Source organism: Streptomyces sp. NPDC007901 (assembly GCF_042959465.1).
Lineage (GTDB): Bacteria > Actinomycetota > Actinomycetes > Streptomycetales > Streptomycetaceae > Streptomyces.
Genome location: NZ_JBIBKW010000008.1, coordinates 143025 through 372052, shown reverse-complemented (window position 1 = coordinate 372052; position 229028 = coordinate 143025). Strand labels below are relative to the sequence as shown.

Annotated in this window: 186 protein-coding genes and 16 pseudogenes; 104 read left to right on the top strand and 98 right to left on the bottom strand. The window is 69.9% G+C overall.

Annotated elements, in window-relative coordinates:
* Positions 1–325: 325 nt before the first annotated feature.
* A complete protein-coding gene (locus ACFZDK_RS27120; protein ID WP_390976329.1) occupies positions 326–1510 on the top strand; it encodes an acyl-CoA dehydrogenase family protein in 1185 nt (394 codons plus the stop codon).
* A 528-nt stretch (positions 1511–2038) separates the two neighbouring features.
* Here the strand turns inward: ACFZDK_RS27120 and ACFZDK_RS27115 are convergent.
* Entirely contained in the window at positions 2039–4162 is a 2124-nt protein-coding gene (locus tag ACFZDK_RS27115; protein ID WP_390976327.1) for a glycogen debranching N-terminal domain-containing protein, read from the bottom strand.
* Positions 4163–4284: 122 nt separating this feature from the next.
* Here ACFZDK_RS27115 and ACFZDK_RS27110 point away from each other — a divergent pair, with 122 nt between their 5' ends.
* The 6 genes and pseudogenes from ACFZDK_RS27110 to ACFZDK_RS27085 all read left to right on the top strand — a co-directional run bounded on the left by ACFZDK_RS27110 (position 4285) and on the right by ACFZDK_RS27085 (position 10977).
* A complete protein-coding gene (locus tag ACFZDK_RS27110) occupies positions 4285–5346 on the top strand; it encodes a substrate-binding domain-containing protein (RefSeq protein WP_390976325.1) in 1062 nt (353 codons plus the stop codon).
* Positions 5347–5544: 198 nt separating this feature from the next.
* Positions 5545–6789 carry an extracellular solute-binding protein gene (locus ACFZDK_RS27105; RefSeq protein WP_390976323.1) on the top strand — a complete coding sequence of 415 codons (1245 nt, stop codon included), beginning with the start codon at positions 5545–5547 and terminating at the stop codon, positions 6787–6789.
* Between the two features lie 201 nt (positions 6790–6990).
* Positions 6991–7977, top strand: coding sequence for an ABC transporter permease subunit (locus ACFZDK_RS27100; RefSeq protein ID WP_390976513.1), 987 nt, complete (start codon positions 6991–6993; stop codon positions 7975–7977).
* Positions 7974–8876, top strand: a complete 903-nt coding sequence (locus ACFZDK_RS27095; protein ID WP_390976321.1) for an ABC transporter permease subunit — start codon at positions 7974–7976, stop codon at positions 8874–8876. The genes ACFZDK_RS27100 and ACFZDK_RS27095 overlap by 4 nt, the downstream gene beginning before the upstream one ends.
* Positions 8877–9026: 150 nt before the next feature.
* Positions 9027–9755, top strand: coding sequence for a GntR family transcriptional regulator (locus tag ACFZDK_RS27090; RefSeq protein ID WP_390976319.1), 729 nt, complete (start codon positions 9027–9029; stop codon positions 9753–9755).
* Between the two features lie 71 nt (positions 9756–9826).
* A pseudogene (locus ACFZDK_RS27085) lies at positions 9827–10977 on the top strand (DUF3103 family protein).
* 64 nt (positions 10978–11041) lie between these two features.
* On the opposite strand, the gene ACFZDK_RS27080 reads toward ACFZDK_RS27085, so the two are convergent.
* Positions 11042–12529 carry an FGGY family carbohydrate kinase gene (locus tag ACFZDK_RS27080; protein WP_390976317.1) on the bottom strand — a complete coding sequence of 496 codons (1488 nt, stop codon included), beginning with the start codon at positions 12527–12529 and terminating at the stop codon, positions 11042–11044.
* Positions 12530–12849: 320 nt separating this feature from the next.
* On the opposite strand from ACFZDK_RS27080, the gene ACFZDK_RS27075 reads away from it, so the two are divergent.
* Positions 12850–15603 (top strand): lectin, encoded by a 2754-nt coding sequence (locus tag ACFZDK_RS27075; RefSeq protein ID WP_390976315.1) that lies wholly within the window; start codon positions 12850–12852, stop codon positions 15601–15603.
* Positions 15604–15713: 110 nt separating this feature from the next.
* Here the strand turns inward: ACFZDK_RS27075 and ACFZDK_RS27070 are convergent, their stop codons facing one another.
* On the bottom strand, positions 15714–16718 hold the full coding sequence (locus tag ACFZDK_RS27070) for a C4-dicarboxylate ABC transporter (protein WP_390976314.1): 1005 nt from the start codon (positions 16716–16718) through the stop codon (positions 15714–15716).
* 387 nt (positions 16719–17105) lie between these two features.
* On the opposite strand from ACFZDK_RS27070, the pseudogene ACFZDK_RS27065 reads away from it, so the two are divergent.
* Together ACFZDK_RS27065 and ACFZDK_RS27060 are read left to right on the top strand one after the other, a co-directional pair.
* Positions 17106–17891 (top strand): annotated as a pseudogene (locus ACFZDK_RS27065) (GlxA family transcriptional regulator); the annotation flags it as partial.
* Positions 17892–17965: 74 nt separating this feature from the next.
* A complete protein-coding gene (locus ACFZDK_RS27060; RefSeq protein ID WP_390976312.1) occupies positions 17966–18109 on the top strand; it encodes a hypothetical protein in 144 nt (47 codons plus the stop codon).
* A 143-nt stretch (positions 18110–18252) separates the two neighbouring features.
* Here the strand turns inward: ACFZDK_RS27060 and ACFZDK_RS27055 are convergent, their stop codons facing one another.
* From ACFZDK_RS27055 to ACFZDK_RS27020, 8 genes are all read right to left on the bottom strand, one after another.
* The gene (locus tag ACFZDK_RS27055) at positions 18253–18450 is read right to left on the bottom strand and encodes a flavin reductase (protein ID WP_390976310.1); all 198 of its coding nucleotides are present in this window, start codon (positions 18448–18450) and stop codon (positions 18253–18255) included.
* Between the two features lie 297 nt (positions 18451–18747).
* Positions 18748–19599: a PaaX family transcriptional regulator C-terminal domain-containing protein gene (locus tag ACFZDK_RS27050; protein WP_390976308.1), complete on the bottom strand. Its 852-nt coding sequence runs from the start codon at positions 19597–19599 to the stop codon at positions 18748–18750.
* A complete protein-coding gene (locus ACFZDK_RS27045; RefSeq protein WP_390976306.1) occupies positions 19596–20087 on the bottom strand; it encodes a thioesterase family protein in 492 nt (163 codons plus the stop codon). Before ACFZDK_RS27045 ends, ACFZDK_RS27050 begins: the two co-directional genes overlap by 4 nt.
* Positions 20084–22459: a bifunctional salicylyl-CoA 5-hydroxylase/oxidoreductase gene (locus ACFZDK_RS27040; RefSeq protein WP_390976305.1), complete on the bottom strand. Its 2376-nt coding sequence runs from the start codon at positions 22457–22459 to the stop codon at positions 20084–20086. The genes ACFZDK_RS27045 and ACFZDK_RS27040 overlap by 4 nt, the downstream gene beginning before the upstream one ends.
* Positions 22456–24135 (bottom strand): AMP-binding protein, encoded by a 1680-nt coding sequence (locus ACFZDK_RS27035; protein ID WP_390976304.1) that lies wholly within the window; start codon positions 24133–24135, stop codon positions 22456–22458. The genes ACFZDK_RS27040 and ACFZDK_RS27035 overlap by 4 nt, the downstream gene beginning before the upstream one ends.
* Positions 24132–25067: an acyl-CoA thioesterase domain-containing protein gene (locus tag ACFZDK_RS27030; protein ID WP_390976302.1), complete on the bottom strand. Its 936-nt coding sequence runs from the start codon at positions 25065–25067 to the stop codon at positions 24132–24134. Before ACFZDK_RS27030 ends, ACFZDK_RS27035 begins: the two co-directional genes overlap by 4 nt.
* Positions 25067–25582 (bottom strand): cupin domain-containing protein, encoded by a 516-nt coding sequence (locus tag ACFZDK_RS27025; protein WP_390976300.1) that lies wholly within the window; start codon positions 25580–25582, stop codon positions 25067–25069. Before ACFZDK_RS27025 ends, ACFZDK_RS27030 begins: the two co-directional genes overlap by 1 nt.
* Before the next feature lie 30 nt (positions 25583–25612).
* Positions 25613–26428, bottom strand: a complete 816-nt coding sequence (locus ACFZDK_RS27020; protein ID WP_390976298.1) for a fumarylacetoacetate hydrolase family protein — start codon at positions 26426–26428, stop codon at positions 25613–25615.
* Positions 26429–26577: 149 nt separating this feature from the next.
* Between ACFZDK_RS27020 and ACFZDK_RS27015 the strand changes: the two genes are divergently transcribed.
* Entirely contained in the window at positions 26578–27012 is a 435-nt protein-coding gene (locus tag ACFZDK_RS27015; protein ID WP_390976296.1) for a Rid family hydrolase, read from the top strand.
* Positions 27013–27137: 125 nt separating this feature from the next.
* Here the strand turns inward: ACFZDK_RS27015 and ACFZDK_RS27010 are convergent, their stop codons facing one another.
* The 5 genes and pseudogenes from ACFZDK_RS27010 to ACFZDK_RS26990 all read right to left on the bottom strand — a co-directional run bounded on the left by ACFZDK_RS27010 (position 27138) and on the right by ACFZDK_RS26990 (position 33374).
* Entirely contained in the window at positions 27138–28721 is a 1584-nt protein-coding gene (locus tag ACFZDK_RS27010) for an FAD-dependent oxidoreductase (protein WP_390976294.1), read from the bottom strand.
* A gap of 315 nt (positions 28722–29036) precedes the next feature.
* Positions 29037–29642 carry a GTP cyclohydrolase I FolE gene (gene folE, locus ACFZDK_RS27005; protein ID WP_390976292.1) on the bottom strand — a complete coding sequence of 202 codons (606 nt, stop codon included), beginning with the start codon at positions 29640–29642 and terminating at the stop codon, positions 29037–29039.
* Between the two features lie 90 nt (positions 29643–29732).
* Positions 29733–30008, bottom strand: a complete 276-nt coding sequence (locus ACFZDK_RS27000; protein WP_390976291.1) for a hypothetical protein — start codon at positions 30006–30008, stop codon at positions 29733–29735.
* 289 nt (positions 30009–30297) lie between these two features.
* Positions 30298–32692: pseudogene (locus ACFZDK_RS26995) on the bottom strand (SpoIIE family protein phosphatase).
* A 97-nt stretch (positions 32693–32789) separates the two neighbouring features.
* Entirely contained in the window at positions 32790–33374 is a 585-nt protein-coding gene (locus ACFZDK_RS26990) for a TetR family transcriptional regulator (RefSeq protein ID WP_390976289.1), read from the bottom strand.
* Between the two features lie 287 nt (positions 33375–33661).
* On the opposite strand from ACFZDK_RS26990, the gene ACFZDK_RS26985 reads away from it, so the two are divergent.
* The 6 genes and pseudogenes from ACFZDK_RS26985 to ACFZDK_RS26960 all read left to right on the top strand — a co-directional run bounded on the left by ACFZDK_RS26985 (position 33662) and on the right by ACFZDK_RS26960 (position 41005).
* Complete coding sequence (locus ACFZDK_RS26985; RefSeq protein ID WP_390976287.1) at positions 33662–34156, top strand: 2Fe-2S iron-sulfur cluster-binding protein; 495 nt, start codon at positions 33662–33664, stop codon at positions 34154–34156.
* A complete protein-coding gene (locus ACFZDK_RS26980; RefSeq protein WP_390976285.1) occupies positions 34153–35148 on the top strand; it encodes an FAD binding domain-containing protein in 996 nt (331 codons plus the stop codon). The genes ACFZDK_RS26985 and ACFZDK_RS26980 overlap by 4 nt, the downstream gene beginning before the upstream one ends.
* Positions 35145–37388, top strand: coding sequence for a molybdopterin cofactor-binding domain-containing protein (locus ACFZDK_RS26975; protein ID WP_390976283.1), 2244 nt, complete (start codon positions 35145–35147; stop codon positions 37386–37388). Before ACFZDK_RS26980 ends, ACFZDK_RS26975 begins: the two co-directional genes overlap by 4 nt.
* Before the next feature lie 37 nt (positions 37389–37425).
* A pseudogene (locus tag ACFZDK_RS26970) lies at positions 37426–38568 on the top strand (XdhC family protein); the annotation flags it as partial.
* Between the two features lie 328 nt (positions 38569–38896).
* Positions 38897–40201: a DUF3533 domain-containing protein gene (locus tag ACFZDK_RS26965; RefSeq protein WP_390976281.1), complete on the top strand. Its 1305-nt coding sequence runs from the start codon at positions 38897–38899 to the stop codon at positions 40199–40201.
* Positions 40202–40435: 234 nt separating this feature from the next.
* The gene (locus tag ACFZDK_RS26960) at positions 40436–41005 is read left to right on the top strand and encodes a TetR family transcriptional regulator (RefSeq protein WP_390976279.1); all 570 of its coding nucleotides are present in this window, start codon (positions 40436–40438) and stop codon (positions 41003–41005) included.
* A 36-nt stretch (positions 41006–41041) separates the two neighbouring features.
* Here ACFZDK_RS26960 and ACFZDK_RS26955 read toward each other — a convergent pair whose 3' ends face one another.
* The gene (locus tag ACFZDK_RS26955; protein WP_390976278.1) at positions 41042–41566 is read right to left on the bottom strand and encodes a TetR family transcriptional regulator; all 525 of its coding nucleotides are present in this window, start codon (positions 41564–41566) and stop codon (positions 41042–41044) included.
* A gap of 51 nt (positions 41567–41617) precedes the next feature.
* Here ACFZDK_RS26955 and ACFZDK_RS26950 point away from each other — a divergent pair, with 51 nt between their 5' ends.
* Positions 41618–42013, top strand: coding sequence for an SDR family NAD(P)-dependent oxidoreductase (locus tag ACFZDK_RS26950; protein WP_390976276.1), 396 nt, complete (start codon positions 41618–41620; stop codon positions 42011–42013).
* A 117-nt stretch (positions 42014–42130) separates the two neighbouring features.
* Here ACFZDK_RS26950 and ACFZDK_RS26945 read toward each other — a convergent pair whose 3' ends face one another.
* The 4 genes and pseudogenes from ACFZDK_RS26945 to ACFZDK_RS26930 form a co-directional block, all read right to left on the bottom strand.
* Complete coding sequence (locus ACFZDK_RS26945; protein WP_390976274.1) at positions 42131–43057, bottom strand: alpha/beta fold hydrolase; 927 nt, start codon at positions 43055–43057, stop codon at positions 42131–42133.
* Positions 43058–43604: 547 nt separating this feature from the next.
* Positions 43605–43838 (bottom strand): annotated as a pseudogene (locus tag ACFZDK_RS26940) (NAD(P)-binding protein); the annotation flags it as partial.
* Between the two features lie 69 nt (positions 43839–43907).
* Positions 43908–44624, bottom strand: a complete 717-nt coding sequence (locus ACFZDK_RS26935; protein WP_123972933.1) for a flavin reductase family protein — start codon at positions 44622–44624, stop codon at positions 43908–43910.
* A 40-nt stretch (positions 44625–44664) separates the two neighbouring features.
* Positions 44665–45453, bottom strand: coding sequence for an enoyl-CoA hydratase-related protein (locus ACFZDK_RS26930; protein ID WP_390976272.1), 789 nt, complete (start codon positions 45451–45453; stop codon positions 44665–44667).
* Positions 45454–46040: 587 nt separating this feature from the next.
* Between ACFZDK_RS26930 and ACFZDK_RS26925 the strand changes: the two genes are divergently transcribed.
* The 3 genes from ACFZDK_RS26925 to ACFZDK_RS26915 all read left to right on the top strand — a co-directional run bounded on the left by ACFZDK_RS26925 (position 46041) and on the right by ACFZDK_RS26915 (position 48963).
* Positions 46041–46649 (top strand): CGNR zinc finger domain-containing protein, encoded by a 609-nt coding sequence (locus ACFZDK_RS26925; protein WP_390976271.1) that lies wholly within the window; start codon positions 46041–46043, stop codon positions 46647–46649.
* 110 nt (positions 46650–46759) lie between these two features.
* Entirely contained in the window at positions 46760–47317 is a 558-nt protein-coding gene (locus tag ACFZDK_RS26920) for a TetR family transcriptional regulator (protein ID WP_390976270.1), read from the top strand.
* A 710-nt stretch (positions 47318–48027) separates the two neighbouring features.
* Positions 48028–48963, top strand: a complete 936-nt coding sequence (locus ACFZDK_RS26915; protein ID WP_390976268.1) for an alpha/beta fold hydrolase — start codon at positions 48028–48030, stop codon at positions 48961–48963.
* 291 nt (positions 48964–49254) lie between these two features.
* Here the strand turns inward: ACFZDK_RS26915 and ACFZDK_RS26910 are convergent, their stop codons facing one another.
* The gene (locus ACFZDK_RS26910; RefSeq protein WP_099940017.1) at positions 49255–49872 is read right to left on the bottom strand and encodes a TetR/AcrR family transcriptional regulator; all 618 of its coding nucleotides are present in this window, start codon (positions 49870–49872) and stop codon (positions 49255–49257) included.
* Between the two features lie 160 nt (positions 49873–50032).
* Here ACFZDK_RS26910 and ACFZDK_RS26905 point away from each other — a divergent pair, with 160 nt between their 5' ends.
* The 4 genes from ACFZDK_RS26905 to ACFZDK_RS26890 all read left to right on the top strand — a co-directional run bounded on the left by ACFZDK_RS26905 (position 50033) and on the right by ACFZDK_RS26890 (position 55092).
* Positions 50033–51454: an aldehyde dehydrogenase family protein gene (locus tag ACFZDK_RS26905; protein WP_390976265.1), complete on the top strand. Its 1422-nt coding sequence runs from the start codon at positions 50033–50035 to the stop codon at positions 51452–51454.
* A gap of 201 nt (positions 51455–51655) precedes the next feature.
* Positions 51656–52465, top strand: a complete 810-nt coding sequence (locus tag ACFZDK_RS26900) for an SDR family oxidoreductase (protein WP_099946191.1) — start codon at positions 51656–51658, stop codon at positions 52463–52465.
* Positions 52466–52591: 126 nt separating this feature from the next.
* Complete coding sequence (locus tag ACFZDK_RS26895; RefSeq protein ID WP_390976263.1) at positions 52592–53680, top strand: zinc-binding dehydrogenase; 1089 nt, start codon at positions 52592–52594, stop codon at positions 53678–53680.
* A 155-nt stretch (positions 53681–53835) separates the two neighbouring features.
* Entirely contained in the window at positions 53836–55092 is a 1257-nt protein-coding gene (locus ACFZDK_RS26890; RefSeq protein ID WP_390976261.1) for an aldehyde dehydrogenase family protein, read from the top strand.
* 646 nt (positions 55093–55738) lie between these two features.
* Here ACFZDK_RS26890 and ACFZDK_RS26885 read toward each other — a convergent pair.
* Positions 55739–56563, bottom strand: coding sequence for a helix-turn-helix domain-containing protein (locus ACFZDK_RS26885; protein ID WP_390976259.1), 825 nt, complete (start codon positions 56561–56563; stop codon positions 55739–55741).
* Between the two features lie 293 nt (positions 56564–56856).
* Between ACFZDK_RS26885 and ACFZDK_RS26880 the strand changes: the two genes are divergently transcribed.
* From ACFZDK_RS26880 to ACFZDK_RS26870, 3 genes are all read left to right on the top strand, one after another.
* On the top strand, positions 56857–57639 hold the full coding sequence (locus ACFZDK_RS26880) for an MBL fold metallo-hydrolase (RefSeq protein WP_054218411.1): 783 nt from the start codon (positions 56857–56859) through the stop codon (positions 57637–57639).
* A gap of 63 nt (positions 57640–57702) precedes the next feature.
* Positions 57703–58638 carry a nuclear transport factor 2 family protein gene (locus ACFZDK_RS26875; RefSeq protein WP_390976511.1) on the top strand — a complete coding sequence of 312 codons (936 nt, stop codon included), beginning with the start codon at positions 57703–57705 and terminating at the stop codon, positions 58636–58638.
* Between the two features lie 278 nt (positions 58639–58916).
* Positions 58917–59144, top strand: coding sequence for a hypothetical protein (locus ACFZDK_RS26870; RefSeq protein WP_390976257.1), 228 nt, complete (start codon positions 58917–58919; stop codon positions 59142–59144).
* Positions 59145–59169: 25 nt separating this feature from the next.
* On the opposite strand, the gene ACFZDK_RS26865 is transcribed toward ACFZDK_RS26870, so the two are convergent.
* The 3 genes from ACFZDK_RS26865 to ACFZDK_RS26855 all read right to left on the bottom strand — a co-directional run bounded on the left by ACFZDK_RS26865 (position 59170) and on the right by ACFZDK_RS26855 (position 62030).
* On the bottom strand, positions 59170–59571 hold the full coding sequence (locus tag ACFZDK_RS26865) for a helix-turn-helix domain-containing protein (protein ID WP_390976255.1): 402 nt from the start codon (positions 59569–59571) through the stop codon (positions 59170–59172).
* A gap of 363 nt (positions 59572–59934) precedes the next feature.
* Positions 59935–60852 carry an alpha/beta hydrolase gene (locus tag ACFZDK_RS26860; RefSeq protein ID WP_360245431.1) on the bottom strand — a complete coding sequence of 306 codons (918 nt, stop codon included), beginning with the start codon at positions 60850–60852 and terminating at the stop codon, positions 59935–59937.
* Positions 60853–60854: 2 nt separating this feature from the next.
* Positions 60855–62030: an alpha/beta fold hydrolase gene (locus ACFZDK_RS26855; RefSeq protein ID WP_390976253.1), complete on the bottom strand. Its 1176-nt coding sequence runs from the start codon at positions 62028–62030 to the stop codon at positions 60855–60857.
* Positions 62031–62249: 219 nt separating this feature from the next.
* Between ACFZDK_RS26855 and ACFZDK_RS26850 the strand changes: the two genes are divergently transcribed.
* A complete protein-coding gene (locus tag ACFZDK_RS26850; protein ID WP_390976251.1) occupies positions 62250–63098 on the top strand; it encodes an MBL fold metallo-hydrolase in 849 nt (282 codons plus the stop codon).
* 35 nt (positions 63099–63133) lie between these two features.
* Here ACFZDK_RS26850 and ACFZDK_RS26845 read toward each other — a convergent pair whose 3' ends face one another.
* A complete protein-coding gene (locus ACFZDK_RS26845) occupies positions 63134–63727 on the bottom strand; it encodes a CGNR zinc finger domain-containing protein (protein WP_390976249.1) in 594 nt (197 codons plus the stop codon).
* A gap of 304 nt (positions 63728–64031) precedes the next feature.
* Between ACFZDK_RS26845 and ACFZDK_RS26840 the strand changes: the two genes are divergently transcribed.
* From ACFZDK_RS26840 to ACFZDK_RS26830, 3 genes are read left to right on the top strand one after another with little or no spacing between them, the layout of a single operon-like run.
* On the top strand, positions 64032–64775 hold the full coding sequence (locus tag ACFZDK_RS26840; RefSeq protein ID WP_390976247.1) for a 3-oxoacid CoA-transferase subunit A: 744 nt from the start codon (positions 64032–64034) through the stop codon (positions 64773–64775).
* Positions 64772–65443: a 3-oxoacid CoA-transferase subunit B gene (locus ACFZDK_RS26835; RefSeq protein WP_390976245.1), complete on the top strand. Its 672-nt coding sequence runs from the start codon at positions 64772–64774 to the stop codon at positions 65441–65443. Before ACFZDK_RS26840 ends, ACFZDK_RS26835 begins: the two co-directional genes overlap by 4 nt.
* A 1-nt stretch (position 65444) precedes the next feature.
* On the top strand, positions 65445–66611 hold the full coding sequence (locus ACFZDK_RS26830; RefSeq protein WP_390976243.1) for an acetyl-CoA C-acyltransferase: 1167 nt from the start codon (positions 65445–65447) through the stop codon (positions 66609–66611).
* Positions 66612–66684: 73 nt separating this feature from the next.
* Here ACFZDK_RS26830 and ACFZDK_RS26825 read toward each other — a convergent pair whose 3' ends face one another.
* The 3 genes and pseudogenes from ACFZDK_RS26825 to ACFZDK_RS26815 form a co-directional block, all read right to left on the bottom strand.
* Positions 66685–66969 (bottom strand): hypothetical protein, encoded by a 285-nt coding sequence (locus ACFZDK_RS26825; protein WP_390976241.1) that lies wholly within the window; start codon positions 66967–66969, stop codon positions 66685–66687.
* A 224-nt stretch (positions 66970–67193) separates the two neighbouring features.
* The gene (locus ACFZDK_RS26820) at positions 67194–67493 is read right to left on the bottom strand and encodes a CocE/NonD family hydrolase C-terminal non-catalytic domain-containing protein (protein ID WP_390976509.1); all 300 of its coding nucleotides are present in this window, start codon (positions 67491–67493) and stop codon (positions 67194–67196) included.
* Positions 67473–67902: pseudogene (locus tag ACFZDK_RS26815) on the bottom strand (alpha/beta fold hydrolase); the annotation flags it as partial. The pseudogene ACFZDK_RS26815 and the gene ACFZDK_RS26820, both read right to left, overlap by 21 nt.
* Here ACFZDK_RS26815 and ACFZDK_RS26810 point away from each other — a divergent pair.
* Positions 67870–69398 (top strand): annotated as a pseudogene (locus ACFZDK_RS26810) (FGGY-family carbohydrate kinase). The pseudogenes ACFZDK_RS26815 and ACFZDK_RS26810 overlap by 33 nt on opposite strands.
* A 139-nt stretch (positions 69399–69537) precedes the next feature.
* Complete coding sequence (locus ACFZDK_RS26805; protein ID WP_390976239.1) at positions 69538–69684, top strand: hypothetical protein; 147 nt, start codon at positions 69538–69540, stop codon at positions 69682–69684.
* A 361-nt stretch (positions 69685–70045) separates the two neighbouring features.
* Here ACFZDK_RS26805 and ACFZDK_RS26800 read toward each other — a convergent pair whose 3' ends face one another.
* Complete coding sequence (locus ACFZDK_RS26800) at positions 70046–70855, bottom strand: PaaX family transcriptional regulator C-terminal domain-containing protein (RefSeq protein WP_390976238.1); 810 nt, start codon at positions 70853–70855, stop codon at positions 70046–70048.
* A 184-nt stretch (positions 70856–71039) separates the two neighbouring features.
* Here ACFZDK_RS26800 and ACFZDK_RS26795 point away from each other — a divergent pair, with 184 nt between their 5' ends.
* The 7 genes and pseudogenes from ACFZDK_RS26795 (at position 71040) to ACFZDK_RS26765 (ending at position 79673) form a co-directional block, all read left to right on the top strand.
* Complete coding sequence (locus tag ACFZDK_RS26795; RefSeq protein ID WP_390976237.1) at positions 71040–72563, top strand: FAD-dependent monooxygenase; 1524 nt, start codon at positions 71040–71042, stop codon at positions 72561–72563.
* Positions 72560–74566: pseudogene (locus ACFZDK_RS26790) on the top strand (acetate--CoA ligase family protein); the annotation flags it as partial. The gene ACFZDK_RS26795 and the pseudogene ACFZDK_RS26790, both read left to right, overlap by 4 nt.
* A 47-nt stretch (positions 74567–74613) precedes the next feature.
* Entirely contained in the window at positions 74614–76287 is a 1674-nt protein-coding gene (locus ACFZDK_RS26785; protein WP_390976235.1) for an AMP-binding protein, read from the top strand.
* Positions 76277–77365, top strand: coding sequence for a cupin domain-containing protein (locus tag ACFZDK_RS26780; protein WP_390976233.1), 1089 nt, complete (start codon positions 76277–76279; stop codon positions 77363–77365). Before ACFZDK_RS26785 ends, ACFZDK_RS26780 begins: the two co-directional genes overlap by 11 nt.
* Positions 77362–78195: a fumarylacetoacetate hydrolase family protein gene (locus tag ACFZDK_RS26775; RefSeq protein WP_390976231.1), complete on the top strand. Its 834-nt coding sequence runs from the start codon at positions 77362–77364 to the stop codon at positions 78193–78195. Before ACFZDK_RS26780 ends, ACFZDK_RS26775 begins: the two co-directional genes overlap by 4 nt.
* Positions 78192–78890: a maleylpyruvate isomerase family mycothiol-dependent enzyme gene (locus ACFZDK_RS26770; RefSeq protein WP_390976229.1), complete on the top strand. Its 699-nt coding sequence runs from the start codon at positions 78192–78194 to the stop codon at positions 78888–78890. The genes ACFZDK_RS26775 and ACFZDK_RS26770 overlap by 4 nt, the downstream gene beginning before the upstream one ends.
* 54 nt (positions 78891–78944) lie before the next feature.
* Positions 78945–79673 (top strand): alpha/beta fold hydrolase, encoded by a 729-nt coding sequence (locus tag ACFZDK_RS26765; protein WP_390976227.1) that lies wholly within the window; start codon positions 78945–78947, stop codon positions 79671–79673.
* An 808-nt stretch (positions 79674–80481) separates the two neighbouring features.
* On the opposite strand, the gene ACFZDK_RS26760 is transcribed toward ACFZDK_RS26765, so the two are convergent.
* The 6 genes and pseudogenes from ACFZDK_RS26760 to ACFZDK_RS26735 form a co-directional block, all read right to left on the bottom strand.
* Positions 80482–82005, bottom strand: coding sequence for an aldehyde dehydrogenase family protein (locus ACFZDK_RS26760; RefSeq protein ID WP_390976225.1), 1524 nt, complete (start codon positions 82003–82005; stop codon positions 80482–80484).
* Between the two features lie 96 nt (positions 82006–82101).
* Positions 82102–83394: a GAF domain-containing protein gene (locus ACFZDK_RS26755; RefSeq protein WP_390976223.1), complete on the bottom strand. Its 1293-nt coding sequence runs from the start codon at positions 83392–83394 to the stop codon at positions 82102–82104.
* Positions 83395–83477: 83 nt separating this feature from the next.
* Positions 83478–84086 (bottom strand): N-acetylmuramoyl-L-alanine amidase, encoded by a 609-nt coding sequence (locus tag ACFZDK_RS26750; protein WP_390976221.1) that lies wholly within the window; start codon positions 84084–84086, stop codon positions 83478–83480.
* Between the two features lie 64 nt (positions 84087–84150).
* Positions 84151–84504: pseudogene (locus tag ACFZDK_RS26745) on the bottom strand (acetamidase); the annotation flags it as partial.
* Between the two features lie 199 nt (positions 84505–84703).
* A complete protein-coding gene (locus ACFZDK_RS26740; RefSeq protein ID WP_390976219.1) occupies positions 84704–86029 on the bottom strand; it encodes a transposase in 1326 nt (441 codons plus the stop codon).
* Between the two features lie 742 nt (positions 86030–86771).
* Entirely contained in the window at positions 86772–87083 is a 312-nt protein-coding gene (locus ACFZDK_RS26735; protein ID WP_390976217.1) for a transposase, read from the bottom strand.
* Positions 87084–87712: 629 nt separating this feature from the next.
* Between ACFZDK_RS26735 and ACFZDK_RS26730 the strand changes: the two genes are divergently transcribed.
* A complete protein-coding gene (locus ACFZDK_RS26730; protein ID WP_365793002.1) occupies positions 87713–89263 on the top strand; it encodes an MFS transporter in 1551 nt (516 codons plus the stop codon).
* A 644-nt stretch (positions 89264–89907) separates the two neighbouring features.
* On the opposite strand, the gene ACFZDK_RS26725 is transcribed toward ACFZDK_RS26730, so the two are convergent.
* The 13 genes from ACFZDK_RS26725 to ACFZDK_RS26665 all read right to left on the bottom strand — a co-directional run bounded on the left by ACFZDK_RS26725 (position 89908) and on the right by ACFZDK_RS26665 (position 103519).
* Positions 89908–90624, bottom strand: a complete 717-nt coding sequence (locus tag ACFZDK_RS26725; RefSeq protein WP_365793000.1) for a GntR family transcriptional regulator — start codon at positions 90622–90624, stop codon at positions 89908–89910.
* 128 nt (positions 90625–90752) lie between these two features.
* A complete protein-coding gene (locus tag ACFZDK_RS26720) occupies positions 90753–91469 on the bottom strand; it encodes a GntR family transcriptional regulator (protein ID WP_365792998.1) in 717 nt (238 codons plus the stop codon).
* A gap of 107 nt (positions 91470–91576) precedes the next feature.
* Positions 91577–92794 (bottom strand): acyl-CoA dehydrogenase family protein, encoded by a 1218-nt coding sequence (locus tag ACFZDK_RS26715; RefSeq protein WP_365792996.1) that lies wholly within the window; start codon positions 92792–92794, stop codon positions 91577–91579.
* Between the two features lie 32 nt (positions 92795–92826).
* The gene (locus ACFZDK_RS26710; protein ID WP_365792994.1) at positions 92827–94509 is read right to left on the bottom strand and encodes an AMP-binding protein; all 1683 of its coding nucleotides are present in this window, start codon (positions 94507–94509) and stop codon (positions 92827–92829) included.
* 87 nt (positions 94510–94596) lie between these two features.
* Entirely contained in the window at positions 94597–95805 is a 1209-nt protein-coding gene (locus tag ACFZDK_RS26705; protein ID WP_365792992.1) for a DUF3500 domain-containing protein, read from the bottom strand.
* Complete coding sequence (locus tag ACFZDK_RS26700; protein WP_390976212.1) at positions 95802–96644, bottom strand: cupin domain-containing protein; 843 nt, start codon at positions 96642–96644, stop codon at positions 95802–95804. Before ACFZDK_RS26700 ends, ACFZDK_RS26705 begins: the two co-directional genes overlap by 4 nt.
* A 41-nt stretch (positions 96645–96685) precedes the next feature.
* The gene (locus tag ACFZDK_RS26695) at positions 96686–97558 is read right to left on the bottom strand and encodes an alpha/beta hydrolase (protein ID WP_365792988.1); all 873 of its coding nucleotides are present in this window, start codon (positions 97556–97558) and stop codon (positions 96686–96688) included.
* A 7-nt stretch (positions 97559–97565) separates the two neighbouring features.
* Positions 97566–98579 carry an LLM class flavin-dependent oxidoreductase gene (locus ACFZDK_RS26690; protein WP_365792986.1) on the bottom strand — a complete coding sequence of 338 codons (1014 nt, stop codon included), beginning with the start codon at positions 98577–98579 and terminating at the stop codon, positions 97566–97568.
* 83 nt (positions 98580–98662) lie between these two features.
* Positions 98663–100249, bottom strand: coding sequence for a benzoylformate decarboxylase (gene mdlC / locus ACFZDK_RS26685; RefSeq protein WP_365792984.1), 1587 nt, complete (start codon positions 100247–100249; stop codon positions 98663–98665).
* 28 nt (positions 100250–100277) lie between these two features.
* Complete coding sequence (locus ACFZDK_RS26680; RefSeq protein WP_365792982.1) at positions 100278–100700, bottom strand: heme-binding protein; 423 nt, start codon at positions 100698–100700, stop codon at positions 100278–100280.
* A gap of 141 nt (positions 100701–100841) precedes the next feature.
* Positions 100842–101231 (bottom strand): nuclear transport factor 2 family protein, encoded by a 390-nt coding sequence (locus ACFZDK_RS26675; RefSeq protein WP_365792980.1) that lies wholly within the window; start codon positions 101229–101231, stop codon positions 100842–100844.
* Positions 101232–101265: 34 nt separating this feature from the next.
* Complete coding sequence (locus ACFZDK_RS26670; RefSeq protein WP_365792978.1) at positions 101266–102234, bottom strand: PDR/VanB family oxidoreductase; 969 nt, start codon at positions 102232–102234, stop codon at positions 101266–101268.
* A 13-nt stretch (positions 102235–102247) separates the two neighbouring features.
* Positions 102248–103519: a Rieske 2Fe-2S domain-containing protein gene (locus ACFZDK_RS26665; RefSeq protein ID WP_365792976.1), complete on the bottom strand. Its 1272-nt coding sequence runs from the start codon at positions 103517–103519 to the stop codon at positions 102248–102250.
* Positions 103520–104415: 896 nt separating this feature from the next.
* Here ACFZDK_RS26665 and ACFZDK_RS26660 point away from each other — a divergent pair.
* The 8 genes from ACFZDK_RS26660 to ACFZDK_RS26625 all read left to right on the top strand — a co-directional run bounded on the left by ACFZDK_RS26660 (position 104416) and on the right by ACFZDK_RS26625 (position 112990).
* On the top strand, positions 104416–104607 hold the full coding sequence (locus tag ACFZDK_RS26660; RefSeq protein ID WP_365793124.1) for a GMC family oxidoreductase N-terminal domain-containing protein: 192 nt from the start codon (positions 104416–104418) through the stop codon (positions 104605–104607).
* A 94-nt stretch (positions 104608–104701) separates the two neighbouring features.
* Positions 104702–105994 carry a hypothetical protein gene (locus ACFZDK_RS26655; RefSeq protein WP_390976209.1) on the top strand — a complete coding sequence of 431 codons (1293 nt, stop codon included), beginning with the start codon at positions 104702–104704 and terminating at the stop codon, positions 105992–105994.
* A gap of 54 nt (positions 105995–106048) precedes the next feature.
* Positions 106049–107236 (top strand): cytochrome P450, encoded by a 1188-nt coding sequence (locus ACFZDK_RS26650; protein ID WP_365792972.1) that lies wholly within the window; start codon positions 106049–106051, stop codon positions 107234–107236.
* Positions 107236–107439: a ferredoxin gene (locus ACFZDK_RS26645; protein ID WP_365792970.1), complete on the top strand. Its 204-nt coding sequence runs from the start codon at positions 107236–107238 to the stop codon at positions 107437–107439. Before ACFZDK_RS26650 ends, ACFZDK_RS26645 begins: the two co-directional genes overlap by 1 nt.
* Before the next feature lie 505 nt (positions 107440–107944).
* Positions 107945–109282 carry an FAD-binding protein gene (locus ACFZDK_RS26640; protein WP_390976207.1) on the top strand — a complete coding sequence of 446 codons (1338 nt, stop codon included), beginning with the start codon at positions 107945–107947 and terminating at the stop codon, positions 109280–109282.
* A 436-nt stretch (positions 109283–109718) separates the two neighbouring features.
* A complete protein-coding gene (locus ACFZDK_RS26635; protein ID WP_365792966.1) occupies positions 109719–110393 on the top strand; it encodes a flavin reductase in 675 nt (224 codons plus the stop codon).
* 45 nt (positions 110394–110438) lie between these two features.
* Positions 110439–111308 carry a fumarylacetoacetate hydrolase family protein gene (locus ACFZDK_RS26630; RefSeq protein WP_365792964.1) on the top strand — a complete coding sequence of 290 codons (870 nt, stop codon included), beginning with the start codon at positions 110439–110441 and terminating at the stop codon, positions 111306–111308.
* A gap of 203 nt (positions 111309–111511) precedes the next feature.
* The gene (locus tag ACFZDK_RS26625; protein ID WP_365792962.1) at positions 111512–112990 is read left to right on the top strand and encodes an aldehyde dehydrogenase; all 1479 of its coding nucleotides are present in this window, start codon (positions 111512–111514) and stop codon (positions 112988–112990) included.
* Positions 112991–113144: 154 nt separating this feature from the next.
* Here the strand turns inward: ACFZDK_RS26625 and ACFZDK_RS26620 are convergent, their stop codons facing one another.
* Complete coding sequence (locus ACFZDK_RS26620; RefSeq protein WP_365792960.1) at positions 113145–114053, bottom strand: NADP-dependent oxidoreductase; 909 nt, start codon at positions 114051–114053, stop codon at positions 113145–113147.
* Positions 114054–114215: 162 nt separating this feature from the next.
* On the opposite strand from ACFZDK_RS26620, the gene ACFZDK_RS26615 reads away from it, so the two are divergent.
* Complete coding sequence (locus ACFZDK_RS26615) at positions 114216–115496, top strand: LuxR C-terminal-related transcriptional regulator (RefSeq protein ID WP_365792958.1); 1281 nt, start codon at positions 114216–114218, stop codon at positions 115494–115496.
* Positions 115497–115813: 317 nt separating this feature from the next.
* Here the strand turns inward: ACFZDK_RS26615 and ACFZDK_RS26610 are convergent, their stop codons facing one another.
* A complete protein-coding gene (locus tag ACFZDK_RS26610) occupies positions 115814–116557 on the bottom strand; it encodes a GntR family transcriptional regulator (protein ID WP_365792956.1) in 744 nt (247 codons plus the stop codon).
* A gap of 537 nt (positions 116558–117094) precedes the next feature.
* Here ACFZDK_RS26610 and ACFZDK_RS26605 point away from each other — a divergent pair.
* Positions 117095–117550: a flavin reductase family protein gene (locus ACFZDK_RS26605; RefSeq protein ID WP_365792954.1), complete on the top strand. Its 456-nt coding sequence runs from the start codon at positions 117095–117097 to the stop codon at positions 117548–117550.
* Positions 117551–117816: 266 nt separating this feature from the next.
* On the opposite strand, the gene ACFZDK_RS26600 is transcribed toward ACFZDK_RS26605, so the two are convergent.
* The 3 genes from ACFZDK_RS26600 to ACFZDK_RS26590 all read right to left on the bottom strand — a co-directional run bounded on the left by ACFZDK_RS26600 (position 117817) and on the right by ACFZDK_RS26590 (position 121433).
* Positions 117817–118347 carry a YbhB/YbcL family Raf kinase inhibitor-like protein gene (locus ACFZDK_RS26600; protein WP_390976202.1) on the bottom strand — a complete coding sequence of 177 codons (531 nt, stop codon included), beginning with the start codon at positions 118345–118347 and terminating at the stop codon, positions 117817–117819.
* A 526-nt stretch (positions 118348–118873) separates the two neighbouring features.
* Positions 118874–119887: an SDR family NAD(P)-dependent oxidoreductase gene (locus ACFZDK_RS26595; protein ID WP_390976200.1), complete on the bottom strand. Its 1014-nt coding sequence runs from the start codon at positions 119885–119887 to the stop codon at positions 118874–118876.
* A 793-nt stretch (positions 119888–120680) separates the two neighbouring features.
* Positions 120681–121433, bottom strand: a complete 753-nt coding sequence (locus tag ACFZDK_RS26590; RefSeq protein ID WP_390976198.1) for an IclR family transcriptional regulator C-terminal domain-containing protein — start codon at positions 121431–121433, stop codon at positions 120681–120683.
* A gap of 326 nt (positions 121434–121759) precedes the next feature.
* Here ACFZDK_RS26590 and ACFZDK_RS26585 point away from each other — a divergent pair, with 326 nt between their 5' ends.
* From ACFZDK_RS26585 to ACFZDK_RS26570, 4 genes are read left to right on the top strand one after another with little or no spacing between them, the layout of a single operon-like run.
* Positions 121760–123055, top strand: coding sequence for a CaiB/BaiF CoA-transferase family protein (locus ACFZDK_RS26585; protein WP_365792946.1), 1296 nt, complete (start codon positions 121760–121762; stop codon positions 123053–123055).
* Positions 123056–123072: 17 nt separating this feature from the next.
* Positions 123073–123975, top strand: coding sequence for a fumarylacetoacetate hydrolase family protein (locus ACFZDK_RS26580; RefSeq protein ID WP_365792944.1), 903 nt, complete (start codon positions 123073–123075; stop codon positions 123973–123975).
* Positions 123972–124793 (top strand): enoyl-CoA hydratase-related protein, encoded by an 822-nt coding sequence (locus tag ACFZDK_RS26575; protein WP_365792942.1) that lies wholly within the window; start codon positions 123972–123974, stop codon positions 124791–124793. The genes ACFZDK_RS26580 and ACFZDK_RS26575 overlap by 4 nt, the downstream gene beginning before the upstream one ends.
* A gap of 36 nt (positions 124794–124829) precedes the next feature.
* On the top strand, positions 124830–125666 hold the full coding sequence (locus ACFZDK_RS26570; RefSeq protein WP_365792940.1) for an NAD(P)-dependent oxidoreductase: 837 nt from the start codon (positions 124830–124832) through the stop codon (positions 125664–125666).
* A gap of 111 nt (positions 125667–125777) precedes the next feature.
* Here ACFZDK_RS26570 and ACFZDK_RS26565 read toward each other — a convergent pair whose 3' ends face one another.
* From ACFZDK_RS26565 to ACFZDK_RS26545, 5 genes are all read right to left on the bottom strand, one after another.
* On the bottom strand, positions 125778–126596 hold the full coding sequence (locus ACFZDK_RS26565; protein ID WP_390976195.1) for an enoyl-CoA hydratase-related protein: 819 nt from the start codon (positions 126594–126596) through the stop codon (positions 125778–125780).
* A gap of 13 nt (positions 126597–126609) precedes the next feature.
* Positions 126610–128394, bottom strand: coding sequence for an acyl-CoA dehydrogenase C-terminal domain-containing protein (locus ACFZDK_RS26560; RefSeq protein ID WP_390976193.1), 1785 nt, complete (start codon positions 128392–128394; stop codon positions 126610–126612).
* Between the two features lie 199 nt (positions 128395–128593).
* On the bottom strand, positions 128594–128959 hold the full coding sequence (locus ACFZDK_RS26555) for a hypothetical protein (RefSeq protein WP_390976527.1): 366 nt from the start codon (positions 128957–128959) through the stop codon (positions 128594–128596).
* 212 nt (positions 128960–129171) lie between these two features.
* On the bottom strand, positions 129172–129486 hold the full coding sequence (locus ACFZDK_RS26550) for an FAD-dependent monooxygenase (RefSeq protein WP_365792934.1): 315 nt from the start codon (positions 129484–129486) through the stop codon (positions 129172–129174).
* A 538-nt stretch (positions 129487–130024) separates the two neighbouring features.
* Positions 130025–131101 (bottom strand): lipocalin family protein, encoded by a 1077-nt coding sequence (locus ACFZDK_RS26545; RefSeq protein ID WP_365792932.1) that lies wholly within the window; start codon positions 131099–131101, stop codon positions 130025–130027.
* Between the two features lie 363 nt (positions 131102–131464).
* Here ACFZDK_RS26545 and ACFZDK_RS26540 point away from each other — a divergent pair, with 363 nt between their 5' ends.
* The gene (locus ACFZDK_RS26540; RefSeq protein ID WP_390976190.1) at positions 131465–132130 is read left to right on the top strand and encodes a TetR family transcriptional regulator; all 666 of its coding nucleotides are present in this window, start codon (positions 131465–131467) and stop codon (positions 132128–132130) included.
* Positions 132131–132404: 274 nt separating this feature from the next.
* Here the strand turns inward: ACFZDK_RS26540 and ACFZDK_RS26535 are convergent, their stop codons facing one another.
* Positions 132405–133202, bottom strand: a complete 798-nt coding sequence (locus ACFZDK_RS26535) for an IclR family transcriptional regulator (protein ID WP_365792928.1) — start codon at positions 133200–133202, stop codon at positions 132405–132407.
* A gap of 131 nt (positions 133203–133333) precedes the next feature.
* Between ACFZDK_RS26535 and ACFZDK_RS26530 the strand changes: the two genes are divergently transcribed.
* Positions 133334–134527 carry an FAD-dependent monooxygenase gene (locus ACFZDK_RS26530; RefSeq protein WP_365792926.1) on the top strand — a complete coding sequence of 398 codons (1194 nt, stop codon included), beginning with the start codon at positions 133334–133336 and terminating at the stop codon, positions 134525–134527.
* Between the two features lie 412 nt (positions 134528–134939).
* Here the strand turns inward: ACFZDK_RS26530 and ACFZDK_RS26525 are convergent, their stop codons facing one another.
* A complete protein-coding gene (locus ACFZDK_RS26525) occupies positions 134940–135806 on the bottom strand; it encodes a fumarylacetoacetate hydrolase family protein (RefSeq protein ID WP_365792924.1) in 867 nt (288 codons plus the stop codon).
* 76 nt (positions 135807–135882) lie between these two features.
* On the opposite strand from ACFZDK_RS26525, the gene ACFZDK_RS26520 reads away from it, so the two are divergent.
* Together ACFZDK_RS26520 and ACFZDK_RS26515 are read left to right on the top strand one after the other, a co-directional pair.
* Positions 135883–136578, top strand: a complete 696-nt coding sequence (locus tag ACFZDK_RS26520; protein ID WP_390976187.1) for an FCD domain-containing protein — start codon at positions 135883–135885, stop codon at positions 136576–136578.
* A 23-nt stretch (positions 136579–136601) separates the two neighbouring features.
* Complete coding sequence (locus ACFZDK_RS26515; RefSeq protein WP_365792920.1) at positions 136602–137846, top strand: DUF3500 domain-containing protein; 1245 nt, start codon at positions 136602–136604, stop codon at positions 137844–137846.
* Positions 137847–137958: 112 nt separating this feature from the next.
* On the opposite strand, the gene ACFZDK_RS26510 is transcribed toward ACFZDK_RS26515, so the two are convergent.
* The 6 genes from ACFZDK_RS26510 to ACFZDK_RS26485 all read right to left on the bottom strand — a co-directional run bounded on the left by ACFZDK_RS26510 (position 137959) and on the right by ACFZDK_RS26485 (position 146332).
* Positions 137959–139173, bottom strand: a complete 1215-nt coding sequence (locus ACFZDK_RS26510; protein WP_390976185.1) for a family 1 glycosylhydrolase — start codon at positions 139171–139173, stop codon at positions 137959–137961.
* Between the two features lie 81 nt (positions 139174–139254).
* Positions 139255–141060, bottom strand: coding sequence for a family 43 glycosylhydrolase (locus ACFZDK_RS26505; RefSeq protein ID WP_365792916.1), 1806 nt, complete (start codon positions 141058–141060; stop codon positions 139255–139257).
* A gap of 155 nt (positions 141061–141215) precedes the next feature.
* A complete protein-coding gene (locus ACFZDK_RS26500; protein WP_365792914.1) occupies positions 141216–142031 on the bottom strand; it encodes an ATP-binding cassette domain-containing protein in 816 nt (271 codons plus the stop codon).
* Entirely contained in the window at positions 142028–143785 is a 1758-nt protein-coding gene (locus tag ACFZDK_RS26495) for an ATP-binding cassette domain-containing protein (protein ID WP_390976183.1), read from the bottom strand. Before ACFZDK_RS26495 ends, ACFZDK_RS26500 begins: the two co-directional genes overlap by 4 nt.
* Positions 143782–144726, bottom strand: a complete 945-nt coding sequence (locus tag ACFZDK_RS26490) for an ABC transporter permease subunit (protein WP_390976181.1) — start codon at positions 144724–144726, stop codon at positions 143782–143784. The genes ACFZDK_RS26495 and ACFZDK_RS26490 overlap by 4 nt, the downstream gene beginning before the upstream one ends.
* A 10-nt stretch (positions 144727–144736) precedes the next feature.
* Positions 144737–146332, bottom strand: coding sequence for an ABC transporter substrate-binding protein (locus tag ACFZDK_RS26485; protein WP_390976179.1), 1596 nt, complete (start codon positions 146330–146332; stop codon positions 144737–144739).
* 421 nt (positions 146333–146753) lie between these two features.
* On the opposite strand from ACFZDK_RS26485, the gene ACFZDK_RS26480 reads away from it, so the two are divergent.
* Genes ACFZDK_RS26480 through ACFZDK_RS26470 form a run of 3 tightly spaced genes read left to right on the top strand, consistent with a single transcriptional unit; the run spans position 146754 to position 148160 of the window.
* A complete protein-coding gene (locus tag ACFZDK_RS26480) occupies positions 146754–147371 on the top strand; it encodes a TetR/AcrR family transcriptional regulator (protein ID WP_365792906.1) in 618 nt (205 codons plus the stop codon).
* A complete protein-coding gene (locus ACFZDK_RS26475; RefSeq protein ID WP_390976525.1) occupies positions 147368–147700 on the top strand; it encodes a hypothetical protein in 333 nt (110 codons plus the stop codon). The genes ACFZDK_RS26480 and ACFZDK_RS26475 overlap by 4 nt, the downstream gene beginning before the upstream one ends.
* Positions 147615–148160, top strand: coding sequence for a TIM barrel protein (locus ACFZDK_RS26470; protein WP_390976506.1), 546 nt, complete (start codon positions 147615–147617; stop codon positions 148158–148160). The genes ACFZDK_RS26475 and ACFZDK_RS26470 overlap by 86 nt, the downstream gene beginning before the upstream one ends.
* 273 nt (positions 148161–148433) lie before the next feature.
* On the opposite strand, the gene ACFZDK_RS26465 is transcribed toward ACFZDK_RS26470, so the two are convergent.
* The 6 genes and pseudogenes from ACFZDK_RS26465 to ACFZDK_RS26440 all read right to left on the bottom strand — a co-directional run.
* Positions 148434–151106, bottom strand: a complete 2673-nt coding sequence (locus tag ACFZDK_RS26465) for a family 78 glycoside hydrolase catalytic domain (protein ID WP_390976177.1) — start codon at positions 151104–151106, stop codon at positions 148434–148436.
* Between the two features lie 63 nt (positions 151107–151169).
* On the bottom strand, positions 151170–152504 hold the full coding sequence (locus ACFZDK_RS26460; RefSeq protein ID WP_390976175.1) for an MFS transporter: 1335 nt from the start codon (positions 152502–152504) through the stop codon (positions 151170–151172).
* A gap of 406 nt (positions 152505–152910) precedes the next feature.
* A complete protein-coding gene (gene uidA, locus ACFZDK_RS26455) occupies positions 152911–154722 on the bottom strand; it encodes a beta-glucuronidase (protein ID WP_390976173.1) in 1812 nt (603 codons plus the stop codon).
* A 61-nt stretch (positions 154723–154783) separates the two neighbouring features.
* Positions 154784–155605 carry a glucose 1-dehydrogenase gene (locus ACFZDK_RS26450; RefSeq protein ID WP_390976171.1) on the bottom strand — a complete coding sequence of 274 codons (822 nt, stop codon included), beginning with the start codon at positions 155603–155605 and terminating at the stop codon, positions 154784–154786.
* A gap of 26 nt (positions 155606–155631) precedes the next feature.
* A complete protein-coding gene (locus tag ACFZDK_RS26445) occupies positions 155632–156834 on the bottom strand; it encodes a family 1 glycosylhydrolase (protein ID WP_365792894.1) in 1203 nt (400 codons plus the stop codon).
* A gap of 465 nt (positions 156835–157299) precedes the next feature.
* A pseudogene (locus tag ACFZDK_RS26440) lies at positions 157300–157839 on the bottom strand (recombinase family protein); the annotation flags it as partial.
* Between the two features lie 628 nt (positions 157840–158467).
* Here ACFZDK_RS26440 and ACFZDK_RS26435 point away from each other — a divergent pair.
* From ACFZDK_RS26435 to ACFZDK_RS26405, 7 genes are all read left to right on the top strand, one after another.
* A complete protein-coding gene (locus tag ACFZDK_RS26435; RefSeq protein WP_365792892.1) occupies positions 158468–159568 on the top strand; it encodes an LLM class flavin-dependent oxidoreductase in 1101 nt (366 codons plus the stop codon).
* Complete coding sequence (locus tag ACFZDK_RS26430; protein ID WP_390976169.1) at positions 159565–159795, top strand: hypothetical protein; 231 nt, start codon at positions 159565–159567, stop codon at positions 159793–159795. The genes ACFZDK_RS26435 and ACFZDK_RS26430 overlap by 4 nt, the downstream gene beginning before the upstream one ends.
* Positions 159792–161273, top strand: a complete 1482-nt coding sequence (locus ACFZDK_RS26425) for an MFS transporter (protein WP_365792888.1) — start codon at positions 159792–159794, stop codon at positions 161271–161273. Before ACFZDK_RS26430 ends, ACFZDK_RS26425 begins: the two co-directional genes overlap by 4 nt.
* A gap of 643 nt (positions 161274–161916) precedes the next feature.
* Positions 161917–163224 (top strand): extracellular solute-binding protein, encoded by a 1308-nt coding sequence (locus ACFZDK_RS26420; protein ID WP_390976166.1) that lies wholly within the window; start codon positions 161917–161919, stop codon positions 163222–163224.
* A 113-nt stretch (positions 163225–163337) separates the two neighbouring features.
* A complete protein-coding gene (locus ACFZDK_RS26415; RefSeq protein WP_365792884.1) occupies positions 163338–164273 on the top strand; it encodes a sugar ABC transporter permease in 936 nt (311 codons plus the stop codon).
* On the top strand, positions 164270–165106 hold the full coding sequence (locus ACFZDK_RS26410) for a carbohydrate ABC transporter permease (protein WP_365792882.1): 837 nt from the start codon (positions 164270–164272) through the stop codon (positions 165104–165106). Before ACFZDK_RS26415 ends, ACFZDK_RS26410 begins: the two co-directional genes overlap by 4 nt.
* A 75-nt stretch (positions 165107–165181) precedes the next feature.
* A complete protein-coding gene (locus tag ACFZDK_RS26405; RefSeq protein ID WP_365792880.1) occupies positions 165182–166189 on the top strand; it encodes a TIM barrel protein in 1008 nt (335 codons plus the stop codon).
* Between the two features lie 843 nt (positions 166190–167032).
* On the opposite strand, the gene ACFZDK_RS26400 is transcribed toward ACFZDK_RS26405, so the two are convergent.
* Positions 167033–167695 (bottom strand): TetR/AcrR family transcriptional regulator, encoded by a 663-nt coding sequence (locus ACFZDK_RS26400; RefSeq protein ID WP_365792878.1) that lies wholly within the window; start codon positions 167693–167695, stop codon positions 167033–167035.
* A gap of 151 nt (positions 167696–167846) precedes the next feature.
* Positions 167847–168587: an NADPH-dependent FMN reductase gene (locus tag ACFZDK_RS26395; protein ID WP_365792876.1), complete on the bottom strand. Its 741-nt coding sequence runs from the start codon at positions 168585–168587 to the stop codon at positions 167847–167849.
* Between the two features lie 563 nt (positions 168588–169150).
* On the opposite strand from ACFZDK_RS26395, the gene ACFZDK_RS26390 reads away from it, so the two are divergent.
* Positions 169151–171544, top strand: a complete 2394-nt coding sequence (locus tag ACFZDK_RS26390) for a glycoside hydrolase family 3 C-terminal domain-containing protein (protein ID WP_365792872.1) — start codon at positions 169151–169153, stop codon at positions 171542–171544.
* A 70-nt stretch (positions 171545–171614) separates the two neighbouring features.
* Here the strand turns inward: ACFZDK_RS26390 and ACFZDK_RS26385 are convergent, their stop codons facing one another.
* The 3 genes from ACFZDK_RS26385 to ACFZDK_RS26375 all read right to left on the bottom strand — a co-directional run bounded on the left by ACFZDK_RS26385 (position 171615) and on the right by ACFZDK_RS26375 (position 174412).
* Positions 171615–172397, bottom strand: coding sequence for a TIM barrel protein (locus ACFZDK_RS26385; RefSeq protein ID WP_390976162.1), 783 nt, complete (start codon positions 172395–172397; stop codon positions 171615–171617).
* A 114-nt stretch (positions 172398–172511) separates the two neighbouring features.
* Complete coding sequence (locus ACFZDK_RS26380) at positions 172512–173477, bottom strand: sugar phosphate isomerase/epimerase (RefSeq protein WP_365792868.1); 966 nt, start codon at positions 173475–173477, stop codon at positions 172512–172514.
* Positions 173474–174412, bottom strand: a complete 939-nt coding sequence (locus tag ACFZDK_RS26375; protein ID WP_390976160.1) for a TIM barrel protein — start codon at positions 174410–174412, stop codon at positions 173474–173476. Before ACFZDK_RS26375 ends, ACFZDK_RS26380 begins: the two co-directional genes overlap by 4 nt.
* A gap of 442 nt (positions 174413–174854) precedes the next feature.
* Between ACFZDK_RS26375 and ACFZDK_RS26370 the strand changes: the two genes are divergently transcribed.
* The 7 genes from ACFZDK_RS26370 to ACFZDK_RS26340 all read left to right on the top strand — a co-directional run bounded on the left by ACFZDK_RS26370 (position 174855) and on the right by ACFZDK_RS26340 (position 183134).
* The gene (locus tag ACFZDK_RS26370) at positions 174855–176237 is read left to right on the top strand and encodes a glycoside-pentoside-hexuronide (GPH):cation symporter (protein ID WP_390976159.1); all 1383 of its coding nucleotides are present in this window, start codon (positions 174855–174857) and stop codon (positions 176235–176237) included.
* Between the two features lie 146 nt (positions 176238–176383).
* Complete coding sequence (locus ACFZDK_RS26365; RefSeq protein WP_390976157.1) at positions 176384–177391, top strand: TIM barrel protein; 1008 nt, start codon at positions 176384–176386, stop codon at positions 177389–177391.
* 31 nt (positions 177392–177422) lie between these two features.
* Positions 177423–177821, top strand: a complete 399-nt coding sequence (locus ACFZDK_RS26360; protein ID WP_365792862.1) for a DUF6379 domain-containing protein — start codon at positions 177423–177425, stop codon at positions 177819–177821.
* Entirely contained in the window at positions 177821–179302 is a 1482-nt protein-coding gene (locus tag ACFZDK_RS26355; protein WP_390976154.1) for a GMC oxidoreductase, read from the top strand. Before ACFZDK_RS26360 ends, ACFZDK_RS26355 begins: the two co-directional genes overlap by 1 nt.
* A 4-nt stretch (positions 179303–179306) precedes the next feature.
* The gene (locus tag ACFZDK_RS26350) at positions 179307–180467 is read left to right on the top strand and encodes a Gfo/Idh/MocA family oxidoreductase (RefSeq protein WP_390976153.1); all 1161 of its coding nucleotides are present in this window, start codon (positions 179307–179309) and stop codon (positions 180465–180467) included.
* A complete protein-coding gene (locus ACFZDK_RS26345) occupies positions 180464–181471 on the top strand; it encodes a TIM barrel protein (protein ID WP_390976152.1) in 1008 nt (335 codons plus the stop codon). Before ACFZDK_RS26350 ends, ACFZDK_RS26345 begins: the two co-directional genes overlap by 4 nt.
* Positions 181472–181631: 160 nt before the next feature.
* The gene (locus tag ACFZDK_RS26340) at positions 181632–183134 is read left to right on the top strand and encodes a carboxylesterase family protein (protein ID WP_390976150.1); all 1503 of its coding nucleotides are present in this window, start codon (positions 181632–181634) and stop codon (positions 183132–183134) included.
* A 266-nt stretch (positions 183135–183400) separates the two neighbouring features.
* On the opposite strand, the gene ACFZDK_RS26335 is transcribed toward ACFZDK_RS26340, so the two are convergent.
* Positions 183401–184435: a helix-turn-helix domain-containing protein gene (locus tag ACFZDK_RS26335; protein ID WP_390976148.1), complete on the bottom strand. Its 1035-nt coding sequence runs from the start codon at positions 184433–184435 to the stop codon at positions 183401–183403.
* A gap of 250 nt (positions 184436–184685) precedes the next feature.
* On the opposite strand from ACFZDK_RS26335, the gene ACFZDK_RS26330 reads away from it, so the two are divergent.
* From ACFZDK_RS26330 to ACFZDK_RS26300, 7 genes are all read left to right on the top strand, one after another.
* The gene (locus ACFZDK_RS26330; protein WP_390976146.1) at positions 184686–185582 is read left to right on the top strand and encodes a dioxygenase; all 897 of its coding nucleotides are present in this window, start codon (positions 184686–184688) and stop codon (positions 185580–185582) included.
* Positions 185579–186652, top strand: coding sequence for a maleylacetate reductase (locus ACFZDK_RS26325; protein WP_365792848.1), 1074 nt, complete (start codon positions 185579–185581; stop codon positions 186650–186652). Before ACFZDK_RS26330 ends, ACFZDK_RS26325 begins: the two co-directional genes overlap by 4 nt.
* 67 nt (positions 186653–186719) lie before the next feature.
* Positions 186720–187487: a CoA transferase subunit A gene (locus ACFZDK_RS26320; RefSeq protein WP_365792846.1), complete on the top strand. Its 768-nt coding sequence runs from the start codon at positions 186720–186722 to the stop codon at positions 187485–187487.
* Positions 187488–187489: 2 nt separating this feature from the next.
* Positions 187490–188134: a 3-oxoacid CoA-transferase subunit B gene (locus tag ACFZDK_RS26315; RefSeq protein WP_390976143.1), complete on the top strand. Its 645-nt coding sequence runs from the start codon at positions 187490–187492 to the stop codon at positions 188132–188134.
* Entirely contained in the window at positions 188131–189336 is a 1206-nt protein-coding gene (locus ACFZDK_RS26310) for an acetyl-CoA C-acyltransferase (protein ID WP_390976141.1), read from the top strand. The genes ACFZDK_RS26315 and ACFZDK_RS26310 overlap by 4 nt, the downstream gene beginning before the upstream one ends.
* A gap of 534 nt (positions 189337–189870) precedes the next feature.
* On the top strand, positions 189871–191220 hold the full coding sequence (locus ACFZDK_RS26305; RefSeq protein ID WP_365792840.1) for an acyl-CoA dehydrogenase family protein: 1350 nt from the start codon (positions 189871–189873) through the stop codon (positions 191218–191220).
* Entirely contained in the window at positions 191220–191768 is a 549-nt protein-coding gene (locus ACFZDK_RS26300) for a flavin reductase (RefSeq protein ID WP_390976139.1), read from the top strand. The genes ACFZDK_RS26305 and ACFZDK_RS26300 overlap by 1 nt, the downstream gene beginning before the upstream one ends.
* A gap of 78 nt (positions 191769–191846) precedes the next feature.
* On the opposite strand, the gene ACFZDK_RS26295 is transcribed toward ACFZDK_RS26300, so the two are convergent.
* Positions 191847–192839: a helix-turn-helix domain-containing protein gene (locus ACFZDK_RS26295; RefSeq protein WP_390976137.1), complete on the bottom strand. Its 993-nt coding sequence runs from the start codon at positions 192837–192839 to the stop codon at positions 191847–191849.
* 548 nt (positions 192840–193387) lie between these two features.
* Here ACFZDK_RS26295 and ACFZDK_RS26290 point away from each other — a divergent pair.
* The 5 genes from ACFZDK_RS26290 to ACFZDK_RS26270 all read left to right on the top strand — a co-directional run bounded on the left by ACFZDK_RS26290 (position 193388) and on the right by ACFZDK_RS26270 (position 197909).
* Positions 193388–194692: a helix-turn-helix domain-containing protein gene (locus ACFZDK_RS26290; RefSeq protein ID WP_365792834.1), complete on the top strand. Its 1305-nt coding sequence runs from the start codon at positions 193388–193390 to the stop codon at positions 194690–194692.
* A 138-nt stretch (positions 194693–194830) separates the two neighbouring features.
* Positions 194831–195430, top strand: coding sequence for a flavin reductase family protein (locus tag ACFZDK_RS26285; protein WP_365792832.1), 600 nt, complete (start codon positions 194831–194833; stop codon positions 195428–195430).
* Between the two features lie 84 nt (positions 195431–195514).
* Positions 195515–196729, top strand: coding sequence for an acyl-CoA dehydrogenase family protein (locus ACFZDK_RS26280; RefSeq protein WP_365792830.1), 1215 nt, complete (start codon positions 195515–195517; stop codon positions 196727–196729).
* Positions 196730–197127: 398 nt separating this feature from the next.
* Positions 197128–197706 (top strand): NAD(P)H-dependent oxidoreductase, encoded by a 579-nt coding sequence (locus tag ACFZDK_RS26275; protein ID WP_365792828.1) that lies wholly within the window; start codon positions 197128–197130, stop codon positions 197704–197706.
* 80 nt (positions 197707–197786) lie between these two features.
* Entirely contained in the window at positions 197787–197909 is a 123-nt protein-coding gene (locus ACFZDK_RS26270; protein WP_390976523.1) for a hypothetical protein, read from the top strand.
* 181 nt (positions 197910–198090) lie between these two features.
* Here the strand turns inward: ACFZDK_RS26270 and ACFZDK_RS26265 are convergent, their stop codons facing one another.
* The 3 genes and pseudogenes from ACFZDK_RS26265 to ACFZDK_RS26255 all read right to left on the bottom strand — a co-directional run bounded on the left by ACFZDK_RS26265 (position 198091) and on the right by ACFZDK_RS26255 (position 201962).
* Positions 198091–198714: an MEKHLA domain-containing protein gene (locus ACFZDK_RS26265; RefSeq protein WP_390976133.1), complete on the bottom strand. Its 624-nt coding sequence runs from the start codon at positions 198712–198714 to the stop codon at positions 198091–198093.
* 214 nt (positions 198715–198928) lie between these two features.
* A pseudogene (locus tag ACFZDK_RS26260) lies at positions 198929–199221 on the bottom strand (transposase); the annotation flags it as partial.
* A 329-nt stretch (positions 199222–199550) separates the two neighbouring features.
* Positions 199551–201962 (bottom strand): SpoIIE family protein phosphatase, encoded by a 2412-nt coding sequence (locus ACFZDK_RS26255; RefSeq protein ID WP_390976131.1) that lies wholly within the window; start codon positions 201960–201962, stop codon positions 199551–199553.
* 579 nt (positions 201963–202541) lie between these two features.
* Here ACFZDK_RS26255 and ACFZDK_RS26250 point away from each other — a divergent pair.
* Positions 202542–202742 carry a hypothetical protein gene (locus ACFZDK_RS26250; RefSeq protein ID WP_365792810.1) on the top strand — a complete coding sequence of 67 codons (201 nt, stop codon included), beginning with the start codon at positions 202542–202544 and terminating at the stop codon, positions 202740–202742.
* 82 nt (positions 202743–202824) lie between these two features.
* Here the strand turns inward: ACFZDK_RS26250 and ACFZDK_RS26245 are convergent, their stop codons facing one another.
* The 7 genes from ACFZDK_RS26245 to ACFZDK_RS26215 all read right to left on the bottom strand — a co-directional run bounded on the left by ACFZDK_RS26245 (position 202825) and on the right by ACFZDK_RS26215 (position 209798).
* Positions 202825–203604, bottom strand: coding sequence for an SDR family oxidoreductase (locus ACFZDK_RS26245; protein WP_365792809.1), 780 nt, complete (start codon positions 203602–203604; stop codon positions 202825–202827).
* Positions 203601–204572, bottom strand: coding sequence for a fumarylacetoacetate hydrolase family protein (locus ACFZDK_RS26240; protein WP_365792808.1), 972 nt, complete (start codon positions 204570–204572; stop codon positions 203601–203603). The genes ACFZDK_RS26245 and ACFZDK_RS26240 overlap by 4 nt, the downstream gene beginning before the upstream one ends.
* A gap of 105 nt (positions 204573–204677) precedes the next feature.
* Positions 204678–205616: a VOC family protein gene (locus ACFZDK_RS26235; RefSeq protein WP_365792807.1), complete on the bottom strand. Its 939-nt coding sequence runs from the start codon at positions 205614–205616 to the stop codon at positions 204678–204680.
* Positions 205617–205640: 24 nt separating this feature from the next.
* The gene (locus ACFZDK_RS26230; RefSeq protein WP_365792805.1) at positions 205641–206639 is read right to left on the bottom strand and encodes an amidohydrolase family protein; all 999 of its coding nucleotides are present in this window, start codon (positions 206637–206639) and stop codon (positions 205641–205643) included.
* Positions 206636–207793, bottom strand: coding sequence for an FAD-dependent monooxygenase (locus ACFZDK_RS26225; RefSeq protein WP_390976128.1), 1158 nt, complete (start codon positions 207791–207793; stop codon positions 206636–206638). The genes ACFZDK_RS26230 and ACFZDK_RS26225 overlap by 4 nt, the downstream gene beginning before the upstream one ends.
* A 23-nt stretch (positions 207794–207816) precedes the next feature.
* Positions 207817–208827: a cyclase family protein gene (locus tag ACFZDK_RS26220; protein ID WP_365792801.1), complete on the bottom strand. Its 1011-nt coding sequence runs from the start codon at positions 208825–208827 to the stop codon at positions 207817–207819.
* Entirely contained in the window at positions 208806–209798 is a 993-nt protein-coding gene (locus ACFZDK_RS26215) for a fumarylacetoacetate hydrolase family protein (protein WP_390976126.1), read from the bottom strand. The genes ACFZDK_RS26220 and ACFZDK_RS26215 overlap by 22 nt, the downstream gene beginning before the upstream one ends.
* 131 nt (positions 209799–209929) lie before the next feature.
* Here ACFZDK_RS26215 and ACFZDK_RS26210 point away from each other — a divergent pair, with 131 nt between their 5' ends.
* Positions 209930–210886 (top strand): LysR family transcriptional regulator, encoded by a 957-nt coding sequence (locus tag ACFZDK_RS26210; RefSeq protein WP_390976125.1) that lies wholly within the window; start codon positions 209930–209932, stop codon positions 210884–210886.
* A 37-nt stretch (positions 210887–210923) separates the two neighbouring features.
* Here ACFZDK_RS26210 and ACFZDK_RS26205 read toward each other — a convergent pair.
* The 5 genes and pseudogenes from ACFZDK_RS26205 to ACFZDK_RS26185 all read right to left on the bottom strand — a co-directional run.
* Positions 210924–211139 (bottom strand): annotated as a pseudogene (locus tag ACFZDK_RS26205) (hypothetical protein); the annotation flags it as partial.
* Positions 211140–211196: 57 nt separating this feature from the next.
* Positions 211197–211323: pseudogene (locus ACFZDK_RS26200) on the bottom strand (IS630 family transposase); the annotation flags it as partial.
* A 97-nt stretch (positions 211324–211420) separates the two neighbouring features.
* On the bottom strand, positions 211421–211810 hold the full coding sequence (locus ACFZDK_RS26195) for a nuclear transport factor 2 family protein (RefSeq protein ID WP_365792795.1): 390 nt from the start codon (positions 211808–211810) through the stop codon (positions 211421–211423).
* Between the two features lie 469 nt (positions 211811–212279).
* Positions 212280–212534, bottom strand: a complete 255-nt coding sequence (locus tag ACFZDK_RS26190; RefSeq protein WP_365792793.1) for a hypothetical protein — start codon at positions 212532–212534, stop codon at positions 212280–212282.
* Between the two features lie 783 nt (positions 212535–213317).
* Positions 213318–214262, bottom strand: coding sequence for a cupin domain-containing protein (locus tag ACFZDK_RS26185; protein WP_390976123.1), 945 nt, complete (start codon positions 214260–214262; stop codon positions 213318–213320).
* A 601-nt stretch (positions 214263–214863) separates the two neighbouring features.
* Between ACFZDK_RS26185 and ACFZDK_RS26180 the strand changes: the two genes are divergently transcribed.
* The 6 genes and pseudogenes from ACFZDK_RS26180 (at position 214864) to ACFZDK_RS26155 (ending at position 218745) form a co-directional block, all read left to right on the top strand.
* Positions 214864–215067, top strand: a complete 204-nt coding sequence (locus ACFZDK_RS26180) for a hypothetical protein (RefSeq protein ID WP_365792789.1) — start codon at positions 214864–214866, stop codon at positions 215065–215067.
* Entirely contained in the window at positions 215064–215786 is a 723-nt protein-coding gene (locus ACFZDK_RS26175) for a molybdopterin-dependent oxidoreductase (protein ID WP_365792787.1), read from the top strand. Before ACFZDK_RS26180 ends, ACFZDK_RS26175 begins: the two co-directional genes overlap by 4 nt.
* Positions 215770–216372, top strand: a pseudogene (locus ACFZDK_RS26170) (cytochrome b/b6 domain-containing protein); the annotation flags it as partial. The gene ACFZDK_RS26175 and the pseudogene ACFZDK_RS26170, both read left to right, overlap by 17 nt.
* 261 nt (positions 216373–216633) lie before the next feature.
* Positions 216634–217389, top strand: coding sequence for a dienelactone hydrolase family protein (locus tag ACFZDK_RS26165; RefSeq protein WP_365792785.1), 756 nt, complete (start codon positions 216634–216636; stop codon positions 217387–217389).
* A 150-nt stretch (positions 217390–217539) separates the two neighbouring features.
* Positions 217540–217999, top strand: a pseudogene (locus ACFZDK_RS26160) (integrase); the annotation flags it as partial.
* Between the two features lie 611 nt (positions 218000–218610).
* A complete protein-coding gene (locus tag ACFZDK_RS26155) occupies positions 218611–218745 on the top strand; it encodes a hypothetical protein (RefSeq protein ID WP_365792783.1) in 135 nt (44 codons plus the stop codon).
* A gap of 37 nt (positions 218746–218782) precedes the next feature.
* Here the strand turns inward: ACFZDK_RS26155 and ACFZDK_RS26150 are convergent, their stop codons facing one another.
* A complete protein-coding gene (locus ACFZDK_RS26150; RefSeq protein ID WP_390976119.1) occupies positions 218783–219361 on the bottom strand; it encodes a hypothetical protein in 579 nt (192 codons plus the stop codon).
* Between the two features lie 98 nt (positions 219362–219459).
* Here ACFZDK_RS26150 and ACFZDK_RS26145 point away from each other — a divergent pair, with 98 nt between their 5' ends.
* On the top strand, positions 219460–220545 hold the full coding sequence (locus ACFZDK_RS26145) for an integrase core domain-containing protein (protein ID WP_390976117.1): 1086 nt from the start codon (positions 219460–219462) through the stop codon (positions 220543–220545).
* 861 nt (positions 220546–221406) lie between these two features.
* On the opposite strand, the gene ACFZDK_RS26140 is transcribed toward ACFZDK_RS26145, so the two are convergent.
* Positions 221407–221925 carry a transposase gene (locus tag ACFZDK_RS26140; protein WP_390976115.1) on the bottom strand — a complete coding sequence of 173 codons (519 nt, stop codon included), beginning with the start codon at positions 221923–221925 and terminating at the stop codon, positions 221407–221409.
* An 86-nt stretch (positions 221926–222011) separates the two neighbouring features.
* On the opposite strand from ACFZDK_RS26140, the pseudogene istA reads away from it, so the two are divergent.
* The 5 genes and pseudogenes from istA to ACFZDK_RS26115 all read left to right on the top strand — a co-directional run.
* Positions 222012–223691: pseudogene (gene istA, locus ACFZDK_RS26135) on the top strand (IS21 family transposase).
* Positions 223688–224536 (top strand): IS21-like element helper ATPase IstB, encoded by an 849-nt coding sequence (istB, locus tag ACFZDK_RS26130; RefSeq protein WP_390976113.1) that lies wholly within the window; start codon positions 223688–223690, stop codon positions 224534–224536. Before istA ends, istB begins: the two are co-directional and overlap by 4 nt.
* Positions 224537–224678: 142 nt before the next feature.
* Positions 224679–225599, top strand: coding sequence for a serine hydrolase (locus ACFZDK_RS26125; protein WP_390976111.1), 921 nt, complete (start codon positions 224679–224681; stop codon positions 225597–225599).
* Positions 225600–225985: 386 nt separating this feature from the next.
* Positions 225986–226489, top strand: coding sequence for a hypothetical protein (locus ACFZDK_RS26120; RefSeq protein WP_390976109.1), 504 nt, complete (start codon positions 225986–225988; stop codon positions 226487–226489).
* 197 nt (positions 226490–226686) lie between these two features.
* On the top strand, positions 226687–229028 hold a 2342-nt coding region (locus ACFZDK_RS26115), incomplete at its 3' end, for a hypothetical protein (RefSeq protein WP_390976108.1).

The window sequence follows — 229028 nt, the reverse complement described above, 5'->3', positions numbered from 1 at the left end:
CGTCTCTTCGTTTCTGACATGAGAAACGCTACGTTGCGTTCATGGATTGAGCAATTGCGCTGTCGCGTCAGATCGACATATCTGCAGGTGAAGTGTGGTTTTTCGTTGCAGTGGGTTTGGATCTAACGCAACGTCTGCCCCTCTGCTCCATTGCAATGAGGTGAGGGCGAACGCTACGTCCCGTCCTCCGGTGTCCTGCTGTCCGGTGCGGTTGCCGGCGATCTCGCCCGGCCGTACCGGCCGGGGAGCCGAGGGGCCGTTGACAGTCCTCCGGATCGGCGCGACGGTGAGGGTTCTGCTGTGGCCCGAGACCGGAGGTCGCCCCTTGGCCGGTTCGTCAGCACCTCGTCCGGACGGCGACCTCGTCGCCCGCGTACGCGAACTCCAGCCGCTCGTCCGCTCGCACGCCCTGCGCGCGGAGCAGCGACGGCGGGTGCCGGGCGAGGTCGTAGAGGCCCTCGCCGGCGCCGGCCTCTACCGCATGAACGTCCCCCGCCACTACGGGGGTTACCAGAGTTCGTTACGGACCCAGGTCGACGCGCTGAGCGAGGTCTCCGCCGCCTGCGGCTCGGCCGGGTTCATGGCGTTGATCCAGGCCGGCTGCGCGTTCATCGCGGCCCTGTTCCCTGACGAGGCCCAGGACGAGATCTTCACCGGTCCCGACGTCCGGGTCGGCGGCACGCTCATCCCGGGCGCGAAGGCCGTCGCGGCGGACGGCGGTTACGTGGTGAGCGGTAACTCCCCCTTCGCGACCGGCTGTCAGGACGCCGACTGGCATCTGCTGACCGCGCTGTCCGACACCGGGGAAGGCCCGCCGGAGATGCTCTGGCTGGCGATCCCGATGAGCGATCTCAAGGTGCTGGACGACTGGAACGTCACCGGTCTGGCCGGGAGCGGCAGCAATACCGTCGTCGCCCAGGACGTGCACGTACCCGCCCACCGTGTGCTGCCGGTGGGGCCGTTGCTGGCGGGCGTCTTCCCGGCACGGCGCAGCAGCGCCGACCCCTTCTACCGGATGCCGGTGCTGCTGCTGTTCTGCGCCTGGACGGCCGCGAACGCCCTCGGTCTGGCCCGGGCGGCCCTGACGGAGTTCGGCGAGCGCATCCACCGGCGGGGCATCACGTACACCTTCTACGAGCGCCAGCACGAGGCCCCGGTGACCCATCTCCAGTACGCCGAGGCCGAGATGAAGGTCTCCTCCGCGGAACTGCTCACCGCCGACTTCGTGGAGCTGATCGAATCCCGGGCGGCCGACGGAGCGCCGTACACGGCACAGGAACGCGCCCGGATCAGGGCGCAGTGCGGCTATCTGGTGCGGCTGTGCAAGGAGGCCGCCGACCTGATCGGGTCCGCATCGGGCGCCTCGTCGCTGCACCGGGAGGTGCCCGTCCAGCGGATCGTGCGGGACCTGAACGCCCTGAGCCTGCACTCGTTCGTCAACCCCGCCGCCAACCTGGAGCTCTACGGCAGGGTCCTGTCGGGGCTCGACGCCGGGACGCCGTTCCTCTGAGGCCGGCCGGGAACGCCGTCGAAGCGCGCCCGCATGATCAGGGCGCGCCTGGAGGACCGACGCCCCGCGTCGGCAGCGGCCGGACGTCCCCGGCCGAGGACCGGTCGGCCGGTAGCCGGCCGGCCGGGAACCGCACCGGCGGCAGGCCGCCGACAGCCACGCGGCCGGCTCCAAGTCGCCCGCGGGGCGCGGCCGCCCGTCATGATCAGGGCGCGCCTGGAGGACCGACGCCGCGCGTCGGCAGCGGCCGGACGTCCCCGGCCGAGGACCGGTCGGCCGGTAGCCGGCCGGCCGGGAACCGCACCGACGGCAGGCCGCCGACAGCCACGCGGCCGGCTCCAAGTCGCCCGCGGGGCGCGGCCGCCCGTCCGAAACCGCGGGGGGCGGTACGAGCCGGAAGCCGACCCCGACCCGAGGACGCGGCGGAGTACCCGGAGGAGTACGGCGAGCGCGAGCAGGCGGACCGGCCCCGGACCGCAGGATCCGGGGCCCGGCCGGTGCGGACGACGCCGGGCGGCTTCGACGCCGTCAGTGCGTGACCACGGTCAGCCCTTCCGGCGCGGTCACGCTCACCGTTCCGTCGGCGGCGACCGCGATGTCCAGCCGCTCTCCGCCGACTTGGAGTCCCGCCACGGTGAGCGGGGCGTACCGGGCCGCGAAGGTGGGGGCCACGGTGAGGGTGCCCGCGGGGACGTCCGCGTCCAGGCCGAGGGCGGCCTGGAGCGCGAGGACCGAGGCGGCGGCGGCCCAGGCCTGGGGGCGGCAGGAGGCCGGGTAGGGGGCGGGCCCGGGCCCGGCCTCGCTGCCGTGGCCGGCGAAGAGTTCGGGGAGCCGGGCGTCGAAGGCCACGGACGCGGTCAGCAGCCCGTTCGCCAGAGATCCGGCGACGTCCGGAAAGCCGGCCTTGACCAGGCCGTGCACGGCGATCGCCGTGTCGTGCGGCCAGATGGAGCCCACGTGGTACCCGTACGGGTTGAAGCCCACCGCTTCGCTGCTCAGCGTCCGCAGACCGTGACCCGCGTCGAGGTCCGGTGCGGCGAGCCGGGCCGCCAGCAGCTCGCTCTCCCGCGCATTGAGGAGACCGGTGCCCAGGAGGTGACCGAAGCCGGAGGTGACCGAGTCGACCGGCTTGCCGTCGCCGTCCAGCGCGACCGCCGGGTACGGGCCCCGGTCGTCGGCCACCCAGAAGCGGTCGCGGAAGCGGGTGGCCAGTTGCTCCGCCCACTCCTCCCAGGCGTCCGCGCCCGGCCGGCCGAAGGCGCGCAGCAATGCCGCTCCGCCACGGGCGGCCTCGTAGGCGTACGCCTGGACCTCGCACAGCGCGATCGGCGCGTGGGCGCGGCGGCCGTCGCGGTAGCGGATGGAGTCGTCGGAGTCCTTCCAGCCCTGGTTCGTCAGGCCCTGTCCGGTCCGGTCGACGTACTTGAGGAAGCCGTCGCCGCCGGCCTCCGCCTGGGCCCGCAGCCACCCGAGGGCCGCCTCGGCGTGCGGCAGCAACTCCTCGACCTGCGCCGGGTCGAGTCCCCAGCGCCAGGCGTCGTGCAGCAGCGTGATCCACAGCGCGGTGGCGTCCACCGTGCCGTAGTACACCGGCGGCAGCGAGAGCCGGGACGAGAGCTGGAGGGTGCCGCGGCGAACTTCGTGCAGGATCTTGCCCGGCTGCTCCTCGGTCGCCGGATCGGTCACGGTGCCCTGGCGGCGCGCGAGCGTGCGCAGGGTACCGGCGGCCAGGTCGGTGCCGAGCGGGAGGAGCATCCGGGCGGCCCACAGCGAGTCCCGGCCGAACAGCGTCAGGAACCAGGGGGCGCCGGCGGCCAGGAACTGGTCCGGGCAGTCCTCGCGCGGTGACCGCGGGTCCGCCAGGCGGAGCCGGTCCAGGTCGCCGAGGGACTGGGCCAGCCATGCGTCGAAACCGCGGTCCGTGCTGCGCAGCGCGGGGACGCGCCACGGCGGCCGGCCGGCGGGCGGAGCGGGGAACTGGTCGCCGTCCGCGTAGCGGGCGGTGCAGGTCAGCGTCACGCTCCAGGACGTACCGGGCGGGAGGGCGATGTCGTAGGACAGCCGGCCTTCCGGTGCTTCGAGCGTGTCCGGCGCGGGCTCGCTGGTCAGCCGGACGGTGAAGTCGTCCCCGGTCCAGGACAGCCCGATGCCGTCGGCGACTTGGGGCGGGGTCGCCTCCAGGGCCTGCCCCGACTTGACCTGCTCCATGGTGGCCAGGTCCGTGGCGGCGGTCACCGTCAGCCGGCAACGGACGTGCTCGCCGCCCGCGTTGGTGACCTCCAGGACCTCCTCGTACCGGCCGGCCGCCGTGCCCCGGCGCCGGTGCAGGGCGACGGCCGGATCGGGAGTCACCTCGCCGAGGCCGCGCAGGATCGACCGGAACTCCGCGCGATCCGCGCCTCGGAAACCTCCGGCGACGGGAGCCGGACGGATGCCCTCGACGCTGACGTCGAGCCGGGACAGTGCCCTGCGGTCGCCGTGGTAGAAGCCGTCCGCACCCTCGACGAGCTGCCCGCTCGCCCGCGAGATGACGAGACTCGGCGCGTGCAGCGTGACGACCGCGTCCTGCAGGAACGGCTGCAGCCCCGTGGCCGGGGACGTGGGTGCCGTGACCGAGCCGTCGGTGTCCTGGGTCTTGACAGTGGCGTCCAAGGAAGTAGAACCTCTCAGTGTTTTAGCGTTCCAAAAAAGCTAAGTGACTCTTCAGGGTCATGGCAATGGTTATTGGAACGCTAAAACGAAGTCCTCAAGTCCTCGTCCGGTCGGAGAGCCGCATGCCCCGCTCCAGCAACACCCCCTCGGCCAAGGGCGGCCCGGTGACCCTCGCGATGGTCGCCCGGCGGGCCGGCGTCTCGTCGCAGACCGTGTCGAACGCCATCAACTCGCCCGGAATGCTGCGGCCCGAGACCCTGGAGCGGGTCCGCCGCGTGATCGACGAGATGGGTTACCGGCCCAGCCGCGCCGCACAGACACTGCGCAGCGGATCCAGCAAGCTCATCGGCTACGGCATCCAGCCCACCCCGCCCGGCACCGCGGGCGCGGTCATGGACCGGTTCCTGCACGCGCTGTCCGAAGCGGCCGACGAGGCCGGTTACCGGATCCTGCTCTTCGCCTCCCCGACGGGCGGCCCCAGCCTGGAGGGCTACGAGGAACTGCTGGCCCAGCACGAGGTCGACGGCTTCGTGCTCAGCGGCACCGAGCGGGGTGACCCGCGACAGGCGTGGCTGGCCCAACGGGGCGTGCCGTTCGTCGGGTTCGGCCGGATGTGGTCCGGGCGGCCCGTCGGGGACTGGGTCGACGTCGACGGCGCCTCGGGCACGGACGCCGCGGTCGAGCACCTGGTCGCCCTCGGGCACCGGAAGATCGCCTTCCTGGGCTGGGGACGCGGTACCTCCGGCGCCGGCGACGACCGTGCCGAGGGATGGGCGCGGGCCATGCGCCGGCACCGACTGCCGACCCGCGGGCGCCGCGCGCAGAGCGTGAACGAGATCGAGGCGGCCCGGGCCGCCGTGAAACCGCTCCTGGACGGCGGCGCGACCGCCGTGGTCGCGGCGAGCGACATGCTGGCGCTCGGCTGCTACCAGACACTGCGCGAACGCGGCGCCGTACCCGGCCGTGACGTGGCTGTCGTCGGCTTCGACGACTCGCCGACCGCCGAGATCCTCTCGCCCGCGCTGACCTCCGTCGCCCAGCCGCTGGAGGACGTCGGCCGGGAGTGCGTACGGCTGCTGCTGGCGCGGATCGCCGCTCCCGAGGCACCGCCCGAGCGGCTCCTGCTGGAGCCGTCCCTGATCGTGCGCGACAGCGCCACGGCCTCCCTGCCGGCCGGTGCGTAGAGCCGGTCCGTGGGCCGGTCCGTGGGCCGGTCCGTAGAGCCGGCGAGCAGACCCCGTCCGGCGGGCCGGGCCGTTCCGGCGCCCGGCCGGTGCCATCTTCTGAAACGTTTCTTCTCCTCCACCCCCACACCCCTGGCCCACGCCTTCGTGTGCCCGGGAGGAGCCGCAGGTACCACCCCGTAACCCTCGGAGGAAGCCATGCCCAACCGTTCGGCCGTCGCGGCCCTCGCCACCTGTGCGGCGCTGCTGGCCGTCACAGGCTGCTCGTCGAACTTCGACAGCGACAAGAAGACCGCGCAGGACACCAGCTCCCGGCAGCACCTCACGGTGCTCATAGCCTCCTCGGGGGACGCGGAGACGAAGGCCGTGAAGGAGGCGGCGGCCGCGTATGCCGAGCAGTCCGGCAACACGGTCACCGTGGACGTCGCCAAGGACATCAACCAGCAGCTCGCCCAGTCCTTCGCCGGGCACAAGCCACCGGACGCCTTCTACGTCGACTCCAGCCAGTTCGCCAACTACGCCCAGGGCGGCTCCCTGTACCCGTACGGCGACCAGATCAAGGACGCGGACGACTTCTCCGCCCGGCTGCGCGCCTCCTTCACCCGGGACGGGAAACTGGTGTGCCTGCCCAAGGACACCTCCACCCTGGCCCTGGCCATCAACGCGGACCTGTGGAAGAAGGCCGGGCTCACCGAGCGGGACTACCCGACCACCTGGGCCCAGCTCAAGGCCGTCGCCGCGAAGCTGACCAAGGGCGACGTCACCGGGCTGGTCGTCAACGGCGAGTACGCGCGCCTCGGGGCCTTCATGAGAGAGGCCGGCGGCTGGATCACCGACAGCGACCAGAGCAGGATGACCGCCGACAGCACGCAGAACACCAAGGCCCTTGAGTACGTGCGGTCGCTGCTGAAGGCCGGCTCCCTCAAGTACGCCAACCAGGTCGACACCAACTGGGGCGGCGAGGCCCTCGGCAAGGGCAAGGCCGCCATGACGATCGAGGGCAACTGGCTCACCGGCGGCATGAAGGCCGACTACCCGGACGTGAAGTACACCGTGGTCCCGCTGCCCGCCGGACCGGCAGGCCAGGGCACCCTCGCCTTCAGCCAGTGCTGGGGCGTCGCCCAGGACAGCGCCCACCGCGAGGCGGCCGTCGACCTGGTGAAGTACCTCACCACCGGCACGCAGATGCTGAAGAACGCGGACGCCTTCGGCGTGATGCCCTCCCGCACCAGCGCCCTCGCCGAGTACGCGAAGAAGTACCCGTCCGCCAAGGCGTGGGCGGACGCCACCGGTTACGCGCAGGGCCCGGTGACCATCGCCGGTTTCGACAAGGTGCTCACCCAGTTCAACACCGATCTCGCCGCACTGGCCACCGGTGACCCGAAGAAGATCCTCGCCGACCTGCAGAGCAACGGCGAACAGGCCCTCACGAAGGGCGACTGAGCCGCCATGTTCTCCCGCACCTCACCGACCCCCCGCCCGGCCGCGCGCTCCCGCGCAGGCGGGGGTCCCCGTACGGCCGTCCCGCCGGGCGAACCTGACACGCCCGGCGGGGCGGTCCCGGCCGCGGCGCCCCGCGCTCCGCACGCCCCGCGCGTGGGGCGCCGCGCCGAAGGCGCCTGGGGCTGGCTCTTCGTCAGCCCCATGGTGATCGTCCTCGGCCTGTTCCTGGTCCTGCCGACCCTGATGGCGCTGTGGGTGAGCCTGCTGCACTGGGACGGCCAGTCCAACCCCTTCGGCGGCCAGGCGGACTTCGTCGGACTCGACAACTACCGCGCCCTGCTCACCCGTCCCGGCCTCGACCGCACCCTCTTCGCCACGTCCCTGCGCAACAACCTCTACTACGTCCTGCTGACCGTGCCCCTGCAGACGATCCTCGCGCTGGCCCTGGCGCTCATCGTCAACCAGCGGATGCTGCGCGGCCGCGGCGCCCTGCGCACCGCGTTCTTCTTCCCCTCGGTCACCAGCTCGATCGCGGTCTCCACGGTCTTCCTCTTCCTGTTCCAGGGCAGCGGCGCCGTCAACACCGTGCTCTCCTGGATCGGGATCAAGGGCCCGAACTGGTTCAACGACTCCCGGGGCGTGCTCTCCCTCGTCCTCGGCGGCCTCGGCGTCGTCGACACGAACCACCCCACGGGCGGCCTCGCCGACCACTCCTTCATGGGGCTGTCCTGGTTCGAGTGGCTGTCCGGACCCTCCGTCGCGATGTGCACGATCATCCTGCTCGCCGTGTGGACCACCTCCGGCACCTTCATGCTGATCTTTCTCGCCGCCCTCCAGGACATCCCGCGCGAGCTGGAGGAAGCCGCCGCCATCGAGGGCGTCAGCCGCTTCCAGATGCTCCGTCATGTGACCCTGCCCGCGCTGCGGCCGGTGCTCTTCCTCGTCCTCACCCTCGGCCTGATCGGCACCTGGCAGGTCTTCGACCAGGTCTACGTCATGAGCCAGGGCGCCCCCGGCAACACCACCCTCACCCCGGCCTTCCTCTCCTACTCCTCCGCCTTCGGCGACGCCGACTTCGGGCAGGGTGCGGCCATCGCCTTCATCCTGCTCACGCTGATCCTGACCATGACCGCCGTACAACGCTTCCTCTTCCGGGAGCGCGGCCCCCGCACCCGGAGGACCCGATGAGCGCCGACACCCAGGCCGCCGCCCGGGCGCAGGGACGCCCCGTGCTCGGCCGCTTCGCCCTGCCGCTGCGCGTCCTCGGCTACACGGCCGTGGCCGCGCTCGGCCTCCTGTACATCGTGCCGTTCCTGATCCAGCTGGTCACCGGCTTCAAAACAGACCCGGACGCGGCCGCCCACCCCCTCGGCCTGCTCCCCACCACCCCCACCACTGCTGCCTACCAACGCCTGTTCGGCCTCGGCGAGTCCGACGACGGCGTCCCCTTCCTGCGCTGGCTCGGCAACTCGGCCTTCGTCGCCGTCGCGGTCACCGCCGGACGCGTCCTGTTCGACTCGATGGCCGGCTACGCGCTGGCCCGGCTGCGCTTCCCCGGCCGCACCCTGCTGTTCGGCTTCGTCCTCGCCGTGCTGGCGGTGCCGAACGTGGCCCTGCTGATTCCGCGCTTCCTGGTGCTCAACACCTTCGGGCTCTTCGACACCTACACCGGCATGATCCTGCCGCTCATGGTGGACGCGGCCGGCATCTTCATCATGAAACAGTTCTTCGAGTCCATCCCCCGGGAAGTGGAGGAGGCCGCACGCGTCGACGGCGCCGGCGTCCTGCGCACCTTCTGGTCCGTCGTCCTGCCCATGGCCCGGCCCGCCCTGCTCACCCTGACCATCCTGTCCTTCCAGGGCTCGTGGAACGAGTTCACCCACTTCCTCGTGGCCACCCAGTCCAGCCAGTACGAAACCCTCACCACAGGCCTCGCCCGCCTCGTCTCCGGCGGCCTGGGCGGCGGCACCCAGTACCCCCTCAAACTGGCGGCGGCCCTGCTGGCGACCCTCCCCGTCGCCGCCCTCTTCTTCTGCTTCCAGCGCTACTTCGTCCAAGGCGCCAACGCCGGGGCCGTCAAGGAGTAGACCGGCACGCCGACGCGCGTATCCAGGCCCAACCGCTCGGCTTCATCAGGCAATTGACGCGATGGTCGGTCGCTGCTTCACTGGTCCAGTGGCTCAGCCACTGGACCAGTGAAGCAGCCGAACCACTCACCGAAGCCTGGGAGATCCTCCGTGGCCGTCGAGAGCATTGCGCGCCGAACCGTGGTCGACCTGCTGGCAGCACGGCTGCGTGACGACATCCTGAGCGGCACGCACGAACCCGGATCCCTGTTGCCCCCCGAGCGGGAACTGGCCGCCGGGTACGGGGTCACCCGTACGACGTTGAAGCACGCGCTGACCCGGCTGGAACAGGCGGGACTGCTCAGCACCCGGCACGGCATCGGCACCCGCGTCCTGGACTACCTGCGGGTCGGCGGCGCCGACCTGCTCCCGATGCTGGCCGCACAGGACCCCACGTGGCTGCGGGAGGTCTTCGAGGTACGGCGCCAGATCGGCACGCTGATCGCCGGCCGCGCGGCCGACCGGCGCTCGGAACGACAGGCCCGGCGGCTGGAACACCTGCTGAGCCAGGTCGCGGACGGCCCGGACGCCGACGCCGTCCAGCTCGCCGACGTGGAAGTGCATCGCGAACTGGCGCGGGCCACGGGGAACCGGGTCTATCTGCTCCTCACGAACACGCTGTTCAACGCCTACCTTCCGGTACGGGCTGCACTGCGCGCGCCGTTCGAGGACGCGGCACGCGCGGCGGACCGGCTCGCGCCGGTGGTGCGGGCCGTGGTCGACAAGGACGGCGAGGCGGCGCGGCGCGCGGCGGAGGCGTACCTGGCCGGCACGGAGAAGATCATGCTCGGTTCGCTGGGCCGTCCTCGCGGGCGGCAGGCCGCCGACGGCTCCCGGTAGCGGGGCTTCCCGGCGCCCTCGACCCGCTTCCCGCTTTGTCATGTCTATGTCAATCCCGAACCACAAGGAGCATGGTGAGCAGATCAAGCAAGAGACGCGGCCTCCTCATCGGCATGATGCTGTCCGCGGTCATCGGCGGCACCGTCCAGCCCGCGATCGCCGCGCCCGTACGGGACGCGGGGGACCAGGCCACGCCGTTCCGGCGGTCTCCGGTGCGGTCGGCCGAGCAGGAGATCGCGCGGGCGCTGTCCGCCTCGCTGGCCGACCCGCGGTGGCGCGAGCGGGTCCGTGCCGCCGCGCTCGGCACCGAGGACGTGGACCTCCAGGCGCTGACGGGCAGCACCGCCGCCGCGGAGGGCAGGAACCTGTTCGCTTCCGTCTCGGCCGCGGACCGCCGTATCGCGGGCCTCAAGGGCCTGCCCGCGTCGACCGGATCGCTGCTGCGTGTGCGGCTGGCCGCACCGTCCATGCGGTCGCACCTGAACGCCGACGTCACCCCCTGGATCGCCGTCGCCGCGGCCGACGACGAGGCCACGAGCATCACGGCGTACGACAGCAAGGGCCGCGCCCACTCCGTCGACACCGCCCGCTGTACATCCTGGACATCGATGTCACCAAGGCGCACCGGGCCGGCCTGAAGGTGCTGCGGAAGGCCTTCGCCGACAAGGGGCTGACCTCGCTCCCGGCTACGGCGGCGAACAGTGCCGGGGCTGCCAACTCCGCCAGCGCGGCGGGCTGGTGGGCGACCAAGGTCACGGCCGTCGAGGTCAACGACGACCAGGAGCCCTGGTTCAAGGGCGCCGCGGAGATGTTCTCGCTGGTGACCGGCTTCGGCCAGGACGGCACGGCGCGCGTCGACTCGGTGGACATGCCCTATCTGGACTACGACGGGACCGTCTACTACCCGAACCAGATCCTGGTCAACTGGTCGTACTACAAGTACAACCTGGCCGACGTCGTCATGATGGAGGACGACGACGGCACCAACTACCGTGCGCTGGCGCAGGCGATCACCACGGCGCTGCTCACCGTGACCGACCAGGGCGCCTACATCCCGTTGGTGAACGCGGTCCTGAGCGCGATCCCCGACAGCTGGTTCACCGACGACCCCGACTACGTGGAGTCCTGGTACACCCTCGCCAGGAATTCCTCGGGCCGGCTGAACGGGGCCTCGGGCAACGGCTGGATGACCGTCGAGCCCTACTTCGTCGAGGAGTTCTAGACGAGGAGTTCCAGACCCCGCGGCGGACCGTCCGCATGCCCCGGCACCACGGCGCAGCGCTACGTCACGGGGAACCTTCCGCGTGGCCGGTGCGCTGGTCGTGGGCCAGGGCGTGGGTGACCGCGACGGTGCTCGCGTACAGGTCCCGGTACTGGGTGAACCGGCGGTCGTGGACAGCCGAGGTGGCAGGATCCGGCCGGACCACGGATTCGGCCGGATTCCAGGCCGTGATGTCCGGCCGGCCGATCAGCCCGGCGGCGAGGAAGGCGGCACCGTAGCTCGCACCGATGGTCGTGCGGGCGACGATCTGTTCGAGACCGGTGACATCGCTGACGATCTGGGGCCACAGTCCGCCCCGGGTGCCGCCGCCGACCGCGACGATCCGCCGGATGTCGGCGCCGGCCGCGAGCATCGTCTCGACGTTGTGCCGGACACCGTAGGCGGTGGCCTCCAGCGTCGCCCGCATCAGATCGCCCCGGGTGTGACCCAGCGTCAGGCCCGCGATCACACCCCGGGCGTCGGGGTCCATGACGGGGGTGCGCTCCCCGGCGAAGTACGGCAGCATCACCAGGCCGTTCGCACCCGGAGGCGAGGCGGCCGCCTCGTCGAACAGCACGCCGGGGCCGACGTCGCCGAAGAGGTGGCCCAGCCAGTCGGTGACGGCTCCGGAGGTGGCCATGCCGCCGGCCAGGCAACGGGTGCCGGGCAGGGCGCCGACCGTGGACCACATCGAGGGGCTGGTCACGAACCGGTCGACGGTGTTCACCAGGAACATCGTGGTGCCGTACATCAGCATCAGGTCGCCGACGCCGTGCCCGCCGACGCTGATGGCCTCGCTCCAGGCGTCGATCGTCCCCACGATGACCGGCGTACCCGCCGGGATGCCCGCGACGGGCGTGTTCACCCGGCCGGCCTCCTGGCCCGGCCAGCGCAGCGGGGGGAGGTCGATGCCGGGCGCGAGGTGCTCGGCCCATTCGGGGATCCAGCGCTGCTCGTGGATGTCGAACAGCGGGGTGCACTGGCTGGCGGAGTGCAGGTCCAGCACGTAGGCACCGGTCAGCCGGTGGGCGAGCCACGAAGCGGGCATGAGGAGGCGGCGGGCGCGGGCCCACGCCCCGGGCTCCCGCTCGCGGATCCAGGCGAGTTTCGGCCCGACGGCCTGCGACGACAGGGCCGACCCGCACCTGCGGAAGATCGTGTCCGGCCCCAACTCCCGGTTCAGCCGCGCGATCTGTTCCTCGGCGCGGGTGTCCACGCCGTACAGCACCGCCGGACGCACAGGATCTCCGGCGTCGTCGACCAGGAGGGTGCACGGGCCCATGCCGCTGACTCCGACGGCCCGGACGGCGATGTCGTCGCGGTCGAGCAGTTCGGCCGCGAGCGAGACGAACTCGTCCCACCACACCTGTGCGTCCATCTCGACGTGCCCCGGCCGGGGACGGTCGACCACGTGACGGCGTACGGCCTCGCCCAGGACGCGGCCGGCGGTGTCCACCACCACGCCCTTGGTGCTGGAGGTGCCGACGTCAACTCCGAAGACGACATCGATCATGTGCTGCCTCCCTTGGCGCCGGGTGCGCCACCGTGGGTTGTCGCTCACATCTGTACCGCGGACGAGGTTGCGGCAGTCGTTGACATGTCCCTGCCTTGTGGCTAGCTTCACCCACAGTTCCCGCTCTGCTCCCTGGGCGCCCGCGGCCCGGGGTCCCGTCGAAGCGTTCGTATCTCAGGCATCTCGTCTCCACGGTTGGACAACGTTGTCAGCCTTTGGTGATCAAGACATCTTGGCGCGTCGTTCATCACCCGGGTTCGCGTTCTCGGCGCGGAGACAACGTTGTCGGACCTCCACTTCCGAGTAGAGGAGCAAACCCCGTGATCACACGACTGTCGAGACCGCCCGGAACCATGGCGATCGGTCTCCTCGCCGCCGCGGCGCTCGCCGCGGCCGGGCTGTGCACGCCCGCCTGGGCGGCCGGGAAGGCCGCGCTCGTCACCTCGCCGGCCACTCTGGTCGATCCGTTCATCGGCACGTCGAACCAGGCCGACGACTTCCCGGGGGCCGATGTCCCGTTCGGCATGGTGCAGTGGAGCCCGGACACGCCGTCGCGTCCCGACGGCGGGGGCTACGAGTACAACGACTCGTCGATCACCGGGTTCAGCCTGACCCACATCGCCGGACCCGGCTGTGGCGCCGCCGGTGACATACCGGTGCTGCCCACGGTGGGAGCCGTGAACACCGGTGCCACGGACGCGTTCTCGCACGCCGACGAAGCGGCGTCCGCCGGGTCGTACAAGGTCGCGCTGAACAACCAGGTGACCACCGAGCTGACCACCACGACGCGCAGCGGCATGGCCCGCTTCACCTTCCCCTCGACGAGCCAGGCCAACCTGATCTTCAAGCTGACGGGCAGCCAGAACGGCGCCAGTTCCACACAGTTCACCAAGGTGTCGAGCACCGAGGTGAGCGGACAGGTGACCAGCGGCCACTTCTGCGGCGCCGCGAACACCTACACCGTCTACTTCGACATGGTCTTCGACCAGCCGTTCGCCTCGCAGGGCAGCTCGGTCGCCAAGGCGTCGACCGCCGGCTCCTCGCTGTCGGCCAAGGCGTCTAAGAACGCCGCCGAGAAGCCCAACGCGCCGGTGCTGCACGGCAGGAACCCCAGCGCCTCCGCCGCCCCCGCTGCCGCCGCCTCGAACGGCTACGTCACCTTCAACACCACGTCCAACCCGGTCGTGCAGGCCAAGGTCGGCATCTCCTACGTGTCGGTCGCGGGCGCCGTCGCCAACCGGACCGCGGAGAACGCCGGTTGGGACTTCGACGCGACCCGCACCGCCGCGCAGAACGCGTGGAACAGCGCGCTCGGCAAGGTGCAGATCGCCGGCGGAACGGCCGCCCAGCAGCAGACCTTCTACACCGCGCTCTACCACTCCCTGCTGCACCCGAACGTGATCAGCGACACCAACGGCCAGTACTACGGCTTCGACGGGAAGACCCACACCGTGGACGCCGGTCACAGCGCCGTCTACGCGAACTACTCCGGCTGGGACATCTACCGCTCGCAGGCCCAGCTCGAAGCCCTGGTCGCCCCCCAGGTCGCCTCGGACACCGCGCAGTCGATGGTCGACGACTACACGCAGACCGGGATCTTCCCCAAGTGGTCGGAGAACAACGGCGAGTCGTACGTCATGGTCGGCGACCCGGCGGACGCCATCCTCGCCGACTACTACGCCTTCGGCGCCCGGGACTTCGACACCCGGACCGCCCTGGCCGACATGGTCAGACAGGCGAGCACGGCCAACAACGACCGCCCCGGTCTCGCCTATCTCAACTCGCCGGGATACATGCCGCACGACGGCAGCTACGGCTGCTGCAACTTCTACGGCCCGGTGGCCACCACCCTGGAGTACAACACTGCGGACTTCGCGATCTCCGCGATGGCCGGAGCGCTCGGGGACACCGCCGACCAGAAGACCTACGCCAACCGGGCACAGGACTGGCGCAACGTGCTCAACCCCGCCTCCGGTTTCGTGGAGCCCCGGAACGCGGGCGGCTCGTGGACCGGCGGCTTCGACCCCACCAGCGGCACCGACATGGTCGAGGCCGACTCGTGGATCTACACCGGAATGGTGCCCTTCAACATCGGCGGCCTGGCGCACGCCAAGGGCGGCAACACCGCGATGAACCACTACCTGGACACCGTCCTGCGCAGCTACACCGGCGCGGGCGGCTACGCCTGGGTCGGCAACGAACCGAGCATCGAACTGCCCTGGGAGTACGACTACACGGGCCAGCCCTACAAGACGCAGGGCACCGTCCGGGCGATCCAGGACCAGATCTGGTCGAACACCCCGGGCGGCCTGGCCGACGGCAACGACGACCTCGGCGCGATGAGCGCCTGGTACGTGTGGTCGGCGCTCGGCGTGTTCCCCGAGACGCCCGGAACCTCCGATCTCGCCCTCGGCTCACCGCTGTTCACCCAGGCCGTGGTCACCCTCCCCTCCGGCAGAACACTCACGATCAACGGCAACGGCGCCGCCGACAACGCCCCCTACGTCCAGTCCGCGGCGTGGAACGGCACGGCGTGGAACAACGCCTACGCCCCCACCACGGCGATCACGGCCGGCGGCACGCTGGACTTCACCCTGGGCACCACCGCCAACACGTCCTGGGCGACGGCGGCCACCGCGGCACCGCCCTCGTACGCGGGGGACACCATCGCACCGGCCTCGCCGCGGATCGGTCCGCTCACCTCCGCGGTCGCCTCCACCCTGTGCGCCGACGACGCGTCCTCCGGCACCGCCGACGGCACCCACGTCCAGATCTGGGGCTGCAACAACACCTACGCCCAGGACTGGATCGTCGCCGGCGACGGAACGATCCGGGCCCTCGGCAAATGCCTGGACGCCGACCACAGCGGGACCACCAACGGCACGCTGATCCAGCTGTGGACCTGCAACGGCACCGGCGCCCAGCAGTGGACCGCAGGCGCCAACGGGTCGCTGGTCAACCCCCAGTCGAACCTGTGCCTCGACGACCCCAACTCCTCCACCACGAACGGCACCCAGCTTCAGCTGTACACCTGCAACGGCACGGCGGCCCAGAACTGGAAACTCCCGAGCTGAGTCGTCCGCGGGGGAGCCGACGGCCCCTCCGGCGGGTTCCCGTGGGTCCGGCGGTGCCGTGCCGGGTCGGGGCCGCGTCCCTCGTCATGTGGAGCGGCACACGGTCCCGGTCATCGGCGGGCACGCTCACGCTGCCGGACGGTCGCGTGCCGCAGGGAGTACCAGGCGACCACCGCCCAGGCCGCGACGAGCAGGACGTACACGACGACGGCAGTCCAGACGAACAGCTGCGAGCCGGTACGGGCGGCCAGCGCGCTGGTGCCGGTGACGCAGGCACCCAGGGGGAAGATGAAGGACCACCAGGTGGGTGCGAAGGGCAGCCCCGCGCGGATCTCCCGTACGGTCAGCGCCGTCGCCAGCACCAGCCACAGCAGGGCGAAGCCCCATATCCCGAGCCCGCCGAGCAGCGCCGCGACCGCAGTCCCGCGCGCGTACGGAGCGGGCAGCGCACTCGGCGCCGCCGTGGCCAGCGCACCCAGCGCGGTCACCGCCTGGTCCAGCGCCCCCACGCCGATCCACACCGTGGGCACCACCGCCCCGCTGGGCGCGTCATGATGCACCAGGCGGCTGTACACCATGGCCAGCACCAGCAGGCCCGCGATCAGCCCGAGGCCGAGCATCGCGTAGCAGCCCAGCAGCAGAGCCAGCCGCACCTGCCCGGCCGGCGCCCGTGGGACGAGCAGCGCGCCTGTCGCCGCGGAGACCATCGGCGGCACCACCGGCAGCAGCCAGCCGCCGAACGCCGCGTCCGGCGTGAACCGGTGCCGCGTGACCATCAGATACGGAACCGTGCAGGCGGTGGCCAGACCCAGCACCGTTCCGGCCGACCACAGCACCCAGTCCACATCCACCGCCGCACGCTCTCCGATCAGGCGCCGGCCCAGCAGCAGCGTCCCCGCCCCCACGGTCAGCAGCGCTATCGGCGGCGCCCCGAAGAACTGGGCGAGCACCGGATCGCCGGCATGCACCCGCAGCATCCGCTGGCCGGCGTAGCTGCAGGCCAGGACGGCCAGCAGCAGCGCGGTTCCCGCCCAGACGACCGTGGCGGCCGCGGCGAGCCCGGGGAAACCGCGTGGCAGGGTGGCGGCGGCCACGGCCACGATCCCGCTGCCCATGACCGCGGCGAACCAGCTGGGACCGAGTTGTCCCCGCCCTCTTCCGTTGGCTCCGGCCGGCCGGCCACGGGTGTGCGGAGACAGGCGCGGAACCGGGAGGCCCTGGGACGGGATCGATCGGCTGGTACGGGAACGGGGTGCCACGGCGCGGTGTGCCTTCTCTTCTCGTGTCGGATGCCTCACCGCCCGCGATCAGCGTCGGTGACGGCGCCTCCGACGCTATGGCGAGGCGCGGCTCCCGCCCCAGGACGGCACGTGCCATGACACCCTCACACCAGGACATCGAGGCACCGTACGGGTCCGCGCACGTCCGATCCCGGCCAGGAAGGTTTGGTAATCAAACCCATAAAATCCGCCGTGGGGTCCCGTCCGTCCGGGAGGCACACGATGAAGGACACGCCGTCAGGCAGGAAGCCGCTGCTGGTGACTGTGCTGGTCTTCCCCGGCGTACGGCTGCTCGACGTCACCGGTCCCATCGAGGTGTTCTCGACGGCCAACGAATTCGGCGGTCGTTTCCGCGTGCGCACGGTCTCCCCGGACGGCGCCGACGTGGTCACCGCGGCCGGCACGGGGCTGCACGTCGACCTGGCTGCCGCGCAGGTGCACGAGGCCGGCGACGTGGTCGTCATCCCCGGTGGCCCCGAGTGGCCCTCCCTCGCCAAGGACGACGCCCTGTTGAACGCCGTGAAGGCGCTCGACGCACACAGCCGCTGCACCGTGTCCGTCTGCACCGGCGCCTTCCTCCTCGCCGCCGCCGGGCTGCTCGACGGACGCGAGGCGACCACGCACTGGCGCTTCGCCGACCAACTCGCCCTGCGCTACCCGCGGGTGACCGTGGAAACCGACGCCCTGTTCGTACGCGACGGCCACATCATGACCTCCGCAGGGGTCAGTGCGGGTATCGACCTCTCGCTCGCCCTGGTCGAGGAGCACCTCGGCGCCGATGTCGCCCGCGCTGTGGCCAAGGACATGGTCGTGTTCATGCAGCGGCCGGGCGGCCAGTCACAGTTCAGCGTCCGCACCCACACCCCACGTGCCAGGCAGGAGATGCTGCGCCGGGTCCTGGACGCGGTCGCCGAGGATCCCTCCGCCCCGCACACCCTTGCCGCCATGGCGCGCCGCGCAGGGGTGAGCACGCGCCACATGACGCGGCTGTTCCACGAGGAGACGGCCACGACCCCGGCCCGCTATGTCGAGAAGGTTCGTATGGAAGCCGCCCAGGCGATGCTGGGGGGGGCGACGACCCCATGGCCACGGTGGCCCGGCGCACCGGCTTCGGCTCGTCGGAGTCGCTGCGCCGGGCCTTCACACGCAACCTGGGCATCACGCCCGGTGCCTACCGGGCACGCTTCCGCACCACGTACCCCGCGGGTGGGGGCAAGCCCGCCTGAGGTTCCGGAGGCATCCTGCGGGCACGCGGGTCGCCGAGCGTCGCCGGACCATCCGCAGCGGAGGCGTTGGACCACCTCTCCACCCCGGACGTCGACGCGGCCTGGCAGACCGACGTACAGCAGGGGGTTCCTCCTCACGCGCTTCACACGTCCGGATGTTTGGCGGCGAGCCGGTAGCTGCCGGAGTGGAAGACCAGGGGATCCCCGCCGGGTGCGTCGTACTGCTCGACCTCGCCGAGCATCACGAGGTGGTCGCCCGCGTCGAGGCATTGGAGCGTCCGGCACTGGAACCGGGCGACCGTCCCCTCCAGGAGCGTCCAGCGGCGCCGTCCACCGGACACCGCCGTCCTCATCCGAGAGGGACAGCGAGATCCCCGAGATCTGCGGACACTGCTCCTGCCAGGCGTCCAGGCCGAGCGCGCGCTCGGTGCGCAGGGCCGTGCCGAACATGCACTGGCTGGACATGACCCGGCCCTCGCGGATCTGCTGACCGGTGCGGTTCGACACGACGGTGACGTCATAGCCGTGGTCAAGCAGCCCGATGCCGAGCTGGAGCCCGGCCTGCCCGGCCCAGATGATGGTGATCTTGACGCCGCGCCCTCACCGGCACGGCGTCGGGCCGGCACGCCGCAGGGTGGTCAGGACGGCGAGGACCAATACGCGGCCGCATGGGCCAGCGCCCGGCCCTCCAGGATCGTGACCATGCGTTCGAAGAGCTGGACGGCGGCGGGGCCGGACCAGCCCTCGGGGAGTACCTCGCGGGGCAGCCCGGGGTCGCGGAACGGGAGCTTGCGCCAGTGGTCGATCACGGCGAGATACGTGAGGTAGGCGTGCCGCCCGTCGATGACCGCGGCCTCGGTCAGGCGCTCCGCCTCGCCCTCGTACGCGCTGATGAACTCCCGGTAGCGCAGGTCGATCTCGTCGAGGTCCCAGCCGCCCCGGACCATGGCCGTCAGCGGCTGCCCGGCGACGTAGTCGCCGACGAAGACGGCGCACTGCTCGGTGAGGTCCAGTTCGGCGATGGCGCGCTGCGCGGCCGGGAGCATCCGGGCGGGCGCGATCCAGACCGCGGAGCCGATGTTGCCGAAGCCCAGCGAGGTCAGATGGCCGGTCAACCGGTGGCGCAGCGCGCGAGCCGACTCGGGCACGGAGAAGTTCACGAAGCACCAGCCGTCGCCGAGTTCGGCCGGCTGCCGGGCGTGCCAGATGACCTCGTCACCGGCGGTGAGCGCCTCCAGCGCGGCCGGCGTCAGCGTGTAGCCGCGCATCCCCGCGCGGCTCTCCGACTCCAGCCAGCCGCGCTTCTTGAGCCGGAAGACCGCCGTCCGGACGCTCGCGGCGTCCAGCCCCGACGCGGTCAGCAGCTCGACCGTGCCGGCGATGGGCATCCAGTTGCCCATCTTGCGCACGATCGCGCCGAGAAAACTCACGAGCACGGTCCGGGACCGGCGCGCCGCTGTGGTGGGCCGGTCGCCCTTCGTCTCGCTCATTCCAGTGAGTATGCCGGACCGGGATCGCATGATCGGACCGCCCCGGTCGATCGAACGGGCCCGGTCAGCGCCGCGACCCACTCCTCGGGCCAGGGCACGCTCACGGCACCGTCCGCATGGTCACGGCCGATGTGCGCGGTCACATACCGGCCGTGCGCGGCCCGGCCGGGCGGACGGCCCCGGAACTCCTCGCCCCAGACCTCGAAGGCGAAGGTCATCGAGCTGGTGCCGATGCGCACCAGCTCCACGACCGTGCGCGCGTCCTGGCCGAAGAAGAGCGGCGACTCGAAGTCCACCTCGTAGCGGACGCGGGGCGCCGCCGGGAAGTAGCCGTGGAGGCCGAGCCCGGCCATGAGCGAGGCCTCCGCCGCCTCCACGAACCGTACGACCGTGCTGTTGTGGTAGATGCCGGCCGCGTCCGTGTCGATCCACTCGATGCGCGTCCGGTGTACGCCGACCGCGTGCGCGGCCGGGGGCGCGGCGGTCATGCCGGCACCGTGCTCGCGGCCGGGGTCCAGCGCAGGTGCACATCGCCGCCGGCGCCTTCGCGCAGCAGCGACAGCCGGGGCGGGACCTTGTCGGTACGGGAGGTGGGCGGCTTGCGCCGGCCCGCCGCCCACTGCACCGGCCACTCGGCACCGGCCCCGCGGTACTCCTGCTCCGCCGCGGCCTGCAGGGTCCACTGCGGGTTGTAGAGGTGGGTGCGGCCCAGGGCGCACAGGTCGGCCCGCCCGGCGAGCAGGATCGAGTTCACGTCGTCGTACGAGGAGATGGCCCCGACCGCGATCACCGGCACTCCCGTGGGCCCGGCCACCCGGTGGCGGATCCGGTCGGCGAACGGGGTCTGGTAGGAGCGGCCGAACGCCGGCTTCTCGTCCTTGGCGACCTGACCGGAGGAGACGTCGATGGCCGCCGCGCCGTGCTCGATGAACGCGCGGGCGATGTCGACGGCGTCGTCCCCGGTGTTGCCGTCTGGCATCCAGTCGGTCGCCGAGATACGGACCGTGACCGGGATGCCGAGCGGGACGACCTGACGCACCGCGTCGAAGACCTCCAGCGGGAACCGCAGCCGGTTCTCCAGGGAGCCGCCGTACTCGTCGGTGCGCCGGTTGGCGACGGGGGAGAGGAAGGAGGAGAGGAGATAGCCGTGGGCGGCGTGCACCTCGACGAGGTCGAAGCCGGCCGCCACTCCGCGTGCGGCGGCGGCGGTGAAGTCGGCGACCACCTTGTCCATGTCCGCGCGGGTCGCTTCCCGGGGGACGTGGCAGTCGGCGCCGTACGGGAGCGCCGAGGGGGCGATGACCTCCCAGTTGCCGTCGTCGAGGGGCTCGTCCATGCCGTCCCACATGAGCTTGGTCGAGCCCTTGCGGCCCGAGTGGCCGAGCTGGAGGCCGATCTTCCCGGTCGAACGGTCGTGGACGAAGTCCGTGACCCGGCGCCAGGCGTCGCGCTGCTCGTCGGTCCACAGCCCCGGGCAGCCCGGCGTGATCCGGCCCTCGGGCGACACACAGACCATCTCGCTCATCACCAGGCCGGCGCCGCCCAGTGCCTTGGAGCCCAGGTGTACGAGGTGGAAGTCGCCGGGGACACCATCGTCCGAGGAGTACATGTCCATCGGGGAGACGATGATCCGGTTCTTCAGTTCCAGCTCACCGATCCGGACCGGCTGGAACATCGCCGGGGCGACCTCGGGGGCCTGCTGGTGCCGGGCGAACTCGGACTCCATGAGCGCGGCGAACTCGGCGTCGCGCTCCTTGAGGTTCTCGAAGGTGATGCGCCGCGAGCGGGTGAGCAGGTTGAAGACGAACTGCGCCGGGTCCTGGCCCGCGTACATGCCGATGTTCTCGAACCACTCCAGCGATGCCTGCGCGGCCCGCTGGGTCGACTCGACGACGGGCTTGCGCTCGGTCTCGTAGGCGGCCAGCGCCTCGGCCACCGTCGGGTGCTCGTGCAGGCAGGCGGCCAGGGCGAGGGCGTCCTCCATGGCGAGCTTGGTGCCCGAGCCGATCGAGAAGTGGGCGGTGTGGGCGGCGTCGCCGAGCAGCACCACGTTGCCGTCGGACCAGCGGTCGTTGCGGACCGTCGTGAAGTTCAGCCACTTCGAGTTGTTGGTGAGGACCCGGTGGCCCTTCAGCTCGTCGGCGAAGATCTCCGCGATCCGGCCCACGGCGTAGTCGTCGGAGACGCCCGGCGGGAACACCTGGTCCTCGGTCCGGTCGAAGCCGGCCCGCCGCCAGACGTCCTCGTGCATCTCGACGATGAAGGTCGAGCCGCTGTCGGAGAAGGGGTAGCCGTGGATCTGCATGGTGCCCCACTCCGTCTGCTTGACGAAGAACTGGAACGCCTCGAAGACCAGGTCGGTGCCGAGCCAGATGTACTTGTTGTGCCGCCGGTCCAGGGACGGCCCGAACACGTCGGCGTACTTGGTGCGGACGGCGGAGTTGAGGCCGTCGGCGGCCAGCACCAGGTCGTGCGTGGCGCGCAGTTCGTCCACGTCGGGGGCCTCGGTGCGGTAGTGGACGGTGACGCCGAGCTCGGCGGCCCGCCGCTGGAGGATCTGCAGCAGCTCCTTGCGGCTCATCGCCGCGAAGCCCTGCCCGCCTACGGTGAACCGCTCGCCGTCCACCTCGATGTCGATGTCCGTCCAGCGCGCGAACCGGTTCTCCATCGCCGCGTGCACGACGTCGTCGGCGTTGTCGATGCCGCCGAGGGTCTCGTCGGAGAAGACCACGCCGAACCCGAAGGTGTCGTCGCGCGCGTTGCGCTCCCAGACGGTGACCTCGTGCGCCGGGTCCAGCTGCTTCATCAGGGCGGCGAAATACAACCCTCCGGGGCCACCGCCCGCGATAGCGATCCTCATGGCCGTTCCTCCACGATCTGCTCCGTCGCGATCTGTTCTGCCGTGATCTGTTCCGTCACGATCTGGCGGAGCTTGAAGTGCTGAAGCTTGCCGCTGGGGTTGCGCGGCAGCGAGTCGGTGAAGCGCACGTCGCGCGGGTACTTGTACGGCGCGATCTGCTGTTTGACGTGGTCCTGGATGTCCCGGGCCGTCGCCGCGTCACCGGCCACGCCCTCGCGCAGGACGACGAACGCGCAGACGATCGAACCGCGTTCGGCGTCCGGCTCCGCGACGACGGCCGCCTCCACGACGTCCGGGTGGGTGAGGACGGCGGCCTCCACCTCGGGACCGGCGATGTTGTACCCGGACGACACGATCAGGCCGTCGTTGCGCGCCCGGTACCAGAAGTAGCCCTCCTCGTCGCGGAGGAAGGTGTCACCGGTGACGTTCCAGCCGCCCAGGACGTAGGCGGCCTGCCGTTCGTCGTCGAGGTAGCGGCAGCCGACCGGGCCGATCACACCGAGCAGGCCCTCGGCACCGGGGCCGAGCTCCTTGCCGTCCGGTGCCAGGATGGTGGCGCGGTAACCGGGCACGGGCTTGCCGGTCGCCCCGGGGCGGATGTCGTCGCCGTCGGCCGAGATGAAGATGTGCAGCATCTCGGTGGCGCCTATCCCGTCGATGACCCTGAGGCCGAGCCGGTCGCGCAGTTCCTCCCACAGGCCCTGCGGGATGTGTTCGCCCGCGCTGACCGCGCGGCGCAGCCCGGTGAGCCGGTCCGCCTTCCCGGACTTGAGGATCTGCTGGTACGCGGTAGGGGCGGTGGCCAGCACGGTCACCCCGTGCTCGGTGACGAGGTCGGCGAGTCCCGCCGGCGGCACCGACTCGGTGAGGAAGGCGCAGGCACCCGCCCGCAGGGTGAAGACGACCAGCAGACCGAGGCCGAAGGTGAAGGCGAGCGGGGCGGTGCACGCGACCAGGTCGTCGGGGAGCAGCCGGAGCGTGTGCTTCCCGAAGGTGTTGTCGATCGACAGGATGTCGCGGTGGAAGTGGGTGGTGATCTTGGGGACGCCCGTGGTGCCCGACGTCGGCCCGAACAGCGCGACGTCGTCCGCGGCGGTGTCGGCCGCGGCGAACCGCCCCGCCTTCGCCTCGACCCGGTTGCCCAGGTCGTCGGCGGTGTCGCCGCCGTACGGCACGACGACCAGGTCCGGCGCGACCGACTCCCGCACGGCGAACACGTCGTCGAGGAAGCGGTGGTCGACCAGCGCGACGGTGGGCCGGGTCTTCTCCACGACGGGCGCCAGCTCGCCGGCCCGCAGGACGGCCATGGTGGTGACGACGATCCCGCCGGCCTTCACCACGCCCAGCCAGGCGGCGACGGTCCAGGGGTTGTTGGGGGAGCGCAGCAGCACCCGGTTGCCGGGCACCAGCCCCAGGTCCTCGGTGAGCACCTGGGCGATCTGGTCGGCCCGACGCTGAAGCTCGCCGTACGTCCAGACGCCGCCGTCGGGGGTGCGCAGCGCGGGCCGGTCGGGGCCGAAGACCGCCACCGCACCGTCGATCAGCTCGACGGCGGCGTTGAGGCGTTCCGGGTACCGGAGCGCCTCGGTCGTGAACTCCAGCACCGGCCACTGCCCGGCCGGCGGGAGATGGTCGCGGGCGAAGGTGTCGGTGTGCCCGGAGGGCGACAGGGTCATCGGTGGCCTCCCTCGCCGGCGCGGATCATTCCTTCTTGGACGACGGTGGCCAGGTGGGTGCCGTCGGGGGTGAAGAACCGCCCGGCGGCGAGCCCCCTGCCGTCGTCGGCGGCGACCGCCTCCTGGGCGTAGAGCAGCCAGCCGTCCACCACACCCGCCCGGGGCGCCCGGTGGAACCACATCGCGTGGTCGAGGCTGGCGGTGACCAGCCCCTCCCGTGCCCAGGGCAGGTCGAGGACGCGGAGCACCGGCTCCAGGATCGTGTAGTCGCAGACGTAGGCGAGGGCGGCCGTGTCACGCTGCGCGTCGGTGAGCCCGTCGACCGGCCGCAGCGCGTCGAAGGGCCGTACCCAGACCGCCTGGTGGGGCCTCCGCTCGCCCTCGACGTCGAGGTAGACCGGGCCCGGCACATGGCGCATGTCGAAGCCCCGGCCGCCGCACCAGTAGTCCTTGGAGACCTCGGTCATCGTGCCGCCGGTCCGCCCGGCAAGGTACTCCGCCGAGCTGAGCAGCTTCTCGGGGCCGGGCAGGCCCGCGGCCGCCAGCCAGTCGGGGAGGCCCTCGCTGTAGCTGCCGCCCGGTTCGCCGGCGGCGAAGTTGGCCAGGCACACGTAGAGCGGCTTGCCGTTCTGGTAGCCGCGCACCTGCCGGGTCGCGTAGCCGCGGCCGTCGCGCAGCAGCTCCACCTCGTAGCGGACCTCGGCGCCGATGTCGGCGGGGCGCATGAAGTAGGAGTGCATGGAGTGCAGCGCCTTGCCGTCGTCGACGGACTTCATCGCCGCCGCGGCGGCCTGGGCGACCAGGTCGCCGCCGTACGCCTTGGGCCACGGGCAGGGCTGGGTGACCGCCGTGAAGGCGAGGTCGAAGCGCTCGGCCTCGGCCGGGGTCAGGGTGACGGCGGCCGTGAAGACCTCGGAGGTGGTGTCGGTCATCAGGGGCGGTCCGTCCAGTCGCGCAGGTCCGCGTCCGCGACCTGGGGGAGGTTGACCACGATGTTCTCCGGAGTGCGGGTCGTCATCCAGGTCAGCGGGTTGTCGCGGTCGAGGTTGCACTCGACGTGGGGCAGGAACGGCGGGACGAACACCCAGTCGCCCTCCGCCATGTCGATGTAGTCCTCGAACTTCGCGCCGAAGTAGATCCGGGCCCGGCCGGAGAGCACATAGCCGCCGGTCTCGGCCTCGCCGTGGTGGTGGGGCACCGAGCGGTAGCCGCCGTCGTTGTGGACCTTGCCGAACCAGATCCTGGTGGCCGGGGTGTGCTGGATGCTCACGCCCGAGATCCGGGTGGCGCCGGCGGACTGCCCGGTGTCACCGGGTTCGCTGCCGCTACGGGTGACGACCGGTACCACCAGGCCGCTCTCGGTGGCGTACATCGAGTTGTCGCCGTCGAGGACGTACTGACCGGGGACCTGCTGACCGGGGACGTACTGACTGGGATCGGGGTTCATGAGGACTCCTCGTCGGTGATGGGTGGGGCGTCAGCCGGTGAAGCGCACGGTGTTGCGCAGCGTGCCGATGCCGGAGATCTCGGTCTCCACGACGTCGCCGTCGGCGAGGAAGCGCTGGGGTTCCCGGGCCACTCCGACGCCGCCGGGCGTGCCGGTCAGCACGAGGTCGCCGGGGCGCAGCACGGTGAAGGTCGAGATGTACGCGAGCAGGTCGGCGGCGTCGAACACCAGCGTCTTGGTGGTGTCCCGCTGGACCTGCTCGCCGTTGACCCGGCAGACCACCTCCAGGCCCGCCGCCGGGTCGACCTCGTCCGGGGTCACGACCACGGGGCCGACGGGGGTGGAGGCGTCCCAGGCCTTCCCCTGGAACCACTCAAGAGTGCGGTACTGCCAGTCGCGCACCGAGATGTCGTTCGCCACGGTGTACCCGGCGATCCCGGCCAGTGCGGTCGCCCGGTCGGCACGGCGCAGGGTGGCACCGACCACGACGGCCAGCTCGGCCTCCCAGTCCACCCGGAAGCCGGCCGGCAGCACGATGTCGGCCTCGGGCCCGGTGAGCGTGTCCGCGTACTTCGGGAAGAGCGTGGGGTACGACGGCAGCTCGCGCCCCGTCTCCCGGATGTGGTCGGCGTAGTTCAGCCCGCAGCAGATCACCTTGCCCGGAGCCGGCAGCGGCAGCACCGGAACGGCGTCGACCAGCGCGTCCCCGGCGCTGTCGGCCGCCCGCTCGACCGGCACCGCCGCCAGCAGGGCCGACAGGTCGGCGGCCGGCAGCGCCCGCCAGGTGTTCCCGTCGAGTACCGCGGCGCTGGTACCGGTGGCGTGGGCGACGGTCGAAAGACGCATGGGTTCTTCCCTCTCTTCGGTGCTGTGTGCCCCTCCTCTATATTTCATTATTTCCGCGAGCGTCATATCTCTGTCAATAGATGCTACGGTGTGGCGCCAGACAGAACAGTCCCGGCACAGACCCGGCAACGCCCTCGCAGGAGCTCTCCATGGCGACCAACTCGGCCCCGGTTCCGGTCAACCCCGCGTCCCTGCCCAAGCCCAGCGGCTACTCGCACGGGACGCTCAGCGGCAACACGCTCTACCTGGGCGGACAGACCGCTCTAGACAAGGACATGAAGATCGTCAGCGGTGGGATCGTCGAACAGTTCCGGCAGGCGTTCGGTAACGTCCTCGCCACGCTGCGGGAGGCCGGCGGCATCCCGGAGGACTTGGTGAGCATCACGCTCTACCTGACCGACATCCCCGACTACCAGGCGCACGGCCGGGAGATCGGGGCGGCGTGGCGCGAGCTCGCGGGGCCGGTCTATCCCGCGATGGCCGGCATCGGCACCACCGGCCTGTGGCAGCCCGAGGCCCTGATCGAGATCCTCGGCGTCGCGGTCATCCCCGACGAACGCCTCGTCCGGCCCGTCACGACCTGAGCCCCCGCGCGCTCGTAGCCGTACGACATCCGCCCTGGCCGTCACCCGGGAGGACGAGCATCTCTCCGGTGGCGGCCAGGGCGTTTTCCTGCGGCCGGTCGGCGGTGTCAGTGCCCGCGCGAGCGTCAGCCCCGGCGCAGCAGTTGCTGGGCGGCGAGATGGCCGGATCCGCCGCCGAGACCGGGGCCGGGGTGCGTCGAGGCGCCGATGTGCCACAGCCCGGGCACCGGTGTCGCGTGCCGGGACGCGGCCGGCAACGGGCGCCACAGCAGATTCTGGTCCAGCTCGGCCGAACCGCCGTACGGATCACCGGCGACCGCGTTGGGGTTGGCCGCCGGCAGGTCGGTGGGCGTGACGGCGTCGAAGGCGATCAGCTTGTCCGGCAGGTCGGGGGCGTGCCGCGCGACCCGGGCCAGCACCCGGCGGACGTACCCCTCCGCCAGCTCCTTCGTCCAGCCGCCCGTCACGTCGAGTTCCTCCCCGGCGTCCCCTGTCGGCGCGAAAGGCAGCTCCTGGAGCTGCAGCCAGAGTGCCGCGCCGCCCTCCGGAACCCGTGAGGGATCCAGCACGTGCTGTTGTCCCACGACGACCGTCGGCCGACGCGGCAGCAGACCCGCCTCCGCCTCGGCACAGGCGATGGCCGTGCTCGCCGAACCGTCGCTGAGATGGAGCAGCGGCACGTCGGCCAGGCGGTCGTCGTTCCAGGTCAGCGGCGCGGAGAGCGCGACGTGGATCTGCATCGCGGCTCGCCCGTGCCGGAACCGGCCGGCCTGCGCGCGGACCGCGGAAGGGACGCGGGCGTCGGCGGGCAGCAAGTCGCCGTACAGCGCGGACGGGGTGACGGAGGCGAGGACGGCGCGGCGGGCCGGCAGGGTCTCACCGTCGCAGACGACGCCGACGGCACGCCCGTCGCCGTTCACCACGACACGCTCCACCGCGTGCCCGGTACGGACGTCCACCTTCAGCTCGGCGAGCAGCGCCCGGAACGCGTCCACGAAGCGGCCCGCCCCGCCCGCCACCACCGGCAGGCCGAAGCCGTGCACGGTCGCGGCCAGGATCGGGAGCATGAGCGCGCCGGAGGCGTGGTCGGGCGACAGCCCGGCGTGCAGCAGCCAGGGCACCCACAGCAGATCCGCCTCGTCCCCGTGGAACTCACGGCGGCAGTAGGAGCGACCGCTGGTGACCGTGTCCCGCAGCCAGGCCTCCGTGCCGGCCGGCCTCTCGTGGCGCAGCAGCCTGACCGCGTGGCGCAGCACCTGGGGCGAACGCGGTTCGCTGCCCAGGAAGCCCCCGATCGCGTCGGCGTTGTCGAGGAAGCGCTGCAGCATCGCGAGGTAGGCGGCGCCGTCCTCCGAGTGGGTGAACGCCCCTGCGGTCACCTCCGGATCACGGTGGGCCAGCACCACCCGGCCGTCGTCCGCGACCGTGCCGGTGACGAACGCCTCGGCGTTGAGGTAGCGCAGGCCGTGCCGGTGCAGGTCGGCGCCGAGCGCGGCGTACGCGGGGCCCGAGACGAACAGCGGGTGCCAGGAGGAGTACGTGTCGTGCAGGTATCCGGGGACGGTACGTTCCTCGGTGGCGATGAAGCCGCCCAGCCGGTCCGCGCGCTCGACGAGGGCGACCGACCAGCCGGCCTTCGCGAGTTCGGCGGCGGCGACCAGGCCGTTCACCCCGGACCCGACGACGACGGCGTCGACCGTAGTGGCCATGCGTGCTCCTGTGGGGTGTCGAAGGGGCGGGTCAACGGGGTACGAACCGGCTGATCCCTACGCGGCGGCGCTCTCCGGCAGTGCGGAGAGCGTCCGAGAGTGGATCCGTACCCCCGTATGCGCCGAAGCCTCCCCCCGGGGCGGGCGGACGCTCCGCCGGCGGCTTCCTGCAGCCCTTTTCGGAGTATTGGTGTGCTCGCGGAGGCGCGGAAGGCTGCTCAGAAAATACGGTCCCCGGAATCTGCCGGCTATCCGCGGAGCGCGGCCGGCTGTCCGCTTGACGCCCATGGCGGCCGGCGGACAGCCGGGTTCGGTTCAGCGTGCCAGGATCAGGCTCATCGCTTCCGCGCGCGTCGCGGGCCTGCGCAGCTGTCCGCGTACGGCCGAAGTGGTCGTCCGGGCACCGGGCTTGCGGATGCCGCGGGCCGACATGCACATGTGTTCCGCTTCGATGACCACGATCGCTCCGCGCGCGCCGAGTATGCGCATCAGGGCGTCGGCGATCTGCCCTGTGAGCCGTTCCTGGACCTGCAGGCGGCGTGCGTACACCTCCACCAGGCGGGCGAGTTTGGACAGCCCGGTCACTCTGCCGTGATCGGCGGGGATATAGCCGACGTGGGCCGTGCCGCGGAACGGCAGGAGATGGTGCTCACAGAGGCTGACGATCTCGATGTCCTTGACGAGCACCATCTCGTCGTGACTGAGTTCGAAGGTCGTGGTCAGCACGTCCTCCGGCTCTTGGCGCAACCCGCCGAGGAGTTCGCGGAACGCCTGGGCCACACGCGTCGGAGTCGCGCGCAGCCCTTCGCGGTCCGGGTCCTCGCCGACGGCGATGAGCAGTTCGCGGACCGCGTTCTCGGCCCGTTCGGCGTCGAACCCACTGACGCGAGGGGCGACAAGCGGTAGTTCGAGGTCGGTCATGGGTGTCTCGTCTCTGCGTTCGGGTCCGCGACGCGACACGGCGGAAAGGCCCGCCGTGTCGCGTCGCGGACCCTTCGCGCCAGGGGGCGGTCAGTGCTTGTCGCCGGCGAAAGGCCTGCGGGAGAGGGTTGCGCGGATCCTCGTCTGGGAGTGACGCTCCACTGTCGGGTTGGCGGATCCGCCGTTCGGCTCGCCCCACACCAACTCGACTTCCCGGCCGTACACCAGTTCGTCTTCGTCGATCATGCAGACGGAGATCCAGCCACGGACGTTGGACGTGTAGCTGCACAGGGTCGACAGGCCGATGAGGTGGCCGTTGTGCTCGACACGGTCGAAGTGCGAGGCCGCGTAGAAGGCCGCGGGCATCTCGATGTGCTTGAAACGGCGCTCGCCCGGCTCGTACTGGCTGGCGAAGATCCCGGCGACGTCGTCGCGGTGCCAGGACAGCCAGGCCTTCCTGCGGTGCTGCCGGCCGCGCTGCGCCTCCAGGGCCGCACGGCCGATGAAGTCGTGGTCGAACTTGAGGATGTGGCCGTAGCCGAGGTCCCAGGGGGTGACGTAGTAGTCCTCGACCCGGTCCGAGACGAAGCTGCCGCCGAGGGAGAGGTTGGCTCTCGTGGCCCGGTCTTGGTCGCGCTCCGAGGCAGGCGTCCGCTCAGGCGGTGTGGAGGACCTGTTCGGCCCATATGGTCTTGCCCGTGCGCGTATGGCGTGTGCCCCACCGCTCGGTGAGCTGGGCGACCAGCAGCAGGCCGCGGCCGCCCTCGTCGCTCAGCCGGGCCCTGCGCAGGTGCGGGCTGGTGCTGCTGCCGTCGGACACCTCGCAGGTGAGGGTCCGGTCCTTGATCAGCCGCAGTCGGATCGGGCCGGTGCCGTAGCGGATGGCATTGGTGACCAATTCGCTGACGACGAGTTCCGTGACGAACGAGGCCTCCTCGAGCCCCCACTCGGTGAGACGGTCGCAGGTGCGTTTGCGTGCCTCGGCCACGATCGCGGGATCCCTGGGTAGGTCCCAGGTAGCCAGGCTCTCCGGGCCGAGGGCCCGGGCGCGGATCAGCAGCAGGGCGACGTCGTCTCCGTCGGCTGCGGGGTGTTGGGTGCCCAGGACGGTGTCGCAGAGGGCTTCGAGCGAGGGTTGTGGCCGGGCGAGTGCCCGGCACAGGCTGCGGTTGCCTTCGTCGAGGTCGTGACGGCGGCTTTCGATGAGGCCGTCGGTGAACAGCGCCAGCACGCTGTTTTCGGGCAGCGTGAACTCCGACGCCTCGAAGGGCAGGCTGCCCAGGCCGAGGGGAGGGCCGGCCGGCAGGTCCACGACATGGGCCGTTGTGTCCGGCCCGACCAGGATCGGGGGCGGGTGGCCGGCGCGGGCCAGCGAGCACGTGCGGGAGACGGGGTCGTAGACGGCGTACAGGCAGGTGGCGCCGACGTCTCCCGGGATCTGTGACGCCGGGGCGTCGTCGGCGTCATCGACGTCCTGTGGGAGCCCGGAATGGGTCACGATGTCGTCGAGGTGGGTGAGGAGCTCGTCGGGCGCCAGGTCGATGTCGGCGAGGGTGCGCACCGCTGTGCGCAGACGGCCCATGGTGGCCTAGGCACCGATGCCGTGACCGACGGCGTCGCCGACTACGAGGCCGACGCGCGCGCCCGGGAGCGGGATCACATCGAACCAGTCGCCGCCCACCCCGGCACTGCCGCCCGAAGGCACATAACGGGACGCCGTCTCCACCGCAGGGTGGAGGGCCGGCCTCCCCGGCAGCAGGGACCGCTGGAGCGCCAGCGCGATACTCCGCTCGTGGATGAAGCGACGGGCGTTGTCCAGGCAGACGGCGACCTTGGCCACCAGGTCCTCGATGACGGTCAGGTCGTCGGGGCTGAAAGGGTCGGGAGAGGCCGCGTGCCTGAGGAAGGGGGCAGCCCCGAGGATCGCGCCGCGGGCCCGGATGGGTACCGCCAGCAGGGAGTGCGTTCCGAGGGCGCGGGCGTACGCCGCCCGGACGGGGTCCTCGGCGAGCCAGCGCGCGATGTCGGGGTCGTGCGTATAGGCCAGCACGGTACGGCCGGTGACCTGGCAGCGGACGATGGGAGACGACCGCGGATGGGTGTGGGTCTCGCCGACGCCGGGGGCCGCGTCGGGCGGGATGGGGCGAGTGCCGCCATGCGCCGCCCGTCGCAGCGCGAGGGGTCCCGTACGGGCACCGCGGCCGGGCAGGGCACCGCGGAAGACGTCCTCCAGCAGATCGACGCTGACGAAGTCGGCGAAGCGCGAGTCCGTCACGGTCACGTCGACGAGTTCCTGGGCGGTTCCCGCCACGTCCAGGCTCGCGCCGATGCGGGTCCTGGCCTCGCTGAGCAGGGCCATGCGTTCGCGGCTGTGGTACTGCTCGGAGTAGTCGTTGCCCACCAGGCCCACCGCGTGCACCCGGCCGTGCGCGTCCTTGAGAGGGAAGACGTCCATGGCCCAGGCGTGGGCCCTGGGTTCACGCGGGAGGGCGACGAACAGTTCGGTGTATTCCGGCTCGCCGGTCTCACCGGCCCTGAGGATCCTGCGCTCGGCCTCCTCGAACGCTGATCCGGGCAGGAAATTAGGTCAGACGTCGGCCGTGGACTTCACTCTGGACGAACCCCACCGCCCGCCGTGCGGCCTCGTTGGCCCACAGCAGTCGTGCATCACGGTCGTAGATCGACAGAGACGGGGATTGCTGTTCCAGCAGCCACCACATGAGGTCCTGCAGATTCCCCGTCCCCGGTGACGGAACGGTCGTGACGAGGAAGCGCTGCTGTGCGGCCCCGAGCAACGGGCTCAGGTGGACCTTCGCTTCCAGAACACTGCCGTCGCGATGCCGCAACGTCGCACCGTCGGCGCCGAGCAGATCGTCCAAGGGCCGACCGATGATCTCCACAGAGGTGTATCCCAGAAGCTCCTGGGCCTCGCGACTCCAGTAGGCCACGCGCGCGTCCCCGTCCGTCACCGCTATGGTCACGGACTCGTCGGCGTGGGCCTTGTCCGGCTGCCGTGCGCGTCGGCCGGGCGGCCCGTCGGTGCGAGGCATGGCGCACCTGGTCCTTCTGCCTCGTGTCGGGGCACTGTCCACGATCGTCCGGCCGGCGGCGGAGGGCAAGACGAGACGGGACTGCCGGCCAGGCGGTTCAGCCGTGGGGTCCCACGCCGCGCAGAAACGTGTCGACGACGAGTGTGGCCAGTGCGTCCGCGTTCTGCCGGACCTGGTCCGGGTCGCGATCCGCGCCGCCTCCGTGCTGGGCCTCGTCGACGAGGGCGTAGTAGGCCCGCAGCGCCCACATGAGGTCCGTGTCCGGGGCGAGGAGCCCTTCACGCTGGGCCCGGGCGAAGAACTCGAGGGCGCCGGCGTTGATCTCGGACCAGATCTCCGCCGTGAGGGGGGTGTCGGCGAGGGGGTGGCCGAGGGTGAACCGCCAGACGCTCTTGATCCGCAGTACGTTCGCTGTGACGCGGTGCAGTGCCACCAGTGGTGGGGCGGTGTCCATGTGGGCGTCGTCCACGCACTCCATGAGCTGCCGCTTCGCCGAGGCGCCGAGGGCCTCGATGAGGGCCTGGCGGTTGGCGAACCGCCGGTGCACCGTCGTCCTTGCCACGCCCGCCTGCTCGGCGATCTGCTCCATGGAGGCGCTGGGGTCTTCTGCCAGGACCTGCTCGGCCGCCTCCAGGATCGCGCGCACACTGCGCGCGGCATCGGCCCGCAGGGGTCGGCCCATGACCTATCCACTCCCGTTGTCGATTCGTGATGCACCGAAGACCATACGCCTGACCTGCGGATTTGTACTGATTTGCATCAATGCTGTTGCGTGGGAATGTAAAGTTGCGACAAGGGTGATGCGAGTAATCGGTCTAACTGCTACGTTCCTGTTTTAGATCATGGACCTCCTCTCATGATTCGGCTCCCCGGTCGGCGGTTTCTGAAGTCCGCGGAGCGGAGTCCCTCTGGTCCTGGCCTATGTGCCTGATGGCGCCCCCCTCAAGAGCCCACGGGCGAACCGGAGGAATGACAACGGTGGAGATCGAGCTGCGGATCAACGGGTCCGCCCAGAAGCTGGACGTCGCGCCACAGGTGAGCCTGCTCGACGCGCTGCGCGAGTATCTGGGCCTGACCGGTACCAAAAAGGGTTGCGACCAGGGCGCGTGCGGCGCCTGCACGGTGCTGGCCGACGGCCGGCGGATCAACGCCTGCCTCGCACTGGCAGTGCAGTACCAGGGCCGTGAGATCACGACCATCGAAGGGGTCGACCACCCGCTGCAGGAGGCGTTCGTCCGTGCGGACGGTTTTCAGTGCGGCTACTGCACGCCGGGCCAGATCTGCTCGGCGATCGGCATGCTCGCCGAGCACAAGGAAGGCGCGCCCAGCGCGGCGACCGAGCACCTCGCCGACACCGGCGGAGAGCTGGACGAGACGGAGATCCGGGAGCGGATGAGCGGCAACCTGTGCCGTTGCGGCGCGTACAACGGCATCGTCGCGGCGATCAAGGAGGTCGCGAAGTGAAGCCGTTCTCCTACCTCAGCGCACCGGACACGGCCACGGCGCTGCGCACGATCGCGGACAGCGACGACGTGAAGTTCCTCGCGGGCGGGACGAACCTCGTCGACCTGATGCGGGAGGGCATCGAGCACCCGGCGACGGTCGTCGACATCACCCGTCTGCCGCTGACCGGGATCGAGGAACTCCCGGACGGCACCCTCCGCGTCGGCGCGCTGGTGACCAACAGCCGTCTCGCGGCGGACCCGCTGATCAGGACCCGTTATCCGGTGCTGGCCAAGGCCATCCTGCTGGGAGCGTCCGCCCAGCTGCGGAACATGGCGACCGTGGGCGGGAACCTGCTGCAGCGCACCCGCTGCATGTACTTCTACGACGAGACCTCGGCGTGCAACAAACGCGCACCCGGCAGCGGCTGTGACGCGATCGGCGGGTTCTCCCGCGGCAGCGCGGTGCTGGGGGCGAGCGAGCACTGCATCGCGACGCATCCCTCGGACATGGCGGTGGCGCTGGTGATGCTCGACGCGGTCGTCGAGGTCGAAAGCGTGCACGGCATCCGGCGTATCCCGGTCGCCGACTTCCACGCGCTGCCCGGCGACACCCCCCACATCGAGACGGCGCTGGCCGCCGACGAGCTGATCACGGCCGTCGAGCTGCCGCCCGTGCCAGCCGCAGCGCACTCGCGCTACCGCAAGGTCCGCGACCGCGCGTCGTACGCCTTCGCCCTCGTCTCCGTCGCCGCCGCGCTGGCCGTCGAGGACGGCCGGGTCGCCGAGGTCCGCCTCGCGCTCGGCGGCGTCGCGACCAAGCCGTGGCGGGCACGCATCGCGGAAGAGCTGCTGCTCGGCGCCGAAGCCACCGACGAGAACTTCGCCCGCGCCGCCGCCGCCGAACTCGCTCCCGCCCTGCCTCAGTCCGGCAACGCCTTCAAGATCGACCTGGCCCAGCGGACGGTCGTGGCCGTGCTGCGGACACTCAACGCCGAGCGGAGCGCATCGTGACCACACACACCAGGACAGGCTCCGAGCCCGGCGTGGACGCTTCCGTACCCGTCGGGGGCGCGGTCGGACGGCCGGTGGACCGCCGGGACGGCCACGCGAAGGTGACCGGGGCGGTGCGGTTCTCCGCCGAGCACCACTACCCGAACCTCACGTACGCGACGCTGGTCCACGCCACCGTCGCCCGGGGCACGATCACCGGCATCGACACGACCGCGGCGGCCGCGGTGCCCGGCGTCGTTGCGGTCCTCACCCACCTCAACGCACCGAGGATCCGCTCGGTACGCAACCACAACATCGTGCGGGACCTGGGACCGAGCGTGTCGGGGACCAGCCTCGACTACCTCAACACGGATCAGGTCTTCTGGGACGGTCAGCCGATCGCCGTCGTGGTCGCCAAGACCTCGGCCGCGGCGAACGAGGCCGCCCCGCTCGTCGAAGTGACGTACGACCCGCTGCCCGCCCGGGTGGACTTCGCCGCCGAGCAGAAGAACGCCACCCCGGCGAAGGGCGACCTCACCTTCGCCGGCCACACGAAGAAGGGTGACGCCGAGAAGGCGCTGGCCGCCGCGGAAGTTTCGGTCGACCTGCGCTACACCACACCCGGCCTGCAGCACAACGCGATCGAGCCGCACGCGACGGTCGCCGTCTGGGACGGTGACCACCTCACCGTGCACGACACCACGCAGGCCATGGACCAGAGCCGCCACTACCTGGCCTGGCGGTTCGGTGTGCCGGCGTCCCACGTCCGTGTCCGTGCCGAGTTCCTGGGAGGCGGCTTCGGCGGGAAGTTCGCCGTCTGGCCCGGCACGGTCATCGCGGCGATGGCGGCCAAGGCTGTCGGGCGGCCCGTGCGCCTGGCACTGAGCCGCACGGCCGTCAACCGTGCCACCGGTGGGCGTACCGCCTCGACCAACCGGATCGCGCTCGGCGCCACCCGCGACGGCCGGCTCACCTCGCTGATCCAGGACAGCATCACCCGCACCGGCTCGGCCGGAGGCCTGCTTGAGGCGACCAACTCGCCGGCCCGGCACCTCTACGGCGCCGAGAACATGCTGACCGGGCAGAACCTCGTACCGATGGATCTGATGCCCAACACCTGGCTGCGCGCCCCCGGCGAGGCGATCGGCAGCTTCGTACTGGAATCGGCGATGGACGAACTCGCCTACGAGCTGTCCATGGACCCGATCGCCCTGCGGCTGCGCAACGAGCCCACAAAGGATCCGACGGACGGCAAGAAGTTCTCCCAGCGGATGCAGCGTGAAGCCTTCGAGAGGGGCGCCGAACGCTTCGGCTGGGCGGACCGTAACCCGGAACCTCGCTCCATGCGTGACGGCGAGTGGCTCGTAGGGATGGGCACGGCCACCGCCTATCACCCGACCCTGCGCCTGGTCGCCGACGTCAAGGTGCGGCTGAGCGACGACGGCAGCGCCCTCGTGCAGTGCGGTTTCCACGAGATGGGCATGGGCGCCGCGACCGTACAGGCACAGATCGCCGCGGACGCGCTCGGCATCGCCTACGAGAAGGTCCGTGTCGAGTACGGCGATTCGGCCCTGCCGTCCGGACCGATGGCCGGCAACTCCAACCAGACGGCGACGGTGGCCACCAGCGTCCTCGCCGCGTGCGCCGAGCTGACCCGGAAGGTGAGTGCCCTGGCCCGGCGTACGGGCACGACCGGTCAGGAACCGGCGGCCGCCCTGCGTGCGGCGCGGCGCCCGTTCATCGAGGCGTCGGTCGGGTCGGCCACCAGGTTCGGCGCGCTGGGCAGTCAGAGCCGCTTCCTGACCACCTTCCTCAAGGACCAGCGCTGGTCCAAGGCCGCCCGCGGCGCGCAGTTCTGTGAGGTGCGGGTGAACGCCGACACCGGCGAACTGCGGATCTCGCGCTGGCTCGGCATGTTCGACGTCGGCCGCGTCATCAACCCCAAGACCGCGGCCAGCCAGCTCCGCGGGGCCGTGGTCATGGGCATCGGCATGGCGCTGTCGGAGCAGAGCCTGATCGATCCCCGCAACGGGCGCACCATGAGTGCCGGGCTCGACTCCTACTACGTGCCCGTGCACGCCGACATCCCCCCGATCGACGTCGACTGGCTCGACGAACCGGACAAGACGATGCCCCTGGGCATCATCGGCCTGGGCGAGGTCGGCATGACCGGCGTGGCGGCCGCGGTCGCGAACGCCGTCTATCACGCGACCGGCAAGCGGATCCGGGACCTGCCGATCACGCTGGACAAGCTGCTCTGACGACGGCCCGATCTGCGCAGACAAGAGAGTAGCTCCCATGATGGACATCGCGGACGAGCTGACCCGGTGGCTCGAGGAAGGCCGGGACTTCGCCGTCGCCACCGTCGTGGCCGTCAGCGGCAGCGCCCCGCGAGGGCCGGGCGCCGCGCTCGCCGTCGACGCCGACGGAGCGGCCATCGGCTCGGTCTCCGGCGGCTGTGTCGAAGGCGCGGTCTACGACCTGTGCACCCAGGCACTCAAGGACGGCCAGGAGGTGCGCGAGCGGTTCGGCTACAGCGACGAGGACGCCTTCGCCGTCGGCCTGACCTGCGGCGGTGTCCTCGACATCCTGGTCACGCCCATACCCGCCGACGCGACCGACCGGAAAACATTCCAGACGGCGCTCTCGGCCGCCACCCGGGGCGAGGCGGCGGCGCTGGCCCGCGTGATCCGCGGCCCGGCACAGCTCCTCGGACGGGCGCTGACGGTCCGTGAGGACGGATCCTACGACGGCGGACTCGGCGGACGTCCCGACCTGGACCGCGCCGTCGTCGACGAGACCCGCTCCCTGTTGCAGGCCGGGCGCACCGGCGCCTTCGACATCGCGCAGGACGGAACCCACTGCGATCCCGACCTGACCGTGTTCGTCGAATCAAGCGTGCCGCCGCCCCGCATGCTGGTCTTCGGAGCCATCGACTTCGCCGCGGCCCTGGTACGCGTGGGCAAGTTCCTCGGCTACCACGTCACGGTGTGCGACGCCCGGCCCGTCTTCGCCACCCGGACGCGCTTTCCCGAGGCCGACGACATCGTGGTCGACTGGCCACACCGCTACCTGCACCGCACCCGGACCGACGAGCGCACGGTGGTGTGCGTCCTCACCCACGACGCCAAATTCGACGTGCCCCTCCTGGAGACGGCCCTGCGCCTGCCGGCCGCCTACATCGGCGCGATGGGCTCCCGCCGCACCCATGAGGACCGCGATCGCAGGCTCCGCGAAATCGGCCTGACCGAAGCCGAACTGGCCCGCCTTCACTCACCCGTCGGCCTCGATCTCGGCGCCCGCACACCCGAGGAGACCGCCCTGTCCATCGCCGCCGAGATCGTCGCCGCCCGCCACGGCGGAACAGGGCTGCCCCTGAGCGACTCCCACACACCGATCCACCACGCCACTGAAGAGCGCCGGCCGACGGTGATCGGCGCGGGTGGCCGCGTGATGCGACCGCGAGCCGACGGTCAGGGGCACCAGAACACCCTGAGCCCGGTCCGGACCGGCGTGGCCGCCTCGATGCCGACAGCCCGTGATCAGGACGGGGCCTTCCCGGGGACGGCGGTGGTCGATTTGAATAACGAAAACGATCGGTTTACTATTAACGGGAAACCGGTCGGTTTCCTCGTGGAGGGCGGCCGAGACCGTGATCCACGGTTGCCTTCGTGTGCCGAAGGGTTTTGAGTCTGCAGGTTCCGGGTCCGGCGATGGTGCCGTCCGGTCTTCTCCTGATGTAGCTGTGTTGTCCAGGCCGGAGTAAGTCATGAATGGAATTCACCCCTTCCGCGTGCTGCGCGCGAAACCCCTGTGGATCGCCAGCGGTGTGATCACCGGCGTTCTCGCGCTGCTGTTCGCCGTGCTGTACGTCGGCGCCAACATCGACCCGGCCGGCCACATGAGGAACCTGCCCGTCGGCCTGGTCAACGCCGACGAGGGGGCCACGGTCGGCGGCAAGCAGGTGAACCTGGGAGCGCAGATCACCGGCTCGATCAAGAAGTCCACCGCGGGAGGGGACAAGGTCGACTGGAAGGTGATGGACGAGCGGGAGGTGAAGGAGGAACTCGGCAAGGGCAAGCTGTACGGTGCGCTTGTCGTGCCCGCCGGCTTCACGTCCTCGGTCGCCACCCTGACCGGCACCCGCACCACGGCCGCCGAAACCCCGAGCCGCCCGGCGCTGACGGTGCTGACGAACCAGTCCGCCGGCAGCCTCGGCTCCAGTCTGGCGCGGGTCGCGACGACGCAGGCCGCCGAGAACGCCTCGCTCCACATTGGCAAGGAACTGACCGCCCGGATCGGAACCGCGCACAAGAAGCTGCCCGCCGCGGCCCGCGTCCTGCTCGCCGACCCGGCCGCCGTCACAGTGAAGGACGGCCATCCCCTCGACTCGCACAGCGGCCTGGGCCTCACCGCGTTCTACTACGCGCTCGCCCTCGTGGTCGTCGGCATGCTCTCCGCCAACGTCATCAGCGGCCAGGTGGACCACACCCTCGGCTACACCCACAACGACCTGGGTCCGCTGCGCCTGCACCGCCCGCTGATCCGGGCGACCCGGGTGCAGACCCTCGCCATCAGCAGCACCCTCATGGCGGCCCTGTCCCTGCTGATGGGCACCCTGGTCATGGTCGGGGCGGTCGGCATCATGGGCATGGACGCCTCCCACCTGCCGCTGTTGTGGCTGTACTCGGTGTGCGCCATCGCGGTCTCCGGGATCGGCGCGCTCACCCTCCTCGCGGTGTTCGGCACCCCCGGCATGCTGGTGGCCACGCTGGTCTTCATCGGCATGGCGGTGCCGACGGCCAACGCCACCACGCCGATCCAGGCGCTGCCCGGCTTCTACCGCATCCTTGCGGAGTTCGAGCCCCTGCGGCAGATCGCCGGCGGCGTACGCTCCATCCTCTACTACGGCGCGCAGGGCGACGCGGGCCTGACCCGGGGCTGGGTCATGATGGCCGTCGGCCTCGTGGCGGCCGCGCTGTTCGGCTTCGGCGTGCTGGGGTGGTACGACCGCAAGGGGCTGCACCGCATCCCTGCCGAGACGGACCCCGAGAAGAGCGCCACCCCGGTGTAGCGGAATTCCTTCCGCCTCCCAGGACGGGGCCGTTGTGCGGAGTGGCCCCGTGTGTGTCGCCCCCGTGGGGACGAGGGGCGTGCACACCATCAGGGCTCGGCGACGGTCTTTCTCCCCCGAGACCGTCGCCGAGCCTCTGAGCGGACTTCAGTGCCCGGAAGATGTCGGGCGCCTCCCGGCAGTACTGAAAACCGATCGGTTTCCAATTCGTCCGATTCGAGTTAACCTCACGACATGACCACCGAAGCGAAGTCAACTTCCAGAGAGCGCCTGTTGGAGGCGGCGGCCACCCTCACTTACCAGGACGGCGTCAATATCGGCGTCGACGCGCTGTGCAAGGCGGCGGGCGTGTCGAAGCGCTCCATGTACCAGCTGTTCCACAGCAAGGACGACCTGCTGGCAGCAAGCCTGGAGGAGCGCACTGCCCCCTTCGTGGCCACTCTCCTGCCCCCGGCGGACGACGGCCGCTCCCCCCGCGAGCGGATCCTGCACGTCTTCGGGCAACTGGAGTCGCAGGCGGGCGCGCCCGCCTTCCGAGGCTGCCGGTACCTGGCTGTGCAGATCGAGCTCAAGGACCGTAATCACCCTGCGAGCCGGGTGGCACACCGGATCAAGGCGAAACTGACCGCCTTCTTCCGCACCGAGGCCGAGCGTGGCGGCGCGAGCGACCCCGATCTGCTGGCCCGGCAGCTGATCCTGGTCTTCGATGGCGCCGGCGCCCGCGCCGGGATCGGAGCCGACACCCTGACGGGACTCATCGCCCCCACGGTGGTCACCCTGCTGGATGCGGCAGGCGTGCGCTGACGCCTCGTCCTTCCGGAAGGCATCCTGGCCTCCTGGCTACTTTCCCGCGCCCGGGGGGAGGCCGATGGCGGTGAGCGTGTTACCGAGCATCCCGCAGGCGAAGAAACGTGCGGTCCGGTCGGCATCGGCACCCAGCGCCAGATGCACGGTTTCCCAGATCCTCATCCAGGCCGCCCGGACGTCGCGGCCGATCAGGTCGTCGCCCTGTGGCCCGGTGGCCGTCACGACGGTGTATCCCTGCATCTGCATCAGAAGTGTTTCGGGGCGCGTCGATATCAGCCGTGTGTAAGCGTCCGCCATGGCGCGAAAGGCCGGCGCGCCCCTCTCCACCCCGTTGGCCGCCATCTCGAAAGCCACGCGTGTGTCTTCCGCGCTCCGCGTCAATGCGGCGACGAAGATCGCCTTTTTGTCGGGGAAGAGCCGGAAGAGGTACGGCTGCGAGACGCCTGCTCGCTTGGCGATCGCCGCGGTAGAGGTGCCGTAGTAACCGGTGATCGCGAACTCGGCGATCGCCGCGCGGATGGCGCTCTCGCGCCTGTCCTGCACGCTGATCCTGTCCATGCCGCCATTCTGCCCGCTTGAGCCTGCAAGGGGAAACCGGTCGGTTTCTCGGTGGGTGCGGAGTTTGTGACGACGAAGAATCGGTCGTTGGCACTCGTGACAGGCGCGTCATCCGGTATCGGGAAGGAAACCGCGCTCGCGCTGGTCGCCGCGGGTTTCGACGTGGCCGGCACAAGCCGCGTAGCTGCCGAGAACCCTGTGCTTGCGCAGAGGGCGGCGGTTGTGGAACGTCTCGGGGAACGTGCGGATCTGGGCGTGGACGGAGCCCGGTCGGGCTGTGTCCGCGCCGAGAACCTGTTTGAGCAGGGACCAAGACTCTCCGCGGTCCCATGCGTGCGGCAGCCGGGTTGCCGCGTGACCGAACACCTCACGGGTGGCCAGGTCCAGCCGGCAGGCGAGGTGGAACCAGCTCCCGGCGGTCGGGAGGTAGGTCTTGTCCCCGACTAGCTTCGCGCCGGGGTGGGGTTGGAGTGGACGCCGCGGCGGTCAGGAGCCGGCTGCGTCTTCTTGTCCGGCCTCGTCAGCGAGCGTCGCGTCCGCCTGGCCGGACCCGGCCCTCGGCCTTTACAAGGCATTCGGGGAAGGGTCGGCGCCGGCAGGCTGGTCACACGCGAGCCCGGGAGTCGAGCTGAGGAATTTCCCGATCAGAGAGCCGACTTCGTCAGGGGCCTCGATCTGTGGGTAGTGGCCGATCGGGAAGGGGTCGTTGAGTTCCTGTAGGTGTGCGTGAGGGAAGCGCTGGCGGATTCTCTGGGCGACGTGGGCACCGCTGATGGGGTCACGGGGTCCCCAGACGAAGAGGGTCGGGGCGTTGAAGTCTTCGAGGGCCGTGACCCATCGTGTTTCGTGGGCGCGGCGTTCGTCGATGTAGCGCAGCAGACGTGGCGCCAGCAAGTGTCCCTGGTGCAGGGCCATGCCCTTCCACATCTCGTGCAGGTTCTGGTCGGAAGCGGGACGTGCCATGAGACGGCGCATCGATCTGGCGAATGTCTTTTGGTTGATGCCGTGGCTGAGCAGGGGGCCGAAGGGGCCGTGCAGGAGACGCTGAATGCGCAGTGGGCGGTGCAGATCGGGGTAAAGGCCGCCGTTGAGCCATACCATGCGGGTGACGCGGCGGGAGTTCCGGGCCAGGAGCTCTTGGGCCACGGTGACGCCGTAGTCGTGAGCGACCATGGCGGTGTCGCCGATGTTGAGGTGGGTCCATACGCCTTCGGCCAGGTCGGCCTGCTCCATCACCGAGTAGGTGTGGCGGCGTGGCTTGTCGCTCGCGCCGAACCCGAGCAGGTCGAAGGACGTGACGCGGAGGCCCAGGTCAGTGAGGTGGGGCAGGATGAGCGACCAGTCGTGTGAGGAGGTGGGGAAGCCGTGTATGAGCGTGACGGGCCGGCCGTCTTCGGGGCCGTCCTGTCGGACGAACAGGCGGTGCCGGCCTCCGCGGCCGCGCACCGTGATCCAGGAACCGCCGGTGAGCCAACGGGCGTGGGAGGGCATGTGTGAGGGCATCGGGTTGTCCCGGAGACAGGCGGTGCCGTGGTTCGGCATCGCGGGCGCAGAGGAAGTCGTCGTCGCCGTCTGATCGGCTGAGCAGTGTCTGTTCCGATTCCGCGATGCGCGGGGCGGTCTTGTTGAGATCGCGGTAAGAGTCCGGGCATCGGGTCACGGCGACGCTGTGCTGCGTCGCGGTGTTGTGGTCTGGGGGCGGGCCTGGGCTGGAACCGGTACCTGTATGGGCAGGTCGAGCGCTGCAGCTCGTGATGCGCACGCCCCTGGGCGCCACGTGCTGCGGAGACTGCCGGCGCGCCCAGCCTGCCAGGGCTTGCGCCCTGGACAGAGTTGCGGGATCTGGCATGATCGCGCTCCGGCGAGAGGTCGGTGGAAGGGCAGCCAAGAGGCACACCCGTAGGTGGGTGGGCGCCCCTTTACAAGCCCATGCATGTTGTCATGGGCCACGTGAGCGGTCCTCATGTGACGGGATGCCGCGATTGCTGTCGCTGGACCGTCATCACCATTCCGGCGTCCACCGCGCGCTGCGAACGGTGCCGCCCACGCCCGCTCCGGCCAGCACCACGACGTTGCCCGGCCGATGGATGCGCTGGATGCCGTACATGCCGAGGCTGGGTGGCAGAGGTAGTTCTTGATGTCCCAGAAGTTCTTGGGCAGGCGAGCCGGGCGTGAAACGGCGGCCCGCCTCTATCACGCCGACGCGGTAGCCCTTTTCGGTGAGCCGAAGGGCGGTGACGGAACCGCCGAAGCCCGACCCCACGATGATCACGTCGTAGTCGTATCTGGGTTCGTCATGCTGCGTGTCCTGATTCCCGGAGGAGTTCTTCCGTGACGGCTGTCAGTCGAGGCTCGTGGTGGACCCGGACGGCGACCAGTGGGGCGTGTCGATCGGCGAGTAGTACGTGTCCTTCTGGTCCAGGCGCTCCATCCGGCGTTCGGAGTACTCCTTGATCACCTGGGGGTCGAGCGGCGTCTCGAACGCGTTGTTCACGAGGGTGTATTCGGCGGCGAGTCGTCCCACCGGAGCGATGGCACCGAAGTCGATCCGGCCACCCACATAGAGGTCATCTCGGATGTAGAAGCGCACCACATTGCCCCAGACGGCGTTGTTGAGTCCGTCGGGCGCCGAGAAGATGTGCTCGACGGTGCACTCGAACGCGATGGGCGCTCCCTTGATACGGGGCGGGCGAACGGCCTCGGACGGCACCTTCTCCAGCCCGACCGCGTCGAACTCGTCGACGTCGGGCTCGAACTCGAAGGCGCTTCGGTTCAGCCCCTCGATCTGCGGCAGGGTGGCCATGTTGGTGACGAACTCGCCGGTGTCCCGGATGTTGACGAAGCTGTCCTTGAGCGTGGCGCCGTCCGAGCGCGGCTGGAACGACAGCGAGATCCGCGGCGGTTTGCGCCCGACGACCGTGAAGAAGGAGATGGGAGCCAGGTTGCCCACACCTTCGGTGGACAGGGTGCTCACCCAGGCGATGGGGCGAGGGATGACGCTGCCGATGAGCAGCTTGTAGGCGGACTTGGCGTCCAGGTCCGCAGAATCGATGATCATGTGGTGTCCTCTGGCTGGCGGCGAGTGGGGGAGAGGGGGATCAGCGGCCCTTGAAGGGCAGGACGGGCCGCGGGCGGCCCTCCTTGAGGGCCTTGGCGGCGGAGGCCAGGCCGTCCTTGACGTCCTCGGTCTCGAAGAGAGGGACGGCCAGGTCGAACAGCTGCTGGTCGGCGGCGGGGATGCCGCCTGTGGCCCAGGCGCGCAACAACGCCTTGTGCACGAGGTGCGCCCGGGTGGGGCCCTGGGCGATCTTCTGAGCGAAGGCCTCCGCTTCGGTGCGCAGTTCGTCGTCGGGGACGACGCGGTTGATGACCCCGGCCTCGGCCATGACCGTGGCGGGTACCTGCTCGGAGGTCAGTGCCCATTCGAAGGCGCGGGCCCGGCCGGCCCGTTCGGCCACGCGGTGGATCCCGCCGAGGAGGGTGATGATGCCGAGCGACTGCTCGGGATGGCCGAAGCGGGCGCTCTCGGCGGCGAGGATGATGTCGGCCCGCAGCGCGAGTTCGAAGCCGCCGCCGTAGCACAGCCCCTGGACCGCGGCCACGACCGGGATCGGGAGCTGCTCGAACCGGTTGATCACGGACAGAGCGTGGTCGAAGTCGGCCCGCAGGCTCGTGCGGTCGGCGTCGACCCAGGGCCGGAAGTCGCCACCGTAGCTGAAGTCGGGTCCCTCGGCCCGCAGGACGACGGCGCGGGCCTGGCTGCGCGTGAGGGTGTCGACGATCTCGCTGAGCTCCTGGGTGAACTCGGGCGCGAATCGGTTCTGCGGAGGATTGTCGAGGACGATCGTGGCGACATCGCCATCGATGGAGTGGGTGAGAACGGGCATGACATTTCCTTGGCTCTGGACAGTACGGGCGGGCTCGCGGCCCATCGGGTGAGGCGGTCGCAAAACCGGTTGGGGGCGGATTGCGCGACGGTGGGGGTGCTGTGCGGGGCGAACTGGCCTCCGCCGCCGATGAGTGTCAGCCGGCCGGGTTTCAGGGCCCGTCCGTGGCGCGCCGGCGCGGCCCGTCAGCGATACCAGGTCAAGAACGCGTCGAGGTGTGCGGCGATCGCGCCGAGCTGCTCCAAGCGCGTGGCTGATCCGTCGACGACGGCAGTGCGGGCGGCAGGGAGGCGTGATGGCACGACGGGGCCGACACGTTCCGCGGTGATGCGGGGGTCATCGGCGGCGCGACAGCGGTGCCGCCACGGTTCTCCCGCTCCGGAGGGCCAAGAGCGTCCCGGGCGCTGTGGAGGCTGACGAGCTCATGAGCGACACCCTTCGTGCGGCTGCGTTGCCGATCCAACAGAAAGGACTGTACGACGATAGCTCATTTCATTTCAAGGTGGCAGAGGGTGCCGTACTCTGAGGCAGTGGCCACATGGCCACGGTCATGTCGGCCATGACGAGGAGTGAAGGGGGCAGGACCAATGGCGTGGTCCGCATCCACGCGGTACGAAGTCGAGCCCGCCCCCCTCGGGCTGGCGCTGGTGCACGACCTGCTCAACACCATCTCCGCCGGCCGCCCCCGGGCAGCGGATCTTCTGGACGACCTCGCCGACGCGCAGGCATGGGCCGACCAGGCACTGGAGTGCTGGGCCCAGGAGACGGCGCAGGCCGCCGCGCAGGTGCGGCTCACCGAGAACGATCTCGAAGAACTCCGCGGCCTTCGTGCCGAGTTGCGGCGGCTTCTCGCCGTACCGGACGGCGACGGCCCAAGCGGCGACGGCGCTGACGTGGCGCCCGCCGTTCACGTCGCGGCGGCGGCCTTGCGGATGGACCGCAGCGGGCGGGTCGTCCTGGAGCCGCGCGGACAAGGCTGGCGGTATGTGGCCGCCCTGGTACTCCTCGAGATGTTCCAGGCCCAGCAGGCGGACACCTGGCGCCGGCTCAAGATCTGCCGCAACGCCCGTTGCACGACGGCTTTCTTCGACCGCTCCCGCAACAACAGCGGCGTGTGGCACTCCACCAAGACCTGCGGCAACCCGGAGAACCTGCGAGCCCACCGGGCGCGTCAGCGCGTGCGGACCGCCGAGTAGGAGGCCTTCGTCGAGGCAGCGGTGCCATGGACGGGATTTGCCGCCACCGCGAGCAGTCCACCACCCTGCTCCTCGCGCGGGTCACGGTGACGTATGAGGGGTCATGATCCTTGACGCCCTGGCGGGATCGCCTCCGCGGAACCGCTAGAGGGACAACGGGCAGATCACCCACCACCGTGGACCAGATCGCTATGGCGGCTGGCCTGTCACCGCGCAGCTTCTTCCGTTACTTCGCGAACAAGGAAGCCGTAGTGACCTACGTGCTCGACGAAACCGGCGCCGACATCGCCGACGCGCTGGCGGCGCGCCCCGCCGAGGAAGAACCCTGGTACGCGTTGCGCCGCGCATTCGACGAAGTGATCGAGAAGTGGACGAGGAACCAGTCGCTGCCGATGATCCGCCTGATCCACGACACTCCGGTGCTGTACGCGAAGCACCTGCACCAAGAGGTCCAATGGAACGAGGCCATCGCCCGGTCGCTCGTCACACGACTCTCGAAAACGCCGCCCGGCGAGGAGCGTCGGCTGCGCGCCGGAGCACTCGCCGCCGCCGGCGTGGCCTGCTTCGCCTATGCCCGTCTGGAGTGGGTCGCCTGCGATGGCAAGCGCTCCGTGGCGGAGCTCCTCGACCTCGCCATGGATGCCGTTTCTCCGTTGTCCAGGCCGTAGCACCTCCGGCGGCCACCCGGCCTGGCTCACCGCAACCGCACGGCTCGCGGCACGGCGAGGTCGAACAGGTGCTGGTCGGGTTGCGATGCCGTCGGCGGCCCAGGCGCCCAGCAACGCGTTGTCCACGGCGCGCGCCCGGCGGGGCCTGCAGCGATCTTCCGGGCTGAGGGCTCGGCTTGGGTCTGTAAGGCTCCGTCCGGGGCCACGCGGTCGGCTCGATGCTCTCCGCCTCGGTCATAACGAAGCCGGTGACCTGTTCCCGACTGCCCGGTCCGGACGTGCAGGCCCGCGACGGGCGGTCCAGGTGATGGCTGGCGGTGACGCGTGTGTCGGTCAGGCCGAGACGTCACGTCCGTGCGGCCGGTCGGTGCGTACGGCGGCATCGAGGACGTCGGTGGGGACGGCGTCGAGGAGCAGTTCGGCGCTGCGGAACATCGTGAAGGCGCCGACCTCGTCGCCGTTCCCCCGTTCGTGTCCAGTCCAGCGGGAGTCGCCCGACGGCCGGATGCCCGCTGAAACAACTGTGATCTATTTGCTCATCTCAAGAGCTACTTGAGCAACATAATCAAAAGACTTACGCTCATTGCATCTAGTGCAGATCCTCGAGCGCGGGGCAGCCGCTCTTTCGGCTGGAGCAGAACACGCAACCCACTACTCGGCCCGGGCCTGCGGGACCGCGACGCCGGCAGGGCGGCTTGGAGGTCGAACGCATGACACAGGTGACCCAGCGACCGCCGTTTGTCGAGGGCTCCTCGACCGGCACGTCCCACGCGGCCGATCGTGTCCGTCATCGGACGGTTCAGGCCGGCAGGCTGGAGGTTCCGATCCTCGAGGCCGGCAGCGGGCCACTCGTTCTGTGCCTCCACGGGTTTCCCGACCACGCCGCCAGCTGGGCAGGACTTCTCGACCGCCTCGCACAGGAAGGGTATTGGGCGGTAGCACCCGCACAGCGCGGATACTGGCCCGGTGGCGCGGCACCCGACGGCTCCTATCGCGCGTCCGCGACCGGCCAGGACGTTCTCACCCTGATCGAAGCGCTCGGGCGCGAGCAGGCGGACCTCATCGGTCATGACCTCGGTGCACGGGCGGCGTACGCGGCAGCCAGCCTCGACGCGACGCGTGTCCGCAAGCTTGTCGGCATGTCGGTTCCCTACGGCCCTCAACTGCGCACCGCATGGGTCGTCGACGGCGACCAGCAGCGACGCAGTTGGTACATGTTCTTCTTCCAGACGGCCATGGCGGAGGCGGCCGTCGAGTTCGACGACTTCGCCTTCATCGACCGGCTCTGGCGGGAATGGTCGCCCGGCTACGAGCTGCCGGACGCGGAGCGGGCCGCGCTCAAGGAGACCCTCCGTGCGCCAGGAGTCCTGACCGAGACCCTGGGCTATTACCGCCAGTTGTTCACGCCTCCCGCCGACGAGGGGACCCAGGCCGCGGAAGCCAGGGCGAGCGGTGCCATCACCGTCCCGTCCCTCTACCTCCACGGGGCCGACGACAACTGCATGTCCGTGGAATTGAGCGACGGCATGGAAGCAGTGTTCACGAGCGGCTTGGAACGCATCGTCGTACCCGGCGCAGGGCACTTCCTGCACCTCGAGCAGCCCGAGACCGTCGCCGACCACATCCTGGGCTTCCTGAACAGCTGACCCCCGCCCCCGGCCGGTCAGAGGGCACTGCCTCGTCCTCTTCCTCGTGCCCGTGCTGCTCTGCGAGGCCACATGAATGGGAGCTTTGAGCGCAGACGTCAGTCGTGGGCAGCGACAAGGTCCTTTGCCCCGCCCGACGCCCGACGCTCCGAGGTGCGCGGCGCAGTCGGACGCCAATCTCGGTGGCCCCGGGCCGTCTTCCGGGTCACGGTCCGCCGGTGGCGGCGTCGCTGCGCGAAAGGCGGCCCGGTGAACTTGCCCTTCTCGGGCGCGTTCGGGGGCTGCCTTGGCTCAGGTGTGCCCTTTGTGCCCGACGGCGCGCAGGAGAAAGGGCAGGAGGCGGTCGGCGGTCTCCGCCGCGGTTGCCGCGTCCACCTCGTCCGGCGGCAGCGGGGTGAGGAAGAACCTGCTGACCATGGGACCGAGGACCAGGTCGCCGAGCAGGTCGGCATGCTCCACCGGCGGGATCTCGCCCCGCTCCGCCGCACGCTTCGTGATCTCCTCCATGCGTCGGCGCATGGGCAGCACGAACGTGTTCGTGAGGGCCTCGGCCAGCGGGGTGTTGTGCCGGGCCTCCCCGATCAATGTCTGCAACACCCCTCCTTCCTGCCCGGTCAGGGAAGCCGCCTTGTCCCGGAGCAGGGCGCGGAGGTCGCCTTCCAGCGTGCCGGTGTCGGTGTGTGTCGTGAGTTCCTGGGCGTAGGCGGCGGCAGCGTCGACGACCATGACCTCCTTGGACGGCCACCGGCGGTAGAGAGTGGCGGTGGACACTCCGGCGCGGGACGCGACGGCGGCGGTGGTGAGCGCGCGGTAGCCGCTCTCGGTCAGGACGGCCATGGTCGCCTCCAGCAGCGCACGGTCGCGGGAGGCATCGCGGGGGCGCCCCCGGCGTGCCGGCGCCCCGGTCATCGGGCGGCTCCCGAAGGGATCCTGCGGGAGGAAAGGGCGGCGGAGCGCACTGGTCGGTCGGGCTGCCGTACGGAACGTTGAGTAAGGGTGGGATGGGTCACACGACTAAGTGTACAGGAAAACGAAACGAAAGGCTTTCGTTTCGTATATGCTTCTGGGCATGACCACCAACGCACCCACCGGCGGCCAGCCGGACATCGCCGTTACCGTGACCCCTGCGGCGGAGACCGTCGCGCGACTTCGGGCCACGTTCAACACCGGCCGCACCAAGCCCGTCGCATGGCGGAAGCAGCAGCTGCAGGCGTTGAGGCGTCTGCTGACGGAGCATGAGGACGTGTTCGTCCAGGCGCTGCAGACCGACCTCCGCAAGAGCGCGACCGAGTCGCGCATGACGGAGATCGGATTCCTGGTCAGGGAGATCGACCACACCCTGAGTCATCTCGACCGGTGGCTGCGTCCGAAGAGAGCCTCCGTGCCCCTGTCGCTCATGCCGTCCCGGGCCTGGACCGTGCGTGAGCCGCTGGGTGTCGTGCTGGTCATCGCGCCCTGGAACTACCCGGTCAATCTGGCGCTCGCGCCGGTCATCGGTGCCCTGGCCGCCGGCAACGCCGTCGTCCTCAAGCCCAGCGAGGTCGCCCCCGCGACCTCGGCCGTGCTCGCCCACTGGCTGCCCCTGATCCTGGACCCGCAGGCCGTGGCTGTCGTCGAGGGCGGCGTGCCGGAGACGACCGCCCTGCTGGAACAGCGCTTCGACCACATCTTCTACACCGGCAACGGCGCGGTCGGGCGCATCGTGATGACCGCCGCGGCCCGTCATCTCACCCCGGTCACCCTGGAGCTGGGCGGCAAGAGCCCCGCCGTCGTCGAACCCGGCACCGACCTCGCGACGGCCGCCCGCCGCATCGCCCTGGGCAAGTTCATGAACGCGGGCCAGACCTGCGTCGCACCCGACTACGTGCTGGCGATAGGTGAGGCGGGCGCCGAGATAGAGGCGCACCTGACGCAGGCGGTCGGCGAGATGTACGGCACCGATCCGGCTCGCAGCAACGACTACGGCCGTATCGTCAACGAGCGCCACTTCGACCGGCTGGCCGGCCTGCTGAACGACGGTCGGACCGTCGTGGGCGGCGACCACGACCGCGACGCCCGCTACATCGCCCCGACCGTGCTGGCCGACGTCGACCCCGACTCCCCGGTGATGCGCGACGAGATCTTCGGCCCCATCCTGCCCGTCGTACGCGTCCCCGACCTGGACGCTGCCATCGCCTTCATCACCGGAAGGGACAAGCCGCTGGCCCTGTACGCCTTCACCGCGTCCAAGCGCTCCAAGCGGCGCCTGACCGCGGAGACGTCCTCCGGTGGCCTGGCCTTCGGCCTCTCGCTCCTCCAACTCGGCGCGCTCGAGCTGCCCTTCGGTGGCGTCGGTGAGAGCGGCATGGGCCGCTACCACGGCTCGTATTCCCTGGACACCTTCAGCCACCTCAAGTCCGTCCTCGACAAGCCGCTCAAGCCGGACACGCTGGGCGTGGCCACCCCGCCCTACACCCGCGGCAAGGACCGCATCCTGCGACGCATTACGTGAGCCGGATCGGCGACGAGCCAGAGCGCGCTGTCGACGGGGCCATCGCCCCGCACCCAGGGCTGACGACCTCACACGTCACGACCATCGCCGAGGCGGGCCTTCGGGCCCGTCCTGGCACCAGATGACGGTCGCCGACCGTCGCAAGGATTGAAAGGGGAAGGGGAACAGGTAACCTGCAAGGGCGCCGCGTCCCCGACCGCCATGAACAAGATCGACTACCGCACCCAGACCACACTGATCACCGGGGCGAGCGCCGGACTCGGCGCGGAGTTCGCCCGCCTGCTCGCCGAGCGCGGCTCGGACCTCGTGCTGGTCGCCCGCCGCGCGGACCGGCTGGAGGCCCTGGCCGACGAGCTGTCCGCGAAGTACCGGGTCACCGTCACGGCGGTGCCCTTCGACCTCACCGTGCCGGCCGCCGGCGAAGCACTGGCCAAGGAGGTGGCCCGGCGCGGGATCACCGTCACCAGCCTCGTTAACAACGCCGGCTTCGGCACCCACGCCCCCTTCCGCCAGGAGGACCCGGAACGCGTCCAGCAGGAGATCGGCCTGAACGTGGCCAGCCTGGTCGACGTCACCAGGGCGTTCATCGACCAGCTGACCGGTTTCCTGGTCAACGTCGCCAGCTCCCTCGGATACCAGCCGTGGCCGAACGCCGCCGTCTACGGGGCGACCAAGGCCTTCGTGCTGAGCTTCACCGAGGCGCTGTGGCAGGAATCGCGAGGGACCGGCCTGCGCGTGCTCGCCCTTTCCCCGGGCCCCACCCGCACCGAGTTCTTCGACGCGCTCGGCTCCGACGACATGGCCCGCGGCGTCCGGATGCAGACCCCGCGCCAGGTGGTCACCACCGCACTGCGCACGCTGGACCGGCGCAACCCTCCGCCCAGCGTCGTCTCCGGCACCTTCAACTGGGTGACCACCCTGACCTCACGCTTCACCACCCGCCGAGCCAACGTCCTGGCCTTCGGTGCGCTGACCAAGTGGCAGATGCGCTCGAGTGGGCCCGGCCACTGACACGCCCGAGCTTCGCGACGGCACCGGCCCCTGCGAACACGGTGCCCACCCACCCCCCTGTCCATGGCTCGCCGTGCCCGTCACCGAGTCGATCCGTAGGGGAATCATGCACAGAAGGAAGCCGCCATGAAGGTGAGGGCCGCCATCGCGACCGCCAAGGAACAGCCGCTCGTCATCGAGCACGTCGAGATCGACGAGCCCCGCCCTGACGAGGTGCAGGTTCGCCTGGTCGCCACCGGTGTCTGTCACACCGACGCGATCGTGCGCGACCAGTGGTACCCCACGCCGCTTCCGGCGGTACTCGGCCACGAGGGCGCGGGCATCGTGGAGAAGGTCGGCTCCGCGGTCACCGGCATCACGCTCGGCGACCGCGTGGTGCTCAGCTTCGCCAGCTGCGGTGCCTGCGCCGGCCACCCCGCCTACTGCACCGACTTCGCCATGCGCAACTTCGGTGGCGCTCGCCCGGACCGCAGCACGGCCTTCCGAGCCGAGGACGGCTCCGCCGTCTCCTCCCACTTCTTCGGACAGTCCTCCTTCGCCGGCGTGACGAACGTCGCCGAGCGGAGCGTGGTGAAGGTGTCCGAGACCGCCCCGCTCGACATCCTCGGCCCGCTCGGCTGTGGCGTCCTGACCGGCGCGGGCGCCGTGCTCAACGTGCTCAAGCCGAAGCCCGGCTCGAGCTTCGTGCTCTTCGGTACGGGCGCGGTCGGCCTCTCCGGCCTGCTCGCGGCAGTGGCCGCAGGCGCCACGACCGTGATCGCCGTCGACATCGTCGACAGCCGCCTCGAGTTCGCCATGAGCGTCGGCGCCACTCACACGATCAACAACAGGAACGAGGACCCGGTCGCCCGCATCAAGGAGATCACCGGAGGCGGCGCGGACTACGCGCTGGACGCAACCGGCAACAAGGTCGTCTTCCGCCAGATGATCGACTCGATGGGCCTGCTCGGCCACGCCGCGATCGTGGGCTTGGCAAAGCCCGGTACCGAGTCGCCCGTCGACATCGGCAGCTCGATGCTCTCCGGTGCCGGCGTGACCTTCGTCCTTGAGGGCGACGCCGCGCCTCAGGTGCTGATTCCGCAGCTGATCGCTCTCTACGAGGCCGGCAGGTTCCCGTTCGACAGACTCATCAAGCACTACGACTTCGAGGACATCAACCAGGCCTTCGAGGACAGCGAGAGCGGGGTCACGCTCAAGCCGGTGGTCACTTTTTGAGCACCCGGCACGGGACAGGAACGGCACTCTTTCCCTTGCCCGGCGGAAACCGGGCGGTTTACAGTGACACCGCCCGGAGATTGTTGAACGATCCTCCTGTCACCCGACGCGTAGTGCGCCTGGACCATGAAGGGACCGATGTGCGCAGGAACGAGATGAGCGTGCCCAGCTCCGTCCAGGAGGCGGTTCACGCCTGCGCGGTCCGGGCGACGCAGGGCTCGGCGGCCTTGGCCCGGGCGTCGGACGTGGAGATCGACACCGCCCTACGGGCCATGGCGGAGCGGCTGCACACGGCGCGCGAGGTCCTGACAGCGGCGAATCAGGCCGACCTGCGAGCGGCCGCATCGAGCGGGATGTCGGCGGCACTGCAGGATCGCCTTCGGCTGACCGGCCCGCGGCTCGAGGAAATGGCCGCGGCGTTGCGTACGCTGGCGGACGTGCCGCACGAGCTGCGGGACAGCGTCCTCGAGGAGCGTCCCGACGGCCTGGTCCTGCTGGAGCGCCGCCGTCCGGTGGGGGTCATCGGAGCGAACTTCGAGGCGCGTCCCAATGTGACGCTCGACGTCGCCTCCCAGTTCGTCAAGTCCCGCAACGGCGGCGTACTGCGCACCGGTTCGGCGGCCTTGCGCTCCTCCCAGGCCCTGGTCACCCACGTGATCACGCCCGCTCTCACCGGCGCGGGACTGAACCCGGACGCCATCCAGCTGGTGCCGAGCGAGGATCGGGCGGCTGCGTACGCGCTGGTGTCGCTGCCCGAGACCATCCCTCTGGTCATCCTGCGCGGCAGCGGCGACAGCACCCGGGAGCTCGGCCGAGAGGCCGCCCGCCACGGTGTGCGCACGCTGGCCCACGCGGACGGCGGCGGAGTGCTCTACGTGGCCCCGGACGCCGACGAGAAGCTGGTGCACGAGCTGGTCACCAGCAGCCTGGACCGGCTGGGCGTCTGCAACCGGCTCAATCTGCTCCTCATCGACCGGGCTGTTCACGACAAGCTGCTGCCGGGCATTCTGAAGACGCTCGAAGACCTGGGCATCGCTGCGTCGCTGCCGCCGCACCCCCACGCGCGCGGTTACGAGTGGTCCCTGGACTCCGATCATGCGGCAACGGTGACGATCGACGAGGCGGACGGCCCGGTCCACGCAGCACGGATCGCGAACGAGGAGACCTCCGGGCTGGCCGCCGCCATCGCCACCCACGACCCGGACACCGCAGCCCAGTTCATGGACGCCTACGGTGGCTCAGGCGTCTTCTGGAACTCCACCACACGCCTCCTCGACGGCTTCAAGCTCCTGCGCCTGCCGGAAACCGGCATCAACATCGACCGCGTCCCCGGTCCCCGCGGCCCCGTCACCTACCGTGACTTGTACCTGCGTCAGTACATGGTTCGACCCGCGGCGTCCCTGCACAGGTGAGCCGGTGCCGCATCGAGACGCGGTCACCCTTCATCGCCCAGATCGCCGAACCTTGATCCCAGATCACCGACATGGACGATTCCGTCCCAGGCACGAACCCGTCGGCTGAGAGGACCTGGACCGCGAGCGGGGCTCCGTAGCGCTTCGGCGCGATCGGCGCCGAGCACTGCGCAACGAGGGCGGACGCGGTCTGCTTCTCGTCGCCCGGCTCAGCGGACGGTGGGGCAACTCGCCACACCACCTACGGCAAGACCCTCTGGGCGCAACAGCGGCTGCCCTCCGCGCCGTGACTTCATGGCGGCCACGGAACGACGGATGGCGGTGCCCCGGCTCCCCAGGGAGGGGAGGATGCGATGACCTTCGAGCCGGGGCGCGGCGGCTCGGAGGATCGTCAGCCGACGCGGTCGATGCCGAGGGAGGAGGCCTGCGGCACCGACCGTCACTTTCCCGGTACCGAGCGGGCAGTCCAGCGGTCGGCATGCCGAGCGACCTCGATCTGGCGTCCGAAACACGCGGTGAGTCGTGCGCTGGTGAGTACTTCGGGCTTATGGCCCAAGGGATGGAGTTTGTTGCTCGTGATTCCAACGGGCCGGCGCCCCAAGCAGCCCTCGCCGAACTCGTTCACGCAGTCAGGTGGCGTGGGCGGCTAGGCAGGCGGCGACGCATGTTGGGAGGCGCGGAAGGCCAGGGGGGTCTGGCCGGTGTGGCGTTGGAAGAACTTGCCGAAGTGGGTGGCGCTGGTGAAGCCGAGGTGGGCTGCGATGGTGGAGGCGGGTTCGGTGCCGTGGGCGAGGAGCCGCTTGGCCTCCAGGGCGAGGCGCTGGTCGAGGTAGTCCTTGGCGCTGAGGCCCGCCGCGGTCTGGGTGGCGCGGGTGAGGGTGCGGGTGGAGTAGCCGAGTTCGCGGGCGTAGTCGTCGATGCGATGGGTGCGGGAGAAACCTCGTTCGACAGCGTCGCGAAAACGCAGGAAGGGCTCGGGGGCGGACTCCGCAGCCTGGCCGTGCTGCTGCAGGTGGGCCAGGCGCAGGAGTACGACGTCGAGCAGGCGGTGCAGCAGGGCGGTGTGCACCGGCAGCGGATGGCGGTCCCACTGGGAGAACTCCGCGGCCAGTTGCTCGGCCGCAACTGCCAGCACGGGGGCCTCCGAAGGATCGGGGCTGTACAGGGGCATCGGGGCGGTGCCGGTGCCGAGTCCGGCGAGTTCCGCGGTCTCGGGGGCGACGAAGTCCTCCTGGAAGAAGACCAGGATGGCCTCGGCCTGCTCAGGGTTCTGCCACTGGTGCACCTGGCCGGGCCGGATCCACAGCCAGGAACCGGGCGGCAGTACGTACCCCGTGAAGTCGACGCGGTGGCGCAGGGTGCCGGCGGTGACCAGCATCAGGGAGTGGAAGTCCTGCCGGTGCGGGGTGGCGATGTGCCAGGGCCAGTCCCGGATGCGGTCGCGGAAGTCGGCCAGGGTCATGACCTCCATGCCCGCCGGGGTTCCGGCCGGAGGCTGGAAAACCACCTTCGGCAGGCCCGTCTCCCGCCGACCGGGCTTCCGCCGTGCTTGTCGCCTGTGGACCATCACGAGACCGCAGCGTACCTCGCTGGACCTCCGGTTCCGTCCCAGTATGGAGTTGTTCCAGGGGCGCGGGCCCGTGGGGATGGAAAGCCAGCTGTGTCCGTTGCGGCCGATGGTCGGTCGTGAGCCGGCCATCAGCGATCCGCCCCTTCCCGCTTCCCCTCATCACCGCTCATCCGCATTCCGACAGGAGCACAGCCATGCACGGCACCCTCACGGTCATCGACAAGGGCTCGGTCCGCATCCACAGCTACGGCGCGCCCGAGGACGGCCTGGGCGTCACCACCCAGCTGATCGAGACGCCGTCGCGGATCATCGCCGTCGACGCGCAGTTCGTCCTGGCCTACGCCGACGAGGTCGTCGCCTACGCCAAGAGCCTCGGCAAGCCGCTCGACCGCCTCGTCGTCAGCCATGCGCATCCGGACCACTACCAGGGCGCGGCCCGCTTCGGCGTCCCCGTGCACGCGCTGCCGGAGACCACCGCGGAGATCGTCGCCATGGGTGCCAAGACGGATCTGCCCACCGGCGCCGCGATCCCGCTCGCCGACATGACTCCGACCGTGGAGATCACCCCGGGCACCGAGGTCATCGACGGCATCCCGTTCGTGTTCGAGAAGGTCACCGGCGGCGAGATCCACACCACCCTCGTGATCAAGCTGCCCGAGGAGGGTGTCCTGGTCGCTCAGGACGTGGTCTACAACCGAACCCACCTGTGGTTCCTGGACAAGGACTTCGACGGCTGGCAGGCCAACATCGACCGCTTCGCGGCCGAGACCGAGTACGACACCATCCTGCCCGGACACGGAGAGCCGACCACCCCCGCCGTCTGGGCCGAGCTCACCGACTACGTCAACGCCGGCCGGGAGCTGCTCGGTGACGACGGCGACGCCTACAAGAAGGCGATCACCGAGCGCTACCCCGCCTACCAGGGCGCAGCCCTCATCGACGTCGCCAACGCCTACATGTTCGGCCCCAAGAACTGAGTCCGCTCCGACCTTCCGGAAAACCGCCCAAGTCCCGAGAGGGAGAACATCGTGACTTCCCACATGTCCAGCAGGCGCATGGCCACCCGTCGCATCCTCGTCGCCACGGTCGCCACGTCCGCCCTGCTGGGCGCCGCGACCGTACCCGCCTTCGCCTCGCCCCCCGTCAACGCGGGTCACACCTACGGGCACGTCGACGGCGGCACCCGGCTCGACTACCAGAAGACCGTGGCCGTACGCGTCCTCAAGGGAGCGTTCGAGCGGGGTGACACCGCGGTCGTGGACAGGTTCGTGCGGGCCGACTACATCCAGCACAACCCCCTCGCGTCCAATGGCGCCGAGGCGTTGAAGAACTTCGCTGTCGGGTTGCATCAGCAGTTCCCCGACACCAAGTACGACATCAAGCGGGTCATCTCCGAGAACGACCTCGTCGTGGTGCACTCCAACCTCGTACTGACGCCGGGAAGTCGAGGCTCGGCCGTATTCGACATTTTCCGGTTCCAGGACGGCAAGATCGCCGAGCATTGGGACACCCTGCAGAACGTCCCCGACAGCAGTGTCAACGGCAACGACATGTTCTCCACCGTCAGTCGGCCGCAGACCGGGCAACCTGGTCCGCGGTGGCTCACCGCCTCCAACAAGAAGCTCGTCACCGAGGCATTCGACCGGCTCATCGTCGACAAGGATCTGTCCGCGCTCGACCTGTACTGGAGCGCCGGGTACCACCAGCACAATCCCGGCATCGCGGATGGTGTGGCCGGTGCGCGGGCGGGGCTTGGGGCGTACTTCCGGGCGTTCCCGGAGCTGACCGTCTCCCGCAAGCGCGTTGTCGCCGAGGGGGATCTGGTCGCCGTCCACAGTCACTACGTGAACGCGCCCGGCGAGCGCGGGCAGGCCGTCGTGGACCTGTTCCGGGTACAGGGCGGGAAGATCGTCGAGCACTGGGACGTGCTTCAGGACGTGCCGGCCACTTCCGCCAACGACAACACGATGTTCTGAATCTGAGGGGCGTTCACGAAAACAGAACGCCCCTTTGCGTCCCAGTGGGTTCCTCGCCGGGCGAGTGGGATCTCGCTTTCACCACGCCGGATTACGTCCGCTGCGGCGCACGGGTCGGGACGGCCCTCAGCGGGCCGCCCCTCGGTCCGTCCGTGTGCCCCGGCGGCCTCGCCCGGACACGCGGACGGAGCTGACCGCAGGGGCCGACGACTGGAAGCAGTCCGCCAGGTCGGTGATGCACGTCCGCAGTCGGCGGCCTGACGGGGAGCACCGGCGCCGTGCCCGAGTTCGACTTCAATGCTTGTCCGATGCTGCCCGCGGCCCAGATCCGCGACTTGGCTGCCCTGCGCAAGGGCCTCGGCGTGCTGGTCGACTGCCACATCCACCCACGCGAAGCCCCCGAGCACACCTCTGCCCGGGCGACTTCGGGCTCTGATCTCCTCGGCGACTGGGTGGACTTCGGAGTCCACCCGTTTCGCCACGCCCTTGCCGGAAGAGGGAGCTGAATCCGCATGACGCACGTCCGCAGCGTCAGGGCTCACCTTGCGGACGTGAGACCTGTCGGGACGCGTTCCTGAACTGGATCGGGCTCTGTCCGGCTCGGGACTGGAAGTATTTGCTGAAGTTGGTGGCACTGCTGAAGCCGAGGTGTGCGGCAACGCGGACGGCGGGCTCGTCGCTGTGGGCCAGGCGGCGCTTGGCCTCCAGCATGACTCGTTCGTCGATGAACCCCTTGGCGCTGGTACCGACCGCGGATGCGGTTGCCCTCGTGAGCGTGCGCGGGGAGTAGCCCAGGTTTCTGGCGTAGTCAGCGACCTCACGGGTCTTGGTGAAGTCACGCTCGACCGCCTCGCGGAATCGGCGGAAGGTGTCGCTGTCTTCCGTAGTGCTGGGAAGCCCACCCGGCCGGTCGGCCAGCCGGAGCACCAGCACGGACAGCAGGTGTCGCAGGACGGCGATGTGGCACTCTCCGCTCGCCAACCGGCTGTCCTGCGTACGCTCGCCGACCGCGATCGCCGCGGGCGCGCCTCAGATGCCGGCGCGAGCACTCCACCCTGCACTGCCCCAAGCGCTACAGCCGCCGCCTGCGACGGGTCTTCTGCATGCCCGCGTCGGTACACACACGGCGGCGGTGAACGGGTCGGTACGGCACTTGACGAGGCCCATGTCATGGCCGACCGTGCCAGGTGGCGCGTGACCGTGGCTGCCACGTTCCGGAAGCGCGCCGCCGGGGAGAGAGGCGGCGGTCACCCGCCTGGGGAGGCGGTTCCAGCAGTGGCCGGAACCGCCTCCGTCTCACGAGCCGGTCGAGGCCGGGACCGGGTCGAGGTGAGTTCGGAACCACGACAGCGCGGCGCCGCTGGATTCCTCGAAGTGCACCTTGTAGGCGTCGAAGTGCCCGCCCGGCAGCAGCACCAGCTCCTTCGGGGCCAGCGCCCGCTCGAAGGCGGCGAGCTGGATGTCGGCCGGGATCACCGTCTCGCCGGTCCCGACGATCATCATGAGCGGCTTGGGCGAGACCCGAGTGATCCATACGCCCGGCTCGTACAGCCGCGCGGCCCGGCTGGAGCGCATCGTCACCGTGTTGTTCTCGCGGCCCGGCGGAACCAGGTCACGGTAGAAGCGCAGCGCGTCCGGGCTGGTGTACAGGGCCGGGTCGGCCGGATCGTCGCCGATGGAGGTCTGGTACCGCAGTTCGCCGCCGGCGGCCTGGGCGCGTTCGTCGTCGGCCTGGGCGAGCTCGAAGGCGGCGATGCGCTCCGGCGGGACCCTGCGCTGCCACTGCTCGAATCCGCTGATGGTGGGCACCTGCGACACCACGCACTTGATCCGCACGTCGGTCGCGCCGAGCACGATCGCGTGACCGCCCGCGAAGCTCGTGCCCCACACCCCGATGCGGTCCGCGTCGACCTCCGGCCGGGCCTCCAGGAAGCTGATCGCGCGGCGCCAGTCCGCGATCTGACGCCACGGGTCGACGTCGTTGCGGGGCTCGCCGTCGCTGGCGCCGAACGTGCGGTGATCGTGGACGAGCACCACGAACCCGGCGTCGGCGAACTTGCGTGCGTACGGGTCGAGGCCCATCTCGCGGTTGCCGCCGAATCCGTGCGCCATCGTGATCGCGGGGCGCGGGCCCTCGGCGTCCGGCAGGTAGAGCCAGCCGCGCAGCGTCACGCCCCCGTCCGCCGTGAACTCTACGTCGATGCGTTCCGTCATGGTCATTCGCCTTCGGTGAAGTTGAAGTACTCGGCGGGGATGAGGCCGGCCGCGGTCAGGGCCGCCCCGACCTTCGCGTTGATCTGCACCACGGCGCCGAGGGGACGGTGGTGGATGGCGATCTCCGTGATGAGCCCTTCGTCATCACGCGTGAGGATCGTGATCCCCTTCATCTCGAAGCCGCCGAACGCGCTGGCCTCCCACTCCAGATACGTCCGATGTCCGTCCTGCACCTTCCGGACGAACTCGAGCCGCTCATACGCGGAGCTCACCGCGGCCATGAGGGCCTCGACCTGCTCCTTGCGCTCCAGCGGCTTGGCGAGCGCGCTGGCCTCCATCCGCACGTTCGGCGAGAGCGCCGCCGCGAAGGAGTCCTGGGTGCGCTGCTCGAACGCGGCCGTCCAGGCCTTGGCCGGGCGGCCGTCGGCGGAGTTTGACGCGGTCTCCTCGACGACCGCCGTGATGACGGCGGCGACCGCCGCCGGGTTCTCGGCGTGCGCCCAGTGGCCTGCCCCGGCGATGGTCTGCGAGGCGGCGCCGGGGAAGCGCGGCACGACATACGCGGAGACGATCTCTTCCGTCACGAAGGGGTCGTTCTCGCCGCGCAGGACGGAGACGCCTCCGCGGTACTTGCTGGGCTGGTGTCCGTCCGGGTGGCCGTCGTTCCATGCCGTCGCCGTGTCGGAGATCGTCGACGGGTCGACGTGCAGCGTCACTTGGGCGAGCCGGTCATTCTCCTCGTCCGGGAACGCGGTGGCGAGCGCACCGCGGAAGGCACGCTGCGCGTCGAGTCCGAGATCCGGTGCCTGGAAGGGGGCGATCTGCTCCGGGGGCAGGTGAGTGCCCGCCAGCGGGATCGGGTTGACCAGGACGAGGGAGCGCACCTGATCGGCCAGACGGGCGGCGACGAGCTCGGCGATCTGGCTCCCCATGCTGTGGCCGACGAGCACGACGGGGCCCTCCGTCGTGCGCACGACGCTCTCGAGGTCGTCGGCCCAGCGAGCGAGTGTGAACGGCCCTTGATCCGAGGCGCGTGCACCCATGCCGGCGAGCTCGAACGCGATCGAGGGGATCGACTGCTCGTCGAGGACGGTGCGGACGGTGTTCCAGATGGCGCCGTCGTCCAGGTATCCGTGGACGAGCACCGCGGTCGGCGCCTTCGTCGCTGGGCTGTTCATCTCGTGTCTCCTTTGACGATCGCTCTCTTGCGGCGACGAATCGGAGCCGGTGGCTCTCCGGATTCTCGGCCGACGCGAGCTCTATGACGTAAGCATAGGGTCTATGCTTGCGTCAATGTCATCGCTCCGTGAGCGACGGAACGAGGACCGGGCCTTCGGGCTCCCTCCACGTTCCGGCCGGAGTGGGAGCGACCACCCGAGAATCCGAGGAGTCCACCAATGACGTCGAACGCCCTGACCTACGCCGTGCACGTCGCGGACGGCATGCCGACCACCAACTCCGACGTGCCGCCCGATCAGGGCGAGCGTTCGTGGTCGCCGACGTCGAGCATCCTCATCTCGAACGAGGGGGAGGCGCTGCTGGTGGATCCGCTCTTCACGATCGCGCAGTCGGAGGGCCTGCTGCGCTGGCTCAGCGAGCGTGCGGCCCCCGTGACGAGCGTGTACGTCACGCACGGCCACGGGGACCACTGGTTCGGTCTCGGAGCCTTGCTGCAGCAGTACCCGGGCGCGCGCGCCTTCGCGCTGCCCGAGGTCGTCGAGGACATGGCCTACCAGTCCTCGCCCGAGGTACTCAAGGCGGTCTGGCGCGCCTGGTTCCCCGAGCAGATCGCTGAGCGACTGGTACTCGCCGAACCTCTCGAGGACGAGGTCCTGACCGTCGGAGGGGCGGAGGTCCGTCCGGTCCGCCTGGGGCACACCGACAGCGACAACACCACCTGCCTGCACGTGCCCGACCTGGAGCTGGTCGTCGCCGGCGACGTGATCTACAACAACGTGCACCTCATGCTCGCGGCATCGGACGCGGACGGGCGAGCCGAGTGGCTGAGGGCTCTCGACACGGTCGAGGCGTTGGCGCCGACCGCGATCGTCGCGGGCCACAAGGATCAGACCGCCGACGACGATCCCCGTCACATCGAGGAGACCCGCCGTTACATCCTTGATTTCAACAGCGGGGTGCGTCGCACCGGCAGCACCCTCGAGCTCTACGAGTACATGCTCGAGCGTCACCCGTCGCGTATCAATCCCGGTGCACTGTGGGGCTCCTGCCGGGCCGCGAAGGGCTGAGCGGTCGGCGAGTCGGCCGGGCGGCCCGCGGCGCGCTAAGCGCGCGCGGCCGCCCGACGCTGCCGCGAGGCCCGAAGGTTCACGGCGTTACCGCACATACGCACGTCGTGCCAGACCCCGTTGTTGGGGTTCGTGCCGTCGTAGAACGCAACCGAGCAGACCCGGTTACGGCACATCTTCAGACGACGCCACGTACCCGTCAGTTGGGCGTTCGTGATCTCGTTGAGCACGGCCGCCACGGCCCACCCGACGTCCTTGCCGCGCGGCGCCAGCGAAAAGACGCCATCGGCGTCGATCCGCACCTCGAGCGCGCCGCTCACCCCCTTCGGCGCGGATCGGACCGGAGCGTCGCGCACCGCACCCGAGACCGTCATCTGCAGCGACGCGCGTAGCTGCTGAAGCCGCACCAGCCCCGGTTCATCGACCTCGGTCGCCGGCGCCTCCGTCCCGGTACGTCGACTCCATTCGTCCAGCGCGCCGGAGAGCCATGACGTCGCAGATTCCGGCGTCGAGAGCAGGTCCTCGAGCGCGGGCTTGCCGGCGGCGCGGGTGTTCAGGACCTCCTGGACGAGGATGAGCGGTCCGGTGGCGATGCGGTCGGTGTAGCGTTCGCTCGCGAGTTCAGACATAGGCATAGCTTATTAGCTCCAGTCTTCATTGGCGAGGAGAGCGGGATCGCCGCCGAAAAGACCCTAACGGCGACGCCGTGCGTTCGACGCACCGGTGAGTGCGCGGCATCGCGGTGACCGTCAGGCGGAGGACGCTGCACCTCACGCTCATCGACCCTGCCCAAGACGCTCACGGCGTGATATGACATAAGCATAGAGGCTATGTCTACGTCAGATGGTGTTGTCCTCGTGCACTGTCACCAGGCGGGCCGGCCATGTGAAATCGCTGGAGAGGTCGCGCGATGCCCGAACGGGTGGAGGAACAATGATCGACAAGACTGTCGAGGACACCGCGGCCGCCGTCTCAGGGATCCGTCACGGCGCCACCGTGATGATCGGTGGCTTCGGACGCGCGGGCCAGCCGGTGGAGCTGATCGACGCACTCATCGCCCACGGAGCACGCGACCTGACCGTCGTCAACAACAACGCGGGCAACGGCGACACGGGTCTTGCCGCGCTTCTTGCGGCGCGAAGGGTACGGAAGATCATCTGCTCGTTCCCGAGACAAAGCGACTCGTGGGTGTTCGACGGCCTCTACCGCACGGGAGACATCGAGCTGGAGCTCGTCCCGCAGGGGAATCTCGCCGAACGCATCCGCGCCGCGGGCGCGGGTATCGGCGCGTTCTTCTCGCCGACAGGCGTCGGCACACAGCTCGCGGAAGGCAAGGAGGTGCGCACGATCGACGGCCGCGACTATGTGCTCGAATACCCGATCCGAGCTGATGTCGCGTTGATCAGCGCCCTGCGGGCCGACCGCTGGGGCAACCTTGTCTACCGCGAGACCGCCCGCAACTTCGGCCCGATCATGGCGGCCGCGGCGGCCACCACCATCGCCCAGGTCGACCAGATCGTGCCGCTCGGCGACATCGACCCCGAGACAGTCGTGACGCCCGGCATCTTCATCGACCACGTCGTCGCGGTGGGAGAACGCCGCTGGCTCGACGAAGGCGTGTTCGTCGGCGGCGTCGACATCGAGGGAAGCCCGCTGGCACGGGAGGAGAGCCGATGACCACGCGCATCAGCCGCACCGACCTCGCCCGCCGCATCGCGGCCGACATCCCCGAGGGATCGGTCGTGAACCTTGGCATCGGCGCCCCCACCCTTGTCGCCAACTACCTGCCGGACGACACGGAGGTCGTCCTGCACACCGAGAACGGGATGCTCGGCATGGGGCCCGCACCCGAGCCCGGCACCGTCGACCCCGACCTGATCAACGCCGGCAAGCAGCCGGTAACCGCGCTGCCTGGCTCGGCGTACTTCCACCACGCCGACTCCTTCGCGATGATGCGCGGCGGCCACCTGGACGTGTGTGTGCTCGGCGCGTTCCAGGTGTCAGAAACCGGCGATCTCGCGAACTGGTCGACGGGCGAGCCCGGCGCGATTCCCGCCGTCGGCGGAGCGATGGACCTCGCCATCGGCGCGAAGTCGGTCTACGTGATGACCGACCTGCTCACCAAGCAGGGCACGCCGAAACTCGTCGCCACCTGCACCTACCCGCTGACCGGAGTGCGCTGCGTGACCCGCATCTACACCGATCACGCGGTGTTCGACGTCACGCCCGACGGACTGCGCGTGCGCGAGACGTTCGGCGACAACACGGTGGACTCCCTGGCCGCCCTGACCGGACTCAACCTCGCCGACGTCACCGACGCCGCGGTACCCCTGAGAGGTAACTGACATGCCCGCGAGCTTCGTGTACGACGCCGTGCGCACCCCCTTCGGACGGCACGGCAAAGCCCTCGCCGACGTACGCCCCGACGACCTCGCCGCCATCGTCATGCGCGCCACCGTCGAGCGCACCGGCCTTGATCCCGCGCGCATCGACGACGTGATATTCGGCGACGCGAACCAGGCCGGCGAGGACAACCGCGACGTAGCACGCTTCGGCGCGCTGCTCGCCGGATTCCCCACCTCGGTCCCGGGAGTCACCGTCAACCGCCTGTGCGGGTCCTCGGTCGAGGCCGTCATCCAGGCGTCACGAGCCGTCGAGGCAGGAGACGCCGACATCGTGCTCGCGGGCGGCGTGGAGTCCATGAGTCGCGCGCCGTACGTCGTCGAGAAAAGCACCCGGCCCTTTCCCGCAGGCAACCAGACGATGTGGAACACGTCGATCGGATGGCGCATGGTCAACCCTCGCCTGCCGAAGGAATGGACGATCTCCAACGGCGAGACCGCCGAAAAGCTTGCCGGAATCCACCGGATCTCACGTGAGGAGCAGGACGCGTTCGCGGCGCGCAGCCACCGCCTGGCCGCCCGCGCATGGGCGGACGGCGTCTTCGACCACGAGATCGTCCAGGTCGACGGCCACCACCTCGCCCGCGACGAAAGCATCCGCGACGAATCGACCGTCGAAGTACTCGCCGGCTTGCGCCCGGCGTTCGCCGCCAACGGCACGGTGACCGCCGGGAACTCGTCACCCATCAACGACGGCGCCTCCGCCGTGCTCGTCGCCCGCGAAGGCGTGCTCGACGGCGAACCCCTCGCCCGCATCGCAGCCCGCGCGGCGTTCGGCAACGCCCCCGACGTCTTCGGAGTCGCACCCGTCGAGGCGGCCAACCGCGCCCTCGCCCGTTCCGGACGCACATGGGCCGACGTCGACCTGGTCGAGCTGAACGAAGCATTCGCAGCGCAGTCGCTCGCCTGTCTGCGGTTGTGGAGAGACCTCGACCCACAGAAGGTGAACCTGTACGGAGGCGCGATCGCGATGGGGCATCCGCTCGGAGCGTCCGGGGGACGCATCATCGGCCGCGCGGCCCACGAACTCGCCCGCCGGGGCAGCGGCATCGCAGTCGCGGCAATTTGCATCGGCGTCGGCCAAGGCCTCGCCGTCGTACTCGAGAGGTGAAGGGCGGTCAAGCCGCGGGCCGGAGCCCGCGGCTTGGACACCGTGGCCGTACACCAGTTACTTGAAGGGTGTCCTACCGTCCTTCTGGAGCACGCGACCAGGGCGTTGTCACCCTCGTCGAGATGTTCCAGAACACCGGCACCGGCCGACTCGCTGGGCCCCCGCTGTCCATGAGTGAGCGCAGGAGTTCACGATCGTTTCGGCAGACGAGTTCCGCGATGATGCCGAACATGCCGGTCGTCTGCACCACCAGATCGGTCTCCCACAGTTCCGCGAGAGCCCGGGCCACGGGCAGTGCGGGCCCCTCGACCGTGATGCCGACCAGGGTGAAACTGTCCAGACCCACCACGGCCGGCAAACACTGCCCTCCACCTTGATGACATCGTCGGCGATCAGCCGCTTCAGGCGCTCCCGCACCGCGTCGCCCGACAGGTTGTCGACACGCGCTCCCTCTTGTCAGGCCGCAGCCACCACGGGCAGAACGAGGCAGGAGGGCCGGGCGGGGCCGTGGAAGACCTGCTGGTGAGCCACTCGGGCCGACATCGCGCTTTCCTCGGGCTCGCCCGTGTTGAGGTTGCGGTCTTAGCGCGGGAAGTTGCTGCAGGTGACCTGGAGCCGTATGCGGTGCCCTGCCCGGAACACGATGCTGGTCGACCACAGGTCCACGACGTGCTCGGCATGCTCCCCGGTGTCGCTCACCGCCCCACACGGCCGGTCACCTTGACGTCCTCGGTGAGCGGTTCGGTTGTGAAGACGAGGAAGTCCTCGCGCGCCTCCACGGCCGTCTGGTCGAGCGGACCAGGCCGGAAGTCGTCGGTCAGCAACAGGGCTCCGCCGGTGGTAGGCAATGGGTTCATGGGGTCGTAACTCATACGTGTTCACCGCGACGACCCGCCGGACCGCTCCGGGAGGTCGGCCGCGGTGGTCAGGGCGAGCACCGTCCCCATGGACTCGCCACCAACGTCACGTCGTGGAGGTCGAGTTCGGTGAGGAGCGCCTTGACGCCCGCGCGTATGGCCGGCCCGTCGTACGACGCCCCGGGGGCGATCTCGGAGTAGCCCATCCCCGGCAGAATTGAGGGCATACACGGTGTACCGGTCCGCGATCAGCGGAATGAGGTGGCGGAAGTGCTCGCCTGAGTGCGCACAGCGTGCAGCAGGACCAGAAGCGCGCCGCTGCCCGCCTTGAGGTAGCGCAGAGTTCCCTCGCCGTTGTGTCCCGCGCGCCGGGCGAGGGCGTGGCTGGTGGTCCCCGGAATGTGGATCGTGGGACGCGAGTCCTGGGCGGGCATGTCGCCGTCTCCCCTTGTGTAAGCGGCATCGACATCGGCACCTCCGGCTCCAAGGGCGTGCTCACCCGCCCCGACGGCGAGCTCGTCGCCCAGGCCGTGCGCGAACCCGCACCTCCAGCCCGCAGCCCGGCTGGGTGGAGCACGATGCCCAGGCCGTCTGGTGGCACGACTTCAGGGAACTGGCCGGCGAGTTGCTGGCCCGCGCGCCGCACGGCGAGCGGCCCGCCTCGGTCGGGGTCAGTGGTATCGGCCCGTGTCTGCTGCCCACGGACGCCTCCGGCACCCCGTTGCGGCCGGCGATCCTGTACGGCGTCGACACCCGGGCCGGGGAGGAGATCGCCGAGCAGACCGCCCGTTACGGCGGCGAGGCGGTACTGGCTCGCTGCGGGTCACCGCTGACCAGCCAGGCCGTCGGCCCCAAACTCGCCTGGCTGCGCCGGCACGAGCCGGAGGTCTTCGCCCGCACCCGGCGCTGGTTCATGGCGAGCTCCTACCTCGCCCACCGGCTCACCGGCGCCTACGTCCTGGATCATCACTCCGCCAGCCAGTGCACGCCGCTGTACGACCTGCGCGAGCAGGCGTGGATCGAGGACCGGTGCGAGGAGGTCGCCCCCGGACTGGAGTGGCCGCGGCTGGTCCAGCCCGCCGAGGTGGTCGGAACCGTCACCGCGGGGGCCGCCGCCGAGACCGGACTGCCGGAAGGAATCCCGGTGGTCGCCGGCACGGTGGACGCCTGGGCGGAGGCCACCGGAGTCGGCGTGGGCAGTCCCGGGGACGTCATGCTGATGTACGGCACCACCATGTTCCTGGTGAACGTCACGGCCGGCGTGGTGAGCAGCCCGCAGCTGTGGGGCACCGCGGGCGCCTTCCCCGGCACGTACTGCCTGGCCGCCGGGATGGCCACTTCGGGAGCGGTCACCGGCTGGCTGCGCGACCTCACCGGAGCCTCGTACGAGACCCTGACGGCCGAGGCGGCCGAAGTGCCGCCCGGCGCGCAGGGCCTGCTGATGCTGCCGTACTTCGCCCGGGAGCGCACTCCGTTGTTCGACCCGGACGCCCGTGGCCTGCTCCACGGTCTGACGCTGCGTCATCAGCGCGGCCACCTCTACCGGGCCGTGCTGGAGGGCACCGCCTTCGGGGTACGGCACAACCTCGCCGCCATGGCCGCAGCGGGCGGCGACATCCGCCGGCTGGTCGCCGTGGGCGGCGCCCGCAGCCTGTGGACCCGGATCGTCTCCGACGTCACCGGCAGGCCGCAGGAGCTGCCGCGCCACACCATCGGCGCGGCGTACGGCGACACGGTCCTCGCCGCGCTGGGCGCGGGGCTGGCCGGCCCCGGCGACGTCGCCGGCTGGAACCCGGCCGTGGCCGTGGTGGAGCCCGACCCGGAGGCCGGTGCGGTCTACGACGAGCTCTACCGGCTCTACCTGGACCTCTACCCGGCGACCCGGGAGGCAGCGCACGCGCTGGCGGCCCGCCAGCGGGCGGACTCCTGACGGATTCGCCGGCCGTTCCTCCCTGCCCGCCCGTATGTGTCCCGGACTGCTCGCCGAGACCCACGAAATCGATTTCTCATCCCACCACCTGCACCGTGGGGAGGTCCGCGATGACGCGGATGAACGCGGACGGCGCGACATGAGCGGCGCACCGCCCGCCCTGCTGCGAATGCGGGGCATCAGCAAGGAGCGGCGGCCCAGCAAGGAGGCAGCCGCTCCGAAGCCGGTCATGTACACAGCCGGGAAGCCCGCCTGCTCGACGGGGAGCGCGCTCATCGCGTCGTAGGCCCCCGGCGCGACCACGGGTCCGGAGCCGCGTGGCAGCTCCCGCAGCCGCCTCGGCCCGGTCCGGCCCGTCTTCAGCAGGCCGGGCATGTCAGCGCCTCCTCGTCGCCGGCTGCTCCTCCCGGATCACCACCCGCGTACCCACGGGCAGCGTGCCCGCACATATCGTCGGCGGGCGCCCCTCCTCTCCCTCGGCCCGCTGCGCAGGACGAGAATCGGCCCGCACGCAGACCGACTGGTGAGCGCCGCGTGCCCCGGGGCACGTCGAGCAGATCGGCATCGGCGGGGTCGATGAAGACCAGGAGGAGCGCGAGATCACGCTCGGGTCATGCGTCGAGAGCCGACGCAGCTGTCGTCGTGCCCTATGCGACGGGACGCGGGCCGGCCACCTCGTCGTAGTAGGTCTCGGCCGACGGGCCGAGGAGTTCGTGGGCCTCCAGGAACATCTCGTGCGCCTCGTGGCCCACCCAGCCCGCCGGGAGGAGTTCGGTCGGCAGGTCGGGGTCACGGAAGGGGAACTTGCGGTAGTCGTAGGTCAGCCGCATGCGCTCGACCATCGCCTCCTCGGGGCCGAGGTGTCCGGCCCGGTACGACGGCATCCGGCTGCGGTAGGTGCGCAGCAGTTCCCGGTAGTCCTCGTTGAGGGCGGCGAGATCCCAGCTGCGCGCCGCCATCTCGCGGTCGACGGGCAGGCCGCCGGACTGGCAGCGCAGGGTGTCCAGGCGGACGGCCGGCTCGTCCGCGAACTTCTCCCGGACCCGCTGGAGCCGGTCGTGCGGGGAGACGTACGTGGACGGGGCCAGGGGGCCGAAGCCCAGCCAGGCCAGCTCCTTGCGGATGCGGTCGCGTACGCCGCGCTCGCTCTCGGGGACCGAGTAGATGACCATGTACCAGTGCCGGTCCCAGTCGGACGGCGCCCGGTCGAAGATGCGTGAGCGGCCTTCGTCGAGGAGCTGGAGACTGCGCTTGTTGAGCGCGTAGAGCGTCTCCCTGCCCTCGCGTCGGACGTCGAACCAGCCCTCCTTGCGCAGGCGTGCGAGAACCACCCGCACCGTGCTCTCACCGACGCCGAAACAGCCCATCAGGGTGCTGAGGGTGCGCAGTCGGGCGGTGCCGCCGCGGTAGCGGACGTAGTCGCCGAACAGGTCGAAGACGATTGATCGAGGCTTCACGGAACCGACTATGTCACACGGACGGCCGTCGTAAGGATGAGTCGGCCTACCGAGGAAACCCCTGATTCTGCAGGTTGTGCGGGTGCGATGAAGCGCAACAAATTATTGACGTCCGTGTATCTGTTGACACAGGATGCGTCCGGGCCTGAGTCTGGGCTTGTTACTCGACGTGGAGGCGGAGGCCATGATTTCTCGGATCGCTTGCGTGGGAGGCGGCCCCGGCGGGCTGTTCTTCGCGGCGCTCATCAAGCAGGCCGATCCGTCGGTGGAGGTGACGGTCTTCGAGCGGAACCGTGCGGAGGACACCTTCGGCTTCGGCGTGGTGTTCTCGGACGCGACGCTGGCCGCCATCCACGCGGCGGACCCTGTGCTGCGCACGGCTCTCGCGGAGTACGGCCGGCACTGGGACGACATCGAGGTGCGGCTGAAGGGGCAGCGGATCCGGTGCGGCGGCAACGGCATGGCCGCCATCACCCGCAAGGACCTGCTCCAGCTGCTGCACCGGCGGGCCGAGGAGGTCGGGGTCGAGCTCCGGTTCAGCCACGAGGTCCCCGCGGATCCGGCGCAGCTGGCCGACTACGACCTGGTCGTGGCCGCCGACGGGGCGAACTCCCGGTTCCGTGACCGCCTCGCCGACGTGCTCGTGCCGGAGGTGGAGGTCGCGACCGCGAAGTTCATCTGGTTCGGCACGGACTATCTCTTCGACGGTCTGACCTTCGTGCACGAGCACGGCCCGCACGGCACGTTCGCCGTGCACGGATACCCGATCAGCGACAGCGTCAGTACCTTCATCGTCGAGACGGACGAGGAGTCCTGGCGGCGGGCGGGGCTCGACGAGTTCGACACCGCGCAGCCGCCGGGCCCGAGCGACGAGAAGACCAGGCAGTACCTGGAGAAGCTCTTCGCCGAGCAGATCGACGGGCGCCGACTGCTCGTCAACAACTCCCGCTGGGGCAACTTCCGCACCCGGCGCACCCGGCGCTGGCACAGCGGCAACGTCGTCCTGCTCGGCGACTCCGCGCACACCGCGCACTTCTCCGTCGGCTCCGGAACCAAGATGGCCATGGAGGACGCCGTCGCTCTCGCCGACAGCCTCCTCGCCCACCGGGACGACCTCGCGAGCGCCCTGGAGGCGTACGAGGCGGCGCGGCAGCCCTCGGTGGCGAAGATCCAGAACTCCGCCCGGCCGAGCCTGTCCTGGTGGGAGCACTTCGGGCGCTACCACGACGCGCTCGAACCGACCCAGTTCGCTTTTCACTTCATCTCCCGCAGCATCGGCAAGGAGCGGATCGCGCGCCGCGACCCGGAGTTCGTCGAGCAGGTCGTACAGGACTGGCGGGCGGCGCACGAAGGACGCGATCCCCTGGACACGCCCTTCAGGGAGTTCGGCCGACGCCGGCTGACCTCAAAGGAGCTCGCGGCGTTGCGCTCCGAGGGGGGCCTCTGGTTCACCGCACCGGAGGATGAAGCCCAACTGCCGCATATCTACCGTCAGTTGGCCGAGGCCTTGAGCGGGGACGCACCCCCGGATCTGGTCGCCGTCCAGGGCGGAACCCCGCTCACCCGGTCGCTGCTCGCCGAACAGGCCCGGCTGGTGCACGGTGTGCCCGCGCTGATCGTGGAGGACGTGGACGTGATGGACGACGACCGTGCAGAAACGTTGCTGCTGTCCGGGCGCGCCGACCTGGTCGCGGGGGAGCAGTCATGAGCACCGACCTGACGCCGATGTTCGCGCCCGAGGGCGTCGTCGTGATCGGCGCGTCACGGCGGAGCGGCAAGCTGGGCGCTGCCATGGCCCGTTCGCTGGCCCCCTTCCCCGGCGCCCGTGCCCTGGTCAACGCGCGGCGCCCGGAGCCCGACGAGGGCGTGTACGCCTCGGTCGCGGAAGCCGTCGCGCACACCGGGGGACGGCTCGACCTGGCCGTGCTCTGCGTACCGGCGGCGGGCTGCGCACAGGCACTGGCCGAGGCGGCCGCCGCGGGCTGCCGTGCGGCGCTGGTCTGCGCGGGCGGTTTCGGCGAGGCGGGCCCGGAGGGCGAGCAGTACGCGCAGGCATTGCGCCGCGTTGCCCAGGAGACGGGGATCCGCCTGCTCGGTCCCAACACCTCCGGTTTCTTCGCCCCGCACCTCGGACTGACGGCCAGCTTCGTGCCCGCGGCCGGGCAGCTGCCGGCCGGGGACATCGCGGTCGTCGCGGCCAGCGGCGGCGTCAACCACGCCCTCTCCTTCGACCTGGTCGCCGCCGGGAACGGGATCAGCCTCGGCATCGGCATCGGGGCAGGCCTCGACGTCAACGCCGCGGACGTCCTGGAACACCTCGCGGACGACGACCGTACGAAAGCCGTCGCGCTGCATCTCGAGACGGTGCCGGACGGGCCACGCCTGGTCGAGGCCGTACGGCTGGTGGCCGCCGTCAAGCCGGTCGTGGCGCTGGTCGTCGGCCGCAGCGACGTCGGTGACTTCGCCCGGTCGCACACCGGTGCGCTCGCCACCTCCTGGCGTACGACCCGTGCCGCGCTGCGGCAGGCCGGGGCGGTGGTCGTCGACGACGAACGGGAGATGGTGGACGCGCTCACCGCGCTCTCGCGCATCCAGCTGCGCCCCCACCCGGACCCGGGGCTCGCCATCGTGACCGCCCAGGCCGGGCCGGGGCTGTTGCTGGCGGATCGTGCGGGCAGCGACGGCATCCGGACTCCGGAGCTGGCCGAGGCCACGCAGCGCACGCTGAGCGAGCTGCTTCCCCCGCTCACCTACCAGCGCAACCCGGTCGACACCGGCCGGCCCGCCGAGACCTTCGCCCGTGTCCTCGACGCCACAGCTGCGGACCCGGCGGTGGACCTGCTCGCCGTCTACGCCCTGACCGAGCCCGACAGCGTCGACCTCGCCTCGGCCGCCCAGGACGCCGGCCTCGGCCCCCGGTCCCCGGCCGTGGTGGTCGTCGGCGGCCTGCCGGAGGATGTCGCCGAGCAGCGGGCGCGGCTGCACAAGGCGGGGATTCCGGCGCTGGCCGGACCGGCATCGGCCGCCAATGCCGTACGGGCTCTGGTGACGCATGCCCGGCAGCGGGCGGTGCGGCCCGAGGCGGCTTCGCAGGGTACGACCGCCTCCGTGCCCGCCGGCCCTCTGGACGAGGACGCCGCCAAGACCTTCCTCGCGGGGCTCGGCATCCGGACCCCGAAGCGCGTCGCCTGCGACACCCGCGCCGACGCCCACTACGCCCTGCGCCTGCTGGGCGGGCCGGTCGCGGTCAAGGTGCTCGACGCCTCGATCCTCCACAAGACGGAGGTCGGCGGAGTCCATCTGGGCGTGCGCACCCCCGAAGAGCTCGACGCGGCGCTGGACGCCATCGGCCCCGACCGCCGCTGTCTCGTGGAGGCGATGGCCCCGGCCGGCGTCGACCTCGTGCTCGGCGTACGGCGGGACCCCGTGTTCGGGCCGGTCGTCCTCGCCGGCCTCGGCGGTACGGCCGCCGAGGTGCTCGCCGACGTGGCGATCCGGCTCGCCCCGCTCTCCGCGGCCGAGGCCGCCGGGATGCCCGACGACCTGGCCGCCCGCGCCCTGCTCGACGGCTGGCGCGGCGGACCCGTGCTCGACCGCGCCGAGTTCGGGCGGGTCACCTCGGCGCTCGCCGCTGCTCTGGCCGCCAGCCCGGACACCGCAGAGATCGAGATCAACCCCCTGCGGCTCACCGCCGACGGGCTGATCGCCCTGGACGCCGTGGTCGTGCGCACGGCCGACCACACCCGAGGAGAACGACCATGCCAAGGCCGAGCAGCAACGGCGCTGTCCCCTGGCCCGCGGAGTACGCCGAGCGCTACACCGCGAAGGGTTACTGGGAGGGACACGCCGTCGGCGACCGGCTCCACGCCGCCGCCGACGCCACACCCCACGCGGTCGCACTCGTCGACGGCGACCGGCGACTGACGTACCGTCAACTGGCCGAGCGCGCCGACGCCGTGGCCCTGCGCCTGGCCGCGCTGGGGCTCCGTCCGGACGACCGGCTGGTGGTGCAACTGCCCAACACCGCCGAGTTCGTGATCCTGACCTACGCCTGTCTGCGCCTCGGCGTCATCCCGGTGATGGCACTGCCCGGGCACCGCAGACACGAGATCGGTCACCTCGTCGAGCACAGCGAGGCCGTGGCCGTCGCGGTGCCGGACTTCCTCAAGGGCCACGACCACCAGGCGATGGCGTTCGAGATCACCGAGGACTCGCCAACTCTCCAGCATGTTCTGGTACTTGGCGACAAGGTCGGCGACGGCGCAGTGGATCTACGGGAGTTGTGCGCCGCGCCGGGCACGCCGACGGACCGTGCGGCCGTGGACGCGTACCGGCCCGACAGCCGCTCTATCGCCGTCTTCCTGCTCTCCGGCGGCACCACCGGGCTGCCCAAGCTCATCGCCCGGACGCACGACGACTACGTCTACAACGCCCGCCGCAGCGCCGAGGTCTGCGCATTCGGGCCGGACACCGTGTACTTCGCCGCGTTGCCCCTCGGCCACAACTTCCCGCTCGCCTGCCCGGGTCTGCTGGGCGTGCTCTTGAACGGCGGGCGGGTGGTGCTGGGCTCGCCCAACCCGGAGAAGGCGTTCCCGATCGTCGAGCGCGAGGGTGTCACCGCTTCCGCCCTCGTCCCGGCCGTCGCCCAGCGCTGGCTGGACCACCACCGGGAACACCCCGGGAGCGACCTGAGCTCGCTGCGCCTCCTTCAGGTCGGCGGCTCCCGGCTCGCCGACCACGTCGCCCGCCGGGTCCGTCCCGAGCTGGGCTGCACGCTCCAGCAGGTGTTCGGGATGGCCGAGGGCCTGCTCAACTACACCCGCCTGGACGACCCCGAGGACATCATCTGTACGACCCAGGGGCGCCCCATGTGCGAGGACGACGAACTCCTCGTCGTCGACGAGCTGGGCGACCCGGTCCCCGACGGGACCCCGGGTGTTCTGCTCACCCGCGGCCCGTACACCCCACGCGGCTACTACCGCGCCGAGGAGCAGAACGCCCGCGCCTTCACCGAGGACGGCTGGTACCGCACCGGCGACATCGTGCGGTTGCTGCCCGACGGCAACCTGGTCGTCGAGGGCCGCGACAAGGACATGATCATCCGGGGCGGGGAGAACATCTCCGCCGAGGAGATAGAGAACTTCGCCTACCAGACCTCCGGCGTCGCCCGCGCAGCCGCCGTGGCGATGCCCGACGACCGACTCGGCGAGCGAGTCTGTCTCTACGTCGTGCCTGAGCCGGGGCACACGGTCGCCCTCGGCGACATCCACCACGTCATGGAGCGCGCCGGTGTCGCCCGCTTCAAGTTCCCGGACCGGCTGGTGACCGTCCCCGAACTCGCCGCCACCAAGGTCGGAAAGATCGACAAGAAAGCGCTGCGCGCCGACATCGCGTGCCGGATCGACGCCGAAGGAACCCCCGATGACCAGTGACTCTGTCATAGCCCCGGAGGAGACCGACCCCGAACTGCGGAAGCTGTACGACGGCTTCGCGGTGGCCGGGCTCATCCCCCTGTGGACCGAGATCGGCAACCTCATGCCGATGACCCCGCAGCCCGAGGCCGTCCCGCACGTCTGGCAGTGGGACACCCTGCTGCCGCTCGCCCGCCGGTCCGGAGATCTGGTGCCGGTCGGTCGCGGCGGTGAGCGCCGCGCCATCGCCCTCGCCAACCCCGGCCTGCCCGGACGGCCGTACGCGACTCCCAATCTCTGGGCGGCGATCCAGTACCTGGGCCCGCGCGAGGTCGCCCCCGCGCACCGCCACTCGCAGGGCGCCTTCCGGTTCATCCTGGAGGGCGAGGGTGTCTGGACGGTCGTCAACGGCGACGCGGTGGAGATGCGCCCCGGCGACCTCCTCCTCACCCCGTCGATGCACTGGCACGGTCACCACCACGTCGGCGAGGCGCCGATGGTCTGGCTGGACGGTCTCGACATCCCGCTCGTGCATCGCCTGGACGCCGGGTTCTTCGAGTTCGGCGAGGACGGGGTGTCCGACCGGTCGACCCCGGCCCGGTCGCGCAACGAGCGGCTGTGGGGCCACCCGGGCCTGCGTCCGATCGGGGCGCCGGACAGCCCCGACTCCCCACTCATGGCCTACCGTTGGGCCGCCACCGACGACGCCCTCACCGCCCAGCTGGAGCTGGCGGACGAGGGACAACCCGGTGTCATCGAGCCCGGCCACGCCGGCATCCGCTTCACCAACCCCGCCACCGGCCGCGACGCGCTCGCCAGCCTGCGCACCGAGATGCACCGCCTGCGCCCGCACACCGCCACCGCCACCCGCCGCACGGTGGGCTCCTCGGTCTGGCAGGTCTTCCGCGGCAGCGGCACCGTCACCCTCGACGACCGGGTGATCGAGGTGACCGACGGCGATCTGATCGCCGTCCCCTCCTGGTGCGCCCTGACCATTGCCGCGCACACACAGCTCGACCTCTTCACCTTCAGCGACGCGCCCCTCTACGAAGCGCTCCACCTCGCCCGCACCGAAACGACCGGGAGCACCCGCGCATGAAACTCGCCACCATCCGCACCGCCGACGGCACGGCGGCCGTCCGTCTCGACGGCGACCGGGCCGTGGAGACCGGTGCCCCCGACGTCGCCGCCCTGCTGCGCCGACCCGACTGGCGTACGTACGCGGCCGCGGCCGACGGTCCGGCGCACGAGGCGGCCGCACTCGACCTCGCCCCGGTCGTCACGACCCCGGCCAAGATCTTCTGCGTGGGCCACAACTACCGCACCCACATCGCGGAGATGGGCCGCGAGATGCCGTCGTACCCCGCTCTCTTCGGCAAGTTCGCCAACGTCCTGCTCGGCGCCCGCGACGACATCGTCCACCCGGGCGAGACGGGGGAGCTGGACTGGGAGGCCGAACTCGGTTTCGTCGTGGGCTCCCGGCTGCGCCGCCGGGCCACCAAGGAGGAGGCGGCGGCCGCGATCGCCGGCTACACCGTCGTCAACGACATCTCCATGCGGGACTGGCAGTGGCGTACCCCGCAGTGGCTGCAGGGCAAGGCGTGGGAGGCCAGCACCCCGGCCGGGCCCTGGCTGGTGACCGGTGACGAGGTCGGCGACGCGGCCGACCTGGAGATCCGCCTCGAGGTGGACGGTGAGGTCATGCAGCGCTCACGCACGTCCGATCTGCTCTTCACCCCGGCGGACATCGCCGCGTACCTCAGCACGTTCACGACGCTGGAGCCGGGCGACCTCGTTCTCACCGGTACACCGGGCGGCGTCGGCGCGGCCCGCGACCCGAAGGTGTTCCTGAAGCCCGGCCAGGTGGTACGGACCGTGGTCGAGGGCGTCGGTGAGTGCGTGAACGCCATCGTCGAGGACAAGCAGTGAAGGACCTGGACTGGGTGGAGGAGGGGCACCTCGCACTGCAGCGGGCGGTCGACACGCTACCCGCCCGTGCCACGGCCGAGCCCTCCGCCCTGCCGGGCTGGACCCGCGGCCACCTGCTCACCCACCTCTCCCGCAACGCCGACGCCCTGGTCAACCTGCTGACCTGGGCCCGCACCGGGATCCGTACGCCCATGTACGCCTCGCCGGACCAACGCGCCACGGACATCGAGGCGGGCGCCGGACGGCCCCTGGTCGAACAGCGGGAGGACGTACGGGAGTCCGCCGCCCGTTTCCGCAAGGCCGCCGAGGCACTGTCGGCCGATGACTGGTCGGCCACGGTTGTCAGCGGGCAGGGCCGCGAGATCCCGGCGTCGCAAGTGCCGTGGCTGCGGGCCCGCGAGGTGTGGATCCACCTGGTCGATCTGCACGCGGACGTCGGCATGGACGCGCTGCCGCCCGAGTTCGCCTGGGCCCTCGTACGCGATGTGGCCGGGTGGATGTCGGCCCGCCTCTCCCCGGGTGTCGGGGCCGAGCTGAGATCGGAGGGCCACGGCAGTGTCGCACTGGGCACGACGTCCCCCGGCGTCACTGCCACCGGACCGGCGTACGCCCTGGCCGCCTGGCTCATCGGCCGGAGCGGTACCGAGGAACTGCACGTCACGGGTGAACTCCCCAGCCTCCCGCGCTGGTTGTGAGCCACTTCTTTCCGCTTCTCTCCATTTCATTCCGCGCGATCAAAGGAGATCGATATGAGCGAGACCTTCGTCCTGGTGACCGGCGCCTGCCACGCCGGCTGGGCCTGGCGCCCCGTCGCCCGCGAGCTGAGAGCCGCCGGACACCAGGTGTACACCCCCACTCTGGCCGGACTGGGCGCCGAGGACGACCCGCGCGACGTCACTCTCACCGACTGCGTGAACAGCCTGGTGGACTACGTCGAACGCGCCGGCCTGGACGAGATCACGCTGGTCGGCCACAGTTGGGGCGGCTACGTCCTGACGGGCGCCGCGCCCCGGCTCGCTTCCCGCCTCAGGCGCCTTGTCTTCTGGAGCGCGTTCGTGCCGAACGACGGCGAGTCGCTGATCGACGCGTGCCCGCCGCACTACGGCGAGATGTTCCGCGCCGTGGCAGCCGCCTCCGGCAACAACTCGGTGACGTTCCCGTTCGAGGTGTTCCAGCAGGCCTTCATGCAGGACGCGGACGAGGAGGCGCAGCAAATCGTGCACTCCCTGCTCGTCCCGCAGCCGCTGGGTACCTTCACCGAGAAGCCGGACACGAGCGCCTTCTACGCTCTCGACATCCCCACCGCGTACGTCTTGTCCACCGAGGATCTCTCCCTCCCCGGCGAGTGGCACTGGGCCGAGCGCTTCCCCCAGCGCCTGAAGAACCCGCTGCTCATCGAGACGCCCGGCAGCCACGAGGCCCTCTTCACCCGCCCCGCCGAACTGGCCGACGCGTTCGTCCGGGCCTGCGCGGCATAGAGCGGCCTCATGGCGTGCCACGCCGAGAAGGGCACGCGACCCGCATCGGCCGTGTCAGGTCTCCGGTGTTGCTGGGGCCTGTCCGGCGTGGCATGCCCGAGACGCTGGGCATGCCACGCTGACCTGCGGCGTTGTCGTCAGTTGCCGACCCCCCACTCTCGGCTTCGCTCGCAAGGGGCCCCATCGCGTCGACGCCCTCCTCCGCCTTGCAGCCGGCCGCACCAGGGCGGCACCGATGACGCCGGGTACGGCGAGTGGGTAGAAGCTCCACCGGAACGCGGGTCCGGCCCCGGTGATCAGCCGGCGTCACCGGAAAGAGCCACAGCCGCTGGGGCGCCGCCGGGCTGAGAACAACCCAGTGGCACCCTGCTGCGTCAGTCGCTCGCCGTGCCGCGGACGAGGGAGGTGGCGACGAACTGTTCGAAGCGGACGATGAGCCCGCCGCGTACGACCTCGGCGGGGTCGAGCGCGTTCACCTCATATCGCCGCTGGGCGACCCCGACCTCGCCGCGGTCATGCTGCGGTCCCTACGGCAGACCCGTCACCGCAGGGCACGTACTGGCTGAACGACCAGGCCAACAGCCTGATCGAGGCATCCATGCAGCGATGGGAGGTGGAGCCGGGCGGCGCCGGACAGAATGAGTTAGCTGGCTCCTGGCCCGGAAATGCCCCGGAACAGCTGGTCAGGACTGGGATACCGGTGGGAGATATCGGGAGTCAGGCCATATTTCTTCTCGCGGCTTAGCTGAGCGACGAGAAGGGCGCCTGACCAGGCATTTTGCCTGGTCAGGCGCACTTTTCCCTGCCTCTAGAAGAAGCCCAGCTTGCGCGGCGAGTATGACACCAAAAGATTCTTCGTCTGCTGGTAGTGCTCCAGCATCATCTTGTGTGTCTCGCGGCCGATCCCGGACTGCTTGTAGCCGCCGAACGCCGCGTGTGCCGGGTAGGCGTGGTAGCAGTTCGTCCAGACGCGGCCCGCCTGGATGGCGCGGCCCGCGCGGTACGCGGTGTTGATGTCGCGGGTCCAGACACCCGCGCCGAGGCCGTACAGCGTGTCGTTGGCGATCTTGATCGCGTCGTCGAAGTCGTCGAAGGACGTCACCGAGACGACGGGGCCGAAGATCTCCTCCTGGAAGATCCGCATGCGGTTGCCGCCCTCGAAGATGGTCGGCTGGACGTAGTAGCCGCCCTTCAACTCGCCGTCGTGCTCGATGCGTTCGCCGCCGATGAGGACCTTCGCGCCCTCCTGCCGGCCGATGTCCAGGTAGGAGAGGATCTTCTCCAGCTGGTCGTTGGAGGCCTGCGCGCCGATCATCGTCTCCGTGTCGAGGGGGTGGCCCGGCTTGATCTGGCGGGTGCGGTCGACCGCCGCCGCCATGAACTCGGCGTAGTTGCCGCGCTGGACGAGGGCCCGGGACGGGCAGGTGCAGACCTCGCCCTGGTTGAGCGCGAACATCGTGAAGCCTTCGAGGGCCTTGTCGCGGAAGTCGTCGTCGTGCGCCCAGACGTCGTCGAAGAAGATGTTCGGGGACTTGCCGCCGAGTTCGAGGGTGACCGGCTTGATGTTCTCCGAGGCGTACTGCATGATCAGCCGCCCGGTGGTGGTCTCGCCGGTGAAGGCGACCTTCGCCACCCTGGGGCTGGACGCCAGCGGCTTGCCCGCCTCCACGCCGAAGCCGTTGACGATGTTCACCACACCCGGCGGCAGCAGGTCGGCGATCAGGCTCATCCAGTAGTGGATGGAGGCCGGGGTCTGCTCGGCCGGTTTGATGACGACCGCGTTCCCGGCGGCGAGGGCCGGTGCGAGCTTCCAGGTGGCCATCAGGATGGGGAAGTTCCAGGGGATGATCTGGGCCACGACCCCGAGCGGCTCGTGGAAGTGGTACGCCACCGTGTCGTCGTCGACCTCGCCCAGCGAACCCTCCTGCGCCCGGATCGCCCCCGCGAAGTAGCGGAAGTGGTCGATCGCCAGGGGGATGTCGGCGGCCAGCGTCTCGCGCACCGGCTTGCCGTTCTCCCAGCTCTCGGCGACCGCGAGCGGTTCGAGATAGGCCTCCATCCGGTCGGCGATCTTGAGGAGGATGTCGGAGCGCTCCGTCACCGAGGTACGGCCCCAGCCCGGCGCGGCCGCGTGCGCCGCGTCCAGCGCCCGCTCCACGTCCTCGGCGGTGCCCCGCGCGATCTCGGTGAACGGCTGCCCGTTCACCGGCGACGGGTTCTCGAAGTACTGCCCGCGGGCCGGCGGCACGTACTCGCCGCCGATGAAGTGGTCGTAGCGCGCCTGGTAGGAGACGATCGCGCCCTCGGTGCCGGGCGCCGCGTAACGAGTCATGCTGGCCTGCCTCCTTGCAGATGCGCTGCCCGCCGTTGGGCAGCTCCCGCAGCGGAGGCTAGGGACGGGGACGTTGCGCGTACGTTGCGCGGCAGGTCAGCGCCCCGGGACCGCCAACTCGGCCTCCAGTGCCGCCAACCGGCTGCGCACGACCGCCGTCGGCCGCAGCGCCGCGAGCGCCCGCCACACCGCGATGTCGTCCTCGCCCCAGGGCGCGTGCGCCCAGTCCGCCAGCAGGTCGGGGTCGTGGCCCGCGATCAGGGCGGCCCGCAGCCCGTCCGCCAGCCGCTGCCTGAGCCGTACGACCGCGGGCGCCTGCGAGCCCGGCAGCAGCGGCCCGGCGTAGGCGCCCAGGGCCGCCGTCACCGCGCCGGTCTCCAGCCGCCGCTCCACCACGGCCGCGTCGGACTCCACCGGAGCGGTCAGCCGGTACGGCCGGGAGGCGAGCAGCCCCGGGCCCAGCAGCCGCCGCAGCCGGGCCAGTTCGGCGCGCAGCGTCACCGGCGTCACCGACTCGTCCTCGTACAGCGCGCACAGCAACTCGTCGCCGGTCAGCCCCTCTGGGTGGCGGGACAGCAGCACCAGCAGCTCGCTGTGCCGGCGGCCGAGCCGGATCCGGCGCCCCTCCAGCCGGAGTTCGGCCTCGTCACGGCCGAGCGCCGTCAGCGCGGGCGCCTCGTCCGCGGGCGTCGGCGGATCCAGCAGCGCCAACTGCGATTCGGCGGCCCGTGCCACCGCCTGGACGAAGCCCAGGCTGTGTGGATGCGCCAGCCGGTCGCCGCCGGTGATGTCGACGGCACCCAGCACCCGCCCGGTGCGCGGATCGTGCACCGGCGCAGCCGCGCAAGTCCACGGCTGCACCCGGCGGATGAAGTGCTCCGCCGCGAACACCTGCACCGGCCGGTCCACGGCCACCGCGGTCCCCGGCGCGTTGGTGCCGACCGCGCTCTCCGACCAGCGCGCGCCCGGCACGAAGTTCATCCGGTCCGCCCGCCGCCGGGTCGCCGGATGCCCCTCCACCCACAGCAGCCTGCCGTTCGCGTCGCACACCGCCAGCAGATGCTCGCCGTCCGCCGCGAACGTGCCCATCAGCTCCCGGAACAGCGGCATCACCCTGGCCAGCGGATGCTCCGCCCGGTAGGTCCCGAGGTCGCCGTCCGTCAGCTCCACGCGCGCCGTGCCGTCCGGACCCACCCCGGCCCGCGCCGAACGCCGCCAGGACTCGGCCACCACCGACCGCACCGGGCGCGGCACGGTTCCCACGGTGGTGAACGTCTCGTACGCCCGGCGCAGCACCCGGACACGCTCGGCAGGGTCGGCCCCCGGCTCCAGGGCCACCCACTGATCGGTCAACTCGGCCTCCCCGGACGGCGATGCGGCTGGGGACATCGTCACTCGGGGTGTTCGCGCCGACAACCATTTCGACCACCCTCACTCCGACGTCCCCCTCCGACGTCCTCACTCCCGCGTCCTCACTTCGAGGAGGACAGGCCGACCAGGCTCATGTAGCGGACCCAGTCCCAGTGCTTTCCCGGATCGGTGTGATCGGTCCCCGGAACCTCGACATGGCCGATGATGTGGTCCCGGTTCTTGGGGATGCCGTATCTGTCGCAGATCGACGCCGTCAGCCGCGCCGACTCCTGGTACAGGGCGTCGGTGAAGTACTCCGGCTTGTCCACCCAGCCCTCGTGCTCGATGCCGACGCTGCGCGTGTTGTAGTCCCAGTTTCCCGCGTGCCAGGCGATGTCCGACTCTCGCACGCACTGCGCGACATGGCCGTCGGCCGAGCGCACCAGATAGTGCGCGGACACCCGCTTCCCGGGGTTCTGGAAGATGGCCAGCGTGCCCGCGTACGACTGCTGGGTGACATGGATGATCACACGGTCGATGGCGTACTCGTCGGGGCGCTGGGCCGGCGTGCGGTTGTCGGTGCTCGCCGCCTGCCACTCGGCCTGCGGATAGTCGACCACCCCGGTCTGCGCGCCGGCGCGGCTCTCCGGGAGCAGCACGTACGGGACGGCGGCGAGGGCCGCGCCCTTCAGAAGCAGTCGCCTGGTGGGGAGCGGTCGTGCCCGGTCCATGGAGGGGATGCCTTTCGGAAGCGTGCTCGAAGCACAGGGGAGTCATGGGGGTGAGGGGCGGCGGTCAGCGGCGCAGGGCCGCCGCCGTCTCGCGCAGCCGCGCATGCGATCCGCGGTAAGTCTCGCGCGCGGGCAGCCACTCCTTGCGGAGCTTGGCCACACACGTGTAATTGGTGTCGCACACGTTGGCCAACGGCGATTCCACCGTCTGCGTCGCGTACTGGTACGCGTCCAGTTCGCCGAACCCGTAGTCGCGCACCAGCCACTGCACCAGGTCGAGCTGCGATATCCGGAAGGCGTCCTCCAGGGGGCGCGCCGAGCCCGTCGAGATGATGTGCGTGTCCGACTCCAGCCGGGGCCACGGCGTGGCGATCCCCTTCAGCAGCTCGACGATCACCACGGTGTTCATCGCGCACTCGGAGACTGGAATCAGGCGTACTTTAGCCTCGATCGTTCATGAGTCCCCGTCAGCTTGCTGACGGGGACGTTGTGTCTGTGGGGTGGGGTCTTTTCGGGGTTGGGGCAGGCTGAGGGCCCGGCTTTCGCGTCGGGTGGGCGCCGGGTTCCACTTCGCCGGTGGGGGTGGTGCGGGGTGTCGGGACGGTCGGATTCGCTGGTCAGCCGGGGTTCGGGAGGGTGTGGAGTCTGTCGATCGCGTGGGTGATGACGTCGGTCCAGGGCCATCGGGCGGTGAAGCGGAGCCAGCGGTGGCGTCCGGTGTTCACGAGCTGTGCGGCGGCGGAGAACAGGCGCAGGCGGAGCTTCTTGGGTTCCCAGCGGCGGGTGTCGCCGGTCAGGGCGAGCATCGGCATCCAGGCGAGCAGGTCGAGCGCGAGGGAGACGATCTCCAGCCAGATCCGGTTCTGGGCGGTCTCGTGCAGGGGCAGGTTGCGCAGTCCGGTGTCACGGGCGTTTCGGATGCGGTCCTCACAGCGGGCCCGTCTGCGGTGGCGCAGTTCGAGATCGGCGAGCTGGCCGCCTTTGGTGTTGGTCGCGAAGCAGGTCAGCCGCAGTCCGTCGAGGTCGGTGAAGCGCAACTGGGCACCGGGGTGCGGGCGTTCCTTGCGGACGATCAGCCGCATGCCCTTGGGCCAGGTGCTCAGGTTGTAGTAACGCACGCCCGCGGCCGCCTCCATCCCATGGAGAGCGACGTTCAGGAGCACGGGGCTGATCACCCCGCCCTGTGGCGTCCCCTCCTGAGTCGGGGTGAACCGGCCGCGTTCGACCACGCCGGCCTTCAGCCACTGTCGCACCATGTCCCGGGCGGGAAAGGTGCCGAGCTGGGCGAGAAGGTGGTCGTGGTCGATACGGTCGAACGCCGCCGCCAGGTCCGCGTCCAGGATCCATACGCGCCCGGGGTTCTTCCCGTTCAGCGTGTTGTAGATAACCCCGATCGCGTCATGGCAGCCCCGGCCCGGGCGGAAGCCGTACGACCTCGCCTCGAACCGGGCCTCCCACTCGGGCTCCAGTGCGTTCGCCGCCCGGGCCTGATGGCACCGGTCGATGATCACGGGAATGCCGAGCGGGCGGCGTTTTCGCCCCGCCCCGTTCTTCGGGATGAACACCCGCCGGACCGGACGGGCCTGCCAACTACTGGCGCGTTGCTGGATGAAGCGCGCCAGTTCGGCCTTGCCCGGGGTGGTGAGCACGACTTGCCCGTCCGCCCCTGCTGTCTTTCGTCCGGCATTGATCTCCGTCGCCCGCCGCACGCTGACCAGCGTGTTGGAAAGGCTCCGGAGCATCAGCTTCTGCAGGTTCCTGACCTTGGCCAGGTCCCCGTCCCTCGATGCCGTGAAGATGCGCTGGCGCAGTCGGCGTACGTTCTCCTGCGCACCGTCCCAGTCAATGCTGTTCCAGTCCGCGAAGAAGCCGCCCTCCGGTCCGTTCACCCCGAGCACCGCCGGGGCGTCCAACTTGTCCTTCGGTACTGCCACTGTTGCCATCGTCCCTCCCCACAGGCTCACCCGGCTCACGTCTGCGTCCTTTCGGACCCACGCAACAAGGCCCGGTATCCGGCGAGTTGGCCAGGACCGCAGCGGAGAGGCCGCCGCACGTGCCGTCCCGGTTTCCCCTGGCCTTTCGGCCCACCGGCATTCGCTTCTTGAGCCGTCCTGTCCCGCCGGAGACGTCAGCCTTCCTCACGGTCGGCCCACCGCCGCCCCGCCAAGGGCAGCGGCCTCCGTCGGGGTTTCCACGTTCCGCGCATGCGAGATGCGGCCGGGGTGGGCGCCCTCTATGCCCCGGGGCGGCGGTGTCCACCCGGGCGGCGTGAAACATCCGCCCGGCGCCTGCCGCCTCACAGCGGCCCGCCCTTCACCCCGCTTCCGCATCCCACCCGCGGGGGCTTCTCTCACGAGGCGTCATCGAGGGTTCACTGGTGTTCGCCCGTCCGGCCTTCCCCTTGCCTGTCACCCCCGGGTGGAACGGAGGTCCTTGGGCTTCTTCCTGGAGCTTCGCACCCCGCCGTTGCCAGCGACGCACGTCCAGGCGGGGACGGGTCATCGGACACGAACCCGGGACTACCCTGTCATCGGCGACACCGCCGACCCCCTCTCCAAGAGCATCCACTCAACACACGCGACCTCGTGTCGCACCTTCACCTGGAGAGTGCTTCTTTCCTCGCAGCTGACAGGACCCTCGACACGTCCCATCGTTGCAGGTCAGCAGCACTCTCCGCTTATTTGATCAAGACCCGGACAATCCCACTCGCGAAAGCGCGAGGTTAACGGCCTGTGTCACCCAGGAGGCGGTCGGGTGTGCGGTGGCGCCCAGGATGCGAACACGCCGGCTGGCGTGCCCGAGCACGGCGAACACGTATAGCCGCGTGCCCGTCAGAGTGACCGTCGCGAAGAAGTCGCAGGCCAGCAGGGCATCGGCCTGGGAGCGCAGGAAGCCGACCCAGGTCGTTACGGCGCGTTCGGGCGCCGGGCCGGTCCCGGCATCCTTCAGGATCTCCCACACGGTGGAGGCGGCCACCTGCACGCCCAGGACGGGCATCTCACCGTGGATGAGCCGATATGAGTACCCTGCCCCGCCCAGACAGACCCTCACCTGCATGGATGAGGCTTCCGGCAAGCACAGGGCGCCGCGGTCGGCCCTGTGGGTACGGCTTGGCTGACGTATCGCTTCAGCCGTGCCGTGATGCGCGATCAGGCGGTGGTGACACCTACCGGGGCGAACTGATCGGCAGATCCGGCAGTGTGGATGACGCACAGTCTGTCGACCTGTCTCTGCGGGACAGTCAACCGGCCGAGGTGGGGCCGTCGCGGCAGCACGATCCACCAGGGCGTCGTATCCAGCTCGGTCGCCGTGGCGGAAGTTGCTGGTCGCAGGACCGGGCCACGCCGCCTCGCGCTCGCGCGTGATGTTCTCCATGGCCATGATCCACAGGACCTGGACAGCGTTCCGAGCTGTGCCCGTGGGATGCCCGGGCAGCCGGGCATGGGGGATGAAGTCCCAGTCCACCGCGACGGCGGGCCGAGTCCAAGCCGTCGTGTCACATCAGCCGCACCTCGTGGCGGCAGATGCCGCAGGCGGCTGCTGGAGCGGGCGCTCACCGGGAGGGCGTAGTGGGATGTCAACGATGTCGATGAGAGAGGTCAATCAGCCTAGTTGACATCTCAGACATGGTGGCTGATATTTCAAGAATCCACGGCGTCTCAATGACGATGCGTTCGGAGGACCCCTTGAGCTCGTCCACTCCCGTCCCCGCCGGTGTGGTCTCGTTCGGCACTGCCGAATGGACTCCGCGACTGGTTTTGTCCCTGGTATCGCTTGTCTGCCTCGTCGAGTCGGCGGCGTTCGCCAATGTGAGCACCGCCACCGCGATACCCAAGATCATCAACCATTTCCACACCACACAAGGCGGCTGGCTGGTGACAGTCACCCTGCTGGCCGGAGCCGCCTCCGCCCCGCTGCTCGGCAAGCTTGCCGACCTGTACGGCAAGCGCCGGATGATCCTGATCACGCTGGTCGTGGCAGGCCTCGGTGAGATCGTCGGCGCGACCGCGCCCGCGTTCTGGGCCATGATCGTCGCCCACATTCTGCTCGGCGCGCTCACCGGCCTGCTGTTCCTGTGTTACTCGCTGATCCGGGATGTCTATCCGAAGAGGCTGGTTCCCTTCGCCGCGAGCGTCTCCGTGACAGGCATCGGGCTTCTCATGGTCGGCGCACCCTTCCTCATCGGCGTCCTGCTCGATCACCTCGGGTTCCGCTCGCTCTACGTGTTCAACCTCGCGTGGCTGGTCGTGATGGGGGCACTCATGCTCCTGACCACCCCGGAGACCCCCGTGCGCCGTCCCGCGCGGATCGACGCGCTGGGCATACTCCTGCTGGCCGGCGGTGTCACGCTGATCCTGCTCCCGGTGAGCAAGGGCACGGAGTGGGGGTGGGGTTCGGGTCGTGTCGTCGGCCTGCTGATCGCCGGAGCGGCCGCGCTCGCGATCTACGCGGTCGTCTCGCTCCGAGTCAGCGAACCAGTGCTCAACCTGCGGGTCCTCGTCCGCCGGACCGTCCTGTTCGGGGTGCTGGGCGGGGGCCTGGGCAATGGTCTCGCACCGGTGATCACGACGCTGATGGCGCTGCTTGCGATGACGCCCCGGCAACTGGGCGGCACTTACGGCCTGGGCTTTTCGGCGACCCGGTACGCCTTTGTGCTGGCGCCGTTCGCCCTCGGGAGCGTCGTGGCCGGCCTCGTGGCCGGCGTGCTGGTCAGACGGACCGGCCCCCGGCTGCTCATGTACGTGGGCCTGGGCGTGCTCACGGTCGGCTCGCTGGTACTGATGTCCGCGCACGACACGGTCGCAAAGATACTCGTCGGGGTCGTGATCCTCGGTATCGGGACCGGTTTCGCGATGGGCGCCATGCCGAACCTGGTCATCGCGGGAACGCCTGAGTCGGAGCAGGGTTCGATGTCATCGGCCGGCGGGCTCAGCTCGGGGTTCATCGGCGCGACCCTGTCCACGGTGACCTTCGCGATCATGACACCCAGCGCCAAGTCCCCGGTGCCCGGCGTGCTCGTCTACGGCGACTCCGCAATCTCCACCAGCCTGCTGGTCCTCGCCGTCATCACCTTCGTCACCCTGCTGATCGGGGCGGTCTTCCTTCGCCCGCACGACGGCGGTGCGGCCGAGAGGCAGGCGGCGGTATCCGCGCAGGAACCCGCTCTACCCGTGTGAGGCAACTGGCCCTGCCGGGCGGTCACGAAGCTTACCGCCCGGCAGGGCAGCCGCGATACGGTCTGTCGTTGCGATGACGGCCTTCCGACCGTAGTCGCGATGCGCTGCTCTCGGCATCCGCGACCACGGTCCCGGAATCGACAACGAGGCCCCCGGCCGGCCGTCACCCGGCTGGATGGGCGTGGCCAGGGATGCGACCCGGTCCTGGAGTTCGTCGGCGCTGATCGCGTGACGCGAGCCCTGCCTTGCCACTGGGCTGGCATGCGACAAGAGACACGAGCGCCTGGCGGCGCGATGGCAACTACCAGGTGTCGACTGTCGATTCGTCCGAATCCGCACCACGTTGTCGCCGCCGCGGACCGTGGGACGGATGGCCCCCGTGGTGGTGGCGAGGTCGTCGATGTGCGGCAGCGCCTGCCTCCGCAGCCTGCCTGGCTCGCCTCCCGCGCTTCCTACCTGGAACGCCCGGGGGTGAGCGCCCAGTGGATCGCTTTCCAGCCGGCCCGCTCGGCGGACGTGGCCAGACCGCGCCGGACGGTCGTCCTGGACAGGGCGAGCGATCGGTCGAGTTCGGACAGGCGGATCGGCTGCGACCACGGAACGGACCAGCGTCCGTGTCTCAGCCGGGCACACCTCAACGTAGGTCAGCCGCGCACCGTGGTGATCTCGCTGGCGACGACCGACGGCCAGCGGGTCAGGACTCTCAGGACGCGCGCGTGCAAGTCGCCGATGTAGTCGCGGACGCGTGCCGCTGCGGCATCTCCGTCGCGGCGTTCGACGAGCTCGATCCACTCCTTGTCGACTGATGGATCGGGCATCGAGGTACTGGCCTCGGCCGTGATGAGCGCCAGGATCCGGGCGATGTCGTTGTGCAGTCGGTCGTGGACCCGGATGAGGTAGTCGTTGTCTGTCGCCGCCGCAAGGCTGGCGAAGGCCGCGGTGGCCGCCTCGACCCGTCGCAGGGGCTGCTCGCCGGCCTCGCTGCCCGTCGAGTCGCTGCCGGGTATGGCGGCGGAGAACGCGGCGATGATCTGCTGGCGCTGTTCGGCAGTGGCGTCCTGCACGCCAAGGCGGGCGGTCTCCGGCCCTACGATCCGCCAGAGTGTGAACAGGTCGTCGACGGTCTTGAGGGTCAGCGGGGTCACCTGGTAGCCCTTGCGGGGCAACGTCAGGACGAGACCCTCGTGGCTGAGGCGGGTGAGCGCGTCACGGATGGGCGAGATGCCGAAGCCGGTGGTCTCGGCGAGCGATCGTTCGGTGAGCCGCTGGCCCGGGACGAGCCGACAGGACACGATGTCGGCCCGTAGCTGTCGGTAGGCGGCGTCGCCGAGTGACACGGGTTCGGACGAGGGCACGGACACGTTGCTCGCTCCCGGACGATGGAAAGACTCGGTGACATACCAGCGGGTTGATGATACCGCTTCACCGAGCGGCTCTGGGTGGCCCCGTGGGGTACGTCACCCGACGACGTGGCGCGGGCGGGGGGTGCTCAGCGACGCAGCGGAAGCACCACGCCCTCGCCGGTCTTCGGCAGGTCGCCCAGCACGAGCATCGCCGACGCGTGGGTTGCCGCGGTGACATCGCGGATGATCCGCGTGGCCGTGAGACCGTCGCGACGGTCGAAGGTCGAGTCCCATGTCACGCCCGCGGCCAGGAACGTGTCCACGGAGTCGGCCGCGATGAGGATCAAAGTCAAGACGCGCCATGTCTCGCCGGCGAGTGACCGGTAGACCTCGATGAGCCGGTCGTTGCGGGAGGCGATGGCGAGCAGCCCGAAGACCCGTTCGGTGATGTCGACGAACCGGACGACGCGATCCCGGTCCAGTGGGCCGGCGAGCGTCGTGTTCCCGTCCACCACCAGCTGTCGCAGTTCAGCGGCCTGCTCCGGATCGGCCCGGCTGGTGCCCAGCGCGGCCATCTCCGGGCCGAGCAATTCCCAGACAGTGAGCAGATCGTTGACGGACTTCGGGGTGAGCGGGGTGATCCGGTACGCGTTGGGGGGCACCGCCTGGACCAGACCGTCCCGCACGAGGCGCGTCAGCGCGTCACGGACCGGGAGCAGCCCGAGTCCGAGCTCGACGGCGCTCCGGCGCTCGGTGAGCAATTGGCCGGGAACCAGCTCGCAGCTCATGATCCGGTTCCGCAGCATGCGGTACACAGCCTCGGACGACGGAACATCCGTCGCCAACACACGTCTGTCTGCCATGGTCCCGCCCTTCGGCCGAACGTCGCGCGACCGGTGCAGCGGGCCACACCGGCGTGGCCTAACGAGCGTCATGCTACGACAGCGTAACTGAAGTGTCACGACCCCAATCACGGGATATTTGGCGCGAACCTGCGGAGCTCACGGCGCGCGAGGGACATCTTGTGGACCTCGTCGGGTCCGTCGGCGATACGCAGCATGCGGGCCTGGGCGTACAGCTCGGCCAGGGGAAAGTCCTGGCTCACGCCACCGCCGCCGTGCGCCTGGATCGCGTGGTCGATGACCCAGGTGGCCATCCGCGGTGCGGCCACCTTGATACCCGAGATCTCGATCGCCGCGCCGCGGTTGCCGACGGTGTCCATCAGCCATGCCGTCTTCAGCACCAGGAGGCGGGTCGTCTCGATACGTATGCGTGCTTCCGCCACCCACTCCTGGAAGACGCCCTGCTCGGCGAGCGGTTTGCCGAAGGGGGTGCGCTGGTGGGCTCGGGCGCACATGAGGTCGAAGGCGCGTTCGGCCATGCCGATCAGGCGCATGGCGTGGTGGATCCGGCCGGGGCCGAGGCGTGCCTGGGCGATCGCGAAACCGCCGTGCAGCTCGCCCAGGAGGTTCTCCCGAGGGACCCGGACGTCGTCGTAAACGATCTCGGCGTGACCACCGTGACCGCTGTCGGAGTATCCGAACACGCTGGTCGACCGCAGGACCTTCACCCCGGGGGTGTCGAGCGGGACCACGACCATGCTGTGGGTGCGGTGGCGTTCTCCGCCCGGGTTCGAGCGGCCCATCACGATGGCGACCTGACAGGCGGGGCTCATCGCGCCGCTGGACCACCATTTGCGGCCATTGATGCGGAACCCGTCGCCGTCCTCGGTGATCCGGGTGTCGATGTTGCTCGCGTCGGAGCTGGCGACCTGGGGCTCGGTCATCGAGTAGGCGGAGCGGATCTCACCGTCGAGCAAGGGCTCGAGCCACCGCTTCTGAACCGACGGCGTGGCGAAATGCGCGAGCGTCTCCATGTTGCCGGTGTCGGGCGCGGAGCAGTTCAGCGCTTCCGGCATGATCCACGGGCTTCGGCCGGTGATCTCGGCGACGTGCGCGTATTCGAGGTTGGTCAGTCCGGCGCCCCGCTCTCCGGGAAGGAAGAGGTTCCACAGGTCACGGTCACGGGCGGCCTTCTTGAGCTCCGCCATGACCGGCGGGGTGTCCCACGGCCCGACCTGGGTCTTCTGCTGCGCGTAGACCGGTTCGGCGGGGATGGCCAACTCGTCCAGGAACTCGGTGGCTCGTCGCTTGAGATCCCGGATCTTCTCGGTTTCCGTGAAATCCATGGTTGCTCCGTCGTGTCCTTTCGATGGTGCGCTCAGCGGCCGGCGCTTGCCTGCGGGGGGTTGTCGCGGAGTTGCCGCCGCAGGATCTTGCCCGTCGCGGTCTTGGGAAGTTCGTCGACGATCTCGACGAGCCGTGGGTACTTGTAGGCCGCCATGTTCTCCTTGGCGTACCGGATGAGTTCGTCCGGCCTCGCCGTCGCGCCGGGCTGCAGCGAGACGAAGGCCTTGACGGTCTCGCCGCGATAGGAGTCGGGGACCCCCACCACGGCCACCTCCCGGACCGCCGGGTGGGTGTAGAGCAGATCCTCGACTTCACGTGGCCACACCTTGTACCCGGAAGCGTTGATCATGTCCTTCTTGCGGTCGACGAGATAGAACCAGCCCTCGGCGTCCATGAAGCCCACATCGCCGGTGCGCAGTTCGCCGCCCGGGAAGGCCGCTGCCGATTCCTCCGGCCGGTTCCAGTAGCCGGGGACCACCTGCGGGCCGCTGATCGCGATCTCGCCGATCTCGCCGACTGCTCGTTCCTCGCCGTCGTCGTCCAGGATGCGGGCCACGGTGCCGAAGACCGGTACCCCGATGGAGAGCGCGCCCGACGTCGGGTCGACCGGTGCCTTGGCGCCGAGCGGTGTCCCGTGGGTCGGCGAGTTGGTCTCGGTCAGCCCGTAGATGTTGTGGATGTAGATCCCCGTTCTGGCCTGGAACGCGTCATTGACGGCGGGCGCGATCGGCGCGCCACCGGAGTACACGATCCGCAGCGACGAGAAGTCCTCCGCCGGATGGCCGGACTCTTCGGCGAGCCGGGTGAGCGCGGTGATCGCGGCGACCGTGACGGTGGGGCGGTGCTCGCGCAGCGCGTCCAGCATGACCGCGGGATGGAAGCGGTGGGTGAGCACGAGCGGGCATGGCAGCAGCAGCGACAGGCCCACATGTGCGACCAGACCGGTGATGTGGAACAGCGGGGCGATGCCGAGCACGCTGTCGGCCGAGGCCAGGCCGAGCCACTCGCGGAAGTTGTAGCAGCCGTACACCATCGTGCGGTGGGTGTTCATCGCGCCCTTGGACCGGCCGGTGGTCCCCGACGTGTAGGTCAGCACCGCGATGTCGTCCGGTTCCGGGGGCGCGACCCCAGGTCGTTGTCCGCTGTGGACCTCGATGAGCGACAGCAGGTCGAGCGTGCCGTCGGCGACGGGCACGCGTGGTGCCTGGAGCACTCGTTCGTCGTTGCGGGTCTGCCAGTCCGATTCGGAGGCGGTGATCACCGTGTCGACGCTCGTCCGCCCGGTGGCGATGACATCCCGCGCGATGTCCTCGTACAGACTGTCCAGGCAGAGCAGTGCCTTCGCGCCGGAGTCGGCGAGCAGGTACTCCAGTTCCCGGGCCTTGTTCATCGGGTTGATGGCGACCGCGGCGCCGCCGGCCTTCCAGACCCCGAGCAGACCGATGACGAAACCCGGATCGTTCTGCACGTAGACGGCCAGCCGGTCGCCGCGCTGGAAACCGCTCTCCAGGAGGACGAGTGCGAGCGCGTCGGACGAGCGGTCGAGCTCGGTGAGGGTGAGCCGGCCGTCGAAGTAGTGGAGCGCGATCTGATCGGGTACGCGCTCGACGGAGGCACGGAACAACTCGAGCATGGTGTGGTGCTCGGGCTCGATGCAGGCCGGCTGGCCTGTGCGGTAGTGGGCCAGCCACGGCAGGTCATGGTAGGTGTTCACCTGGGAGCTCCCCGGGGCAACTGACATTTCGGAAACGTCTTCTCGTACTGGGAAGGTCACGACCCGAGCGGCCGTGGCATCGCTCACTCAGTGGTGATGGTGGGCGTAGTGCTGGCGCAGGAGGTCCTTGCCGTAGTCACCGCCGTTGGGCGTGCGCACGATCGTGTGGACGTGAAACGGCTCGGGTTCGTCGTTGTCGAGGAAGATGCCGGGGTGGTTGTCGTACTCGATGAGCACGACCGGGCTGTGCACCCGGTAGTAGAAGGGCGCGCCCTCGTCCCAGGTGCCGATCCAGGCGAGGTGGGTGGTGTCGAGGTGCTGCTTTACCTGCGCCCGGCGGTGAGCACGCGGCTTTTCCGGCAGGGCTTCCAGGTAGGGGTCGGTGAGCGCGAGGAGCAGTTCGAGCTGACCGGCTGTCAGCTGGTCGCCGGCGAGGCCGGTGTAGGGCAGGACCAGGTTGTCGCGCCCGGCTCCGGCACGGTGCCGGCCGTCCACGGCTCCCGCCAGCTCGTGCGGGAGCTCGGTGGAGAGCATCGACCCGTACAGCAGTGCCCGGTCGCGCTGTACGGCGGTCAGGGACGCCATCAGCTCCCGCGCGCGGTCCTGATGCTGGGCGAAGACGACGTCGCCGTCGAACTCGACGCCGAGGAACGCCGGTGTGAGCACGATCTGTCCGCCGATGAACAGGCAGTGCAGGTCCACGTGATGGCCCTGCAGCTGCCAGCCCCATGGCCGGTCGGACGAGGGCTCGCCGAAGACGGTGAACCGGTAACAGAACTCGGTCAGGGTGTTGCTGTAGCCACCGACCAGATCCCCGAGCGCGCCGTTGAGGCGCATGGCGTGGCGCGCCTGCTCGAATCCGGCTCCGCTGATCGAGGACTCGATGACGGCCAGCGCGGCCTCGCGTTCCGGGTCGGTGAGCTCCTGCAACAGCAGACCGTGCTCTTCGAAGGTCAGGAAGGCGTTGCTCCACATGCGCCACTCGACCGCGTCCAGCGGCAAGGCGGCCTTCGCACGCTGCCGCGTGTTCAGGCCGGCGAGGTAGTCGCGGGCCGCCTGCGCGGCGTGGGCGACCGGTGCGCCCTCGTCGCGCAACTCGAACAGCCCGGGTACCGGGTTGCCGTCAGTGGTGACACCGACGAAGGGCTGGCCCGCGGTTTCCGCGACGGGCGGCAGCTCGGCGTCGCCGATGAGTGCGAATACCGCCGCGATACCGGCTTCGTCGGAGAAGTCGACCGCCCCACGCCGCAGCGGCAGGTTCGCCGGGCGCGGGCCGTAGGAGCCGAGCCCGGTCATCGCGTCGCTCCGTTGGTCGCTGCGGCCGATGTGATCGTGCTGCCGAACTCTTCGCCGTTGACGGCGAAGGTGACCCCGCGGTCCCATGGCCTGCCCGGCTCGGGCGCGGGCGCCAGCACTCCCAGGTGCTTTTCGGTCACGTCGCCCTCGTTGTACTGCCGGTGCGGCACGCCCGCGGGAAGGACGACGAGTGTTCCGGGCTCGACGATGTGCTTTTCGAGCGCGACCTCGACGGTGAGCCGGCCCTCCAGGACGAGGTAGTACTGGTCGAACTCGTGGACGTGGGTGCCGGGCCCGGCCTTGCCGGGGTCGACTTCCATGTAGTTGACGACGGTGCGGTGGGAGCCGGACTCGGGGTCGACAAGGGGCTGCATCCGCATGCCGGGCAACACCTCGGGCACGGCCGTGAGATCGAGCGCGCGCACGAGACCCGGGCGATCGGTCCGGTCCTCTACCGGTATGTCGGCCGGCGAGTCGACCATGATCGCGATCTGCGTCAAGGGCGCCGGCGCGGGAACGATCATCTCGAAGTGGGTCTCGGCGCCAGGACCCTCGTTCCAGTTGCAGTGCGCCAGCCCGGCCGGGATGAACACCAGGCTGCCCGCCTCGACCTGATGGACCTCGTCGCCGAGGCGCACCTTCATCGAGCCCCGCATCAGGTAGTACAACTGATCGCTGCGGTGGTAGTGCAGGCCCGGGCCGCAGCCGCCCTCCTCGATGGTGCTCGCGATCATCAGCGCGCTTTCGAGATGCGAAAGGAACTGCGCCCGATAACCCTTGAACCCGGTATCGATCGCCTGGTCGATATCGAGCGGTCGAACATAACGCATGCGTGTCATCCAGGACCTCCCGCAAAGAGCAAAACTGAGTTCGTGATGTGTCAGGCGTGGTTGGGTGTCCGACCGGCTTCGCCCCCCGGCGGAGGCATCGAGGCGAGGGGGTTGCCCTCGAGTACTTCCTTCGCGACCTGGTCGGGTTCGATGACCTGCGCGCGCAGGAACTCGAGGACGAGTCCGGTGCTGCTGCGGGTGTAGCGCGGTGTCGCGTCGAACTCGTGGTCCTGGCCGGCGATCAGGTGGAGCTCGCTGGTCACCCCGGCCGCGGTGAGGGCGTCGAAGAGGCACAGGCTCGTGACGGGGGGAATGAACCGGTCGGCAGTGCCGTGGACCAGGACGGTTGGTGGGTAGTGCTCGTCGACGTGGTTGATCGGGCTGGCCGCCGAGGCGTCGTCGGCCGTGGCATCGGGCCCGAGCATCTGCTGGGCCGGCAGCTCGCCGTGACCGGGCGTCAGGGACAGCGCGGTGGGAGCGTAATACGCGATCACGGCCGCCGGGGCCGGCAACGGCGCCGCGCCGCCGAGCCCGTCGGGCTCGTCGTGGCCCGCGGTTCCGGCCACGAGCAGCGCGAGCTGGGCGCCGGCGCTGTGCCCCTGCAGCACGATGCGGCCGGCGTCGAGGCCGAGTTCGTCGGCGTGCTCGTGTGTCCACCGCAGAGCCGCCCGGGCGTCGTCGAGTTGCGCGGGCCACGCAGCGGAGTCGAACAACCTGTAGCCGACGGCGATCGTGGTGAAGCCGCGTGCGGTGAGTGCCCGGCACCGGGCGTGCACGGCTGTACGGTCACCGTGCCGGAAGGCGCCGCCGTGCAGCACCAGGACGGTGGTGCGCAGATCGGCGGCCGGGTCGGGGGTGAAGACGTCCAGCTGCTGACGCGGGTCGCCGCCGGGAACGTAGTCGAAGGTGGAGAACTCGCTCATCGCCGGGTCAGCCGATCTCGGCCGCGCGCAGCCGGGGGGCGACCTCGCGACCGTACAACTCGTGTACCTTGCGCAGTTCGTCCGGCTCGAAGATGTTGAACATGGCCACGAAGTTGCCGACGCCGAGGGCCCGGCACTGGCGGATGATCTCGTCGGCCACCTGCGAGGGAGTGCCGTAGATGAGCTCGTCGGGGTCGAGTGTCGTGTGCGGGGCGTCGGGGATCTTCAGGCTGTCCAAAGTGACGCGCGTGTGCTTCTCGATTCCCTCCCTGCCGAGCTGTCCGGCTCGGTCGCGGTCCGCCTCGTTCTCGACGATCATGACCGCGCGACGGATGCCGACCTGGTCGGGCCCGCTGGGCATACCCGCCGAGCGGGCGGCCTCCTGGTAGGCCTCGTACACCGGCACCAGCTTCTCGACATTGACGAAGCCGCCGCACATCTTCAGTCCCAGGGCACCGGCGCGGCTGGCCGATGCCACGCTCGTGGAGGCGGTCCAGACCGGCGGCGAGGGTCGCAGGAAGCTCGGTGTGATCCGAATGTCCTCGAAGGAGAAGTGCTTGCCCTGGTGGGAGACGACCGGTTTGGTGGTGGCGGCGAGCAGTACCTCCAGTGTTTCGGCGTGCACCTCGGCCGCCTTTTCACGGGAGATGCCCACGATGCCGAGCTCGGGTGGGATGCCGCTGACCACTCCCATCTCCAGGCGTCCGTCGGTGAGGTGGTCGAGCATGGCGAACTCCTCGGCGACCCGCCACGGGGTGGCGTAGCCCGAGACGGAGCCGAGCACGCCCAGGCGCAGGGTGGTGGTGCGGGCGGCGAGGTTGGCGATCACCAGGTTCGGCGACGGGCTGTAGCCGGGTCCGAAGTGGTGCTCGCTGAAGAAGATGCCCTCGAACCCGAGCGCCTCGTCGTCGACCCACAGATCGAGATAGCGGCGGAACTGTTCGTGCACGGTGGCGGGATCCTCACGACCGACCGGGTCGTGGACCGCGCGGAAGAACTCGAAAAGCCAAGGCTTGATCATCAAGGGTTCCTAGTCGGTTGTAGGGATCCCGTTGCGGGGATCTGGAATGCGTCGGCCACCGCTCCGCGCCGGCCGGACCGCGATCACGGCCGGGTGCGTTCGGTTTCGACTTCGATCAGGGTGGGTTTCCCGCTGCCGAGGGCCGATTTGAACGCCGCGGCGAAGTCCTCGGGCGTGCTCACCGAGGTGGCGTTCATGCCGTAGCCGCGCGCGAGCAGGGTGAAGTCGATGTCGGGGACGTCCATCCCGGCCACCTCGCCGACGTCGAGGACTTCGGAGAACCAGCGCAGCGCCCCGTAGGTCCCGTTCTTGAGGATGACCGTGATGACGGGGATGTCGTACTGGGCGGCCGTCCAGAGCGCCGTGATCCCGTAGTTCGCCGAACCGTCGCCGATGAGCGCGACGACCTGCCGTTCGGGGCGGGCCAGTTGGGCGCCGACAGCGGCGGGCAGACCGAAGCCGAGACCGCCTGCCGCCGGCCACAGGTAACTGCCGGGGTGTTGCATGTCCGTCTGCGCCCAGAAGGCGCTTGTCGTGGAGGTTGACTCCGTCACCCAGACGGTGTCGGCGGGCGCGAGCGCACGCAGGTCGGCGAACAGTTGCTCCGGGTGGACCCTGCCGTTCGACGCCGCTGGTACCGGGAAGTCGGGCAGGGGAGGAAGCTGGGGACGCCGGTCGGGGGTGACGGCGTCCGCCAGCCTGGTGAGGGTGTCATGACTCGCGCCGACGAAGGCCTCACCCATCGGAGCGCGAGTCGCCTCGCCCGGATCGCTGGTGACGTGCAGGAGCCGGGCACCGGGCGCGAGGTAGGGGCCCGGTTCGAACTGGTGGTAACGGAACACCGGGGCTCCGATCACCAGGATCAGGTCGTGCCGGGCCAGTGCCTGCGTCACCCCCCGCACCGATGACGGGAGCACGCCGCGGAAGCCGCGGTGCCGGGTCGGGAAGGAACAGCGCGACGAGAACGGGGAGAGCCACACGGGTGCGCCGAGGGCCTCCGCGAGCCGCACCGCCTCGCCGTTCGCGCCCGAGGCGTCGACCTCGGGCCCCAGCACGAGCACGGGGCTGGCCGCCTCGTCCAGCGCGGTCACCAGCTCGCCGAGCTGGTCGGCGCTCAGACAGCCCCCGTAGGCGGTCCGGCGGCGCAGCAGGTGCGCCGTCTCCTCGGGCGCCTCGCGGGCCCAGTCGTCGTACGGCACCGCCACGAACACCGGGCCCTGGGCCGGCAGGGTCGCCGTGTGGATCGCCTGGCTGATCACCCGTGGCACATCCTCGGCGCAGGCCGGCTGGCAACTCCACTTCACCAGCGGCCGCAGCAGCGTCTCCGGCTCGACGATGGACAGCACCACCTCCTGCCCGACGGTGCTGCGGACCTGCTGGCCCGCCAGCACCACGAGCGGGGTGTGCGAGTACACCGAGTTCGTCAGCACGCCCATCGCGTTGCCGGTTCCGGCCGCGGCGTGCAGGTTCACCACGGCGGGCCCGCCGGATGCCTGCGAGTAGCCGTCCGCCATGGCCAGCACCGCGCCCTCGTGCAGCCCCAGGACGTACCGGAAATCGTCCGGCATGCCCGCGAGGAAGGGCAGCTCGTTCGAGCCCGGATTGCCGAAGACGGTTGTCAGGCCGTGTGTTCGCAACAGCTCGTACGTCACGTCACGGACAGTCGTCATGGTCTGTACATCCTTGGGGGTCGGTCGGTCAGGCGAGCAGGTCGGTGATGCTCTTGGCGGCGACGGCGGCCATGCGGTCGTCGGTTTCGCCGTCGGCGCCGCCGACGCCGATGCCGCCGATGTTTTCCGTGCCGTCGACGGTGATCGGGAGTCCGCCGGGGGCGGGGAGCAGGTTGGGGTCGATGAGGTGGGGCGGTGCGACGGCCATCTGGGGGCTGGCGGCGAACTGGGCGAACGCCGCAGTGGTGAATCCGGTGACGGCGGAGGTGTAGGCCTTGCGGCGGGCGGTCTCGATGGCGATGGGTCCGGCGCCGTCGTCGGCGAGCAGGATCCGGGTGATGCCGCCGCGGTCGACGACGGCGACGGCGAGCGCGAGTCCTTCGGCGCGGCCCGCGGTGAGTACGGCGTCGGCGGCGGCGCGGGCCGCCTCGTAGGTCAGGGGGGCCCTCATGCCGCACCGCCGACGAGGGGGTGGGCGTGCCTGGGGGGCGGGAGTGCCCGCGATGAGGTGGCAGTCATGTGCGTCTCCTGCTGGGGGGTGTATTCGGATCGAGGGTGTGACGGCCGGCCGACGGGGACCGGCCGGTGTGGTTCATCCGGGCGGCAGACGCCGAGCCATCTGCAGGTGCGCGAGCTGCCAGCCGTCGTCGGCGCGGACCCAGACGCGGGAGACGGCCTGCTGGATGGCGAAGGGGGGCGTGTCGGGCACGAACGGGATGAGCATCTCCTGCAGGCAGCTCACCGTCGCCATGCCGGGGAAGTGGCGGACGGTGGAGGTCAGGATCTTGATGCCGTGGGGTGTGGGGCGCTTGGCCGTGTCGGTGAGGAACTGCTCCTTGTCGTGGATCAGTCCGACAGGGGAGTGGACGACGACGAACTGCGGATGCAGCAATTCCCGTAGGGGCTCGGCGGTGGGTGCGAGCAGGGCCTTGAGCAAGGCCGCTTCGGCGTCGTCGACGGTCGTCGGGGGTGGGGCGGTCACGGGGGATCCCTTTCGCGGGGTGGGGGGTGTGGGGTCACAGGTCGAGTTCGAGGTGGTGGCCCAGTGCGCGGGAGGAGCAGGTGGCGAACAGTCCGTCGGCGCGTTCCTCGTCGGTGAGGACGTCGTCGCGGTGGTCCGGTTCACCGGCGAGGACGCGGAGCACGCATGCGCCGCAGATGCCCTGCTGGCAGGACGAAGGCGCGTCGACGCCGTTGCGGAGCAGGACGTCGAGGACGCTCTCCTCCGGCGCGACGTGGTACTCGGCGCCGGTGGAGGCCAGCCGGACCGTGAATCCGTCACCGGGGCCGGCGTCGGCGGCTGTCGCTGTCGGGGTGAAGCGTTCTTTGTGCAGTGCGTTCGGTGGCCAGCCGAGTTCGCGGGCGCCGTCGAGGACGTAGTCGATGAACGGGCCCGGGCCGCAGACGTAGACAGCGGTGTCCTCGGCCGGGGGCCCGAGGTCCCGGCGCAGGCCGAGTCTCTGGTCGTCCGGCTGGTCGTCCAGGTGCAGGACGACCCGTGGGTGGTCGGCGAACAACTCGGCCAACGCGACTTCCGGGGCGGAGCGCGCGCAGTAGTGCAGTGTGTAGTCCCCGCCGGTGGCGTCGAGCTGCTGGGCCATTGCCACCAGCGGGGTGATGCCGATCCCGCCCGCGAACAGCAGGTGCCGGCGCGCCGACGTCAACGGGAAGTTGTTGCGCGGAGCCGAGATCTGCACGTGGTCTCCGACCTCGAGCCGGTGTATCGCCGCCGACCCGCCCCGGGACTGCTCCTCGCGCAGGACCGCGATCCGGTACCGCTTGCGGTTGCCGGGCTCGCCGCACAAGGAGTACTGCCGGACCAGCGCGGTATCGGACCCGAGCGGGCCCAGCAGCACATCGATGTGCGCCCCGGCCTCGTGCTCCGGAAACGGGGTGCCGTCGATCGGTTCCAGGTTCAGCACGACCACGCGCGGGGTCGTCATGGTTCGGTCGGTGACGACCGCGTCGATCCAGGTAGTCGTCATCGATCGACCCCGGTCAGGAGGCAGCGACGGGCGTGGCCGCGCCGATGGTGAAGGTACCCGCCGTCGACCTGCGTGGCTTGGCCTCGCCGCTGTCGACGTTCTGCGGGGTGCGGCCGGCCTCGACGTCGTCGACCATCTGCAGCAGCTGGCGGCGCAGCATCACCACACCCTTGTCCGAGGTGGCCAGGGTCTCCTCGGAGTGCTGCGTGATGAGGCCCTGGGAGCCCTGGGCCTCGAAGTCGCCGGGGAAGCGCTGCTTCTCTTCCTCGGTCAGCTCCCAGAACTGCTTGCCGTTCTGCTTGATGCTGGCGATGACCCGCAGCATTCGGTCGATTCCTGTCGCCCGCACCGCCATGAAAGCCCTGTGGGAAGTGTCGTCGGCCGGCACGATCCAGATCAGGCAGTCATGGGGCTGGTCCGGGGCGGAGTTCACGAAGTCGGGCAGCGCGATGATGTTGGGTACGTGCACCTCAGGGCTCCAGTACCGTCCGACGGTCGTGCCGTCCGGCAGCTCCTGCTCGTACCGCTGGCGGTACCCCGCCCCGTGCTCGGTCTTGTAGTACTCGATCTTGTCAGAGACGGTGTAGGGGTCGTAGAACGAGTGGGGCGCTCCGGTCGTGCCGACCCCGTCGAACTGCGGGCCGCTGTGGGTGTAGTGCAGCCACATGGCGTGCACCGGGTCCATAGCGTTCTCGAAGGCCTGCAGCCAGTTGAAGTCGGAGACCAGTCCTGTCACGTTGGCTCCCGGGGCGGGGAGTTCGGCGAAGATGGCCTCGCCTTCGCTGAGCTCCTCGAAGAAGTCGTAGCGCGGCAGCGGGGGCTTGTGCTCCGGCGGGCCCATGTAGACGAAGACGAGGCCGTAGCGCTCCTCGACCGGGTACCAGGGCTGGCGGGCGACTTCGCGACGCCGACCGCGGTCGGGCTCGCAGGCCTGTTCCAGGCAGTGGCCCTGCACGTCGAACTTCCAGCCGTGGTAGCAGCAGCGGATGCCGTCCTCTTCGACGCGGCCGTAGAAGAGGCTGCTGCCACGGTGCGCACAGCGCTCGAAGACCACGCCGGGGCGGCCACTGCCGTCGCGGAAGACGATCAGGTTTTCGCCCAGGACGCGGGTGCGGTGCGGCAGGTCGCTGGTCAGCGCGTTCGACGAGGCGATCGGGTGCCAGTAGCGGCGCAGCGCCTCGCCCAACGGTGTCCCCGGACCCACCTCGGTCAGACGGGCATCGTGCGACGAGGCGGGACGGCCGTAGCCGGTACCGCTGTCCGGACCAGAAGACGTGACGGTCATCGTTCTCTCCTTTGAGCTCGAAAGCGCTGGTCGCCTCAGGAGGGCGTTGTAGGGCGAAGTCGTTCGGCCGTCCGCCGAGGGCTTCCCGTGCCCAGCTACCTCACTCCGGGATTTTGACACATCAACCTTGTCGGGCTGACACATCAAAGATACCTTCGCTGTACGAAAACTTGTCAACGGTTGTTCGGACTGCGGTCCGAGATCCTTCGCTGACCCGGGCAAGGAGCGACAATGAAGTTGATCTACGGCCGGGGTGCACGGTCGGCCTTGCTCGACCGCAAGCACGGCTACGTGGTGGTCGGCGCCGGCACGGCGGGCTGCGTCCCTGCCGTTCGAGTGTCAGCCGTTACTTCGATGAACGTGCCGCCCATCGACGCCGGGCCGGCCGCGAATCGCCACCTGCTCGTCCGGTTCACCTGTGGCATGGCCTTCTGCCGGGGAGAGCAGGATTCAGCCAGGGGCATGAGACGGAGCCCGAGCCGGTTCCGGGTGGCCGGACACCGCCCCACTGCGGGACCGGCTCGTCGGGGGCTCTGGAGTGATCAACGGCAACAACCGTGTGCGAGGGCACCAGTTCGACCGTGACGGCGGGGTCACCCGGGGCGCCAGGAGGCGGGGGTACGCCGACCTCCTGCCGGCCTCCCGCTGCCAGGGGACGAACCGGCTACCCGAGGTCCCAACGGGCGCCGCCTGGACGAGGCTGTTCTCGACCTTCGACCACGCCTTCCCGGCCGACACTCAGGCCGGAGAGGCCGCGGGGTCCGGTCAGGGCGAGGCCACTCCTCGCCGTCGCAGGTGGCACAACACGGCAGCGGCGTACCTGCGCCCGCGGCTGAAACGAGGGGCCGACCTCACCCTGCCGACCGGCGTCCTGGCGGACTCGGTTGTCGTTGGCAGTGGGCCGGGCCGTGGGGATCGAGGTCCTGGGCGGTAGTCGGCGGCACCGGTTTCGCGCGTCGCGGGAGGTCCTGCTCTCCGCTGGCACCTGTGGCTCGGCCCAGTTGCTGCTGCGCTCAGGCGCTTCGGTCCGGCCGCGCAGCTGCGTGAACACGGGGTCGATGTCACCTCGCCGAAGGGCGCCCTGGTGAGCCGGGGCCGGATGCGACTTCGGCCGGCTGGTCCCGCGGCCGGGATCAACCAACAAGGATTCATGAGGCATCAACCATCAAGAGGTGGGATTTCATGACTGACAACGCCGAGTCGGCCGCTGTTCTGTTCGCCCCGCTCGCTATCAACAAGGTGGCGCTCGCCAACCGGATCGTCATGGCCCCGATGGCGGCGTTGTCGGCGCGCCCGGACGGTCGGCCGAGCGAGCAGACGATCGCGTTTCTGCGTGAGCGGGCCAAGGGCGGCGTCGGCTTGATCATCCTGGGCGGCACGACGGCGACTCGCCGCGCCTACGCCGAATCACGGGTCAAGGCGATCCTCCGATTCGATGACGATCGTTTCGTGCCTGACCTCCAGCAGGTGACGGACGCGGTCCACGCCCATGGGACGCCGATCTTCGCCGAGCTCACCGCCTCGTTCGGGACGATGGCCAAGCCCTCCTCGAAGTTGCCGCTCATCGCGGCGAGTCCCAAGAACGTCGTGGTCAAGCCGGGCAGGTTGCCCCGAGGTGTCATCGCCCCGTTCGAGGTGGCCACCCCGACGCCGCGGGAGGCGACGGTCGAGGAGATTCGTCAGATCGCTGAGGAAATGGCCATGGCCGCCGTGCGCGCACAGCGGGCCGGCTTCGACGGGGTCGAGGTCGCCGCGATGATGAGCTATTTCCTCGCGTCGTTTCTTTCGCCCAGGTCGAACTGGCGTACCGATGACTACGGCGGGAGTGTCGAGAATCGCGCCCGGGTTCTGGTGGACATGGTGCGCCTCATTCGCGAGCAGGTGGGGGACTCGTTCCCGATCGGCCTGCGCATCAGTGCCAACGAGCATGTCGAAGGCGGCCAGGGGCCCGAGGGGTTCGCGGCCATCGCGCGGCACGTGGAGCGCGCGGGGCTGGATTACGTGGCCCTGACCGACGGCAACTACGAGGCGATGGACCACATGGAGACAGACACGCCGACGGTCGCGCACGGAGAGGCGAAGATCTTCCGCGAAGCCCTGTCCTGCCCGCTGATCATCGGCAGCGTCCAGAGCCCCGAAGGCGCAGCGCAGATCGTCTCCGAAGGCCATGCCGACGCGGTGATGCTCGCCCGTCCGCTGCTCGCCGACCCCGAGTACGCGAACAAGATCCGCGACGGGCGCGTCCAGGACATCGTCCAGTGCGACTACCACAACCAGTGCATGCGCCGCATGATCATGGGGATGCCCATCCGCTGCACCGCGAATCCCCGGATGGGCCGCGAGAGCCGACAGCCCGGTGGGCTCCCCCCGGTCGACCGCCTGGTCAAGGCCCCCATCGAGCGGGCCGTGCTCGCCGCGAGCGGCTCCCGGCGACTCATGGACGTCGTCGGAAAGGTTGCCAGGAAACGCTCGTGAATCGACACCCATCCCAAGGTTTATGCCCCTAGCCGCGTAGTTCAAGGAGGAACCGTGGCCGTTGTACCCATGACAGACATCGACATGTTCACGACCTCGGATCAGCGCACTCGCCACGAGCAGTATCGACAGTTGCGGGATCTGGGCGCCGTGGTCCGGCTGCGTGAACCGGACGTGTACGTGATCACGCGTTACGCCGAGGTCAAAGCCGCGCTGGCCGATCACGCGTCGTTCATCTCCGGCGACGGCGTGGGAATCAACGCCGAGGTGAACCAGATGATCCGAGGCACCACTCTCGCCAGCGACCCGCCGGAGCACGACCTGCTGCGCTCCGTCGTCGCGGCCGGGCTGAAGCCCCGTGCCATACGTGGTCGTACCGAGGAGATCACCCAGAAGGCACGGAGCCTGGTCGCCGAAGTCGTGTCCCGGGGCGAGATCGACGGTGTCAAGGAGTTGGCCGAGGCGATGCCGATGTCGGTCATCCCCGACTTCCTCGGCCTCCCCGACCGCAATCGGGACAAGCTCTACGAGTGGGCGAAGGTGGGCACCGACCTGCTGGGCCCGGTCACAGAGCGCACTCCGCACAACATCGAGATGTCCATGCGCATGCTCGAGTTCAATCATGAGCTCGCCAAGAACCGGGAGGTCACGCCGGGCACCATCTGCGCGGACATGCTCGAGGCAGCCGATCAGGGTGTCATCTCCCCGGAGAAGTGCCCGCTGCTGTTCATCGACTACATCGGTCCTTCGCTGGAGACCACGGCCGCGGCGATCGGCCATCTGCTCGTCATCTTCGCCGAGCGCCCGGACCAGTGGGCAGCGCTTCGCGCCGAGCCCGGGCTGGTCGCTTCCACGATCAACGAGGTCGTCCGGTTCGAGAGTCCCTTCCGGGGCTTCACCCGCGTCACCGCGCGTGACACGGAGCTCGGCGGGGTGGCCATCCCGCGAGGCGCTCGGGTGTGGCCGCTCACCGCCTCCGCGAACCGTGACGAGCGGAAGTGGGAGCGCGCGGACGAGTTCGACTTCCGCCGTAATCCGATCGACCACCTCGGGTTCGGACACGGCACGCACGGCTGCGCCGGCCAGGGTGTCGCCCGCCTTGAGCTGCACGCGCTGATCCACGCGCTGCTGGAGTCCGTCGAGCGCATCGAGCTCACCGGCGATGCGGTGATCGCGGAGAACACGATGGTGAACACGTATGCCGCGATCCCCGTCCGGCTCGTGGCGAGGAACGCGGCCTGATGCGCGTCGAGGTGGTCCGTGAGCGCTGTGAAGGACACGGCCTCCGCCGAGAGCGGGCGCCGACGATTCACGGTCCTGACGACGAGGGCTGGGTGGCCTTCGTGTACGAGAACCGGCAGGTGCCGGCGGACAGGGAGGATGCCGCGGTTGTCGGTGCCGGTGTCTGCCCTGTGGCCGCGTTGCCGGTGCGGGCGGACGTGTGACGCGTAAAGCCGCTTTCCCGCGACGTCGTTGTCGGCCCTGCCGCCTCGGCAGCGGCGGCAGGGCGCGATCTCGGACATGACGTCGAGGCCGTCATGATCCGCGAGAACACACGAGACTCTGTTCCCTAAGGGTATCAGTAAGTAAGATGTGACACATCACGCCCGATCGTCGTGGATGGCGTGCTCGGGTCGCTGCTGCCTTCGTGCTCACTGGGAGACCACAGGCCCGGCCCTCTCCCGTCGACGGACTCGCGGCCCGAGGGTTCTTCTTTCTCCCCGCGTACCAAGGAGCCGGCAAGGCGGTTGGTCTTTCGCCGAGGTGTGCCCTCGGCCGCCGGGCTCGACCGCGAGTACACCAGTGTGCTCGGTGGGCCGGCGCGGCGGTCGTGGATTCGGAGCCGCGCGCCCGCGAGGGCGGACGGACTTCCCGGCCGCCGATGCCTCGCTCACGCCGTCCAGCGGTGTGGGGACCGTGAAATTCCGCAACCTTTCAAGGAGGAGATCCATGGTTGGACAGAGCGAACCGGACCCCGTCGTCGCGGGCGATGTCTGGCGAAGGGGCGACGAAGGGTACGAGGCCGCGCGGCAGGCTGCGGTCTGGCACCAGCTGAAGCCCAATCGGTATCCGGACGTCATAGTCCGGGTCAAGAACGAGCAGGACGTCGTCGAGGCTGTGCGTCGTGCGCGCAAGGAGGGCTTGAAGGTCAAGGCGCGCGGTGGCGGCCACAGCATGACCGCGTCGTCGGTCCGGGACGGGCTGATGATCGACTTCTCGGAGTTCTGCGAGTACACGATCGATCCGCAGGCGCGCACGGCGACGGTGACGCCGAGCGTCACCGGGGACGACTTCGGCGCGGCGGTGCGCGAGCACGGGCTCTTCTTCCCCGGCGGCCACTGCCCGGGTGTCGGCCTGGGCGGATTCCTGCTCCAGGGCGGCTTCGGCTGGAACGGCCAGGCGATGGGAATGGCCTGCTCGAGTGTGCGGGCCATCGACGTGGTCACCGCCGACGGGGAGCTCATCCACTGCGATGACACGACCAACGCGGACTATATGTGGGCCGCCCGTGGTTCGGGTTCCGGCTTCTTCGGTGTCGTCACACGCTTCTACCTCGACCTCCATCCGCTGCCCGCGTCGATTCTGTCCAGCCTCTACGCCTATCCGATGGACGCGCTCGACGACGTGCTTCCGTGGTTCCTGGAGACCGGGCCTTCACTGCCCCGGTCGGTCGAGCCGTTCCTGATGTGCGCGACACCGCCCGGCCTCGACCAGCGCCTCCTGCTTGTGTTCGCGGTCTCCTTCACCGACACCGAGCAGCAAGGACGTGACGCGCTCGCTCCGTTCGAGACCTGTCCGGCGATCGACCGGGCACTGGAGCACCGTTACGCGAAGCCGGCCTCCTTCGACGAGCTCTACGCCTTCATGAGCGCGGCGGCTGTCCCTGGCCGCTACTGCGTGGACGGCATGTGGACGCACGAGTCTCCCGCCACGCTCGTGCCGAAGTTCCAGGAACTGTTCGACAGTTTTCCCAACCCGAAGTGCCACATCGGCTTCTATCCGTGGCACGACGCGGACGTGCCGAACGGCGCCTTCTCACTGCAGGCCCCGCTCTACATATCGCCGGTCGCCGTCTGGGACGACGAGAAGGATGACGCACACTGCATCGAGTGGGCGACCGGGCACATGCGGCGGCTCGAGCCGTACTCGGTAGGGATCATGCTCGCCGACGAGAACCTCGTCAATCGCCCTGCTCCGTTCATGGCGCCCCAGAATCTGGAGCGCCTGGAGCAGCTACGTGCGAAGTACGACCCGAGCGGCCTTTTCCACAGCTACCTGCTGAGCTGAGCCTCGTCGGCGCGCTCACGCCAAAGCCCGCACGCCGGCAGTGACGAGCGGAAGCGGGAGCGCGCCGACGGGGTCGACTTCCGCCGTGATCCGATCGACCACCTCGGGTTCGGACACGGCACGCACGGCCGCGCCGGCAACTCACCGACGATGCGGTGATCGCGGAGAACGCGATGCTGAACACGATGGTGAACACGTACGCCGGGATCCCCGTCCGGCTCGTCGGCGGACGTGTGAGGCGTCAAGCCCCGTCCCCGCGTCGCCATCGTGGGCCGGGGTCTGCTGCCGCCTCGGCCGCGGCGGCACCGCGCGATCTCGGACATGACGCGGGGAAGGTCGTTGTCCGCGAGAACACCCGGGACTCTACCCAGCACCTGAGGTTTCAATTATGATGCACTGACATATCAATCTCCTCGATGGCGGCATCGCGGCGGTCATGGATCCGGAGCCGCGCGTCCGATGGGCGGACGGAGTCCGGGCCGCCGAGGCCTGGGCCATGCCTGGCCTGCCCGCCGCCAACATCGACACAACGGCCATCGTGATCGCGGAGAACGCCGCGATCACGGGATGGGAGAGTTCCGTGGTTGACAATTCCGAACCGGCGCACGGCGAGGTCCGAAAGGATCCCGGCCGTTTCCGTGAAGTGCTGTCGGTGGTGCCGAGCGGCATCGCCGTGGTGACCGCCGTCGACGGCGGCGAACCGGTCGGGCTCACCGTCGGCAGCCTCATCATGGTGTCGACGGACCCGTCGCTGGTCGGGTTTCTGCCCGGAGTCTCGTCGACGAGCTTCACCCGGATACGCCGGTCCGGTTCCTTCTGCGTGAACGTGCTCACCGCGCGGCAGGAGAACGTTTCCAACGCCCTCGCCAAGCCTGGGGGCGACAAGTTCGCCGGCCTGTCGTGGCGTCCGGCACCGGTGACCGGCTCACCGGTGCTGGAAGGGGTGGCGGCGTGGATCGACTGCCGGCTCACGGCCGTGCACGAGCACGGCGACCACTTCGTCGCCATCGGGGAAGCGGTCGACTTCGACGCGGTTCCGGGGGAGCAGCCGCTGGTGTTCCACCGCGGTCGATACGTGGGTCTGGAGACCGGGAATCAGGCACTCGCGTAGGTCCGTTCCGCCGAGACGCGGCGGCTGAGCGCGAAGGAGGCGTTCATGAAGCTGTTGACGTATCGCATCGGTGACGAGGAGTCGTTCGGTGTGCTGTCGGGTGACGTGGTCATCGACGGTGCCGCGGCACTCGCCGGGGACGCGACCTCGATCCGCGAGCTGCTGGAGCGAGACCTGCTGGGTCCGCTGGAGCGGCTCAGCGAGCGGCGTGCGGTCACCCACCCACTGGCGGACATCGAGTACCTGCCGCCGGTCCCCGACCCCGCGAAGATCCTTTGTGTGGGGGTCAACTACGTCGACCACCGGGAGGAGACGGGGCACACCGAGAAACCGGAGCACCCGACCGTCTTCAGCCGGTTCGCCGACACCCAGGTCGGCCACGGACACCCCGTCGTGCATCCGCCGAACTCGAAGCAGCTGGACTACGAGGGCGAGGTCGCGATCGTCATCGGACGTCATGTGTCGGCGATCGAGACGGACGCCGACGCGCGGGCGGCGATCGCGGGCCTGTCCTGCTACAACGACCTGAGCGTGCGGGACTGGCAGCTGCACAACAGCCAGTGGCTGCCGGGCAAGAACTTCGCCGGCATCGGTTCGTTCGGCCCCTGGCTGGTCACCATGGACGAATTCGACGACCTCGGGTCGGTGCGGCTCACCACCCGAGTCAACGGGGAGGTGAGGCAGGACGCCACACTGGACGACCTCATCTTCGATTTCACGGCCATTCTGCGGTACGTCACCGGGTTCACCCGGCTGGCTCCCGGCGATGTGATCGTCACCGGGACGCCGGGCGGGGTCGGCCTGGCCGCCAAACCGCCGCGTTTTCTCGCTCCCGGTGACGTGACCGAGATCGAGGTCTCCGGTATCGGTGTCCTCCGGAACGAAATCGTGGCAGCACCGGAGGGTCCGAACTGAACGTTCGAAGGAATCGGCCGCGGCCTGACCTGTCGACCGACTTCCGATTCTGATTCCTCACTGTGGCCACTCGGCCACCATCCGGCCGGAACTCCTCGTTCGCCGAACAAGCAGCGCCATTGCGGTTGTCGGCGCGATGTCACATACCCGCGGTCACTGTTCGTCGGCGTGGCGGGCAGCCCGTCTTGTCAAGGGAGACACCAATGTCAGGGACCGAACCCAAGCCCGCCACCCCGACCTGCGACCTGTTCATCGACGGGCGCCGGGTCCCGGCCGAGGCCGAGCGGTACATCGACACCAGGGAGGCACTGACGGGCAAGCCGATCGCTCGGGTCGCGGCCGCTTCGGCCGCCGACGCCCGCCGCGCGGTTGATGCCGCTGCCGGGGCACTTCAGGCATGGTCAGGACTTCCTCCGGCCCGGCGCCGGGCGGTTCTGGAGCGGGCGGCGGCGCTGCTGGAGGCGCGAGCCGAGGACATTTCCGCGGTCATGGGCGCGGAGATGGGGGCGACCCGGCCGTGGTGCATGTTCAACGTGCACGTCGCCAAGGGCATGCTCGTCGAGGCAGCGGCGCAGGCGTACTCCGCGGTCGGTGAGGTGATCCCGTCCGACGTGCCGGGGCTGACCGCCCTGGGGATCCGGCAGCCGGCCGGGGTCGTCGTGGGCCTCGCACCGTGGAACGCACCGCTGATCCTTGGCGTGCGGGCGATCGCGATGCCGCTCGTCTACGGCAACACCGTGGTACTCAAGGCGTCCGAGCAGACGCCGTGCACCCAGGCCGCGATCGTCGACGTGCTGCACGAGGCGGGCGTGCCGGCCGGGGCCGTCAACCTGGTCACCAACGCGCCCGAGGACGCCGCCGAGATCGTCGAGGCCCTGGTCGCTCATCCCGCCACGGCTCGGGTGAACTTCACCGGGTCGACGCGGGTCGGCCGGATCATCGGCGAACTGGCTGGTCGCCACCTCAAGCGTGTCGTGCTGGAACTGGGCGGAAAGGCGCCTCTGGTCGTGCTGCCCGACGCCGACCTGGAGGCCGCCGCGGCGGCGGCCAGTTTCGGCGCGTTCATGAACCAGGGCGAGATCTGCATGTCGACCGAGCGTGTGATCGTCGATCGTACGGTGGCCGACGAGCTCAGCCAACGCCTGGCCGATCGCGCCGCCAAACTCGTCGTCGGACCGCCCGATGACCCGTCCTCCCAGATCGGTCCCCTTGTGCACACGCAGGCCCGTGACCATGTGCTCGCGTTGGTCGAGGACGCCCGCGCGCACGGCGCCGAGGTGCTGGCCGGTGGCGATGCGGACGGGCTCTTCGTCCAGCCGACCGTTCTTCGTGGCGTGACACCGCAGATGCGGATCTATGCCGAGGAGTCGTTCGGGCCGGTCGTCTCGATCATCGAGGCCGACGGCATCGACGATGCCGTGGCCAAGGCCAACGACACCGAGTACGGGCTGTCCGCCGCGGTGTTCGGCCGGGACGGCGGAGTCGCGCTGGACGTGGCGCGCCGGATCCGGTCGGGGATCTGTCACATCAACGGCGCCACGGTCCACGACGAGCCGCAGATGCCGTTCGGAGGCGTCGGTGCCAGTGGCTTCGGGCGCTTCGGCTCCAGGGCGGCGCTGGAGGAGTTCACCGAACTCCGCTGGGTGACGATCCAGTCGGGGGAGCGGCACTACCCGATCTGATCGAGGTAACAGCACGGCTGGACCGGGAGACATCGGCCTGAGTCAACCGGTCCGGCCTCTGCCGCATCCCCCCGGGCCGGGGGATGCGATCCCGTGGACACGGGCGTCGAGCGTGGTGCTCCCCGGGCAGGCGGCGGTAGCCCGCCGCAGGTGGTTATGGGCGAAGGACCAACTTGCCGTGCGGGTGGCCGGCTTCGCTCAGTTCCTGGGCCTTGGCAGCGTCGGCGAGGGGGAGGCCCCGGTCGATACGGACGCGCAGCCGGCCGTCGGCGGCGAGGCGGGCGTAGCCGGCGAGCGTCGGCCCGAACTGGCTGCTGGCCTCGGCGGAGATGGGGATGCCCAGTTCGACGGCTCGCATGTCGGCGATGGTGACGATACGTTCGGTGGTGCCGCCGCGCAGGTCGATGGACACCTCCAGGGCGTTGTACCCCGCGGCGTCGTACACGGCGTCGATGCCCTGCGGGGCGGCGGCGCGGACTCGGTCGGCGAGGCCGTCGCCGTAGGTGACGGGCGTGACACCGAGGGAACGCAGATAGTCGTGGTTGGCCTCGGACGCGGTTCCGATGACGGTGGCGCCGCGGGCCACGGCGAGCTGGGCGCCGACGGAGCCGACTACGCCTGCGGCCCCGTGCACCAGCAGCGTCTCTCCGTCCGTCACCCCGAGGGCGTCCAGCACCCGGTGGGAGGTCTCGGCGGCGACGGGCAGCGCGGCGGCCGACTCCCACTCGAGGCCGGCCGGTTTGGGCGCGAAGTCCGTGGCCAGGGCGTAATCGGCGTAGGCGCCGGTGACGGTGAAGCCCAGCACCTCGTCCCCCACCGAGACGCCGGTGACTCCCTCACCGACCTCGTCGACGATGCCGGCCGCTTCCGAGCCCGGGACGGCGGGGAAGGTCACGGGGATCATCTGCTGCAACCAGCCGCGGCGAATCTTGTAGTCGATAGGGTTGATGCCTACGGCCACGATCTTCAGCCGGACCTGTCCGGGGCCTGCGTGCGGCTCCTCGACCTCCGCGAGTCGCAGGACCTCGGGGCCGCCGTACTCCGCGTACACGATCGCCTTCATGTATGTCACATCCCGTTGTATGCGTATGCCGCCGGGGAAGCGGCTCGTGGGCAACGACTCCATCCTCGGCAGGGACGGCTTCACTTCGGCTGTCCTTTCGGACGGTTTTTGCTGGCCGAAAGGACAGCCGAAGTACGGGGTGGGCTGGCTAGGCTGGTGGCCATGGACCTGATGGCCGCTGTCGATGTGATCCGGGCGCCGCTCATCGAGACGTTGCCGCGCCTGTCCGCCGCCTTGGCCGGGGCGATTCCCCACCGAGGGCTGGCCGATCTGTCCGCCAACTGCGCGTACGCGCCGTTCAAGGTCCACGGGGAGTCCCCCGGCAAACCCGGCTCGGCCATCACCACCGCCGAAGTGGCAGCGCTGCGGCTGCTGGTGCCGGCCGAGGGAAGCTGGCAGGGCCGGGCCAGGATGGCGGGCGTCGACGTGCCCGTGCTGGCCCTGGCCAACGACATCACCGAGCAGGGTGCGCTGCTGGTGCTCGTACGGACCGAGGACACCCCCGTACAGCAGGAGCACCTGGCGGACGCCCAGGCGCTGTGGGACCTGCTGACCGCGCACCGGGAGGGACTGAGCACCGAGGCGATCCCCGTGACGCTGGGCGTGTCGCGCGCGGCGGCCTCCGCACGCGCCGTGGCCATCTCCGATCTCGGCGACGCCCACGGCGCCGCGCTGACCGCGCTGCTCGGCGTCCTGCGCGACCGTGGCCTGGACGACACCAACGCCCGGATACGCGCCATCGACCTCGCCGTCACCGCCCAGGCCGAACTGCGCTCACACGCCGAACTCGACCAGGCACTGGTGGAGGAACGGGCCGGACAGGCCTTCGAGCGGCTCGCCGACTCGCTGCGCCGGATCCTGCGCGCCCGCGGCGTACGGCTGGACCTCGGCACCCCTGGCGCGGAGGAAGGCGTGGACCGGCTGTTGCCCGGCGATGTCGTCAACACGGCGTCCTCGGCGGTCCGGGCCACCGTGCACGCCTCGTTGGAGGACGAGGGGCACGGGCCGGAGGGTCGTCAGGTGAGCCGGATCCACATCGGCTGGAAAGTGGATGCGGACGCCCTGCGGGTCACCGTACGGGACGACGGACCCGGAACCCTGTCCCGGAGCTCTCTCGACGCACGCAAGGTCATCGACCGGCTGACGCCGCTCGGCGGGCGGTTCGAGGTGGACTCGATACCCGAGTGGGGCACGACGGTGACCATCGAAGTTCCCCTCACACCACCCGACACACCGCGCCAGGACCCGCTGACCGGACTGGGGGCACGGGAGCTTCAGGTGCTGGGACAGCTGGCCCGTGGGCGGCGCAACCGGGACATCGCCCAGGAACTGCACATCAGCGAGTCGACGGTGAAGTTCCACGTGGCGAAGATCCTCGACAAGCTGGGCGTCAACTCCCGAGGTGAGGCGGCAGCCCTCGCCCATGAGTGGGGTGCGGCGTAGCCGGCCGGGCATGAGCGTGACGGTCGCGATGTGCTGATGCGCGTCCCCGCCGGCGGGCGGGGGCATCGCCGCCGACGTGCTCGGCGTGCCCATCGCGGTGCCGCCCTCCCCCATGCGACCGGCTTTCCTGGCCTCGGGGTACTACCACGGCTCCGCCCCGTCCCGGTCGTCGGTGGCGTCAGCCCCTGCCACCACGGCCGGATGCGGCGTGCCGGGGCAAGGACCCGACACCACCCGGATCGCCCCCCGGCTTCAACAACCCTGCTGCGACACGGCGTTGGCGAAGGTCTCCCACCTCCACTCGAACCAGCAGCGCCTCACGGGGCAAACAAGATCTCCGACAGAGCCGAATCACGCAGTGGCACGATTTCCGTGGTGGTGACCGATGGCCACCGTGCGAGTGTGTGAAGGACGCGGTTGTGTGACTGCTGGATGTACTTGCGTGTGAGCTCGGCGGCCGTTTCGCCGTCCCGGCGACTGAGCGCCTCGCTCCAACCCGCTATGTACTGAGGGGAGACGGAGAAGATCAACACTGCATCGTTGAGGAGCGACAGCACCCGCCTCAGCTCGCCGGCCACGGCACGGTACGCACTGATGATGTAGGGATTGTCCGTGGCGTCCACCAGTACCGCGAACGTGTCCTCCGAAAGTTCGAGCCACCGTTGGGTCAACTCGCGGCTGGGCAAGCCGGTGGGTGCCAGCTCCAGGAACTGCTCAAACCCCGCGACCACACGGTCGAGCTGCCCCCGGGGGGCTCCGGTGATACCGCGGCGCACCGTCTCCGGTCCGAGGAGCTCCCAGAAGTCGAAAAGGTCGTCGACTCCCTTGAGTGTCATCGGTTTCACCCTGTACCCCCGGCGAGGCTGCGTGTCGACCAGTCCTTCATGGTCCAGTCTCGTCAGCGCCTCGCGAACAGCGGAGATGCCCAGCTTGGTCTCAGCGACGATCTGGCGCTCGGTGATCCGTTGTCCAGGGGGGAGGCGACACGAAAGGATGTCCTCGCGGAGGCGACGGTAGGCGATCTCGCGCAGCGGAATTGCCTCAGGCTCGTAAACGACCACGATGTGTCACCTTCGTCTGTCGGTAACGATCTCCGCTTCTCACACTACTTCGAAGCTAGCATCTCTCATGCGCTCGGTGCTACGTCAACTGCGCTGATCTGTCATGTCAGGTGCTTTCCCGCGCCGGAGGGACTGGGCGGCCTCGATTTCCCGGAAGCGCTTGGAGTCGCCCGGCGTTCGGCGCCGGGGGGCCGGGCTGTGGTGTCGCGCTTGGTTGCAAGAACATTCTTGCTCCGACCCGTCTGAGCCATTCCCATCTGAAGTGTCAGAGTTTATATTGTGACACATCAAATGTGCCTTGATGGCTGCCGGGTCGACTTGCCGGCACCAAAGTCGCAGACAGGAGGGCCGTTCGATGCCGGATGCAGTGCCTGGCGTTTCCTCGACCACCGACGGGTTGCGTGCCAGGGTGACAGCGTGCGACCCGAACTGGTCATACCTGGATTGGGACGGCCAGTCCGCGGGAGTGGCGGTCGCGGGGGCGGGCGGATGACCATGCGCATCGCGGACCCGCTCCAGACCGCGTTCCGAGAGACCATGGCCGTCGTGTGCACGCCGGTCGCGGTGATCACCACCCGGGGGCAAGGCCTGCCGTACGGAACCACCGTGAGCGCCTTCACGTCACTGTCCATGGACCCGCCCATGGTGCTGGTCTCGCTCGACCGGCGCTCGCAACTGCTTGAGGTCGTTCGTGTCAGCGGCACGTTCGGAGTCAACATCCTCAGCAGTACGCAGGCCGCTCTCGCGGCACACTTCGCGCGTAAGGGCGGAACGGGGAAGTTCGCTGACGTCGCCTGGTACGACGACTCCGGCCTGCCACGCCTTCCGGGTCTTGCCGGGTTCCTCAACTGCCGGGTCGCACGCCTGGTCGACGGTGGTGACCACCTTGTGGTGTTCGGTGATGTCGTGGCTGCGGACAGCACCGCCAGTACACCTCTGACCTACCACAACCGGGAGTTCGGAACGCATGTGAGGCTCGAGGAGGCTTCGTGAGCAGGGGCTGGACACCTGTGGAGGCGGTGCGACCTGATCGGCATCGGTTGCGCCGGACCGGCCACGTGTGCCCGACCTGCCGAGCTTCGCAGGTGTCCGTTGCCGGTCGACTTGATCAGGCTTCAGCGTGAGGGCCGGCGCAGCTCCGGGACCGCGTTGGGGAAGCGTGCGTTTCAAGGCCCTGCTCCTGCAGCGAACGCCCCGAGCTGCGTCAGCACGGGGCGTTCGGTCTGTCGACATGGCTCTTCACTGCCTCGGATTGCGCGTCATTCCTGTGACTGCGCGGCGAACCGTCCGGTGATCACCGCACGCGCGAGGGTGTGCATCCAGAGGTTGAACCCCAGGTATGCCGGGGTGGCATTCGGGTTCAGGTCGAGCTTTTCCGCGTCGACCGCGTGCACGGCGATGTAGTACACGTGCTCGCCGGTGCCGGGAGGCGGTGCGGCACCGACGTAGCGCTTCAGGCCCGCGTCGTTGGCCAGTTGCCAGGCCCCCGCCGGCAGACCGGGGCCGGAGTCGTCGCCCGCCCCTGCCGGGAGTTCCGTCACCGATGCCGGGACGTCGGCGACCGCCCAGTGCCAGAACCCGCTCGCCGTCGGCGCATCCGGGTCGTACACGGTGATGGCGAAGCTCTTGGTCTCGGCGGGGAAACCCGACCAGCTCAGGTGCGGGGAGGTGTCGGTGCCACCGATCCGGCTGCTGATCTGTGCGATCGGAAGAACTTCGCCGTCCTGTACGTCACTGCTCTTCAGCGTGAACGCCGGGACCTTCCCGATCTTGTCGTAGGGGGATTCCATGGTTGTTGTGCCTTTCGTGTCGGGGTTTTCCATGAGAATCTGACGGTGTGCTCGCCCACCGCCTTTTCGCCGAGGGGAACACGGGGCACCGGTCGGCTCGGCCGCGGCACCCTGCCCGTCGCCGGGCTGGATGGGCTCGGTGAGCACCGGGGCTGCCCAGCCGCCCCAGCGACCTGCCGAGCCGGCACGCCGAGATCCCGGTGGAGAAGGTTCGGCAGCCGATTTCCTGTGCTGGTCCCGCGTCTGACCATGGATTTCTCGTATGATCCGGCAGGGCGTACTGAGGCGCGGCCCCGTCGTCCGTGTTGCCAGGGACGGGGCGCTCGGATCGGTGGTGGGTAAGCGTGTTGACGCAGCCTCTGTTGAGCACACGTCACCGGCTTCCGGCCCTCGACGAGGGGCCATCAAGCTGTGATGGCGGTCCCCAAGGACATTCGCGTATCCAAGAGGACCGCCATCACGGGCCTTCCGGGAGGACCGCCTCTGATCACGACTGGACCGGCGCGGCTCGCTCGTGCTTCAGGGGCTACGGCTTCTCGAGTGCCGCGAGTGCCGCCAGCACTTCCTGCGGCGGCGACGACGCGGCCTGCACGCCGGTCACCGCCTGTGCTGTCAGCTCCTGTTGCAACGGAACGTCCGCAAGTGCGGCCTGCAGACCTTTCAGGGTCCAACGCTGCTCGGCGTTGTTGAGGTGATGGCTGACAGTCCAGCCGTCGAACACGGTCAGATCGTCCCCGACGATGCCGAAGACCCGGCCGGTGTAGGGGCAGAGCGGCGACGCGAGATACAGGGCGACAGCCGCCACGTTGTCCGGGGCCATGCGGTCGAAGCCCTCTTCGACCGGCTTCATGAGATCGGGGGCGACGGTCGCGCTGACACGCGTCCGCGCGGCCGGTGCCACGGCGTTGACGCGGACGCCGAGCTCGGCGAGGTCCAGCGCGCACTGGACGGTCAGGGCGGCAACGCCGGCTTTGGCGGCGGTGTACATGGGGTTGCCGGGCCAGGGGTTGAGCCCGACGCCGGACGTCATGTTGACGATGCTGCGCCCCGGCTGCGGCCCCGTCTCACGCCAATGGGCGGCAGCCCAATGGGAGACCGCACCGGTGCCGGTGAGGTTGACCGCGATGGTTCGCTCCCAGTCGAGCCGTGAGATGGCGTCGATGGTTCCGAAACGCGATATGGCGGCGTTGTTGACGACGATGTCGAGTCGTCCGAACTCCTTCAACGCCGCTTGCACCAGGGCACCGGCGCCGTCCCAGTCGGAGATGTCGTGGGTGTCGGCCACGGCTCGGCCGCCGGCGGCGACAATGGCCTGCGCGACCTCCTCGGCCGGCCCGCTGTTCGAGTCGCCTTCGCCGTTGAACTCTGACTCACCGAGATCGTTGACGACCACGGCCGCACCTTCGCCGGCCAGTGCCAAGGCGTGCTCTCTGCCTATGCCGCGGCCACCGCCCGTAACGATCGCGACTTTGCCCTCTAGGAGTGCCAATTTCCTCTCACTTTCCTTCTTGCTGACGGCGATGGGTTGTGCGTGGCTCAAGGCAGGCCGCCTGCTACGGCTCCGGTACGAAGGGGGCTGCGACGGGTACGTCTGTCGCCGCCTTCTTCCGGCCGTCACCCGGTCGATCGATGTCGGCCGCTCGAAGGCCGGGGACGGCTGAACGGCCGGACAGAGCGGCATGCCTGCTTTCCGTGGAAGGCGATCAGGTCCTCGCCCGGGACGCGGGCGCGATGCGTCAGGTCGCTGGGCAGTGCGCTCGAGCAGGCGACGGTATGGGTGTCCGGACCGGGGGAGGGGCAGTCATGGTGTGCTCCGTGGGGGGTGAGCTCGGATGGGATGGTCGCGTCGTCCGTGGTCTCGCGCGCGAGGGGCTCGGGCGTCCGCCCAGGGGGTGCCGTCGTGGGGAAGGCCAACTCTGGAATTTCAGATCGCCTTATCTGATACTTCAAGTTGTGGGGTCCACGAAACAGCGACGAAAAGGGTTTGTCAATGGCCGCGTGCCAAGTCGGCCGATCACTGTTTCCCCTTGTGCGCGCCGGCCGTGCTGCTCAGAGACCGGGACGTGGGAGGGTGCGGGACCGCGTGGTGGCCGGGCAGGTCGCCGCGCGATCCCGCGAGAGTTGAGGCGTACCGCGGCCACATGCCGCGGACGGCCCGACTACCAGGATCCGATTGCGCGGTTGAAGCGGAGCTGATGGCGTGGCGTCCGACGACGCCGAAGCCGAAGGGGCGGACAAGCCCCGGCGAGATCGCGGGACCCCGCCGGCGCGGCTGTACGCCTTGGCGCCTGCGTAACCGTCGCCGGCCGTGACCCGTGCGCTCCGGACCCGGGTCAGGGCACGTCGGCGCCGACGGGCAGGGCGAAGGCGATGGCCTCTGCGGCTAGGCGGACCTTCTCGCCGTACGGGGTGAGGAGTTCGGGAGACATGCGGCTCTTGGGGCCCGAGATCGACAGTGACGCGACCGGCCGCCCGTGTCCGGGGTGGACGGCGGCGCCGACGGAGACGACGCCCTCCTCCAGTTCCTCCCGGCAGACCGAGAAGCCGGCCTCGGTGATGGCGCGGAGCTCGGCCCGGAGTCGGTCGGGGTCGGTGATCGTGTGCGGGGTGACCGCGGGCAGGCCGCCGGCGATGTACGCGTCCACATCCTCCTGCGGCAGGGCGGCGAGGACGGCTTTGCCGTTCGACGTGGCGTGCAGCGGTCCCCGTGCCCCGAGGGGTGCCACGGCTCGGACCGGCTGGGGACTGTCGACCCGCTCGACGAGGACGACTTCCCGGCCGGCGGGAACCATCAGGTGCACCGTTTCGCCGACTTCGGAACCGAGGTCCCTCATCGTGGGCAGCGCGGCAGAGTGCAGTCCTCCGCGGGCGCCGACGGCGCTGCCGACGACGAAGGCCCGGACGCCGACCTGCCACCGGCCCGTGCCCGCCTGCTGCTCGATCCAGCCGGACTCCGCGAGTGTCGCCAGACTGCGCTGCACGGTGGTCTTCGGCAGGCCGAGGGTCCGCGTCAGTGCGCTCAACCCGACCGGCTGGTTGACCGCCACGGCTTCCAGTACCTGCAGTGCGGTGGTGACGCTTCGCATCGTCCTCGCTTCGTTTCCGGGCATCTCGCTGGGCGCCTCTCCCCGTGATGCTCCCACACCGGCGGGACGGTGTGCCGGGGCCGCCCCGCCCTGGACGGGTCCGTCGAGACGGTGCGGATCTCCGTGCCCCCGTCGCGCCCGGTCTCGAAGAGCCGCTGGGCGAGAACGCCTCCGGAAGCGGGGTGCGGGACAACATCGGCTCGCGGGACCAAGGGCCCCCGTCCCACCCGCTTGACGCTCCCGGAATCCCAGGCCTAACTTTGCCAGGGGTTCACAAGACGGTCCACTGGTCCGTATTGCGGACCAGTCTCCAATGAAGGGGCGCAATGACAGCGACCGCGGAGTCCGCCGAGCCCGGCCCGGCCTTCCTACGGGGTGTGCGGGTCCTCGATGTGACCGGGGCCCTGGCCGGCCCTTATTGCACGACCGTCCTGTCCGACCTCGGCGCGGAGGTCCTGAAGATCGAACCGGTCACGGGTGACCGCATGCGCGCACGACGGATGGGCCCGGATCGCAGACCGATCCCCTTCGACCTGACTCATCGGGACAAGAGGAGCCTCGCGGTCGACATGAAGTCGCCGGCGGGAGCCGACATCGTGCGGTCCCTGGCACAGCGCAGTGATGTCCTGGTGGAGAACTTCCGGGCGGGCGCGATGGCGCGGCTCGGACTGGGCTACGAGGATCTGCGTCCGGAGTGCCCCGGCCTCGTCTACTGCTCGATCTCGGGTTTCGGGCAGTTCGGGCCGATGCGCGACGCGAAGGGCATCGACCTGATCGCGCAGGCTTACAGCGGGCTGATGTCGGTCACCGGCACCACCGACGGGCGGTTGGCCAAGGCAGGGTTCCCCGTGTCCGACGTGGGGACCGGAATGTGGGGCGCGATCGGTGTCCTGGCCGCCCTGCTGCGCGCACGTGCCGGCGGCGGCGGTGCGTACGTCGACGTCGCGCTCGCGGATTCGGTGGCCGCCTGGTCGCTGTGGGAGGTCGCCGACTACGTGGCGACCGGGGTGGAACCGGCCCCGTTGGGCACGGCACACCGACTGGCCGCCCCCTACGAGGCGTTCACCTGCTCAGACGGCGCCACCCTCGTGCTCGGTGCGGTCGACCGGGCGTGGGAGGCGCTCTGCGCCGTCCTGGAGCTCGATCTGCGCGACGATCCGCGCTTCGCCACGGAGTACGAGCGCTTCCTGCACAGGGTGCCCCTGGCGGAGATCATCCAGGCACGCTTCGCCGCGGCTCCACGGGATCACTGGATGAGCGCGCTCCGTGCGGCCGGTGTCCCCTGCGGCCCGGTCAACGGCATCGGCGACATCCTCACCGACGAGCAGTTCGCCGTACGCGGCCTGTTCGTGCACGACGAGGAGCGCTTCGCGGAACCGACGATCGTGAACACACCCATCGTCGCCGACGGGGCGCCGCGTGCCCGTGGCCGCGCGCCCGAAGTGGGCGCGGACACCGTCGCGATCCTCGCCGAACTGGGATACGACGACGACCGGATCGCCGACCTGGCCGAGGAAGGCGTCGTCGGAGTGCACGATGCCGGTGGGGCCGCGACCGGCGCTGTTCGCGCGAGGACGGAGGCGGCCACCGCGACCGCCCGGAGCGCCGAGGCGCGGAAATGAATCAGGAGGGCACCTTCATGACCACTCCAACTCACGCTTCACCGTTGGACTGGACGGACGGGCTCGGTCTCGCCCGGGTCCTGCACGGCGGTGGACCCGTGGTCGCGCTGCGGCGGGACGGGGCGCCGAAGGCGCGCCTCGCCCTGGTCGAGGGCCAGGTCTTCGACGACCTGCCCCTGCTGCTGGAGGCGGCTGGCGGCGACCCGGCGGCCATCGAGGCCGGCACCGTGATCGACGCGCCGGACCATCAGCTGCTGAGTCCGGTCGGTCGGCCGGGCAAGGTCATCTGCCTCGGCCAGAACTACCTCGCGCACGTGCACGAGGGCGGACGCGACGCGGGACCCGCTCATCCCGATCTGTTTCCGAAGTGGCACACCTCGCTGGCAGCGCCTTACGCCGACGTGGCACTGCCGCCGGAATCGGACCAGATCGACTACGAGAGCGAACTCGCCGTGGTCATCGGTGCCCGTGCGCGTCGCATCGCGGTCGAGGACGCGGAGAGCGTCGTCTTCGGGTACACCGCGGCCAACGACGTCTCCGTCCGCGACTTCCAGTTCCACACGCCGGGGCGGATCGCCGGCAAGGCATGGGACGGTCTCACTCCCCTCGGCCCGGTTGTCGTGCCCGCCGCCCGACTCGGCGGCGCACGGCCCGACCTCGCCATCAAGGGCACGCTCGACGGGAAGGTGCTCCAGGACGACCGCACCTCCCGGCTCATCTTCGGCATACCGGAGCTGCTGGCCTACATCACCACCATGATGACCCTGGAGCCCGGTGATCTGATCATCACGGGCACACCGTCCGGGGTGGGGTTCGTGCGTGAGCCGAAGGTCCTTCTCCAGCATGGCTCGGAGTTCGAAGTGCGCATCGAGGGGATCGGCGCGCTGCGCAACCGCTTCGTCGACGAGAAGACCGGATGACCGCGTTGACCGTGACCTTCTCACCAAGGATCCGCACCGAGGTACGGGACGCGGTCTGCACCGTGGAGATCAGCAACCCGGCTCGGCACAACGCGTTGTCCGTGGCGATGATGACCGAACTCGCCGTCGCACTAAGGGCGATGGACGAGGATCCGGACGTACGCGTGGTCGTCCTGCGCGGCGCCGGTGAACGGGCCTTCGTCTCCGGCGCGGACATCAGCGAGTTCCCGGGGCGACAGGACGATGCCGCACGGCGGGCGGCGGACGACGCGGCCACGACGCTGTTCACACGGCTGTCCGCGCTCTCCGTGCCCGTCATCGCCCGCATCCACGGCTACTGCCTGGGCGCGGGCATGGCCCTCGCGCTGGGCGCGGACCTCCGCTACGCGGACACCCGCAGCGTCCTGGCCATCCCGGCCGCCCGACTGGGCGTCGGCTACCCGCTGGAGCAGACCGCCGCACTCGTACAGACCGTGGGCCCGGCCGTCGCGAGCGACCTGTTGTTCACCGGACGTCGTCTCCCGGCTGCGGAGGCACACGCCGTTGGGCTGGTGGACCGCGTCGTCGAACCCGACGAGCTGGGCAAGGCCGTCGACGAACTCGCCGCGACCATCGCCGCGAACGCCCCTCTGTCGGTCCGCGCCGCCAAGGCGTCCGTACAAGCCGTCCGACGCCTGAGCGAGGGCGACGAAGCGGCAGGCAGCGTCGCGCTGGGCCACGCGATCGAGGCCGTCGCCCGCTGCCGCACCTCGAACGACCTCCGCGAAGGCGCCCTGGCCTTCCTGGAGAAGAGGCCCGCGCGCTTCAAGGGCCACTGACACGCACCCGAAGACCGACGATGGGAGAACCCCGTCATGGGGACATCACTGAAGGGCCGGACCATCGTGATGTCCGGCGGCAGCCGCGGCATCGGGCTCGCCATCCTCACCGCCGCGGCCCGCGAGGGCGCCAACGCGGTGTTCCTGGCCAAGACCGACACGCCCGACCCGAGGCTGCCGGGCACCGTGCACACAGCGGTCGACGCGATCGAGGCCGCCGGCGGATCCGCCGTCGCCGTGGTCGGCGACGTCCGTGAGGAGGCCGACGTCGAGCGGGCGGTCGCCACCGCGGTCGATCGGTTCGGCGGCGTCGACATCTGCGTCAACAACGCCAGTGCCCTCGATGTGCGGGGCACCGAGGAGCTGCCCCTCAAGCGCTTCGACCTCATGCAGTCGATCAACAGCAGGGGCACCTTCCTGCTGACCCGGACCTGCCTGCCGTACCTGAAACAGTCCGACCAGGCCCACATCCTGACCCTGTCACCGCCGCTCAACCTCGCCCCGCGCTGGCTCGGCGTCCACCCCGCCTACACACACACGAAGTACGGAATGACCCTGCTCACCCTCGGCTGGGCAGCCGAGTTCGCGGAGCACGGCATCGCCGCGAACTGCCTCTGGCCGCAGACCATGATCGCGACCGCCGCGGTGTCCAACGTCCTGGGCGGCGAGAACGTCGCCTCCCGGTCACGCAGCCCCGAGATCACGGCGGACGCGGCCCTCGCCGTGTTCTCCCGCCCGCCGCGCGAGCGGACCGGCGAGACCCTCGTCGACGCCGAAGTCCTGGCCGAAGCCGGTATCACGGACCTGGCCGGGTACGGCGGGGGGCCGCAGCCGGAGCTCGACTTCTTCGTGGATCCGCCGCAGGCCGGATGACCGCCCGGTGTGTGGCCGGAGAACCGGTCACACACCGGGCGGTAGCGGCAGGCGTGCCGCATGTCCCGCACGGACTGCCCCGCCAGCAGCCGACGCTGACCAGCGGCCGGTTCATCGGCCCTGGTAGGTCGCCTTGCCCGGGCCGTCACGGAGGAACGAGGTGACCGCGTCGTGCAGGTCGTCGGTGGCGAAGAGGGCACTGGACACCGCCGGCACGGCGTCGTCCGCGGCCCGCACGCCGTCGCGGACAGCCGTCGCGACCAGCCGCTTGGTCGCCGCGTGGGCGCAGGTAGGGCCCGCTGCGACGAGGCGCGCGTACTCCCGCGCCGCCTCGGTGAAACCCTCGTCCGGGAGAACGCGGTTCACCACGTTCCAGCGCTCGAGGGTCGCCGCCGAACAGCGCTCCCCTGTGTAGATCAGCTCACGGGCTCTGGCCGGCCCGGCACGTTCGGCCAGGCGCTGAGGCCCTCCCATCGAGGGCGTCAGCCCTACGACGATCTCCACCAGCCCGAATGACGCGGACTGAGCAGCAAGCAGGATGTCGCACCCCAGAGCGATCTCGAACGCCGCGGTGAGGGTCAGCCCGTGCGCGGCGAAGACCGTCGGCACCGGCAGCTCCTCCAGCGCCTGGACGATCCGCACCAGCCGCTTCCACAGGGCCCCGGCGCGCTGCACCGCACCGGGGCTCTCCGCGATCGCGGCGAACGTCGCCACGTCGACGCCGCCGGAGACGACTGTGCCCCGTGCCTCGATGAGCACCGCTCTGGCACGATCGGGGCGCGCCGGATCGGTGACGGCGGCAAGCTCGTCGACGACCTGCTCCCACGCGGCGAACAGCGCCTCGTCGAAGAGGTTCAGCGGCGGCTTGTCGAGTATCACGACCGCGAGGGCACCGTCGCTGTCGTACTCGATGCGGACCGGTGATGTCATCGGTGTCGTCCCTTCAGAACCATGTGTCATCGGTATCGCGCGCCGTCGTGTCCAGGCGCGCGAGGAGGTCGAACTGCGGCTCGGCGCAGGGCAGTTCACAGCGGTAGAAGTAGCGGCAGGCCTGCCGTTTGCCCTGCCGCAGGGAATCGTCGCCGTCGCAGGTGGCGAGGAACTGCTCCAGCCAGATCCAGGCCACGACGACATGGCCGGCGGCCTCCAGATACACCGACGCGTTGGCCAGGCGAACGCCGGCGGGCACGTCGGCGGTGTGGATCGTCCGGGTCACCTCTACGAGCCGGGTGAGGGCGTGATCGAGAGCCGCCGCGAGGTCGCGCGCCTCCCCGCCGACGGCACAGGCCCGCTCGATCGTGGCCCGGACGAGCGCTTCGAGAGCGCCGAGGCCCGCCCCGCCGTCCATGACCACCTTGCGGCCCAGCAGGTCGAGGGCCTGAATGCCGTGGGTTCCCTCGTGGATGGCGTTGAGCCGGTTGTCCCGGTAGTGCTGCTCCACGTCGTACTCGCGGGTGTACCCGTAGCCGCCGTGGATCTGGATCGCCAGGTCGTTCGCGTGCAGGCACCACTGGGAAGGCCAGCTCTTCGCGATCGGCGTGAGGACCCCCAGCAGCAGACGGGCCCGTGTCCGCGCCGCGGCGTCGGCCGCGCTCCGCTCGTCGTCGAGCAGCCTGCCGCAGTAGAGGACGAGTCCCAGCGCGCCTTCCACGTAGCACTTCTGAGACAGGAGCATCCGCCGGACGTCGGCATGCTCGATCAGGGCCACCGGCGGTGCGGCGGGGTCCTTCACCCCCGCGGGACGTCCCTGGGTGCGTGTCCGGGCGTACGCGAGGGACTTCAGGTAGCCGGTGTATCCCAGTGCCGTCGCCCCCGCTCCGACGCCGATCCGCGCCTCGTCCATCATGTGGAACATGGCGACGAGACCCTGATGCGGTGCGCCGATGAGGTGACCGACGGCGCCCGGCTGGCCGTCTGGCCGGTACCCGCCCTCGCCGAAGTTCAGCAGGGTGTTCGTCGTGCCGCGGTATCCCATCTTGTGGTTCAGCCCGGCGAGGACCACGTCGTTGCGCTCGCCCAGCGCGCCGTCGGCTCTCACCAGGTACTTGGGCACGAGGAAGAGCGAGAGGCCCTTCACGCCGGGCGGGCCGCCCGGAATCCGCGCCAGCACCAGGTGGACGATGTTCTCGCCCAGCTCGTGGTCGCCTCCGGAGATCCACATCTTGTTGCCGAAGATCCGGAAGGTGCCGTCGTCGCGGGGCTCGGCGCGGCAGGTGATGTCGGCGAGCGAGGATCCCACCTGCGGCTCGGACAGACACATGGTGCCGTGGAAGCGACCCTCGACCATGGGGCGGACGTAGGCGGCGACCTGTTCGTCGGTGCCGTGGGTGAGCAGCAGGTTGGCGCCTGCCACCGTCAGCATGGCGTACGCCCACGTGCTGATGTTGGCAGCCTGGAACCAGAGGAAACAGGCGGTCTGGACGACCTGCGGGAGTTGCAGGCCTCCGACACGGGCGTCCATGCCGCCGCTGAGCAGTCCGGCGTCCGCCACCGTGTCGAGGGCGGTCTTGATGCCGGGCGGTACCACGGCCAGGCCGTCGACCACCTTCGGTTCCTGCTCGTCGTTCAGCCTGTTGTGCGGTGCGAAGCGTTCCTCGGCGATCTGGGTGCAGAGGTCCAGGACGGCGTCGAAGGTCTCCCGCGTGTGATCGGCGTACCGTTCGCGCTTGATGAGCGTTTCGACGCCGAGCCAGTCGTAGAGCATGAACTCCAGGTCACGGCGTGACAATAGGAGTGAGTGAGGCGTTGGGGACGAGGCTGCCATGGAGCGCTCCAGTCGTGGGCGGTCGTGGTCCCGCTGGTTCAGCGGCACGGCCTCGGGGTGACGGTCGACTCCACGAGGACTCCCGTGTCCGAGCCAAGGGCTTTTGAGGGGCGCCTCAGCGACGTCACCCTCCAAACGGCTGATGCACGCTGACACAGCCGAGTCACCGCACCGGGACGCGGGTCCTCGCACCGAGCACGTCGTCGGCGCGCATTCCGACCGTCCGCGCCTCGACGGTGAGACCGGTTTCGAGCGGGACGGCCGCCGCGGCCGTGGTCCACTCCGCTCCGCCGACACCGGTGAGCACGGTGCACCGGCCTTGCCCGACGAGGCCGAGCGTCGAGACGTACTCGGTGCCGTGGGGGAGCCGGACATGCGGCGGGTGGGCGCCGGGACGTGTCGTCGGGTGACAGTGGAGCTCGAGGGCTCGCGTGTGGGCGGGCAACGGCGTGCCGTCGTCGACGACGGATGTGTACGGCAGTCCCGACTCCACGCCGTAGCAGTTGAATTGGTGGTCGATCAGCCGCACTGCCTTCAGACAGGTCGGCTCGGCGGTCCGCCCCGGCCTCGCCCGGGGCGAAGAGATCGTCGACGGCCGCCCAGACCTGCTCGGCGGTCTGCCCGTAAGCCGAGCAGGTCGCCTCGCTGGGCGGTTGGAGTTCGGCGATGCTCTCGATCGCCCGGTCGATCATCTGGCGCTCCACCGGCTCGCGCGCGTCGTGGTAGGTGTCCAGCAGCGCCTCACCGGCGTCTCCGCGCAGCACGGGGGCGAGTTTGCAGGCCAGGTCGTAGGGGGCCCTGGATCGAGGTGTTGCTGCCGGGTCCGTTGGCCGGCGGATGACGGTGTGCCGCGCCGCCGGCCACGAATACCCGGTCCTTGCGGTACTGCTCGGCCCCCATGTGGTTGATCTGCCGGCGCCCGATGTGCTTGATCTTGAACTCGCCGTCGGGATCCCTGATTCCGGCCCGGACGATTTCGGCGATCGCCTGGTCCGAGGCGTCGGCGGGCAGCGGGTCGTGCATCAGCAACAGGGCCATCCATTCCGTGTGGGGCACGGCGGTGGTCCACGGGCTCCACAGCACATCGGTGCCGGGGGCGAGATCCCGAACGCAGCCGCCGTCAGTCCTGCAGGCCCGGCGCCGACGACGAGAACGTGCGTGTGGACGACGTCCCCGGCTTGCGGCGGTTTGCTTCGTCGGCATCTTTTCGTCGCTCCCTCATCGAGCACCGCCCGTCCTGAAGCGGAAGTTGGTCCGCATCGCGGACCGGTGGACCATAAGTGGCTCACTGGGAAGCTAGGCCTCCATCAGGCAGGTGGTCAAGAGCGGGAAGCGGCGCAGGTGACGATCGCCCGAGGCCTGGTGCTCGGCGCAGTGCGGCACCCCGGCGAGGGTCGACACCGGAGCCTGGCCGGGGTCCTCGGCGGCGTGCCGCCGACGGTCGGGAGAGTCATGGAACGGTGGCGACCGTCGGCTTCCTGTGCAAGCGGAGGCCGGTCAGCGGGACTTGAGCCGACAGGCTACGGCTGTGCGGGCCACGGTCACACAGACGCTGGCGCGGTGTTCAGGCCCGTTGTTCGGCGGCCGTGGACGGCTACTGGGGGGCGGTGACCTCGATGTAGGTGGTGCCGGTGACCGGGCGGTGGTCGTAGGTGCCGGTGACGGCGGCGCTTCCCTCGTAGCGAGGCCCGGTGGTCACCAGTTCCTGGTTCTTGGCGTAGACGGTGACGTTCAGCTTGGCGTGCTCGCCCGGGATGGTGACCTTCCAGCGCGTGGGGTAGCTCTTTCCGGTGGTCGGGCTGGTCCAGAGGGTGGAGGTGTCGGGCGTGAGCGTCGCCTCGGCAAGGGTCTGGGTGCCGTCGGGCTTCAGGATGGTCGCAAAGTTGTTCTGCTTGTCATACTTCTGGTTCCAGACGCTGATCTTGTCGCCGTTGGACAGGTTGAGGTTCATCCAGGCCCACGAGGCGCGGCCCGAGGAGATGTCGGGAAGGGGTCCCCACTGGCGGTCCACCCAGGACTGCCCGCGGACCTTCTCGGTGCGGTGGTTGAGCGCCAGCGTCCCGGAGGTGTCAACGGCGGGGAGGGCGTACTCGTAGTTCGGGTACTTCGCGTCGCCGAACATGGGGAAGTAGCCCGTGCCCATGTTGTAGAGGACGTTTCCGCGGGGGCGGAGCGTGACGTCGATGGTCCCCTCGGGGACCTTGGCGCGCAGCCTCATCTCCTTGGCGCTGCCCGTCCAGGTGATGTTGTCGGTGTGGATGTCCACGCCCTGCTTGTCGGAGAGGCCCGTCCCGGGAGGAAGGACGATCTCCGACTTCGTGTACCAGCCGGTGTCTTCGTCGGTGATCGACACCGATGAGAGGGCGCGCCCTTGCTTGGCGTCGCCGGCGCTCAGGTAGTGGGCCAGGAATCCGTACCGGTGCCCCCCCGCGGTCACGTGCGCGGTCACGTACCAGGACTGGTTGAGCCTGTCGGGGTTGGATGCGAGGTCGGCGGCGGGGTCGACGAGGACCGGAAGGCTCGTATGGGCCGGCCCCTGCCCGGAGGTGGTGCTGTGCGCCGCGGCCGAGCCGGCGCCGGTTGTCGCGGTGGCCGGTCCTCCCGAGGCGAGGGTGAGTGAGGCGATCAGCGCGGAAGCGATGGCGGCCGCGCCGACGGTGGTCTTACGCATGACGGCTCCTTGTGTGGATGCCCTGCAGGGATGCATACGGTCAGTATGTGAACGAAACTGTTTCGTACTGTCGGTGGTTATGAGGGGAAGGTGGTCCGTTCGGCGGGGGAGGGGTGGGTGTGCCGGTACGGCCTGCTCGATGGCGTGGCGGGCCTCAAGTCGCACCCCGAGGGGGTGCCCGCCGCAATATCCGACACTTGTCAGATTACTCGTTGCCCGGCATCTGTCAACCGGTGATGAGGCCGGGGCGGCGGGTTCGGGATGAGGCGCTGACCAGGCGCAGTGCTCGCGATGCGCCGATCCGGGCGGCTACGCTGGCCCGACTGTCGGGCGCGCGCCCGTACAGCCGTCTGAGGAGGGCACGTGGGAGGCAAGGCGAGCACCACTCGACGCCCAGGGCGCCCCGGCGCGGATTCCCCCGAAGTGCCCGCGGAGCGGGACGTCCTGCTGCGGGGCCTGGAGGCGTTCGCGGAGCTGGGATACGACCGGGCGTCGGCACGGGAGCTCGCGCGCCGTCTCGGCGTCAGCCACACCTTCATCAACGACCGCTACGGCTCCAAGGCGGCCTTCTGGCGTGCGGTGGTGGACGCCGCGCTAGGGGCTCAGGTCACGCGCCTGGCGCCGGCCGTACCCGGAAGCGACGACGAGGACGTGGTGCGGCGGTTCGTCACGGATTTCTACCGGATCAACATCGGCGAACCGTACCTGGCCGTGCTGATGGCGGATGAGTCCGCACGGGACACCGAGCGGCTGGACTACCTCTGCCGGCATTACATCGAGCCGGCGCTGGCCCTCGTCGCGCCCAGTACCGAGAGGTTGATGGCATCCGGGCGCATGGTCCGGGTTCCGATGGACGTCCTGTTCTTCGCCATCATCACTCCCGTGTCAGGACTGGTGCAGGAGCCCCTCGCCCGGCGCCTGGGCCGGCCCGAGCACATGTCGCACGCGGAACGTCTCGCCAGGGCGGACGCACTGGCCGGACTGGTGGTGGACGGCCTGCTGGCCCCGAGCGACGCAAACCGCCGGTAGCGAGGCGTGCTGGGCGCCTCGTCGCATGTCGTTCGGCATCTCCGTCGTCCCGTCGGCCGTTCGTCGTCGCTCATCATGTGCTCGGAACGCGTCGTCGGTGCCTGCGGTGGCCTGTGTCCTGCCGCGCTGCCCGCGATGAGGGACTCGGTGCCGAAGCCGGCGAAACGGTGCGCCTGATGGTCCCCACCGGCCGCGCAGCGGTCCGGCGGGACGTACGGCCACTGCCTTGGCCGAAGCACCGGCGACGTCCCGGGGTGGATCCCTGACGGGTCCGTCATCGAGACCTGTCCGACCGCGCTTGCTCGACTCCCGCCGAGGGATGCCACCCGAGTCTGCGGGACACGGCCAGTCCGGAGGCGATGACGGCCGGCCGTACCGTCCGCAGATCGACCGACCCGGCGCTCACGACGACCGACAGGGCCGCGACGACCTTGCCCTCGTCGTCGAGGACGCGGGTGGCCACCGAGTCGGCGCCGGGTGTCGTCTCCTGGAGGACGACGGCCACGCCGGTCTCGCGGCACTCGTCCAACTGTTCCAGCAGCCGCGCGGGATCGGTGACGGTGCGCTCGGTGTAGGCGGGCAGGCCCTGTGCGACGACCTGTTCCGTCAGCTGGGAACCGGCGTGGGCGAGCAGCACCTTGCCTACGCCGGAGCAGTGCAGCGGCAGCCTTCCGCCGATCTCCGACATGACGTCCACCGCGTTGCCCGCCGACAGCCGCTCGACGAGCACGGCCTCGGTCCCCTCCAGCACCGCGAGTTGGACGTGCTGGCGCAGCGCGGTGTGCAGGTCGTCCATGAAAGGGAGCGCGGCGGTGCGCAGCGGAACGCTCAGCGGTGCCAGTGTGCCCAGCTGCCACAGCCGGATGCCCACACTGAGCGAGCCGTTCGGTGCCCGTTCCAGCGCTCCCGCCTCGGCGAGTTCCAGCGCCAGTCGGCGCACTGTGGCATGGGGCAGCCCGGTCTCCCTGGTCAGGTCGGCCAGGGTGAGGCGAGACCGGCCGGGCCGGAACGCGAAGAGAACGTCGAGCAGCCGCGAACTCACGCTGCGGCCGGGCTGACTGGTACGCGGCATCAGTCCTCAACTCCGGGGGGCATCGAAAGGCGATGTCCATTGAATGAACATAGTACCTTTCGCGGCTGTCGGGGCGTGGGCAAGGATCCGGGTCAGTAGGACGCTCGCCCTTGAGTCAGAGGAGTGGATCCATGCCCACCCACGTGCCCGGCCCGCGGATCGCCATCGTCGGGGGCGGCATCGGCGGTCTGGCCGCCGCGGCCTTCCTGCACCGCGCGGGACTGACCGCCACCGTCTACGAGCAGGCGCCCGCGCTCGGCGAGGTCGGCGCCGGACTCGTCGCGGCCCCCAACGCCGTACGGCTGCTGCGCCGTCTCGGCGTCATGGAACGGTTCCTGCGCGGGGCCGTGCCGCTGGACTGGGGCTGGGAGTTCCGCCGCTGGGCTGATGGCGGCGTGCTGTCGGTGGAGAAGCTGAGCGGCGTGTGCGAGCGGCTCTACGGCGAGCGCACCTACGTCGTCCACCGGGCCGACCTGCTCGACACCGTCAAGTCGGCCGTACCCGGCGACCGGATCCGCCTGGGCGCCCGGTGCACCTCGGTCGACGAGAGTCCGCACGGTGTGCAACTGCGCTTCGCCGACGGCAGCCGCGCAGAGGCGGACGTCGTCATCGGCGCCGACGGCGTGCACTCCGTCGTCCGGAGCATGGTTGCCGAGTCCACACCGCCGGAGTACTCCGGCATCTGCGCCTTCCGCGCCATCGTGCCCGCCGACGCCGCACCCGACTTCGCCCTACGCCCCGCCCAGACCCTCTGGCTCGGGCCGGGACGGCACTTCGTGCACTACCCGATGAATGGTGGACGGGCCGTCAATGTCGTCGCCTTCGCCCCCGCCGGGGACTACACCGACGAGTCGTGGAGCGCGAAGGCCACGATCGAGGAGTTCCACGCCGAGTTCGCCGGCTGGGACCCGCGGGTGACGGACCTCATCGCCGCCGGCAGCGTCCCCGGCCGCTGGGCTCTGCTGGACCGGGCGCCGCTGCGGCGCTGGAGCCGGGGCCGGGCCACCCTGCTCGGGGATGCCGCGCATCCCATGTTCCCCTTCTTCGCCCAGGGCGCGGCCCAGTCCATCGAGGACGCCGCGGTACTGGCGCGCTGCCTGGCTGAGTCGGCCGACGATCCCGAGCAGGCGCTGAAGCAGTACGAGGCGGTACGCATCGAACGCACCACACGTCTTCAGCAGATCAGTCATGGCCGCCGCGACGTCAACCACCTGCCCGACGGCCCCGAGCAACAGGCCCGCGACACGGCACTCGCCGGGTCCGACCCCCTGGTGGGCAACGGCTGGATCTACGGCTACGACGCCGAGGAGGTGCCCATTTCGTGAACTCCGGTTCGGCCACCGAAGGAACCCCACCGTGACTGTCACCACGGATTGACAGCATCATTGACAGCACCAGAGCGAGGACGAGCCGGACCGGACGTGCTCGCGTCCTTCGGCAACACTCCGGATCCCTGGCTCAGCGGCTGACGCACGCCCTGGTAGGGAACCTGCACGCTTCCTCCGCGAGGTCCGCCCGCGGATCGTTGACGTCCACCACGAGGCGACCGTGCGAGATCCACACCCTGAGCGCGGGTCATGCCCGGAGCGGTCAGGCGGCCCTTCGCCGGCGGGCCCAGCACCCCCGTTCCGGACACGGCGAGGGGTCTTCCCGCGTCCGGAACCGGGGCAGCCCGCCTGTCCCTCGGGGAAGGGCCACTGCTCCCGCCCGGAGGCGACCCCGGGGCCACCGGCGTCCTCAGTCGAGCGGACCCGAGAGGGGCTTCCGGCGGTGCTCCCCGCCCACGATCGTGTTGCGGAGGATCCCGAGGCGCTCGACTTCGACCTCCACCATGTCGCCGGGCCGCAGCAGCCAGGGCGGGGTGCGGGCGTAGCCGACACCTGACGGGGTGCCGGTGGCGAGCAGGTCGCCGGGGCGCAGCGTGAGGGTGCGCGAGATGTGGGCCAGCGTCTCGCCCACGTGGTGGATCATCTGGCTGGTGGAGGCGTCCTGGACGGTCGTGCCGTTGACCCGGGTCCGCACCCGCAGTCCGTCCCGCAGGTCGCCCACCTCGCCGGCGGGCACCATGGGACCGAGCGGGCCGGAGCGGTCGGCGTTCTTGCCGAGGGTCCACTGCGAGGTCAGTTTCTGCGCCCGCCGCGCGGTGACGTCGTTGAACGTCGAGTAGCCGACCACGGCCTCGAGCGCCTCGGCGGGGTCGGCGTCCACCAGCGTCCGGCCCACCCAGGCCACGATCTCGCCCTCCCAGTCCAGACCGTCCTCGGTGGAGGGCACGGGGATCTCGGCCCCGCCGACCGTCAGCGATCGCGTCCACCGCGCGAACAGCGTGGGGTGCTCGGGCAGTTCCTGGTCCCGGTAGGACCCTTCGGCGGCGTGTTCGAGGTAGTTCAGACCGACGCACAGCATCTGTGCCTCCGGCAGCACCGGCGGCACCAGGCGCGCCTCACCCGCCGATATCGCTTCGCCGGCAGGGGTACGGGCCAGCCATACCTCGGGGTCGGCCCAGAACTCCCGCACGCCGGCCACCACGGTGAGCCGGTCGCCGTCCGGCGACAGGTTGGCCACCCGTACCTCGTCGCCGTACGCCACTCCCACGATCTGCATCCGCACTCCTCCGCTCGGGGAAGACAGTAACTCCATAACCTTCTAAAGGTTATAACCTTTATGATTGAATGCCGTCATGGTTACCGAGAACCGCGCCGTGCTGGCCGGCCTGAGCGCTCCCGGCGGCACACGGGCCGAGCAACTCGCCGGCGCCCTCGAAGACCGCGTCCGCGGACTGAGTCCCGGCTCCGCGATCGGCACCATCGAGGAGATCCGCCAAGAGTCCGGTCTGGCGCGCGCCACGGTCAGCGAAGCCATCCGGCTCCTGCGTGACCGAGGGGTGCTCGAGATCCGCCCCGGTCGCGGCGGCGGACTGTTCGTCGCGGACCAGAGCCCGGTCGTGCGGCTGCGCCACACCCTGCTCAGCGTCGCGGGAGAACCGGGCACGGTCGCGGACGCCATCGAACTCCGCAACCACCTGGAGGAGCTCGTCGACGTCGGCGCCGCCCGGTGCGCGGGCGCGGGCGACATCCTGCCGCTGCGGGCCTGCCTGGACGACATGGCGGCCGCGCCGGACTGGGACACCTTCATGCGCGCCAACTGGGCCCTGCACGAGCGCATCGCGCAGCTGTGCCCGAACGCCATGGCCCGCGCGGTCTACATCGGCACGCTCGGGCACCTCACGTCGTCCACCGCGCGCACCCCCGACCGGGACGCCGGCGCCTACCGCGCGAGGCGGCTGCGGATCCACGCCGACCTGGTGGAGGCGATCGCCGCCGGGGACGAGGACGCCGTTCGCGCCGCCGTCGCGCGCCACAACCATACCGACTGAAGCACGGGGTCACGGGAGCCGTCATGTCACCAGCTGAGTACCGCAAGTACCTCTACCCGTCCAACTCGCCGCGCCTGGCCTCGATCAGGGGCCTGGACGCCTACGAATACCGGGAGGCGGCCAAGGCTGCCCCGTTCACCGGCGAGCTGATCCGCGGCTGGAAACCCCTGCAGCACGCCGAGTTCCGGGGAGTGACCGAGGACGGCACACTACGGCCCGAGGCGCACGCCTGGGAGCCGGCCCGCCCCGGTGAGGAGGCTCCCGTCGCCGCCATGGTCGCCGCGGCGCGGGACCTGCTGGCGGCACTCGACGAGGACGGTCGCGCCAAGCTGAGACACCCGGTGGACGCGGTCGAGTGGCAGACCTGGGCCAACCCGGAGTTCCTGCAGTTCGACACCGGCCTCCGCCTGGAGTTCCAGCCACCGGAGGTCCGGCAGAAGGCCCTCGCCCTGGTGGAGGCGTCGCTGAGCGCCGACGGCTTCCGCCTGGTGCACGACATGATGCTGATCAACGGCTTCCTCGGCGAGGTCGTGGGCCTGCAGAGCATCCTCAACGAGTTCAGCTACAACTTCGCGCTTTACGGGAATCCCGACCCCACCGCTCCGTGGGGCTGGCAGCTGTTCGGCCACCACTGCGCCGTGCACTGCCTGATCGTCGAGGGGCGCATGGTCGTCAGCCCCGTCTTCCTCGGCGCCGAACCCAACGAGATCGACGACGGCCCCCGCGCCGGCACGGTGGCCCTGACCGACCGGATCCGGCTCGGCACGGACCTGATGGCCGCGCTCCCGCCGGACCAGCGCGCCACCGCGACCGTGTACGAGCACATGGTCGACCCCGCCATGCCACCCGGCCGTATCCACCCCGGCGACGAACGGCATCTCGCCGGGGCCTTCCAGGACAACCGGGTGATCCCGGTCGAGGGCCTGCGGGCCGCGGACATGCCCGAGCGGGCCCGGGAGATCCTCCTGGAGATCGCCGAGTCGTTCGTGTCCCTGCTGCCGGACGGCCCGCGCGCGGCCCGGATGCGCGAGATCCGCGACCACCTCGACGAGACCTGGCTCAGCTGGATCGGCGGCCACGAGGCCGGCGACGTCTTCTACTACCGGCTCCAGTCGCCGGTGCTCATCGCCGAACTCGACCACCACTGCGGCGTCTTCCTCGACTACGACACCCCGAAGCCGTTCCACATCCACACCGTGCTGCGCACTCCGCACGGTAACGACTACGGCCGCGCCTACGTGCGCGCCTGGCAGGCACGGAACGCCTGAGCGTGGGTCTGGTCGGCCAACGGACAGAACCGTGACGGACGTGACGGACCTGTTCCGGCAGGACAGCTCCTTCGTTCCGGTGACCCCCTGGGCCTGAGCCGCACCCTTGCCGTCACCGCATGGGTGTCCGTCGTTCAGGAGCGCCGCGCCGGGCGACGTCGCCCAGCCAGGCGAGGCTCGGCTTCGGGTGGCGTTCGAAGGTCTCCCGGTCGACGGCGATCAGGCCGAGAGTCGGCTTCCAGTCGCCCCAGCGATAGTTGTCGAGGGCGCTCCAGTGCAGGTAGCCCCGGACGTCGATGCCGTCGTCGATCGCGGCGAACAGACCGTTCAGAGCCCCTTGTGTGTAGGCGATCCGTCGGCTGTCGTCGGTGGTGGAGATGCCGTTCTCGGTCACGAGGATCGGGATCCCGTCCGTGACGTCCCAGGTGTGGCGGACCGCCATGCCGAGAGCGTCGGGCCGGTACGCCTTGCCCACCATGGTGTTGTCGGGGTGCGGCGGATGCGGCTCGATGCCCTCGGGTCCGACCCACTCGCTGGTGTACGACTGGACACCGACGAAGTCGTCACCCCGCGAGCCTTCGAGGTACAGGTCCTCCCAGACGTACTCGATCTCGCGGAGCCTGTCCTCGGCTCCGGGTCTCGCGGCGAGGGCGCGGTTCGCGATGGTCCAGCCCACGGCCGCGCCGGTGTTCGCCCGGACCACCTCCCGGGCCGCGTGATGGGCCTTCACCAGGACGGCACCGATCTCCGGGTCGGGGGCGGGCAGCTTCACAGGCGCGTTGTCGGCGCCGGCCAGGCCCTGCGACACGCCACTGAGGCGGGCCGGCCCCTGGCGTTCGACGGTCATCATCATCGCCAGCATGTTGGGTTCGTTGATGGTGGCGACCCAGGGGACGTCGGCCAGGATTCCCGTGACGGTCTCGACGTAACGCGTAAACCGGTCGACGGCCTGCTCGCCGAGCCAGCCCCCCTCCTCGGCGAACCACCGCGGGTTGGAGAAGTGGTGGAGCGTGATGACGGGTGTCAGACCGAGCGAGAAGGCGGTGTCGATCATCCGCCGGTAGTGGGCGAGTTCGGCCCGGGAGAAGTGTCCCGGCACCGGTTCGACGCGCGCCCACTCGACGCCGAACCGGTAGGCGTTGAGCCCGGCGTCGGCGAGTAGCCGCATGTCCTCCTCGAAACGGTGGTAGCTGTCGAGTGCGTCGCCGCTGCGCTCCAGCCCGGGTCGCCGCCCCTCCAGGGCCCACCAGTCACTGTTGACGTTGTTGCCCTCGGTCTGGTGCGGGGAGCTGGAGGCTCCCCACAGGAACGGAGTTGTGCCGCGCATGAGTACTCCTGAGTCCTGGGCGTGAACAAGGGGGAAGTGCCGTCGGCGGGAAGGCGACCCGGAACGAGATGCGACAGGCGGTCAGATGTGGTCGTCGTCCGCGGCGCGTTCGGCCCATGCCGCGGGCACGGGTTCGCCGGAGGTGACGCCTGCCTCACCGAACGCGTCGACGGCCACCCAGTACTCCGCACCCGCGTTGAGGGAACGCAGGTCGAGGGCCGTGCGCTCGTACACCAGCCAGCTGTGGTACAGCTTCTCCGGGTGACGGCCGTAGCGGACGTTGTAACCGATGGCTCCGGCCGCGGCGTCCCACTCGATCCTGGCGGTGAGGTCGTCCACGCGGGTGGCCCGCGCACGGACTGCAGGCGGGGCGTCGCCGTCGCCGGTCCCGAAGACGCGCACCCCGCTGACGGCGAAGACGCCGTCGAACGGCAGCCGGCCGCTGGTCACCCGGACGAAGCGGGTCTGCCGCGGCGCGTCCAGGACGAGGTAGGCGTGGGGAGCGTCGAGGCCCGTCCCGCGGGAATCGCGTACGACGGTCCACTCCTGCCCGTCCCGCGAGATCTGGACCACGAACTCCGCCGGCTGGTGGCTCGGGAAGATGGCTCGCCAGGAATGGCCCTTGTCCACTCCGTCGGGAGCGTACGGCGCGCCGTCGGCCAACTCGTGGTCCGCCAGATTGATCTGCAGGGCGTGCACGGTCTTGACCGCCCCGAGGTCGATGGTCAGGGACTCGCCCGGTTCGCTGCTCGCGGCCGCCCACCAGGTGCGGATGTCCTCGTCGACGGCGGACGCGGGCTCGTGGCCGGGAGCCGCGGACGAGGCGACGGCATCCGCCTTGTAGGAGAGCAGCATCCAGGCGGGAGGCGTCCACGGATCGAACGGGCCGTCCGGGACGGCTGTCGGGTAGTCGGCGAAGTTCTGGTTGCAGAACAGCACACCGTCGTCGTCGAAGCCGGCCGGGAAGACCCCGACGCGGCGCTCGAACACGTCGTTCACCGAGATGCGCATGGTCGCCGCATGCCACCAGTTTCCGTGCCGGTCCTGGAACGTGCTGCCGTGTCCCGCGCCGGTGATGAATCCGCCCGGCTTGGACGAGAACGGGCTGTCGGGGGAGTAGGTGAAGGGCCCCAGGGGTGAGGAGGCCGTGTAGTACCCGTCGGCATAGGTGTTGAACTGTGTGCCGGGCGCCGAGTACTGCAGGTAGTACGTACCGTCGCGCTCGGTCATCCACGCGCCCTCGATGTAGGGGGCGGTGCCGACGACCTGACTGAGCAGTTTCTCCCGCTCGGTCTGCGGCGGTACGACGACGTAGTCCTCGCCGAGCTGCTCCCAGCCGTGGGCGAGGACATCGGAGCTGATCAGAGGCGAAGGCTCGCCGACCGGACTGAAGGTGTCCGAGAGCCGGACCCCGTAGAGGGGTGTCTTGTTGTCACACCCCCAGTAGAGGTATACCGACTGGTCGGTGTCCTGGAAGAGGTTCGGGTCCCAGAAGGGGAAGGTGCCCGGCGTGACCTCGACGAAGTCGTCGGACAGGGGGTCGACGCTCCGGAAGAAGGGGCAGTTGTCCTCCTTGCGGGACGCGCTGATGTAGAGCGCCCCGTTCACCTCCCGGACGTCCGGCGCGTAGTCGAGGGCCGGCAGCTTGGACGTCGCGCGGTACTCCCACCGCACGAGGTCGGCCGAGTGCCAGAACCCCGCGGACATCGAGACGAACATGTAGTAGCGGTCCCGGTACCGCACGATCGAGGGATCCGCGGCCTCCCGGTGCACGCTCCGCCGCGGCTCGCCGAGCTTGATGCCCCGGACCATGCCGGAGAACCGGATGTCCTGATAGCGGTAGGAAATATCGAGCGGATTGCAGAAGGTGCGTTCTGAAGATGTCATGTGAGGGTTTCCGATCAACGGGTTCTGAGGTCTTCGGCTCCGGGCGGACGACGGCTTGCGGCATGCCGGTCCCGGCCGGCGGCGCCGCGGTTCGTGCTCCGGTGCTTTGGGTCTGCGGTCGTGGGTGAAGACACCTTTGCGGTGGCGACGGGACGTCACAGGCGTTGCCGCGCCTCGCGCCGCCGACGCTGTTCGGCCGGATCCGCGACCGGCGCGGCGAGCAACAGCCTTTGGGTGTAGGGGTGTTCGGGGGTCCGGGTGACGTCGGCCGCCGGACCGGTCTCGACGATGTCGCCCCGGTGGATGACGCTCACACGGTGGCTGACGTGCCGGATGACCGCAAGGTCGTGCGAGATGAACAGGTAGGCGACGCCGGTCCGCCGCTGGATGTCGATGAGCAGGTCGAGGACGCGGGCCTGGGTGGTCAGGTCGAGCGCGGAGACGGGTTCGTCGCACACGATGAGCCGGGGGGCAGGTGCCAGGGCGCGGGCGATCGCGACGCGCTGCCGCTGACCGCCGCTGAACTCCCGCGGCAGCCGCTGCGAAGCGTTGCCCGGCAGCCCCACCTGGTCGAGCAGCTCCGCCACCCGTCCTCGGGCCTCACCCACCGGGGTGCCCTGCACGACCAACGGTTCGCTGAGGATGTCGCCGATGGTGAGGGCCGGGTTGAGGGAGGAGTACGGGTCCTGGAAGACGACCTGGATGTCACGGGCGAGGGTACGGCGCTCCTTGCGCCCGGCGCGGGTGATGTCGTTGCCCTGGAAGCGGACCGTGCCCCCGCTGGGCGCGACCAGGCCGAGCACGGACCGGCCGATGGTCGTCTTCCCGGAGCCCGACTCGCCGACGACGCCGAGGGTCTCGCCCTGCCCCACGGCGAGCGACACGCCGTGCAGAACCTCGTGGGCGCGCGCCCTGAAGACCCGCCCGGGGTAGGTGACGCGCAGGTCGCTCACCTCCAGCAGTGTGGTCATCGGGTCTCCGTCTCGAGCGCGCCCGCGGGGATGGCCGGCGGGTCGGTGCGCAGAGCGGTCTCGTCGAGGATCGAGTCGAGAAGCTTGCGCGTGTAGGGGTGTTGAGGTACGCCGAACAGCTCCTCCGTGGTGCCGGTCTCGACGACCCTCCCCTCCTGCATGACCGCCACCCGGCCGCAGATGTCCGCCACCACACCGAAGTTGTGGGTCACGAGCAGCACCGCCATGTTCAGGTCCCTCTGCAGGTCGCGCAGCAGGTCGAGGATCTCCGCCTGCACCGTGACGTCGAGGGCGGTGGTCGGTTCGTCGGCGATGAGCAGCAGGGGCCGGCTGGCGACGGCGCCCGCGATGAGGACGCGCTGCGCCATGCCACCGGAGATCTGGTGGGGATAGGACCGGAACGTGCGCTCGGGGTCGGGGATGCCGACCCGGGCGAGGAGGGCCAGGACCCGCTCGCGGGCTTCGGACCTGGACATGGGCGTCGCCGCGCGCACCCCCTCGACGAGCTGGGCGCCCACTGTGCAGGAGGGGTCCAGGTTCGACATCGGTTCCTGGGGCACGTACGCGATGGACGTCCCCCGCACCGCCCGAAGTTCACGCTCGCTCAGGCCGAGCAGTTCGCGCCCGTCGAGCCGGATCGAGCCTCGGACGACGACCGCCTCGGCCGGCAGTACTCCGAGCACGGCGAACGCGGTCTGTGTCTTGCCGGACCCGGACTCGCCGACCAGGCCCAAGGTCTCCCCGGCCGCCACGCTCAGGGTGACGCCGCTGACGACCTCCTTCAGTTCGCCGGTCGGTGTCGGGTAGGCGATGGCCAGGTCGTCGACGGTGAGCAGTCCTGAGGCGGCTCCCCCGCCGGCCGTCGGCCGGTACGTGGTGGCGGTGACGATCCGGGCCGGCTTCGGGCGCCCGCCCTCCAGTGCGTCCCGCAGCGCGTTCCCCAGGAGCACCAGCGAAGCGGTGATGACCCCGAGGACGAGACTCGGCCACACGAACTGCAGCGGCTCCTCGTACAGGTTGGTGAACCCGTCGGAGATCATCGCGCCGAAGCTGGGCACCGTGTTCGAGCCGACGCCGAGGAAGGCCAGGCCTGACTGCACGCCGATGGACGACCCGGCGAGGAACGCGGTGGCGATGATCACCGGCCCGCGCACCACGGTGAGGACGTGGCGGCGCAGGATACGCCGGTCGGGCAGGCCGGAGACCCGGGCGGCGTCGACGTACAGTTCGTTCTTCACGCCGACGACGAGATTGCGTACGAGCCGGTAGATGCCCGGGGAGAGCAGTACGCCGAAGATGAGCATGGTGGCCTTGTAGTCGCCCTTGGTCACCGGCATGAGGACGATGAGCAGGAGCAGTCCGGGGAACGTCATGATCAGGCTGAACAGCCACTCGGTGACTCCGCGCACGCGCCGCCCGAAGTATCCCCCGACCAGCCCGGACGTGATCCCGATCGCGAGGGCGATGCTCGCGCCGATGAGCGCCGAGACCATGCTCGTGTTGATGGAGAACAGGAGCCTGGCGAAGATGTCCCGGCCGCTCTTGTCCCCGCCGAGCAGATAGCCGTGGTCGCCGAGACCGGCGTTGACCGCGTCCAGGTTCGCCTCGTTGGCACCGTGATCGGTGAGGACGGGAGCGAAGAGTCCGAGCAGGACGACGACGGTCAGCAGGCTCGCGCTGCCGACGGCCTGGGGGTCGGCGAGCAGGCGCCGCAGGTTCGAGCGGCGCCGCGTGTCCGCACTCGGTGTGGTCAACTGACTATCCTCGCCTTCGGGTTGAGCCAGCCGTTGAGAAGATCGACGACGAGGTTGACGACCACGACGAGCAGCACGCCGAACAGGCTGATGCCCATGATGATCGGGACGTCGCCCTGCAGGGAGGCATTGAACGCGTACTGGCCGAAGCCCGGCAGCGCGAAGATCTGCTCGATGATCAGGGCCCCGCCGAGCATCTGGATGAACTCCAGGGACAGCACGGTGAGGGCCGGTCCCGCGGCGTTGCGCAGGGCGTGCCGCAGGACGATGGAGCGGGTGGGGATGCCCCGGGTGCGCAGGGTTCGGACGTAGTCCTTGCGCAGTTCGCCGATCATGGCGCCGCGGATCTGCGAGGTCAGGCTGGCGACACCGCCCATCATCAGTGCGACGACGGGGATGGCGATGGAACTCGCCCAGCGGGTCGGACTCTCGCTGAAGTCGGTGTACCCGGTGGCCGGGAACACGTGCAGCTTGACGGCGAACACGTAGACCAGCGCGATGGCGACGAGCAGGCTCGGGACGAGATAGCCGACCATCGCGGCGCCCTGCGCGAACCGGTCGACGGCGCCGCCGCGCGCGGCGGCGGCCACGCCGAGCGCGACGCTGATGACCGAGGTGGCCAGCAGCGCCACCACGACGATCGACAGGGTGACGCCGAGCCGGGCGGTGATGGCGGAGCGGACCGGTTCGCTGGTGAAGTACGAGGCGCCGAGGTCACCACGGACCGCGTGCGAGAGCCAGTCGAGATACTGGGTGAACAGAGGTCGGTCGAGGCCCATCTGGGCCTTCTGGGCGGCGAGCTGCTTCGGGGTGGCACTGCTGCCGAGGACACTGCTCGCCACGTCGTCGAAGGACGTGCTGAGCAACAGGAACGTGATCATGGTCACCAGGACCGCGAGCACGAGGCCCGCGGTCAGGCGACGCAGCACATAGACCGTCATGGGCGCGGACTCACCCTCCCGACTGCTGCGACGAGCCGGTCACGCCGAACTGCCGGATGGTGGACATCGTCGAGGCGCCGTCGCCGAGATAGGTGATGCCCTTTCCGGTGGCCCAGTCGCTGCCGATGAAGAAGACGGGCGCGACCCACGCGTTCTCGACGCCGAACTTGTTGATCTCCCGGTAGACGCCGCGGGACTTGGCGGGGTCGCGTTCCCGGGCCGCCTTGTCGAGGAGCGTGGTCAGCTTGGGGTCGGTGGTGTGGAACACGTTGCGGGAACCGGTCGGGGTGTAGAAGCTGCGCGTCATGATCGCGTCGCTGTTGAGGCCCTCCACGAGCAGGAACATCGGGTACTTGCCCGAGGAGACGGCGGAGACGGTCTGCTGCGCGGGCACCGGCTCCCACGTCACCTTGATGCCGATGTCGCCGAGCGCCTGGGTGAAGATCGGCTCGAAACTCTTGGTGAAGACGAGGCTGGGCATGGTCACCGAGAAGCCGTCCGGGTAGCCGGCCTCGGCGAGCAGCTTCTTGGCCCCGGCGACGTCGAAGGGGTAGACGCTGTTGAGCGCGTCGTCGTAGGCCTCGTCCTTCGGGTTGAACACCTGGTCGGTGGCCTTGCCGGAGCCGCGCAGCAGTTGTGAGACCAGCTTCTCCCGGTCGAAGGCCATGTTGATGGCCTTGCGCACGCGCAGATCGCCGAGTGGCTTCAGCTTGGTGCCCGCGCGGTCGCCGAGGACGAGATAGGCGCCCGCGGTCGCCTGGACGTGCGTGATCTTGAAGCCGGCCGCCTTGAGCGCGGACAACTGCGAGACGTCGACCGTGCCGGCGTTGGTCTCGCCCGCCTTGAGGGCGTTGGCCGACGCCGTCGGGTCGGTGATCACGCGGATCTTGACCGTCTGGAACGGATAGGCCTTCTTGTTCCAGTAGTCGTCCCGCCGCTTCAGGACATACACCGAGCCGTTGACGGTGGCCTTCGTGTCGAGGGTGTACGGGCCCGAGGCGACCGGGTTGAGGGCGGTGCTCTTGCTCGCCATCGTCTTCGGGTCGCCGATCACGCCGGGGGCCGTCGACAGGGAGGCGAGCAGCGTGGAGTCCGGCTGCTTGAGCTTGATGACGACCGTCGAGGTGTCGGGGGCTTCGACCGAGGAGACGGAGGCGAGCGACTGCTGGCTCTGACCGGGCGTGGCTCGAATGCGCTCCAGAGTGGCCTTCACGGCATTCGCGTCCACCGTCGCGCCCGAGCTGAACTTCATGCCCGCGCGCAGTTTCAGGGTGAGCGTGAGCCCGTCCTTCGAGTACGACCAGCTCTGCGCGGCGCCGGGGTGCAGCTCGCCCTTGTTGTCCTGGAGCAGCAGAGTGTCGAAGATCGAGTCCCAGACGTAGGTCGACTGGCCCTCGACGAGCTGGGCGGGGTCGAACGAGTTGGGGGTGCCGAGGATGGACAGCGCGAGGGTCCTGTCGGCGCCGGAGTTCGAGGTGGCGGCGGGTTCGCTGTCGCATGCCGAGGTGGCCGTCGCCAGCAGTGCGACGACGGCGAGGGCCGCCATGGCCTGGGAGCGCGGACGGGTCCGAGGCCTGGGCCGGGGAAGCGAGGGTCGTGTGCGCATGGATGGATTCCTTCGTCCTGGAACCTGAAGAGCCGAGGCCTTGTCAGTGCGGTGCTTCGGCGCGTCCGTGCAGGGACGCATGAACCGGCGGACGCACAGGCGCGGGTGTGGGTTGGAGCTCGTGTGAAGCCGGCACGTGCGCTGTGAGCAGGGAGGTTGCGGCGATCACGGCTCCGCCGGTGCCCCTGTCACGCCAACAGTTACCACTTGGTCGCTTTTCACTCGGAAGGTAGGGCGCGGCGCGGGGCGCGGGAAGGGGGCGCCCCGTGTTCGTAATCAGAGCGTTATGTGGCGCGAATTCGTCGCGTCGCACCTCTTGCGTTCGCGCCGGTCGGCGCTCACACTCCGAGCGGGCCGTGAAATATAGACTCTTGGAAGGTTTTCGAGGGAGAGCTCGGGATCCAGGGAGAGGAAGCGCACTGTGACCCAGGCCAAGGGCCGCGGCCCGTACACGAAGACACCGGCCCGGCGTGCGGAGATCGTCCGGGCGGCACGTGACAGCTTCGCCGAGCACGGGTTCGCGAAGGCGTCCCTGCGGGACATCGCCGAGCGGGTCGGCATCACCCACGCTGGGCTGCTGCACCACTTCCGCAACAAGGACGAGCTGCTCGCCGCAGTGCTCGCCGAACGCGACACCGAGGAGTGGGAGTACGCCCAGTCGCAGGTCGCGAACATGGATCACCTGGCGCCGTACCTCGGTGACCTGCTGCGTCACCACCAGCAGGCCCCCGAGTTGATGCGCTTGTGGATCGAACTCGCCGTGGCCGCCTCACGTCCGGATCATCCGGCACACGGATACTTCGTGTGGCGCTACGACAAAGTACGCGAGAACTTCGCGCAGGGCATGCGGGAGAAGGCGGAACAGGGGGCCCTGCACGAAGCGCTCGCCCCCGAACACGCGGCCACCCTGCTCCAGGCCGTGCTCAACGGCCTGCAGTTGCAATGGTTGCTGGACCAGGATCTCGACGTCATCGGCCCCGTCGGGGCCTTCATGCGGATGGCCTTCCCGCAGACATCAGAACCAGAGGGCGAGGAATGAGAACCGGAACCCTCGCCGTCCAGCTGTACAGCGTGATCGATGCTCTGGCGGCCGACCGCCCCGGCACCCTCGCGCGGCTGGCCGGGCTCGGATACCGGCACGTCGAGCCGTTCGCGCTCGGCATGTGGAACACGTCCCCCGACGAACTCGCCGCCTTCGCCGCCGAGTTGCGCGCTGATCTGGACGCGGCCGGCCTCGGCGTCAGCTCCGTGCACGTCGCCGGCCGACAGTCAGGCATCCGCGATCGAGGCCTGCCGCATCCTCGGCACGGACACCGCGTTCGTCCCTGTCCCATGGCTCGTCGACGGATTCGACGAACGGGTGTTTGAGACCTGCGACGGTGTACGCGCCTTCGCCGACCGCCTCAACACGGCGGCGCGGGAGCTGGCCGGGGCGGGGATCAGGCTCGGCTACCACAACCACCACTTCGAGTGGGTGCGGCTGCCGGACGGCGCTCGCGCCTTCGACGTGCTGTGGGAGCTGCTCGATCCCGGGATCCTCGCCGAGGTCGACGTCTACTGGGCCACCGTGGCCGGTCAGGATCCGGTGGAGGTCCTGGAGCGCCTCGGAGAACGCGCCGTGACCGCCCACCTCAAGGACGGTCCCGCCGAACCCGACGCGCCGCAGACGCCCATCGGTACCGGGGACGTCGACATTCCGGCGGCGTTGCGCGCGGGAAGCCATCTGCGCTGGCACATCACAGAGATCGACCGGACCGAAGCCGACCGTTTCGAACTCCTCGCAGCCAACCGGCAAGCCCTCCTGCAGGGTGGCCTCACCGCGCCCTGACACACTCAGTCAACCAGTGGTGTCCGCCGGGGACGCAGACGCCGGTCGGGCCACGCGTGGGGAAGCGGGTCCGGATCGGATCGTGCCGGCGTGAGGCGCCGGTCGGTGCGGCTGCTTCCGCCATCGTCGGTCGGCGACAGGACGGCCGGCGCATCCGAGCAGGCGCCACGTGCCGCCTCCAGTTCGGGCGCGGCGCCCGCGGCGACCTCGGGCACGAGACGCCGCGGACAGGGGCGAACCGCCCGCGGCGTCACCGGCGGCCCCCGGGTTGTCTCAACCCGCCTTCTCCACACGGCGGGTGGTGCTGAACGTGCCGGGTGGGAGATGTTCCACGGTGGTGCCGTCGGGGAAGACGACGCGTGCGGTGGTCGCGGGCGGTACGTCGACCGTGACGGTGAGTTCGGCGCCGACCGTCCGCCACTCGACGGCGATCGTGCCCTGCGGTGACTCGTGGGTACCCCGGGCCCAGGGCACAGACGGGTGTGGGACGGGCGCGACTTCGAAGGACTCCCAGGCGATCGACCCCGGCGTCTGGCGCAGTCCCAGGGTGTGGGTGTGCAGGAAGCGGACGACCGCGCCCTTGCTGTAGTGGTTCAGGGACTCGTGGGCGGCACCGGTGGCGTCGACGCCCTCCCACTCCTCCCAGATGGTGGTCGCGCCGCGGTCGAGCATGTACAGCCAGGACGGCGGGGTGCGTTGGAGGAGCAACTCGTAGGCGACTTCGGCGTGTCCGGTGTCGGCGAGGACGGGGAGCAGGTCGCCGGTCGCGAGGAAGCCCGTCCCGAGATGGGTGCCGACCGCGCGGATCAGCTCGACCAGGCGTGCGGCGGCGGCCTCGCGCAGTTCACCGGGGACGAGTCCGAGGGACAGCGCGCGCACATAACCGGCCTGGGTGTCGCCGGAGGTGCGTCCGTCGGGGGAGAGGAACTCGGTGCGCCAGGCGTCGCGGACCCGCTCTGCGAGCACGGCGTAACGGTCCACGTCCTCGGTGCGGTCCAGCACCCGCGCGACACGGGCCAGGGTCGACGTCGAGCGGTACAGGAACGCCGTGCCCACCTCGCCCTTGTCGGCCGTGAACCAGGCGACGGGATTGTCCTTGACCGGGTCGATGGACGTGCCGTCGGCCGCTTTCTCCTTCGGTTCGGTCCACTCGCCCCAGTGGAAGGAGCCGTCCCACAGGTACTGTTCGTGCGCGAGCGGCTCGGGCGAGCGTTCGATACGAGTGGGGTGCCGGGCGGTGCGGGCGGTGGTGAGGGCCCACTCCACCCAGCGGACCATCGCGTTCCAGTTCTCGGCGAGGATCTCCCGGTCGCCGTACGACTCGTACAGCTCCCAGGGGACGGCGACGACGGCGTCTCCCCAGCCGGCTGAGCCGGTCATCATGGCGAACTGGTCGTCGAGGTGGTGCTTGATACGGCGACCGTCGGGCGAGAAGTTGGCGATCCGTCCGTCGGGGAGCTGGTCGTCGCGGACGGATCGCAGCCACTTGCGGCTGAAGCCCAGGACGTCGTACAGGCGGGTCGCGGTGGGCGCGAACACCTGGTAGTCGCCGGTCCAGGCGAGACGTTCACGGGTTGGGCAGTCGGTAGGGACGTCGACGGCGTTGCCGCGGAAGCTCCATTCGGCGATCTCGTGGAGGCGGTCGAGGTCGTCGTGACCGCACGCGAAGGTGCCGGTGCGGCGCAGGTCGGAGTGGACGACCCGCATGACGAGGCTCGCGGGGTCGAGCGGGGCGCCGTCGCGGTGGAGACGGGCGTACCGGAAACCGTGCACGGTCTGGCGCGGCTCGAACGTCTCGCCGCAGCCCCCGGAGACGGCCTCGTCGCGCTGGACGAAGGGGATCGGGGCCTGACCGGGGCGTGCGGAGTCCAGGTGGGCGGTCGTCAGGTCGCCGTCGGGGCCGAGGTGCTCGCCGTAGTCGACGACCGTGCGGGTGCCGGCCGGACCGAGGTCACCCAGGGCGATCCAGCCGGAGGCGTTCTGGCCGAAGTCGGCGATCCAGCGGCCGTCTTCGAGCGGTACGACGGAGTGCGCGGGGCGTGACTCGACCACGCGCACCGGCGGCGCCGGCGACCAGCCGACCGCGGGCGCCGCCACCTGGTCGACGAGGACGGGCCGCCCGGCCCCGGGCCGCAGGCGGAAGTCGGTGGTCTGCCCGTTCATGAGGTCGGCCCGGGTGATGGCCGACTCCGTGCTCGTCCACGTCCCGTCGGTGTGTACGATCTGGCGCGCGCCGTCCTCGTAGACGATGTGCAGTTCGGCCCGCGCACCGGTCACCGTGCCCCAGCCGGCCGGGAGCCGGAACGCGCCCACCTGACCCCGGTACCAGCCGTCGGACAGCACGATCTCGATGCGGTTGCCGCCCTGTCGCAGGGCGTCCGCCACGTCCGACGCCTGGGCGTGAAGCGTGCGGTCGTACGACGTCGCGCCGGGCGAGAGTTCGGCGGTGCCGGCCCGCTCGCCGTTGACGTACGCCTCGTACACCCCGAGTGCCGTCGCGTACAGCCGTGCCGAGCGCACCCCGGCCCGTGCCTCGAACCGGGCCGACAGGACGTACGCCGGCCGTCTGCCGTAGCCGGGATCGCCGGTCTCGGCGGGACTGATCCAGCGTGCCTTCCAGTCGGCGGCGAGCAGACCGGCCTCGAACGCGTGCCACCGCGACCACGGCGAGTCGCGGTCGCCGTCGTCGCCGCCGAGTGCCCGGACCCGCCAGGCCACCCGTTGCCCGCTGGTCAGTGCCGCCCACGGCCAGGGGAGGAACCGGTGCCCGCCCACGGCGGTGGTCACAGCGGGACACGCCTCGCCGTCGACGGTGCACTCCACCTCGTACGCCACCGGGCGCGCCGCGTCCGACGGCGGCTTCCACGACAGCCGGGGCGTGGTCCCCGATACGGGGAAGGTGTCCCCGCCGCTGTCGATGTCCTGGTCGTAGGGTGCGTCGTGCATGCTGTGCCTTCTCGGAACTCGGTGGATGGGGATGGCTTCTCGGGAAGCCTGCCGGAGGCGGCGCTATCGGACCGACTTGATCTTGAGCTTGACGATGAGGCCACCGACCAGTGCCAGGACCGCGCCGAGCAGGTAGAGCTGGGTGTAGTTCTTCTCGCCGTCGTCGCTGACGCCGAGGGTGATGATGAGCGGGGCGATCAGCGGGGCGGCGGCGCTGGGGATCTTCTGCGCGAAACCGACGACGGCGAGGTAGCGGCCCGCCTCGGCGCGGTCCGGCAGGACGGCGAAGACGATCGCCTGGTCGACGGCGCTGAACGTGGCGATGGCGAACTGCATCAGCACCGCGCCGACGACCAGTTGGGGCAGCGAGTGCGCGAACGCCTCGGTGACGGCCCCGGCGACGAACACCGCGGAGCCGATCAGGGCGAACAGCTTGCGCCGGCCGAGCTTGTCGGAGAGGAAACCGCCCCCGATGGCGCCGCCCGCCGCGGCCACCACGCCGATGGTCCCGATGACCGCCACGATCCCGGCGACCTCCTTGACCGGCAGGTCGAGCCGCTGCGCGTAGAAGAAGGTGCCGAAGGTGGTGTTGAAGTACAGGCCCATGAAGAAGACGAAGCGGCCGAGCCAGTTCCAGCCGAAGTCCGGGTACCTGCGCGGGCTGAAGCCGTAGCTGGCGACCATGCTCCTCAGGGTCACGCCACTGGTGCGCACGAGCGCGCGGGAGTCGCCCTCGGGCTTGAACACGGGGAAGAGCACCACCAGGGCAGCGCCCAGGACGCCCGGGACCAGGAACACCAGGAAGGTGCTGGAGGCCACCCCGTAGGCGAGACCGATGCCGATCACCGGGGCGATCTGGGTCATGACGCCGGTCAGCGCCGAGACCCGGCCGCGCTGCTCCTCGGGCACCCGGTCCGCCTGGACGTTCTGGACGGCCTGCCCGGCCGTGGACCAGCCGATCATGCCGACGACCCACGCCAGGCCCAGCAGAAGGACCGACGGAGCGAGGGCGACCCCCACGAGCGCGACGGTGCCGAGCAGAGTGCCGCCGATCATGAAGGGGGTCCGGCGGCCGAGACGGGAACGCGTCCGGTCGCTCCAGAGCCCGATCAGGGGGCTGAGGACCAGATAGACGAACTGGGCGGACCCGGTGACGTACCCGAGCCGCTCCTCGTGTCCGGGCGCCAGGTCGTCGATCCGCACGGCGAGGGAGTAGGAGAGGGGGACCATCAGGGCCAGGGAGCCGCCGAAGCTGGCGATCATCAGCCACAGGAGGTAGCTCCTGCCGACTTTCCGCAGCGGTGGTGCCTCGATCGGGGGGCTGCCCTCGACGTCCTGCGGCGGTGATGTCGTGGGAGGGGTGACCACCACGCTGACGTCCCGGTTGTCGTGAGACATGCGGACTCCTTTGTCACATGAGCGCAAGCGGCGGCTGCCACCGGTGGGGGAGGAGAAGGGGAGCCGGGGAGATGGGAGAGCCGGGCCGAAGCGCCGGTCACGGGCCTGGCAACGGCCGGCCGTCGGGACCCCAGGGCGTCCGCCGGCGACGCGCGCGGTGCCGGAGGGTCGCGGGGGCAGAGGCAGGGGGATCCCGGGGCGTCGGCTCAGGGGACGCCGGCGAGGGACCGTGGGGAGACGCGAGAGTGCGGACCTGTCGTGTGCTGCGGGGACCTGTCCCGTGCCGCGCGGACCGTCCCCTGCCGCGCGGACCGTCCCGTCCCCTGCCGCCGTGTGCCCGTCCGTGCGCCGAACGGGGTGGCGGGGTGGCGGCATGCGCCCGGGCGGAACCCGAACGCCGCGGACGTCAGTCGGCCGTGGCCCGGCCGGGCTTGCCGCCATCCAGGCCGTGCCAGCGTCGGCGCAGGGCGAACGCGGCGGACTTGGGCTTGCGGTCGCGGGTGAAGACGCCCTTCTTGTTGCCGTCGACGCGGTGGATGCCGGCGGAGGTCTGGAAGTCGGCGAAGTTCCACACGTGTTCGCCGACGAACTCGGGGATGCGGTCGAAGACCTTGTGGTACATGGCGAGGAAGTCGCTCTGGTACTCCTCGCTCCACGGCGCGTCCCACACGGAGTGCAGCCCGGGTTGGGTGTCGGCGCCGTACTCGGACATCATGACCGGCTTGCCGAAGCGCTGGACCCACCCGCGCAGGTCCTGCTCCAGATACCCCTCCGCCGTCGCGAGGTCGCCCGTGAAGAGGTACCAGCCGTAGTAGCGGTTGATGCTGAGCACGTCGAACAGGTCGCCGATCCTGTCGTTCTGCGGCGTCGCGAACATGACGGCGGCGTAGGTGAGCGGCCGGGTCGGGTCGAGTTTGCGGGCCAGCTCGACCAGTGGCTCGAAGTACTCGCGCGCACCCTCCTCGTTGGAGGCCGGTTCGTTGGCGAGGCACCACATCACCACGCTCGGGTGGTTCCGGTCCCGCTCGATCAGCTCTCGCAGATGCCGGGCGTGGACGTCGCGGGTGACCCCGCCGAAGTTCTCCGGAGCGAAGGTGGGGGTCGGCGGGACGCCGGTGAGGCCGCCCTGGACGCCCAGGTTGAGGCCTACGGCGGCGGTCTCGTCGATGACGACGATGCCGTGCCGGTCGGCGAAGTGCAGCACCTCTTCGGCGTAGGGGTAGTGGGAGGTGCGGAAGGAGTTGGCGCCGGTCCACTCCATGAGCTGGAAGTCATGGACGAGGTAGGCGTCGTCGTGGCCCTTGCCCCGGACCGGGGTGTCCTCGTGCTTGCCGAAGCCGGTGAAGTAGAACGGCTCGCCGTTGATGAGGAACTCGGTGCCCCGCACCTCGACCGTACGGACCCCGAAGGGCTGCGTGTAGCTGTCCACGGTCTCGCCGTCGACGGCCGGCTCCACCACCAGGTCGTAGAGATAGGCCGCGCCCGGCTGCCAGAGCGTGACGTCCTCGATGCGCAGGACGCCCTCGGCGCCGTGTCCCTCCGCGACGGTCCGGCCGGCCTCGTCGACCGCGCGCACCCGCACGGTGACCGTGTCGGCGTGCTCGCCCGCGGTCTCCACCCGGTAGCCGACGGTACCCGCGGCGCCGTCCCGCCCGGTGACGACGGTGACGTCCTCGACGAAGGTCTTCGGGGTGCTGTACAGGCGGACCGGGCGGGCGATCCCCGCGTAGTTGTAGAAGTCGTGCAGATACGACTGCCGTTCGCGGCCGTCGGGGCCGGTCGTGACGGTGCCGGGCGGGATGGTCACGTTCGTCAGCCGGTTGTCGACGCCGACCGTCAGCCGGAACTCCGTGCCGGGCTCGACGATGCCGGTCAGGTCCGCCTCGAACGGCGTGTAGCCGCCGGTGTGCTCGGCCACGAGCCGTTCGTCCACGTAGACCTGAGCGGCGTGGGTGACGGACCCGAAGCGCAGCACCACGCGCTCGTCGGTCCAGCCGCGCGGGACGCGTACGTCGCGCTGGTACCAGACGACACCGACGTGGTCCCGGATCTCGGCGTCCACGAACAGGTCGTTGTAGCTGGCGGGCACGGGGACTTCGAGCGGCGGGGCGAGCCGTGCCGCCCACGGGGCGGCGCCGGCCCGGGTGCCGAGAGCGAACCGCCACAGGCCGTCCAGTCCGACGACGTCGCGGGTGGGGGTGGTACGGGGCGAGAGCATGAGGGTTCCTACCGGGTGCTCGGAACGGTCAGGGCGATCGGGGCGGTCGGGGCGGTGCGCGTCAGGCCGTCTCACCGGCGTCCGCGAGGAGTGTGCTGCCCGTCATGAAGGCCGAGAGGTCGCTGGCGCAGAACAGCACCACCCGGGCGATGTCGTCGGGCACGCCGAGCCTGCCGAGCGGGCCGGGCCGCATCACGGACAAGAGCGCCTCCGAGTCCAGCGGCACCTCGGCCGCGGCGGCCGCCGCCATGTTGCCCTCGGTCGGCACGAACGTCGGCGCCACGCCCAGCACGCGGATGCCGAACGGGGCGAACTCCAGGGCGAGTTGCCGGGTGAGGCCGCGTGCCGCGTGCTTGGAGCCGACATACGCGGCCAGCCCGGGGGCCGTCCCGCGGAACCCCGCCGTGGAGACGACGTTGACGATGACGCCCCCGTGTCCAGCGGCGCTCATCCTGCGCGCGGCCTCCCGGGAGCCGAGGAAGACCCCGCGGGTGTTCACGGCGAACACCTCGTCGAAGGCCTGGTCGGACATCTCCAGCGCGGGCACGCTGGGGAAGACCCCGGCGTTGTTCACCCAGATGTCGATCCCGCCGAGCTCCCGGACCGCGAGGTCGGCGGCGGACACGACACTGTCGGGGTCGGTGACGTCCAGATGGGCGGCCAGGGCGCGGCCCCGGCCTCGCGCGCCGAGATCCTCGGCGACGGCGCCGGCGAGCTCGTCCGCGATGTCCGCGACGAGCACGTCCGCTCCCGCTTCGGCCAGTCGCTCGGCGACGGCCCGGCCGAGCCCCCGGCCCGCGCCGGTCACGACGGCGCGCCGTCCGGAGAGCGAGACGAGTTCGGCCAGGGACTTGGACGAGACGTCGGGTACGGATATCTGCACGGTGTGTCCTCCGTGTGACGGGGCGGTCAGATCCGGCCGCGGCGGGCTGTCTCGCCCAGCCACGCGAGAGAGGGCTTGGGGCGGCGCTCGAACGTCTCGCGGTCGACCTCGACCAGGCCGAACGTCGGCTCCCAGTGGCCCCACTCGTAGTTGTCGAGCAGGCTCCAGTGCAGATAGCCGCGGATGTCCACCCCGTCGGCCATCGCCTTGCCCAGGTGCTCCAGGGCCTCGCCCGTGTAGGCGATGCGGCGTGTGTCGTCGCCGGTGGCGATGCCGTTCTCCGTGATCAGGATCGGCACACCGCCGGTGACCTCGGCGGTGTGCCGTACCGCGATGCCCAGGGCGTCGGGTCGGTAGGCGGTGCCGACGAGCGTGTTGTCCGGGTGCTGCGGGTGGGGCTCGATGCCGTCCGGGCCGACCCACTGGCTGGAGTACGACTGCACGCCGACGAAGTCGTCGCCGCGCGACCCCTCCAGGTAGAGGTCCTCCCAGACGTGCTCCAGTTCCCGCTTCTTCTCCTCGGCCCCTGGACGGGCCACGAAGGCGCGGTTGGCGACCGTCCAGCCGACCTTGGCGCCGGTGCGCTCGCGCAGCACCTCTCGCGCGGCATGGTGCGCCTCGACGAGCCGCTCGCCGATGGCCGTGTCGGGGGCCGGCAGTGGTGGACGCGGGCCCTCGTTGTCGAGAGTGGGGCTCTGCCACTCCCCGGAGGCCTGCGCGCTCTGCATCGCCCGCGCCATGCCGGCCATGATGGCCAGCATGTTCGGCTCGTTCATGGTGACGACCCACTCGACGCCTTCGAGGATCGGCGCGACCGTCTCGACGTGGGTCCGGAACCGGTCGACCGCGTGCTCGCCGAGCCAGCCGCCCTCCTGGGTGAACCAGAGCGGGCTGGTGAAGTGGTGCAGGGTCACGACCGGGGTCAGACCGAGCTCGAAGGCCGTGTCGATCATGCGCCGGTAGTGGGCGAGTTCGGCGCGCGAGACCAGGCCGGGGACGGGCTCGATACGGGCCCATTCGATGCCGAAGCGGTAGGCGTTGAGCCCGGCGTCAGCGAGCAGCCGCATGTCCTCGCGGTACCGGTGGTAGCTGTCGCAGGCGTCGCCGCTGCGCTCCATGCCGGGGATGCGCCCCTCGTTCGCCCAGAAGTCGCTGTTGAGGTTGTTGCCCTCGATCTGGTGTGGTGCGGTGGAGGCGCCCCAGAGGAAACCGGGAGCGAGTTCGGTCATGTCGACTGCCTTCCTGAGTGCCGATGGCGACGAGCCCGGCGGGACGTGTGCCGCCGAGGGCGGTTTCACACGCCTTTCGGGCCGGGGGTGTGGCTGGACGTGGATTCGAGCGACGGCTGTGCTCCGACGTCAACGGTTACCATGTGGTTGGTTTTCGCTGGAACGTAAACCGGGATCGTGGGACGGGGAAGACCGCAGGGCGATTTCGTAACCTGAGCGTTACAGGAGGAAGGGGGGTGCGGTCCGGCTGCTCAAGGGCGGGCGACCGTCGTGCTCGGCCTCGACGCATCTGCGTTCACGCCCTTGGGATCCGGTGTCGGCGTACATGTGAACGTGGCTCTGGCGAGATTTTCGTGGGTGGAGATCATCCGGGTGCCGCGGTCGGCCGGTCCGCACAGCTGCGGCGAAGGCGGGCGATCAGGACGACGCGGTGGCACGGGAGCGGGGCGCCGGTGCGTCCTGCCGTCAGGTGTTTCTGGAGTTCGACGTCGGTGATGCGGCCTTCGTTGACGCCGGTTTGTAGGTGGTGAGATCCGCCGGGTGACGGCGTGTCGGTCTCCGTGGGGCTCCGGTGGGAAGTCTCGCGCGCCCGGAACGTTCCATGCTCCCGTTTTCTCGGCGGCGTGGGGGCCGTCCGCCGATCCTGTCGCGGGCGCGGGCGCGGGCGCGGGCGGCGGCCGGGCCGTCCTTGGTCGCGCCGAGTACGAACTCGCGGTGCGGGTCGGCGAAGGCGGACACCATGCCGAAGGGGTCGCGTCCGTAGCGGGTGTTGCCGTCGATGCCCCGCGCGACGGCGTGAAGTCGGATGCCGTGGTCCCGCAGCTCGGTGCCCACGACGATGAGGTTCCGGACGGAGTGGGAGAGCCGGTCCGGCCGGGTGACCGTGACGGCGTCGCCGGAGCGGAGTTGGGGCGATGGCAGGTCCCGCTCGGACCGTGCGGTTTCATGGCCGTTGGTTCGCTCGACGCGGATGTCCTCCTTGGTGGCACCGACGTGCACAAGGGTGTTGACCTGCGGGACGGGGCTCTGGCCGGGCCGGGCGGACGTAGCCGACCACGGCCGGGGCTGATGTGGCGCGGCGCAGAGGAGAGGTCGTCACTGGATGCTCACCTGCTCACGGTCGCGTCGGTTCAGAGGGTGCCGGGCGGTGCTGCCGGTCGGTCCGCTCGGGTGTTCGGGAGCGTAGCGGGGAGTGCGGCAAGGAAGTCACCGCCGAAGTGCATCGTCCGGGCACCGCGCCGCGCCGCTCGGTGGCCGCAGGGGCCGCGCGGAGGGCGAGCTCGCCGCTGCGCCCGGAGGCGGTCAGGTCTGTTGACGATGCCTGGAGCGACGCCTACTCTTCAACAGAATCAGGATTCTGAATTTGATGTGAGGGGGCGTCCGTAGTGATCCGGGCCGGGGACAGGACCCGGCCGGGTGGCTTGTCACCGTGCGGCACCGTCCTGCCCGTAAGGCGGGCGCGAGTGCCGTCCTGACGCGCGCCGGAAGAGCTCACCGGTGTGCCCGTCCGTGCCGCGGTGGCAGGGGCGTCATCGTCGCGTCGGCTTCTCCAGGGATCGTCACGGTCCGATTCCCTCGAAGGTATTTCCCCGCGACCACTTACCCGATCCGTTGCATCGGCCAGGAGGTTTCTGTGCGCTTCTCCGCCTTTCTCACCACCCGATCTGCCGGCCCGCACGAGGACCGCGACGTCATGAACGCGATGGTCCAGCACGCCGTCGACGTCGAGCGGCTCGGGTTCGACGCGGTGTTCCTGCCGGACCACCACTTCACCGGGTACGCCCCGCCGGCCAGTGACCCGATGATGTTCGCCGCCTATCTCGCGGCTCTTCTGCCCAGGCTGCACTTCGGTTTCTCGGTGCAGACGATTCCGCTGCACCACCCCGTCCGCTTCGCCGAGCGGCTGAACCTTCTCGATCAGCTGACCGACGGCAAGGTCCTCGTGGGCACCGGCAGCGGCACCACGCCCGAGGAGATGATCGGGCTGGGCATCAACTACAAGGACACCCCGCAGCTCTCCGTGTCCAACCTGGAAATCGTGCGACGGCTGTGGGACAAGAAGCCGGACGACGAGCCGGTAGTCTTCGACAACGGGCCGTACAAGGGTGCCGTCGTCTCCCGTATCGTGCCCGTCGCGCACTCGGCGCAGGGCCCGCAGCTCATGTCGGTGGCACTGCGTCCCTCCAGCACCCAGCGGGCCGCCGATCTCGCGCAGCCGGCCTTTGTTCCCGCCTTCACTCCGCCCGTGCTCGACGACGGCGAGCCCCTGTCGCACCTTCGCAGGCATTTCGGCGCCTACCGAGACGCCCTGGAGGCGGCCGGCCATCCGCAGGACTTGGTGGACCACGCGCTGAGCTGGACCACGCACACCTACCAACATGTGCATGTCGCACCGACCGACGAGCAGGCCGAGGACGAGTTCCAGCTGATAATCGACCTGTACCAGAAGGCGGTTGAGCGCGAACACACGGCCAACAAGGCCGCCGAGCGGCTCAGCGGCGTCGAGCTCGGAGCCGTGCACAATGCCCGCAACCCCGGCTGGCAGCGCACCTGGTGCCTGTGGGGCAGCCCGGAAACGGTCACCGAGCACCTGCGTGAGGTCGCCGACGTGGGTATCGGCAACGTCCTCGGCGCCTTCCTGGGCGGGACGCTGACCCCGGAGCGCACGGAATGGGGCAAGCGCTCGTTGGAGCTCTTCGCCACCGAGGTCATGCCGAGGTTCCGGTCCCGGTGAGCGGCGACACTCACACCCGCGAGAGGGCCGTGGGTGCTTCGACAGGCCCCGGCCCCGAGGAGCCGGAGACGCTGCGGGGCGCCTGCGCCAACCAGCCCCCGGAAAGGTGGGCCTTCGCCCGTCGGAACATCGCCGACGCGCGCTCGCGGGTCGCACCCGGTCGGCACGAGGTCCTCGTGGGCAGGTCGTCGACCGAGTTCTCGAACCATCTGGCAGTCGAACTGTGACGCCCTCTCCGGAGCAGCACACGGACCACGGCCCCGACCTCGGCGCCGTCGCCCGGAGCCGCCCGTGGGTGATCCTGGCGATCGCCTGTGCGGCTCAGTTCATCTGTGTGCTGGACGTGTCGATCGTCAACGTGGCGCTGCCGTCGATGCGCGAGAGCCTCGGTCTCTCGCCCGGCGGGCTGCAGTGGGTGGTCAACGGCTATGCCCTGACCTTCGCCGGCTTCCTGCTGCTCGGCGGGCGCGCCGCCGACCTGCTGGGGACCAGACGTGTCTTCCTCGCCGGGCTGGCGCTGTTCACCGCGGCGAGCCTGGCGGGTGGCCTGGCCCAGGCGGGCTGGCAACTGGTCGCGGCGCGTTTCGTCCAGGGGCTGGGCGGCGCGTTGCTGGTGCCCACGACACTGACCGTGCTGACGACCACCTTCCCCCACCCCCGTGCCAGAGCCCGAGCGCTCGCCGTGCTGACTGCGGCGGCCGGGGCGGGTGGAGCGCTGGGAGGCGTCTTCGGCGGGCTGCTCACCGGGCTGCTCGGGTGGCGCTGGGTGCTGTTCGTCAACGTGCCCCTGGGGGTCGTCCTGTCCCTCGCCGCTGCCGGGACACTGCCGGGCGCGGTGCGCGGCTCGGTGCGAGGGCGGCTGGACGTGCCGGGCTCGCTCGCGGTGACCCTCGGAACCTCCGGTCTGGTGGCGGCGATCGTGGTATCGGAGGGCCACGGCTGGACCTCGGCGTTCACCCTGTCCCTTCTGGCGGCGGCTGTGCTGCTATTTACCGGTTTCCTGTTGTGGGAACGGCGTGCCCGTCACCCGCTCGTTCCCCCGGCGGTGTTCCGTGTCCGCCCGCTGATGACGGCCAACACGCTGGCGCTCGTGATCAGTGGTGTGCTGCCGGCGACCATGTTCTTCCTCTCCCTCTATCTGCAGAACGTGAAGGGCTTGACGCCCTTGTGGGCCGGTGTGGCCCTGCTGCCCAGCGCCGCCGGTGTCGCGCTCGGCGCGGCGGCCGCCTCCCGGCTGGTCGGCGTTCTCGGCCCTCGCATGGTGTTCCTGGCCGGTTCGCTGCTAGCCGCGGCGTCCCTGGTGTGGCTGTCGCGGCTCGGCCCGGACAGTGGTTACGCGGGGCCCGTCGCGGTTCCGCTGTTCCTCTCCATGGCGGGGCTCAGTGTGGCCGGGCTGCCACTGACGCTGACCGCGGTCGCGGGCGCCGGGCCGGACAGGGCCGGGCTCGCCTCGGGTCTGCTCAACACCGCCAAGCAGATCGGCGGCGCCGTTGGCCTGGCCGTCCTGGTCACGCTGGCGGCCACGCGTACGGTCGCCCTCACGGCCGCAGGGCGTACCAGTGAGGACGCGGCCACGACCCAGGGCTTCGGCCTCGCTCTGCTGGTCGCCGCCGGAGTGGTTCTCGGAGCCGGTTTCTGCGGCCTGGCTCTGCCGCGGGGTGCGTCGCCGGAACCGGCTCCCTCCTCGCCGGAGGACGGGTTCTGAGTCCGTGCTTCCGCGGGGACGGGGGCGGGAACGTGCGTGCCGTACCGCACGCGTTGTGGCCACCGCCCGGCGGGCGGTGGCCTCGGCTCAGCTGATGTCGCCTGACCCCGCCGTCGAGACAGTGACTTAGGTCACTTTTTATTTTTAGAATCAGAATCTTGAATTTGTTCGTTACGGCGCGCACACTCGCCCGTAACGTGATGCACCCGCCAGAACGGGTCGGGTACGGCGGAGGAGGCATTGTGGCCCAACCCGACAAGTTATCCGCCGCCGGTGCCCGGCCCACTGGCCGGGCACCGCACGGGCGGAGGGGTACCACCCCACCCCGGTGAGTCGGTGCCGGCGCTTCTGGTCGGACACACGGAACAGCGCGCCACACGATCCGCTCCCTCCCCCCGGTGACACCCCTTCCGGTCCGGTGCCGGGACCGCTCGACACCGACCCGCTCCGCGCCGTTCGGACGCCCGCCGTACCCGACGGTCCTTCCCGAGCGCCATGTGAACCCACCGCCGCCTCCCCGCGCCGCACTCCATGCCGGGGCCCATGCCCGTCTGCCGCCCAGACATCAGGACACGTTCCTCCGCCGTCGGCACCGTCCTCTCCCCGCGAAGGCCGGACCAGCGCCAACCCGAAAGGCAGCACCATGTCAGCAGCCTCCCGTTCGACCCTCGTCATCGCACTCGCAGCGGCCGGGGCACTCAGTCTGTCCGCATGTGGGGGCGGAGGCGGAACCAAGAACCAGGCCGCCTCCTCGGCAGCCGTGGCCGCCCCCGCCGACAGCGGTACCCTCACCCTCCTCGGCCAGGCCAGTGGGAACAAGCCGGAACCCCTGGACACGGTCATCGCGGCCTTCGAGAAGAAGTACCCGGGCATCAAGGTGAAGTCGGAGTACCTGCCGATCGGCACCAGCTACGCCGACTCGCTGCGGACCCGGCTCCGCGGCGGCAACCAGCCCGACGTCTTCTACGCGGCGCCCGGCGCGGGAGGCCTCACCTCCCTGCTCAACCTGGCCGATGCCGGTCTCACCGCCGATCTGGCCAAGCAGTCCTGGACCAAGGGCCTGGTGGACACCAACGCCCGCGAGCTCTTCTACCAGGACGGGGGCCTGTGGGGCATCCCGTTCGACCGGGTGGTCGTCGCCCAGGTGTACAACACGACCGCCCTCAAGAAGAGCGGCATCGAGATCCCCAGAACGATGGACGAACTCCTGACCGCCTGCAAGAAGGTGAACAGCCAGGGCAAGTCCCTGCTCTCCCTGGCCGGTGCCAGCGCGGAGAACTCCGGACTGTTCGCCGTCGCTCTCGCCGCCAACTACGTGCTCGCCGACCAGCCGGAATTCAACTCCGAGCGCGCACAGGGCAAGACCACGTTCGCCGGCAGCAAGGGCTGGCGGAGCACCGTCCAGGCGATCGTCGACATGAAGAAGGCCGGGTGCTTCCAGAAGGGAGTCGAGGCGGCCGACATCCCCCAGGCGGCCCCGGCCCTGGCGGAGGGCAAGGCCCTGTCCTTCGTCATCCCCACGGGCGCGCTGGCCGCCCTGCGCGGCATAGCGCCGAACCTGGAACTGGAAGCCCACCCGCTGCCCGGTGTGACCGCGGAGGGAACGAACATCTACTCCTCCCAGTCCGACGCGCTGGCCATCTCGACCAAGGGAGCCAAGAACGGAGCCGCCACCACGTTCCTGAAGTACGTCGCCACGGGCGGCGGCGACGAGGTCTACGCCAAGGCGACCGGCAACCTGCCGCTGAAGGGAACGCTCGACGACCCCGCGCTGAGCGGAATCTCCGGCATCCTGGCCGACGAGAAGCACAACTTCCCGATGATCAACCTCCCGTGGCCCAACCCCGAGGTCTACAGCGACCTGGGCAAGGGCGTCCAGGGCCTGCTGACCGGCCAGCAGAGCCCCGCCGATGTCCTGAAGAGCATGGACGACGCCTGGAAGCAGAAGTGAGCGCGGGTGCCGGCGGGCAGCGCCGCGCCCGCCGGCATCTGTCCTCCTCAAACGGTTGACGAAAGCGATGGGGCGCCTCCTTCGCCCTCACCCCGACCTCGCAGGGAGATTCCGTGACCACAACCCTTGAGGCGCCCCCGGCCGCCAAGACCGAACACCGGCCGGGGCGCCGCCCACGGCGCCGCGCCACGGCACCGTTGATCTGGCTGGCCCCGGGGCTGCTGCTCCTGCTCGCTGTGCGCTACGTCCCCACGGTCCTCGGCGCCAACTACGCGTTCACCGACTGGAACGGGCTCAGCTCGGTCTACAACATCGTCGGCCTGGACAACTTCCGGACGATCGTCGAGGACCCGGACTCCCGGCAGGCGTTGGTCAACACCCTCGTGCTCGCGCTGACCGTCGTGGCCGCCAGCAACGTACTCGGCATGTCCCTCGCCCTCGCACTGGACTCGGCGATCAAGACGCGCAACATCGTACGCGCCGTGTTCTTCGCACCCGCCGTCCTCAGCCCGCTGGCCACCGCCTACATCTGGCGCTACATCTTCCAGATCGACGGACCGCTCAACCACCTGTTCGGCGCCGTCGGACTGGGCTCCTGGGAACGGAGTTGGCTCGCCGACCCCACCTGGGCCCAGTGGGCGGTGGCGGCGGTGACCGTCTGGCAGTTCACCGGCCTGGCCATGATCATCTACCTGACCGGTCTGCAGTCCATTCCCGCCGAACTCACCGAAGCGGCCTCGGTCGACGGGGCGGGCCCCTGGCGCCGCTTCCGCGCGATCACCCTGCCCCTACTGGCTCCCGCCACCACGATCGCGCTCACCCTCACCACCATCATGGCTCTCGGTATCTTCGACCAGGTCGTCGCGCTCACGGGCGGCGGCCCCGCCGGGAAGACGGACACGCTGTCCACGGTCATCTACGAGCAGACCTTCAGTCTCGGCCGGTTCGGGTACGGAACCGCCCTGGCCGTGATCCTCACCGTCGTGATCACCCTCGCCTCGGTCACCCAACTCCTCGTTCTGCGTTCCCGTGAGAGGCGGATGCGATGAACTCCGGAATGCAGCGCTACACCCGGCGCACCCTTGCCCGCGAGATCGCGATGATCGTGGCCGGGCTGGTGTGGCTCTTCCCCTTCTACCTCCTGGTCATGACGTCGGTGAAGCCCGACAGCCAGATCTTCAGCGCCCCGACCGCCCTGCCCACCAGCCTCGACGTCGGCAACTACGACGAGGCGTGGAGCACCGCACACCTCGGCCGCGCCCTGCTCAACAGCCTGATCATCACGGGTGGCAGCGTCGCCCTGCTGATCGTGGTCGGCTCCCTCTGCGCCTACACCATCGCTCGCCGGCCCGGCCGCTGGAGCGCCGCCTTCTACCTGTTGTTCGTGATCGGCATCATCGTGCCCTTCCAGCTGGGGCTGATCCCGCTGTACTCGATGATGCGTTCCCTGGGCCTGGTAGGCAGCTACCTGGGGATCATCCTGCTCTATGGCGGTATGTGGATCCCCATGGCGGTGTTTCTCTACACCGGGTTCATCCGTGCCATGCCCAAGGACTACGAGGAAGCGGCCCTGTTGGACGGATCGACGCCTTTCCTGACCTTCCGACGTGTGATCTTCCCGCAGCTGCGGCCGGTGACCGCGACGGTGGCCACCCTCTGCGGAATCCTGGTCTGGAACGACTTCTTCACACCGCTGATCTTCCTGTCCGGCACGGACAAGGTGCCTCTCCCGCTGGCGATCTACGAGTTCGTCGGCTCGGTGGCGACCCGCTGGAACCTCGTCTTCGCGGGGATCCTCGTCGCACTGCTGCCCGTCCTCATCCTCTTCGTCGCCGCGCAACGACACCTGATGCGCGGCTTTTCCGGCGGGCTCAAGGCCTGACCCCGTAGCCACCGACCGGGCCCCCACCCCCGGCATCCGCCCAAGCCGTCACTCCCCGAGGAGAGACCAGGATCCATGGCCGACACGTTCACGCCCCGCCCGCGCACGATCAGGCGCGGAGTCAGCTTCTACTCCTTCCAGGAGGAGTTCTTCCTGCGCACGATGACGCTGGAGGACTGCGTCGCAGCCGCCGCGAGCACGGGCGCGCGCGGCATCGAGATCATCCCCGAGCAGTCGATCCCCGGCTACCCGGACCTGTCCGACGCCTTCGTGGCCGACTGGCACGGCTGGATGGACCGCTACGGCACCGTCCCGGTGGCGACCGACCTGTTTCTCGACACCAAGCTGTACCCCGGGCGACGGCTCAGCCACGAGGAACAGGTGGCATCGGTCCGCCGCGACATCGACATCGCCGTGCGCCTCGGTGCCACCGTCGTCCGGATGATCATCAACACACCGCCCGAGGTCATGGAGTCCGTAGCCGGCCACGCCGAGGAACGGGGCGTCCGTCTGCTCCTCGAAGTGCACGCCCCGTTCCACTACGAGCACGCTTGGATCCTCCAGCACCTCGACGTCATGTACCGCCTCCAGTCGCCCGCGCTGGGCCTCATGCCCGACATGGGCACCTACGTCCAGCGCTTCCCCAGGGTGGTGAGCGAACGCGCGCTGCGCGACGGCGCGCGGCCGGACCTCGTCGACCTGATCGTGCGCACCTACGACAACCACGAGGACACCCACGCCCTCATGGACATCGTCAACTACCGGGGCGGCGGACCGGTGGAGTTCGGGCTCGCGCGACAGGCCACCCACTACATCTGGAGCGAGCCGAAGGCCATGCTCGACCACATGTCCCTCATCGGGCACATCCAGGCCAAGTTCTACGAGATGACCGATGACGGGGACGAGTACAGCATTCCGTACGCGCAGATCATCCCCGTTCTTCTCCAGGGCGGGTTCGACGGTTACCTCTCCAGTGAGTACGAGGGCAACCGGCATATTCAGGACGCGGTCCCGGTGGACAGCGTGGAGCAGGTCCGCCGTCAGCAGACCATGCTCGCCCGGCTGCTCGGCGAAACCGCCTGACCGTCCGACCGGGCGGAGTGCCACAACCACGCCTACGGCGCGCCCGGGTTGAGCATCCACTACCGGCTCACCGATCGTGACCATGCCCGGACCGCGGCGGCATGCGACTCGGTCCAGCGTACGGTCGATGCACCGGCGAACCGCTCGACGACGATCTGGGGACCTGAAACCGGGTACACCATCCACGCCGTGAGCAGGGCGGACGGCCCGATCGTCGGCTCTCCTGGCTACCGCGGCGGAATCTCGGGGCCGGTCAGGAACGCTCCGGACCTGCAGCCGTTGGTCCTGTGGTGACGGCCGTTGGGTGGCAGGCCTGTGGGACCACCCTGGCTTCCCGTAGCCCGGCAGTCCACGCCATGGGGTTGGGCCATCCCCCTCGGTGTCACGCTCCACGCGGACAACAGTGCCAGGCTGGTCGCCTCCGACGGCACGTGCGTGGACTCGCCGCAACGCAGTCGCCGGCCGTACCGGACCGTCAGGCCGCCGGCTTCGGCGGCGGCGTCCGCTCGCCGGATGCCGATCTCAGCCGGTGCGCGACGGCTACTGCGTCTCCCAGCCCACGGTGGTTCGGAGAAGGCGCCCAGCTCGCGCTTTGCGTTTTCCGGCAGATCCGCCCTGCGCCGGCCGGATCGTCATGCCGGCCTGTACGCCCCGGCGGTTTGTCGTCGTACGGCGTGGTCCGGGCAGGACCTTCGTGGAACTCGGCGGGCCGCCCCGCCGCCTTGGCCGGGTCGCCGAGGGACCGCGGGCCCCTGAACGGAGCTGTCCAGGACGGCTCGGACGCCGTGATCGCACCGGACACCGCAAGATCGTCCGACCCGTGACAGCGGCTGCGGACAGCCTTCATTGTCCTTCGTAGCGCAAGAAGGCGAGCGTCATCGCGCCGAGGTCTTCGATCAGTGTAGGCAAGTCGCTGCCCTCCGCGGCCTCCGGAGCGACGTCGAGGGCCAACGCCCTGGCGAGCGCGGCGTAGACCGTGGTGAAGCAGGAGCCGACGGCGCGAATCGGGTCCGGGTGCCGGATCTCGTCGCGGCGGGAGAGGATCAGGTCGATGAACCGGTCGCGGGCGTCCATGTACCCGGCTTTGCCGACCTTGGCCACGGCCGGGTCGACGGCGCCTCGCTGGAGGAAGGCGCCCAGGGTCCTTCCTTGCTGGTTCAGCACGTCGGCGAATTGCGCGATGAGCTGCGGGACGAGTTGGGCGAGCGGCACGCCGGCCCAGTGCTGCGGGTCGGTCATTTCGCGCTGCGCGGCGAGCAGGCGTTCCTGGAACCGGGCCTGTGCCGCCCGCAAGAGGTCGTCCTTGCCGTCGACCCGGGTGTAGATCGAACCCACCGACACCCCGGAGCGCCGGCTGACCTCGGTCAGGGCGAAACCGGAGTAGCCCTTCTCGGAGAGGAGCTCGAGGGTCGTGTCGAGAACCAGGTCGAAGGAGCGCTGACTACGCTCCTGCTTGGGGGCGCGGATACCGCCGGTCTGTGGGGGCTTCTGTGGCGTGGTGGGCATTCAGTCAGTGTATGCAGCGTGACATGCCGCCCGGTCGTGGTCGGCGACCGTGCGGGAACCGCCCGCGGCCCGCCTTCTCCTCGCGTCACCCCGCGGGCTCCGGCAACGAGGGATACGCGGGACGAGGGGGAGGCGCGCGTACTCTTCGGACTCAGGCGACACGTACCGCCCCTGTGGGAGCGGCGAAGCGCTGGGCGAACTCTTGGACCTGTCGTGCCAGCAGGTCGAGCTGGGCAGCGGTGGTGGGGTCGGCGCAGGTGCCGTCCGGCATGAACAGCGGGCCCTGGCCGGAGTTGAGTGTGACGCCGAGCGGGGTGGGCCAGCCGCGCATGGCGTGGACGGTACTGCGCAGGGCGGCGAGGGTGGTGCCGCATGCCTGCCAGCCGGCCGCCGTCACGACCAGCCCGACGGCCCGCCCGTCGAAGTACACGCGTTCGTCCTCGCGAAGGTCCTCCAGCAGATCGAGCGCGTTCTTGACGAGGCCGGAGACACCGCCGTGGTAGCCGGGGGAGCCGATCACCAGGCCGTCCGCCTGGCGCACCGCCTCGACCAGTTGGCGTTGCTGGTCGGTACGTTCGGCGCTTTCGGGTGCGTAGTGGGGGAGTGCGGCGAGGAAGTCGCCTCCGAAGCGCACCGTGCGGGCGCCACGCCGTTCTGCGGCCGCGAGGGCGGTGTGGACAGCGAGCTCGCTGCTGGAGCCGGCGCGGGTGGTGCCGCCGATGCCGACGATCAGGTGACTCATCGGGGTGGAGTCCTTTCGGAAGTGAGGCATGACCTCGGAGGCGAAGAGGCGCAGCGAGGACTGGGGCAGGGCGTAGCGCCCCGGGGCGAGAGGCCCGTTGGCGAAACCCATGAGGATGGCCTCCTGGTAGGCGGCGAGGATGATCTCCACCTCCTCACGCGCCTGCTCGTCGGTCTCCGGCTGCGGGTGACCGGAGGTGGCTCATGGTGGCGCGGTAGGGGTTCAGGCACGTCTGGAAGGCCGTCGAGGGTTCGCCGCCGGCGGGAACGATGCGCTGGACCACCGCGCCCTTGCGGGGGGCCGTGGTCGAGCAGGTTCACGTGTTCGGCGAGGCGGACCGGACGGTGCAGAGGCAGGGTCGTCACGGAGAAGCCGTGGTGCACGTTCTGCGTCCGGGAGGCCAGGTACACGGCGAAGCGGAGGGGGTCGCCGGACGTCGGTGCGTAGGCGGTGAAGGGATCGTCGGCCGGTCCCAGGGAGCGGCCGACGAGGAAGACGGAGAAGTGCATGGGAGAACCCCCCCAACAGTGAATCAGAATTGCGATTCTGAAAATACGTGAGGGCTGCATGGCCGTCAAGGGGTGAGCTCGGTATTGACTGGCCGGACCTCGGCTGCCTAGGTTTGAGCAGAATTAATATTCTGGTTCTAGTGAAGTGGCGGTGTTCTTCCCGCGCCGTCGTCGCACCACCCACCCGCACATCGAGAGGTCGCCATGCACGCCTCCGCGTACCCGCCCCTGGATGCCGCCTCCCTCACCGCGGGAAAGACAGGCTGGAGCACCCTGGACGAGCCGGCCCTGGGGCTGCGGTCGTTGTTCCTGGTCGACGGGCCTCTGGGCCTGGTCAGTCCGACCTTCGACGAGCGCGAGACCTCCTTGCTGCTGCCCAGCGGCATCGCGCTGGGAGCGACCTGGGACACGGAAGTGGTCGGCGCGGTGGCCGCGGCACAGGCATCGGAAGCACGTCGGCGCGGTTTCGACGCGATCTACGCCCCCAACCTCAATCTGGCCAGGACGGGGCTGTCCGGCCGGACCTTCGAGATGCTGTCGGAGGACCCGTTGCTGGCCGGCGTGCTCGGTGCGGCCTTCGTGACAGGCCTGCAGGGACAGGGCGTCGCGGCGTTCCCCAAGCACCTGGTCTGCAACGACACGGAGACGGCGCGACAGCGGATGAGCGCCGAGGTCGACGACACGGCGTTGCGTGAGGTCTACCTGCGCCCCTTCGAGATGGCTGTGCGGGCCGGCGCCTGGGGGTTGATGGCCGCCTACAACCGGCTGGGCGGCACACCGTGCACGGCCCACGCCGAACTGCTGGCGATCGTGAAGGAGGAGTGGGGTTTCGACGGGGTGGTCGTTTCCGACTACTTCGCCCTCAAGGAGACGGTCGGCCCGGCGCTCGCCGGCCTCGACCTGGAGATGCCCGGTCCGGCGATCCACTACGGTGTGCGGCTCGCCGAGGCGGTGGAACGGGGTGAGGTGCCGCGGGCACGGCTGGACGACGCGGTGGAGAGACTGCTGCGTCTGGCCCGGCGGGTCGGCGGCATCGAGGGTGCCCACCGGCAGGTGGCCGCCGGTGACGCGTACGTACCGCGCGAACAGGCACAGGAGACACTCGTCCGGGCTGCCGCCGCCTCGTTCGTCATGGTCCGCAACGAGGACACGCTGCTCCCGCTCGACCCGGCCGGGTTGCGACGGCTCGCCGTCATCGGACCGAACGCCGGCCGGCCCTGCTACCAGGGAGCGACGTTCGGCCGGATCCGGCCGGAACAGGTCGCGGCCACCCCGCTCCAGGCGATGAGGGAACGCTTCGGTCCCCTCTGCGATGTCGTGTACGAACCCGGGGTCGACACGGTGCCGCCCGACTCCCTGGGTGCCTTCCGGGTCACCACTCCGGACAAGGAGCCCGGAGTGCGGCTGGAGCATCTGCGCGACGGACACGTCGCCCTGACCGAAGTCCGCGCGGACAGCGCGTTCATCTGGTTCGGGGACATCCCGGGCGTCGGGCCGACCACGGAGCCGATGACGCTCAGGCTCACAGCCGTGCTCACCCCTGAGGCCGGCGGACACTGGACATTCGGTGCCGGTGGATCCGGTGCGACCGTGCTGTCCGTCGACGGCGTGGTGCTCGCCCGGCGCCCGGCCCCCGCCGCCGGGGATCTGATGGGGCAGGTGGCCCGCGCCGAGACCACGACCGCGCAGTGGGAACTGAGGGCGGGGGAACCGGTGACCGTGGTCGTCGAGATGGTCTCGACGGGCGGCCCGGTGCAGGCGCTGACCGTGGGCTGCACGCCGCCGGCCACTCCTGGAGCCCTGGAGCGCGCGCGGCAGGCGGCCGCGTCGGCCGACGCCGTCGTACTGGTCGTGGGCGACGAACTGGAGACATCGCGGGAGAGCAAGGACCTCGAACACTCCGCTCTGCCGGAGGCCCAGCTCGGACTCGTCGAGGCGGTGGCCCGGGCGAATCCGCGCACGGTCGTGGTCGTCAACGCGGGACGGCCCGTGGACGCCCCCTGGGCCGACTCGGTCCCCGCCGTGCTGCAGAGCTGGTTCGCCGGGCAGGGGTACGGCACGGCTCTGGCGGGTGTGCTGGCCGGGGACGACGAGCCCGGTGGCCGGATGCCCGTCACGGTGCCCCTGTGCGACGCCGACCGTGCGACGCACGGTGAGACGCTCGACGCCGATCTGCGTCGTGTCTACCGAGAACCCACCGGGTACCGGCATCTGAGGCGCAGCGGCACCAAGGCCCGATTCGCCTTCGGCGCCGGACTCGGCTACACGACCTGGCGGCTCGGGGCGGCCTCGCTCGTTCCGAGCGGAGGGTGTTGGGCGGTGCGCCTTCCGGTCACCAACACAGGGGAGCGCGGCGGGCGTGAGGTCGTCCAGGTCTACATCCGGGCGCCGGGGGAGACGGATGCCCGGCTCGCCGGCTTCACCGGGATCCGGCTCGACGCGGGGCAGGACGCCGAGGTGGAAGTGGAGCTCGACGAGCGTACGTGGCAGCGATGGGACGCCGCGGGGGGAGGCTGGTCCGTGATCGAGGGGCGGCATGAGGTCCTCGTCGGCCGGTCCGCGGAGGACATCGTGCAGACGCTTGTCCACGAGTTGTAGCCGAAGCTGTAGCCGAAACGGGCGGGGAGAGGCGTTCACCGCCTCTCCCCGCCCGTTTCGGCTGTCGCGATCAGAGCGCCGCGACGACCTCCTGGACGGACCGCAGTGATGCGGCCGATTCGATGGTGGGGTGGTACTCGAGACCGATCGGGCCCTCGTAGCCGAGCTGTCGCAGACCGTGGAGCTGCGCGGCCCAGTCGACGGTTCCGGTGCCCGGCTCCGTGCGGTTCGGCAGATCGGCGATCTGTACGTGTGAGACGAGGTCCATGGCGCCGGTCAGTTCCCGCTCGGGCGCCTCACCCATCTGCAGTGAGTGGTAGAGGTCGTACAGGAGGGCGAGCTCGGGGGAGTCGACCTCACGCACCGCGGCGAGGCATTCGGCGGTGGTGTCGAACAGGGTGCCCGGGTGGTCCACCCGGGTGTTGAGGTTCTCCAGCAGGATCGTCACGCCGTGGTCGGCGGCGATCTCGGCGCCCGCCTTCAGCGCGTCGACGAGGATGCCGTGCTGCACGGCACGCTTCACGTACGGCAGTCCCACGCCCGAGCCGGTGACGATGCGGGTGCAGCCCAGCCGGGCGGCAACCTCCGCCGCGGCCCGGACGTGACCGAGGAACTCCTCGTGGGTGCGGGCGTCGGCGAGTGTGAGCCGGCCCTCGACGAGCAGGGTGTGCAGGGACGAGCCGGTGGCTTCCAGGGCCTTGCGGATCGACTCCAGGTCCTTGTCGCTGTGCGACCAGATCTCGACCACGTCGACGCCATGGTCGGCGGCGGCGCGGATGCGCTCACCCAGATCGTCTCCGGCCTCCTTGAAGAGGAGTTCGACGTTGACGGACAGAGGGACGGGACGGGACATGGTTGCTCCTGAAACGGAGAGGGAAGCCCCCGCGACGGTGACCGCGGGGTGAGCCGGCACGCGGGGCGCCGGCCGGGAGGGAAGCGACAACCGGCCGCCGCCCCGCGCGAGGTGTCAGCCGCGCAGCAGCCGCTGTGCGTACCAGCCGTTGAGCATCGCACTGCGGGCCGGGTTCGGTGTCTGCTCGCTCTCGAAGACGGCCCAGCCGGACCAGTCGTGGGCGCGCAGCCGTTCCGCCAGGGCGGGGAAGTCCACGAGCCCGCCGGTGGTGCCGCACTCGTAGAACCAGCGCTCGATGCCGCGGGCTCCGCCCTCGGACAGCATGCTCGCCTCCGCGTGCGGCGCGAGGCGTTCACCGTTCTCGTCGACGTACCGGGTGTCCTTCAGGTGCAGGTGGTCCACCCTGTCGTGGTGCGTGTCGAAGAGCCGCACGGGGTCCAGCCCGGCGACGGTCAGCTCGGCGGTGTCGAGCGTGAGACCCACCAGGGCCGGGTCGGTCTCGGTGAGCAGCGCGGACAGTGTCTTCTCCTCGGCCGCGGCGCTCAGGCAGTCCACGTGCAGGGACAGCCGTACGCCGGTCTCCGCGACGGCGGCGCCCACGCTGTTCCAGCCAGCCGCGGCATCGGTGATCGCCGCGCCCGGCAGCGGCCGGTCCAGGGTCCAGGCGGCCGGCAGAGCCCGCACCACCAGCCGGGTGCCACCCGCCGTGGCCAGGAACTCGGCGAAGGGCAGCAGAGCCTCGGTGATCTCGCCGTGTCGGGCGCGCTCCAGGATGGACCGGCCGCGGCTGAGCTCCTCGTCCACGGGCTCACCGGGGTCGACGTACCAGCTGGACACCGCCTCGAGACCCGTACCCCGGACGATGTCGAGGAAGGCCCTGGTGGAACCGTAGGTCGCCGCGATCGACGCGGGCCGGCCGAGCGGATCCCAGCGGCCGGTGCCGCCGCACAGCTCGACGCCGGTGAACCCGCAGGCGGCGATCACCTTCAGGGCGCGCTCGTGCTGTTCGGGTCGGGTGAAGTCGTCGAAGTTCGGCTTCCACTGGTTGACGGCGTAGCCGAGACGGATGCGGGGGCTCATGCGTAGATCTCCGACAGGACGTTGCGGGCGTACCACATGGACAGGGCGGTGGCCTCGGCGTAGTCGCCGCCGATGTTGACCTTGTCGTGCTCGACGGTGATCCAGCCGGTGTAGCCGACGTCCTTGATTGCGCGCATCAGCCGCGGGAAGTCGACCAGACCGCCCTCGGTGCCCATCTCGTGGAACCACTGGTCGGTCTGCGGGGCCATCAGCTCGGCGTCCGGGCTGTGCTTGTAGGCCTCGGTGGTGTCCCGCTGCCGGGTGTCCTTGAAGTGGAAGCCCGAGCAGCGCTCGTGCAGGTCCATGAAGAGGGTGACGGGGTCGATGCCGGCGATGCAGTGCTGGGCGGTGTCGCAGAAGAACGACACGTACCGGGGGTCGGTGAACTCGTAGAACTTGCGGATGTCGTCCTCGGTGCGGATGGCGCAGAAGAACTCGTGGTGACAGGTGGTGCGGACGCCGAACTCCGTCAGGGTCATCTCCCCGACCCGGTTCCAGCACTCGGCCGCCGCCTTGATCTTGTCGTCGGTGACCGGCGCGGTCTGTGTGTAGAGGCTGGCCGGCATCACGATGAGGCTCTCGATGTCGAGGGCGTCCCACATGCCGAGCATCCGTCGGGTGCTCCCGACGATCTCGTCGTGCGTCTCGCGGACGTGGGCGTCGGCGATGCGCGGGTCGTACATGATGCCGCGGAACAGATTGACGATCTTCTCGATGCCGTGGTCGCGCAGATAGCGCTGGTAGTTCTCGACGGAACCGAACATGCCGGACAGGGCGTAGACCTGGAAGTCGAACATGTCCAGGCCCTCGAAACCGACCGCACTGATCTGCTTGACGAAGTCGTCCATGTGACGGCGGGCGGCGTACTGGGTCACCGGGCCGCGTGGGCTGTCCACCCGCCAGTGGTCCATGTAGCTCCAGCGGAGCTCGTTCATGCCTGATCAACTCCAGGGAGGGGGAGGGGACGCAGCCGACAGGATGCGATCTCGATTAAACAGAATCTACATATTGGTTCTAGGTCTGGGAAGTGGTCGAGCCGCGTGACCTCGTGACAGCTGGTGCTCCTGTCCATGCGCGCCGAGCGCGCCGACGGTCGGCGTGATCGCGGGTGTGCGGGAGGATGTCGCCCGCGGCGCGCGCGGCGGGCTTCCGGTGCCGGTGGTGCTCGGGGGCGGGTCGGCTTCCCGCGGGTGGCGCGCCTCGCGGCAAGGCTCCAGGCCGGGACGGGTGTGCCTGGGGAGGTGCTGTTGGAGGAATAACCAAAATCTTAATTTTGAATTTACTCTGTCTTGCGCTGGACACCAGTGTGGTGTGCTCTGTTCCTCCAGGGGCGCCGGTCCGGCGTCGTGCCACGCAATGGAGCGGAGCGCCTTGGACATGACGATCAGCGCTGTCAAACCGCAGGTGCCCCAGGGGGTGACCACCCGCCTCGGCTGGCGGGAGAAGTTCGGCTACGGAGCCGGGGACCTGGCCTCCAATCTCTCGTGGAACCTCGTCGGAGGCTTCCTCCTCTACTACTACACCGACGTCGCCAAGGTGCCTGTCGCGGCCCTGGGCACCCTCTTCCTCGTCGCCAGGCTGGCCGACGCCGTGATCGATCCGGCCATCGGCGTCCTCGTGGACCGCACCAGGTCCCGCTGGGGCAAGGCGCGCCCCTATCTGGTCTTCGCCTCGATACCCTTCGGGGTCGTCGGCGTGCTGACCTTCATGGTCCCGGACGTGAGCGACAGCGGGAAGCTCGTCTACGCGTTCGTCACGTACCTGACCCTGGGGCTGCTGTTCTCCCTGGTCAACGTCCCCTACAGTGCCCTGCTGCCGATGATGACACGTGACTCGGACGAGCGGATGCAGATGGGCGGTCTGAGGGCCATCGGCAGTTCCGTCGGATCCATCATCGTGACGGCCTCCACGACACCGTTCGTGGCCTGGCTGGGGGCCGGCAGTGAGCAGCGGGGCTGGACCATCGCGACCACGATCTACAGCGTGCTGAGCGTCTGCTTCTTCGCCGTCACCTTCCTCGCCTGCAAGGAGCGGTACGCCCTGCCCGCCGAATCCGAGCAGGTCGGGCTGACGGCCGCCCTGCGGACGCTGTGGGGAAACCGGCCGTGGAAGGTGGTCTTCGTCTACGGGGTGCTCAACTTCGTACGACTGTCCCTGGTGCTCGGGGTGACCGTGTACTTCGCCCTGGCGGTGCTGCGCGCCCCCTGGGCGATCTCGGTACTGCTCCCGCTGGTGTCCGGCACGATGATCGTCGGTGGCCTGGTGGCCGCTCCGTACTACCGCCGCTTCGGCAAGCGCCGCGGCAATCTGCAGGCGCTGGCGGTGGGCTTCGTCGCCTGGGCCGCGCTGTACCCGGCCGAGGGTGCCTTCCCCGTGTTCCTCACCTTCTACATCATCGCCACACTCGCGATCGCGGTGTCGATGGTGTCGATGTTCACGATGGTCGCGGACACCGTGGAGTACCAGCAGTGGCGGTTCGGCACGCGGCACGAGGGCTTGCTGTCGTCCGGCATCAGCTTCGCCACGAAGGTCGGTTCCGCCATCGGCTCGGCCGCGATCGCGTACGGACTCGCTCTGGCCGGCTATCGGGCGGGCGACGAGGGCGGGGTGGCGGTGACCGCCATTCGCGTGCTGTTCTACGGCGTCCCGTTGCTCCTCGTCGTGGCGCAGGCCGTGACGATGGCCTTCTGGGATCTGGATGGGCGGCACGAGGAGATGCGCGCCGAGATCGACCGCGCGGCCCACGCTGAGAAGAGCTGACGCTCGCTCCCAGTGGAGGAACAGGGGTGTGAGTCCCTCGTCTTGGGCGGTACCTTCCGCCAAAAAAACAGAATCAGAATCTTGTATTTATTCCAGCTCGGGGCACACACTGGCCCCCACGGGACCGAGCAAGGAGACGACAGCCGATGACCCCCATCTCTGGTCGGCCGCCGCACGCCATCCGCCGCGGAGTCAGCCTCTACTCCTTTCAGGAGGAGTACTTCCTGCGCACCATGACCGTCGAGGACTGCGTGGCCGCCGCCGCCGGCATGGGCGCGACCGGCATCGAGATCATCCCGGAGCAGTCGGTCCCCGGCTATCCCGAGCCGACCGACGAGTTCGTCACGCGCTGGCACGACTGGATGCGCGCCTACGGTACGACGCCCGTGGCCACCAACGCCTTCCTCGACACCAAGCTGCACTCCGACCGCCTGCTGACCCTCGACGAGCAGGCCGCCCGCGTCCGCCGCGACATCGACATCGCGGTACGTCTCGGCGCGCCGATCGTGAAGGCCACCGTCAACTTCTCACCCGAGGTGATGGCTGCCGTCGCCCCCTACGCCGAGGACCAGGGGGTGCGGCTGCTGCTGGAGGTCCACGCGCCGTTCCACTTCGGGCACCCGTGGATCCTGGAGCACCTGGAGGTCATGCACCGCGCCGGCGCCCACGTCCTCGGGTTGATGCCGGACATGGGCATCCACGTACGGCGGTTTCCGCGCGTGGTGAGCGAGCGGGCCCTGCGCGACGGGGCACGGCCCGACCTCGTCGACCACATCGTCCGCACCTACGACGACCACGGCGACACCCACGCGCTGATGGACATCGTCAACTACCGCGGCGGCGGGCCCGTCGAGTTCGCCCTGGCCCGGCAGGCCACCCATTACATCTGGACGGAGCCCAAGGAACTCCTCGCCCACATGCCCTTCACCGGGCACATCCAGGCGAAGTTCTACGAGATGACCGACGAGGGCACCGAGTACAGCATCCCCTACGAGGACATCGTCCCGGTCCTCGTCGACGGCGGTTTCACCGGTTACCTCTCCAGTGAGTACGAGGGCAACCGCCACATCCAGGACGCATTCCACGTCGACAGCGTCGTGCAGGTGCGCCGGCAGCAGACGCTGCTCGCCCGCCTCCTCGGCGAGACCGCCTGATCACCACCCACCACCGCGGAGAGGCTTCACCGTGTTCGACAAGTACATCGTCTGCGAGGACGGATTCCGCACCCGGGGTGACGGCCGCCCGGGCGGCGAGCTGGAGGTGAGGATGCCCTACTACCGGGGCCTGTTCCTGTCCATGGTGGAGGCCGTCGACCTCACCCTCGACGAGCGCCCGGTACCCGCAGAGCGCACCACCTTCAGCGTGCACGGCAACACCTACACCTTCGCCGAGCTGCCCCAGGTCACCGACGACCGGTGGGAGATGGGGGAGCGGGCCGTCCTCGCCTTCGAGACCGACGCGCCGCTCGCTCCCGGTGACCACGACGTCGCCGTGTCGGTGCGGTTGCGGATCTCCTACATGCCGGTGCCCGGCGGCGGCCGTGACCGCAAGCGGCTGCGGCTCGGGGCCGGAGCGGGGAAGTGATGAGGAGGGACTTCCCCACGCGCGTGGACGTGGCCGTCGTCGGCAGCGGACCGTGCGGTGCCGCCTACGCGCGCATCCTGTCCGAGCAGCGCCCCGATCTGGACCTGGCCACCTTCGAGGTGGGCCCCCTGCTGGCCGACCCGCCGGGCGTGCACGTGAAGAACATCGCCGACCCGGCCGAACGCGAGCGCGCCCAGCTCCGCTCCCAGGGGCTGGCCCCGGCCCCCGCCGACGGGCGCCTCTCCCGCCCCGGCACCTTCCTCCTCCCCGACGGCTACCAGAGCCCCGGCGAGGACGGCCTGCCGAACGCGGCGATGTCCAGCAACGTCGGCGGCATGGGCGCCCACTGGACGGCCGCGTGCCCGCGCCCCGGCGGCGGCGAACGCATCGGCTTCGTGCCGGGGATGGACGAACTCCTCGACGAGGCCGAGCGGTTGCTCGGCGTCGACGCCCACGCCTTCGACGACGCCCCCTTCGCCGCCGAGGTCCGCAAACGCCTGGCGGACGCCCTGGACGCCGACCGCCCGCAGGCCCGCCGAGTGCGGCCCATGCCCCTGGCGGTACGGCGCCACGACGACGGCCGCGTCACCTGGTCCGGAGCCGACGTCGTCTACGGCGAGGCCACCCGCGCCAACCCACGGCACACCCTCTGCCCCGAGGCCCTGGTCACCCGCGTACTGGTCGAGAAGGGCCGGGCCGCGGGCGTCCTGGTGCGCGACCTGCGCGACGGCACCGAGCACGAGGTGCGCGCCGCACGGGTCGTCGTCGCCGCCGACGCCCTGCGCACCCCCCAACTGCTGTGGGCCTCCGGCGTACGGCCGCCCGCCCTCGGCCGGTACCTCAACGACCAGCCGCAGATCGTGTACGCCGTCCGCCTGCGCGACGTCCAGGCGGCACCCGGTACGGCCACCGCCCCGTCCAGCGGCGTCAGCTGGGTGCCGTACACGGACGACGAGCCCTTCCACGGCCAGGTGATGCAGCTCGACGCCTCACCCGTCCCGCTGGTCGGGGACGACGTCCCGGCGCCCGGGTCGATCGTGGGCCTGGGCTGGTTCTGCGCGAAGGACGTACGGGCCGAGGACCGCGTGGAGTTCGACGACGCCCGTCGCGACGCCTACGGCATGCCCGCGATGCGCATCCACTACCGGCTCACCGAACGCGACCACGCCTCCCTCGACGCGGCCCGCACCGCGGTCCGCCGGGCGGCCGACGCCCTCGGCGACCCCCTCGACGACGCACCCCGCACCCTCGCCCTCGGGGCGTCGCTGCACTACCAGGGCACCGTCCGCGCGGGCCTCACCGACGACGGCACCTCGGTCTGCGACCCCATCGGCCAGGTCTGGGACGTACCGGGCCTGCACGTCGCCGGCAACGGCGTCATCCCCACGGCGACCGCCTGCAACCCGACGCTCACCTCGGTGGCCCTGGCCGTCGCCGGCGCCCGCCACATCGCCCGCACCCTGCCCCTCGAAGGACGGTGACACCTTGCCCGGAGACACCCTGCGCGTGGCCCTCGTCGGACACGCGTTCATGGGAGCCTCGCACTCCCAGGCGTGGCGGACCGCGCCGCACTTCTTCGACATGCCCTTGGCTCCCGAGCAAGCCGTACTGGTCGGCAGGGACGCCGAACGCGCGGCACAGGCCGCCCGACGGCTCGGCTGGCAGGAGAGCGCGACCGACTGGCGTCAGGTCGTGCAGCGGGATGACATCGACCTCGTCGACATCTGCACCCCCGGAGACACCCACGCCGAGATCGCCGTCGCCGCGCTCGCGGCGGGCAAACACGTCCTGTGCGAGAAACCCCTCGCCAACACGGTCGCGCAGGCCGAGGAGATGGCGGCGGCGGCCCGGGACGCGAGCGGGCGCGGCATCCGCTCCATGGCCGGCTTCACCTACCGGCGCGTACCCGCCGTGGGGCTCGCCCGGCGGCTCGTCGCCGAGGGCCGGATCGGGCGCGTACGGCACGTCCGCGCCCAGTACCTGCAGGACTGGCTGGCGGATCCGGCCACCCCCATGAGCTGGCGGCTGGAGAAGGACCGCGCCGGGTCGGGAGCGCTCGGGGACATCGGCTCCCACATCGTCGACATGGCCCAGTACCTCACCGGCGAACGGCTCACCGGGGTCAGCGCCCTGACCGAGACGTTCGTCGACAAGCGGCCGCTGCCGGACGGCACGGGATCGGGCAAGGTGACCGTCGACGACGCCGCCGTCTTCCTCAGCCGTCTCGACGGCGGCGGCCTGGCCACCTTCGAGGCGACCCGCTTCGCCCTCGGCCGCAAGAACGCGCTGCGCATCGAGATCAACGGCGACCGGGGGAGTCTCGCCTTCGACTTCGAGGACATGAACGTCCTGCACTACCTCGACGGCACCGACCCCACCGCGAGCGCCGGATTCCGCCGAGTGGTCGCGACCGAGCCCGAGCATCCGTATGTCGCCGCCTGGTGGCCCCCCGGTCACGGCCTCGGCTACGAGCACGGCTTCACCCACCAGGTCGTGGACCTGATCACTGCCATCGCCCAAGGCACCGACCCTGAGCCGTCGTTCGACGACGCCCTCCAGGTGCAGCGGGTGCTGGAAGCCGTGGAACACAGCGCCGCGCATGACTCTCAGTGGACCGCTGTTCAGGACCGAAAGGAGAGCCGATGACCCGCCCCGTCACCCTTTTCACCGGCCAGTGGGCCGACCTGCCCCTCGAGGAGGTGTGCCGGCTCGCGTCCGGATGGGGCTACGACGGCCTGGAGATCGCCTGCTGGGGCGACCACCTCGACGTCGCCCGCGCCGCCGAGGACGACACCTACCTCGACGGCCGCCGCGCCTTGCTCGACAAGTACGGCCTCCAGGTCCACGCCATCTCCAACCACCTCAACGGTCAGGCCGTCTGCGACGACCCGATCGACGAGCGCCACCGCGCCATCGTCCACCCCAGGGTCTGGGGCGACGGCGACCCGGAAGGCGTACGCCGCCGCGCCGCCGAGGAGATGAAGCTGACCGCACACGCGGCGGCACGCCTCGGTGTCCGTACCGTCGTCGGTTTCACCGGATCGAAGATCTGGAAGACCGTGGCGATGTTCCCGCCCGTACCCGAGTCGATGATCGACGACGGCTACGCCGACTTCGCCGCCCGCTGGAACCCGATCCTCGACGTCTTCGACGAGGTCGGCGTGCGCTTCGCCCACGAGGTGCACCCCTCTGAGATCGCCTACGACTACTGGACGACCACCCGCGCCCTCGAAGCGGTCGGCCACCGCGAGGCGTTCGGGCTCAACTGGGACCCGAGCCATTTCGTCTGGCAGGACCTCGACCCGGTCGGCTTCCTGTGGGACTTCCGGGAACGGATTTACCACGTCGACTGCAAGGACGCCAAGCGCCAGGTGGGCAACGGCCGCAACGGCCGCCTCGGCTCCCACCTGCCGTGGGCCGACCCGCGCCGCGGCTGGGACTTCGTCTCCACCGGCCACGGCGACGTGCCGTGGGAGAGCTGCTTCCGCATGCTCAACACCATCGGTTACGACGGACCGATCTCCGTCGAATGGGAGGACGCGGGCATGGACCGCCTGGTCGGTACTCCCGAGGCCCTGGCCTTCGTCAGGCGCCTTGCCTTCGACCCTCCCGCGGCGTCGTTCGACGCCGCCTTCTCGAACGGAGCGTGAGATGCCATCACGTTTTCGCTTTGTCGGCTTGGGCGTAAGAGGCCGACGACTCGGTCTGGCGGGCCTGGCCGCCTGCCTGTTCGCCCTGATCGCACTCATGGCACCGTCGGTGGTGTACGCGTCGCCGGAAGGCAGTGCGAAGGGGAGCGGTGCTCCTCTGGTGAGGACCGACGACGGCTTGGTGCGCGGGGTCAGGAGTGCCGCCACGGACAAGTTCCTCGGCATCCCGTACGCCGCGCCGCCCACCGGTGAGCGCCGCTGGCGCCCGCCGGCCGCGGTGACCCCGTGGCGGGGCGTCCGCGCCGCGACCGCCAACCCTCCGGCCTGTGCCCAGGCAGTCGGCGGACTGCGGCCCGGTGAGGCGAGCGTCACCGAGGACTGCCTGTACCTCAGCGTCTACCGGCCCGCGCACACCACCGTGAGAAAACTGCCCGTGCTGTTCTGGATCCACGGAGGCGGATACGGCTCAGGCGCGGCCAACCTGTACAACGGCACCAAAATCGCCGCGGCCAATGACGCGATCGTGGTAAGCATCAACTACCGGATCAACGTCTTCGGCTTCCTGGCCCTGGCGTCCCTCGACCACGAGCAGGGCAACTCCGGAAACTACGGCTTCCTCGACCAACTGGCCGCCCTGCGCTGGGTGAACAAGAACATCGCCGCCTTTGGCGGGGACCCGGGCCGCGTCACGATCGACGGCCAGTCGGCCGGCGCCTTCTCGGTCTGCAACATGCTGGCCGCGCCGGCGGCCAAGGGCCTGTTCAGCGCGGCGGTCATGCAGAGCGGCGGAACCTGCCCCACCGCGTCGAAGACGTCGTACCAGGAGACGGACCAGGCGATCGTCAAGGCCGCGGGCTGCTCCGCAGCCGACGCCCGTGCGGAACTGGCCTGCATGCGGCGCAAGTCCGTCGGCGAGCTGAACGACGCGATGGCCAAGGTGCCCGCGGCGGGCGCCTGGAGCGTGGTGGCCGGCGGAAACGCGCTGCCCACCCAGCCACTGGAGGCAGTCAAGGCCGGCGACTGGAACAAGGTGCCGGTCCTGATGGGCACCACCCGGGACGAGGCACGGGCGGAACTGCACTACATCGGGGCGTCGTTCCCGCAGTCCGAGGACGGATACCACTCTGTGATCCGTGCCTTCTTCGGCGACCGGGCCGACAAGATCCTCGCGGAGTACCCGGCCTCCGACTACACCGACCCCGCCTACGCCACGGCCGCGGTCCTCACCGACAGCGGCGCGACCGCAGGGCTGGGCGGCTGCGGCGAACTGTCGACCGCTGACATCTTCGCCGAGCAGACCACCACCTACTTCTACGAGTTCTACGACCCGAACGCGCCGCCTCTGACGGTCCCCGAACCGCCGAAGGGCTTCCAGATGGGTTCGGCGCACAGCTCCGAGCTGGCCTCTCTCTTCCAGAACGGCTACGCCCAGCAGCCCTCGCACTTCACCACCGCGCAGAAGGCGCTGTCCGACCGGATCATGCGGTACTGGGCCACGTTCGCCGGGCGGGGCAACCCCAACGCACACGGCCAACCCGACTGGCCGGCGTACCAGGGCGGCGGCAACGGCATCGTGCAGCTCAGCCCGGACAACGTCTCGACGATGCCGGACTACGGGGCCGAACACCACTGCGCCTTCTGGCGCTCTCTTGGAGGGGCATAGCCGGGCAACACCCGTGCGGCGGGAGAATGAAGAAGCCGCGCTTCGCCGCTCGGTCACGCCGGAGTTCAAGGACGAGATCGTTGAGCTGTGTCACCGTGGTGACCGCTCCGTCGGTCAGATCGCCATGGACTTCGACGTGACCGAGACCGCGGTGCGCCGACCTCGGCGGCGAGTGCTTCCCCGGACGCACCGGCAGGACCCGCACCCACCTGCAAGGTCTGCTCACCCGCCGATGCCCCCCTTGGGTGGGCGCACCCGCCGCCATATCAGCTGATCGGCATGCGTCGGCCGCCGTACCCGAGGTCCCCCCGCTCACCGAGACCCTGGCCGCCGGACCTGGCCAGGGTCTCGGAGGGCGCGGCGCCGAAGCGCCGGCGATAGGCGGCGGAGAACCGGCTCAGGTGCGTGAAACCCCACCGCCCGGCCGATTCGGTGACTCCCGTGGCGCCGGTCAGGAGTTCGGCGTGGACACGGTCCAGACGGACGTTGCGCAGATACGTCATCGGGGTCACGCCGAGGTACTCCCTGAAACCTTCCTGGAGGCGTCGGGCGCTGACGCCTGCCACCTGGGCCAGGTCTCCGACGGTGTAGGGGGTCTCGGGGTGGGCGTCGATCAGGTCGACGGCCTTGCGTACCGTCCGCGGGTAGGCGGGAGGCTGCGGACGAAGCAGCGCTTCCGTGTAGTTGTGCGGCTGGGCCAGCAGCAGGCCGCTCACCAGGAGGCGCTCGAAGTGCTGCTGGATCGCGTGTCGGCCGATGAGCCCACTGGTGCTGTCGGACTCGGCCAGCAGCAGGTCCAGAGTGTTGCGCCAACTGCGCCCGGGCGCGGACGTCAGATCGAAGTCGAACGCGAATTCCAGCGGGGCCTGCAGCGGGCGGCCCAGGAGGGCCTCGAGTTCGGTCTCGACAAGGCTCCGGTCGATCTTGATTCCCAGATGTTGCTCGCCGTGGTCGCAGCTCAGCAGCCGGTGCTGCTGTGTCGGCGCGAAGACCATGGCATCGCCGGCGGTGGCCACCATCTCCTGACGTCCGGTGGCTGCTTCGATGGCGCCTTGCAGTACGACGTTGACGTGGTAGTGCGCCGGCGTCCGCCCGGGATCGACGCGTGTGCGCTGGCCGAAGGTCATCAGGCCGATGGTGATGTGCTCAGTGCGCGTACCACGAAGTTCCCCGCCGGGGCCCTCAATGCCCGACAGCGGGGTGACCTCCGCCGGATAGAACAGGTCATTGAGGCGTTCGCGGAAATCCTCGAAGCCTGAATCGCGGCACAGCACGTGGCTCGCCAACAGGGAGCGCCCCATACTCCATTCTTGCACAGGCGGTGGACGCGAGATCTCCGCGGGACATCCCCTGGCCGCACCCGCACCCCCGGACAGGCCGTTCGGAACTCGTCGCGCGATTCGGCTGCCGGCCGCGCTCCGCGGATATCGCCCCCGGCTGCGGCTCCATAGCGTTTCCTCAGCTTGTTCGCCGGGCGCCGACCGGCGCGAGGAGGAGCGATCGCCGTCCGGCCCGGCCGAAGAACGCCCGCCACCCCACTGGAGGTATGTCATGCCCGCCACCGACGAAGCAGTGAAGGCCATTACCGCGGCGGCCGTCGACAGCTTCCACGACACCCCCGACCCCCGGTTGCGTGAACTGCTCCAAGGGCTCGTCCGCCATCTGCACGGCTACGTCCGTGAGCTGCGCCCCACGATCCAGGAGTGGGAGTGCGCCGTGGAATACCTCACCGCCGTCGGGCAGAAATGTGATCCCACCCGTCAGGAATTCATCCTCCTCTCCGACGTGCTGGGTGTCTCCATGCTGGTGGAGACCGTCAACGAGCAGGGCGGCGGCACCGAGAGCACGGTCCTGGGACCGTTCCACGTCGTGGAGTCCCCGAAGCGCGAGAGCGGGGACAACATCGATCTCATGGGCACCGGAGAGCCCTGCGTCGTGTCGCTCCGCGTCACGTCGGCGGACGGCAGCCCGCTGGCCGGAGCGAGCGTCGACGTCTGGCAGTGCACCGAGGACGGCTTCTACGATGTGCAGCAGCCCGACGTCCAGCCACTGGGCAACGGACGCGGACTCTTCCGGACCGACGACGAAGGCCGCCTGTGGTTCCGCACGATCGTGCCGAGCCACTACCCCATTCCGACCGACGGCCCGGTGGGACGGCTGCTCGACGCCACCGGGCGGCACCCGTACCGCCCGGCTCACATCCACTTCATCGTCGAGGCCGACGGCCATCGACCGCTGACGACGCACATCTTCGTCGCCGGCAGCCCCTACCAGGACTCGGACGCCGTCTTCGCCGTCAAGGAGAGCCTGGTCGTCGACTTCCCGCAGGTCGACGACGAGAAGAAGGCCCACGAGTACCAGGTCACCGCTCCGTTCCGCATGGCCGAGTTCGACATCACCGTCGAGCCGGAGACGATCGAGCCCGAGACGCACAAGGACGCCCGATGAACACCCCGCTCGACTTCAGCTACCAAGCGCTCCCGATGCGCGTGGTGATGGGCCCCCGCGCCCTCGACCGGCTCGCCGACGAGATCGACCACGCCGGCCTCAAGCGGGTCATGGTGCTGTGCTCGCCCGAACAGCGGGAGCTCGCCGAAACCGTCGCCGGCCTCATCGGCGCCCGAGCTGCCGACATCCACCCCCACGCCCGTATGCACGTGCCCGCAGAATCGGCGGCCGAGGCCCAAAGGCGCGCCAAGGAGGTGAACGCGGACGGCTGCGTCGCCGTCGGCGGCGGCTCGGCGATCGGCCTCGGGAAGATCGTCGCCCTCCAGTACGGCCTGCCGATCATCGCCGTACCGACGACGTACGCCGGGTCCGAGATGACGCCGGTGTGGGGTCTGACGGAGAACGGCGTCAAGCGCACGGGCAGGGACCCCCGCGTCCTGCCGGTCTCGGTGCTGTACGACCCCGCGCTCACCTTGACCCTGCCCACTTCGGTCTCCGTGACCAGCGGCATGAACGCGATCGCGCACGCGGTCGAGGCCCTGTACGCGCCGGACGCCTCACCGATCATTGATCTGATGGCCGAGGAAGGTGTGCGGGCGCTGGCCGCCGCGCTCCCGGACATCGTCGCCGACGGCGCCGACCTCGACGCCCGCGCCCGTGCCCAGTACGGCGCGTGGCTGTGCGGCGCCTGCCTAGGGGCCACCACGATGTCCCTGCACCACAAGCTCTGCCACGCCCTCGGCGGCACCCTCGACCTGCCGCACGCCCAGACCCACACCGTGGTGCTCCCGCACGCGCTCGCCTACAACCAGGTCGCGGCGCCCAAGGCGGTGGCCGCGCTCGGCCGCGCCCTCGGCACCTCCGCCGACCCGGCCGCGTATCTGTGGGACCTCGCCGGCCGGCTCGGCGCCCCGCGGTCCCTGCGGGAGCTCGGCATGGCCGAGAGCGACATCGACCGCATCGTCCAGGTCTCGCTCGCCAACCCCTACGCCAACCCCCGCGAGGTGACCGCGGACGGCCTCGGCCACCTCCTGCGCGCCGCCTGGTCCGGACAGCCCCCGACCTCCTGAGAGCACGTCCGCCCAGCGACGCAGCCGGATCACGATGGAGCCAGATCACGATGGAGTCAGAACGACCATGAACAAAGTCATCGCCTCCGCCGCAGAGGCCGTGGCGGACGTGCCGGACGGCGCGTCCCTCGCGGTCGGGGGATTCGGACTGAGCGGAGTCCCGGGCGCACTGATCCAGGCGCTCCTTGAGGCCGGCGTGTCCGGGCTGTCGGTGGTGTCCAACAACTGCGGAGCGATGGACTCTGGCCTCGCCGTCCTGCTCTCCGCCGGCCGTGTCGCGCGGGTGACGGGCTCGTACATCGGCGGCAACAAGGAGTTCGCCCGCCAGTACCTGGGCGGCGAGATCGAGGTCGAGATGATCCCCCAGGGCACGCTCGCCGAGCGCCTTCGCGCCGGTGGCGCGGGCATCCCCGCCTTCTACACCCCGGCCGGGGTGGGCACCCAGGTCGCCGAGGGCGGCATGCCGTGGCGCTACGACGGCAACGGCGGCGCCGCCCTCGTCTCCCCCGCCAAGGAGGTGCGGGAGTTCGACGGCGTCGAGTACGTACTGGAACGCGCCATCCGCACCGACTTCGCGCTCGTACGGGCCGCCCGGGGCGACCGGCACGGAAACCTCGTCTTCAACAAGTCCACCCGGAACTTCAACCCGCTGGCCGCCACGGCGGGCCGGATCACCGTCGCGGAGGTGGAGGAACTGGTCGAGCCCGGCGAGATCGACCCCGACGCCGTACACCTGCCGGGCATCTTCGTGCAGCGGGTGGTCGCCCTCACCCCCGAGCAGGCCGCCGACAAGCGGATCGAGAACGTCACCACCACACCGAGAGGGGACGCGTAACCATGGCCTGGACGCGTGAGGAGATGGCCGCGCGGGCGGCGCGCGAGCTGACGGACGGCCAGTACGTGAACCTCGGCATCGGCCTGCCCACCCTCATCCCCAACCACCTCCCCGACGGCGTGGAGGTGATCCTGGAGTCGGAGAACGGCATCCTGGGCACCGGTCCCTTCCCGTACGAGGAGGACGTCGACCCGGATCTGATCAACGCGGGCAAGGAGACCGTCACGGTCCTACCGGGCGCGTCCTTCTTCGACTCGGCGCTGTCCTTCGGCATGATCCGCGGCGGCCACATCGACGTCGCGGTGCTGGGCGCGATGCAGGTCTCCGCCCGCGGCGACCTCGCCAACTGGGCCGTCCCCGGCAAGATGATCACCGGCATCGGCGGCGCGATGGACCTCGTTCACGGTGCCCGCACCGTGATCGTCGCCATGACGCACACCGCGAAGGACGGTTCCCCGAAGCTCGTCGACGAGTGCACGCTGCCGCTCACCGGCAAGGCATGCGTCGACCGTGTCATCACCGACCTCGCGGTCATCGACGTCACCCCGGCCGGCCTGCTGCTGACCGAGACCGCACCGGGCGTCACGGTCGGCGAGGTCGTCGCCAGGACCGCCACCGAGCTGATCGTCGCAAAGGACCTCACGTGACCAAGGACGTCTACCTCGTCGACGCCGTCCGCACCCCGGTCGGAAAGTACAACGGCTCCCTCGCCTCTGTACGCCCGGACGACCTGGCCGCGCACACCATCCGCGAACTCCTCGCCCGAACCCCGGACCTGGACCCGTCGCTGATCGGCGACGTGTACTACGGCAACGCCAACGGCGCGGGCGAGGAAAACCGCAACGTCGCACGCATGGCCGGCCTCCTCGCGGGCTTGCCCACGTCCGTTCCGGGCGCGACCGTCAACCGGCTGTGCGCGTCGGGCCTCGAAGCCGTCATCCAGGGCTACCGGGCGATCGCGCTCGGAGACGCGTCCGTGATCGTCGCGGGCGGCGTCGAGTCGATGACTCGCGCGCCGTACGTGCTGCCCAAGTCGCCCGTCCCGTTCCCGGCGGGCCACGCCGAGCTGTACTCGACCACGCTCGGCTGGCGGATGGTCAACCCGAGGATGAACCCGCAGTGGACCGTCCCGCTGGGGGAGTCGGCCGAGCTCATCGCCGACAAGCACGGGATCACGCGCGAGCAGCAGGACGAGTTCGCGCTGCAATCGCATCTGAAGGCCGCGCGGGCCCAGGAGCAGGGCCTCTTCGACGCCGAGATCGCGCCGGTCTCCGTCCCGCGGCGCAAGGGCGACCCGGTCCTCTTCGCGGCGGACGAGGGCGTACGGGCGAGCGCGTCCCTGGAGGCGATGGCAAAGCTCCAGCCGTCGTTCCGCAAGGAGGGCGGCACGGTGACGGCGGGCAACGCCTCAACGCTCAACGACGGCGCGTCGGCTCTCCTCCTGGCCGATGAGGAGGGGCTGAGGGCGACGGGCCGCGAGCCGCTGGCGCGGATCGCCGCGTCCGGTGTCTCCGCGATCGAGCCGCACTACTTCGGCCTCGGACCGGTCGAGGCGGTCCACCGTGCCCTCGACCGGGCAGGCAGGTCCTTCGCCGACCTCGACGTGCTCGAACTCAACGAGGCGTTCGCTGCACAGGTGCTCGGCTGCGTCGCGGAGTGGCCGGAGTTTGACTCGGAGATCCTCAACCCGCTCGGCGGCGCGATCGCCCTGGGCCACCCGCTCGGCGCCTCCGGCGCCCGGCTGACCGGCACGGTCGCCCACCAACTGGCCCGCAAGGGCTCCGGCGTGGGCGTCGCGACCCTGTGCATCGGTGTCGGCCAGGGCCTCGCACTCGTACTCGAACGCTGACACTCGTCCGGCGCCACCCGAAAAACGGCTTCGCGCCAAACGGAACGCATCCGTGGAACCTGCGACGGGGCAGGCTGCCCCCGACACGAGCGAGCTTCCCACCCGGACCGCCGGCACGCGCACTCTCCCACTCTCCGCACCGGCGGACGACTCGGCACCTGCCTGTTCCCGCCCGTCCGGCCTGACCAGCCGGTACCGCGCACAAAGGGGTGCTCACCCCCGGCCCGGCGCTCATCCGGGGGAACGTATACGACGGCTTCGCACCCGCGTCGATCAGGTCTGCGACCAGGTGAGCACCCCGGCCGGGGTCCGGGCGGGGTGCTCACCGCGAGCTCTCCGCAGGCGCCGATCCGCCATCCCTCCCCGTTTCCGCCGTGTACGGCCCGATCCTTCGACGGGGATAAGTCGGCGCCCTGAGACTCGTTCGTACCGGGATTCGCGCAGTTGCGGAGCTGAATCCGTGGCCGCCCGCCCGGAGGTCCCGCCATGTGCAGGTACGGCAGGCGGGGCAAGCGGCGAGAACAAGGAGCGATGATGACCACCGTTGACGACACCCCACGCGTCGACCCCCAGGCGCAGGCCCATCCGACTGCTGCCCTTCGTCCGATGGGCCGCGTGCTGGCCCAGCCCGAACCCGGCCTCACCGTCGACGACCTCGTGCGGCGGGCCCGCGACATGCGCGACCACCTCCGCTCCGAGCAGGAGGCGACGGAGAAGCGGACGTACTACTCGCAGGAGACCCACGAGGCCTTCCAGCGGGCCGGTTTCTACCGCATGCTCCAGCCCAAGACCTTCGGCGGCTACGAGCTGCGGGTGCCCGAGTTCTACCGGGTGATCCTCGAGGTAGCCCAGGGCTGCCCCTCCACGGGCTGGTGCCTGGCCCTCGGCTCGGAGAACGTGCTCGTGTTCTCCTCGCAGTTCGGCCCTGAGGTCCAGGCCGAGGCGATGGGCGAGGACGGACACTTCATCGCGCCCCACCGAGTCGTCCCGTCGGTCCGCGCGGTTCCCCACGCAGACGGCTGGGAGCTGACGGGCACGTGGAGCTACAACTCGGGGGCCCCGTACTCGACCCACGCGCTCGGTGCCGTCTCGTTGCCCCCCGGCGAGGACGGCGCGCCCCGCTTCGGCATAGCGGTGGTGCCCCGGTCGTGCTACACGGTGCTCGACGACTGGGGCGACAACATCGGCCTGCGGGGCAGCGGTTCGCCCTCCATCCGCGTGGAGAACGCCGTGGTGCCGCGGGGCAACGTGCGCGAGGTCGAGGGGCAGGAGCACATGTGGGCAGAGTCCGTCGGCATGGCTCTGCACGGCAATCCCATGTACGCGGGGCGCTTCTCGGGCTTCTTCTACGGCGAGAGTCTCGCCGTCGCGACAGGCATCGGTCGGGCCATGCTCGACGAGTACCGGTCGGCGCTGCTGGAGAAGAAGCCGATGTGGGATCCGCAGGGGCTGCGCGCGGACGACGCCCACTACCAGCGGTGGTACGGCGAGGCGTGCTCCCTGCTCGACGCCGCCGAGGCGGTGACGCAGCAGGTGGGAGAGCTGTATCACCAATTCAGCGAGCGCGAGGTGCGGGGCGAGGGGGAGTTCGGCCCCGCCGACGACCTGCGCCTGGTGAACCTGTCCGGGCAGGGCGGACGGTTCGTGACCGAGGCGATGGACCTCCTCGTCCGCACCGGCGGATCGAGCGCGCTCCGCCAGGGGACCCGTACCGAGCGCTACTGGCGGGACTTCAGCGCCTACCGCTCGCACTCCGTCCCGATGACGCGCGACCTCATGAACCTTCGTTTCGGTGCCGCCGACCTGGAGGCGCGCCGGGCCCGGACCGGGACCGACGCCGAGACCACCGTCGTGAACGGCGGCACCACGAAGGCGGGTGCCTGATGAAGACCGCGCTCACCGCCCATGACACCGCCCGTGACACCGTTCCGGGCAGCACCCCGGACTTCGATACGGCCCGATTCCGCGATGTGCTGGGCAGGTTCTGCTCCGGTGTCACGGTCGTCACCGCCTCGCTCGACGGCCGCCCGGCCGGCCTGACCTGCCAGTCCTTCATGAGCCTGTCACTGGACCCGCCGCTGGTCGCGTTCGCCCCGGCGGCCACCTCCGGGAGTTACGCGACGATCCGGGAGGCCGGCTGGTTCGCGGCCAACATCCTCGCCGAGGACCAGGCCGAACTCGCCACGGCGTTCGCCCGCAGCGGCGGCGACAAGTTCGCGGGGGTGCGGTGGCGCCGCGAGGTCACCGGCGCTCCCCTGCTCGACGGCACAGCGGGCCATGTCGAGTGCGAACTGGTCGAGGAGTACCCGATCGGCGACCACCTGGTGGTCGTGGGCCGGGTGGTGGCGCTGGCAGGCCACCCGGACGCCGCTCCCCTGCTGTACTTCCGGGGCTCGTTCGGAGCCCTGTCCGGGGGCCCGGAGCGTACCTGAGCACCCGAGGTGCTGAATCACGTTCGCTGCGGACCTGGCCCGGTACCGGCCCCGGCCGGCTACCGGGCCGTACCCGTCTCAGCCCGCCCGGCGCGCGCCGTCAGCCATGACGGCGGCCATGCCGCGGGCCTGCTGCGCGAGGTCCGTGGGGCGAACGCCGAAGCGCTTGGCGAAGCTCGTCGAGAAATGCGACGCGGAGGCGAAGCCGCACCTGTGGGCGACCTCGGCCACCGTGAGGCGCTCACGTCCGCCGGACGTCGCCAGCATCCGGTGGGCGCGGTCCAGCCGCAGACCGCGCACGAACTGCGGCACGGTCGTGTTCTGGGCGGCGAACACCCGGGAGAGGTGACGCTCGCTGATGCCGATCCGGGCCGCGATGGACGTGGCGCTCAGCCCCGGGTCGTGCAGATGGCGTTCGATCACCTCCCGGGCGGCGGCGTAGTGGGCGCCCGTGGACAGGGGCGCACCCCGCCCGGAGATGAGCGTTGCCAACAGTTCCAGCATCGTGGCGTCGTCCGCCCGCACGGACGTCACCGACCGGGCGGCCCCGTCGAGCAGGCGCCCGAGGGCGGTCACGCAGGCACCCAGGGGACCGTCGACGTCGACGACCTGGGGCCGGGGCGGCTTCGCCCCGTGGGTGAATTCGGCATACAGGGAACGCGGCACCGTGATCGACACGTCGTGCTGGTCCCCGCTGTAGCCGCGCATGAACGGCTGGTCGCTGTGGAGGAGAACCTGCCCCGGGCGCAGCGTGAGGACGCCGTCACTGGTGCAGAACGCCGACTCGCCGCGCAGGACCATGTGCACCGCCACCTGGTCGGCGGGATGGTCGCGTACGTGCCCGGCGTCGCGCTCGACCACGTGCGAGGTCGAGGCCGTCCGCAGGACGTCGAGCGCGCCGATCGTCGTGCGGACGCTGGAGGCGTGGAAGACGGACTGCAGGGGACGGAAGCGCATCGGCGCCACCAAGGCGGTGTTGTGGGCCTCCCAGGACGCCACCCGGTCCGGCTCGGGGATGCCCGCAGTGGAGAAGCGGACCGATTGAGCATCGGACAAGGGTGTCGTACTCATACGGCCTTCCCCTTCGAGGGTCTGCGTCGGCCTCGGCGGTAACGCCGCAGCAGCCGGTGGGCGCCCCTGACATCTGCCGACTCGGTTCAACTCCGGCCCCGCGACATCTACCAGGGTACCCGGAGCGATCACCGCCGAACCGGTACCCCTCCGGCGGTGGCTTCCACGCCCACGCGCTCTGCCTCGGGCCGGCACGGAGGGAGAGGGCGCCTGGTAACGACCTGCAAGCCATGAACTGCGCGGTATTGTCGTATTCCTGCCCTGAACGAGGTCATAGCCGTGGTGGTGACTGCCCCGCTCAGGTCGGAGAAGGCCAGTCCGCCAAGGTCCGCACGGCCGACGGGGACGGCTTTCGGCGGCCACGTGAGCGACACGACGCAGTGCTGGCCCTGATCACTTCACCCAAGAAACCAAAACGGGCTTGAGATGAGCGAAAGCTCCTCAGTCAAGCGCATCGATTACTGGCTGCCGTTGCCTCCGACCGGCGACCGGTACGTGCTTGGGCAGGCCGGTCGGCTGCTGCCGAGCTGAAAGGACGGGTTGGACCGATGACTGTCGAAGGGTACTGGGTCCGGAGCCTGCAACCGACCCGGACTGACCTGCCCGCTCCCGCCTGCAGCTCCGACATGTGGCAACTGGCCCTGGACCGGCTGGGCGAAGAACCATTGGCCTGGGCGATCGAGCTCGCGATCGAACTCAGCGAGAAGGTGAGCGACGTGCTGCTCCTGGGCGGTCGGGACCGCGCCGTGCAGATGTTGCGGCCCAGCTCGGAGTCGTTCGTCATCACCACCCTGCTCGCGGTGTTGTCCGGCGTGCCGGACAGATCGGGGAGCACTCGGGAGATCGAGCAAGGCGTGATCGATCTGATCCCCCGTCGCGTGCCCCTGGAGCAGGTCCTGAGCGGGTTCCGCGCGGGGAACGAGCAGCTGGCGGAAGCGTATCTCGGCGCATGCCGCCGCCTCGTGCCGCCGGAGCAGCAGGCCGAACAGTTGGAGGTCGTGTTCACGATCCTGTTCGAGTTCGCGAATTCGTTCCATGCGACGATCAGCGATTTCTACCTCGCGGAGGAGCGTCGGTGGCTGGCGAGTGCGAACGCGCGGCGGGACCAGATGGTGCGGTCGATTCTCGCCGGCGAAGATATCTCGGCCGAGACCGCGTCCCGGGTTCTCGGCTACGACCTGGCGAGTTCCTCACATGTCGGCGTGATTTTCCGGCGGAGCGCGGCCGCATCCGGAGATGCCACTCCGCTACGTGAGGAGGCCGTGTCGATGCTGAGCGGTTTGGAAGCGACGGCGTGTCTGGTGATGGCGATCGACCGAACGGAAGTCTGGGCTTGGGCATCTGTTCCGGGTCAGTGTGCTCCGGATGCGTCCACCATCCCCGCGCTCCGCGGTGTCCTCGTGGCAGTGGGGAGGCGGCAGTCCGGCTTGGAGGGATTCAGAACCACTCACGCTGAGGCACGGGCTGCAGTACGCGTGGCCGAGTTGAACGCCACCGCGATCGGGGGTGGGCAGGTTGTGGATTTCCACGACGTTCGCCTGGTGGCTCTCCTCACGGCCGATTCGGCCGACGCGCTGAGTTTCATGCGTGACGAGCTCGGCGAGCTGGGCGGAAGTGGAGAGACGCCGCGCGTGCTGCGCGAGACGTTGCGGGCGTACCTGGGAAGCAATAGCAGACCGCAGGACACGGCCCGCACCCTGTTCGTGGCGAAGAACACGGTCATCTACCGCGTCAAGCGTGCGGAGGAGATGCTCGGCCACGACATCAGGGCCCGGCAGCTCGAACTGGGTGTCGCGTTGCGGCTCGCGGCCGTCATCGGCCCGGACGCGGGCTCTGCTTCGCCGGCCGTGTAGCCCGGTCGCCAGTCGAGGCCGTTGGTTCGTCGGCGCAATCGACGACGAACGTTTTGGTGAGATCGGGCAAGAGGTCAGGCCGACGTATCGGGTTCCATGAACACATCGTTTCGTCGATGTTGACTGGAGACGCCGCCGATGTCTGAAATCACTGCTCGCGATCACCTACGGAAACACGTTGCGTTGATAGATGATGCCTCTCTGGAGCCGGGGTTGTCGGCCGATGGTTTCCGCGAGGCGTTCCGCAATCATGCGGGCGGGGTCGCGGTCGTGACCGCCGATGCCGGCCGGGGCCCGGTCGCACTGACCGCGACGTCGGTGATATCGGTGAGCGCGACGCCACCTCTCCTCGTGTTCTCGGTGTCGGCCTTCTCCTCGGCGACGCCGACGATCCTGGAGTCGTCGTCCGTGGTCGTGCACCTGCTGGGGGCCGGTCAGGTCGACCTCGCGCGCCTTTGTGCGACAAGCGGGGCGGATCGCTTCGCGGACACCACTGCCTGGACCCGGCTGACGACCGGCGAGCCGTACTTCGTCGCCGCCCCGGTAGGCATCCGCGGCAGCATCGTGGCGACGTTCGCAGCGGGAGCTTCGACGCTCGTCGTCGTCAACGCCACCGACGCTCACTACGCGCCGACGGACTTCGCCGCCCCGAGCGACGCCTCACGTCCGCTGATCTACCACAACCGGACTTGGCATCAGTTGAGTGAGCTGTCCGAGTTGGTGTCGGGCGCGCAGTAGCGCGATCGCATTCCGATTTGGCGACCGGCCCCTCGGCCGGAGCCGAATTCAGGCAGATCTCTGCCCAGAAAAGGAGCACGCATCATGACGATTCACGCAGTCAGTGCCACGGAAGCGGCAGCCGACGCAGCAGGTACACGTGAGAAATTGGTGCACACCGCACACGAGTTGATCCCCCTCCTCCGGGAAAACGCGGAACGCACAGAGCGTGATCGCCGCCTCACGGACGAGGTGACCGAAGCGGTGCGATCCGCCGGTCTCTTCCAGGCATGCACGCCGCGCGCGTCCGGCGGATCCGGCGGCGGTGTCCGCACCATGGTCGAAGTCACCGCCGAACTCGCCCGTGGCGACGGCTCCACGGGATGGGTCGCGTTCATCGCGAACGCCACTGCCTTCGGCTTGGGACTGTTCCCCGACGACGTGCGGGCCGCGGTATACACGGATCCCCACAACGTGGCGATCAGCCAGTTCACACCGATCGCAGCGGCGACCGAGGTGGACGGTGGGTATCGGCTCACCGGCAAGTGGCCGTTCGCGTCAGGCAGCCACCAGGCACAGTGGACGCTGACCGCCTTCAAGGTGCTGGACGACGCCGGAGAGGTGCGGGAGGTCCGCTACGCCCTCATGTCCACGGCCGATCTCACGATCGAGGACACCTGGTACATCGCGGGGATGGCCGGAACCGGGAGCAACACCTACATCGCGAACGACCTGTTCGTGCCGAGCGGGTTCACCCTCGATCTGGACACCTTCATGGGCAGGAAGTTCCCGTCATGGCTCCCGGAGGAGCCCGGCTACCGAGCTCCGCTCGCCACCGTCGCCTGTCTGGCCATCGTAGGGCCGATCATGGGAATGGCCGAAGCTGCCTGGGATCTGGTGCTGGACACGATGAAGGCCGGCCGGCCGATCTCGGCCGCGTACAGCGACATCCGTGAGGCACCCGGCTACCGCTTCGCTCTGGCGGACGCGCGAACGGCGATCGACACCGGACGCTTCCACCTGCTTCGGGCCGCCGACGGTATCGACAGCGCGGCCCACGAGGGCCGGATCCTCGAGGTCGGTGAGCGAGCGAAACTGCGCGGTGACGCCGCTGCCGCGACTCGCAGCTTCCGCAATGCCGTCGATCTGCTCCTCGACATCGGGGGCACCCGAAGCTTCGCGCTGTCGAACCCGCTTCAGCGGGTGTGGCGAGACATCGAAGTCGCCAGCCGCCACGGTCTGAACAACGTTCTCATGAACCGGGAGGAGTACGCCCTCAGCCTGCTCGGAATGGATCAGGCATTCCCCGATCACCTCTGAGCCGCCGCACCTCTCGTCTCCTTCGACACGCCGCGTCCGAGGCGCGGCGCTCCGCCAGGGATGCGCGGAGCACCGCGACCTCCTTCGAAAACAGCAACACCTGAGGATTGCCTCCACGGTGGAGACGCTCGGTGCGCGACGGCTGCTACTCACCACGACGCCCTTGCCGTCGCGCCGGCGGACGCGATCCCCGGCGCGCGCCCCTGCGGTGCGGTTGCCCGCGCCCGGCATCACACTGACGTCTACGCCGGCTGACCACGGCTGCACCATGGCGGGCACCGACCGCTCTAGCGCGGCAACCGCCGAACGTCACTGGACCGCGCCACAGGACCTGTTCGGTCGAGCCCTCCGAGACCCCACACCCGCACACCCCGTATCGAAGGAGCAGAGAACTTCCCATGGCCAAGTTGGAGATCATCATCGCTAGCACGCGGCCGGGCCGGATCGGCCCCACCATCGGCGAGTGGTTCGAGACCCACGCCAAGGAACACACCGGATTCGACGAGATCGAGCTGGTCGACCTGGCCGAGGTGAACCTGCCGTTCATGAACGAACCGCACCACCCCCGCCTGGGCCAGTACACCCACCAGCACACCCGTGACTGGAGCGCCAAGGTCGCGGAGGCGGACGCCTTCGTGTTCGTGATGCCGGAGTACAACTTCGGCTACAACGCCGAGCTGAAGAACGCCATCGACTACCTGCACCGCGAGTGGCAGTACAAGCCGGTCGGCCTCGTCAGCTACGGCGGCGTCTCCGCGGGGACCCGGGCTGCGCAGATGATCAAGCAGGTGGTGACCACCCTGAAGATGACGCCGGTCCTCGAGTCGGTGTCGATTCCCTTCGCGCACCAGCTCCTCTCCGAGGAAGAGGGACTGGTGCCGAACGAGGTCATGACCGGCTCCGCGACGGCGATGCTCGACGAACTCGTCCGCGTAGCCGAGGCCCTGCGCCCGCTGCGCACACCCGCGATGGCGTAACCCCGAAGGCGGGCGCAGCACGGGCGGGGGATCCCTCGGTTTCGTCAACCCGTGGGCAGACGGGCGCTGGTACGGCCTTGGTGCCGGCCGGGGTGAAGCGGCTGCCCGCACTGGCGCGGCGGCGGGTGAAGGACAAGCCGCTGCTGCCGCGCGAGATCGACGACGAGCTGGTGCCGCCCGTGTGGCGCAGGGCGGTGTGGTAGCACCCGGTGCATACTCAGGACGCGGCCCCCATCCGGTTGCGGCAGAAGACAGCGGAGGTGGGCGCGACGCTGACAGGCCACGACCTGACGGTGCTGCCGGTCGGGGCGTAGTGGGGGAGTGCGGCGAGGAAGTCGCCCTCGGCCGCGGCCGCGCGTCGACCCATCGATGCGTCGGACCGAATCAGCTGCCTGCCCGCTCCTGTGGTGCGTCCGTCCACGACCGGAATACCGCAGCCTGACCGTGGTGTGATCCGTCGGCGTCGACGAGGTTCCACATCGTGACGTCCTCTATCCAGAATCTCCGGCCGGACTTGGAGATCCTCAGGCCTCGGTAGCCGGACGCGAACCCGTGTTCTGTCACCGATCGCACGAACCCCTCCCGGGCGCTCTGTCCCTCCGGAGCCGCGGACAGCCGGGACGGAAGCCGCGTGAACTCCTCCCAGGTGTATTCGAAGCACCTCTGGGCGGTCGTGTTCGCGTATGTGAAGATCGGATCCGCGCTCGTGTCGTGTGCCAGGAGTCCGAACGGTGCGTCCTCGTAGAGCCAGCGGACCATCTCACCGACGTGCGAAAGCTCTGACGGACACAGCGGGGTGCTGGTCAACCGCTGGTGACTGGACAGGAGGAGCTGCGCGAAGGCGACGTCGTGGTTCTGCGACACCAGGGATGTGCCGACGGCGGTGTCGGTCCGACTGCGTGCAGCCGTGGGCTTCATTCCAGCCCATGGGCTTTCCTCGGGTATGGCCGACGACGCCCGCACGTCTCGCATTCCGTCAGCGGTGGCGTCGTCGGAGACCGTGGTCATCGATGCAGGCCTCTCGTTCGTCCCTCGGGGAGGGGGCGAGCGGATCACAGGGGAACGTGCCGCAACTCAGTGCCAGGCGAGGCTCGGTGTGCACACAGAGCCGAGACATTCGCACATACGTGCCGCGCGACCAACCGGAGACAAGGTACTCCCTCGTAGGATCACCGCCGCGACCGGGAGGGGCTGCCCGTTGAGGGGCAGCCCCTCCCGGTCGCGGATGCAGCCGTTCCTCGCGCACGATCAGCCGCATCCGGTCTGGCCACCCCTTCAGGCAGTCCCCGGTGAGTTCGGCGATCCGGGCGCCGTCGCGGACTTGGCCGCCGGGCTCGACGGCCGGCGTCCGGGCCGATGCCGGGATCTGCTGCACGGCCTGGTGGATGGCGTGGGTGGTGGTCATTCCGAACGAGTACGACAGCCACCGGCCGTGCGCGGAGGGCCAGTTGATGAACTCGTGCGTGCCGCCCGGGAATCGGCACGGACCTGTGAGCGGCGCCCGCGCCGGTACCTCAGCGTCCCGTCAGGAGGGACCTGGGTCCAGGACTCAGGCCAGGACGCGTCGCAGCCGGTCTCGAGGCGGGCGGCCATGGCCTTCCGGGAGATCGCCGCGTCCTGGGCCAGCCAGTAGTAACCGTGGAAGCCGCCGGGCCGGACGTCAACGCGGCGCGCGCGGACTGGCTCGACGAGCCGAGCCGAGGGGACGGCCCATCCGGCCCACCGGTCTGCTTCGGGGTCACCCGGACGGATCGCAGTGCCTCGCAGGTCTGACGTCGCACCCGGCCGGAGGGGTTGTCCACCGAACCGGAGCAACTTCGTCCCTTCGGACCGCCGGCGGCGTCTTACGCCAGGGATGCCAACGACTGCTCCGCCCAGATGATCTTGCCGGTGGGCGTCTGGCGGCTGCCCCAGCACTCGGAGACCTGGGCGACCAGCAGCAGCCCACGGCCGCCCTCGTCCAGGACGCGAGCTCGGCGCAGATGCGGCGCGGTGCTGCTGCCGTCGGACACCTCGCAGATCAGCGTCGTGTTGCGGATCAGCCGCAGCTCGATCGGCGGGCCGCCGTAGCGGATGGCGTTGGTCACCAGTTCGCTGACGATCAGTTCGGTGCTGAACGTCAGTTCCGGCATCCCCCACGCGGTGATCTGCTCCCCTGCGAACCTGCGGGCCTGGGCCACGGCCGCGGGGTCGCGCGGCAGCTGCCAGGTGGCGACCTTGTCCGTGCCGAGCACCAAGGTACGGGCCAACAGCAGGACGATGTCGTCGGCAGGACGGCCGGTCAGCACGGTGCGCAGCACCTGCTCGCAGGCCTCCTCCAGGGACTCGGCCGGGCGGCTCAGCGCCCGGCGCAGCCGGTCGAGACCGGCCTCGATGTCCCGGTCGGCGGCCTCGACCAGGCCGTCGGTGTAGAGGGCGAGCAGGCTGCCCTCCGCCAGTTCCACCTCGATGGCCTCGAACGGCAGCCCGCCGAGGCCGAGCGGCGGCCCGGCGGGCAGCTCCAGGAAGCGTACGGTGCCGTCGGGGCGGACCAGGGCGGGCGGCGGATGCCCGGCTCGCGCCAGTGAGCACCGCCGGGACACCGGGTCGTACACCGCGTACATGCAGGTGGCGCCCAGCTCGGCGGCCGCCTCGCGGGGGTTCCCGCGCGTTTCGGGGCCCTCCTCGCGGTCGAGCCTGATGACGAGGTCGTCCAGCTGGGTCAGCAACTCGTCGGGGGACAGGTCGACGTCCGCCAGGGTCCGTACGGCGGTACGCAGCCGGCCCATGGTGGCCGACGCGTGGATGCCGTGGCCCACCACGTCGCCCACGACCAGGGCGACCCGCGCGCCGGACAGCGGAATCGCGTCGAACCAGTCGCCGCCCACGTCCGCCCCGGAACCGGCCGGGAGGTAACGGTAGGCGACCTCCACTGCCGCGAGGCCCGGCGGGCGCTCGGGCAGCAGGCTGCGCTGGAGCGCCAGCGCGGTCCGGCGCTCCCGGGTGAACCGGCGGGCGTTGTCCACGCTCACCGCCGCCCTGGCGACGATCTCCTCCGCGAGCATCAGGTCGTCCTCGCCGAACGGCTCTGTCGTCCGATGCCGCAGGAAGTGCACCAGACCCAGCGTGACGCCGCGGGCACGCAACGGTACCAGCATCACCGAGTGGACCATGTACCGGTCGACCGTCCCGGCGCGGGCCGTGGAGGACTCGATCCACTTCCGCAGCCCCCGGTCGCCCTGCCCGTACAGGGCGCCCTCGCCGGTGACCAGCGCCGCCGTCGGCGGCGAACCCGCCGGATAGCGGCTCGCCTCCCCCGAGGCGACCACCGACTCCGGGCAGCCCTCCAGCACCGACGCCTGCGCGGTGCGGCGGACCTTGACCGGCTCGCCGGGCGGCACCCGTTCCGGTTCGTCACCCTGCGCGACGGACTCCAGCAGATCCACCACGACGAAGTCCGCGAACCCGGTCACGGCCACCTCGACCAGCTCCTCGGCCGTCCGCGTCACGTCCAGGGTGCTGCCGATCCGGAGGCTTGCGTCGTTCAGCACCGCCAGGCGCCGACGGGCCCAGTACTGCTCGGTGGTGTCGAACACGGCCGCCGACACCCCTTGTACGGTGCCGTCCGGGTCCTTCAGCGGCGAGATGAACATCGACCGGGAGTGTTCCCGGCTCTCGCCCGGGGCTTGACCGACTCCCTCGTAAAAGATCATCTCGCCGGTGCGCAGCACCTGCCGCTGTATGCGGTCGTACTCGTCGAACGGCCGGTGGGGCTCGATCTCCCACAGGGTCAGGCCGCGCATCTCCTCCTCGCTCCTGCCCATCGCCCGGGTCATCATCTCGTTGGCTGCCAGGAACCGGGCCTGCCGGTCGTAGATCGCTACCGGCACCGGGAGCTGCGCGAGCGCTCGGTCCCACAGGGCCGCCGCCCCGGGGTCCCCCGGACCGGCCGGGTACGTCTCGGCCGCACCGGTCACCAGCCAGAGCCGGCCCCGGGCGGCGTCCAGCAACGGCGCCCCCCGCAGCCGCACGAGGAGCTGGCCTCCGTCCCGGTGCCGCAGCGCCACCAGACCGGTCCAGGGCTGCCCGTCGGCCATGTGTCGCCGTACGGACGCGGGCAGGTCCGCGGCGAGCAGATCGGTGGCGCGCCGGCCGACCGCCTCGCCGGGTTCGTACCCGAGCAGCTGCCGGGCCCCTGCGGACCACACCAGAAACGTCCCGTCGGCGTCCACGACGACCGCCGAGTCGGCCGGCACGGTGACGTCCTTCCTGTCCATCGGCCGCCTTACACTCGTTCTCGCGGGGGTCACGCCCCCTCAAGCCTCCCTCTGCACGGCGCCGCGCTCAAACCGAGGCCGTCAGCCCGTGGTGACGGCGCCTGTGACGGTCGGCGAACACAAGGCGGGCGGCCTGGCTCGGCCCGCCGGTCCTTCGGCCGGCCCGCGTCCCGGTCCCAGTCCTCGCCAGGGCGGGTGAACACGATCCGGATGGAAGACATGCGGCCGTGGTCGGCGACGTTGGCGACCAGCTCGGCGATGACCAGGGCTGCGGCGCCGGTCAGCTCTCCGGGCCCCAGGCGGGTCCGGACGAGTGCCCGAGCGACGGCGGCGCTCGCCGGCTCGCGGGGCACCGACCCGAAGTGGGCGACGACCTCCCGCGCGAGGGCGCGCAGGCTCACGCCTTTCGTGAGGCGCCGGATGCGCGCGACCGGCGGCACGGCGGCGGGAGACGCAGCGGCTTCTCTCCAGGGCGGACACGTGCAGCACCACTGAACAACGGCGGGGGCGTTAGTTCGGAGCAGGCAATCCTCCTGCTCCTGCTGTTCTGCGCCGGGTTCTGGGCTGTCCGGCCCCCGGGTGGTGGACCGGCTCGGCCGTCTGGTGGGCCGCTCCGCCAGGCGGCCGGCGACCCTGCCGGCCGGGCGCAGGCTCAGCGACGACCCACCGGACGTCTGGCGCACCGTCAGCGGGCTGATGCCGGCCGGGTTCGCGGCCGGGTTCTTCTCCGTCAGCCTGCTCGGCAGCGACACCTCCCAGTACCGGGCCAGGGCGCCGTGAGCACGCCCCACGCCTCCGAGGCCCGCATCCTCCTGCACCGGGCGGACGTCACCGCGACCGTGACCGTCGGGGACGCCGACGACTACGAAATCCTCCTCGGCCGCGGCCCCGGCGTCGCGTCCGCGCGCAGCGCGTCGGAGATGGACTTGACGCCGCCGTGCGCGGTGAGCCCGCCGTCCACGGGGATCTCCGCTCCGGTGATGAAGGACGCGTCGTCGGAGAGGAGGAAGACCACGAGCGGGGTGACCTCGTCGACCGTGCCGGTGCGGCCGAGCGGTGTCTCGCGGAGGTTCGCCTCGCGGAAGGCGGGCGCGGCGGATGCGGTCATCTCGGTCTCGATGAAGCCGGGGTGGATCGTGTTCACGCGGATCCCGCGCGGGCCGAGCTCCGCCGCGGCGCTCTTCGACAGACCACGCAGGGCCCATTTGCTGGCCGTGTACGCGACCGGGTAGTGGCCGGTGAGCGCGGCGGTGGAGCCGACGTTGACGATGGCGGAGCCGGGCGGCATGAGCGGGGCGAGGTGCTGGATGGCAAGGAGCGGGCCGGTGACGTTGACGGCGTGGACGCGGGCGAAGTCCTCGGGGCGGACGTCGTCGATGCGGGCGCGCCACGTGATGCCCGCGTTGTTGACCAGGCCGTGGACCTGGCCGTACGACTCCCGCAGTGTCGCGGCGAGTTCGGCCCAGTCCTCCTCGCTGGTGACGTCGAGGCGGCGGCAGCCGGGTGCTTCGGTGACGTCGGTGGCGATCACTCGGGCACCTTCCCGCACCAGGGCCTCGGCCTCGGCGGCGCCCTGGCCGCGGGCCGCGCCGGTGACGACGACGACCTTACCGAGGAGCCTCTTGGGGTACGGGTCGTTCACGGCCGCTCCCGGGTGCGGCGGCGAGCGGTCGGCAACGGCACCGGATCGGCGCCCGCGACCACCGTGTTGGAGACGGAGCCGAGGCCCTCCACGGTGAGGGTGACGGTGTCGCCGGGCTTCAGCGGGGGCGGGGACTGCTCGCCTCGGACGCCCCACAGTTCCGCCAGGCAGCCCCCGTTGCCGCAGGTGCCCGAGCCGAGGACGTCACCAGGGACCACGACGGTGCCGCGCGAGGCGTAGGCGACCATCTCCTCGAAGGTCCAGCTCATGTTGGACAGCAGGTCCCTGCCGACCACCTCGCCATTGACCTCGGCGGTCAGCGCGAGGCGCAGGAACCCCTCGGCGTCGCGGTACGGCTCCAGTTCCTCGGCGGTGACGAGGTACGGGCCGAGGGTGGCGGCCGTGTCCTTGCCCTTGCAGGGGCCGAGGCGGACCTGCATCTCGCGGGACTGGAGATCGCGCGCGGACCAGTCGTTGAAGATCGTGTAGCCGATGATGTGGTCGCGGGCGTTCTCAGGGGTGAGGTCGCGCCCTTCCCGGCCGATGACGGCGGCGACCTCCAGCTCGAAGTCGAGGACGCCACTGCCCGGGGGAACGGGCACGTCGTCGTGGGGGCCGATGATCGCGTACGGGTTGGTGAAGTAGAAGGTCGGGGCGTCGTACCAGGCATCCGGTACCCCGTCGGCCCCGTCAACGGACCGCCGTACGCCCTCGACATGCTCCTCGAAGGTGACGAAGTCCCGCACGGTGGACGGCTGCAGCGGGGGCAGCAGCCGTGCCTCGGAGACATGAGGTCCCGGCGGGACGTCGAGGGCGCCGGCGCCGATGTCGAGCAGCGCGTCGAGTCCGTCGCCGGACCGGATCAGTTCCGCGAGTGAGCGCACCCCGGGGACCGGGTAAAGGGTCCCGTCCTCCGCGACGACCGCGACCCGGCGTCGGTGCTGGTGTTCATAGGTGGCGAAACGCATGTAAGGCTCCAGGCCCCGACGGGAGTGGGAAGAGGGGGGACCGGGGACGCGGGGTGGGAAGTCAGGGCAGTTGACAGGGCCACCGCGCCCCCGGAACTCGAGGAATCAGACCGGCGGGGCGACGAACACACCGCGGTCGACGTCGTTGAACGACTCCTTGGCGACCAGTTCATTCATCGGATTGGCGGTGCCCCACTGGTCCGAGACCTCGGGCTGGGAGAAGTCGTAGACGTGCGGGTGCCAGGTGTCCTCGTCGAGGACCTCCAACTCGGTCGTGTACTCGACGGTGTTGCCGTGCGGGTCGAGGAAGTAGGTGAAGGTGTTGTCGCCCGCCATGTGCCGGCCCGGCCCCCAGACCTTCTTGAACCCGGCCCGCATCACCCGGCCGGAGCCGCGCATGTACTCGTCGATGCCGCGCATCTCGAAGGAGACATGGTGCAGTGAGGTGTGCGGTCCCTGGGAGATGGCCATGGAGTGGTGCTGGTTGCTGATCCGCATGAAGTGCATGACCTCGCCCATGTGCGGCGAGCTGAGCGTGTCGGAGTGACGGAAGCCGAGGTGGGTCTCGTACCACTCCCGGGTCCTGTTCAGATCCGGCGAGTTGAGGACGACGTGCGACAGCTTGACCGGGATCGACTCCTTCTCCTCGATCCTGCGGTGCTGCCGCACCTCGACGTCGGCCGAGACCTCTATGGTCCGCCCGTCGACATCGAAGAAGCGGAAGCCGTAGCCGCCACCGGGGGTGTCCGCCTTCCCCGGCTGGGAGACCAACTGCACGCCTCCAGAAAGGAGTTGCTCCGCCAGGGTGTCGACATCGGCTGCGCTCGCGGCGCCGTAGGAAACCAGGTCGAGACGCTTCTCGTCGGCCTTGCGCAGCCGGATGACGTACTGCTCGGGGCTGCCCTCGGCGGCCAGGAAGGAGATGCCGGAGTCCTCGGCGACCTTGGTCAGGCCCCAGACACCGGCGTAGAAGTCGAGCTGCTTGTCGTAGTCGGGCACGGCCAGGTCGACGTGCCGCAGATGGGTGAGCAGACGTGCGCTCATGGTGGGTTCCCTCCTGTGTGGGGGTCAGGTGAGCCGCAGCAGGGCAACCGCGTTGCCGCCCTGTACGGCGTGGCGGTCGGCATCGGACAGCCGGGCCGCGCGCAGTGCGCCGACCGGATCCTCGGTGCCCATGTCGAAGGGGAAGTCAGAGCCGAGCAGCACCCGGTCGGCACCGGCGACCCGGATCAACTCCCGCAGCACGTAAGGGTCGTGGACCAAGGAGTCGAAGTACAGCCGCTTGAGGTAGCTGCTGGGCAGGTGGGCGCAGCCCACGCCCGCGTCGGAGCGGGAGGTCCAGGCGTGGTCGGAGCGGCCGATGTGGGTGGGCAGGTAGCCTCCGCCGTGTGCGGCGATCAGCTTCAGTCCCGGATGGCGGTCCAGGACACCGGAGAAGATGAGGTGGGAGAGCGCGACGGCGTTCTCCGTGGGCTGGCCGACGGTGTTGGAGAGGTACCACCGGTCCAGGCGCTCGTCGAGGGTGCAGCCGAACGGGTGCAGGAAGAGGATCGCGCCCGCCTCCTCGGCCCGAGCCCAGAAGGGCTCGTACGCCGGGTCCGAGAGCTCGCGGCCCGGTGCGTGCGAGGAGATCTCGACGCCCGACAGGCCCAGTCCGACGGCGTGTTCAAGGGCACGCACCGCCAGCTTCGGGTGCTGCAAGGGGGCGAGACCCAGGCCGTGCAACCGGCCGGGTGCCTGGGCGCAGTGCGCGGCCGTCGCCTGGTTGGCGAGCAGGTACAGCTTCTCGGCCGTCTCCTCGTCCGACCAGTAGTGATAGTGGGAGGGGGAAGGGCTGACCAACTGGACGTCCACGCCCTGCGCGTCCATCGCGGCGAGGCGCACGGCCACGTCGGTCAGCTTCGGGATGCGCTCGCGCACCATGGGGCCGTTGGCGGCGAGGGCGGCCGGGCCGTTGCGGCGGGCGTCCAGCGCCCGTGCCTCGGCGAGACCGGGCAGGCCGGCCACCAGGGCCTCGACCTCGGGGAGCAGGACGTGCGCGTGCACGTCGATCGTGGGCGTCGTCACGGCAGCTCCTTGAGGAAGTCCATCGTGCGGTTGATCAGCCCGGGCACGTCGGCGTCCCGGACGTCGTCCAGCTGCCATTGGCCGATCTGGAGGGACGCCTCGACGACGGTCCGCACCCGCTTGACGCGGCGCTCGTAGTAGGCCTGGAGAAGGTCGTCGTCCCACTCCCGATCGCCGGTCAGCAGTTCCGCCAGCACGGAGGCGTCCTCCAGGGACAGCGCCGCACCCTGCGCGAGGGTGGGCGGGCAGCAGTGGGCGGCGTCGCCGACCAGGACGACCCGGCCGCGATGCCAGGAGCCCTCGACCAACAGCCGCTGGAACCAGGTGTAGTTGACCTTCGCCGGGTCGGTGATGTGCTTGGTGATCTCGGGCCATGCGCCGCCGTACTGGTCGGCGAGTCGGCGCATCTCGTCCGCGTATGACTCCGGACGGACCGAGGCGCGGTCGCGGCCGCGCTCGACCACATAGGCGTAGATGGTGTTCTCGCTGGTGGGGGTGTAGCCCGCTATGAAGGCGGGCCCGCCGTAGGCCAGGTCGGACCGGGTGACGCCCTCGGGGCGCGGGGCGGGCATGCGCCAGATCGCCATGCCGGTGGGTTCGGGTCTCTCGGTGATGCCGATCGCGGCGCGGGTGGCCGAGTTGAGGCCGTCCGCGGCGATCACCAGGTCGTAGCGGCCGCTCGTGCCGTCGCTGAAGCGCACCGAGACTCCGTCGGCATCCTGTTCCAGGGTCTCGACGGTGGTGCCCAGACGCACGCCGGCGCCGGAGGCGCGGACCGCGTCGCTGAGGATCTGCTGGAGGCGGGGGCGTTGCATGCCGAGAGTGGCGGGCAGGTCCTCGCCGCCCGTCTTGATGACGTCGCCGACGAACAGGACCGTGCCGTCGGGGGCGGTCACTCCCAGCGACTCGAAGGTGTACCCGGACGCCTCCACCTGCTCCCAGACACCGATTTCGCGCAGCACCCGCAGGGCGTTGCCCTGGAGGGTGATGCCGGAGCCGGTACCGGCGTTCCAGTCGGGTCTCGCCTCGATCAGGTCGACGGCGAGGCCGGCATGGCGGAGCAGGACGGTCACGGCGTTGCCGGAGGCGCCGCCGCCGATGACGAGGACGGCGGGGGTACCCCCGGCCGAAGGCTGGGGGAGGGTCTGGGGCATAGGGAACTCCCTTGTTCCGACGGTTACTTGACGGCTATCGGGTTGACCGGTGAGCCGACGGCTCCGGTGATGGGCAGGGGAGCGGCGGTGAGCCAGAACTCGTACACGCCGTCGCGCGCGCAGTCCTCCGCGAGCGCGTCGAGGTCCCACATCTCCCCGATGAGCAGACCCATGTTGGGGATGACGACCTGGTGCAGCGGCTGGAAGGCGTGCTCGAACTCGTTGGGCCGGACCTCGAAGCCCCAGGTGTCCGTGGCGATCGCGGCGATCTCGGTGCGGTGCAGCCAGCCGGCCGTGGCGAACGACAGCCCGGGCGAGTCGCCGCCCGCGTAGTCGCCCCAGCCCTCGCGGCGGGCGCGGGCCAGGCCGCCAGTGCGGACGACGACGATGTCGCCACGGCCGACTCCCACGCCGTGCGCCTCGGCCGTGGCCAGGAGATGTTCTTCGGTGATGGCGAATCCGTCGGGCAACTCTCCCCCACTCTCGGCTCCGTTCGAGCGGGAGGTGCCCCCACCGGTGCCGATGACTCGGCCGACGTCCAGGAGGACCCCCCGCCCGGCCACGTACGGCGCCATGTGCTCGATGCCGGTGACGAGGTCGCCGTCGGAGGTGACGACCTTCTCGGCGGCCCGCCCGTTCCAGGCCATGCCGTGGTCGAAGATGTGGCCGAGCCCGTCCCACTGGGTGGAGCACTGCAGGGGCATCGCGATCACGTCGTCGGCACCGCCGATGCCGTGCGGGAAGCCCTGGTTGCCGAAGGCCGCGTCGGTGCCGGTGTCGAGCATCGTGTGCACCGGGTTGGTGCGGCGACGCCAGCCCTTCTGCGGGCCGTTCATGTCGAAGGACTGCGACAGCGAGAAACTCACGCCCCGCCGGACCAGCGCGGCTCCCTCCCGGCGCTTGGCCTCGTCGAGGAAGTTCAGTGTGCCGAGCACGTCGTCCTCACCCCAGCGCCCCCAGTTGGAGTACGCCTTGGCGGCTTCGGCGATCGCGCCCTCGGGGTCCTGCCGGTTCACGTCGACTCCGCCACACATCGCGTGCGCTGGGCGCCCAGGCCGGTGATCGATCCGTCCATCACGTCTTCGTCGCGCAGCAGCCGTCCCCAGTGGATGCCGTTGCCCGCCGGGCTGCCGGTCAGCACCAGGTCGCCGGGCAGGAGCCGGGAGGTCTGGGAGATGTACGACACCAGCCGCGCGATACCGAAGAGCATGTCCTTGGTGGACTCGTCCTGCATGGTCTCGCCGTTCAGCTTCAGCGTGACGCGCAGGTCACCGGGGTCGGCGATGGACTCGGCGGGGACGATCCAGGGCCCGAGCGGGGTGAAGCCGGGGGCGTTCTTGCCGCGCAGCCAGTCGGTGCCGATGGCGGGCATGTCGCGGCGGAAGACGGTGGCGCGGTCGGTGAGGTCATTGGCGATCGTGTACCCGGCGACATGCTCCAGTGCCTCCTCCACGGAGACCCGGTACGCCGGCCTGGCGACCACCGCCGCCAACTCCAGCTCCCAGTCCGGCTTCTTCGCCCACGCCGGCAGCACGACGTCGTCGTACGGGCCGGTGACGGCGCTCGGCAGCCCGATGAACACGTACGGCAGGTCCTCGGCGGCCCGCCGGTCCATGACCGCGGCGATCTCGGCGCGGGCCTCCTCCACCGTGCGCGGATCGTCGGGCGTGCGGTGAGCCACCTCCAGATCGATCACGTGCTGCCGGTAGTTGGCGCCGGACTGGAAGACCTGGCGCGGTTCGACGGGAGCGTGCACCCGCAGGCCCTCCAGTGACCGCCACCCGGCGTCCGTGGCCGCCGCCAGCTCGTGCAGACGGGGCAGTACCGTGTCCCAGCGCTCGAAGACGCCCCGAGTAGTCAGGGCGGGCTCGTCAAGGGCCGTACGAAGATCCAGCACGCGCCCCTGGGGGATCACCAGACCGGGGAAAGAGGCCTGGTCAGGACCTGAGAGGGTACCGAGGGCGAAAGGGCCGACGAAGGGCGCGGAAGGGGCTTCGGGTTTCACGGGCGTGTCCTCCAAATTGCGGTGGGACTAATCTGGCGCTGTCCCGCCCGATCTGGGAAATCAATCTTTCTTATATGGATCATCTGCCACGTGAATAGAGCTGCCTCTGGCGGTCTCGGTCTGGAGGCGTCGTGTCCCTGTCCGGCCTCGATCTCAATCTCGTCCTGTCGTTGCGAGCCCTGCTGGAGGAACGCAACGTCACCCGCGCCGGGCAGCGCGTCGGGCTCAGCCAGCCCGCGATGAGCGCGGCCCTGGCGCGCCTGCGCCGTCACTTCGACGACGAGTTGCTCGTCCGCAGCGGCGGACACTATGAACTGACGGCTCTCGGCCGCGCCCTGCTTGACCGCACGGCCACCGCATGCGACCTGCTGGAGCGGGTCTTCAGCAGCAGGGCCGATTTCATGCCGGGCAACGAGGAGCACGAGTTCACCCTGCTCAGCTCCGACTACGCCACCGCCGTGTTCGGTGCAGAACTCGCCCGTGCCGTGCACGCCCAGGCACCAGGCGTGCGGCTGCGCTTCCAGCGCACACCGCCCGATGTCACGGAGAACACCGCGACCATGCTGAGCACTGCGGACGGCCTGTTCATGCCACACGGCATCATCAGCGGTTTCCCCGCCGTCGAGCTGTTCACCGACCGCTGGGCCTTCCTCGTCGCCGACACCAACGACGAGGTCGGCGACCGGCTGACCATGGAGGATCTGGCGAGCCTGCCCTGGGTCACCTACCAGCGCACCTACGACGCGCCGGCCGCCCGGCAGCTGAGCATGCTCGGCATCGACCCCCGCGTCGAGGTCTCTGTCGACACCTTCCAGGCGCTGCCCTTCCTGGTCGCCGGCACCCGCCGGATCGCCCTGGTCCAGCTGCGCCTGGCCGAGCGGCTGAGCGGGGTTGCCGCAGTACGCGTCATGGAGCCGCCCTACGAGACGGTGCCTCTGCAGGAGGCGTTCTGGTGGCACCCCGTCCACACCCACGACGCGGCCCACATCTGGCTGCGCGAGATCGCCGCCCGCGTGGGAGCGGCGATGACCGCGTCCGAGCCTGGCCGTATCGCTGCGGCAGCGGCGACGGAACAGACGTCCGGCTGACGGAGCGGTACCGAGCGGCATCCAAGGCGTGGCACGACCAATGGCGAACCCGCTCGCTCCCCTCAGCGGCGAAGGGTTTCACATCGCGTTTCACGATCAGATTCCCCCAGTGCAGGGCGCTCGGGCGGTGGGCGCAGCGCTGGGAAAGGTCAGCCTTGAAGCTGATGTTCACGCTTCCGCCCTTGCCCACCTGGCTGTCCACAGGCAGACCGACCTGCTCGGCGCCGGTGCTCCGTCCGCCGTCGGCGCCGATCGGGCAGCGGCCCGTACGACTTGGCGGCGTGAACGTCTTGGGGAGGCTGCCCCGCTATTGCGAGCACAAGGAGTCGAAGCCGTCGGCGTTGAAGCTGTGGATCATGTTGCCGACCCGGTCATCACTGGTGAATGGCACCTCGGCGGTATTCGCCACCGGCATGCTGGACAGACAGCAGCACCATCTGGGCCCGCCGCCAAGTCGCCACCGACCCAGTGATTCCTCATGCTGTTTCTCAAGCTGCGCGCGCAGTGGGAGGCACGGGAGTGTCAATTTACTAACTAGAAACCGCCAATTCGTTCACTTCCCGGGTCGGATCGAAGCGCGTCCCAATGCTCTATGAGCAAACCGTCCTTGACCCGGAAGATATCGATCAGCATCCAGTCCGTCCGTACTTCTTGCCGGACGACGAAATCACCTTCCGCGATCAGGTTGACTGCCAGCTGTCGTGATTCGATCATCGATTTTGGAGTTATCTTCGGCATTACTTCCAGTACGAAGTTGCGAAGACCTTCGGGACCTTGGCCTGCCAATGGGTTGTGTTGTATGTAGTTCTCGTGCACGAGCTCATCGATTACGTCGATATTCTGGGGTGGGTTCTCGCCCTCGAAGAGTCCGTGCATGAGCTTGGCCACGAGCTCCTTGTTCTTGTCGAGCTGTTCGTTGCTCATGATTTACCTCGCTGTCTTGAGCGGATAGTGGCCTGGTGGTGAGCGTCCCGAGGAACGATCGGACAGTGTCACGGTCTTCGCGCATGCCGTCATGCTCGGCCGGCGGCCAAAACCAGTGGGAAGATCGTCGCTAGCCCAGGCGGGCCCGTTGGAGTCTGAGGGAGGCCGATTTCCGGCCTTTGGCTTCAGGCGGAAGATCAACCGCCTTGTCGGCTCTTTATTGCGCCGATGCATGAGAACCTTCGGCCGTGACACCGCGTTGGGCGGGTTTCAAAGCCTTCCGGGGCAGTCGGCTATGTGATGTGTCACGGTATCCTTGCTGATGTCTCAATGGAAGAGGGTGGCTGCAATATTTTTCGCGGTGCAGGACGATCTCCGCCGGCGACGAGGGGGGACTACGCGATGCCTCCACGGTCGGGGTGGGGGCTTGCATCCGCCAACGATGGACGGGTGAATGCGGCTTGACGCCTCACTCCACCTCTACCAGCAACGCGGTCACCGGGTAGACACTGGCACCGACAATCGCCGCATCGACCTTGTTCGCCGGCGCGTACGGGTCATCGGTGCTTGTCGGGACCGCGATCGTCGGCGTCCGCCCTCCGCGGAGCTCGCGTCCCTCACGGCACTCACGCACCATCTCGATGCGGATCAGGTCGCTTTCCGCACGGTGAGTCCGATGCGGATCCCTGAGTACGTGTTTCACCATCGTGTTCTCCGCGATCACCGGATCGCCGGTGATCGCATGCGCTCTGCGGGCTCTGGGGCGGCGTGGATTTGGGCGTGCGACTCGACGCGGGCGACACCCTGACCGGTATGGCCGTACGCGCCGTATTCGAATCGAGGTCGCCAAGTGGAGTGCGGCGGAAGTCGAGCTCGTCCGCTCGCTCCCACTTGCGCTCGTCACGGTTCACGGAGCATCTGGCGACACCCGTCGATGAACGGCGCCGTGAGGTCTGAACAGGGCGAACGTTCGTTTTCCATTCGTCTGTTTGGCTCCACCGCGAGTTCGCCTCGATCGCGTGAGCTGTCCTGAGTCCGGCCCGCCACGGGGACGTCCTCGCCGTCATGGCCACCGCTCCGCGCCGCCACTGGCACGCCTGTGAGATCACCGCAGCGCTGAACACCGTCGAACAAAGCACCCTCGCGATGCACCTAAGTGCTTGGGGCATGTAAGAACCTGCTGGTCAAGACCGGGTCAGTAACCTGCAAGCTCCCCGAGCAGTCGGCGGCGGCCTCCCTCACGCAGTCGCACGCCGTCACGAACACGCCGTCCAGCACTGCTTGACAAAGCATCGCAAACCGTAATTTTCCGGAATGGATCCGGAAGTCGCTTACCGGCGGATGATCTTGTGGTCGACTACCGCCCTGGACATGCCCTGGTCTCCCGACACCTTCGCACACCAAGCCGTCTGACATGCAGCTTTCACGACGCGCAGGGGCCGATGGTCGCGCACGTCGATGGTGCAGTCGTGGGCCTGTACTTCAACCCGCGGCGCAGGGCGCGCGGTCACAACTGTCGCCGGTACCGGCCCGGAGCCGTGCCGTGCGCTCTCTTGAATGCATTGGCAAACGCGAACTCCGAGGTGTAGCCGACGTTGTTGGCCACGGTGGCCAGTGGGGCTTCGGATTCACGCAGAAGTCTGGCGGCGATTGTCATGCGCCACCAGGTCAGGTAGCTCGATGGCGGCTGGCCGAGCAGAGCGGTGAATCGCCGGGCAAGGGCGGGCCGTGAAAGTCCGGTATGAGCGGCCAGTTCCTCGACGGTCCACTGCCGGGCCGGATCAGCGTGGATGGCCTGAAGCGCGGAAGCTGTGGCGGGGTCGCGCAGCGCAGCGGCCCAGCCGGTGGTCTTGTGGTGGCTTGCCTGTTTGTCGTGCCAGGTGCGCAGAATATAGAGCAGGAGCATGTCCAGCAGTGCGCGCACGATGACGTCGGTACCTTCGCGGGGCTCTATCACCTCGCTGTTGAGCAGCTCGATGGCGGAGCGCAGCTCCGGGCGGTGTCCCTGACTGGCGGGAAGGTGGAGGATCTGTGGAAGCTCCTGGAGCAGGGGGTGGGGTCTCGACTCGTCCAGCAGATATGCGCCGCACAGCATGACGGTGGGGACGGCCACGGAGCCCGGCGCATTCCCCGCAATCGCAGCGGGTTGTTCGTTACGCCTGATCGGGAAGCTGGCGGGTGCGGGGAGGGGTGTGTCGGGCATGGGAGTGGAGGGGTGGTCGGCAATCCCGACCTCGGTGCCATGACGCAGGAACGCTACGTCGCCGGCGGTGAGCGGGATCGGTGCGCTGTGTGGCGGTACCAGCCAGCATTTCCCCTGAAGCACGACGTGGAAGCCGGCTCCAGGGACGGTGGTGGGCAGGCGTCTGCCGAATGGGCCGTGGTGCTCGACGCGGGCAGAGTGCGGGCGACCGATGCGCATGGCCGCGATCACGTCGCTGAGCACATCCATGAGGGCAGCCTATGACCACCAGCGAGAGTTTGGCGCATGAAGTTGAGCGTTGCACTTATTGGGCGCCTCCCTCTCTCGGCATAACGTGAGCTCGGAGCGGATGATCAACGTCCGCACGATGCACACGGAGACAGGCATGACGACCGTGATCTGCGGTGGCGGTGGCTACACGGCCAACCTGGTTGCGACAGGGCTGACCGGCGAGGCGTTGACACGGTACTGGTTGCGTGTGACAGGCGATGCCTCACCTGAAGCCGAGGCGTCGGCAGTTTGCCCGCGGGGCTCGCTGAGGCGACTGCGCGCGCGGCACGGTTGGGGCGTGGTCGATGATGCAGCCGGGGGCGGCGGCCACGCGGAAGGTGTGGTGCGGGGGGCGGCCGTGTACGGGACCACCCTGGTTACGTCACATCGAAGCCGCACGTCGGCTCGTTGCCGACGATGCCAAGGACGGCGTACTCGTCCCCGCACGCACACGACTCCACCGGCCGCGCGGTCGGCTGCGGGCCTCACCACGAGCTTCCTGATCTCCGCTCTCCGACAGATCACGGAGTGTGCATCGAAAAAGGCTGCGGAGCCTGCAACACCCTCTTAGGAGCACGGAATGAAGATCTGGATACGGATGGTCGGCGGGGCCCTGTTGCTCTTCTCCGGCGTGGTGTGGAGCTTGCAAGGCTCTGGCGCGGTCGGCGGCAGCAGCATGTCGGGGCAAGGCCAGTGGCTGGTGATCGGGTTGTTCGTGGCCGTCGTTGGCGCGATCCTGCTCGTCGGCGGAGTCAGGAAGCTGCGGGCAGGGGAGAGGGGGTGACCGAGAGCGCGGACGGCGAGGGCAGGCCAGTCGGGCGACGGGTCATCCTCGGCATCCTCGGACTCGGCGCCGTCGGGGTGCCCCTCGGCGCGCGCCTGCAGAACGTGACGGACCAACTGCTGGCCACCGTGAGCAGCAAGGACCCCACCGGTCTGACAGGGCTGCTGCCGGGCGGCGGCGGTTTCCGCTTCTACTCCGTGGCCGACAGCATCCCGCATCGCTCTCCCGCCGACTACCGGCTCACGGTGAACGGCCTTGTCGACCGCCCGGCGACGTACACGCTGGAGCAGTTGAAAGGCATGCCGCGCACCCGCCTGGTCAGGGACGTCCAGTGCGTCACCGGCTGGCGGGTGCCGCAGACGCCATTCGCAGGGGTGCAACTGTCGCACTTGCTGGAGACGGCCGGGGTGAAACCCGGGGCCAAGGCGGTGCACTTCACGTGCTTCGACGGCGTCTACACCGAAAGCCTCACCCTGGAGCAGGCGAGACGCCCCGACATGCTCGTCGCCTACGAGATGCAGGACAAGCCGGTCACCACCCCGCACGGCGGACCCGTACGGCTCTACGCCGCGCCGATGTACTTCTACAAGTCGGCGAAGTGGCTCGCCGGGATCACGGTCACCGACCGCGTCATACCCGGCTACTGGGAGCCGCGCGGCTACGACATCGACGCGTGGGTCGGCAAGTCGAACGGACGCGACGATGACTCGACCGGCTGAACCGTCCGAGCTGATACGGCGCTTCACCGCCGCCGAACGCTGGATCCACCGCACCACGGCCGCGCTGATGGGCACCGCCCTGATCACCGCCGCCTTCCTGTACCTGCCCGCACTGGCCGAGCTCATCGGCCGGCGAAGCCTGCTGGTGACCGTGCACGAATGGGCGGGCATCACCATGCCCGTCCCGCTGCTGGCCGGACTGGTCTCACGAGCCTTCCGTGCCGACCTCGTCCGCCTCAACCGGTTCGGTCCCCACGACCGCGGCTGGCTGCGGGCGACGCTGCGTCGGCGCCCTCACCCGTCGGGGAAGTTCAACGCGGGTCAGAAGCTGTACGCGGCCATGATCTCCGGAGCCGCGTTGGTGATGATCGGCACCGGCCTCATCATGTGGTTCCCGCGTCTCACGCCGCTTTTCCTGCGTACGGGGGCGACATTCGTCCATGACTGGCTGGCCCTGCTCATTGGTGCCCTGGTCGGCGGCCATATCTGGATGGCGTCCCGGGATCCCGAGGCGCGTACCGGCCTGCGCACCGGCCTGGTTCCCCGCTCATGGGCCAAGCGCCACCACCCGCTGTGGGAGCAAGAACAGCCCGGTGACCACCAGCTGGTGGGCCTCAACACCGGCGGCCTCGAGCAGTTCGTGCACGCCACGGGCGTACCGACCGGTTCCCAGACGCTCCCGGACCACCTGATTCCTCGGGTTCTCGAGGACTACGAGGCCACCGGCAAGGAATTCGGCATCGAGTTCCACCCCGAGGACCCTGGAACCGCGAAGGGCTGAGCTGGCCTCGCCGGGCGGCCCGTCACCTGCTGACACACCAGATCGCGAGCAGAGAGAAGATCGCCGATGGAAGCTGTAGTCGGAACGAGCGTTGAGATACCCACGGCGGACGGCACTGCTGACGCCTACCTGGCCCGTTCCGCCGACGGTGCCGCCCACCCCGCCGTACTGCTCTACATGGACGCCTTCGGACTTCGTCCCGGACTGAAGCGAATGGCCGACCGGCTCGCCGGAGCCGGCTACACCGTCCTCGTCCCCAACATCCTTTACCGCCATGGGCGGGCTCCTGTGGTGGACCTCCCCGACTTCATCGGAACGACCCACCGCCCGGAGCTGTTCGCGCGGATCCGCCCGGTCGTGGCGGAGCTCACGCCCGACCTGGCCATGCGGGACGCCGACAGCTACCTGTCCTGGCTGGCCGCCCGCCCGGAGACCACCGACGGGCCGGCCGGCGTCACCGGCTACTGCCTGGGCGCCGGGCTCGCCCTGCGCACCGCCGCCGCTCACCCCGACCGGGTCGCCGCGGCGGCCGGCTTCCACGGCGCTCACCTGGCCACGGACGCCCCCGACAGCCCGCATCTGCTCGCCAACCGAATCAAGGCAGAGCTGTACTTCGGTCACGCCGACGAGGACCCCGCACTGCCGCCCGAGCAGATCGAGCGCCTCGACAAGTCCCTGACCGCAGCAGGCGTACGCCACCACACCGAGGTCTACCGAGGTGCACCCCACGGCTACACCCAGGCCGACACCGACGCCTACCACGCCGCGGCCGCCGACCGGCACTGGGCCGCGCTGCTGGACCTCTTCGGCCGCGCTCTGTGAATCGCACGACCTGACCCTCGGCCGCGACCACGTCAAGATCCTGGTGGACACCCCTTTGCGATCTCGTTGCGCGAGCTGTTCCATACCTGCGCTGCACTCCGCACCGGACTACCTGCCACCCGAGGAGTTCGAGGCGGCTCACCACCGTTCCTCGGTCACCCTGATCGCCGCCTCGGCCGTCTGGGAGATCCTGCACGTGGCCGGCATCGATCCGGCCCCGCGCCGCACTGGCCCCACCCGGCGCGAGTTCCTCTTCGCCCAGGCAGCCGGTGTGATGGCCTGCGACTTCCTCCACATCGACACCATCGGCCTGCGCCGGCTGTACGCCCTGGTCTTCCTCGAACACCACACTCGGCGCCTGCACATCGCCGGCGTCACTGCACACCCGACCGCTGCCTGGGCCACCCGGCAAGCCCGCAACCTGGCCGCCGAACCCGGCGCGAGCATGGACCCGCTGCGCATCTTGATCCGAGGCCGCGACAGCAAGTACGCCGAGGCATTCGGCGCGGTGTTCCACGCCGAAGATATCGAGATCATCAAGACACCGGTCCGCGCGCCGGGGGTCAACGCCCACTGCGAGCGAGTGATCGGCACCCTCCGCCGAGAAGTTGGATGCTTGATCCCCGGGAAGCCATTCCGTGATCGTCCCCGAGGACGTCCTTCTCAGGCGTCCGCCGCGTGTGCTGGGCGCGCGGCAGGGACCCAGTGGAGGTCCGGCGCGGACAGCCACGAATCGGCCACCGAGTTGTGGAACGCCCTGCGCGCGTCCTCCACGCCCCTGACCGGCGAAGGGCTACCGGCGCTGGGCCGCCTTGAGAGATCTGCGGCGACCCCCGGCGGCAGGGTGCGGATCCTGCTGCGTGAACTCCTCGTCCACGGAGCTGCGTTCGACGAGGCGGGCTGGGGCGTGATCACCGAGCAGTTGGTCGTCCAGATGAAGCTGCTCGCCGACCGGCCGCTGAAGGCCGTCGGCCTGGAGTTCACTCCGGCGGCCGAGGCGGCCGCAGCAGCAGCGGGTGGCGTCCCCGAGAGCTCCGCCGCAGCGCCGGTGGTGCGGGCCGTACCCGGGACCATCCAGAGCGCGAAGGGCGAGACCCATGCGGCGACGCTGATCCTGGAGTGCCTTGAGAAGAACGGCAAGAAGTTCGACGTGACCGAGGCGCTCCGCATAGTCGCGGAGGGGAGCGACCCCAGCGGGAACTGAAGAGTGTCCAGGCCGCTGTGCAGCTCGTCTTCGTCGGGGCGACGCGCCCCACCCACCTGCTGGTGCTCGCCGCCCACCGCGACCGCAGCAAGCGGTACGTGGAGGTGATGACCGACGCGGGCTGGGACGTCCGGGACCTCACCGAGCACTGACCCCTGCATCCGTCCCGACAGAACCGTCGCCCTCTGGTCAGAGCTCCATCAAGTTCCGTGATTGCGTGGAGGGTTGGCAATCAGCCGGTAGGGGCGGATGGCGGAGATCTCCGAGCGGCGTCGCGTGGCTACCGCTGCTCGGCCGCGTAGATCTGCCGGGCGACATCGAGAAGCCGGTCGCGTGTCGTGTTGAGGTCGCTCGTGGTAGAGACATCTTCTGGACATCGCCGGCTTTCCACATCACCGTGATATCGGAGTCGTCGGAGACGACGACGGCGTCGGGGCTCAGACCCGATACCGACTGCTGTGTCCTGTTGCCGTCGCTGCCGACGATGTCGAGATCCCGTACCTCGTCCTGCACGGTCCGGCCGTCCTGCCACTTCTCGATGGCCAGAGCGACGCTGTTGCCGTAATCGGCACCGGACATGGAGTACTCGCACATCGTCGGGCCGTTAATGTCGGCGGCGGGCACCGTCTTCCCGAGGATCTGGCCGGCCATGCTCTGGGTCAGCAGATCGCACGGCTGGGTGTTCGCGTCCGTCGATCCGGAGCCGGACGTCGACTTCGTGCCTGTGGTCGGGGCCAGGGACGTGGTGGCGTCCGCGGCCGGCGCCACCGCCGTGCCGGAACCGCCGCCTGTGCCGTTCGGAAACTCATCGCTGCTGCTCGGAGGCGGTCTGGCGCGGCATCGCGGTCTGCTGGAACCCTGCCCGGGTGATCGTTTCACTGGTGTATCGGGTGGTACGCAAGCTGCTCCCGGTTTCGGCGGTGCTGCTGCGCCGGGACATGGCCAAGGACGCGGAATTGCTGGTGTTGCGCCACGAGAATGCGGTGCTGCGCAGACAGCTGCCGGCACCGGTGCGGTACGAGCCAGCGGATCGGCTGTGGTTCGCGGTACTGTCCTCGCTGATCCCGCGGCGCCGGTGGGCGCAGGTGTTCCCGGTGACGCCCGCGACGCTGTTGGCGTGGCACCGCAGGCTGATCGCCCGGAAGTGGGACTTCAGCAAGCGCCGGACCAGGTCTGGCAGACCGTCGACGGCGAGAGCGGTGAAGGCGCTGGTGGTGCGGCTGGCCAAGGAGAATCCGCGGTGGGGCTGCCGTCGGATCCAGGGCGAACTGGCTCGGCTCGGGCATTTGGTCGGCCCGACGACGGTCTGGGAGATCCTGACGGCGGCCGGCATCGATCCGGCCCCGAGACGCAGCGGGCCGACGTGGCGTGAGTTCTTGACCGCGCAGGCTGAAGGGATCATCGCTTGCGACTTCCTGCACATCGATTTGGTCGACCTGCGCCGGGTGTACGCGCTCGTGTTCCTCGAGCACGGCACACGCCGGCTGCACATTGCCGGTGTGACCGCCCATCCCACGGGGGCGTGGACGGTGCAGCAGGCGAGAAATCTTGCCGTCGAGTTGGGTATGCGGGTCGAGGCGCTGCGTTTCCTGCTCTGCGACCGGGACGGAAAGTACACCGAGTCCTTCGATGCGGTCTTCGCAGCCGACAGCATCGAGGTCGTGCGGACCGCGCCTCGGGCTCCCCGGATGAACGCGCACTGTGAACGGGTTATCGGCACCCTGCGCCGCGAGGCCCTTGACCACTTGCTGATATGGAACGAGACGCACGCTCGGCAGGTCCTCGATGCCTATGCCCGGCACTACAACGGTCATCGCCCACACCAGGCCAGGGGACAGCTCCCTCCGCTCGCCCGAGAACACCCAGCGCCCCTGACCGCTCCGACCGCTCGCAGGCTCCTACGCACCCGAGTGCTCAGCGGCGTGATCAACGAGTACAGATACGCGGCTTGACCGGCAGCGACGAGTTTCCGAACGGCACAGGGTTCCGTCCCGCTGACGAATGATCTCCCGGCGCCGATCATCACCACGACCAGCCCGAGCACCCCATCCGGACTCCACACCAGCCCCGTGACCAGCGACTTCGGGATGGAATCAACTCAATGGGTGACGGTCGGCGACAGCCGAACCCCAAGATCAACTAATGGCGGCTTCTGGGCTTACCTCGGCGATCCCCCACGACCACTCGGAGACTGGAATCAGGCGTACTTTAGCGCGTTGTGGCAAAGGGAGTCCCTGTTCGATGAGCAGGGGCTTCTTCGTGTGCGGGGCATGATCGCGACGGGGTAGGGGCAGGCAGCGGACGGCTTTTTGTGGATCGAGGAGGATGCGATGCCGTCGGTGCTGGGGTTGATGGAACAGCGTGAGGCGCGGGCGAGGCAGGATCTGGAGTCCTGGACGGAGGTTCTGGAGCAGGCTCAGGCTGAGGTGGATGCCGCGCGGGAGCGAGTCGAGCGGGCCCGGGTGGGGCGTGAGGAGCTCGTGTCGGTGCTGGCGGAGGAGAGCCCGGTTGATACGCCGGTTTCTGTGCCGTCTGGTGGTGAGGCGGATGCTGTTGTGGGAGCGGGCGGCTTGGGTGCGGGGCATGGCGAGCGGCTGCCGGTGTGGCGGTCGGGCATGGGAGGAGGTGCTCGGCGGCCTGTATCGGGAGGTGTTCGCCGCGGTGAGGGCCGCTGCGGGGCCGGTGAACGGGGTGGAGCTGACGCGGGCGGTGGGCCGGGGAGGCGGAGATCAAGAACGAGGTGGAGAAGATCCGGCACCGTGCCTACGTGCTGGAGAAGCGGGGCTGGCTGGTGCGGGCGAAGGGCGGACGGTTCACGCCCGTGCCCGGAGCAGTCGGCCGGGGCGTTTCTCGGGCCAGTGCGGAGCGTCCCCGGCCAGGCGCCGGGACAGCCTGATCGTGGCGGCCCACCACACCATCTGCTGGTGGTGGTCGGGGCGGCGTTCGTGGTCGCGGTTGAGGCGGCGTGAGCGGGAGAGCCAGCTCAGCGTGCGCTCCACGACCCACCTGCGGGCCAGTACGACAAATCCGCGCTGTCCGTCGGAGCGGCGCACGACCTCGATCCGCACTCCGTGGCGGGCGAACGCCTTCGCCAGCGCCGGGCCCTGGTAGGCGCTGTCGACCCATACCAGTTTCAGCAGCCGGCCCGGCTGGTCCATGAATGTCTCCAGCAGCGCGGGGGCGGCCTTGGAGTCGTGGACGTCGGCCGTGGTCACGGTGACCTCCAGGAGCTGATTTCTTCGGGGTGTATGGGGGCCACGTTTCCGCCGGGACTCGGCACCGGCGGATTTTCGGTGGGTTTGGAAGCCAGCCGGTGTGATGGTGGGTGACATGCCGCTTTCGGAGTAATCGGGGGCAGTGGGCCGTTTGGTCGTCACGCTGGGCTTGTTGATCACGGTCCAGGTCAGGGAGACCGCTGGTGCACAGGTCGCGTGAGGTGTTGTTCGAGAGGATCCGCCCGGCCCATCGTGAGCAGGGGTTGTCGGGACGGGAGCTGGCCGCGCGGTTCAAGGTGTCGCGGCGGACGGTGCGGCAGGCGATCGAGTCGCCGCTGCCGCCGAAGCGGAAGTCGCCGCCGCCGCGTCCGAGTGTGCTGGAGCCGGTGAAGGGCTTCATCGACGCGATGCTGCGCGAGGACCTGGACGCGCCGTCGAAACAGAAGCACACGATCGTGCGGATCATGGAGCGCCTGGCCGCGGAGCACGACTTCGAGCTCGCACGGCAGACCACGGTGTGGGAGTAAGTCAGGCGGCGTCCGGAGATCAAGGCGGAGGCCCTTGCGGGGCGGCGGCATCTGGAGGGCGTGGTCCCGCAGGCGAAACGGCCTGGGGAGGAGGCGGAGGTCGACTTCGCGGACTTCTGGCTGGACCTGGCTGGGCAGCGCCGCAAGTGCGTGCTGTTCACTCTGCGCCTGTCCTACTCCGGCAAGGCCGTCCACCGCGTTTACGCTACCGCTTCCCAGGAGGCGTTCTTGGAAGGCCACGTGGAAGCGTTCACCGTGCTGGGCGGGGTCCCGTCGGTGCACATCCGCTATGACAACCTGAAACCCGCGGTCAAGCAGGTGCTGTTCGGGCGCTCACGGCTGGAGTCGTCCAGGTGGGCGTCGTTCAAATCGTGGTACCAGTTCTCGGCTTTCTACTGCGCCCCTGGCGAGGCCGGGGCCCATGAGAAGGGTGGTGTCGAGCATGAGGGCGGCCGGTTCCGCAGGAAGCACCTGGTGCCGCCGCCTCAGGTGGACTCGCTGGCGGAGCTGAACGAGCGCCTGGCCGCGATCGACGTCGCGGAGGATGCACGGCACATCCACGGCCGTCCGACCTCGATCGGGTTCGACTTCGAGGCCGAGCGCGACCGGTTGCGGTCGCTGCCCGCCGACGCCTACGACTGCGGGATCGATCTGACGCCCACCGTCGCCCGCAACAGCCGGATCACGGTCCGTCAGGGCTACTACTCGGTGCCGGCGAAGTTCATCGGGCAGAAGGTGCGGGTCAAGCTGCGGGCGAACGAGCTGTGGGTCTTCGACGGCCGCCAGGTCGTCGCCCGCCATCCCCGCCTGACGCGCCGTTACACCTACCACGACTTCCTGGATCACTACCTGGAGATCCTGCTGGTCAAGCCGGGTGCGTTCGCCGGCGCCTCCGCACTGGCACAGGCCCGCGCGGAGGGCGGTTTCACGAAGGTCCACGAGGCGTTCTGGGCTGCGGCCAAGCAGAAGGCCGGGGAGCGCGAGGGCACTCGAATGCTGATCGAGGTCCTGCTGCTGCACCGTCAGATGCCGGCCGAGGCCCTGGTGAAGGCGATGGAGACCTGTCTTCGGATCGGCTCGGTGTCCACCGACCTCGTCGCGATCGAGGCCCGAAAGGCGATGGAGGGCACCGACGACGAGGACGCCGAACTTCTCACTGACGACGGGTCGGCCCACGGTGCGGGCGGCGAGAGTGCGGGTCAGGAGGCGGCCGGCGCGAGGGTGATCTCGCTGCACGCGCGTCGCCTGCCGCCCGATCCGCGCACGACGTTGCCCGACATGAGCAAGTACGACCGGCTGTTGAGCCCGGTCACCACCCGCGAGAGAAGCCAGAACCAGAAAGGCCAGGGGGCATGACCCGCGCCATCACCGTCACCGACCACGACGCGGACCAGGACCGCGACCGGGACCGGGTTCCGCAGAGCAGGGTGTCACTGCCGGGCGACCCGGAGGACATGCTCATCGATGAGGCATGCCGGGACCTGAAGCTGCCCGCGTTTCGCGAGCGGTTCATCGAACTCGCCAGCAGCGCCCGCCGCGAGCAGATCACCTACAAGCAGTTCCTCCTCGACCTTTTGCAGGTCGAGCTTGCCGACCGCGACGTGCGCCGTCAGCAGCGGCTCCTGCGGCTGGCCCGCTTCCCGCGCCCCAAGCGGCTGGAGGACTTCGACTTCGCCAAGAATCCGAATGTCACCCCGGAGGTCGTCGCCGACCTGAAGTCTCCCGGGTGGGTCCGCGAGGGCCGTCCGCTGGTGTTGATCGGGGACTCCGGCACCGGCAAGTCCCACCTTCTGATCGGGATCGGCACCGCGATCGCGGAGGCTGGCCTGTCGGTCCGCTACACCACTACTTCGGCGCTGGTGAACGAGCTCGCCGAGGCCGACGCCAGTCGGCGACTGCCCTCGGTGATCGCCCGCTACAGCAAGATCGACCTTCTGTGCCTGGACGAGTTCGGATATCTGGCCCTCGACCGCAAAGGCGCCAAACTGCTGTTCCAGATCTTCACCGAACGCGAGAAGTGCAAGGCCACCGCAGTCGCCACGAACTCCCCGTTCACGGAGTGGGACAAGACCTTCGGGGACGCCCGCCTCTGCGCCGCCATCGCCGACCGGATCACCTTCCGCTGCACCCTCATCCAGACCGGCACTGAGTCCTACCGCTTCCAGACCACCCAGGAATCCCTCTTCCCCGCAACGAAGTGACGTCCCAACAGCCCTGAAGCACGCCTCCCCACCAAAGCGAGCCGAGCGTGGACCATGGTCGGCGGCCCCATGACGCCGACAGCACACACGCTCACGGTGAACACCTCCGCCCGGCGCGGTCGCCGGGTGCCACGGTGAGCGGATGATCGAAGAGACGATTGACGAGGTGTTCGCGGCCGGCGACTGCTGGGGAAGCCTGAGCGCACTGGAGATCGACGGACCGGGGCGACTATCGGTGGCGGGCGGAGAGCTCGCGGTGGCGGCCTCCACGTTCAAGATCACCATCGGCCTGGAGTTCTTCTGCCAGGCGGCGGAGGGAGAACTGGACCCCACCGAGCGAGTGGTGGTCTCGCCGGCCGAAGCATCGCTGGGCGGCCAAGGGCTCTGTATCACCGAGGACCCGGTGGAGATCTCGCTGCGGGATGTCGCCCGGCTGATGCTGACCATCAGCGACAACACCGCGACCGACGTACTGATCCGCCGGGTCGGCATCGAACGGGTCAAGGCACGCCTCGCCGGGCTCGGCCTCACCGGCTTCCACCTGCCGGGCACGATCCAGCATGAGTTCGACACCGCAGCCCGCGACGCCGGGTACGCCGACTGGAGCGCGATGGCCGACGCGGTCCGGGACACCACACCGCCGAAGGAGGGCAAGGCGATGTGGCAGCGGGTGCTGGCGTCGCCGGGGATGCAACCGGGACGGATCAGCAGCGCGACCGCCGACGACATGGCCGCTCTGGTCCGCGCGGTCTGGCGCAACGAGGCCGGACCCGCCGAGGCCTGCGCGAACCTGCGCCGGATGATGGGACAGCAGCGGCTCACCCGGAAGATCGCCACCGGCTTCGGGCCAGAAGTGCTGGTCGCGTCCAAGTCGGGCACCGTGCCGGGCGGCGTCAGTAACGACGTCGGCGTGGTCACCTTCCCCGACGGACGGCGGTACGCGATCGCCGTCCTCACCCGGTCGCTGACGCCGGGGGCACCCACCCGCGAGGACGTCCTCGGCACTGCGGCCCGGGTGGCCCTGCACCACCTGCGCGCGGACGGGACGTCCAGCTCCCGGTGAGGCGAAACGTCTAACCAGGTGCGAGCCCCTGGCCGCATCTTGTCAGGGAGACAGCCCCAGGGCCCGCACCCACAAGCTATCGACACTCCCACAGTGGCATCCCCCGGGACACTCCGCCCCGACCTGCAGATCACCCGATCAGTGGCTCCCGAACTCGCCGAAACGGCGCCCGTTCCCACCGAAAACCACGGAGGACTGTCAAGTACATCCACGCCACGAACAGCCCAACCCCGGCGCCCATCACCGCCGAAGACCTGGTCCCCATATGACCCGGTTAAATCAGGTCTACGAAATGCATCAGTTGGGACAGGCGAATCCGCCCGTGTGGTCATGCGTGTTGGGCATAATGGAGCAGGATGACCGCTTCGGGGGAGGGCGCGAGACACATGGTGATCGAGGCCGGGGTGGTGGCCGGGTATGTGATCGCGTGGACGGTGCGCAAGGCCCGCCGAGCGGCTGGTCGTTTGGATGCCGAGGTCGATACGGTCATCGATGCGGGGCTGGACAAGCTGCACACGGCGGTGGCCGCTAAGCTCGGCGCGCACCCTGTCCTGGATGATCTGGCCGAGGAGGCCGTCACCGGGGAGGGGCTGGTCAGCGAGCTGACCCGTCAGCAGATAGAGCTGGCGGTCACCGCCGCGGCGCGCAAGGACGACGTCTTCGGCCGGGAAGTCACCGAGTTGGTGGCCCAGTTGCAGACTGCGGAGAAGACCAGCGGCATCTCGGTGGTGACCGGTGCCGGGGCGACGGTGTTCATCGGGGACGCCCATGCCGAGGCCTGCGGGGACGGGATCGCTTTCGGGCAGATTGCCGGGGACGTGCACGTGGACCGCGGTGCTACGGGAGGGCAGCCGCCGGGCCCTTCCGAGCCGGGCCGGTCGCGCCCCTGACCGCACCCGGCACAACCAGTGGCATAGTCGCGGCCGCGACGGTGCAGGCGCCAGCCGCTCCAGCCGATCAGTCCCCTGGGCACGTCTATGCGGAGCGCGCCGGTACCAGTTTCGGGCATGTTGCCGGGAACGTAACGGTTTACAAACAGGGGGGGGCTGTCGTGCCACGGCCGGTGCGCTCGGCGTACCAGCGGCAGGTGGAGCGGATCGCCCCACCGCAGTTGCTGGGCCGGGAGGCTGAGCTGGCCGAGCTGGCAGGTTTCTGCCTAGATGAGTGTCGCGGTCCCTACGTGTGGTGGCAGGCCGGGCCGTGGGCGGGCAAGTCTGCACTGCTGTCCACTTTCGTACTCAACCCGCCTGCCCCGCCCGCCGCTGGCGGAGTGTGGCTGGTGTCGTTCTTCATCACCGCCCGGCTGGCCTCGCAGGATACACGGGAGGCGTTCACCGCCGCGCTAACGGAGCAGCTCTGTGCACTACTCCGTCAGGACCTACCGGCCAGCGGAGATGAGGCAGCCCAGGAAGCATCGCTGCTGGATCTGCTCGCCCAGGCCGCAGCCGTCAGTCAGCAGGCAGGTGGCCGGCTGGTGCTGGTCGTTGACGGGTTGGACGAAGACCGCGGCGTGACAACCGGGTGGGGGGCACACAGTATCGCCGGACTGCTGCCCGGCCGCCCGTCAGCCGGGATGCGGATCATCGTTGCCGGACGGCCCAATCCCCCGATCCCCGACGATGTGCCCGACTGGCATCCATTACGTGACCGGGGCATCATCCGCCTGCTCAGTGACTCGCCGCATGCCAGGGATCTGCAGCGACTCGGCCAGTCCGAACTCAAACGTCTGCTCGCCGGCAGCCCCATCGAGCAGGATCTCCTGGGCCTGCTCACCGCCGCCCGGGGCGGCCTCTCCGGCCCCGACCTGCGCGAGCTGACAGGCGCGGACCTGGTGACCATCGAGGAGATATTGCACACCGTGGCCGGGCGCACCTTCACCCGCCGTCTCGCCGCCTGGACGCCGGACGAAGGACGACAGGTGTACCTGCTCGGCCACGAGGAACTACACAACGCCGCCTGCCACTACCTCGGACAAGACCGCCTGGCCCACTACCGAGACCGGTTGCACACCTGGGCCCAGGACTACCGCACACCCACCGACGGCCAGCCGCCGTGGCCGCCACACACCCCCGAATACCTGCTGACCGCCTACCCCCGCATGCTGACCACCGCCGGCGACACCAACCACCTGATCACCCTGGCCATCGACCCGGCACGCCACGACCGGATGCTCGACCTGTCCGGCGGTGACGCCGCCGCCCTCACCGAGATCAAGACCTGTCAAGACCTACTCCTGCACTGCCCAGAGCCGGACCTGTACGCCCTGGCCAGACTGTCCCACCACCGCGGACAAATCGAATCCCGCAACGCCCACATCCCCACCGAACTCCCCGCCCTGTGGGCCACGATTGGCCAACCCCACCGGGCCGAACAGATCGCCCGAGCCCTCACCGACCCGTGGGAACGGGCGCGGGCTCTGGCCGCGGTGGCTGAGGCGGTGGCCGCCGCCGGTGACTACGAGCGGGCCGAGCAGATCGCCCTCACCATCGCCAACCCGTGGGAACGGGCGCGGGCTCTGGCCGCGGTGGCTGAGGCGGTGGCCGCCGCCGGTGACTACGAGCGGGCCGAGCAGATCGCCCTCACCATCGCCAACCCGTCGGAGCGGGCGCGGGCTCTGGCCGGGGTGGCTGGGGCGGTGGCCGCCGCCGGTGACCATAAGCGGGCCGAGCAGATCGCCCGCACCCTCACCAGCCCGTCGGAGCGGGCGCGGGCTCTGGCCGCGGTGGGTGGGGCGGTGGCCGCCGCCGGTGACCATAAGCGGGCCGAGCAGATCGCCCGCACCATCGACGACCCGTGGGAACGGGCGCACGCGCTGGCCGGGGTGACTGGGGCGGTGGCCGCCGCAGGTGACCACAGGCGGGCCGAGCAGATCGCCCGCACCCTCACCAATCCGTGGGAGCGGGCGCGGGCGCTGGCCGCGGTGACTGGGGCGGTGGCCGCCGCCGGTGGCCACAGGCGGGCCGAGCAGATCGCCCGCACCATCGACGACCCGTGGGAGCGGGCGCGGGCTCTGGCCGGGGTGGCTGGGGCGGTGGCCGCCGCAGGTGACCATAAGCGGGCCGAGCAGATCGCCCGCACCATCGACGACCCGTGGGAACGGGCGCAGGCACTGGCCAGGGTGGCTGAGGCGGTGGCCGCTGATGACCACGACCGGGCCAAGCCCATAGCGCGCACCGTCACCGACCCTCGGAAGAGGGCGCAGGCACTGGCCGGGGTGGCTGTGGGCGGTGACCATGAGAGGGCTGCCGGACTGGCTGCAAGCGCCGAACAAATCGCCCGCACCATCACCGACTCGCGGGAGCAGGCGCGGGCACTGGCCGCGGTGGCTTGGGCGGTGGCTGTGGGCGGTGACCATGAGAGGGCTGCCGGACTGGCTGCAAGCGCCGAACAAATCGCCCGCACCATCACCGACTCGCGGGAGCAGGCGCG

Bases quoted from the DNA above. Each gene is read 5' to 3' on its own strand.
- ACFZDK_RS27110 (WP_390976325.1), top strand. From the start codon at position 4,285: ATGCCCCGCTCCAGCAACACCCCCTCGGCCAAGGGCGGCCCGGTGACC.
- ACFZDK_RS27105 (WP_390976323.1), top strand. From the start codon at position 5,545: ATGCCCAACCGTTCGGCCGTCGCGGCCCTCGCCACCTGTGCGGCGCTG.
- ACFZDK_RS27100 (WP_390976513.1), top strand. From the start codon at position 6,991: ATGGTGATCGTCCTCGGCCTGTTCCTGGTCCTGCCGACCCTGATGGCG.
- ACFZDK_RS27095 (WP_390976321.1), top strand. From the start codon at position 7,974: ATGAGCGCCGACACCCAGGCCGCCGCCCGGGCGCAGGGACGCCCCGTG.
- ACFZDK_RS27080 (WP_390976317.1), bottom strand. From the start codon at position 12,529: ATGATCGATGTCGTCTTCGGAGTTGACGTCGGCACCTCCAGCACCAAG.
- ACFZDK_RS27070 (WP_390976314.1), bottom strand. From the start codon at position 16,718: ATGGGCAGCGGGATCGTGGCCGTGGCCGCCGCCACCCTGCCACGCGGT.
- ACFZDK_RS27060 (WP_390976312.1), top strand. From the start codon at position 17,966: ATGGCCACGGTGGCCCGGCGCACCGGCTTCGGCTCGTCGGAGTCGCTG.
- ACFZDK_RS27050 (WP_390976308.1), bottom strand. From the start codon at position 19,599: ATGAGCGAGACGAAGGGCGACCGGCCCACCACAGCGGCGCGCCGGTCC.
- ACFZDK_RS27045 (WP_390976306.1), bottom strand. From the start codon at position 20,087: ATGACCGCCGCGCCCCCGGCCGCGCACGCGGTCGGCGTACACCGGACG.
- ACFZDK_RS27040 (WP_390976305.1), bottom strand. From the start codon at position 22,459: ATGAGGATCGCTATCGCGGGCGGTGGCCCCGGAGGGTTGTATTTCGCC.
- ACFZDK_RS27035 (WP_390976304.1), bottom strand. From the start codon at position 24,135: ATGACCCTGTCGCCCTCCGGGCACACCGACACCTTCGCCCGCGACCAT.
- ACFZDK_RS27030 (WP_390976302.1), bottom strand. From the start codon at position 25,067: ATGACCGACACCACCTCCGAGGTCTTCACGGCCGCCGTCACCCTGACC.
- ACFZDK_RS27025 (WP_390976300.1), bottom strand. From the start codon at position 25,582: ATGAACCCCGATCCCAGTCAGTACGTCCCCGGTCAGCAGGTCCCCGGT.
- ACFZDK_RS27020 (WP_390976298.1), bottom strand. From the start codon at position 26,428: ATGCGTCTTTCGACCGTCGCCCACGCCACCGGTACCAGCGCCGCGGTA.
- ACFZDK_RS27015 (WP_390976296.1), top strand. From the start codon at position 26,578: ATGGCGACCAACTCGGCCCCGGTTCCGGTCAACCCCGCGTCCCTGCCC.
- ACFZDK_RS27010 (WP_390976294.1), bottom strand. From the start codon at position 28,721: ATGGCCACTACGGTCGACGCCGTCGTCGTCGGGTCCGGGGTGAACGGC.
- folE (WP_390976292.1), bottom strand. From the start codon at position 29,642: ATGACCGACCTCGAACTACCGCTTGTCGCCCCTCGCGTCAGTGGGTTC.
- ACFZDK_RS27000 (WP_390976291.1), bottom strand. From the start codon at position 30,008: ATGCCCGCGGCCTTCTACGCGGCCTCGCACTTCGACCGTGTCGAGCAC.
- ACFZDK_RS26990 (WP_390976289.1), bottom strand. From the start codon at position 33,374: ATGGGCCGACCCCTGCGGGCCGATGCCGCGCGCAGTGTGCGCGCGATC.
- ACFZDK_RS26985 (WP_390976287.1), top strand. From the start codon at position 33,662: ATGACAACGGTGGAGATCGAGCTGCGGATCAACGGGTCCGCCCAGAAG.
- ACFZDK_RS26965 (WP_390976281.1), top strand. From the start codon at position 38,897: ATGAATGGAATTCACCCCTTCCGCGTGCTGCGCGCGAAACCCCTGTGG.
- ACFZDK_RS26960 (WP_390976279.1), top strand. From the start codon at position 40,436: ATGACCACCGAAGCGAAGTCAACTTCCAGAGAGCGCCTGTTGGAGGCG.
- ACFZDK_RS26955 (WP_390976278.1), bottom strand. From the start codon at position 41,566: ATGGACAGGATCAGCGTGCAGGACAGGCGCGAGAGCGCCATCCGCGCG.
- ACFZDK_RS26945 (WP_390976274.1), bottom strand. From the start codon at position 43,057: ATGCCCTCCCACGCCCGTTGGCTCACCGGCGGTTCCTGGATCACGGTG.
- ACFZDK_RS26935 (WP_123972933.1), bottom strand. From the start codon at position 44,624: ATGATCATCGATTCTGCGGACCTGGACGCCAAGTCCGCCTACAAGCTG.
- ACFZDK_RS26930 (WP_390976272.1), bottom strand. From the start codon at position 45,453: ATGCCCGTTCTCACCCACTCCATCGATGGCGATGTCGCCACGATCGTC.
- ACFZDK_RS26925 (WP_390976271.1), top strand. From the start codon at position 46,041: ATGGCGTGGTCCGCATCCACGCGGTACGAAGTCGAGCCCGCCCCCCTC.
- ACFZDK_RS26915 (WP_390976268.1), top strand. From the start codon at position 48,028: ATGACACAGGTGACCCAGCGACCGCCGTTTGTCGAGGGCTCCTCGACC.
- ACFZDK_RS26910 (WP_099940017.1), bottom strand. From the start codon at position 49,872: ATGACCGGGGCGCCGGCACGCCGGGGGCGCCCCCGCGATGCCTCCCGC.
- ACFZDK_RS26905 (WP_390976265.1), top strand. From the start codon at position 50,033: ATGACCACCAACGCACCCACCGGCGGCCAGCCGGACATCGCCGTTACC.
- ACFZDK_RS26900 (WP_099946191.1), top strand. From the start codon at position 51,656: ATGAACAAGATCGACTACCGCACCCAGACCACACTGATCACCGGGGCG.
- ACFZDK_RS26895 (WP_390976263.1), top strand. From the start codon at position 52,592: ATGAAGGTGAGGGCCGCCATCGCGACCGCCAAGGAACAGCCGCTCGTC.
- ACFZDK_RS26890 (WP_390976261.1), top strand. From the start codon at position 53,836: ATGAGCGTGCCCAGCTCCGTCCAGGAGGCGGTTCACGCCTGCGCGGTC.
- ACFZDK_RS26885 (WP_390976259.1), bottom strand. From the start codon at position 56,563: ATGGAGGTCATGACCCTGGCCGACTTCCGCGACCGCATCCGGGACTGG.
- ACFZDK_RS26880 (WP_054218411.1), top strand. From the start codon at position 56,857: ATGCACGGCACCCTCACGGTCATCGACAAGGGCTCGGTCCGCATCCAC.
- ACFZDK_RS26875 (WP_390976511.1), top strand. From the start codon at position 57,703: ATGTCCAGCAGGCGCATGGCCACCCGTCGCATCCTCGTCGCCACGGTC.
- ACFZDK_RS26860 (WP_360245431.1), bottom strand. From the start codon at position 60,852: ATGACGGAACGCATCGACGTAGAGTTCACGGCGGACGGGGGCGTGACG.
- ACFZDK_RS26855 (WP_390976253.1), bottom strand. From the start codon at position 62,030: ATGAACAGCCCAGCGACGAAGGCGCCGACCGCGGTGCTCGTCCACGGA.
- ACFZDK_RS26850 (WP_390976251.1), top strand. From the start codon at position 62,250: ATGACGTCGAACGCCCTGACCTACGCCGTGCACGTCGCGGACGGCATG.
- ACFZDK_RS26845 (WP_390976249.1), bottom strand. From the start codon at position 63,727: ATGTCTGAACTCGCGAGCGAACGCTACACCGACCGCATCGCCACCGGA.
- ACFZDK_RS26840 (WP_390976247.1), top strand. From the start codon at position 64,032: ATGATCGACAAGACTGTCGAGGACACCGCGGCCGCCGTCTCAGGGATC.
- ACFZDK_RS26835 (WP_390976245.1), top strand. From the start codon at position 64,772: ATGACCACGCGCATCAGCCGCACCGACCTCGCCCGCCGCATCGCGGCC.
- ACFZDK_RS26830 (WP_390976243.1), top strand. From the start codon at position 65,445: ATGCCCGCGAGCTTCGTGTACGACGCCGTGCGCACCCCCTTCGGACGG.
- ACFZDK_RS26805 (WP_390976239.1), top strand. From the start codon at position 69,538: ATGAGCGGCGCACCGCCCGCCCTGCTGCGAATGCGGGGCATCAGCAAG.
- ACFZDK_RS26795 (WP_390976237.1), top strand. From the start codon at position 71,040: ATGATTTCTCGGATCGCTTGCGTGGGAGGCGGCCCCGGCGGGCTGTTC.
- ACFZDK_RS26785 (WP_390976235.1), top strand. From the start codon at position 74,614: ATGCCAAGGCCGAGCAGCAACGGCGCTGTCCCCTGGCCCGCGGAGTAC.
- ACFZDK_RS26780 (WP_390976233.1), top strand. From the start codon at position 76,277: ATGACCAGTGACTCTGTCATAGCCCCGGAGGAGACCGACCCCGAACTG.
- ACFZDK_RS26775 (WP_390976231.1), top strand. From the start codon at position 77,362: ATGAAACTCGCCACCATCCGCACCGCCGACGGCACGGCGGCCGTCCGT.
- ACFZDK_RS26765 (WP_390976227.1), top strand. From the start codon at position 78,945: ATGAGCGAGACCTTCGTCCTGGTGACCGGCGCCTGCCACGCCGGCTGG.
- ACFZDK_RS26760 (WP_390976225.1), bottom strand. From the start codon at position 82,005: ATGACTCGTTACGCGGCGCCCGGCACCGAGGGCGCGATCGTCTCCTAC.
- ACFZDK_RS26755 (WP_390976223.1), bottom strand. From the start codon at position 83,394: ATGTCCCCAGCCGCATCGCCGTCCGGGGAGGCCGAGTTGACCGATCAG.
- ACFZDK_RS26750 (WP_390976221.1), bottom strand. From the start codon at position 84,086: ATGGACCGGGCACGACCGCTCCCCACCAGGCGACTGCTTCTGAAGGGC.
- ACFZDK_RS26740 (WP_390976219.1), bottom strand. From the start codon at position 86,029: ATGGCAACAGTGGCAGTACCGAAGGACAAGTTGGACGCCCCGGCGGTG.
- ACFZDK_RS26735 (WP_390976217.1), bottom strand. From the start codon at position 87,083: ATGCCCGTCCTGGGCGTGCAGGTGGCCGCCTCCACCGTGTGGGAGATC.
- ACFZDK_RS26730 (WP_365793002.1), top strand. From the start codon at position 87,713: ATGGTGGCTGATATTTCAAGAATCCACGGCGTCTCAATGACGATGCGT.
- ACFZDK_RS26720 (WP_365792998.1), bottom strand. From the start codon at position 91,469: ATGGCAGACAGACGTGTGTTGGCGACGGATGTTCCGTCGTCCGAGGCT.
- ACFZDK_RS26715 (WP_365792996.1), bottom strand. From the start codon at position 92,794: ATGGATTTCACGGAAACCGAGAAGATCCGGGATCTCAAGCGACGAGCC.
- ACFZDK_RS26705 (WP_365792992.1), bottom strand. From the start codon at position 95,805: ATGACCGGGCTCGGCTCCTACGGCCCGCGCCCGGCGAACCTGCCGCTG.
- ACFZDK_RS26700 (WP_390976212.1), bottom strand. From the start codon at position 96,644: ATGACACGCATGCGTTATGTTCGACCGCTCGATATCGACCAGGCGATC.
- ACFZDK_RS26695 (WP_365792988.1), bottom strand. From the start codon at position 97,558: ATGAGCGAGTTCTCCACCTTCGACTACGTTCCCGGCGGCGACCCGCGT.
- ACFZDK_RS26690 (WP_365792986.1), bottom strand. From the start codon at position 98,579: ATGATCAAGCCTTGGCTTTTCGAGTTCTTCCGCGCGGTCCACGACCCG.
- mdlC (WP_365792984.1), bottom strand. From the start codon at position 100,249: ATGACGACTGTCCGTGACGTGACGTACGAGCTGTTGCGAACACACGGC.
- ACFZDK_RS26680 (WP_365792982.1), bottom strand. From the start codon at position 100,700: ATGAGGGCCCCCCTGACCTACGAGGCGGCCCGCGCCGCCGCCGACGCC.
- ACFZDK_RS26670 (WP_365792978.1), bottom strand. From the start codon at position 102,234: ATGACGACTACCTGGATCGACGCGGTCGTCACCGACCGAACCATGACG.
- ACFZDK_RS26665 (WP_365792976.1), bottom strand. From the start codon at position 103,519: ATGACCGTCACGTCTTCTGGTCCGGACAGCGGTACCGGCTACGGCCGT.
- ACFZDK_RS26655 (WP_390976209.1), top strand. From the start codon at position 104,702: ATGACTGACAACGCCGAGTCGGCCGCTGTTCTGTTCGCCCCGCTCGCT.
- ACFZDK_RS26645 (WP_365792970.1), top strand. From the start codon at position 107,236: ATGCGCGTCGAGGTGGTCCGTGAGCGCTGTGAAGGACACGGCCTCCGC.
- ACFZDK_RS26640 (WP_390976207.1), top strand. From the start codon at position 107,945: ATGGTTGGACAGAGCGAACCGGACCCCGTCGTCGCGGGCGATGTCTGG.
- ACFZDK_RS26635 (WP_365792966.1), top strand. From the start codon at position 109,719: ATGGATCCGGAGCCGCGCGTCCGATGGGCGGACGGAGTCCGGGCCGCC.
- ACFZDK_RS26630 (WP_365792964.1), top strand. From the start codon at position 110,439: ATGAAGCTGTTGACGTATCGCATCGGTGACGAGGAGTCGTTCGGTGTG.
- ACFZDK_RS26625 (WP_365792962.1), top strand. From the start codon at position 111,512: ATGTCAGGGACCGAACCCAAGCCCGCCACCCCGACCTGCGACCTGTTC.
- ACFZDK_RS26620 (WP_365792960.1), bottom strand. From the start codon at position 114,053: ATGAAGGCGATCGTGTACGCGGAGTACGGCGGCCCCGAGGTCCTGCGA.
- ACFZDK_RS26615 (WP_365792958.1), top strand. From the start codon at position 114,216: ATGGACCTGATGGCCGCTGTCGATGTGATCCGGGCGCCGCTCATCGAG.
- ACFZDK_RS26605 (WP_365792954.1), top strand. From the start codon at position 117,095: ATGGCCGTCGTGTGCACGCCGGTCGCGGTGATCACCACCCGGGGGCAA.
- ACFZDK_RS26600 (WP_390976202.1), bottom strand. From the start codon at position 118,347: ATGGAATCCCCCTACGACAAGATCGGGAAGGTCCCGGCGTTCACGCTG.
- ACFZDK_RS26590 (WP_390976198.1), bottom strand. From the start codon at position 121,433: ATGCGAAGCGTCACCACCGCACTGCAGGTACTGGAAGCCGTGGCGGTC.
- ACFZDK_RS26585 (WP_365792946.1), top strand. From the start codon at position 121,760: ATGACAGCGACCGCGGAGTCCGCCGAGCCCGGCCCGGCCTTCCTACGG.
- ACFZDK_RS26580 (WP_365792944.1), top strand. From the start codon at position 123,073: ATGACCACTCCAACTCACGCTTCACCGTTGGACTGGACGGACGGGCTC.
- ACFZDK_RS26575 (WP_365792942.1), top strand. From the start codon at position 123,972: ATGACCGCGTTGACCGTGACCTTCTCACCAAGGATCCGCACCGAGGTA.
- ACFZDK_RS26570 (WP_365792940.1), top strand. From the start codon at position 124,830: ATGGGGACATCACTGAAGGGCCGGACCATCGTGATGTCCGGCGGCAGC.
- ACFZDK_RS26565 (WP_390976195.1), bottom strand. From the start codon at position 126,596: ATGACATCACCGGTCCGCATCGAGTACGACAGCGACGGTGCCCTCGCG.
- ACFZDK_RS26545 (WP_365792932.1), bottom strand. From the start codon at position 131,101: ATGCGTAAGACCACCGTCGGCGCGGCCGCCATCGCTTCCGCGCTGATC.
- ACFZDK_RS26535 (WP_365792928.1), bottom strand. From the start codon at position 133,202: ATGCCGCGTACCAGTCAGCCCGGCCGCAGCGTGAGTTCGCGGCTGCTC.
- ACFZDK_RS26530 (WP_365792926.1), top strand. From the start codon at position 133,334: ATGCCCACCCACGTGCCCGGCCCGCGGATCGCCATCGTCGGGGGCGGC.
- ACFZDK_RS26525 (WP_365792924.1), bottom strand. From the start codon at position 135,806: ATGCAGATCGTGGGAGTGGCGTACGGCGACGAGGTACGGGTGGCCAAC.
- ACFZDK_RS26520 (WP_390976187.1), top strand. From the start codon at position 135,883: ATGGTTACCGAGAACCGCGCCGTGCTGGCCGGCCTGAGCGCTCCCGGC.
- ACFZDK_RS26515 (WP_365792920.1), top strand. From the start codon at position 136,602: ATGTCACCAGCTGAGTACCGCAAGTACCTCTACCCGTCCAACTCGCCG.
- ACFZDK_RS26510 (WP_390976185.1), bottom strand. From the start codon at position 139,173: ATGCGCGGCACAACTCCGTTCCTGTGGGGAGCCTCCAGCTCCCCGCAC.
- ACFZDK_RS26505 (WP_365792916.1), bottom strand. From the start codon at position 141,060: ATGACATCTTCAGAACGCACCTTCTGCAATCCGCTCGATATTTCCTAC.
- ACFZDK_RS26500 (WP_365792914.1), bottom strand. From the start codon at position 142,031: ATGACCACACTGCTGGAGGTGAGCGACCTGCGCGTCACCTACCCCGGG.
- ACFZDK_RS26490 (WP_390976181.1), bottom strand. From the start codon at position 144,726: ATGACGGTCTATGTGCTGCGTCGCCTGACCGCGGGCCTCGTGCTCGCG.
- ACFZDK_RS26485 (WP_390976179.1), bottom strand. From the start codon at position 146,332: ATGCGCACACGACCCTCGCTTCCCCGGCCCAGGCCTCGGACCCGTCCG.
- ACFZDK_RS26475 (WP_390976525.1), top strand. From the start codon at position 147,368: ATGAGAACCGGAACCCTCGCCGTCCAGCTGTACAGCGTGATCGATGCT.
- ACFZDK_RS26465 (WP_390976177.1), bottom strand. From the start codon at position 151,106: ATGCACGACGCACCCTACGACCAGGACATCGACAGCGGCGGGGACACC.
- ACFZDK_RS26460 (WP_390976175.1), bottom strand. From the start codon at position 152,504: ATGTCTCACGACAACCGGGACGTCAGCGTGGTGGTCACCCCTCCCACG.
- uidA (WP_390976173.1), bottom strand. From the start codon at position 154,722: ATGCTCTCGCCCCGTACCACCCCCACCCGCGACGTCGTCGGACTGGAC.
- ACFZDK_RS26445 (WP_365792894.1), bottom strand. From the start codon at position 156,834: ATGACCGAACTCGCTCCCGGTTTCCTCTGGGGCGCCTCCACCGCACCA.
- ACFZDK_RS26420 (WP_390976166.1), top strand. From the start codon at position 161,917: ATGTCAGCAGCCTCCCGTTCGACCCTCGTCATCGCACTCGCAGCGGCC.
- ACFZDK_RS26410 (WP_365792882.1), top strand. From the start codon at position 164,270: ATGAACTCCGGAATGCAGCGCTACACCCGGCGCACCCTTGCCCGCGAG.
- ACFZDK_RS26405 (WP_365792880.1), top strand. From the start codon at position 165,182: ATGGCCGACACGTTCACGCCCCGCCCGCGCACGATCAGGCGCGGAGTC.
- ACFZDK_RS26400 (WP_365792878.1), bottom strand. From the start codon at position 167,695: ATGCCCACCACGCCACAGAAGCCCCCACAGACCGGCGGTATCCGCGCC.
- ACFZDK_RS26390 (WP_365792872.1), top strand. From the start codon at position 169,151: ATGCACGCCTCCGCGTACCCGCCCCTGGATGCCGCCTCCCTCACCGCG.
- ACFZDK_RS26385 (WP_390976162.1), bottom strand. From the start codon at position 172,397: ATGTCCCGTCCCGTCCCTCTGTCCGTCAACGTCGAACTCCTCTTCAAG.
- ACFZDK_RS26380 (WP_365792868.1), bottom strand. From the start codon at position 173,477: ATGAGCCCCCGCATCCGTCTCGGCTACGCCGTCAACCAGTGGAAGCCG.
- ACFZDK_RS26375 (WP_390976160.1), bottom strand. From the start codon at position 174,412: ATGAACGAGCTCCGCTGGAGCTACATGGACCACTGGCGGGTGGACAGC.
- ACFZDK_RS26370 (WP_390976159.1), top strand. From the start codon at position 174,855: ATGACGATCAGCGCTGTCAAACCGCAGGTGCCCCAGGGGGTGACCACC.
- ACFZDK_RS26365 (WP_390976157.1), top strand. From the start codon at position 176,384: ATGACCCCCATCTCTGGTCGGCCGCCGCACGCCATCCGCCGCGGAGTC.
- ACFZDK_RS26355 (WP_390976154.1), top strand. From the start codon at position 177,821: ATGAGGAGGGACTTCCCCACGCGCGTGGACGTGGCCGTCGTCGGCAGC.
- ACFZDK_RS26345 (WP_390976152.1), top strand. From the start codon at position 180,464: ATGACCCGCCCCGTCACCCTTTTCACCGGCCAGTGGGCCGACCTGCCC.
- ACFZDK_RS26335 (WP_390976148.1), bottom strand. From the start codon at position 184,435: ATGGGGCGCTCCCTGTTGGCGAGCCACGTGCTGTGCCGCGATTCAGGC.
- ACFZDK_RS26330 (WP_390976146.1), top strand. From the start codon at position 184,686: ATGCCCGCCACCGACGAAGCAGTGAAGGCCATTACCGCGGCGGCCGTC.
- ACFZDK_RS26325 (WP_365792848.1), top strand. From the start codon at position 185,579: ATGAACACCCCGCTCGACTTCAGCTACCAAGCGCTCCCGATGCGCGTG.
- ACFZDK_RS26320 (WP_365792846.1), top strand. From the start codon at position 186,720: ATGAACAAAGTCATCGCCTCCGCCGCAGAGGCCGTGGCGGACGTGCCG.
- ACFZDK_RS26315 (WP_390976143.1), top strand. From the start codon at position 187,490: ATGGCCTGGACGCGTGAGGAGATGGCCGCGCGGGCGGCGCGCGAGCTG.
- ACFZDK_RS26305 (WP_365792840.1), top strand. From the start codon at position 189,871: ATGACCACCGTTGACGACACCCCACGCGTCGACCCCCAGGCGCAGGCC.
- ACFZDK_RS26300 (WP_390976139.1), top strand. From the start codon at position 191,220: ATGAAGACCGCGCTCACCGCCCATGACACCGCCCGTGACACCGTTCCG.
- ACFZDK_RS26295 (WP_390976137.1), bottom strand. From the start codon at position 192,839: ATGAGTACGACACCCTTGTCCGATGCTCAATCGGTCCGCTTCTCCACT.
- ACFZDK_RS26290 (WP_365792834.1), top strand. From the start codon at position 193,388: ATGACTGTCGAAGGGTACTGGGTCCGGAGCCTGCAACCGACCCGGACT.
- ACFZDK_RS26285 (WP_365792832.1), top strand. From the start codon at position 194,831: ATGTCTGAAATCACTGCTCGCGATCACCTACGGAAACACGTTGCGTTG.
- ACFZDK_RS26280 (WP_365792830.1), top strand. From the start codon at position 195,515: ATGACGATTCACGCAGTCAGTGCCACGGAAGCGGCAGCCGACGCAGCA.
- ACFZDK_RS26275 (WP_365792828.1), top strand. From the start codon at position 197,128: ATGGCCAAGTTGGAGATCATCATCGCTAGCACGCGGCCGGGCCGGATC.
- ACFZDK_RS26265 (WP_390976133.1), bottom strand. From the start codon at position 198,714: ATGACCACGGTCTCCGACGACGCCACCGCTGACGGAATGCGAGACGTG.
- ACFZDK_RS26255 (WP_390976131.1), bottom strand. From the start codon at position 201,962: ATGGACAGGAAGGACGTCACCGTGCCGGCCGACTCGGCGGTCGTCGTG.
- ACFZDK_RS26240 (WP_365792808.1), bottom strand. From the start codon at position 204,572: ATGCGTTTCGCCACCTATGAACACCAGCACCGACGCCGGGTCGCGGTC.
- ACFZDK_RS26235 (WP_365792807.1), bottom strand. From the start codon at position 205,616: ATGAGCGCACGTCTGCTCACCCATCTGCGGCACGTCGACCTGGCCGTG.
- ACFZDK_RS26225 (WP_390976128.1), bottom strand. From the start codon at position 207,793: ATGCCCCAGACCCTCCCCCAGCCTTCGGCCGGGGGTACCCCCGCCGTC.
- ACFZDK_RS26220 (WP_365792801.1), bottom strand. From the start codon at position 208,827: ATGTGTGGCGGAGTCGACGTGAACCGGCAGGACCCCGAGGGCGCGATC.
- ACFZDK_RS26195 (WP_365792795.1), bottom strand. From the start codon at position 211,810: ATGAGCAACGAACAGCTCGACAAGAACAAGGAGCTCGTGGCCAAGCTC.
- ACFZDK_RS26185 (WP_390976123.1), bottom strand. From the start codon at position 214,262: ATGGATGTGCTCAGCGACGTGATCGCGGCCATGCGCATCGGTCGCCCG.
- ACFZDK_RS26180 (WP_365792789.1), top strand. From the start codon at position 214,864: ATGAAGATCTGGATACGGATGGTCGGCGGGGCCCTGTTGCTCTTCTCC.
- ACFZDK_RS26165 (WP_365792785.1), top strand. From the start codon at position 216,634: ATGGAAGCTGTAGTCGGAACGAGCGTTGAGATACCCACGGCGGACGGC.
- ACFZDK_RS26140 (WP_390976115.1), bottom strand. From the start codon at position 221,925: ATGTCACCCACCATCACACCGGCTGGCTTCCAAACCCACCGAAAATCC.
- istB (WP_390976113.1), top strand. From the start codon at position 223,688: ATGACCCGCGCCATCACCGTCACCGACCACGACGCGGACCAGGACCGC.
- ACFZDK_RS26125 (WP_390976111.1), top strand. From the start codon at position 224,679: ATGATCGAAGAGACGATTGACGAGGTGTTCGCGGCCGGCGACTGCTGG.
- ACFZDK_RS26120 (WP_390976109.1), top strand. From the start codon at position 225,986: ATGGTGATCGAGGCCGGGGTGGTGGCCGGGTATGTGATCGCGTGGACG.